The sequence below is a fragment of the Flavobacterium hydrocarbonoxydans genome (genome assembly GCF_009789235.1).
GTDB lineage: Bacteria > Bacteroidota > Bacteroidia > Flavobacteriales > Flavobacteriaceae > Flavobacterium > Flavobacterium hydrocarbonoxydans.
The window spans coordinates 576,715-770,061 of the sequence record NZ_WSTB01000001.1 but is presented as its reverse complement, the minus strand read 5'-3'; the positions used below and the strand labels follow the sequence as shown (position 1 = coordinate 770,061).

The 193,347-nt window shown below is 35.1% G+C and carries 145 protein-coding genes, 3 tRNA genes and 1 other RNA gene (1 of these 149 only partly in view); 92 read left to right on the top strand and 57 right to left on the bottom strand.

Annotated elements, in window-relative coordinates; genetic code table 11:
- Window positions 1-574: 574 nt before the first annotated feature.
- The 9 genes from GON26_RS03195 to moaA all read left to right on the top strand — a co-directional run bounded on the left by GON26_RS03195 (window position 575) and on the right by moaA (window position 7,929).
- Window positions 575-1,747, top strand: a complete 1,173-nt coding sequence (locus GON26_RS03195; protein ID WP_160373261.1) for a molybdopterin molybdotransferase MoeA — start codon at window positions 575-577, stop codon at window positions 1,745-1,747.
- Window positions 1,748-1,801: 54 nt separating this feature from the next.
- Window positions 1,802-2,548 carry a sulfite exporter TauE/SafE family protein gene (locus tag GON26_RS03190; protein ID WP_160373260.1) on the top strand — a complete coding sequence of 249 codons (747 nt, stop codon included), beginning with the start codon at window positions 1,802-1,804 and terminating at the stop codon, window positions 2,546-2,548.
- Window positions 2,549-2,775: 227 nt separating this feature from the next.
- Window positions 2,776-3,348, top strand: a complete 573-nt coding sequence (locus tag GON26_RS03185) for a molybdenum cofactor guanylyltransferase (RefSeq protein WP_160373259.1) — start codon at window positions 2,776-2,778, stop codon at window positions 3,346-3,348.
- Window positions 3,349-3,353: 5 nt separating this feature from the next.
- Window positions 3,354-4,145 (top strand): uroporphyrinogen-III C-methyltransferase, encoded by a 792-nt coding sequence (gene cobA, locus GON26_RS03180; protein ID WP_160373258.1) that lies wholly within the window; start codon window positions 3,354-3,356, stop codon window positions 4,143-4,145.
- On the top strand, window positions 4,145-4,381 hold the full coding sequence (locus GON26_RS03175) for a MoaD/ThiS family protein (RefSeq protein WP_160373257.1): 237 nt from the start codon (window positions 4,145-4,147) through the stop codon (window positions 4,379-4,381). Before cobA ends, GON26_RS03175 begins: the two co-directional genes overlap by 1 nt.
- A 9-nt stretch (window positions 4,382-4,390) precedes the next feature.
- Entirely contained in the window at window positions 4,391-5,467 is a 1,077-nt protein-coding gene (moeB, locus tag GON26_RS03170) for a HesA/MoeB/ThiF family protein (protein ID WP_160373256.1), read from the top strand.
- A 121-nt stretch (window positions 5,468-5,588) separates the two neighbouring features.
- Window positions 5,589-6,020: a molybdenum cofactor biosynthesis protein MoaE gene (locus GON26_RS03165; protein ID WP_160373255.1), complete on the top strand. Its 432-nt coding sequence runs from the start codon at window positions 5,589-5,591 to the stop codon at window positions 6,018-6,020.
- Complete coding sequence (moaCB, locus tag GON26_RS03160; RefSeq protein WP_160373254.1) at window positions 6,021-6,935, top strand: bifunctional molybdenum cofactor biosynthesis protein MoaC/MoaB; 915 nt, start codon at window positions 6,021-6,023, stop codon at window positions 6,933-6,935.
- A complete protein-coding gene (gene moaA, locus GON26_RS03155) occupies window positions 6,922-7,929 on the top strand; it encodes a GTP 3',8-cyclase MoaA (RefSeq protein WP_160373253.1) in 1,008 nt (335 codons plus the stop codon). Before moaCB ends, moaA begins: the two co-directional genes overlap by 14 nt.
- A 92-nt stretch (window positions 7,930-8,021) precedes the next feature.
- Here moaA and GON26_RS03150 read toward each other — a convergent pair whose 3' ends face one another.
- The 3 genes from GON26_RS03150 to GON26_RS03140 all read right to left on the bottom strand — a co-directional run bounded on the left by GON26_RS03150 (window position 8,022) and on the right by GON26_RS03140 (window position 13,890).
- The gene (locus GON26_RS03150; RefSeq protein WP_202110825.1) at window positions 8,022-8,630 is read right to left on the bottom strand and encodes a hypothetical protein; all 609 of its coding nucleotides are present in this window, start codon (window positions 8,628-8,630) and stop codon (window positions 8,022-8,024) included.
- A gap of 163 nt (window positions 8,631-8,793) precedes the next feature.
- Window positions 8,794-10,224 carry a rubredoxin gene (locus GON26_RS03145; protein WP_160373252.1) on the bottom strand — a complete coding sequence of 477 codons (1,431 nt, stop codon included), beginning with the start codon at window positions 10,222-10,224 and terminating at the stop codon, window positions 8,794-8,796.
- Window positions 10,225-10,374: 150 nt separating this feature from the next.
- Complete coding sequence (locus tag GON26_RS03140) at window positions 10,375-13,890, bottom strand: nitrate reductase (protein WP_160373251.1); 3,516 nt, start codon at window positions 13,888-13,890, stop codon at window positions 10,375-10,377.
- A 186-nt stretch (window positions 13,891-14,076) separates the two neighbouring features.
- On the opposite strand from GON26_RS03140, the gene GON26_RS03135 reads away from it, so the two are divergent.
- The 5 genes from GON26_RS03135 (at window position 14,077) to GON26_RS03115 (ending at window position 19,905) form a co-directional block, all read left to right on the top strand.
- Window positions 14,077-14,781: a Crp/Fnr family transcriptional regulator gene (locus GON26_RS03135; protein WP_160373250.1), complete on the top strand. Its 705-nt coding sequence runs from the start codon at window positions 14,077-14,079 to the stop codon at window positions 14,779-14,781.
- 384 nt (window positions 14,782-15,165) lie between these two features.
- Window positions 15,166-16,614 carry an alginate export family protein gene (locus GON26_RS03130; RefSeq protein ID WP_160373249.1) on the top strand — a complete coding sequence of 483 codons (1,449 nt, stop codon included), beginning with the start codon at window positions 15,166-15,168 and terminating at the stop codon, window positions 16,612-16,614.
- Between the two features lie 32 nt (window positions 16,615-16,646).
- On the top strand, window positions 16,647-17,870 hold the full coding sequence (locus GON26_RS03125) for a CmpA/NrtA family ABC transporter substrate-binding protein (protein ID WP_160373248.1): 1,224 nt from the start codon (window positions 16,647-16,649) through the stop codon (window positions 17,868-17,870).
- Between the two features lie 199 nt (window positions 17,871-18,069).
- Window positions 18,070-18,954: a nitrate ABC transporter permease gene (gene ntrB / locus GON26_RS03120; RefSeq protein ID WP_160373247.1), complete on the top strand. Its 885-nt coding sequence runs from the start codon at window positions 18,070-18,072 to the stop codon at window positions 18,952-18,954.
- A 144-nt stretch (window positions 18,955-19,098) separates the two neighbouring features.
- A complete protein-coding gene (locus GON26_RS03115) occupies window positions 19,099-19,905 on the top strand; it encodes an ABC transporter ATP-binding protein (RefSeq protein WP_160373246.1) in 807 nt (268 codons plus the stop codon).
- Between the two features lie 48 nt (window positions 19,906-19,953).
- On the opposite strand, the gene GON26_RS03110 is transcribed toward GON26_RS03115, so the two are convergent.
- From GON26_RS03110 to GON26_RS03060, 11 genes are all read right to left on the bottom strand, one after another.
- Window positions 19,954-20,667 (bottom strand): exonuclease/endonuclease/phosphatase family protein, encoded by a 714-nt coding sequence (locus GON26_RS03110; protein ID WP_160373245.1) that lies wholly within the window; start codon window positions 20,665-20,667, stop codon window positions 19,954-19,956.
- Window positions 20,668-20,697: 30 nt separating this feature from the next.
- Window positions 20,698-21,111, bottom strand: coding sequence for a hypothetical protein (locus GON26_RS03105; RefSeq protein ID WP_160373244.1), 414 nt, complete (start codon window positions 21,109-21,111; stop codon window positions 20,698-20,700).
- A 122-nt stretch (window positions 21,112-21,233) separates the two neighbouring features.
- On the bottom strand, window positions 21,234-21,479 hold the full coding sequence (locus GON26_RS21850) for a hypothetical protein (protein WP_394350391.1): 246 nt from the start codon (window positions 21,477-21,479) through the stop codon (window positions 21,234-21,236).
- Between the two features lie 66 nt (window positions 21,480-21,545).
- Window positions 21,546-23,024, bottom strand: a complete 1,479-nt coding sequence (locus GON26_RS03095) for an MFS transporter (protein WP_160373242.1) — start codon at window positions 23,022-23,024, stop codon at window positions 21,546-21,548.
- A 96-nt stretch (window positions 23,025-23,120) separates the two neighbouring features.
- Complete coding sequence (locus tag GON26_RS03090) at window positions 23,121-23,780, bottom strand: response regulator transcription factor (RefSeq protein WP_160373241.1); 660 nt, start codon at window positions 23,778-23,780, stop codon at window positions 23,121-23,123.
- A 181-nt stretch (window positions 23,781-23,961) separates the two neighbouring features.
- Entirely contained in the window at window positions 23,962-25,767 is a 1,806-nt protein-coding gene (locus GON26_RS03085) for a sensor histidine kinase (protein WP_160373240.1), read from the bottom strand.
- Window positions 25,768-25,975: 208 nt separating this feature from the next.
- Entirely contained in the window at window positions 25,976-26,560 is a 585-nt protein-coding gene (locus tag GON26_RS03080; protein WP_160373239.1) for a DUF4202 domain-containing protein, read from the bottom strand.
- A 154-nt stretch (window positions 26,561-26,714) separates the two neighbouring features.
- The gene (gene nirD / locus GON26_RS03075; RefSeq protein WP_160373238.1) at window positions 26,715-27,092 is read right to left on the bottom strand and encodes a nitrite reductase small subunit NirD; all 378 of its coding nucleotides are present in this window, start codon (window positions 27,090-27,092) and stop codon (window positions 26,715-26,717) included.
- Between the two features lie 282 nt (window positions 27,093-27,374).
- Window positions 27,375-29,888 (bottom strand): nitrite reductase large subunit NirB, encoded by a 2,514-nt coding sequence (nirB, locus tag GON26_RS03070; RefSeq protein WP_160373237.1) that lies wholly within the window; start codon window positions 29,886-29,888, stop codon window positions 27,375-27,377.
- A gap of 296 nt (window positions 29,889-30,184) precedes the next feature.
- Window positions 30,185-30,967, bottom strand: coding sequence for a GLPGLI family protein (locus GON26_RS03065; protein WP_160373236.1), 783 nt, complete (start codon window positions 30,965-30,967; stop codon window positions 30,185-30,187).
- 4 nt (window positions 30,968-30,971) lie between these two features.
- Window positions 30,972-33,770, bottom strand: a complete 2,799-nt coding sequence (locus GON26_RS03060; protein WP_160373235.1) for an outer membrane beta-barrel family protein — start codon at window positions 33,768-33,770, stop codon at window positions 30,972-30,974.
- Between the two features lie 414 nt (window positions 33,771-34,184).
- Here GON26_RS03060 and GON26_RS03055 point away from each other — a divergent pair, with 414 nt between their 5' ends.
- Together GON26_RS03055 and GON26_RS03050 are read left to right on the top strand one after the other, a co-directional pair.
- Window positions 34,185-34,946: an META domain-containing protein gene (locus tag GON26_RS03055; protein WP_160373234.1), complete on the top strand. Its 762-nt coding sequence runs from the start codon at window positions 34,185-34,187 to the stop codon at window positions 34,944-34,946.
- 87 nt (window positions 34,947-35,033) lie between these two features.
- Window positions 35,034-35,471 (top strand): META domain-containing protein, encoded by a 438-nt coding sequence (locus GON26_RS03050; protein ID WP_160373233.1) that lies wholly within the window; start codon window positions 35,034-35,036, stop codon window positions 35,469-35,471.
- Window positions 35,472-35,538: 67 nt separating this feature from the next.
- On the opposite strand, the gene GON26_RS03045 is transcribed toward GON26_RS03050, so the two are convergent.
- The 3 genes from GON26_RS03045 to GON26_RS03035 all read right to left on the bottom strand — a co-directional run bounded on the left by GON26_RS03045 (window position 35,539) and on the right by GON26_RS03035 (window position 39,824).
- Complete coding sequence (locus tag GON26_RS03045) at window positions 35,539-37,452, bottom strand: beta-N-acetylhexosaminidase (RefSeq protein WP_160373232.1); 1,914 nt, start codon at window positions 37,450-37,452, stop codon at window positions 35,539-35,541.
- A gap of 55 nt (window positions 37,453-37,507) precedes the next feature.
- Window positions 37,508-38,779 carry a DUF2130 domain-containing protein gene (locus GON26_RS03040; protein WP_160373231.1) on the bottom strand — a complete coding sequence of 424 codons (1,272 nt, stop codon included), beginning with the start codon at window positions 38,777-38,779 and terminating at the stop codon, window positions 37,508-37,510.
- Window positions 38,780-38,945: 166 nt separating this feature from the next.
- Window positions 38,946-39,824, bottom strand: a complete 879-nt coding sequence (locus GON26_RS03035) for a LysR family transcriptional regulator (RefSeq protein ID WP_160373230.1) — start codon at window positions 39,822-39,824, stop codon at window positions 38,946-38,948.
- Between the two features lie 218 nt (window positions 39,825-40,042).
- On the opposite strand from GON26_RS03035, the gene GON26_RS03030 reads away from it, so the two are divergent.
- Window positions 40,043-40,750 carry a class I SAM-dependent methyltransferase gene (locus GON26_RS03030; RefSeq protein ID WP_160373229.1) on the top strand — a complete coding sequence of 236 codons (708 nt, stop codon included), beginning with the start codon at window positions 40,043-40,045 and terminating at the stop codon, window positions 40,748-40,750.
- Window positions 40,751-41,020: 270 nt separating this feature from the next.
- Here the strand turns inward: GON26_RS03030 and GON26_RS03025 are convergent, their stop codons facing one another.
- From GON26_RS03025 to GON26_RS03015, 3 genes are all read right to left on the bottom strand, one after another.
- Window positions 41,021-41,488 (bottom strand): DUF3291 domain-containing protein, encoded by a 468-nt coding sequence (locus tag GON26_RS03025; RefSeq protein ID WP_160373228.1) that lies wholly within the window; start codon window positions 41,486-41,488, stop codon window positions 41,021-41,023.
- 64 nt (window positions 41,489-41,552) lie between these two features.
- The gene (locus GON26_RS03020) at window positions 41,553-41,831 is read right to left on the bottom strand and encodes a putative quinol monooxygenase (protein ID WP_160373227.1); all 279 of its coding nucleotides are present in this window, start codon (window positions 41,829-41,831) and stop codon (window positions 41,553-41,555) included.
- Between the two features lie 2 nt (window positions 41,832-41,833).
- A complete protein-coding gene (locus GON26_RS03015; RefSeq protein ID WP_160373226.1) occupies window positions 41,834-42,439 on the bottom strand; it encodes an NAD(P)H-dependent oxidoreductase in 606 nt (201 codons plus the stop codon).
- 242 nt (window positions 42,440-42,681) lie between these two features.
- Here GON26_RS03015 and GON26_RS03010 point away from each other — a divergent pair, with 242 nt between their 5' ends.
- Window positions 42,682-43,527 (top strand): AraC family transcriptional regulator, encoded by an 846-nt coding sequence (locus GON26_RS03010; protein WP_160373225.1) that lies wholly within the window; start codon window positions 42,682-42,684, stop codon window positions 43,525-43,527.
- Window positions 43,528-43,666: 139 nt separating this feature from the next.
- On the opposite strand, the gene GON26_RS03005 is transcribed toward GON26_RS03010, so the two are convergent.
- Both GON26_RS03005 and GON26_RS03000 read right to left on the bottom strand, forming a co-directional pair.
- Complete coding sequence (locus GON26_RS03005; RefSeq protein WP_160373224.1) at window positions 43,667-44,428, bottom strand: C40 family peptidase; 762 nt, start codon at window positions 44,426-44,428, stop codon at window positions 43,667-43,669.
- 71 nt (window positions 44,429-44,499) lie between these two features.
- Entirely contained in the window at window positions 44,500-45,678 is a 1,179-nt protein-coding gene (locus tag GON26_RS03000; RefSeq protein WP_160373223.1) for an acetyl-CoA C-acyltransferase, read from the bottom strand.
- 240 nt (window positions 45,679-45,918) lie between these two features.
- Between GON26_RS03000 and GON26_RS02995 the strand changes: the two genes are divergently transcribed.
- The 4 genes from GON26_RS02995 (at window position 45,919) to GON26_RS21540 (ending at window position 47,245) form a co-directional block, all read left to right on the top strand.
- Window positions 45,919-46,005, top strand: a tRNA-Ser gene (locus GON26_RS02995).
- A gap of 18 nt (window positions 46,006-46,023) precedes the next feature.
- Window positions 46,024-46,098, top strand: a tRNA-Pro gene (locus tag GON26_RS02990).
- Between the two features lie 33 nt (window positions 46,099-46,131).
- Window positions 46,132-46,205, top strand: a tRNA-Arg gene (locus GON26_RS02985).
- Window positions 46,206-46,696: 491 nt separating this feature from the next.
- Entirely contained in the window at window positions 46,697-47,245 is a 549-nt protein-coding gene (locus tag GON26_RS21540; RefSeq protein ID WP_202110824.1) for a hypothetical protein, read from the top strand.
- A 160-nt stretch (window positions 47,246-47,405) separates the two neighbouring features.
- Here GON26_RS21540 and GON26_RS02975 read toward each other — a convergent pair whose 3' ends face one another.
- Both GON26_RS02975 and GON26_RS02970 read right to left on the bottom strand, forming a co-directional pair.
- Window positions 47,406-48,515, bottom strand: a complete 1,110-nt coding sequence (locus tag GON26_RS02975) for a PepSY-associated TM helix domain-containing protein (protein ID WP_160373222.1) — start codon at window positions 48,513-48,515, stop codon at window positions 47,406-47,408.
- Window positions 48,516-48,553: 38 nt separating this feature from the next.
- Entirely contained in the window at window positions 48,554-50,998 is a 2,445-nt protein-coding gene (locus GON26_RS02970; protein ID WP_160373221.1) for a TonB-dependent receptor, read from the bottom strand.
- 275 nt (window positions 50,999-51,273) lie between these two features.
- On the opposite strand from GON26_RS02970, the gene GON26_RS02965 reads away from it, so the two are divergent.
- Together GON26_RS02965 and nagB (GON26_RS02960) are read left to right on the top strand one after the other, a co-directional pair.
- Window positions 51,274-53,367, top strand: a complete 2,094-nt coding sequence (locus GON26_RS02965; protein WP_160373220.1) for an alpha-L-fucosidase — start codon at window positions 51,274-51,276, stop codon at window positions 53,365-53,367.
- 145 nt (window positions 53,368-53,512) lie between these two features.
- Window positions 53,513-55,426, top strand: coding sequence for a glucosamine-6-phosphate deaminase (gene nagB / locus GON26_RS02960; RefSeq protein ID WP_160373219.1), 1,914 nt, complete (start codon window positions 53,513-53,515; stop codon window positions 55,424-55,426).
- A gap of 237 nt (window positions 55,427-55,663) precedes the next feature.
- Here the strand turns inward: nagB (GON26_RS02960) and GON26_RS02955 are convergent, their stop codons facing one another.
- Window positions 55,664-56,377, bottom strand: a complete 714-nt coding sequence (locus tag GON26_RS02955) for a LytR/AlgR family response regulator transcription factor (protein ID WP_160373218.1) — start codon at window positions 56,375-56,377, stop codon at window positions 55,664-55,666.
- 60 nt (window positions 56,378-56,437) lie between these two features.
- Complete coding sequence (locus GON26_RS02950) at window positions 56,438-57,496, bottom strand: sensor histidine kinase (protein WP_160373217.1); 1,059 nt, start codon at window positions 57,494-57,496, stop codon at window positions 56,438-56,440.
- 127 nt (window positions 57,497-57,623) lie between these two features.
- On the opposite strand from GON26_RS02950, the gene GON26_RS02945 reads away from it, so the two are divergent.
- The 15 genes from GON26_RS02945 to GON26_RS02875 all read left to right on the top strand — a co-directional run bounded on the left by GON26_RS02945 (window position 57,624) and on the right by GON26_RS02875 (window position 86,780).
- Window positions 57,624-59,867 (top strand): GH92 family glycosyl hydrolase, encoded by a 2,244-nt coding sequence (locus GON26_RS02945; RefSeq protein ID WP_160373216.1) that lies wholly within the window; start codon window positions 57,624-57,626, stop codon window positions 59,865-59,867.
- 32 nt (window positions 59,868-59,899) lie between these two features.
- A complete protein-coding gene (locus tag GON26_RS02940) occupies window positions 59,900-61,777 on the top strand; it encodes a sodium:solute symporter family protein (RefSeq protein WP_160373215.1) in 1,878 nt (625 codons plus the stop codon).
- Window positions 61,778-62,008: 231 nt separating this feature from the next.
- Window positions 62,009-62,974 (top strand): glycoside hydrolase family 130 protein, encoded by a 966-nt coding sequence (locus tag GON26_RS02935; RefSeq protein WP_160373214.1) that lies wholly within the window; start codon window positions 62,009-62,011, stop codon window positions 62,972-62,974.
- Window positions 62,975-62,980: 6 nt separating this feature from the next.
- The gene (locus GON26_RS02930; RefSeq protein ID WP_160373213.1) at window positions 62,981-64,048 is read left to right on the top strand and encodes a carbohydrate-binding family 9-like protein; all 1,068 of its coding nucleotides are present in this window, start codon (window positions 62,981-62,983) and stop codon (window positions 64,046-64,048) included.
- Between the two features lie 9 nt (window positions 64,049-64,057).
- Complete coding sequence (locus GON26_RS02925; RefSeq protein WP_160373212.1) at window positions 64,058-65,137, top strand: putative glycoside hydrolase; 1,080 nt, start codon at window positions 64,058-64,060, stop codon at window positions 65,135-65,137.
- 21 nt (window positions 65,138-65,158) lie between these two features.
- Window positions 65,159-66,184 carry an isoaspartyl peptidase/L-asparaginase family protein gene (locus GON26_RS02920; protein WP_160373211.1) on the top strand — a complete coding sequence of 342 codons (1,026 nt, stop codon included), beginning with the start codon at window positions 65,159-65,161 and terminating at the stop codon, window positions 66,182-66,184.
- Between the two features lie 243 nt (window positions 66,185-66,427).
- A complete protein-coding gene (locus tag GON26_RS02915) occupies window positions 66,428-69,565 on the top strand; it encodes a glycoside hydrolase family 2 TIM barrel-domain containing protein (RefSeq protein WP_160373210.1) in 3,138 nt (1,045 codons plus the stop codon).
- A gap of 5 nt (window positions 69,566-69,570) precedes the next feature.
- Window positions 69,571-71,889 (top strand): glycoside hydrolase family 20 protein, encoded by a 2,319-nt coding sequence (locus GON26_RS02910; protein ID WP_160373209.1) that lies wholly within the window; start codon window positions 69,571-69,573, stop codon window positions 71,887-71,889.
- Window positions 71,890-72,041: 152 nt separating this feature from the next.
- Window positions 72,042-73,526: an alpha-L-fucosidase gene (locus GON26_RS02905; protein WP_160373208.1), complete on the top strand. Its 1,485-nt coding sequence runs from the start codon at window positions 72,042-72,044 to the stop codon at window positions 73,524-73,526.
- 10 nt (window positions 73,527-73,536) lie between these two features.
- Complete coding sequence (locus GON26_RS02900) at window positions 73,537-75,777, top strand: GH92 family glycosyl hydrolase (protein WP_160373207.1); 2,241 nt, start codon at window positions 73,537-73,539, stop codon at window positions 75,775-75,777.
- Window positions 75,778-75,790: 13 nt separating this feature from the next.
- Window positions 75,791-78,451, top strand: coding sequence for a glycoside hydrolase family 3 N-terminal domain-containing protein (locus GON26_RS02895; protein ID WP_160373206.1), 2,661 nt, complete (start codon window positions 75,791-75,793; stop codon window positions 78,449-78,451).
- Between the two features lie 344 nt (window positions 78,452-78,795).
- A complete protein-coding gene (locus GON26_RS02890; RefSeq protein WP_160373205.1) occupies window positions 78,796-82,122 on the top strand; it encodes a SusC/RagA family TonB-linked outer membrane protein in 3,327 nt (1,108 codons plus the stop codon).
- A gap of 31 nt (window positions 82,123-82,153) precedes the next feature.
- Window positions 82,154-83,740, top strand: coding sequence for a SusD/RagB family nutrient-binding outer membrane lipoprotein (locus GON26_RS02885; RefSeq protein ID WP_160373204.1), 1,587 nt, complete (start codon window positions 82,154-82,156; stop codon window positions 83,738-83,740).
- 150 nt (window positions 83,741-83,890) lie between these two features.
- Window positions 83,891-85,582: a PNGase F N-terminal domain-containing protein gene (locus GON26_RS02880; protein WP_160373203.1), complete on the top strand. Its 1,692-nt coding sequence runs from the start codon at window positions 83,891-83,893 to the stop codon at window positions 85,580-85,582.
- A 145-nt stretch (window positions 85,583-85,727) separates the two neighbouring features.
- On the top strand, window positions 85,728-86,780 hold the full coding sequence (locus GON26_RS02875) for a sialidase family protein (RefSeq protein ID WP_160373202.1): 1,053 nt from the start codon (window positions 85,728-85,730) through the stop codon (window positions 86,778-86,780).
- 100 nt (window positions 86,781-86,880) lie between these two features.
- On the opposite strand, the gene GON26_RS02870 is transcribed toward GON26_RS02875, so the two are convergent.
- Complete coding sequence (locus GON26_RS02870; protein ID WP_160373201.1) at window positions 86,881-87,900, bottom strand: hypothetical protein; 1,020 nt, start codon at window positions 87,898-87,900, stop codon at window positions 86,881-86,883.
- 230 nt (window positions 87,901-88,130) lie between these two features.
- On the opposite strand from GON26_RS02870, the gene GON26_RS02865 reads away from it, so the two are divergent.
- From GON26_RS02865 to GON26_RS02790, 16 genes are all read left to right on the top strand, one after another.
- On the top strand, window positions 88,131-88,646 hold the full coding sequence (locus tag GON26_RS02865; protein WP_160373200.1) for an RNA polymerase sigma factor: 516 nt from the start codon (window positions 88,131-88,133) through the stop codon (window positions 88,644-88,646).
- Window positions 88,647-88,695: 49 nt separating this feature from the next.
- Window positions 88,696-89,595, top strand: coding sequence for a FecR family protein (locus tag GON26_RS02860; RefSeq protein ID WP_160373199.1), 900 nt, complete (start codon window positions 88,696-88,698; stop codon window positions 89,593-89,595).
- An 84-nt stretch (window positions 89,596-89,679) separates the two neighbouring features.
- On the top strand, window positions 89,680-92,130 hold the full coding sequence (locus GON26_RS02855) for a carboxypeptidase-like regulatory domain-containing protein (RefSeq protein WP_230407889.1): 2,451 nt from the start codon (window positions 89,680-89,682) through the stop codon (window positions 92,128-92,130).
- 154 nt (window positions 92,131-92,284) lie between these two features.
- On the top strand, window positions 92,285-93,163 hold the full coding sequence (locus GON26_RS02850; protein WP_230407888.1) for a COG4315 family predicted lipoprotein: 879 nt from the start codon (window positions 92,285-92,287) through the stop codon (window positions 93,161-93,163).
- Between the two features lie 126 nt (window positions 93,164-93,289).
- Complete coding sequence (locus GON26_RS02845) at window positions 93,290-93,694, top strand: OB-fold protein (protein WP_160373197.1); 405 nt, start codon at window positions 93,290-93,292, stop codon at window positions 93,692-93,694.
- 7 nt (window positions 93,695-93,701) lie between these two features.
- Window positions 93,702-94,544: a DUF5777 family beta-barrel protein gene (locus GON26_RS02840; RefSeq protein WP_160373196.1), complete on the top strand. Its 843-nt coding sequence runs from the start codon at window positions 93,702-93,704 to the stop codon at window positions 94,542-94,544.
- Between the two features lie 30 nt (window positions 94,545-94,574).
- Window positions 94,575-94,955 (top strand): c-type cytochrome, encoded by a 381-nt coding sequence (locus tag GON26_RS02835; RefSeq protein ID WP_160373195.1) that lies wholly within the window; start codon window positions 94,575-94,577, stop codon window positions 94,953-94,955.
- A gap of 5 nt (window positions 94,956-94,960) precedes the next feature.
- Window positions 94,961-95,515, top strand: coding sequence for a YceI family protein (locus GON26_RS02830; protein WP_230407887.1), 555 nt, complete (start codon window positions 94,961-94,963; stop codon window positions 95,513-95,515).
- 153 nt (window positions 95,516-95,668) lie between these two features.
- Window positions 95,669-96,076: a thioesterase family protein gene (locus GON26_RS02825; RefSeq protein ID WP_160373193.1), complete on the top strand. Its 408-nt coding sequence runs from the start codon at window positions 95,669-95,671 to the stop codon at window positions 96,074-96,076.
- A 529-nt stretch (window positions 96,077-96,605) separates the two neighbouring features.
- On the top strand, window positions 96,606-97,961 hold the full coding sequence (locus GON26_RS02820; protein WP_160373192.1) for a heme-binding protein: 1,356 nt from the start codon (window positions 96,606-96,608) through the stop codon (window positions 97,959-97,961).
- An 81-nt stretch (window positions 97,962-98,042) separates the two neighbouring features.
- On the top strand, window positions 98,043-99,761 hold the full coding sequence (locus GON26_RS02815) for an alpha-keto acid decarboxylase family protein (RefSeq protein ID WP_160373191.1): 1,719 nt from the start codon (window positions 98,043-98,045) through the stop codon (window positions 99,759-99,761).
- Window positions 99,762-99,806: 45 nt separating this feature from the next.
- Entirely contained in the window at window positions 99,807-101,801 is a 1,995-nt protein-coding gene (locus GON26_RS02810; protein ID WP_160373190.1) for a flavin monoamine oxidase family protein, read from the top strand.
- A gap of 24 nt (window positions 101,802-101,825) precedes the next feature.
- A complete protein-coding gene (locus GON26_RS02805) occupies window positions 101,826-103,340 on the top strand; it encodes a ferritin-like domain-containing protein (RefSeq protein WP_160373189.1) in 1,515 nt (504 codons plus the stop codon).
- A gap of 17 nt (window positions 103,341-103,357) precedes the next feature.
- Window positions 103,358-103,945: a hypothetical protein gene (locus tag GON26_RS02800; RefSeq protein ID WP_160373188.1), complete on the top strand. Its 588-nt coding sequence runs from the start codon at window positions 103,358-103,360 to the stop codon at window positions 103,943-103,945.
- Entirely contained in the window at window positions 103,935-104,849 is a 915-nt protein-coding gene (gene bufB, locus GON26_RS02795) for an MNIO family bufferin maturase (protein ID WP_160373187.1), read from the top strand. Before GON26_RS02800 ends, bufB begins: the two co-directional genes overlap by 11 nt.
- Before the next feature lie 8 nt (window positions 104,850-104,857).
- Window positions 104,858-105,697, top strand: coding sequence for an HvfC/BufC N-terminal domain-containing protein (locus GON26_RS02790; protein ID WP_160373186.1), 840 nt, complete (start codon window positions 104,858-104,860; stop codon window positions 105,695-105,697).
- Between the two features lie 222 nt (window positions 105,698-105,919).
- Here the strand turns inward: GON26_RS02790 and GON26_RS02785 are convergent, their stop codons facing one another.
- From GON26_RS02785 to GON26_RS02775, 3 genes are all read right to left on the bottom strand, one after another.
- Complete coding sequence (locus GON26_RS02785) at window positions 105,920-108,157, bottom strand: multicopper oxidase family protein (RefSeq protein WP_230407886.1); 2,238 nt, start codon at window positions 108,155-108,157, stop codon at window positions 105,920-105,922.
- 78 nt (window positions 108,158-108,235) lie between these two features.
- Window positions 108,236-109,093: a DUF3347 domain-containing protein gene (locus GON26_RS02780; protein ID WP_160373184.1), complete on the bottom strand. Its 858-nt coding sequence runs from the start codon at window positions 109,091-109,093 to the stop codon at window positions 108,236-108,238.
- Between the two features lie 92 nt (window positions 109,094-109,185).
- Complete coding sequence (locus tag GON26_RS02775; RefSeq protein WP_160373183.1) at window positions 109,186-109,569, bottom strand: hypothetical protein; 384 nt, start codon at window positions 109,567-109,569, stop codon at window positions 109,186-109,188.
- Between the two features lie 347 nt (window positions 109,570-109,916).
- Between GON26_RS02775 and GON26_RS02770 the strand changes: the two genes are divergently transcribed.
- The 7 genes from GON26_RS02770 to GON26_RS02740 all read left to right on the top strand — a co-directional run bounded on the left by GON26_RS02770 (window position 109,917) and on the right by GON26_RS02740 (window position 123,439).
- The gene (locus GON26_RS02770; RefSeq protein ID WP_160373182.1) at window positions 109,917-113,609 is read left to right on the top strand and encodes a two-component regulator propeller domain-containing protein; all 3,693 of its coding nucleotides are present in this window, start codon (window positions 109,917-109,919) and stop codon (window positions 113,607-113,609) included.
- A 176-nt stretch (window positions 113,610-113,785) separates the two neighbouring features.
- Window positions 113,786-116,755 carry a SusC/RagA family TonB-linked outer membrane protein gene (locus tag GON26_RS02765; protein WP_160373181.1) on the top strand — a complete coding sequence of 990 codons (2,970 nt, stop codon included), beginning with the start codon at window positions 113,786-113,788 and terminating at the stop codon, window positions 116,753-116,755.
- 16 nt (window positions 116,756-116,771) lie between these two features.
- Entirely contained in the window at window positions 116,772-118,514 is a 1,743-nt protein-coding gene (locus GON26_RS02760; RefSeq protein ID WP_160373180.1) for a RagB/SusD family nutrient uptake outer membrane protein, read from the top strand.
- 88 nt (window positions 118,515-118,602) lie between these two features.
- Window positions 118,603-119,574, top strand: coding sequence for a purple acid phosphatase family protein (locus GON26_RS02755; protein ID WP_160373179.1), 972 nt, complete (start codon window positions 118,603-118,605; stop codon window positions 119,572-119,574).
- 247 nt (window positions 119,575-119,821) lie between these two features.
- Window positions 119,822-121,639 carry an alkaline phosphatase gene (locus GON26_RS02750; protein WP_160373178.1) on the top strand — a complete coding sequence of 606 codons (1,818 nt, stop codon included), beginning with the start codon at window positions 119,822-119,824 and terminating at the stop codon, window positions 121,637-121,639.
- A gap of 121 nt (window positions 121,640-121,760) precedes the next feature.
- Window positions 121,761-122,411 (top strand): NAD(P)H-binding protein, encoded by a 651-nt coding sequence (locus GON26_RS02745; RefSeq protein ID WP_160373177.1) that lies wholly within the window; start codon window positions 121,761-121,763, stop codon window positions 122,409-122,411.
- 206 nt (window positions 122,412-122,617) lie between these two features.
- Window positions 122,618-123,439 carry a phospholipase A gene (locus tag GON26_RS02740; protein WP_160373176.1) on the top strand — a complete coding sequence of 274 codons (822 nt, stop codon included), beginning with the start codon at window positions 122,618-122,620 and terminating at the stop codon, window positions 123,437-123,439.
- 52 nt (window positions 123,440-123,491) lie between these two features.
- Here GON26_RS02740 and GON26_RS02735 read toward each other — a convergent pair whose 3' ends face one another.
- The 7 genes from GON26_RS02735 to GON26_RS02705 all read right to left on the bottom strand — a co-directional run bounded on the left by GON26_RS02735 (window position 123,492) and on the right by GON26_RS02705 (window position 130,851).
- Window positions 123,492-124,952, bottom strand: a complete 1,461-nt coding sequence (locus tag GON26_RS02735) for an FAD-binding oxidoreductase (protein ID WP_160373175.1) — start codon at window positions 124,950-124,952, stop codon at window positions 123,492-123,494.
- A 46-nt stretch (window positions 124,953-124,998) separates the two neighbouring features.
- Entirely contained in the window at window positions 124,999-125,736 is a 738-nt protein-coding gene (locus GON26_RS02730) for an antibiotic biosynthesis monooxygenase family protein (RefSeq protein WP_160373174.1), read from the bottom strand.
- Window positions 125,737-125,767: 31 nt separating this feature from the next.
- Window positions 125,768-126,793: a heme-binding protein gene (locus tag GON26_RS02725; protein ID WP_160373173.1), complete on the bottom strand. Its 1,026-nt coding sequence runs from the start codon at window positions 126,791-126,793 to the stop codon at window positions 125,768-125,770.
- Between the two features lie 62 nt (window positions 126,794-126,855).
- Window positions 126,856-127,218 carry a putative quinol monooxygenase gene (locus GON26_RS02720; protein ID WP_160373172.1) on the bottom strand — a complete coding sequence of 121 codons (363 nt, stop codon included), beginning with the start codon at window positions 127,216-127,218 and terminating at the stop codon, window positions 126,856-126,858.
- Window positions 127,219-127,256: 38 nt separating this feature from the next.
- Entirely contained in the window at window positions 127,257-128,522 is a 1,266-nt protein-coding gene (locus GON26_RS02715) for a ferritin-like domain-containing protein (RefSeq protein ID WP_160373171.1), read from the bottom strand.
- Between the two features lie 5 nt (window positions 128,523-128,527).
- A complete protein-coding gene (locus GON26_RS02710) occupies window positions 128,528-130,408 on the bottom strand; it encodes a GMC family oxidoreductase (RefSeq protein ID WP_202110823.1) in 1,881 nt (626 codons plus the stop codon).
- Window positions 130,409-130,419: 11 nt separating this feature from the next.
- Window positions 130,420-130,851, bottom strand: a complete 432-nt coding sequence (locus tag GON26_RS02705; RefSeq protein WP_160373170.1) for a sugar dehydrogenase complex small subunit — start codon at window positions 130,849-130,851, stop codon at window positions 130,420-130,422.
- A gap of 932 nt (window positions 130,852-131,783) precedes the next feature.
- Here GON26_RS02705 and GON26_RS02700 point away from each other — a divergent pair.
- The 3 genes from GON26_RS02700 to GON26_RS02690 all read left to right on the top strand — a co-directional run bounded on the left by GON26_RS02700 (window position 131,784) and on the right by GON26_RS02690 (window position 133,736).
- Entirely contained in the window at window positions 131,784-132,188 is a 405-nt protein-coding gene (locus GON26_RS02700; RefSeq protein WP_160373169.1) for a hypothetical protein, read from the top strand.
- Window positions 132,189-132,417: 229 nt separating this feature from the next.
- Window positions 132,418-132,804, top strand: a complete 387-nt coding sequence (locus GON26_RS02695; protein WP_160373168.1) for a helix-turn-helix transcriptional regulator — start codon at window positions 132,418-132,420, stop codon at window positions 132,802-132,804.
- A 278-nt stretch (window positions 132,805-133,082) separates the two neighbouring features.
- Window positions 133,083-133,736 carry a M15 family metallopeptidase gene (locus tag GON26_RS02690; protein WP_160373167.1) on the top strand — a complete coding sequence of 218 codons (654 nt, stop codon included), beginning with the start codon at window positions 133,083-133,085 and terminating at the stop codon, window positions 133,734-133,736.
- A 76-nt stretch (window positions 133,737-133,812) separates the two neighbouring features.
- On the opposite strand, the gene GON26_RS02685 is transcribed toward GON26_RS02690, so the two are convergent.
- From GON26_RS02685 to tsaD, 8 genes are all read right to left on the bottom strand, one after another.
- Window positions 133,813-134,373, bottom strand: coding sequence for a hypothetical protein (locus GON26_RS02685; protein ID WP_160373166.1), 561 nt, complete (start codon window positions 134,371-134,373; stop codon window positions 133,813-133,815).
- A 2-nt stretch (window positions 134,374-134,375) separates the two neighbouring features.
- Window positions 134,376-135,557: a THUMP-like domain-containing protein gene (locus tag GON26_RS02680; protein WP_160373165.1), complete on the bottom strand. Its 1,182-nt coding sequence runs from the start codon at window positions 135,555-135,557 to the stop codon at window positions 134,376-134,378.
- 2 nt (window positions 135,558-135,559) lie between these two features.
- The gene (locus tag GON26_RS02675; protein ID WP_160373164.1) at window positions 135,560-136,651 is read right to left on the bottom strand and encodes an AI-2E family transporter; all 1,092 of its coding nucleotides are present in this window, start codon (window positions 136,649-136,651) and stop codon (window positions 135,560-135,562) included.
- Window positions 136,652-136,757: 106 nt separating this feature from the next.
- On the bottom strand, window positions 136,758-137,711 hold the full coding sequence (locus GON26_RS02670; protein WP_160373163.1) for a zinc metalloprotease: 954 nt from the start codon (window positions 137,709-137,711) through the stop codon (window positions 136,758-136,760).
- 160 nt (window positions 137,712-137,871) lie between these two features.
- On the bottom strand, window positions 137,872-138,366 hold the full coding sequence (locus GON26_RS02665) for a TrmH family RNA methyltransferase (protein WP_160373162.1): 495 nt from the start codon (window positions 138,364-138,366) through the stop codon (window positions 137,872-137,874).
- A 10-nt stretch (window positions 138,367-138,376) separates the two neighbouring features.
- Entirely contained in the window at window positions 138,377-139,015 is a 639-nt protein-coding gene (locus GON26_RS02660; RefSeq protein ID WP_160373161.1) for a DUF4159 domain-containing protein, read from the bottom strand.
- A 76-nt stretch (window positions 139,016-139,091) separates the two neighbouring features.
- The gene (locus GON26_RS02655) at window positions 139,092-139,805 is read right to left on the bottom strand and encodes a 16S rRNA (uracil(1498)-N(3))-methyltransferase (protein ID WP_160373160.1); all 714 of its coding nucleotides are present in this window, start codon (window positions 139,803-139,805) and stop codon (window positions 139,092-139,094) included.
- Between the two features lie 3 nt (window positions 139,806-139,808).
- Window positions 139,809-140,825: a tRNA (adenosine(37)-N6)-threonylcarbamoyltransferase complex transferase subunit TsaD gene (gene tsaD / locus GON26_RS02650; RefSeq protein ID WP_160373159.1), complete on the bottom strand. Its 1,017-nt coding sequence runs from the start codon at window positions 140,823-140,825 to the stop codon at window positions 139,809-139,811.
- 205 nt (window positions 140,826-141,030) lie between these two features.
- Between tsaD and GON26_RS02645 the strand changes: the two genes are divergently transcribed.
- The 5 genes from GON26_RS02645 to GON26_RS02625 all read left to right on the top strand — a co-directional run bounded on the left by GON26_RS02645 (window position 141,031) and on the right by GON26_RS02625 (window position 149,221).
- Window positions 141,031-145,518 carry a translocation/assembly module TamB domain-containing protein gene (locus GON26_RS02645; RefSeq protein WP_317164673.1) on the top strand — a complete coding sequence of 1,496 codons (4,488 nt, stop codon included), beginning with the start codon at window positions 141,031-141,033 and terminating at the stop codon, window positions 145,516-145,518.
- Between the two features lie 265 nt (window positions 145,519-145,783).
- On the top strand, window positions 145,784-146,770 hold the full coding sequence (pfkA, locus tag GON26_RS02640) for a 6-phosphofructokinase (protein WP_160373158.1): 987 nt from the start codon (window positions 145,784-145,786) through the stop codon (window positions 146,768-146,770).
- Window positions 146,771-146,846: 76 nt separating this feature from the next.
- Entirely contained in the window at window positions 146,847-147,851 is a 1,005-nt protein-coding gene (gap, locus tag GON26_RS02635) for a type I glyceraldehyde-3-phosphate dehydrogenase (protein WP_160373157.1), read from the top strand.
- Window positions 147,852-147,984: 133 nt separating this feature from the next.
- Window positions 147,985-148,836: an N-acetylglucosamine kinase gene (locus GON26_RS02630; RefSeq protein ID WP_160373156.1), complete on the top strand. Its 852-nt coding sequence runs from the start codon at window positions 147,985-147,987 to the stop codon at window positions 148,834-148,836.
- Between the two features lie 10 nt (window positions 148,837-148,846).
- A complete protein-coding gene (locus tag GON26_RS02625; protein ID WP_160373283.1) occupies window positions 148,847-149,221 on the top strand; it encodes a methylglyoxal synthase in 375 nt (124 codons plus the stop codon).
- Here the strand turns inward: GON26_RS02625 and GON26_RS02620 are convergent.
- Together GON26_RS02620 and GON26_RS02615 are read right to left on the bottom strand one after the other, a co-directional pair.
- Window positions 149,202-149,582, bottom strand: a complete 381-nt coding sequence (locus GON26_RS02620) for a RidA family protein (protein WP_160373155.1) — start codon at window positions 149,580-149,582, stop codon at window positions 149,202-149,204. The two genes, GON26_RS02625 and GON26_RS02620, sit on opposite strands and share 20 nt — an antisense overlap.
- Before the next feature lie 132 nt (window positions 149,583-149,714).
- A complete protein-coding gene (locus GON26_RS02615) occupies window positions 149,715-152,456 on the bottom strand; it encodes a putative LPS assembly protein LptD (protein WP_202110822.1) in 2,742 nt (913 codons plus the stop codon).
- A gap of 82 nt (window positions 152,457-152,538) precedes the next feature.
- Here GON26_RS02615 and GON26_RS02610 point away from each other — a divergent pair, with 82 nt between their 5' ends.
- The 8 genes from GON26_RS02610 (at window position 152,539) to GON26_RS02575 (ending at window position 160,260) form a co-directional block, all read left to right on the top strand.
- A complete protein-coding gene (locus GON26_RS02610; protein WP_160373153.1) occupies window positions 152,539-153,648 on the top strand; it encodes an N-acetylmuramoyl-L-alanine amidase family protein in 1,110 nt (369 codons plus the stop codon).
- Between the two features lie 50 nt (window positions 153,649-153,698).
- Window positions 153,699-154,661: an MlaD family protein gene (locus tag GON26_RS02605; protein WP_160373152.1), complete on the top strand. Its 963-nt coding sequence runs from the start codon at window positions 153,699-153,701 to the stop codon at window positions 154,659-154,661.
- Window positions 154,662-154,666: 5 nt separating this feature from the next.
- Window positions 154,667-156,004 carry a (Fe-S)-binding protein gene (locus GON26_RS02600; RefSeq protein WP_160373151.1) on the top strand — a complete coding sequence of 446 codons (1,338 nt, stop codon included), beginning with the start codon at window positions 154,667-154,669 and terminating at the stop codon, window positions 156,002-156,004.
- Window positions 156,005-156,097: 93 nt separating this feature from the next.
- Entirely contained in the window at window positions 156,098-156,889 is a 792-nt protein-coding gene (locus tag GON26_RS02595; RefSeq protein ID WP_160373150.1) for a (Fe-S)-binding protein, read from the top strand.
- A 1-nt stretch (window position 156,890) separates the two neighbouring features.
- Window positions 156,891-157,496 carry a hypothetical protein gene (locus GON26_RS02590; protein ID WP_160373149.1) on the top strand — a complete coding sequence of 202 codons (606 nt, stop codon included), beginning with the start codon at window positions 156,891-156,893 and terminating at the stop codon, window positions 157,494-157,496.
- 60 nt (window positions 157,497-157,556) lie between these two features.
- A complete protein-coding gene (locus tag GON26_RS02585; RefSeq protein WP_160373148.1) occupies window positions 157,557-158,039 on the top strand; it encodes an ABC transporter ATPase in 483 nt (160 codons plus the stop codon).
- A 630-nt stretch (window positions 158,040-158,669) separates the two neighbouring features.
- A complete protein-coding gene (gene bshA / locus GON26_RS02580) occupies window positions 158,670-159,815 on the top strand; it encodes an N-acetyl-alpha-D-glucosaminyl L-malate synthase BshA (protein ID WP_160373147.1) in 1,146 nt (381 codons plus the stop codon).
- A 16-nt stretch (window positions 159,816-159,831) separates the two neighbouring features.
- Window positions 159,832-160,260 (top strand): protease complex subunit PrcB family protein, encoded by a 429-nt coding sequence (locus GON26_RS02575; RefSeq protein ID WP_160373146.1) that lies wholly within the window; start codon window positions 159,832-159,834, stop codon window positions 160,258-160,260.
- Window positions 160,261-160,615: 355 nt separating this feature from the next.
- Here the strand turns inward: GON26_RS02575 and GON26_RS02570 are convergent, their stop codons facing one another.
- Window positions 160,616-161,113 (bottom strand): hypothetical protein, encoded by a 498-nt coding sequence (locus GON26_RS02570; protein ID WP_160373145.1) that lies wholly within the window; start codon window positions 161,111-161,113, stop codon window positions 160,616-160,618.
- A gap of 157 nt (window positions 161,114-161,270) precedes the next feature.
- Window positions 161,271-162,095: a UDP-2,3-diacylglucosamine diphosphatase gene (locus tag GON26_RS02565; RefSeq protein ID WP_160373144.1), complete on the bottom strand. Its 825-nt coding sequence runs from the start codon at window positions 162,093-162,095 to the stop codon at window positions 161,271-161,273.
- 186 nt (window positions 162,096-162,281) lie between these two features.
- Between GON26_RS02565 and aroC the strand changes: the two genes are divergently transcribed.
- Window positions 162,282-163,340, top strand: coding sequence for a chorismate synthase (aroC, locus tag GON26_RS02560; RefSeq protein WP_160373143.1), 1,059 nt, complete (start codon window positions 162,282-162,284; stop codon window positions 163,338-163,340).
- Window positions 163,341-163,394: 54 nt separating this feature from the next.
- Entirely contained in the window at window positions 163,395-164,675 is a 1,281-nt protein-coding gene (locus tag GON26_RS02555; protein ID WP_160373142.1) for a dicarboxylate/amino acid:cation symporter, read from the top strand.
- Between the two features lie 107 nt (window positions 164,676-164,782).
- On the opposite strand, the gene GON26_RS02550 is transcribed toward GON26_RS02555, so the two are convergent.
- The gene (locus tag GON26_RS02550; RefSeq protein ID WP_160373141.1) at window positions 164,783-164,920 is read right to left on the bottom strand and encodes a hypothetical protein; all 138 of its coding nucleotides are present in this window, start codon (window positions 164,918-164,920) and stop codon (window positions 164,783-164,785) included.
- Window positions 164,921-165,294: 374 nt separating this feature from the next.
- Between GON26_RS02550 and GON26_RS02545 the strand changes: the two genes are divergently transcribed.
- A complete protein-coding gene (locus GON26_RS02545) occupies window positions 165,295-167,481 on the top strand; it encodes a response regulator (RefSeq protein ID WP_160373140.1) in 2,187 nt (728 codons plus the stop codon).
- Here the strand turns inward: GON26_RS02545 and GON26_RS02540 are convergent.
- Both GON26_RS02540 and GON26_RS02535 read right to left on the bottom strand, forming a co-directional pair.
- Complete coding sequence (locus GON26_RS02540; protein ID WP_160373139.1) at window positions 167,478-168,731, bottom strand: DEAD/DEAH box helicase; 1,254 nt, start codon at window positions 168,729-168,731, stop codon at window positions 167,478-167,480. The genes GON26_RS02545 and GON26_RS02540 overlap by 4 nt on opposite strands.
- 133 nt (window positions 168,732-168,864) lie before the next feature.
- Window positions 168,865-169,902, bottom strand: a complete 1,038-nt coding sequence (locus GON26_RS02535; protein WP_160373138.1) for a formimidoylglutamase — start codon at window positions 169,900-169,902, stop codon at window positions 168,865-168,867.
- Between the two features lie 97 nt (window positions 169,903-169,999).
- Here GON26_RS02535 and GON26_RS02530 point away from each other — a divergent pair, with 97 nt between their 5' ends.
- Window positions 170,000-170,887, top strand: coding sequence for a hypothetical protein (locus tag GON26_RS02530; protein WP_160373137.1), 888 nt, complete (start codon window positions 170,000-170,002; stop codon window positions 170,885-170,887).
- A 52-nt stretch (window positions 170,888-170,939) separates the two neighbouring features.
- Here the strand turns inward: GON26_RS02530 and hutI are convergent, their stop codons facing one another.
- Complete coding sequence (hutI, locus tag GON26_RS02525; RefSeq protein WP_160373136.1) at window positions 170,940-172,178, bottom strand: imidazolonepropionase; 1,239 nt, start codon at window positions 172,176-172,178, stop codon at window positions 170,940-170,942.
- Window positions 172,179-172,274: 96 nt separating this feature from the next.
- Window positions 172,275-173,324, bottom strand: coding sequence for a glutaminyl-peptide cyclotransferase (locus GON26_RS02520; protein ID WP_160373135.1), 1,050 nt, complete (start codon window positions 173,322-173,324; stop codon window positions 172,275-172,277).
- An 88-nt stretch (window positions 173,325-173,412) separates the two neighbouring features.
- Here GON26_RS02520 and ffs point away from each other — a divergent pair.
- From ffs to GON26_RS02500, 4 genes are all read left to right on the top strand, one after another.
- Window positions 173,413-173,510, top strand: an RNA gene (gene ffs / locus GON26_RS02515) — signal recognition particle sRNA small type.
- A 184-nt stretch (window positions 173,511-173,694) separates the two neighbouring features.
- Window positions 173,695-174,498, top strand: a complete 804-nt coding sequence (locus GON26_RS02510; protein ID WP_160373134.1) for an SDR family oxidoreductase — start codon at window positions 173,695-173,697, stop codon at window positions 174,496-174,498.
- Between the two features lie 424 nt (window positions 174,499-174,922).
- Complete coding sequence (fsa, locus tag GON26_RS02505) at window positions 174,923-175,579, top strand: fructose-6-phosphate aldolase (RefSeq protein WP_160373133.1); 657 nt, start codon at window positions 174,923-174,925, stop codon at window positions 175,577-175,579.
- Between the two features lie 91 nt (window positions 175,580-175,670).
- Window positions 175,671-176,165, top strand: coding sequence for a hypothetical protein (locus tag GON26_RS02500; RefSeq protein ID WP_160373132.1), 495 nt, complete (start codon window positions 175,671-175,673; stop codon window positions 176,163-176,165).
- Window positions 176,166-176,258: 93 nt separating this feature from the next.
- Here GON26_RS02500 and GON26_RS02495 read toward each other — a convergent pair whose 3' ends face one another.
- From GON26_RS02495 to GON26_RS02485, 3 genes are all read right to left on the bottom strand, one after another.
- The gene (locus GON26_RS02495; RefSeq protein ID WP_160373131.1) at window positions 176,259-177,725 is read right to left on the bottom strand and encodes an MFS transporter; all 1,467 of its coding nucleotides are present in this window, start codon (window positions 177,723-177,725) and stop codon (window positions 176,259-176,261) included.
- Window positions 177,726-177,889: 164 nt separating this feature from the next.
- Window positions 177,890-178,591 (bottom strand): LytR/AlgR family response regulator transcription factor, encoded by a 702-nt coding sequence (locus GON26_RS02490; RefSeq protein ID WP_160373130.1) that lies wholly within the window; start codon window positions 178,589-178,591, stop codon window positions 177,890-177,892.
- A complete protein-coding gene (locus tag GON26_RS02485) occupies window positions 178,581-179,633 on the bottom strand; it encodes a sensor histidine kinase (RefSeq protein WP_160373129.1) in 1,053 nt (350 codons plus the stop codon). Before GON26_RS02485 ends, GON26_RS02490 begins: the two co-directional genes overlap by 11 nt.
- A 271-nt stretch (window positions 179,634-179,904) precedes the next feature.
- On the opposite strand from GON26_RS02485, the gene GON26_RS02480 reads away from it, so the two are divergent.
- The 6 genes from GON26_RS02480 to nagB (GON26_RS02455) form a co-directional block, all read left to right on the top strand.
- A complete protein-coding gene (locus GON26_RS02480; protein ID WP_160373128.1) occupies window positions 179,905-183,102 on the top strand; it encodes a SusC/RagA family TonB-linked outer membrane protein in 3,198 nt (1,065 codons plus the stop codon).
- Window positions 183,103-183,113: 11 nt separating this feature from the next.
- Window positions 183,114-184,631, top strand: coding sequence for a SusD/RagB family nutrient-binding outer membrane lipoprotein (locus GON26_RS02475; RefSeq protein WP_160373127.1), 1,518 nt, complete (start codon window positions 183,114-183,116; stop codon window positions 184,629-184,631).
- A gap of 84 nt (window positions 184,632-184,715) precedes the next feature.
- Entirely contained in the window at window positions 184,716-185,735 is a 1,020-nt protein-coding gene (locus tag GON26_RS02470; protein ID WP_160373126.1) for a glycosyl hydrolase family 18 protein, read from the top strand.
- 962 nt (window positions 185,736-186,697) lie between these two features.
- Window positions 186,698-189,736 carry a SusC/RagA family TonB-linked outer membrane protein gene (locus GON26_RS02465; RefSeq protein WP_160373125.1) on the top strand — a complete coding sequence of 1,013 codons (3,039 nt, stop codon included), beginning with the start codon at window positions 186,698-186,700 and terminating at the stop codon, window positions 189,734-189,736.
- A 10-nt stretch (window positions 189,737-189,746) separates the two neighbouring features.
- Window positions 189,747-191,315 carry a RagB/SusD family nutrient uptake outer membrane protein gene (locus GON26_RS02460; RefSeq protein ID WP_160373124.1) on the top strand — a complete coding sequence of 523 codons (1,569 nt, stop codon included), beginning with the start codon at window positions 189,747-189,749 and terminating at the stop codon, window positions 191,313-191,315.
- Between the two features lie 113 nt (window positions 191,316-191,428).
- Window positions 191,429-193,347, top strand: partial view of a glucosamine-6-phosphate deaminase gene (nagB, locus tag GON26_RS02455; protein ID WP_160373123.1) — the 5' portion only. It continues 19 nt past the right edge of the window; 1,919 of the gene's 1,938 nt are visible here — the first part of the coding sequence; it begins with the start codon at window positions 191,429-191,431; its stop codon lies off the right edge, out of view.

Below are 193,347 nucleotides of genomic sequence, written 5' to 3'. Positions count from 1 at the left end.
GAGCAACAGAAACACATATAACAATAAGTGTTATAGTTATATTTTTTAAGAAGAAAATAAAAAATTGTGTTTTCGGTTGTTTTCAAAATCTAGTTTGTTTGGTTTTAAATATGATTTTAAACTCTATTAATTCTATAGACAAAGTTAATTTTAATTCAATAAAAACCAAAAGTTTGCTTAATTATTTTTTGAAATTAATCTTTAAAAAAAGCTTTTTTTGCTAGTTGATAAGATGTTAATATGTTGATTTATAGTATTTTGAAATTAATATTAAAATTCAGATAAATGTTAAAATATTATTTTCTGAAGATTAAAAATGTAGTATTTTGTACTTAATTTTTTAATTTTTAAAGGTTTATAAAATTTATAAAAAAGTAAAAAAACGTCTGAGGAACTCTTTTTTCACCTTATAAATATCATTTTTTAGTTAAAACAAGCTCTTAATTAAACACTTAGATTAAAGAATTTAGACTAATTTTATAAACATTAAAATAAATTCAAATTTTTCATCCATACTAATGATAAATACTTATATTTGTAGTAAGTATTTATACTTAGTTTTATATTTTCAAAAATGATACAAGTAAGTGAAGCTTTAGCAGTAGTGGCAGAAAACAGTTCGAAAATGCCAGCGCAAAAAATACCTGTTGGTAAAGCCCTCGGCTATGTTTTGGCCGAAACATTGTATTCGCCCATTTCGATGCCGCCTTTTCGTCAGTCAGCTATGGATGGTTATGCTTTTATTCGTAGCGAAAAACACCAATACGATGTCGTAAGCAGTTCACAAGCGGGAGATCATTCGAATATAAAACTCAAAGAAAATGAAGCGGTTCGCATTTTTACCGGAGCTTTTGTCCCTGATAATGCTGATACTGTTGTGATGCAGGAACATGTGATGGCTAATGAAAAATCGATTTTGATTACCAATATGCCTACGCAGTTTGCGAATGTGCGTGCAAAAGGAGAACAAATTAAGAAAGATGAGGTTGTTTTTGAAGCCAATACTTTGATTACACCAGCTGCAATTGGGTTTCTAGCCTGTTTGGGAATTACTGAAATTACAGTGTACAAAAAGCCAAAAGTCGCTATTTTGGTGACTGGAAACGAATTGGTAAAACCGGGAAAGAAATTGCCAAAAGGTAAAATTTACGAGAGCAATTCGGTGATGCTAAAAGCCGCGCTTCAAACTATCGGAATCAAGAAAACAAAAGTTTTTAAAGTAAAAGACAATCTGAAAGCGACCAAAAAAGCACTGAAAGAGATTCTTCCAAAATATGATATTGTGTTGATTTCTGGTGGAATTTCGGTGGGAGATTATGATTTTGTACAAGAAGCATTAATAGAAAATGGAGTGGAAGAGCTTTTTTATAAGATCAATCAAAAGCCCGGAAAACCAATTTTTTTTGGACGTAAAAGCGAAACGTTAGTTTTTGCTTTACCCGGAAATCCTGCTTCATCACTGACTAATTTTTATGTATATGTGTATCCGGCAATCAAAAACAGAATGGGTTTTGCCGAAATTCATTTGCCAAAAATGATTCGGAAACTAAATGCAGAAATTGCAAATACATCAGGAAAAACATTGTTTTTAAAAGCATTATACGACGAAACACACGTTACTGTTTTAGACGGACAAAGCTCTGCAATGCTCAACACATTTGCAACAGCCAACAGTTTATTGATTGTTCCAGACGATGTTGAAAAACTTAAAAAAGGAGAATTTGTAACGCTATTGCCAATCAATTAAGAGCATTTAGCTAAAACTAGAAACTAGAAACCTGAAACTTGAAACAAAAATAAAATGAACCTACTTAGTTCCGAAAATATCATCTTATTCAGCTTCGCATTAATCGTGATTGCTTTTTTATATTCAAGTGTTGGACACGGTGGTGCATCAGGATATTTGGCTTTGATGACGTTTTTTGCGTTTCCAGTGGCGATCATGAAACCATCGGCGTTGTTGCTGAATTTATTTGTTTCGAGTATTTCGTTTTTCTTTTATTATAAAATGAATTATTTTAAACCGAAACTGTTTTATCCTTTTGCGATTGGCTCAATTCCAGCCGCATTTATTGGCGGATTTATCACGTTGGACAGTACGATTTATAAAATTATTTTAGGAATCGTACTGGTTTTTGCCGCTTTTAGATTGTTCGGAATTTTTAGTTTTAAAGAAAAAGAAGCAGTTGCTATAAAATTACCTTTTGCTTTAGCAATAGGATTTGCAATAGGTTTATTATCAGGAATGTTAGGTATTGGCGGCGGAATAATTCTAAGTCCAATATTATTGTTTTTGGGATGGGCATCCATCAAAGAATCAGCAGCGATTTCGAGTTTATTCATATTTGTGAATTCGTTTGCAGGATTGTTAGGATTCTTTTTAGGAGGAAAAACAATCCCAACAGAAAGTTTTTATTTGGTTCCGATTGCGGTTGTAGGCGGTGTTCTGGGAGGTTTCTACGGAAGTGGCTATTTTTCAAACAAAACCTTAAAAATAGTTTTAGGAACTGTGATTTTGATGGCAAGTATAAAATTGATTTTTCCTTGAATGTGAGATGTTAAATGTGAGGTGTAAAATCTGAATTGTAAATAAAAAATTAACCGCAAAGAACGCAGTGTTTATTTGTCTAAATAATTTTATTGAAAACAACAAAGTTCGCAAAGCTTTGTATTGATTCAGCTTTGCGAACTTAATTTTTAAGCTATTAATGAATAAAATCTTAGCGTACTTTGCGTTAAACTTTTCCACATTTCAACCTGAAACAAAAAATAATCATGGAAGCACTAACAGTATTTATTCTTTGTGGAGGAAAAAGCTCCCGAATGCAGTCAGAGAAAGGATTGGTTTTGTTCCGGAAAAAACCTTTTATAGAGCATATTATTCAGGCTATTTTGCCTCTGACAGATAAAATTAAGCTGATCACAGGAACCAAAGAATACGACTATTTACCGTATTCGAAAATTCCGGATATTGTTGAAGATAAAGGACCTTTAGGTGGAATTTATACGGCTTTGTCCAGTTCTGAAACCGAATTTAATTTAATACTGAGTTGTGATATTCCGTTGATTTCGACAGAATTATTATCAGAGTTAATTTCGAAACATAATGAAGAGGCAGGAATTACCGTTTTTGCAACCGAAAGCAGATTGCATCCGTTAATCGGAATTTATTCTAAAAAAATGGTTCCAGTTATTAAAGAAACCATTGTCGCAGAAGAACTCAAAATGATGGATTTTCTAGAGAAAGTGCCTCATCAGATTATAAAAATAGACGAAAGTGAAAACTTTCATTTGACGAATATCAATTCGGTTGACGAATTAAACGACCTGAATATCAATTTAAGTTAAAGAGTATGAAAAACTTAAAAACACCAAAATTAACCGTAGTAGGCGCAGGTCCTGGCGATGTTGATTTGATTACTTTGAAAGCGATTAAGGCTTTAGAAAATGCCGATGTGGTTTTGTACGATGCTTTGGTTAACGAAGAATTATTGCAATATGCTACAAAAGCTGAAATTGTTTTTGTAGGCAAACGCTTGGGCTGCCATGCTTACACGCAAGATCAAATCAACGAATTGATTGTTTCGATGGCCAATCGTTTTGGTCATGTGGTAAGATTAAAAGGTGGTGATCCTTTTATATTTGGCAGAGGAAGTGAAGAAATTGAATATGTAGAAAAATTTGGTTTGGAAACTGCCGTTGTTCCTGGGATTTCATCAGCATTAGGTGTTCCGGCTTCGGTAGGCATCAGTTTGACGCAGCGTCAGGTTGCTGAAAGTTTTTGGGTAATTACAGGTACAACATCCAATCATAAATTGTCTAAAGACGTAGATTTGGCTTCAAAATCGAATGCGACGGTGGTGATTCTGATGGGAATGCACAAGCTCAACGAAATTGTTGCAATTTATCAGGAAAACCGTAACGATGATTTACCAATTGCGATTATTCAGAACGGAACTAAAAATTCGGAACAAAAAGTAGTAGGAAACATAAGTTCAATTACTAAATTAGTAGCAGATAAAAATATTTCATCACCGGCTATTATTGTTATTGGAGAAGTGGTGAAAAACACGTCTAAATTAACGTCTTATTTTCAGGAACATGCTGAGGATGAGTTTATTTTTCAGAATCTAAATTTAGAATAATGATCGAAATCAAATATTTTGGAGCTGTAGCCGAAAAGACAAAATGTGCTTTCGAAAAAGTGGCCTCTTCTGAAGTTTCGTTGCAGGAATTATTGCAGAATCTGGAAGAGAAGTACCAATTCGAATCGCTTAGTTTTAGTGTGGCAGTCAACCAAAAAATAGTTTCAAAAACGGGCAATTATACTTTGCAAACAAGCGATGTTGTGGCTTTATTACCACCATTTGCCGGAGGATAAATGATATTTATGAATGCAGCTTCACGTTATAACCGACAAATAATTCTCCCTGAAATTGGAGATGCAGGGCAGTACAAATTAGTAAAAGCAAAAGTTTTAATAATTGGTGCAGGCGGTTTGGGCGTAGCCATTTTGCCTTATTTGGCTGCAGCTGGAATTGGCCAAATCGGAATTATCGATGATGATGTAATCGAAGTTTCTAATCTGCAGCGTCAGGTGATTTATAAAACTTCGGCTGTTGGAAAGTACAAAGTTGACGAAGCAAAAGCGATGATTGCAGAACTGAATCCGTTGGTGAAAGTAAATGCAATTGCTGAAAAATTATCTGGAAATAATGCCATTTCGCTATTCGAAAAATATGATATTATCGTAGATGCAACAGATAATCTGCAGATAAAATATTTGATAAACGACGCTTGCCAGGTGACCAATAAGCCGATGGTTTACGGTTCCATTTTTAGATTTCAGGGACAGGTTTCGGTTTTTAATTATCAAAACGGACCTACATATCGATGTTTGTATCCGGATGAAAATAGTTCATCAGCCAATTGTACGGATGCTGGAGTAATCGGAATTTCGGTTGGAATTATCGGAATGCTACAAGCCAATGAAGTCATAAAAATGATTCTAGGAATTGGAGAAGTGTTGAGTGGTAAAATACTGGTTTATAATGGTTTAAATAACGAGCAGCAAAAGTATGACTTTGAGAAGAACACTACTTTTTTATTAGATAAAAAAGCTTTTGAAGAAAAATATTCTATCATTGAAAATACTATCGAAGAAATTTCTATTGGAGCAATTTTAAACGAAATTGACAATCAAGAAACTTTATTTTTAGATGTTCGCAATGAAGAGGAGCTTCCAAAAATAAATCTTAAAAACAGCATTCAAATTCCATTAATGAATTTAGAAAACGAAATTGAAAGACTGAATCCAAACCAAACCATTTATATTTTCTGCCAATCCGGAATTAGAAGTAAAATGGCTGGAGAATTACTTCAGAAAAAGAATTTCAAAAATGTAAAAAGTATTTCCGGAGGCGCTTTGGCTTTAAGCCAAATATTAAAAAATAAAGTTGCAGATTAGAGAAATTTTTCGCCACGAATTCACGAATTAAAAAACTGTAATTCGTGAATTCGTGGCTAATAAGAGCAAAGGGAAAAAATCATTTTAATCCTTTTAATCTGTGGCAAAAAATAAAAAAATAATGAGTAAAAATGTATTTGTAGAAGGGCCAATTGCTCCTGAATTTATTGCCGAGTCAATCGCCAAACACCAATCCAAACATACGATTGGTGCGCATAATATTTTTTTGGGTCAGGTTCGTGCCGATGTTATTCATGACAATACGGTTGTAGCAATCGATTATTCGGCTTACACGGATATGGCAAATGAAGCTTTGCACACGATTCGCGAGAAAGCTTTTGCTAAGTTTGATTTGACTTGTATGCACATTTATCACAGTTTAGGAGTCGTTAAAGCAGGTGAAATTTGTTTGTTCGTTTTTGTTTCAGCAACACGAAGAAAACAAGTTTATGAAGCCACAGAAGCCATCGTAAACTGGATCAAAACCGATGTGCCGATTTTTGGCAAAGAAATGTTTGAAAATGATACGTTCACCTGGAAACAAAATACTTAAATGGTAGATATTACGCATAAAATAAGCACATTAAGAGCGGCAACCGCCACGGCAATTGTCAAAGTTAGCAAACAGGAAACGATTGATGCTGTGGTGAATAATCTGGTTCCGAAAGGAAATGTGCTCGAAATGGCAAAAACGGCTGGTTTATTTGCGGTAAAAAATACCCATTTATCGATTCCGGATTGTCACCCGATTCCAATTGAATTTACTTCTGTTGACTATAAAATTGAAGGTTTAACGATTCAGATTATCTTCAATGTAAAAACAGTTTACAAAACAGGAGTAGAGGTTGAGGCCATGCACGGCGCTTCGATTGTGGCACTTACGATGTACGACATGCTGAAACCAATCGATAAGGAAATTGAGATTTCTACCATTAAATTAATAAACAAAGAAGGCGGAAAATCGTCTTTCAAAAATAAATTTGCAAATACCATAAAAGCAGCGGTTTTTGTTTGTTCCGATTCTATTTTTGCAGGTGATAAAGAAGATCGCTCGGGGAAAATCATCGTCGAAAAACTAGATTCTTGTGGCGTTGAAACTTCGCATTACGAAATCATTCCAGACGAAGTGGCTATCATTCAGGAAAAAACTAAAGCTTTCGCAAAAGAAAATCAACTGGTGATTTTTACTGGCGGAACAGGATTATCACCACGTGATGTAACACCGGAAGCTTTGTCGCCATTACTGGAAAGCAGAATTCCGGGTATCGAGGAAGCCATTCGTAATTACGGGCAGCAACGCATGCCGTACGCGATGTTATCCCGAACAGTGGCCGGAACTTTAGGAAAAAGTATTGTTTTGGCTTTGCCAGGTTCAACCAATGGTGCGCGAGAATCTATGGACGCTGTTTTTCCGCATTTACTGCATGTTTTTCATATTCTAAAAGGAAAAAATCATGACAACGGCTAACACAATTTTGACGGATGATTTTGGGCGAAAACACAATTATTTGCGTATTTCGTTGTTAGAAAAATGCAATTTGCGTTGTACATATTGCATGCCTGCTGATGGAATTGCATTGTCTCCAAAAGCCAGTTTAATGACGGCTGATGAGATTTTTGCCATTGCCCAGACTTTCGTGAAAAATGGTGTTGACAAAATAAGACTAACTGGCGGAGAGCCGCTTTTGCGAAAAGATTTCCCAGAGATAATTGCGAAATTAGCAACCTTAGAAACGTCCCTTTCCATTACTACAAACGGTATTTTGATTGATCGTCATATGGAGGTTTTAAAGCAATATAACGTCAAAAAAATCAATTTGAGTCTGGATACTTTGGTTTCGGATAAATTTCATTCGATAACACTCAGAAATCAGTTTCAGAAGGTGATTGATAATTTGCATTTGCTCTTAAATAATGATTTTCAGGTAAAAGTAAATGTGGTTTTGATCAAAGATTTTAATGAAAACGAAATTGTAGATTTTATCAAATTAACGGAATTTTTACCACTTTCGATTCGATTTATAGAGTTTATGCCTTTTGCCGGAAACGAGTGGGACAGAAGCAAAATGGTTTCTCAGAACGAAATTTTATCACAAGTTGAGAATCATTTTTTAACACAAAACCTTCAAAAACTGGAAGATGAAAAAAATTTCACGGCCAGAACTTATAAAATAAAAGGTTTTCAGGGCGATTTCGGAATCATCAGTTCGATTACCAATCCGTTTTGTGACGGTTGCAACAGAATCCGCCTTACGGCAAACGGAAAGATTAAAAATTGTCTTTTTTCGAACGCAGAATCCGATTTGCTGACTCCTTTCAGAAACGGAGAATCAATTGAAAATCTGATTTCGACTTCAATCAAAAATAAAAAGAAAGTACGGGCTGGAATGACTACAGTTTCTGAAATAAATGATCCAGGTCTGCATTTTGATAATCGCAGTATGATTGCGATTGGGGGATAATTTACATTGTTTTTGTCATTCCGCAGGAATCTCAAGATTTCGTAACCAGCAGTCGAAAAGATTGCTACGGAATGGCAAATAGTTTGTGTGACTTATTTTTTCTTCTTTTTAGATTTTGCCTTTTTAGATTTCTTCTTTTCAGCCTTTTTAGCTTTGGCTTTTTCTTTTTCCTTTTTTGCTTTTTTCTTCTTTTTTTCCTCGGCTTTTAATCTGTCTTTTTTGGCTTTTTCCAGTTTTTTCAGAACCGCTTTAATGGCTTTCTCTTTTTTCTTGTCCTTTTCTTTTTTGGCTTTGATCTTTTCTTTCTTTTTATCTTTTAATTTATTGTCTTTCAGTTTGTTGTCTTTCGATTTGTCTTTTACTATCTCTAAGACAGTTTCTTCAATGTTTAGAAGAACTTTTTTGTCGCTAGTGTCGTCGTTTGGTGTTGCTGCAGGCTCTGTTTTTTCTACTGGTGTAATTACTTTTTTAGTTGCAACGCGTGGAGCAGGTTTTACAGCGGTTTTTATGGGTGTTTTTGCTGGCGTTTTTACAGTAGCTGCGGGTGCTTTTGCAGTAGTTCTGGGTGCTCTTTTAGCGGGTGTTTTTGCAACTGGCTGTTCCGTTTCAGGTTTGATTTCCGTTGTAGGGTCAACGGTTGTTTTTATTGGTTCTTCGGTTGGGGTATCGGTGTTTTTTGTGGGAGTTGTTCTTTTTATCATAACGTATGTTTTATGGATTAAAATTGACTTAAAAAAAAATAAAATACCAGAACGAAACAGTTGTTTCGTTTCCAATATTAAATTTTATTGTAAGCTAAATTTAAGCAATATTTGAATACCTCAATGTTAAGGTTTTCTTTAAGATTTTTTAACATACGTAGATTTAATGCTCCACAGCTTCTAAAATTTTAAAGTTACTTTTAGGACTTTCGCACAAAGAACAGCAATAGGTTTCCGGTAAATTGGCAAACAATACGCCTTTTGCGATGCCCTGATCAACATCTCCGTATTCTGAATTATAAGTCGTTAAACATTCCTGACATTGGTAAATATCCAATTGTGGTTTTTCTTTTTTCTGAGTAGTTTCTGTAGTTTCAGCAATCGAATTTCCGAGTTCATCAAAGTATTTTTTACTCAATTCAATCAGAATATTTGGCAATTCAAGCTTGTCAATATCCTGCGAATGCACAATATATTCCCTTGTGTTGGGATCAAAATTTTTAGCAAACAAAACATTATACGTATCTCTCAATTTGATAGATTCTAAATCCTTTGGTAACTCATTTTTTTCGACCACAATCGAAGTAAAATAATGACCATCACGATTGTATTCGGATAAACCAAAAGTCAATCCGTAAGTACTAATGTCAAATTGATCGAGGGTTCTCACCAAAAAGGTTTTCAGGTTCAAAGCCCATTCCATCGCTACCGGCAAATGCCAATTCAACTCTAAAAGCGAATGACGGACATTGATACCTTTTTTGCCCAAAAATTTCTCCCATTCCAGTTTTCTTTCTTTCGGAATTCCTTTTACAATAAAGGATTTCCAGGGTGTAATCGATATTTTTCCAATTTTGCAGTCGAAACACAAATCACACATTTCCTTTAGAAAATCCAAATCATACAAATTATTTCTCCAATACAATCCCAGCCAGTATTGGTCAATTCCCATGCGGTTCATGCCTTCATAATACGGAAATGGATAAAACGGAACATTCAGCGGCTTGTCGATGGTTCTGTTATTGGTATCCAAAACTTCGCTCACCAAGCTAAAAATCATATCAATTCCGATAGATTCTTCGGCGACAATTCTTTCGATTTCATAATAAAAAGTAGCAATATCCCAGCTGTAAATCAATACAGGATAGACTTCCATGCGTTGCCATTTGGGTAAACGAATGTACAAATACCAATAATCTTCATGTTCTGAAGCGATAAAATTCAAGTGACCGGTAAACAACGGAACCAATTGTTGTTTGGGATCTGTAATATTTACTTTTAATGTGGGCTGCTCCTTAAATTGCTCCAAAATATATAAAAACCGGTTTCCGGTAAGCCAGTTTGTATTTCTAAAAATATCGGTCGAAACATACGATGAAACAATGTTATTACCGCTTTTTTCGTCAGGGAAAACAAAATGATGCTTGCCCATTTTTTCTTTATCTAAAGTCTTAAAACCTTTCGGGAAAATAATGTCCTGTCTGGATCCAAACGAAATCGAATCCAGCCCTAGGTCTGCTGCCATAGTAACAACTTCTCGCAATTCTCCTGGCGAAATAACGCCTCCTTTTACTATTAATCGTGTCAATTCCATTCTTGTTAGTTTTTTAGTCCTTAGTCCTTAGTTTTTAGTCCTTAGTTCTTAGTCCTTAGTCCTTAGTTTTTAATTTTTAGTCCTTGTTGTTTGTAAGACCAGAGGCTAAAAGACTAGGTACTAAAAAACTAAGAACTAAGAACTAATTACTCATTTACACTTCGATAATATCTCTTTCACTTCTGTTTTACAGCTTCCGCAGCCTAAACCAGCGCCAGTATTTTTGCATAAATCGGTAAAATTGGTCACACCGCTTTTGATGGTTTCTTCTATGTTTCCGGCTCCAACCTGACTGCACGAACAAACTAATTTCCCCAGAACAGGTTTGGCATTCGAGCTTCCGCGAAGTAGTGAATTTCGTTTGTCTGATAATTCGATTTTGCTTTCGATCATCGTTTTAAATTCGGCAAACTCATTTTTATCACCCATCAAAATGGCACCCACTAATAGGTCATTTTTAACAATACATTTTTTGTAGTAGCGTTGTTTCAAATCGGCAAAAATAATTTCTTCGTAAGAATCATCATTTTCGGGAATTTCGATATCACCAATACTACACAGATTTATATCTTCTAATTTTAAAATATTCATTAAAACCGAACCTTTGTAATAACTGCTGATGTCGCCAGCCAAAAAGTTAGCCAGAACATCCGCTTGTTCCTCAGCAGCAGACGTGATTCCGAACAATTGGTTGTTGAATTCCGCAATTTCGCCAATGGCATAAATATCTGGATTCGAGGATTGTAGATACTGATTCACTTTTACGCCACGGCCACAAGAAAGTCCTGTTTCTCGGGCAATTTCGATATTCGGAATCGTTCCGATGGTATAAACAATGGCATTGGCAGTAATGATTTTGCCGCTTTTGAGGGCAATTTCTAACTCATTTGCATTGTCGGTTTCAAAAACTGTACTGACTTCATTATCAAAATAAATCTGAATATCACGCAGCTGAACTTCTTCGGCCAATAATTTACTTGAAATTCTGTCTAATTGTCGCTCCATCAAACGAGAAGCTCTTTGTACAATCGTAATTTTTACTTTTTTATGTTTTAAAGCAGCCGCTAATTCTAATCCTAATAAACCACCTCCAATTATCACTACGTGTTGTTCTTCGGTTGGTAAATTGGTATTGTCTAAATAGGCTTTTAAGCGGTCAGCATCTTCTTTTCTCCTTACGGTAAAACGACCCGGAAGATGCAATTGCGCATTTTCTGGCACAAAAGGACGGCTTCCGGTAGCCAAAATAAGCGAATCGAAAGTGTGTGAAGCACCGTTACTATCCAGAATTGTTTTTTGACTTGAATTGATATTTTCAATCGCAACACCAGAATTCATCGTGATGTTCAGTTTGCTTAAAGCCTCACCATCTTTTACTTTTAATAATTGCTCCCAGCTAAATTCACCGGTCATGTATTCTGGTAATAAAACACGATTGTAAAACGGATTTTGTTCATTCGAAAAAACAATAATTTCATCGGTCGAATTGAATTCACGGTAATTTTGAATGAATCTGAATGCAGCAGCTCCGGCACCCACAATCGCAATTTTCTGGAAAGGTTTTACATATTTAGCAATAGAAACCGTAGTGTATTTGAAATCTGGTTCTTTCGAAATAGGGTCAACAACTGTATTGGTTAAATTATTGGTTCTATTCAAATCGTTTTCAAGCTGTTTTCCCCAGTGCATCGGCAGGAAAAGCACTTTTTCTTTGATAGAATCGGTAACTTTTGCTTTTACGCGAACTTCTCCGTTTTTACTGCTAACGACTACAATATCACCATTTTTTATATTGTTTTTGAAAGCATCAATCGGATTAATTTCGAGAACAGGACTTGGCGTATGTGTCATCAATCGGGAAACTTTTCCAGTCTTGGTCATCGTGTGCCATTGGTCGCGAACACGGCCCGTAGTTAAGATAAACGGAAACTGCGGACTCGGCTGTTCAGATGTGTTTTCGATATGAGTTGGCAAATTGAAAATTGCTTTTTGCGAAGGCGTATAGAATTTTTTATCTGTAAAAAGGCGAGGCGTTCCAGGGTGTCCGTAATCTGGCACTGGCCACTGAAAAGTGCCTTCGGTTTTTAATCGATGATAATTTAAAAATGAAATATCAATATTGGTATTTTTAGTCAGCGCGCAATGTTCTTTGTAAATATCTTCGGCATTATTAAAATTGAAACCGTTGAAATTCATTTTTTTGGCAAAGCGAATTAAAATCTCAATGTCCGGAAGCGCTTCTCCCGGTGCGTTGATTCCTTTTGGCAAATACGCAATACGACGCTCTGAGTTGGTCATCGTGCCTTCTTTTTCTAACCAGCCGGCAGCTGGCAAGAGCAAATCGGCATATTTTGAAGTATCCGCATTATGCGAAATGTCCTGAACGACCACAAATTTGGCTTTTTGCAATGCTTTCTCAATGCGACGCGAATCTGGTAAACTCACTAACGGATTGGTACAAATAATCCAAACGGCTTTCATTTTGCCTGATTCCAGTGCTTCAAACATTTCGGTAGCAGTCAATCCGGGTTTTTCGGATATTTCGTCAACACCCCAAAAATCAGCTACTTCTTTTCGGTGCTCCGGATTCGATAATTCTTTATGTGCGGCTAATAAACTCGCCATTCCGCCCACTTCTCGTCCGCCCATTGCGTTGGGCTGACCTGTTAGCGAAAATGGCCCGGAACCTGGTTTACCAATTTGTCCGGTTAGTAAAGACAAATTCAATAAAGCAGTATTTTTATCAACGCCCACGGCACTTTGGTTGAGTCCCATTGCCCAAAGCGAAATAAATCCTTTGGCTTTTCCGATGATATCTGCAGCAAGTTTGATGTCGTTTACGGGAATACCGCATAGTTTTGAAGCTTTTTCAAGCGAAGTTCCTAAAACTAAGTCTTTGTATTGTTTGAAATTTTCGGCATTATTTTTTACAAAATCATGATCTACGTAGCCTTTTTCGATGATTCTTTTCGCAATAGCGTGATACAAAATAATATCTGAACCGGGAATAATTTGCAAATGCAGGTCAGCAAAAGCAGCGGTATCAGTACGTCTTGGATCAATTACAATAATTTTTACTTTAGGATTGTTCTCTTTGTGTTTTTCGATTCTTCGAAACAAAATCGGATGACACCAGGCAGGATTTGCGCCAGTAATCAAAAAAGTATCCGCCAGTTCGATATCGTCATACGCAATGGGCACTGAATCTTCTCCAAATGTTTTTTTATACCCAACAACTGCTGAGCTCATGCAAAGTCTGGAATTCGTGTCTATATTATTGGTTTTCAAAAAACCTTTCACAAGTTTATTTACCAAATAATATTCCTCGGTTAAACATTGTCCTGAAATATAAAAACCAACGCTGTCTGGCCCATGTTTTTTAATAATCGAAGTAAAAACAGCCGCAGCACGATCAAGTGCGGTATCCCAGCTTACACGTTCCAGCGGATAGGATTTGCTGCCACGCATTTCGGGATATAAAATCCTGTCGGAAGTATCGTTGACTACGTAATGCAAATTCATTCCTTTAGAACACAACATTCCTTTGTTTACAGGATGGTCTTTGTCGCCCGTTACCATTACACCGTTTTTAGGATCGTTGGTAACGATTATCCCGCAGCCAACGCCGCAGTACGAACAGGTAGTTTTGATTTTGGTGTTTTGCATTACAGTCTTTTTTAAATACTAGAAGATTAAATATACGTGCCTCCAAATAGCTCACTTATTTAATGACTATACAAAAATAAGTATTTTTACGTATAAATACTTATTTTTTGAATTTATTTTTATATTTTTGGATAAAATAAATGAGGAACAACAAATTAGGTTTTAAATCATATAAAATTTTGTCCCATGAAAGAAGAGCAAGCCATTTGTTATACCTGTGCAAACGAAAATTGTTTCATTAAAAAACATTTACATTTAGAACAAATGAAACAATATGTGGAGAAAAAACACAGTTTCGTTTGCAAAAAATCGCAGCAGTTTATTATTGAAGGCGCGCCTTTGCAGGGACTTTATTTTATCTGTAAAGGAAAAGTAAAAACAGTCAAAACGGGTATCAACGGTCGCGAACAAATTGTTCGGCTGACCAAAAATGGAGATACGATTGGTTTTCGTGGTTTTGGGACCAGTAAACGTTATCTGATTGGAGCTTATGCGTTGGAAGATACGATTTTATGTAATTTTAGTAATGAAACCATGATGGAAATTCTTCAGAATGTTCCTGAATTTACGTATGCCCTGATGTTGTTTTATGCTGATGAACTGAACAAAAGCGAAAACAATATTCGTAAAATTGCGCACATGAATGTTCGCGAACGTGTAGTCGATTTGTTATTGTATATTCATCGTAAATTTGGTCAGGTTAATGGTTTGATCGAAATTGACTTGTCACGAAAAGAAATAGCCGATTTTGCCGGAACTACCGAGGAACAGGTAATCCGTGTGCTTTCCAGTCTTAAAAAAGAAGCACTCATAAAAACGGTTGGTAAAAGAATCGGTTTACTGACTGTTCCTAAATTACAATCTGAAATTATGGAACATAAGTATTTCTAAAATACGTATTTTTTTCTAGTTTCATAAATACTCTTGCTGCTTCTGTGGCATTTTTTATGCTTTTTTAGCGAATCAAATCGATTTCTTCTACGTATATTTTATTGTTTAGAATCCTTTTTCAAAAAAAAACAATAAAATTATGTTATTTCTTCTTTCAAAATGAATCTTTAGCTATTTTATTTCTTTAAAATTAAACAATAAAGACTTTTCATAAACCCCTTGTTTTATTCTGTTTTTTTCTGATTTTCTGCGATTACACAGGTTTTATATTGATTTTCAAACGCTTTTTTAAGTGATAAAAAAATGTTTTGTTATGATAAAAACAATGTACTTACGTATTAATACGTATTTATATTTGCTTCATACTAATCAAAACAATTAACCATGCAAAATGTAACCAACCTACCAAAGCATACTCCATTAAAGAAGCATACTATTTTTAAAAACAATATTTCAAAATCTATCGTATTAGGATTTGCCTTAACATTTTTTAGTCAATACGATGCCAAAGCACAATTTACAGCTTCAGCTCAGTTAAGAAACCGTGTTGAAATGCGCGACGGACAAGGAACATTACAACAAAAAGGAGAAGAGGCAGCACTGTTTTCTACGCAAAGAACAAGACTAAATGTGGGCTATTCCGGGTATCGTTTTAAAATTTTTACGGCTTTGCAGGATGTCCGCGTTTGGGGACAAGATGCTTCGACAATCAATAAAACAACGACCGAGGTCAATAACGGAATTTTATTTCACGAAGCCTGGGCCGAAATTTCATTGGTAGATTCGCTTAGCAGTATTCAGAATTTATCTATAAAAGCGGGTCGTCAGGAAATTAGCTATGACGATCAGAAAGTCTTAGGAGCTTTAGACTGGCTGCAACAGGGTCGTCGTCATGACGCGATTGTTTTTAAATACGCCAATAAAGGCTGGATCGCAGATGTTGGAGCGGCATTCAATCAAAATAAAGAAAATAACGCTGGAACAATCTACAACGGAAGTAATCCTGCTTATGGTGCCGGTACTAATGGAATCGGCACGTTGTACAAGTCTTTTCAATATGCGTATTTAGGTAAAAAGTTTTCTTTTGGAGATCTTTCTTTTTTATTCTTCAAAGATGATTTTAACAAATATACAATGGTTACTGCCGGTACGCCTGCTGTAACAACTAAGGTAAACGGTGAGGGCGTTTGGAGCAGAAATACCACCGGATTTTATTTTAATACGAATGTGACAAAAACAATCAATTTTACAGGAAGCCTTTATCATCAGGGTGGCCGCGATAAAGACGGAAGATCGCTGGATGCTAATCTTGCCTCTATTACTTCGACTGTACAAATTGGTAAAAAGTTGTTTGTTGGCCCTGGAATCGATTATCTATCTGGTGATGACGGAACCAAAACGGTTACAGCAACTTCAAAAAACAATCGTTTTGATCCTTTGTACGGAACGCCTCATAAATTCTGGGGAGGCATGGATTATTTTTATGCTGCCAATGGTTTTGGAAAACAGGGTTTGCTGAATTATTTCTTTAAAATGAAATACAATGCCAAAGAAAATCTGACCCTTCTTTTGGATGTTCATAGCTTCGAATCGGCTAATACTTTGTCTAACGGGGCTGGCGGAACATTAAACTCGTATTTAGGTACCGAAATCGATTTGGTAGTAAAATACAATCTAACGAAAATCATCAATCTTGAAGCGGGTTATTCATTCATGAAAGCGACCAATTCTATGGCTTCTGCGGCTGTAAAAAATGTAACAAATGCGAACCTAAGTCCACAATTTGCTTATGTAATGCTCAATATCAAACCTAACTTTTTAGCTAAAAAATAATTCAAAAAAAATAACTTTTAAATCTATTTAAAATGAAAAAAATATTCTCAAATACCACTCAGATTTTAAAAAGAACGCTATTGATAGTATTATTTACGGTTTCTGTTGGAACAATATCTGCTCAGAATGATCCTGTAAAACTTGGTTTTATTCCCTTAACGGATTGTTCTCCCATCGTAATGGCTAAAGAATTAGGATTGTTTAAAAAATACGGCGTTGAAGTCGTAGTGACCAAAGAAGCTTCCTGGGCCAATGTCCGTGATAAGATTTTAACCGGAGAATTAGACGGAGCGCACTGTCTGTATTCGATGCCGTTTTCGGTTTATACAGGAGTAGGAGGGAAAGCAGGTTCTGAAATGAAAATCGCCATGATGCTCAATGTAAACGGTCAGGCGATTACCCTTTCGAATGATTTTTGCGGCAAAGTTGGTTTCAAACAAATGAATAAAGTAGCTCCGGTTGTGGCTGCAAAACTGAAAGCCGAAAAAGAAGTGACTTTTGCCATGACTTTCCCTGGAGGAACACACGATTTATGGTTGCGTAACTGGATGGCAATTGCGGGAGTAAACCAAAAAACATCTAAAATTATTACGATTCCGCCTCCGCAAATGGTGGCCAATATGAAAGTTGGAAATATGGACGGATACTGTGTTGGCGAGCCTTGGGGCGGTGTTGCGGTAAAACAGAGAATTGGATTTACGCAAGTGGCATCGCAGGATATTTGGAAAGATCATCCGGAAAAAGCGTTGGTAGTGAATAAGACTTTTAGCGAAAAACGCAGAAAAGATCTTGTAAAAGTCATGAAAGCCGTTATGGAAGCGTGCATTTGGCTTGATAATCCGGTAAATCGTAAAAAAGCGGCAGCTATCATTGGGAAAATACCTTATGTAAACGCTCCTGCTGATGTAATCGAGAACAGACTGATGGGAAAATACGATCTGGGATGTAAATTAGGAACTCAGGTTTATGCTAAAGATTATATGCTTTTTCACAAAGGCGGAATGGTAAATTATCCTCGTAAATCGCACGCTATCTGGGCAATGGCACAGTTTGTACGTTTTGGATACCTAAAAGCAGCACCTAATTATAAAGCGATTGCGGATAAATTAATCCTGCAGGATTTATACGAAGAAGTTGCCAAAAGCATGAAAATAAAAGTGCCAAACGACGATATGAAACCCTTCTCGTTAACGATGGATAAAACCGTTTTTGACCCTGCTAACCCTGCAGCTTATTTAAAAGTGGTTAAAAAATAATACTTTTTTTCGCCACGAATTCACGAATTATTTATTGCAATACGAAATAGAAAAACTAATTCGTGAATTCGTGGCGGAAAAACGGACCACAGGTAACACAGATAAAACGGATTTACGCTGGTTATTAAATAAAAATTCTTTTGAATCTTTTTAATCTGTGGCAAAAAAACTTTTTTCTAATAATTTAAATTACAAAATCATGTCAGATAAAGATACCTTAACGCTAAGTGCAATTTCCGGTCAGGCCGAAGTTTTGACCGCAAGCACCACTATTGATACTGCAAAAAGTGATAAGTTGAAATTCCTCATCAATCAAATTGTTGGGAGACTACAATCAACTTTTTTTGCCGGAATTGGAATCCTGATTTTTATAGGCTTCTGGAGTTTATTGCGTTTTTATACGAAAGATGCGCTTCCGGGGCCATTAGCGACTTTCACCGTTCTGAAAGAAATGCTGAGCGATCCCTTTTATGATTACGGACCCAACGACAAAGGAATCGGATTGCAATTATTCAATTCGATAAAAACTGTTTTATTAGGCTTTTTACTGGGTTCATTAGTAGCGATTCCGATTGGGATTTTAATGGGAGCAAGTACCATTTGCAAACAAATTTTCTATCCCATCGTACAATTGTTAAAACCGGTTTCACCTTTGGCTTGGTTTCCCATTGGGTTGGTGGTTTTTAAAGACACAGGTATGGCTACTATTTTTATCGTTTTTATTACCTCTTTGTGGTCCACTTTGATCAATACTTCTTTTGGAATTGCTTCGATTCCGCAGGATCATAAAAACGTAGCAAAGGCATTTGGTTTTTCAAAAATGCGTTACCTCACCAAAATATTAATTCCCTTTAGTTTACCCCATATTATCACAGGTTTGCGTTTGAGTATCAGTGTAGCCTGGCTGGTTATTGTTGCAGGCGAAATGCTGTCAGGTGGTGCCGGAATTGGCTTTTTTGTATGGGACAGCTGGAACGCCCTGAGTTTAGAAAAAGTAATCTCCGCCATCATCATCATCGGAATTGTGGGTTTATTATTTGATAAATTTTTTACTTACATAGAAAATAAAGTAGCTTATAGATAAAGGTGCTAAGGTGCTGAGTTGCTAAGATTATAAGCGGCAAAGGAACAAAGGAACAAAGGAACAAAGGGACAAAGGGACAAAGGGACAGAGGTTCAGAGGAACAAAGTAGCAAAGGTTCTAAGTAAAAATCTAAAATCAAACATCATGAGTTATTTAGAAATAAAAAATCTGGAAATAGCATTCCCAACTCCAAAAGGGAAATACATCGCTGTTCGTGATATTAATTTATCAATAAAAAAAGGAGAAATCATTTCGATTATCGGGCATTCAGGCTGCGGAAAATCGACTATTATGAATGCTATTGGCGGTATGCTGACCCCAACGGGAGGTTCAGTTGAACTGGCGAATCAGAAAATAAAAGGACCGGGTCCGGATCGTGGCATCGTGTTTCAGAATTATTCGCTTTTGCCCTGGCTTACTGTCGAAGAAAATATTTTTCAGGCTGTTGATTCGGTGATGAAATGTTCTAAAAAAGAAAAACACGAAATCGTGATACAGAACCTTAAAATGGTTAATCTTTTCGAGCATAAAGACAAATTACCGGGTCAACTTTCAGGCGGAATGAAACAGCGTGTTGCCATTGCGAGAGCTTTTGCCATCAATCCTGGGGTATTGCTTCTGGATGAGCCTTTTGGCGCTTTGGATGCGCTTACAAAAGGTTCAATGCAACTCGAAGTTTTAAAATTATGGAATTTAGACAACCGCGAAAAAACCATCATCATGATTACACACGACATCGAAGAAGCCTTGTTTTTATCGGATAGAATTGTGGTTCTTAACAACGGTCCTGCGTCAACCATCAGAGAAATCGTAGAAGTAAATTTACCAAGACCCAGAAACAAAATCGAAATCGTAAAAATGCCGGAATACATTGCCCTAAGAGACCGATTACTGCATTTATTAACTGATAAATTTTCTATCGAAGATATGGGAATGGTGTATAAGAGTTAGAATCTTCTTATGGAGATATTGTAGAGACGCACCGCAGTGCGTCTTTTTTTATAAATTAAATTTGACTATCAAAGGTTTATGGTCGCTGTATTTTGTCCAGTCCTGATAGGTTCCTATTTCGACACTTTCTAAAATTTCGATAAAATCATTCGATGCAAAACAATAATCAATATGATACGGTTTATTTTCGTGACGATACATATACAAAGTTGGGTGCTTTTCTTCACCTTGATTTTGATTGTAGTATTTATGATAAGTACTAAAAATATTTTTTGCCGCTAAATTATTTACTACAGTCGTATGATTTCCTTCTCTTCGGGGTTTGTCCCAAATGGTATTGCTGTTAAAATCGCCTATCAAAATTGTTTTGTTTTCGGATAGTAGAGATTCATAATAATTAATAGCTTTCCAAACCTGCGTTACATAAGCTCCCTCTTTATCCTGCGGGTTATTGGCCCAAATGGCAAATAATATAAAATCAATTTTTCCGCCTGTTACCGCTATTGGTAAGATGTTTTTGAAATTTGGATTATGACAGTCAAGTAACTGAAACTTATAATCACTATATGAAAAAATACCAAGACCTTTGTTCGGATTTGCACCATACCAAAGAATGTCGGTTGGGAGTTTTGTTCCGGTTGGAAATTGGAGTTTTTCAGGATTTTCACATTCTGAAATTACGGCAATATCAGGATCATAGGCTAAAATAAATGCAGCCTTTTTTCTGAATGCCATATTACAATTCCAGGTTATGATTTTCATCGGATAAAATTATGGAATAAAATAATAGTTTTAATCTGAACCTTTACAGGTTGTTTTACCATTTATTATGTCAATTTCGGCATAACTATGTTTACCAGAAACGATTAGTAATGTAGTTTTTTCATATTTTATATATCTTATTTCAGGCTTTCCAACAGTTGGTTTTCCGCAAACTAAAATAACATTTGTTTGCCACTGCAATATGTTGTTTTGGTAAGCAGAGACAGTCTGTAAATCATTTTCTACGTAGTAAATTGTTTCTATGTTTTCAATACCTCGCAATGGTGTATCTGCAAAATTTAATTCAACATCCTTTGCAACTAACTTTGGATTGTACTTTTGGGCGAAGTGTGATTGAGTGGAAACTAACATTATAATGAAAGATTTTGCAAACGGATTCAGCATTGTATATCTAATTAAAATCTGGTTGAATAGTATTCTCAAATATAACCATTTTAAAACACAAAAAGAGCCCCTGAAATCAATCAGAAGCTCTTCTTTAAGTACAGAGAATTAGAATAGTTTTTTGGCTTTCGCCGAAATTAAATTAACTAGAAAATTAAAAATTATAGGTTAATGAAATAAATGATTGTATTAAGTAGCCAGAACGTCAAATTTGACGTCTCTGACGTCAAATTTGGCATCTCTGACGTCAAATTTGGCATCTCTGACGTCAAATTTGGCATCTCTGACGTCAAATTTGGCATCTCTGACGTCAAATTTGGCATCGTTGACGTCAAATTTGACATCCCTGACGTCAAATTTGGCATCGTTGACGTCAAGTTTGACGTCGCTGACGTCAAATTTGGCATCGCTGACGTCAAATTTGGCATCGCTGACGTCAAATTTGGCATCGCTGACGTCAAATTTGACGTTTTCTAATGTCTGTCAATAACGCGCGCCAAAACAGGTTGTTTTTCGTTCATGATTCTGGTAATCGTATAATGCATCCAGATCAGGCAAACCGCGGAGAATATCAAAATAAAAATCCAGGAACTTGACCAGATTCCGGTGGCAGTTAGCAAATAACCGAAGATAATAGGGCCGAAGAAACCGCCCAAACCGCCTATCATTCCTACCATTCCGCCTACAACACCTACTTCGGTCGGGAAATATTCCGGAATGTGTTTGTAAACCGCCGCTTTGCCAATTCCCCATGAAATTCCGATCAAAATAACCAATACCAGAAAAACCCACATATTGGCATCAAACTTTATGACGGTGATTCCCTTGGCAAGTAATTCTTTTTTCTTTACGGGCTGATTTTGTTCGACAACCACTTGTTGCCAGGAGGTTTTAGTTGGAAAAATATTGTTTTCAGAAATGTGCTCTTCTTTTTGAGCAACCGCAAAATCCGTCTCTCCAATTGTAATATTTTGATTCGAAACCGAAGTTATCGTACCTTTTTTGGTAGCTAAAACGCCAGGTCCTGTGGTAGTGATTTCCATTTTCGGAATCATCAACAAAGCGCTCAGCACTACAGATGAACTCAATACCCAGTACATTACTTTTCGGGCTCCAAATTTGTCTGATAAATAACCGCCAAACGCTCTGATAACGCCTGATGGCAAACTAAACATGGTCGCAAACAATCCGCCCATGACCAGACTTGTTTGATATACGTTCATAAAGTTGGGTAGTAACCATTGAGAGTAAGCCACAAAACAGCCAAAAACTAAGAAATAATAAGCTCCAAAACGCCATACACGAGCCGATTTTAGTGAGCCCAGCATTTGAGAAACGGTTTTGGTATTGTTCTCTATCTTTTTGTTTTTAGCGAAAATTAAAAAAGCAATTCCAATAATCACTAAGGCAATTCCGTAAATAACAGGAAGAATTTTCCAGCCGTTTTGAGGATCTTCAACAGCAAAATGATTTAATAAGGAAGGAGCTAAAAACGTGGTGATGGCGGCTCCGGCATTCCCCATTCCGAAGATTCCCAAAGCACGGCCCTGCCATTCTTTAGGGTACCAGATAGACGTATATCCTATCCCGACAGCAAAACTCGTTCCGACCATTCCAAATAAAAAGCTTAATACAGCAAACGTAAAAAAACTATCGGCAAACGGTAATAAAAACAGCGGAATCGAACAGAGCAGGAGCAAAAGCGAAAACACATATTTCCCGCCAAATTTATCGGTTAGGATTCCAATAGGCAAACGCATAATCGAACCTGTCAAAATCGGAATTCCGAGCAGCCATCCTACTTGTACGACACTCCAGTGAAAAATTCCGTTATCTACTAAAAAGGTAACCAAAACTCCGTTTAAGGTCCAGCAGGCAAAACAAACTGTAAAGGCCAGTGTGTTAAGAACTAAAATTTTGTGTGATTGCGATAGTGGGTTTGTCGTTTTCATAATACTTATATTTTTAAACAAAAATAAGTACTATAGCGTAGTTAAAAACTGCGTTTTCGCAGTTTTTAGAAAATAATTACGTAAATATACGTAGTTTTATAATAAAGAATACTCAGTAGCTTTGTTCGAAAGTTCCATGAGGTTCTTTACTTTTAATTTTTTCATCAGATTAAAACGATGCACTTCAGCGGTACGCTTACTGATTTCAAGGGCTTCAGCGATTTCTTTGTTTCCTTTACCGGATAATAAAAGGGTCAGGATTTCTTTTTCACGTTTGGTAATCATCATTTCTTCACCTAAATTTTGCTTAGGCTCTAATGACACCGATGTGCTGGTTAATTGTCCAATCAGGATTGAAGAAATGTCTCCGCTAAAATATTTTCCGCCTGCAGCAACGGTGTGCAGGGCTTTCAAGAATTCTTCTTTGCTGGAACCTTTCAGTAAATAACCGTCGGCTCCGGCTTTTATAGACTTTAATACGTATTCTTCAGATTCGTGCATCGAAAGCATGATGATTTTTACCGTATTATTATCGCTTCTAAGTTTTTCTACTACTTCGATACCGGTAAGGTTCGGCATACGAATATCTACTATAAGTAAATCCGGTTGGTAAGTATTCACGACCTCAAGTGCATCGGCACCATCAATAGCTTCGCCTACAACCTCTATGTTTGCTTCGTTTTCTAATAAAGATTTGATTCCGTCTCTTACAAATACATGGTCATCTGCCAGAACCACACGAATAATAGTACTCATATTTTTACTTAATTTAAATGCTGGGTTTTTACGTATATTCATCTATAACGATGTGGCTAAGATACGTAATTTTTAAAAAATGTAAGATGTAAAATGTAAAAAGTGTGAAATGCCAAAACGGAGTAGTTTATTTATTAAATAAGAGTTACAACATTTCACATTTTACTAAAAACATTTTACTTTATAGGGGAATGTTAAAAGTAATTCTCGTGCCTTCACCAGGAATCGAGTTGATAAAAACGCGGCCGTTGATGTACTGAATTCTTTCTTTCATAAACAACAAACCCATTCCGGATTCGCTGTTGCGTTTTTTATCGACTGCGTGTTTATCAAAACCTTTTCCGTTGTCGTCAATGATGATGCTTAGCAAGGTTTCGCTATGCGAAAGCTGTACAATAATATGCGAAGATTCGGCGTATTTTATGGCGTTGTTAATGGCTTCCTGCGTTAGTCGGTAAATATTGATTTCGATAAGAGAATCCAGGCGCTGATCAAAATCGGTTTTATTGTAAAACAGAATCTCTTTTCCGGTCAGTTTCGAGAGTTCCTGAGTTAGTTTAGTAATCGAGGAAACAATGCCATGATCGCTCAATTCCGGTGGCATCAGGTTGAAAGTTGCCGTACGGACCCCTTTGATAATATCGAGTGAAAGTTTCTTTAAATATTCGATTTTTACGGCAGCTTTTTCCTTGTCATCCAGATTGATGCTTTCCAGACTAAACTTAAGGCCGGTGAGCATTTGCCCAATTCCGTCGTGAATTTCTTTGGCAATTCTGTTTTGTTCGTTCTCCTGATTCTCGACAATTTTACTCGAAATAATCTTCTGCTGATTGATTTTTTCGGTACTGTTCTCGATGTTCAGGCGTTCGACTTCGCGTTGTGCTTTTTTGCGTTCGGTAATGTTAAAGCAAACAATTAAAAGCTCTAATTCACCTTTTTTTATCATAACCGGAACCATCGATAAATCAAGCCAAATCGTCTGATCTTCTTTGTTGATGATTTTAATTTCGCCCTGCCAGCCACTTCTTTGTTTTTCAAAAAGAATTCTATCGATATTAATTTGCTCTTTCTCATCGGTAGTCAAAACTTCTGAGAATTTTTTATTAGATGAAAACTTAGTATAGTTCAGGAGTTTTGCAAATTTTTCTCCTATATGAATGATCGAGCCATCGGGCGCAATACGGCTATAAAGCAGCGTATTTTCCATGGCGTAATTCAGAGATTTTAATTCTTTTACCGAGTTTTCTTTGATTTCACTAATGATTTCAGTGTCATAAGCGAGTTTTAAAGCTTTCTTTTCTGATGATAAAAGTTTCGAAATAAGCTTTTCGACTTTTTTGTTGGTAGGTTTAAAAATGAATAAGAATTCCAGCAATAAAACGAGTAGGGTAAAGGCGAAAATCCAGTATTCTATTTGGCGTTGTTCGGTAACTTTTTCATGTGCTTCTTTGTCGTACTGACTCACAATCTGATTCATTTTCGACAGAAAGACACCTTCGTTTTGGAGAATGATTTTGACTAACTCAGAATTGTCAGCGAGATTCTTTTTTTGTTCTAAATTCAGTAAAAACAAATCGGTTGTAGTGACGATTTTAGAAAAAACCGGATTGATCTCAAGATATAATTTCGAAAGTTCAGGACTTTTTTCTTTCGGAAAACCCAAAACAGCACTGCCATTTTCCAGAGCATTCTGATTGGTTTTCCAAAGAGAGACAATATTTTTCAGATGCAAAATCTGTTTGGATTCGGCTTTGTCAGCAACAAAATTCAGAATCAGCACTTCCTTGGCAATTCGCTGGCTCAGCATTCTTTGTTTTCCGGAAATATTGATAATTTTCGAATCGCTAAGCTGCTGATTTAAGTTGTACTGAATTAAAATCTGACTTAAAATGACCGTAATAGCAATAGTCCAGAGTGCAAAAAAATACAAGCGGCGTAAATTTTTGAAAGTAATTTTGTCTGCAACTTCCTGATTGCTTTTTTTCATTTAAGTAATTTATTAATAACCATTGGGTGTAATAAATAAAAATGTAATTAAACACATAGAAAACATAGTTTTTTTTATCTAAAAAAGGTTGTAAAAAGAAACTAGTTTCTCACACATAGCTATGTGTTTTGATGTAAGTGAAACGCCTTTTTTTGAGTTCAATAAGCTATGTTTTCTATGTGTTAAAACAATTACGCAATGGGTTTATTTATAATCCTAAAGATGCTTTTATTAAGTTAAGATTTTCTTCTGAATACTTGATTTTCAAAGCTTCCTGATGCCCATTGTCAGACATTTTATCCCAGGTTTTTTTGATGATGTTTTTTAATTTTTCCTCGTCGTGTTTTTGTACAAATGGCTCTAAGTAATAATCCAAAAATACCAGACAAATAACATCTTCTAAGAGTTGGGTTTCGGCATCTTTTTTAAGTAATTTCTTTTCGATTAAAAAAGAAACACGATCAATAAAAGTTTGATCATAGCCTGCTTTTTCCAGAATTTCAGCTGTAGTTCTAGCATGAAATTTTTTAAGTTCTTCTCTCCATTTCAAATACCCCACACGATCCATTGGATACGATTCGCGTGCTACTTTCCAACGACAGATATGTTGTGCTTTTGCTGCAATCTTCACTTCTTCCGAAGCTTCCGGAGCAAATTGCATCAGCTTTTCGTACATTCTGTTCGAGTACAATAGCTCTTTTGGATACTCAGTGTTTTGGTCTATTTCGATGTTGGGATCTTGTGCATTTTCGGCATCAATCCACTCGCTGGCTTTTTGAAAAGGTGTGTTCATTTTTATGGAAATATAGATTTCAAAGATACGGAAATTAGAAGAAAGCTAATAGTGAAATGTGAATTGTAAAAAGTAAAAAGTAACTGATCTTTCACAATTCACATCTTACATCTCACATTTTACATCACACATTTTACATTTTACATTTTTTTTTCTAATCCAGAAACCCAACAAAAACTTCGTCTTCAACCACTTTTATAGGATAGGTTGCAATTTTATAATCCTCTCCGTTAAGGTTAGAACCATCTACTAATGAGAAGGTTTTTTTGTGCATTGGGCAGGCAATTTTAGGAATATCATCCGCAGAACCCGTCATTCCTCTTGCCAGAACCATTTCCATTTTATGCGGACAGGCATTTTGACAAGCGTACCATTCGTTACGGCGCGTAAAATTAAAAATGGCAATTTGTTTGTTTTTGTATTTAATGCAGCCACCACGGTTGGTTGGAAAATCACTTATTTTTCCAGCTTTGAACCATATTTTGGCATCGTTCGGATGTACCGTTTCGTATTGATTTAAGATTTCTTCCATGGTATGATACTTTTGTGTTTCTGTTTCTTATCCCTCTTTTTACAATCAAGAGAGTTTGATGGCGCAGTAAAAAAGAGGGTAAGAAGGACAGCAAACGTTTTGATTTTTTTCTTTTTTTGGAGCTGAATTTAAACACATAGAAATCATAGTTTTTTGACTTTGAAAAAGGTTGTAAAAAGAAACATGTTTCTCACACATAGCTATGTGTTTTTATGCAAGTGAAACGTCTTTATCCAATCTTAGGAGCTATGTTTCTATGTGTTTAAAAAATTATGTATAAAGTTAAGTCCAGGCTTTTGGCATTTTTTGATCTCTTAACGGAACAAAAACGACATTGTCATCTTTTTCATCCGAGTTAACAAAGTGATTGAAACGTTTCAATAATCTTGGTTTTTCAAGTACCTGTTTCCATTCGCATTCAAAAGTATTTACCAGTGTCTGCATTTCAGCTTCTAATGTATCGCAAATTCCTAAACTATCTTCGATGATTACTTCTTTCAGATAATCCAAGCCACCGTCCAGTTTTTCTAACCAGGTTGATGTTCTGATTAGCGGTCCCGCAGTACGAATGTAGTACATCAGGAAGCGATCCATGTATTTGATAACCGTTTCTTTATCGATTTGTTCCGCCAATAAAACAGCGTGTTTTGGGTTGGCACCGCCATTTCCTGCGATGTATAAATTCCATCCACCTTCTACGGCAATCAGTCCAAAATCTTTTCCGCGGGCTTCGGCACATTCACGAATGCAGGCAGAAACACCACCTTTTAGTTTATGCGGAGAACGGATTCCTTTGTATCTGTTTTCTAGTTCGATGGCAAAACCAGCACTATCGTCCATTCCGTAGCGACACCAGGCGTTTCCTACGCAGCTTTTTACAGCTCTTAATGATTTTCCGTAAGCGTGACCACTTTCGAAACCATTATCAATTAATATTTTCCAGATTTTTGGTAAATCATTCAAATGTGCACCAAATAAATCGACACGCTGAGCTCCGGTAATTTTAGTGTATAAATCAAATTGTTTGGCCACTTCACCAATGACAATTAGTTTTTCAGCTGTGATTTCTCCACCGGCAACTCTTGGTACTACAGAATAGGTTCCGTTACGTTGAATATTAGCTAAAAATCGGTCGTTGGTATCTTGTGTCGTAACGTGTTTGTTGGCTGTATCGTTGTAAATACTTGAGAAGATAGAAGCTACAACTGGCTTACAAACCTCACAGCCATCGCCTGTACCATGATGATCTAAAACATCATAATAATTCTCGTATTTATTGATTTTTACCAAATCGAACAATTCCTGACGATTGTAGTTAAAGTGTTCGCAAATAACATCTTTTACTTCTTTTCCTAATGATTTTTGAGTCGCTTTTACCAAGTCAGAAACCATTGGTTTGCAGCCACCACAACCTGAAGTCGCTTTGGTAAGTTTGACAACATCTGATAAAGTCGAGCAGCTTTCGTCTAATATAGAACAGCAAATTGCTCCTTTGGTTACATTTTCGCAAGAACAAATAACAGCAGTATCAGGCAAATCCATGGCGCTTCCTAAAGTAGAACCACCAGAACCGTCTCTGGAACCGAGAATTAAATCTTCTGGATTTTTAGGCAAGGCCATCGCATTGCTATAAATCTGAAAAAGAGAGTTGTAGTCGCTCGAATCTCCTACCAAAATTCCGCCTAATAAGGTTTTAGAATCTTTGGTAACGTTGATTCTTTTGTAAATTCCGGATAATTTATTTTCGTAAACAATAGCGGTTACATCATTGTTTTCGATAAAAGGATCACCAAAACTCGCAACTTCAACACCAATTAACTTCAATTGTGTTGACATATCGATGGTTTCTCTCATGGTTTTGGTACCATTCAGGATTTGCTCGGCAGCAACATCTGCCATTTCGTATCCCGGAGCGACCAATCCGTAAATATTTTGGTTGTAAAGCGCCACTTCGCCAATCGCGAAGATAGAAGGATCCGATGTTTGCATCTGATTGTTTACCACAACTCCGCCTCGTAAACCTACTTCAAGTCCTGAAACTCTAGCCAATTCGTCACGAGGTTTGATTCCGGCAGATATAACCAACATATCAACTTTTAACAATTCATCATTGGCAAACATCATTCCTGTTATGGACTCTTTTCCGTCTATATATTGTGTCGCTTTATTAAGGTGTATTCCGATATTTAATTCTTCAATTTTAGACTGCAGCATATCGCTCGCGCCTTTGTCCAGCTGTCTTGGCATCAGTCTTGGTGCAAATTCAACCACATGCGGATTCAAACCTAAATCGCGAACCGCTTTTGCCGCTTCAAGGCCTAATAATCCTCCACCTAAAACAGCAGCTTCGGTAGCTCCTTTTTGTTTTATTTTTTTGGCGTAGGCCATAATAGCATCCAGATCTTCTATGGTTCTGTAAACAAAAACACCTTCTTTCTCAACCCCATCAATTGGTGGAACAAATGCCGAAGAACCTGTTGCCAGAACTAAGTAATCGTACGTATGTGTTTTTTCTAAATGTGTGCGTATCGTTTTGTCTTCTCTGTTAATATCAATAATTAACTCAGAAGTATTTAGAGTAATATTGTTTTCTGCATACCATTCGCTAGTGGATAAAGATAGGTCATCCGCGGTTTTTCCTCCAAAGTATTCACTCAGGTGAACACGGTCGTAAGCACGTCTGGGTTCTTCTCCAAATACGGTAATCTGATACTTTTCCTGTCCTGATTTTGCAATGAATTTTTCGCAAAATTTATAACCAACCATGCCGTTTCCAACTACTATTACTCTAATCATGATTTCTTTAATTAAGTATTACTACGCAAATATAAGTATTTATACTTAATAAGGTACTTATTTTTTATATTTTTTTAATGAAATTTTTCTAAGTACTGTAACTATTGGGATTTTTAGGTATTATTCTGAAGTTTTAAGAAGACAATTTTGCTTGCGGCAGAGATTAAAACCTTTTGTGATAAGAAGAAGCAAAAGATATTTTAAGTTTAGATACTATTGGTTATGGGTAGGATTAAAAAAAAGGCCCAGAAAAACTTCTGAGCCATTTTTTTTTAATAAAAAGTTTTAATAGTTCCTTATAAGGAGTAGGCTTGCAGCGTTTTTCTCGCCCATTTTCCCCAATCTTTCAAAGCTTCCAAAAGTGTTTTGTTTAGTTCTTTATTGTCAGTAGGTTTTCCTTTTGTTGGCGGAGCTAAATCTTTTTCCGGTACGGTAATTTCAGTAACTTTTGTAGCAAACCACGTCATGTTTTCGTGAGGCATAGCCAATCCTAAAATGGTACCGGGTAAGCCTGTAAATGATTCTGGACCTCCTGAAAATGGAATTTGAATGGTATAATAGGCCACCACATAAACAGAATCAAGAATTATGGCATTTGCTCTGCGACATTCATAACCCGCAATTTCTCTTGTTTCATCAGTAATTTTCCAGTTAATTTTACGTAAACTGTCTTTTACTAAATATAAATCATCGTAAATGTTTTTTTGAGTAATGCTGGTTTGGGTATCAAGATCTGTGGCAATAATATTTTTTAAATTTGCCATAGCATCATCAGCAATCCAGTTGTTGGTTGTTGATTGATTGGTTTCATCCCATTTGTATAAACTTTTATTTTTTGAAAAACTAAGTGTACTTTTTACCGTTTTAAATTGCGGATTGGTTTTTTTATAACCTTCAAAAGCGGCCTGGTAGTAACTATCTGTTTCTCCCTTTATTTTTTTTGTAATCAAAGCGTACATGTTCGATTTTTTTTCAAATTCGATTACGCCATTTTGAATAAAGTGATTGTTTTGAGCAAAAGTATTAATGCCAGTTAATGCAATCATTAACAGTAAGATGCGATATAATATTGTTTTCATAGTTTTAGTTTGGTTTAATTTCTCCTCCACCCATTTTGCTGAAATCCCAGCTTACCGAGAACATAAAATATCTTTGGATAGTGGTATAAGTACTTTGGTTGATATTTCCATTGTTTGCCGAACGATTAAATCCTACATTCTGGTTCAAAAGGTCTCTTCCAGTAATAGAAACTCTTAAATTATCGGTTTTTAAGAATTTTTTGGTGATAGTGGCATTCCAGATAAAACGTTCAAAAGTTTCGGGAATCACGTCAGTTTTTCCGTTATATTGATAGTTACCATCGCTGCTAATTTCAAACTTACCGGGTAATTCCACACTTGTCCAGAAATTACCATTAAAACCCCAGCCATTACTATTACTATTTTCGTTGATACTCGCATTTGCCACATTGTAAGTAGGCCCAAAACTGGTGTTGAAATTGTATTTTTTATCTTTATATTTCGATAAGTTTGCATTTAGGGAGTAACTCGAATTTTTAGTTTGATTGAGTTTGGTATTGATGTAATTGTAGTTTACATTTTTATTGGTGCTTAAACCAATTCCTGCCGTCATGTCTATTGCTTTTATCGTGCGGCCAAAATTACTGTTCAAATAAAAACTTGTTGCGGCTTTGTCATTTAGGTTGACAAACTGAGAAACACTTTGTCCTCTATCATTCGTAACCACATTACTTATTATTGGATTTAGGGTAAAATTATACGATCCATTAATCGAAAAATATTGATTGGTTAACACTTTGTAGGAATAATAACTACCTCTAAAATTATTTCTAAAAGAAGGATCTAAATTAGGATTACCCAAAATCGTATTCAATTGATTTTGATTGTTTCTAATAGGCTGTATTTGCTCTAATGTAGGCTGATCAGTGTTTCCGTTATACGAAAAACGCAATGATTCTCTTTGTTTAAAATTATACTGATAGTTTAGCTGAGGCATGTAGTTCACAAATTTTTGCTTGAAATAAGTGTCTGTATAAACATCGTACTGTTTGAAGTTTACACCACTAAACCTGGAACCAAAAGAAAGAACTGTTTTATTCTTTTTATAATTGAAAATCGCCCCAACCTGGTTGATGGTCTGATCTAATTCATAATTATTACTAAAGATAGGATCTAGAATGTCATAATTACCATTTGCAGATTGATTAAAAGACCTGCGATCTGCTTTTCCGTTACTTATATTGAAACCGTAGTTTAATAGTAAAGACAGGCTTTTGGTTAAGGGTTCGGTATAGGTTAAATTTGATTTAAAAGCAGTATTGCTAATAGTATTGACTTTATTTTGATCGACGACCTTGGTGCTGTCGGGCGTGATTACGGATACTGAAAAAAATTCAGCTTTCGAATTTAGGTAACCATTACTTTTACTATTTGTATTGGACTGATTTAAATTTAAGGATACTGTACGACCTGTTTTTTTAAGTTTTTTGGTTAATAAAGTATTTATATTTAATGTTTTATCATCGACTTCGTTGGTAGAGGTCTGTTGCAGATTATTCAATTGATTGCCATTTTCATCCGTACCTTTTTGCATTTCTCCTTCATTGGTATTGCTGTTTTTAATTAAGCCATCTACATTTAATTTTAAGGTGAGAGTGGTGTCAATTTTAATTTCATAGGCTACATCGAGTTTGTTTTTAAACATGTTTTTTTCAAAACTCTTGTCCGAAGTATTGTAAATGCTACTGGAGCTTAAATTTTGCTGATTAAGATCATTACGGGTTCCAGAAAGTTTGATGTCACCAATTTTATAATTTACATTAATGGATTCCTTGTCATTATTCCATTTATTATCAAAATGTACACCACCGGTTTGAGCAACAGGAATTCCTTCACCATTAAACTGACCATCCCAACTTTCTAATTCGTCATTTGCACCACCAGTAAAATTAATTCCACCATCATCAGTTACCTGAAAATTGCTTGCTCCATATTTATCTTTATCGCCCCATCCTAATCCTACTTGTCCGGTATTGCCTAAAATACCATAAGCAGCTAATTTTTTCTTCCCCCAAAATTTATTAAACATGGCTTGGCCTTTGTAAAAGCCATCCGTTCCAACTCCGAGTTCTGCTTTTCCAAAATAGCCATTTTTTTTATCTTCTTTAAGCTTAACGTTTAGCGTTTTGGTTTTCTGACCGTCATCTATTCCGGTAAAAGCAGCCTGATCACTTTTTTTGTCATACAATTGTACTTTATCAACCATATCGGCACGTAGATTTTTTGTAACCAAAGTAGGGTCATCTCCAAAAAATTCTTCTCCATCAACCAAAACTTTGGTTACGGTTTCGCCCTGAGCGGTAATTTTACCGTCCTTATCAATTTGTATTCCAGGGAATTGTTTTATCAGATCTTCTACTTTTGCATTAGGAGCTATTTTAAAAGCTTTTGGATCAAATTCGAGCGTATCTCCTTTGATTTTCATAGCAGCTCTATTGCCTTTTATGATTACTTCAGATAATAATCGGCCTTTATCCTCCAAATTAATTTTGCCATAATCGATCATTAATTGTGTAGAATCAACAGCAAACAGATCTACAAAATCAGCATACTTGGGATACGAAACCAGTAAAATAAATTTTCCTGATTTAATGTTATTCAACTCAAATGCCCCATTTTCTTTGGCCCGGGTAAATTGTACTAAAATAGAATCTTGTGCTCTTAACACAGAAATCGATGCTCCGGCTAAGGAAGAATTGTTTATAGTATCTCCTACGAATCCTTTGACAGTGCCTTTTTTTTGGGCCTGTAAAACATTAGATAAAAAAAGAAAGCAACATAGTAATAGAACGGATTGTCTCATTAATTGGTTTTGGTTTTTTGGTAAAAAGGCATAATAATGCTATCCTATTTTTTTAGAAATAGAAATAAAACACACTTTGTCTGATTTGTTTTTGAGTAAATGGGATAGTGGGTGCTAAAAAAGAAATTGAAATACTATCTTTTGATGAAGGTTTGCTGAAGTACAATAATTTGGTTTTGTGAAATTCATAATGATTTTATGAGGTTTTGGTGGTTAGTGTGTTACTTTTAACGTTTATGGATGTTAGCCGTGATTGTAATAGTTAAATTTAGATAAAATTCAAAAATAGCTAAAAATACTACAATATTAAAAAAAGGTTTATAATTTAAATTTTTCTTAACAATTATAAATACTGCAATTCAGTATTTCGATTAGCTGGATTAAATCATTAAATTTGATGTAAACAAATTTCCTATGAAAAATATTTTTTTCCTTTTTAGCGCTTTAGTTTTGATGACCAATTGTAAAACTGCTGTTCCTGCTGCATTAGAAACGCCAAAAACTGAAGCAGATTTCCCGTATTATTTTAAAGCAACAGGAAATGAGCCTTTCTGGTCTTTGCGTATTGGTGCAGATAAAACCGTATTTACATCGATGATAGAAAATAAGGAATTGTTGGAGTTTAAAACTACGGATCCTGAAAAAGCAATGGATGCTAATGTAAAAACATATCACTTAAGTAATGCTGCAAATAAAGTTTCTGTTACGATTATGCAAAATGATTGTCAGGATTCTATGTCAGGAGTTGTGGCTCCTTATACCGTAAAGATGGAAATTAAAAACAGCTCCGATTTAGAGACTAAAATCATTCAGGGCTGCGGAAGTTATATTACCGATTACCGTTTGCATGATATTTGGGTTTTGGAAGAATTAAAAGGAAAAAAAGTCAGTATTTCTGATTTTCAGAATGAATTGCCAAGAATAGAAATTAATGCTTCGGAGAACACATTTATGGGATTTGGAGGCTGTAATTCCGTTAGCGGAAGCATTTTTAGTGAAAAAGAGCTGCTTCGATTTACGAATGTAATTTCAACTTTAATGGCTTGTGCTCCCGGAAATAAAGAAGATGAATATCTTAAAGCACTTCAAAGCAGTACTTCTTATGAAATTGGAAATAACAGATTGACACTTTCAAATCCTTCTGGCGTACTTTTGATTTTTAGAAAAGTGGACTGAGTTTAAAAATAAATGTATTTTTCTTATGTTTTTATTTTTAAAATATTATTTTTGCAGCATAATACTTATAAATAAAGAATATTTTAAATGAAAAAGATTTTAATGCTAGTTGTGACAATATCTTTATTGTACAGTTGTAAGGCAACAAATGAAACAAATTCGGTTACTGGGAAAACTGAAAAATCAAGTACAGAATTAAGCAGAGTTTGGGTTTTGGAAGAATTAAATGGTAAAAAAGTAATGCTTTCTGATTTTCAAAAAGAATTACCCCGAATTGAATTCAACGTGACTTCTAAAACATTCAAAGGCTACGGGGGATGTAATATTGTTGAAGGTAATTTTATTTCGGAAAAAAACCAACTTCATTTTCCGATGGTTATTCCAATGACAAAGTACTGTTCACAAACCAACAAAGAAAGTGAATTTTTAGCGGCACTTAAAAATGTAACCCAATATACAATTGTTGATAATAAATTGATGCTTTCGGGCAATTCAGGGCATACATTAAGTTTTAATGGTTTATAAAACAAACAACAATTGTATAAAAAAGCCTCTCGTTTTTTAATGAGAGGCTTTTGTATTTATTGAAGCTTTATTTTACTCGTTTAGCAAGATCTATAACCGGAATACTGATCATTCGGCCCATTACTTTTTTGCCTTTATAGGTAATCACGCGCAGCATATTCGCATCTTTCGGAACAGTTAGCTCAGCAGTATATTTAGGATAAAAGTTATCCGGACCAGAATTGTCAAAACTATAATATAGGTCCAATCCTTCAATTTCAGGTGTAAGAGTTACGATTAATTCTTTATTTGCATTTGATTTTACGGTAATAATAGGGTCGTACATTGCTGGTGAATATTTGATTTCAGCCAGTTCAAGACGTTTGAAGTGATCTTCGGTACGACTGATAAAATTATTCCAGTTTTTCTTTGCCGAAGGGCTCCAAAGCGATTCAGACATAGCAAAACCTCTTGGCCAGGTCATATATTCTACCTGACGGAAATTATAGACCTGTTCTGTCCATAAATTGGCCTGTCCGCCTAAAATATAATTTGCATTAGCTTCGGCTGGAACGGGTTCAAATTGATATACTTTATTCAATCGTAACGAAGCATAAATTTTAGGCTCTGTAGCTTCATCTCCCTGCATATAATCAAAATAGGCAAAATCTGTTGGTGACATAACCACATTGTGCTTTTCGTTAGAAGCTTTGATGCCGTGTTTCATGCCTCTCCAGCTCATAACAGAAGCTGATGGAGTAACACCGCCTTCTAAAATTTCGTCCCAACCCATGAATTTTTTGCCTTTTGAAACTACGATTTGCTCCACACGCTTTTCAAAATAAGCTTGCACCTGCGGAATGGTTTTTAAACCTTCCTGTTTCATTAACTGTTTAATTTTTTCGTCTTTTTCCCAAAAATTATGTGCCGCTTCATCACCACCCATGTGGATGTATTCAAAAGGGAAAAGAGCGGCAACTTGTGTGATGACAGTATCCAGAAAAGCATATACTTTTTCGCTAGCCGGACAAAGGCTGTTATCGACTAAGGCAAGTGGCGGAGCTCCGTGACTCCAGTCCATTATTTGTTCGCCGGAACGAACTTTATAATTTACGGCATCAGCAGTGCACGAAAGTTCAGGATACGATGCAATTGCCGCTAAACTATGGCCTGGAACATCAATTTCGGGCATAATATTTACGAAACGCTCTTTGGCATATTGTACAATTTCTTTAATGTCTTCCTGAGTATAATATCCTCCGTAATTACGTGGTTCGTCTGGTGTTGTCGGAATAAAATTTCCGAAATTCCCGGTTCTTTTTACGTTCCAGGCACCAATTTCTGTCAGTTTTGGTAAACCTTTAATTTCGATTCGCCAACCTTCATCATCGGTTAAGTGCCAATGCAGAATATTGTATTTGTAGCGTACCATATTGTCAATGTATTTCTTGACTTCATCTTTAGTAAAAAAATGACGGGAAACATCGAACATCAAACCTCTCCATGCTAATTTTGGGTAATCGGTAATTTCTATATTTGGAATTTCCCAAGTTATATTTTTAGCAATTTCTTTGCCTTCGATTTCGGCTGGAAATAACTGAAATAAAGTTTGGACACCATAAAAAACACCTTGTGGTGTATTGGCAGAAACAGTTATTTGATTGTTATTTACTGAAATTTTATAGCCTTCATTACCTAATTGGGCTTCATTCGAACTGTTTAAAACAAATTTTACAGTCGATTTGCCATCGCTTTTAGAAAGTGTTATTTTTTTTCCGGTTGCGGTTGTAATTTTTTCCGAAAAAACATCCACAGACTGCTTTAAGGCATTTGCATCATTTGCATAAACTGAAATGTTTTCTGGTAATTTAAAACTTCCTGCCTTCTCTGTAACCGATACAGGTTGAGGAATAATAGAAATACTTGTTTTATTAATGTCGGATTGAGCAAAAGCTCCAGCCGAAAATAAAAAACAAAGGAAAAATTGATTTATTTTTTTCATGGTTAGTGAATTGGTGGTTAGGGAATAGTAATTGTAAAGTTTTTTAAATATCGTATTATTCCAGTTCTTCAGTAGTGTCTTCGGGAACAAAATCAAGTTCTAAAGCTCTAACCGTCTGAACGGCATTTCCAGCAATGCCACGAATAGAACCGTACATTCCGAGCGTGTTATTGACTACTTTTTCGATTTGTTTTTCACGTTGTTTCCAGATACGCTGCATCGCTCTTTTCTCTGAATCCAAATCATTTTGCATTTGTGTAAAACCTTCTACAATGCCTTCAATCTGCAAACGGAATTCATTGCTGGTCAGGAAATCATATAGCATCGCCATTTTATCGCCTTTGTTTTCCTGTGCCTGAACAGCCTGACTTACCTGAATTAGCGATTGGCGCAATACAGCACTTAAACCTTTAAACTCTTCATAGGTACAAATCCAGATGCCGTCTCGCATGCCTAAACGTTCCATTCCGGCAGGCATCACTTCGGTAACTAAAACACCAATATTGGCTTTTTTGGTTCGGATATCATTTTTGAATTTCTCAATCCAGGCGGGCTGAAACGCTTTGGTACGTTTGCTTTCGTAATAAATAGAACCGCAATTTTGCAATTCGCGGGTGTTTACTATTTGAAGACAATCGGCTCCATTGGCTCCTTTTTTTACTTCATCGATACTGTCAAGCGGAAAATTATTGGCTAGCCATTCTTCGATTGCCAATTCCATTACTTCACCCTGCAATTGCATAGAACCCTGTTCTTGCTTGCGTTTCATCTCTTCGGTTAGCTTTTTTTGTTCTTCGAGTTGTTTTTGCAATTCCTTAAATTTCAACTCATTTTTATCGTCTTCCTGTTTTCTGATTTTGTCACGTTCGAGAATCAATGTAGCGTTAAGCTGCTTTTCGGCTTCAGCCTGAATCGCATCTTTCATCTCCAGTTTTTCACGCTGAAGTTTGGCAATTTCGCCTTCCATTTTATTTAATTCACGGATTTTCTCAGATTTCTCGGTTAGTTCTTTTTCCATCGAAGTCAAACGGTCTTTGTTTTCTTCTTCGAGTTTATTTTTAAGTTTTTCGGTAATTTCTTTTTCAGCTGCTTTTTTCTCACGCTCCAAACGTTCTGCAAAAAGTTCGTTTTCCTGCTTTTTTTTGGCTTCAAATTCGGCTTTTGCCTTCTCCAATTGTTCGTTCTTAAGCTCTAATTCTCTGGATTGAATAGTAGCTTTTTGTTGAAATTCTTTACGGATACTATCTTCTAACTGGTGTTTTAAGACATCATTTACATCGATTGGTGTTCCGCAACTTGGGCATTGAATAGAAGATTGCTCAGACATTTTCTTGATTTTTTTAACGGGAATTATAATTTGCTAAGATATTTAAAAGTTCGCTTTTAAGTATAAAATAAGTTGTGATAAATTGTAAGGTTTTTTAGCCACGAATTCACGAATTTTTATTTTTAAATCTATACGCAAACTAAAAAATAAATTCGTGAATTCGTGGCTATTCTTTTTTCAATAAAAAATCAATTGCAGTTTTTGTGATTTCCGAATGGTCTTCTTTTAAGCTGATTAGAGAAACATCGGTTAAGAGATTGACTTCTTTTAACTCGATAAATCCTAGTGCTGAGTCCTGGTTGTTTTTGGAAATAGTAGAAGGAACAATTGAAATCCCTAAGCCATTTTTGACTAATTGCACAATCGAATTGATATTATTGGATTCGTGAACGACTTTTGGCGTAAAGCCATAAAAAGCACAAAGTTCCAGTAAAACTTCATGATAATGCGGCGCATAATCTTTATTGAAAAATACAAAAGTTTCGTCTTTTAATTTTAAAATATCTTTTTCTGAATTTATGCTTATCTGGTGTTTGTTGAAAACCACCGAAAATCCGTCCTGAAACCACAATTGCGATTTAATTTTAGGCGATTTTATGGGTGAACGGACTATTCCTAAATCTATTTTTCCTTGTTCTAAAGCCGAAATTTGTTTGGATGTCGATATTTCAAAAAGTTTGAAATTGACATAAGGAAATTGCGCTTTCAAAAACTGTATCAATTCTGAAATGGCTGCCGAATATATCGAACTGATATAGGCGATTCTAAATTCGCCCGAAACATTCTCTGCAATTTTTTTTGTTTTTAAAGTAACGCTTTCTAGGTTCAGAAATAGCTCTTTAACTTCTTTTTTGAAATATTTTCCGGCTTCTGTCAGTTCGACTTTTTTATTATTTCTAATGAATAAGCGAGCCTGAATTTCTTCTTCGAGTTCAATGATTTGGCGGCTTAAAGGTGGTTGCGAAATAAATAGTTTCTCCGCCGCTTTTGTAAAATTTAATTCTTCGGCTACAGCCAAAAAATATTTCAGATGACGCAATTCCATAAATACCTATTAAGTATTAATAATTGACAAAATAAGTCTTTTTGAAGTATATATCAAAATGCTAGTTTTGATAAAAAATAATTTCACGCAGATTTAAAATGGATTTAAGCAGATTAGCGCAGATTTTTTATTTTAGAATACTCCTAATGAAAAGTGAAATCATTTCTGACCTGCTTAAATCTGCCAAATCTGCGTGAAAAATTAAAATAACAGAAACTATGAAAAAATCAACTATTGAAGAAATCAGAGAACGTTTTGACCATGATGTCGAAAGATTCTCGAATTTAGAAACGGGACAGGTCGCTACCATTGATGCTACCATTTCGTTAGAATTAATTACAGAATCATGTAAACGAATTGTTCCAAATGCCCAAAATGTTTTGGATATTGGTTGTGGAGCAGGAAATTATACGTTGAAAATGCTTTCGAAAGTACCGAATTTGAATTGCACTTTGGTCGATTTGAGTTTGCCAATGTTGGACAGAGCTTTAGAAAGAGTTTCGGCAGAAACAAACGGAAGGGTAGAGGTGAAGCAAGGTGATATCCGGGAAGTTGAATTGCCAGAAAATCATTTTGATATTATTTTGGCTGGAGCAGTTTTGCATCATTTGCGTGATGATCAGGATTGGGAAACGACTTTTGCTAAAATATTTAAGTTGTTAAAACCAGGAGGATGTTTTATGATTTCTGACTTGATTACGCAGGATTCGGAGTTATTAAACGAGTACACCTGGCAGCGTTATGGAGATTATTTAGAGGGAATTGGAGGGGCAGAGTACCGCCAAAAAGTATTGGATTATGTTGAAAAAGAAGATACGCCAAGGTCTATAAACTACCAATTGGGTTTAATGAAAAAAGTAGGTTTTACTAGTGTTGAAATTTTGCATAAAAACATGTGTTTTGGTGCTTTTGGAGGGATTAAGTAGGTTATGAAATTAGCCACGAATTCACGAATTAAGGTTAACCAGTTGGGTGAAATTATTTTTAACACATAGAAACATAGCTTATTGAACTCAAAAAAGGCGTTTCACTTGCATTAAAACACATAGCTATGTGTGAAGAAACGAGTTTCTTTTTTAATTTCCTTTTTTTTAAATCATAAAATCTATGTGTTCTATGTGTTAATTAAATTTTTATTAATTACACCCAACGGGTTAAGGTTAATGTAATAATTCGTGAATTCGTGGCAAAAAGAATCATAATTTATTTTCTAATTCTGGTTCAGAAAATTTATTTCTCAAATCAAAAACAAGTTGTGATGGGCCATTTTGCTGTAAGTAATCCAGTTTTTCGACCGCTTCATCCAGTGTCGGGATATGTCCTTCAGGAACCCACCACATGGCAGTACTGGCTTTTCCGAATTTAAGAAACCATTCTTTACGGCGTCTTAAAAATTCGCTGTGAAAAGTTTTGTACATATAGTTTTCCAGCGATTCAATGCTTTTCCAAACTGACACATTGATAATAATCTGTTCGTCATTGTATGGGTTTAGGCTTGTGGCATTATAACTGTCATCTTTTAAGCGCCACACAAAACCGTCGCTTTGCTCGGCTAGAGTATTTACAGTGTCTAAATTATCAACAAATTCTTTCATGATCGGGTCGTTGATATCAACCCCTTTCATTTTGGCAATATTTATTTCAGCAATTTGATATTTACTCATAATTTAGATGAAATTAAAAAACGAGCAAGTTAGTTTTTTACTAAATAAAATTATGTTAGATTTTTTATAAAATTTGAGCCGTTTTATAAACCAAAATGGGTGAAGCTACTAAAGCCTCGCTTTGTTTAATAAAGTCCTGTAAATATGATTGATTGTTATGGATGTCAAGTCCTGCCTGATCTTTCCATTCTTCCCAAAGGATGAAAACATTTTCTGTGGTGTGTAAATCATAACGCACACAGGCCGCTTCTTTTCGGGTTTCTGAAACCAGATGCTGTAGTAAAATCTGAACTTCCTGAATATTTTCTAGTTTGCTCTTTATAATGGCTGTAATCGAAATCATGATTATAGGTTTTTTAAAGTTTGTTCTAAATGCGAAGTGTAATCTTCTTTAAAGATACTAATATTTTCAGAAGTAGCGCCTTTTTCGACATCGTGAAAGTGGAAACTATCTAAGGGATTCATGCCTACAAATTTATTCATTTTATGAAAACCAAACATTACACCATCGTCAACAGAGGTTTCTTCGAAGAATTCTCCGGGTAAAGTAAAAGCCGTTGCAGGTGCATTCCAACTTGTGGTTAACAGGTATTTACGACCGTGTAACAGTCCGCCCGTTCCGTAATTGATATCAGGATTGGTGCGGGTTCTTCCGTCATTTTTATAAATTCCGTTTTGATGTCCTTGTGTAAAAACGTCGTCGATGTATTTTTTGAAACCATTCGGAATCTGGAACCACCAAACTGGCGTGTGGTAAATAATTAAATCGGCCCAAACGAATTTTTCTACTTCGGTCTGAAGGTCGATTTGGTCGTTGATATTCGTTGTTTTTACTTCGTAATTAGTGTTTTTTGAAAGATATTCTTCGGTCCAGCTTTGTACCGTCTGATTGAATTTTCCGCCTGAATGAGCAAACGTTTGTCCGCCGTTGATAATAAATACTTTTTTCATGTTTTAAAATATTCTAATGAATTACTGATTTTGTGTGAGGGATAGGAGCAAATATCCTTTTGTTTTTTTCTTTAAAAAACAAAAGATATTGTGGATAGCCCGACCCGCTTTTTCTGCGGGGCACACCCAAATGATTCTTAATTGTTATTTGGTTTAGCAAAATTATACTGTTTTTATGGTTGTTAATTGGTATATATTTGTGTTTTTTATGTAATTTTGCAACTTCAATTTAATTTTTAGTTATGAAAAAAGAAAATTTATACGAACCTTTTACGGTTTCCTTTGAAACTTTGGATGAATATCCGGATGTTGGAGATCGCCATAATTTCTTTGAATTGGTGTATGTTTTGGGAGGAACTGGCTCGCAATGTATCAACAAAAATATTTTTGAATATGATGCGGGACATTTGTTTTTACTGACGCCAGAGGATTGTCATAACTTTACAATTGAGACCAAAACGAGCTTTTTCTTTTTGAGATTTAATGATATTTATTTGAAGAATTCGAGTTTGCAGAACGAAAATATTCAGCGATTAGAATATATTTTGCAAAATGCGAATCATCAGCCGGGCTGTATTTTGAAAAATGATGCCGATAAATGTTTGGTAAAAGTGATGGTTGAAGCGATTATTCGCGAGCATCAGGACAAGGATGTTTACAATCAGGAACTGATTCAGCAATTGGTGAATACGCTGATTATTGTGGTAGCGAGAAATATTGCGAAATATTTGCCAGAGCAGGTAAATATTGGGTGTGAGGCAAGAGCCATAGATATTCTGCAATATATTCAGACGAATATTTATTATCCTGAAAAGATAAAAGCTGAATCGATTAGTGCGTATTTTGGCATTTCGAATACGTATTTAGGGCGTTATTTTAAGAAACATGCCAATGAAACGATGCAGCAATATATTAGTAATTACAAAACGAAACTCATCGAGCATCGTTTGCAGTTTAGTGATAAACGAATTAATGAAATTGCTTATGAATTTGGTTTTACAGATGAAAGCCACTTTAATAAATTCTTCAAAAAGCAAAATGCAATTAGCCCTTCTGAATTTAGAAAAACAATTCGTTTGAGTGCGTAGTTTTTTGGCCACAGATTAAAAGAATTAGCACAGATTTTTTTTGATCTTCTAAATTGTTTAATCTTTAGTGTTTTTTATTTTTTGCCTTCTTTTCCCAAGATTAAAATCATTAAAATCATTTTAATCTGTGGCAAAAAAATTAAATCATTTTCTTAATTACACGCAATTTATGAGTGTGTTTGTTGATTTCGGGATTGTAAATTCCTAAGTGATCGAGTCGATCGATACGTATTTTTCCGCAGGCGTGAATGATGTAATTGTTCTCCATAATGATGCCTACGTGTGTGATCCTTCCTTCTTCATTATCAAAAAAGGCCAAATCTCCAGCTTCACTTTCTTCGATAAAACTCAAAGGTTCGCCTTCGAGGGCTTGTGTAGAAGCGTCACGGGTAAGTTTGTAGCCATTAAGTTTGTAAACCATTTGTGTGAATCCGGAACAATCGATACCGAAAGGTGTTTTTCCGCCCCAAAGATAGGGCGCATGCAAGTACATATAGGCAGTAGTGATTAAAGCACTTTTGGGTTTGATACCGCTGGTTCTGGTCCCTTCGAATTCGAAGTTTTTAGTATTGATTTCGCTATTATTCAAAAAGGATAATGAGGCTCCAAGCGGAATGGGTAATAATAAATTATCTGGCGAAGTAATGTAATCAATCAAATCAGCATTTAAAATAATGGCTTCATTGCTCAATTGATTGTAGTTTGCTTCCGAAATCAGTTGGTATTGTTTAGAATCCATCCATCCTTCGTAACCGTCGAATTGAATTTTAATTCTGGCCCATTGATTTTGCCTTTCTAAAATTTCGATATGTTCGCCAAACAAAAGTTGTGTGACAATTTCACTTCTGTCACTTGGTTCAAACCGAATGGGTGCTATGGCTAGATTGCAAATTCCGAACATTTAGGATAATTTATGTATTTAAAATCAGGAGTTATCAACGAATTAATAACTCCTGATGTACTGTATTTATTTTAAGCTCTTTCGATAACAATCGCCGAAGCTCCACCGCCACCATTACAAATAGCTGCAGCACCAGTTTTGGCATTGTTTTGTTCTAAGACATTTAGCAAAGTTACAATGATTCTAACACCTGAGCAACCTAGCGGATGTCCTAATGATACTGCTCCACCATTTACGTTTACTTTATCGTTATCCAATCCAAGAATTTTAGCATTGGCTAAACCAACTACGGAGAATGCTTCGTTGAATTCGAAATAATCAACATCGGTTATTGCAATTCCTGCTTTGTCTAATGCTTTTGGTAATGCTTTTGCAGGACTTGTGGTAAACCATTTTGGTTCCTGAGCAGCATCTGCATAGCCTTTGATGTAGGCAAGCGGTTTTAATCCTAATGCAATAGCTTTTTCTTCAGACATTAAGATTACGGCAGCCGCTCCATCGTTGATGGTAGAAGCATTGGCAGCAGTCACAGTTCCGTCTTTGGTAAAAACGGCACTTAATGAAGGAATTTTATCCAATTTTACATTGGTGTATTCTTCATCTTTAGAAAAAATAACAGGCTCACCACGTCTTTGTGGAACTTCTACAGGAACAATTTCATTATCGAATTTTCCGGCATCCCAGCCTTTAGCACTTCTTTCATACGATTGAATAGCATAATTATCCTGCTCCTCACGGCTGATGTTGTATTCAGACGCACATAAATCGGCGCAAACTCCCATTGCGCTATTATCGTAAGCATCTGTCAAACCATCTTTCTGCATGCCATCAAGCATGGTTGCAGGGCCAAATTTGTTTCCGTTACGCATTTGTACATAATGCGGAATCAAACTCATGTTTTCCATTCCTCCGGCTACTACAATTTCGGCATCACCACAAGCAATGGCTTGTGCGCCAAACATAACGGCTTTCATTCCGGAAGCACATACTTTGTTTACAGTTGTACAGGCAACTTCTTCTGATAAACCTGCAAATAATGCAGCCTGGCGTGCCGGAGCCTGACCAACTCCTGCCTGAACCACATTGCCCATAAAAACTTCATCAACTAATTTTGGGTCAAGGTTAATTTTTTGTAGTGCGCCTTTTATTGCGGCAGCACCTAATTTTGGTGCGGGTACGGTAGATAACCCTCCCATGAAACTTCCGATAGGTGTTCTAACGGCAGAAACGATAACAACTCTTTTGTTCATTTTCTGTGTATTATTAGTTAATGAAAGCAAATTTAATCTTTATTTGTACATATTCAAATTTTGAACGAATTCGATTGAAATTTAAATTGAGGTTGTTCTTTTGTTAATTCTATTCGTTTGATTGTGAAGAGGTTTAAAAAAAAGTTTTAAAAAACTTAAAAAAAAGCATCAAAATAGTTGCGAGAAACGTAATGTTGTCATACCTTTGCCACCGCAAAACAGGACACGTTCCTTGAGCTTGGAGAGTTGCCTGAGTGGCCGAAAGGACTTGTTTGCTAAACAAGCGTATGGGGAACTGTACCAAGGGTTCGAATCCCTTACTCTCCGCTTCAATCTTTTGCAATTCGGGGTGTAGCGTAGCCCGGTTATCGCGCCTGCTTTGGGAGCAGGAGGCCGCAGGTTCGAATCCTGCCACCCCGACTTTTTTTGAGTTTTTAATAAAAAACTTATTTTGGTTCCATAGCTCAGCTGGATAGAGCAACGCACTTCTAATGCGTAGGTCGAAGGTTCGAATCCTTCTGGGATCACAACAAGCCACTCAATCGAGTGGCTTTTTTGTTTTTTGGGATTAATACGAAAAATGGGATCAGGCGCAAAGGTTTTAATTGAAGTGACTTTAGGGTTTGTCTGATTTAGATTATGGGCGCAAAGTCAGAGACGTTTGCGCAGCATTTCATAAGGAAGACTTCGGGGAACGGTCAAATAATTCTTCTAGCATTTTCAATTCTCAAAATCAAACCTTTACTTATTCAGACTTTATTAGAGATTTTATTTATTGTTAGTGCAATTTTTTCTAAATTTTCCATAACAATTAAAAATTCTTCGATAAAAAATCTTCCAGTTTAAATTTTAAATATAAGGACAAATTCTCCAATGTTAAGTTTTTCATCTGAAGCAAAACTTAACATTGGACGATTGTTTTTAACGGTATATTTGTTAATAATTAATTAACATTAAATTAAAGCGGAGATAATATTGAAAATTATTCAAAATGGCACTCTGATAAATACAGTTGAATATGAAAGAAAACGAAAACGAATTAAATCTGAATTCTGAGATTGATAGTTTAAATCCCGGAGAGCAAACTCTTAAAAATGAAATTACTGCTGATAATGAAACAAAAACAGAAGATTCTAAACCAAAAGAACCATCTAAGTCAAAGACTACTGTTGCAGCTAAAAAACCAGTAAAAAAGGCAACAGTTTCAACGCCAAAAACAACAGAGCAAAAAGAAGAAGTTGTCTCAGCTGAGGTTTCACAAGAAATTCAAGAAGTTGATTCAGAAGAAGAAAATAATAATAGTAAAACTAAAAAGAAGACGAAAAAGATGAAAGAAAAAGAAGGAAAAGACAAGGACAAAGAAAAAGCAAAAAAGAAAAAACAATTAGCTAAGAAAAAGGAAAAAGCGAAAGAGGATAAAAAGAAAGAAAAAGCTAAAAAAGCAAAACAAAAAGCAAAAGCCAAAAAGAAGGCAAAAGCTAAAAAAGCAAAAGATAAAGCGAAGGCAAAAAAAATAGCCAAAAAGAAGGCTAAAAAATCGAAATCAAAATCGAAAAAGAAAAAATAAACAAAAAGTCCTGAATTTCAGGACTTTTTGTTTTGAATAATCTGGTAAAATATGAGGCATGACAAAATAGTTCCCGGTTCAAAAACTAAGGATTAGATAAACAGATTGGTTAATCTAAGTGATAAGCAATCAAAAGTAGGTATCAATCCTCAAAATTTTACTACTTAGTTTTTTTCTTGCGACCTAGCCAAATCAATAATCCCGTTATAGGCAATGTAATGGCAAAAAGACAAACCAAAAAGGCCAGGATTTTTGTTGGATAACCATAGATACTACCTGTATGAATGGGGTAAATAAGACGTCGTATTTTATCACCATTGCTAAAAGATTCGTAGGGTTTTGTTTTTAAAAACCCTCCTGTATATTTATCAAAATAGGCCAAGCTTGAAATATTGGGAATCGATTTTTCAAGATTGAGTTTAATTACCATGATACTGCTTATGGTGTCCGATGGGATTCTGATTTGAGTATCTCCTTTATATTTATAAATGCTGTCTGTTTTTGAAAATATATTTTGATAAAAAAATGTTTTGTCCTGCTTAGAATCGACTTTTGTTGGGTTTTCAACTTTAGCCGAAGGTTTTTTTGATGTTCCGTCTGCCAATAAATAGATACCGCTTTCAAACCATTTAAATGACCAGGTTAATCCGGTTAGTGATATAATCAAAAGTAATAAAAAGCTATAGAAACCAAAGGTCGAATGAAAATCCCAATTGACTCTTTTAAAAGAGGCATTCCATTTTACGGTTAATCTTTGTCTAAGGTTTTTCCTTTTTTTTGGCCACCATAAAATAAGGCCAGAAATCAGCATAAAAGCAAAAATAAGACAGCTGCAACCGGTAATAAATTTTCCGGTTTCTCCTAAAATCAAATGGCGATGCAAATCTAAAACCACAGAAAAAAATCTGTTTTTTTTAGAAACTGTACCCAAAACTTTTCCGGTGTAGGGATCTACAGAAAAAATCTGATTTTCTTTACCGGCATCGGTTCCAGAAATAATTACGGTTCTCTCCGGGTCATTGTAAGTCTGAATACGATCTAATTTGGTGATTTGATATTTTTTCTGAATGGCATTAACATAAAGATCAACAGGAATTTTTTTGGTTCCGATGGTCGAAACTTTATAGAATTCAGGATTAATACAAGCATCAATTTCATCTTCAAAAACTAATAGGCTTCCTGTAAGTGCGACAATAAATACAATAAGCCCGGACGCAAGTCCGAGCCATAAATGTAAAAGGCCAATACTTTTTTTAAATGTTTTAGTCATGCAAAAAAGTGGTGTTTTTTTTTAATATAAATAAATTTTTAAAACGAATATCCTAGTGTTAGCAGCCAATTTGAGGGTGCTCCTGGAAACAAACGAATATAATCGTAACCACCAACCCAATAGGTTTTGTTTAAAATATTATTCGCATTGACCTGAATTTTAAATTTATTAATGCTGTAATACAAAGCCCCATTAAATAATGTATAGCCAGGAAGAGTCTGTGTATCGGTTTGGCTTAGTGTACGAGTTGTCGCAAAATTACTTCCTAAGGCAAGTCCAAAATCTTTCAAGGCTCCGTTTGTAAAATTATAACGGGTCCATAGATTTCCCTGTTGGCGTGGGGTATTTGGTTTTTGTCTTCCAATTTCAGATGCAATCGGGCTTTCGGAAATTGCGGCTTCATTATAAGAATAAGCGGCAGAGATACTCCAGTTTCTGGTGATATTTCCATTTATATCAAATTCAATACCTTTAGATTCTTCTTCACCTATAGCGCGCATTAAATCTGGATTTGCAGTATCGTTTGCCGGATATAATGTGTTTTTTTGCTGAATTTTGAAAAGGGCAACCGTTACAAAAAGCTTTTCTTTAAACCAGGAAGATTTTCCTCCAAACTCGATCATATTACTTTCTAACGGATCAAATGGCCCTCCAGCATTTGGGTTGGATAGAGAAGAAGCCGTTTGCGGATTGTATCCTTTTACGTAAGTTCCGTATAAATTAATATTCGGATTAACAGTATAAGTAAGTCCAAAACGCGGTAAAAACGAATGCTGTTTTACTTTGTTTTCAGCAGCTTTTTTATAGTTTTCCTTATCAGTGTATTCGTCGTAACGCACTCCAATTAAAGCCTGAAAAGCACCAAACTTAATGTGATCCTGAAGATATATTCCGTATAAAGAATAAAAAGTAGGATCAAACGGGCGTGCTGCATAAAAATATTTGCTCATATCTTTTAATTGCTGTGATCCGGATGGATTGGTCAAATCAAAATGCGCTACGTTCGGTACTGGATTGCCTTTTGAATCCAGTAAATAATTTGCGCTGTTAGCCGGATTATAGGTAGCAATTGATCCTGTATTGGCAGCATTTCTATATCCGGTAGCCTGTAACTGAGAACCTCCAGCCGGGACTTCCTCCTGCGCATAATCGTACCCCAAAATTAGGTTGTGGTCTAACGCTCCGGTTTTGGCCTGGTATTTAAAAAAGGTCGAAAGATTATCTATGTAGCGCTTACGCTTGCGCATAAAAACCTGCATTTCGATAGAAGTCGAAATGGTGGTTCCATCACCGGCAGAAGCGTATTTATTGGCACCTCGATGTTCTAAAAGATCTTCTGTATAACCTGTTCGTATGTATGATCCGGAAAACGAGAAACGATCTGAGAATTGATGATTTAAGGAAGTCGTTACAATGTAAGTTTCTTCATTTAAATAATCGTTGGTAGAGTTTAACGAATTAGAAGTTTTGGTGGAATATAAACTGTTTTCATAAGTTGATTGTCCACGGTCTAGTATGCTTTTTGAACTCGTATAAATCAGGTCAAAATTGACACTGGTTTTATCATTTGGAAGGAAAGACAGGGAAGGAGCAAGTACAATATTTTTATCAAATTGTAAATCTCTGAAAGAATTCGCATTTTCATAACCTAAATTCAATCGGTACAAAAGCGATTTATCTTCTGTTAATGGCCCTGTAAAATCGGCTAAAGCTCTTAAAGTATTAAAACTTCCGGTAGAAAAACTCACACTATTTGCGGCCTGATCCAAGGGTTTTTTCGTTACTCTGTTGATGACTCCTCCAGGAGAAGCATTTCCAAACAAAGCCGATGAAGGTCCTTTTAAAACCTCGACACGTTCCAGATAATTAGCAAGCGGCTGTTTCCAGAATCCTGTTGAGGTTCGCATACCGTTAAGTAATTGTGTGTTGCTTCCTCCGTTTATTCTAAAACCTCTAATCGAAATATCATCATAAAAAGTAAACTGACTCACTCCGCTGAAATTTTTTACCACTTCGCCTACGCGGATAGCACCCTGATCGGCTATCAACTCTTTAGTTGCATACGACACTGCCTGTGGCAGATCTTTAAGAGCAATTTCTGTCTTGGCTCCAATAAACGATTTTGTATTTCGATAGGATTTCTCTTTACGGCCTGTAATTTCAACAGTCTGCAAAGTGTTGATGTTTTCTTTTAAAACAACTGTGATTTCAAGATTTTCATTATCATGCAGTTCGATATTTTTTTCCTCAACATTAAATCCCATTGCCGAGAAGGAAACGGTATAATTTCCAGGAGTAAGATTTGTAATTTCAAAATTTCCTTTATCATCAGAAACGGTATTCTTTTTAAGACTTTTTATGGAGATAGAAGCGTAAGATATCACTTCGTTATTTTCCGAAAGTATTTTTCCGGTAATTTTGGCGTTTTGTGCCAGGCCAATATTTAAAAAGGCAAGCAGCAACAATGAGAAAGGTAACTTCATGGTGGTTATTTATTTTTTAGACCGCAAATTTATACTTATTTAGATTAAATACAAATAATAGTTTAAAAGAATAATTTTCTATGAAAGGATAGATTTAGAGTTAATTAGCTGTTTTTTTTCATTAGCAGGAAATCGAAGAGATGAAATGGTTGTAATTTTTAGGATACGAAAACTCTTTTAAAATGGTCGTTGGTCGAAATTATATAAGTTTCGATGGTAATTTAGATTAATATTGTGATGTTACTATTTTACTAACAGTTATTAATCATATCGCAATGAAAAATCTTTTTTTATTAGTATGCTTTTTATATATGACTGCTCCGGTTATGGGGCAAAAAAAAGTAAAATCTCCTGAACCATTTGGTCCTTTGCCAACCCAAAAGCAAATCGATTGGCAGGAAATGGAATTCTATGCTTTTGTACATTTCTCTCTTAATACATTTACAAATAAAGAATGGGGATACGGAGATGAATCTCCTGCACTTTTTAATCCCACAGCATTAGATGTTCGCCAATGGGCACGAGTTGCTAAAGAGGCCGGTATGAAAGGAATCATATTGGTTGCCAAACATCATGATGGTTTTTGTTTATGGCCTTCCGCTTATACGGAGCGCTCTGTAAAAAATTCTCCTTGGGAAAATGGCAAAGGCGATTTGGTAAAAGAATTGGCTGCTGCCTGCAAAGAATACGATCTTAAATTAGGACTTTACCTTTCGCCTTGGGATAGAAATCACGCTGAATATGGTAAAGAAGGGTATATCACCTATTTTAGAAATCAGTTAAAAGAACTGTTAACCAATTATGGTGATGTTTTTGAGATGTGGTTTGATGGGGCAAATGGTGGTGACGGATATTATGGAGGTGCCAATGAAACCAGAAAAATCAATTCACTTGAATATTATAATTGGGATGAAACGTACAAACTCATTTATAAGATTGCTCCCAAAACACTGGTTTGGGGAATAGGCCCCTCAGAAGCCAGATGGATTGGAAATGAAGAAGGTCGTGCGGGTAAAACCAATTGGTCACTTTTACGCCAAAAAGATGAACTGGCAGGAAAAGTACATTATACAGAGTTTGTATCGGGTCATGAAGATGGCGAAAAATGGGTGCCAGGCGAGGCTGATGTTTCCATTAGGCCCGGCTGGTTTTATCATGCTGTCGAAGATGATAAAGTACGTTCATTAGATGAAATGGTAGATATTTACTATGAATCGATAGGACGAAATGCCAATTTATTACTTAATCTTCCGGTTGACAGGAGAGGATTGGTACATGAAAATGACGTTGCAAGACTGAATGAACTCGTGGCAACTATCAAAGCCGATTTTAAAACAGAATTATTAGCGAATACGAAAGTAACAGGCACCAATACAAGAGGAAAAAGCAATCAATTTGCAGCCAAAAATGTAATTGACGGAGACAAAAACACCTATTGGGCAACGGATAATAATATAAAAACAGCTTCAATTGAATTTGATTTTGAAAAGCCTATTGCGATTAACCGAATTCTCCTTCAGGAAGATATAAAATTAGGACAGCGTGTAAAAGCTTTTACCGTTGAAGCCAAAATTATGGGGCAATGGAAAACTATTGCTGCTGAAACAACTATTGGTTACAAAAGAATTTTAAGAATTGACAGAGTAAAAGCATCGGCACTAAAAATAAACATTACCGATTCGAAAGCCAGTATCGTTATCTCGAATATTGAAGCCTATAATGCACCAACTTTTGTTCGTCTTCCGGAGGTTCATCGGGATAAAAACGGTTTGGTAACGATCAAAGCCGAAGAAGGTAATCCGATTTTTTATACTACAGATGGCACTAATCCAACTATAAAAAGTAATTTATACAATGAACCATTTCAATACAATAAAGCGGTAACATTAAAAACAATTGCTTATAACACAACTGAAAATAGAAGCAGTGCCGTAAGAACCGTAAAGTATGGAATGTCTAAAGAAAAATGGAAGGTAATTGAAATTTCTAGTGGCGATTTAAAATCGGCAAAAAGAATGATAGACGGCGATCCCAATACAGATTGGAGTTTTGGCGGAGAAACAAATTTGCTTCCTCAACACGTTACGATAGACATGGGTGATGTACTGAAAATAAAAGGATTTACGTATATGCCGCAGCAAATAGGCAATAATCTTAATTTAATAGCGAACTACGATTTTTTTACGAGTACTGATAACATCAAATGGATTAAGCAATCTGAAGGAGAATTTTCGAATATTAAAAACAATCCAATCGAACAAATAAAGCTTTTTGAAACGGTACAGGCCAGATTCCTGCGTTTTGTTGCCAAAGAAGCGGTAGGAAATGGAAAGACAGTTTCGATAGCAGAAGTAAACATTATCGAATGATATTCTAAAAATGATAAACTGAAAAGTGATTTAAGTTTATAATTATGTCTTTTGCCGAAGACTACTTGTTATTAGTCGAATTTTTAATAGCAGCTAGTTATAAAGCTTTAATTTTATCTTACATTAATTAAATGAAAACAGGCAAATGATTAAAGAAGATATAGGTTTTAAAGAAGCAGGAAAATTTGAAGAAACACGTTTTGAGAAAATACATAATGTTATTTTTGATTCTTCTCAGGAGGCTTCATTATTGATTGCACAGGAAATTGCAAACTTAATACAACGAAAAGAAGAATTAAATGAACCTTGTGTTTTAGGATTAGCAACAGGTTCTTCGCCTATAAAAGTTTATGAAGAACTTGTAAGAAAACATAAAGAGGAAGGTTTAAGTTTTCAGAATGTGATAACATTCAATTTAGATGAATATTATCCGATGGATAAAGACAATATTCAGAGTTATTATCATTTTATGCACGAACATCTTTTTAATCATGTGGATATTCCTGCAGAAAATATTAATATTCCCGACGGAAAAATAAGCAGCGAAGAATTACAACAATATTGTATAGATTATGAGATGAAAATTAAATCCTACGGAGGTTTGGATTTTCAGCTTTTAGGAATTGGAAGAACCGGACATATCGGTTTTAATGAACCTGGTTCACACGTTAATTCTGGCACAAGAAGCATTACTTTAGATCATTTAACCCGTACCGATGCAGCATCTTCTTTTTTAGGAATTGATAATGTACCCAGAAAAGCGATTACAATGGGAATTGGAACGGTGAAAAATGCTAAAAGAATCGTGCTTTTGGGATGGGGAATAAGTAAAGCAGATATTATCAAAAAAACTATTGAAGGTTCTGTTTCTTCTCAGGTTCCGGCGACTTATTTGCAACAGCATAACAATACCACTTTTGTGCTGGACACCGAGGCTTCATCAGAATTGACAAGAGTAAAAACTCCCTGGCTGGTAAAATCGGTAGTATGGACAGAAGAGTTGAAATTGAAAGCCGTAGCATGGTTAAGTGAATTGACTCAAAAACCATTTTTGAAATTAACAGACAAAGATTATAATGATAATGGAATGTCTGGTCTTTTGACAGAAGAAGGAACGGCATACGATTTAAACATCAAAATGTTCAACAAAATGCAGCAGACCATTACAGGATGGCCTGGTGGAAAACCAAATGCAGACGATACTTACAGACCAGAACGCGCCATGCCGGCTAAGAAAAGAGTTATTATTTTTAGTCCGCATCCTGATGATGACGTGATATCGATGGGAGGTACTTTTGACCGGCTTGTAGAACAGGGACATGATGTGCATATTGCCTATCAAACCTCAGGAAATATTGCTGTTTCTAATGAAGAAGCGTTGAAATTTGCTGAAATAGCCAAGTCGTTGAATGTTCATTCTGAAGAATCAGAAAACATTATTCAATTCTTAAAAAACAGATCGGCAAATGAAATTGATTCCTTAGAAGTTAGAAAATTAAAAGGAATGATCAGAAGAAGCGAATCTCTGGCAGCGACACGTTATTTAGGTGTGCCCGATTCGAATGTACACTTTCTGGATTTGCCTTTTTATGAAACAGGTACTGTTAAGAAAAACAATCTTTCAGGAGCTGATATCGATATTATGTGCAATTTGATTGATTTTATAAAACCACATCAAATATATGCTGCAGGAGATTTAGCAGATCCGCACGGAACGCATAAAGTATGTCTGGACAGTTTGTTTGAAGCCTTAAAAATTGTAAAAAAGAATAAATATATGGATGATTGCTGGGTATGGCTGTATCGCGGAGCCTGGCATGAATGGGAATCGTATCAGATAGAAATGGCTGTACCAATGAGTCCGGATCAGGTGCTTAAAAAACGACATGCTATTTTTTATCATCAGACCCAAAAAGATGGTGTTATGTTTCAGGGTGATGACAGTAGAGAATTTTGGGTTCGTGTCGAAGACAGGAACAGATTGACTGCAAAAAAGTATCATGATTTAGGCTTAGCAGATTATTCGGCTATAGAAGCTTTTAAGCGCTATCATTTTTAATACGTTTTTTAAAATATAATAAACTGTTTCATGGTTTATTTTGGTTGGTTACCAGTAAAAATGCAATCGTAATGGTTGCATTTTTTTTGTAAAAAAAATAATAGACCAAGTAGGATACAGATATTACGGATCAGCACTGATTTTCTTATTTATTTAAAAAAAAAAATCTGTGGCAATCTGTTAAAATCAGTTGGATTTGTGGGCTATTTTATAACGATTAGTAATCGTTTTTATGCTTTAAATAGAAGAATTCAGAATTTTTTGTTTGACTTCATCAATATAAGATCGGCCTATTACATATCGAAGTCCTTCGATTTCGATACTATTTCCTTCAACAGCATCAATTTTATCAATAGCAATTGTATAGGAACGGTGAATTCGTATAAAATCTTTTTCGGGTAATAAGTTTGTAAAATCAGACAGTGTACTGTGAATAATAAATTTTCCGGAGGTAGTACTTATTTTTAAATAATCTTTTAAACTTTCGATGACTAAGATTTCATTCAGAATAATCTTTTTCATCTTTTTTTTATCAATTTTGACAAATATAAAAGGATTTTCTTTGCTGTTGTCCTGCGGAAGTTTGCTGCTGTTATTCAGTCTTTTATTGATCTTGTTGACCGCTTTCATGAGTCTCGGGAACTCAATTGGTTTTACTAAATAATCCAGTACATCCAGCTCGTAAGTTTCTATTGCAAACTGATCGTAAGCACTGGTAATAATTAATAATGGTGGATTTTCTAAGCTTTTTATAAAATTAATACCATCTAAAACAGGCATATTAATATCCAGAAAAATAACATCAATAGGATTGTTTTTTAGAAAATTTAAACCCTCAATCGAATTGCTAAAGGTGTTTATTAGTTCTAAACCTTCAATTTGCTCTATATAGCCTTTAATGACGTTTATAGCCAATGGCTCATCATCGATAATCAAACATTTTATTTTCATTTCTATTTATTGTTTTTTGGTGGTAAAAATTTGTAGATATGACTAAAAAAAGAAAAAAGCCTAAGAAACTTTAATGGTTAGCTTGACGACAAAAATATTCTTTTTATTTTTAAATGAAAGCTTATAGTCATTTTTATTATATCCTAGTTCCAGTCTTTTTTTGGCGTTTTCAATCCCGATACCGCTCGAAGTATTAAAGTTGTCTTTATGCTTTGTAATAGTAGGCATAGGATTCGAAATTCTAAAATGCAGAAAGTCCTCTTTTACATCAAAACTGATATTGATAGTCACGTCGCCAGCGTTTTTGTTTACGCCATGTTTAAAAGCGTTTTCAACAAATGTCAGCAATAAAACAGGAGAAATTTCTTTATGATGTATATCGCCGGAAATAGACATATTGACGACCAGTCGTTCGCCATTTCTTATTCGCTCTAAATCAAGATAATTTTGAATACAAAGAATCTCATTCTCTAATGTTTGTCTCTTACCTTTAGTTTCATAAAGCATATAGCGCATTAATTCTGAAAGTTTAAGGACAATTTTTGGGGTTTTATTCGATTTTTCTACAGATAAAGCATAAATATTATTTAGTGTATTGAAGAAAAAGTGAGGAGAAATTTGAGATTTTAAAAAAAGAAGTTCGGTTTCTAATTGCGATTTTTCGAGATCGGTTACTCTTCTTTGTTCTTTTAAAAAGTCTAAAGTAATTTTAATTGCCGTAACAAATGTCATCACATAAAGCTCTCCCATCATCATGTCAATGGTATAATTTAGGGATAATGTATTGATAACCTGAGGACCTTCCGGCCATACATCATGTGTAATTAACATGTAGGTAAGGTTAAATTTTACAACGACCATAATAAATATGGCACTCAGCACAGAGATGATGTAAAGAATGTATTTTTTTTGGTAAACTAAATACGGCATCAAAACCAGAATATTAAGATAACATAACGCCATGTGGATAGGAAAACCTAATAAATTGGTCTTGATAGAATAAATATAATCGTTAAAATAGCTTCCCCATCTGAAGGTGTTGAACAAAAAATAAGTTAACCAAAAGTAAATATGATAGTGCAATGGGATTCTGTAAAGCTTGTTTGAATTGAAAATCATAATCGGGAAAAATAGGATTTATTATTGTTTTTTTGATGTTTAACTCCGTTTATACGTCGTCCGTCTAAATTCCTTTTTGTAAATATTAAATTTGTATAAATTTAATTTTAAATTAAGAATGATTCTGATGAAGAAAATTACCTTGCTTTTTTTGATTGTAATTCTGGGTGCAAGTTGCAAAATAAAAACAAACAAAAACAACACCCACAAAGAATTTTTTGTAAACCATGTAAATCCATTTATTGGTACAGGCGGTCACGGACACACCTATCCGGGTGCTACGGTGCCTTTTGGAATGCTGCAGGTAAGTCCTGATAATGGTGTTTCTGGCTGGGACTGGTGTTCGGGTTATCATTATTCAGACACTATTGTATCGGGTTTTAGCCATTTGCATTTAAGCGGAACCGGAATTGGAGATTTGGCAGATATCTTATTTATGCCAACCAATAAAAAACTTGATTTAACTATTCAAACAACGTCACGAGATCAATTACCTTATAAATCAAAATACAATCATGTTAACGAAAAAGCAACACCAGGCTCTTACCAGGTTTTTCTTGAAGATCCTAAAATCAATGTAGAATTAACGTCGTCACAACGCACAGCTTTCCATAAATATACCTTTTCCAAAAATGATACACAATCCGTAATTATCGATCTTGGTTTTGCTATTAATTGGGATAAAACCTTAAAAACAGGCATTACAATTGAAGATAATCATACTATTAGCGGGTATCGTTATAGTTCGGGCTGGGCAAAAAATCAGAAAGTATTTTTTGTGGCAAAATTTTCAAAATCCATTTCTGAGTCGGTTTTGTTGGCCAACAAACAAATCGTTACAGGAAATAAAACAGAAGGAGAAAATACGGCTGCACAATTATTTTTTGAGCCGAATAATACAGACGAATTATTTGTAAAGGTTGCCTTGTCCTCTGTAAGTGTGGCCAATGCCAAAGATAATTTAGATGCAGAAAGTGCTACTTACGAAAAAACAAAACAAGAAGCGGCTGCAATCTGGAATACAGCTTTAAGTAAAATTGAAATAGAGACCCCAATAGATTCATTAAAAACAATTTTTTATACTGCATTATTTCACACCCAAGTTGCCCCAGTAACCTATAGTGATAAAAACGGTCAGTTTAGAAAAGAGGATGATCAAATTGTTACAGCAAAAGATTATACCGCCTATTCTACCTTATCACTATGGGATACTTTTAGAGCCGAAAACCCCTTACTGACTTTATTGGCACCAGACCAAACTTCAGACATTGTAAACTCAATGTTGGCCTATTATGATACCAAAAAAATATTACCAGTCTGGACATTATACGCGAATGAAACCAATACTATGACAGGATACCATTCGATTCCGGTAATAGTTGACGCCTATTTAAAAGGAATAAAAGGTTTTGATGCTGAAAAAGCATACGAAGCCATGAAAAACACCATGATGCAGGACGAACGCGGTTTAAATTTCTACAAAAAATACTGGTATATACCGTATAATTTATTAGATGAATCGGTTACCATTACTTTAGAATATGCTTACGATGACTGGTGTGTGGCGCAAATGGCAAAAGCTTTAGGGAAAAAGGATGATTATGAATTTTTCTTTAAACGTTCTCAGGCCTACCACTATTTATTTGATACGAAAACAGGATTCATGAGAGGAAAATCAGAAGATGGAAAATCCTGGAACGAACCCTTCGATCCAAAGCATTCCAACCACAGAGAACATACCGATTATACCGAAGGAAATGCCTGGCAGCACAGCTGGTTTGTACCACAAAATGTTGATGATTTTATTTCGCTGCACGGAAGCAATGAAATATTCGTAAAACGTTTAGAACAGTTGTTTACCGAAAGTTCAGAGATTACAGGAGAAAATGTTTCGGCAGATATTTCAGGATTAATTGGGCAGTACGCACACGGAAATGAGCCAAGTCATCACATTGCTTATATGTTTAATCACGCTGGTCAGCCCTGGCGAACACAATATTGGGTACGACATATTTTAGACACACAATACAATACAACACCAAACGGATTAAGCGGCAATGAAGATTGCGGACAAATGTCGGCCTGGTACGTATTCAGCTCCATGGGATTGTATCCTATGAATCCTGCTTCAGGCCAGTACGAAATTGGAAGCCCACTTTTCGAAAAAGCAAAAATCAATCTTGAAGGAGGTAAATCCTTTGTAATCGAAGCAGAAAATGTATCAGACAAAAATTTCTATATCCAATCCGCAACCTTAAACGGTCAGGCATTTGACAAAACATACATTACACACCAACAAATTTTGCAGGGCGGAATTTTACATTTTGTAATGGGGGCTGAGCCTAATAAAAATTGGGGAATAAAAAAATAACTAACCAGTAACTAATTAATACCAAAAAATTAATGGATATCATTGACGTATCAATCATCGTAGCCTATATTCTGCTCTCAGTAGGAATAGGAATTTGGATTTCAAGAAAAGCATCAAAAGGATTAGATGATTATTTCCTTGGCGGAAAAACAATCAAATGGTATTTCTTAGGTCTAAGCAACGGTTCCGGAATGTTTGATGTTTCGGGAACTTCATGGATGATTGGTATTCTGTTTTTATATGGAGTAAAAAGTTTTATGTTTATGTGGCTCTGGCCCATTTGGAATCAGATTTTTGTCATGATGTTCCTGGCCGTCTGGATACGAAGATCAAAAGTAATGACCGGTTCTGAATGGATTTTAACCCGTTTTGGAAGTGACAGAGCCGGAAAAGCATCGCACATTATTGTGGCTATTTTTGCCATTATTTCGACCATTGGTTTTATTGCTTACTTTTTTGAAGGAATCGGAAAATTTGTAACTATTATTCTTCCCTGGGATTTAACGCTTCACTACGGCGACTTAATTTTACTAACTTCAGAGCGCTCTTATGCGTTGTTAATCATATTTCTAACAACGATTTATACCGTAAAGGGCGGAATGTTTTCGGTAGTAGCAACAGAGGTGGTGCAATATTTAATCATGATTATTGCCGGAGTTCTAATTGCGGGTTATGCTTTTATTAATTATACCGATATTCAGATAAATTCGGTAATTACAGAGGAATGGAAAAATGTTTTATTTGGCTGGCAATTTGAAACTCAATGGAGTGATAAATTTCAGACTTTCAATAATTTGATAGATTCTGAAGGTTACAAAATGTTTGGGGCTTTTATAGGAATGACATTGTTCAAAGGTTTTTTTGCCAGTATTGCAGGTCCAACACCAAGTTACGATTTACAAAGAATTCTTTCGACTAAATCTGTAAAAGAAGCGGCCTATATGAGTGGTTTTACCAACTTGATTTTATTCATACCAAGGTATTTATTAATCACCGGAATTGTCGTAATTGCTTTGGTAAACTTAGCACCGGAACTAAATGCAAATACAGGATTAACCGGAGCCGATTTAGAATTATTAATGCCAAAAGTCGTTAATCTATACATTCCGGTTGGAATAAAAGGAATTCTTTTAGCGGGTTTATTAGCAGCTTTTATGTCTGGATTTTCTGCTTTTGTAAATGCCGGACCAGCTTATATTGTAAATGATATTTATAAAAAATATTTCAAACCAGTTGCAACCAATAAACATTATATAAAAGTAAGCCAGATTTCATCTTTTCTAGTGGTTGGTTTAGGAGTTTTTATGGGATTCTTTGCAGACTCAATAAATTCGCTGACGCTATGGATTACCAGCGCATTGTACGGAGGTTATGTAGCGGCCAATTTCTTAAAATGGATTTGGTGGAGATTTAACGGTTGGGGGTATTTCTGGGGAATGTTCGCAGGATTGATTGTAGCTTCTTTGCAATTTGCTTTAGGTCAGGCAAAAGGAAGTTTAGCTGAAGGAACATTTTTATATGATTTAGCTCATGCCCAGGCGATTTATTTATTTCCAATAATTTTTGGTTTCTCTATTTTGGGTTGTCTTTTAGGAACTTTTTTAAGTAAACCAACAGACATCGAAGTTCTAAAATCTTTTTATACCAATGTAAGGCCCTGGGGCTGGTGGAAACCAGTTTATAAATTATTAAAAGCTGAGGATCATACTTTCGAAAAAAACAATGATTTTTATAAAGATATGCTGAATTGTGCTATCGGAATTGTATGGCAGTCCAGTATGATTTTATTGCCAATATATTTTATCATCAGAGATTATCCAAAAGCCATTACAGCATTGGCCGTATTTTTATTAACAACCACCATATTGAAATTTACCTGGTTAGATAAAGTTCGACAAATAGAGGATTAGTCTGATTAGATAATTAGTCATTTAGATAATTATACATAAAAAATCGTCAAAGTTCACCAACAGTTTATCATCCTGACGAAGGAAGGATCTCCGCAAGAAGCTCCTCAAAGGAATTCTCCAATCTTGGTAGTGTTTATCATGGAGTTCCTTCCTTCGTCGAAATTGACAAGATAGTGTGTTGTGAGTCTCAGAACAAAAAACAGAAAAACAAAAACAACAAAACATACAATAATGAGTACAATTCCTTGGCAAGACAGACCCGAAAACAGTAACGACGTAATGTGGAGATATTCTGAAAATCCTATTATAGACAGATATGCAATCCCATCATCAAATAGTATTTTTAACAGCGCAGTGGTTCCTTTTGGAGACGGATTTGCAGGTGTTTTCAGATGCGACAACAAAGCAGTTCAAATGAATATTTTTGCCGGATTTAGTAAAAACGGAATCGATTGGGACATTAATCATGAACCCATTGTAATGCAGGCTGGCAATACAGAAATGATAGAATCGGCTTATAAATATGACCCTCGTGTGGTTTGGATCGAAGATCGTTACTGGATTACCTGGTGTAATGGATACAACGGACCAACTATTGGTATTGGATATACTTTCGACTTCAAAGAATTTTTTCAGTGCGAAAATGCCTTTTTACCATTCAACAGAAATGGTGTTTTGTTTCCACAAAAAATAAACGGAAAATACGCCATGTTAAGCCGTCCAAGTGATAACGGACATACGCCTTTTGGAGATATCTGGATCAGTTATAGCCCGGATATGAAATATTGGGGAGAACACAGATTAGTAATGAAACCATCAGCTTTTGAACTAAGTGCATGGCAATGTACAAAGGTTGGTGCAGGACCAATCCCTATTCTTACAGCTGAAGGCTGGTTGATGTTATATCACGGAGTTATAAATACCTGCAACGGTTTCCGTTATGCAATGGGAGCGGCACTTTTAGAAAAAAACGCACCGGATCAGGTAAAATACAGAACACAGCCTTATTTATTAGGGCCTGCAGAAATTTATGAGCAGGTAGGAGACGTTGCAAATGTAGTTTTTCCATGTGCTGCCTTACACGATATTGCAGAGGATAAACTGGCTGTATATTATGGCGCTGCAGATACTGTTGTGGCAATGGCATTTGGAAAATTAAGTGAAGTAATTCAGTTTACAAAAGATAATAGTTTATAGAAAAGCATGTATTTAAAATTTAAAGGATTAACAGTTGCCCTGGTTTTTTTTTCGATTGCGGGTTTTTCGCAATCGAAAAAAAAGACCATCGTACCTAAAACGTATGTGGCAGCAAAAACAGCAGAACCCATTGTAATTGATGGTGAAGATGCAGATGCCGCATGGAACAAAGTACAGTGGACAGCTCTTTTTGAAGATATAGAAAATAACATAAAACCAAAATATGCAACAAAAGTTAAAATGCTCTGGGATGAAACCAATTTTTATATATTAGCAAAGATTGATGAACCACATGTTTGGGCCAATTTAAAACAACGCGACACCATTATTTTTTACAACAACGATTTTGAAGTTTTTATAGATCCTGATAGCGATACTTTTAACTATTATGAATTAGAAATTAATGCCTTAAATACAGCCTGGGATCTGTTTTTGTCAAAACCATATAGAGAAAATGATAACGTAGTATTAAATGACTGGAATATTCCGGGTCTGAAATCAGCAGTAAAAATCAACGGAACGTTAAATAATCCAAACGACACTGATGAGGGCTGGATATTAGAAATGGCTATTCCCTGGGCATCTTATAGAAAATCGTATAATGAAAAAAATGTACCGGAAGATCAATTTTGGAGAGTCAATTTCTCAAGAGTCAATTGGCAGCATAGCATAACAAATGGCAGTTACGAACGTAAAAAAGATGCTGAAGGAAAATTTCTGCCAGAATACAACTGGGTTTGGTCGCCAATGGGTGTGATCGATATGCACGAACCTGAAAAATGGGGTTATGTTTACTTTTCTTCTAAAGAAAAAGAAAGTTTTGAAATCCCTCAGGATGAAAAGATAAAATGGGAACTCTACAATTTGTACAGAGCGCAAAAAAAGTATTTTCAAACTCATAAATCGTGGGCAAAATCTTTGTCTGATCTTACTAAAGAAACGATTAGTGTTGACAATAAGATTTTAAAACCCATTCTGGAAACCAATATCTCAGGATATACTATTTTTGTAATAAGTCCTTTTTCAAATTCAACCTTTATTATAAGGCAGGACGGCAAAATAATAACAAAATAAACCACTACTATGAAACTACCAAAATTATTATTTTTTTTACTAGCAATTTGTCTTTTTTCATGTGCTAAAAAAGAAGAATCAACCAGTTTTAAATTTGGTGTCTGGACAACCGCAGATGCTAAGAAATCAGATGCTGATTACGCTAAAGAATTTAAAAAATACAAAGAAGGCGGAATCGACGAAGTACTAATAAATACAGCGACAGATCCAAAACTCTTAAAAAGAATAGTGCCTCTTGCTACTAAAGAAGGTCTAAAAGTTCACGCCTGGATTATGGCGATGAACAGACCTGGAGATTCGGTTGCTTTACAGCACCCAGAATGGTATCAGGTGAGTAAAGAAGGAAAATCATGTTTCGATAATCGCCCTTATGTCGATTATTACCAATGGTTGTGTCCTACCAGAAAAGAATCACGCGAACACGTATTACATTTAGTCGAAGAATTAGCAAAAGTAGAAGGAATCGAAAGCGTTCACTTAGATTATATTCGTTTTCCGGACATTTTTTTACCCATCAGTTTATTGCCAAAATACAATTTGGTTCAGGATGTAGAATTACCTCAATTTGATTTTTGTTATTGTGATGAATGTATAAAAGCATTCGAAAAAATCCATCATAAAAACCCAAAAGACAGCCACAACACTTCTATAGATATGGAATGGAAAAACTTTAGACTGAATGCCGTAAAAGCCGTTGTTGATGATGCGTATAAAATTGCTCACAAACACAACAAACAATTGACAGCAGCCGTTTTTCCTTATCCTGAAATGGCCGATCACATGGTACGCCAGCGTTGGGACAAATGGAATATTGACGAAGTGTATCCCATGATTTACCACAGTTTTTATGATGAAGAAATTGACTGGGTGGGTTACGCTACCAAGCAAGGAGTTACTGATTTAGAAGATAAAAAAACGAAAATCAATACCGGGATTTATATTCCGGGAATCAAAAACGATGCAGAACTCAAAGAAGCTATTTTAATGGCGAAAGAAAATGGAGCTGTTGGTGTTACCTTCTTTGACGGAAACGCATTGTCTGAAAGTAATTTGAAGACCATCAAAGCAACAAAAGCAAGTTTAAAATAATATTTTCTAAAAATAAGCAGCATGTCAAATAGAAGAGATTTTATCAAAAAAGCAGCTTTAGGTGCAGCAGCAGTAACTTCGGTTGTAGGACTTAGTGGATTTGCGGAAAAAGAAGATGTAAAAGAGGATTTATTAGAATTTCCTTCAAAAAAAGTAAAAAAACCAGTAATTATATCGACCTGGAATCATGGTCTTCCTGCCAATCAGGAAACCTGGAAAGAATTAAAAGCCGGTAAACCAGCCTTAGATGCCATTGAAGCCGGAATGAAAATTCCTGAAGCCGATCCTAATGTCCGCAGTGTGGGTTACGGAGGTTATCCGGACAGAGAAGGAAAGGTAACTTTAGACGCCTGCATCATGGATCATAATAGCAACTGCGGATCTGTTTCTTTTTTGCAAGGAATTATGCACCCTATTTCTGTGGCTAAAAAAGTTTTACAGAATACGCCACACGTTATGTTATCTGGACAAGGTGCATTACAATTTGCTTTGTCAGAAGGATTTAAAGAAGAAAATTTATTGACTCCAGAATCTGAGAAAGACTGGAAAAAATGGCTTGAAGAGTCAAAATACAAACCTGTTATCAATATCGAAAATCACGATACCATAAGCATGCTCATGTTAGATCAAGACGGAAATCTTGCTGGAGGCTGTACCACCAGTGGTGCTGCCTGGAAAATGCACGGTCGCGTCGGTGACTCCCCAATCATCGGCGCGGGTCTTTTTCTGGATAACGAAGTAGGTGCTGCTGCGGCAACCGGTTTGGGCGAAGCCGTAATTAGAACTGCAGGAAGTGCAATGGTGGTCGAATTGATGCGCCAGGGAAAATCACCATTCGAAGCGTGCAAAGAAATCACCGAACGTATTTACAACAAACATAAAAACCACAAAGACATGGAATATTTGCAAGTGGGATTTATTGCGCTGAATAAAAACGGAGAGCACGCTGGTTACAGTTTAAGATCAGGATTTAATTACGCTGTTTCTGATGACGAAAAAGGACATAGGATGGAAGATGCAAAATTTAAAATGTCGTGGGATAAGTAATATTATTAGTTTTTTTATGTCAGAAATGACAAAGAAGATGATAAATGTTCTTATGAAAATGATTGCCCTAGCCCCGTCCCGATAGCTATCGGGAGAAGTGGAAATCCTTTTGTGTCCGCCGCGGCGGACACAAAAGATTGAAACGAATAGTGGGATTAGCTCCTGAAAAAGAATTTCGTTTTATAATAGAACTTGGTATGACAAAAGACTTGTAGTAGTTTTGTAGATAATAAAAAACAAATTATGAAAAAAAACCTATTCATAGTACTCCTAATTGCTTCAATGTTATCTGTACAGGCTCAGGAGAAAACTCCTTTTTGGCAGAATGAAAAAATAAACGAAGAGAATAGAGAGCCCATGCACGCGGCTTATTATGTTTTTGAAAATGAAGCATTAGCTGCGAAAAACAATTGGAGAGAATCTAAAAATTATCTGGATATCAACGGAGCCTGGAAATTCATTTATGTGAATAAACCCGATGATCTTCCAAAGGATTTTGAAAAAACTACTTTCGACGATAAAGCCTGGGATAATTTTAAAATTCCGGCAACCTGGGACGTAAATGGTTATGGGTATCCTATTTATACCAATACAACTTACGATTTTGCAAAATATATCAAAATAAATCCGCCTTTTGTTCCAACAGATTATAATCCGACAGGAGTTTATAGACGTGACATTACAATCGATAAATCCTGGGAGGGAAAAGATATTTTTCTTCATATCGGAACAGCTAAATCAAATTTAACGGTTTGGGTAAATGGTGTTTATGTGGGTTATGGCGAAGATGGAAAATTGCCTTCTGAATTCAACTTGAATAAATATGTAAAAACTGGTAAAAACAGTATTGTTTTAAGAGTAATGAAATGGAATGACGGTTCGTATTTAGAATGTCAGGATTTTTGGAGAATGAGTGGTATTACACGTGATTCTTATTTAGTTGCCAGAAATAAAACGTATTTGAAAGATTTCGAAATTACTCCAGATTTAGATGCTAAATATGTAAACGGAACTTTAAAAATTACTACTGAATTTTCGAATGTTGATAAAAAAGGAGGCTACACTTTAGACGTTCAGTTAAAAGATGGAAATAAAATGATAACCTCTAAAGTTATTTCTGCTTTAAGCGAAAAACAAACTTTTGATTTTGCAGTCGAAAATCCAAAGAAATGGAGTGCCGAGATTCCGAATCTATATCAGATAAGCTTTATTTTGAAAGATAAAAAAGGAAATGTTGTCGAAGTAATTCATCATAATGTTGGTTTTAGAAAAGTAGAAATTACAGGCGGTCAGCTTTTGGTAAACGGAAAAGCAATTTATATAAAAGGTGTAAACCGTCATGAAACGGATCCGGTTACGGGACAGACTGTTTCGAGAGAAAGAATGGAAGAAGATATTAAACTGATGAAAGAATTTAATATCAATGCCGTGAGAATGTCCCATTATCCAAACGATGAATATTTTTACGAATTATGCGATAAATACGGAATTTATGTGGTGGATGAAGCCAATATAGAATCGCACGGAATGGGGTATGATATTACCAAAACGCTGGGAAACAAGCCAGACTGGGAGTTAGCGCATGTCCAGCGTATGCAGCGTATGGTCGAAAGAGATAAGAATTATACTTCGGTAATTATCTGGAGTATGGGGAACGAAGCCGGAAACGGTTACAATTTTTACAGAGGTTATTTGTGGATAAAAAACCGAGATAAATCAAGGCCAATTCAGTACGAAAGAGCTACTGCGGGTTCATGGGATGGAAAAGATTTGAAATACGAATGGAATTCGGATATTATTGACCCCATGTACAGTTCTCCCAATAAAATGGAAGAATACATTCTGGCAAACCCAAATCCTGAAAGACCTTACATTCAATGTGAGTATGCGCACGCGATGGGAAATTCGATGGGAAATTTTAAAGATTATTGGGATGTTATTCGAAAATATCCAAACTTTCAGGGAGGTTTTATTTGGGATATGATCGATCAGTCCGTTTATAAAACGCAGCCTGATGGAACAGTGGTTTTTGCTTATGGAGGCGATTTTGGTCCTAAAGATGTACCAAGTGATAATAATTTCCTTAACAATGGTGTTTTTAGCCCGGATAGAAAACCGAATCCGCATGCTTTTGAAATGCGAAATGTTTATCAAAACATTCTGACTTCATGGCAAGATAAAGCTAGTGCAACGATTAAAGTTTATAATGAATTTTCGTTTAAAGATTTAAGTAATGTGACTTTAAACTGGAAGTTAGTTTTAGACGGAGTGGTTCAGGATTCTGGTTCTATCGATGATTTAGCAATCGATCCAACACAATCTAAAACGTATCAGCTGCCAGTTTCATTAGAAAATAAAGCGTTTAGAGAAGCTTTTGTCAATATTTCTTATACTTTAAAAGAAGAAGAACCATTCCTGCCAAAAGGTTTTGAGATTGCAAAAGAACAATTGGCTTTGCAAGGCGAATGGAAAAATGATACTAAAATTGAAGGCGTTTCTAAAATTACGGTGGAGAAAAAAATAGAGGCTACTGTTTTTAAAAGTGATAAAGCTGAGATTACTTTCGATAAAAAGACTGGATTTATAAGTGGTTATTCCTTCAATAATCTTCCCATTATAAAAGAAGGTTATCAATTGCGACCTAATTTTTGGAGAGCACCAAACGATAATGATTATGGAGCAAACTTGCAAAAAAACCTGATTGCCTGGAAAGAAGCAACAGAAAACCCAACATTGGTCAACTGGACTTACAGCGTTTCAAAAGATAATAAAGTTTTGGTACAGGCAACGTACCAATTGGCTTCCGTTTCTGGAACATTAGATTTGAATTATGAATGGAACAGCAACGGAGAAATCGTAGTAAAAGAAGTTCTAAATCTGGATAAAACCAAAGTACAGCCCATGCTGCCAAGATTTGGTATGGAAATGATTGTTCCGAAAGATTTCAACGCAATACAGTATTACGGAAGAGGCCCGCACGAAAATTATATTGACAGAAATTACAGTTCCGAAGTGGGACTTTACAATCAAACGGTTTCAGAACAATATTATCCGTACATCCGTCCGCAGGAAACGGGTAATAAAACAGATGTGCGTTTCTTAGAATTGTCAGGAAATAAATTGAAGTTGACCGTAATCTCAAATGATTTATTGTCTATTACGGCTTTACATTATTTAAATGAAGATTTAGATGATGGTTTACAAAAAGACCAAAGACACGCTGCTGAACTGAAAGAAAGAGATTTAACAAGTTTAAAAATCGATTACAAACAAATGGGAGTGGGCGGTATTGACAGCTGGCAGGCTTGGCCAATGGAAAAATACCTTTTGAGAGACAAAAAGTATCAATATCAATTTAAAATTACACCTTCTTTAAAATAATAAATATGAGAATTATAAAGTCTTTTTTACTAATTGGTTTTTTTACTCTTGCAACTTCTTCTAAAGCGCAAAAAGTTTACACAGAGAATGATATTCGTATTATTCCAAAACCAACTCAGACTTTAATAAAAACGGGTGTTTTTGAATTTACAAAAGACACAAAGTTTGTTGTTAATGACGATTTTCAGAAAGACGCAGTAAATGCCCTGGCAACTCAATTTGAAGTTGCAGCAGGATGGAAGCCAGTGATGGTGACAAAAGTTCCAATGCGGAATTTCGTTCAGTTTATGACGGATCCTAACTTAAAAAACGAAGGGTATATTTTGGATGTAAATCCGAATAGTATAATTATTTCTGCCAAAGAAAAGGCTGGTTTTTTATATGGTTTAGAAAGTGTTAGACAATTACTTCCTGAGGCTATTGAAAGTAAATTTGCCATTACGACTGCAAAATGGCAAATTCCAAGTGTTACCATTACTGATGAGCCACGTTTTAAATGGAGAGGTTTAATGCTGGATGTATCACGTCATTTCTTTGATAAAAACTATATTCTGGCTACAATCGATCGTTTGGCAATGCACAAAATGAATGTTTTGCATTTGCATTTAGTAGATGATCAGGGCTGGAGAATCGAAATTAAAAAATATCCAAAACTAACCGAAATCGGAGCCTGGAGAGTAGATCAGGAAAACACCAGCTGGAACGCAAGATTGACCACAAATCCGGATGAAAAAGGAACTTATGGTGGATTTTTTACGCAGAATGAATTAAGAGAAATTGTAAAATATGCTGCAACGAAAGGGGTTGAGATCATTCCAGAAATCGAAATGCCGGCACACGTGAGTTCAGCCATTGCATCTTATCCTGAATTGGCTTGTTTTAATCAAAGAATTGGAGTTCCTTCAGGCGGAGTCTGGCCTTTGACTGATATTTATTGTGCAGGGAAAGAAACTACATTTGAGTTTTTGCAGGATGTTATAGATGAGGTCATTACTGTTTTTTCTTCAAAATATATTCATATAGGAGGAGACGAAGCCACAAAAACGAATTGGGAAAAATGTCCTCATTGTCAAAAAAGAATGAAAGACAACGGATTAAAAGATACTCATGAATTGCAGAGTTATTTTGTAAAACGTATGGAAAAATACATCAATTCTAAAGGGAAAAAAGTAATTGGATGGGATGAGATTTTAGAAGGCGGTTTGGCTCCAGATGCAACGGTAATGAGCTGGAGAGGAACTAAAGGAGGAACTGAAGCGGCACATCAGGGTCACGATGTTATTATGACACCAGAAACGCCTTGTTATTTTAACTTTTATCAAGGTCCGCAAAACGAAGAACCTTTGGCTTTTGATGCTTATAATCCGTTAAACGAAGTTTATAAATTTGATCCAGTTGTTTCGACTATGACACCTCAGGAAGCGGCGCATGTATTGGGCGGACAGGCTAATTTATGGGCAGAACATTTGTCATTGCCAAAAGATTCTGAGTATATGATTTTTCCAAGATTAGCCGCTTTGTCAGAAACTTTATGGAGTCCGAAAGAAAAACGCGACTGGAATGATTTTACTGCCAGATTGTTCCCGATGTTAAAACGTTACGATTATTTAGGAATCAATTATGCAAAAAGTGCTTATTTGGTAACGGCTTCTTCAACAGCAGATTTGGCTAATAAACAAATTAAAGTCGAACTGAAAAATGAGTTTCCAAACCCCGATATTCGTTACGTTTTAGGAAATCAAAGCATCAATCATCATGCGGTAAAATATACAAGTCCAATTGAATTTAAGGAAACAACCATTATAAAAGCTTCTTTATTTCAGGACGAAAAACCTGTTGGAAAAACATTTACCGATACTATTATTTTTCATAAAGCGGTAGCACATAAAGTAAAATATTTGACACCTTTTAATCAGAATTATAAAGGAGATGCCAATACGATGGTAAACACGATTAGAGGGAGCAAGAATTTTCATGACGGACAATGGCAGGCCTGGCTGGTAAACGATATGGAATTGGTAATCGACCTTGAAAAACAAGAAAGTATCGAACAGGTAATGGTAGGAGCTTTAGAAAGTCAGGGAGCAGGCGTTAATTTTCCGACAGAAGTTAAAGTGTTGATTTCTAATGATGGAATATATTACAAACAAGTTGGAAAAGCAGTACGTTCGTATGCTGTAAATCCAGTTCCGGAATTGAAAGATTTTAAAATTAATTTTCAGAAACAGCATGTTCGTTATGTAAAAGTAGTGGCAGTCAATTTAAAGAAAAGTCCAAAAGGAGAGAGTTCCTGGTTGTTTGTAGATGAAATTGTAGTGAATTAAAAACCAATTGGGAGTAATTACTTAACGACAAAGCAACCCCAATTTTATCAGAAATTACAAACGAAACGAAAAATACACAGAAGCTTTGACAAAGCTTGATACCAATAATAAAAACTAAAAACTAAAAACTAAAAACAATAAATAGATTAAAGATGAAAAGAGGAATATTCATAATCACCCTTTTATTTTCAGCTCAAATTTTCGCGCAGGCGATTTATGAAGATGAAAGATATGTGCCAGAAACAGATCCATTAGTTTTGAAAAACTTAGAAGAATGGCAAGGCAAAAAATTTGGCTTGCTAATGCACTGGGGAACTTACAGCCAATGGGGAATTGTAGAATCCTGGTCAATATGCCCGGAAGATTATGGATGGTGCGAACGTAAAAAAGGAAGTAATCCAGCAAATTACAATCAATACATTGCAGATTATGAAGGATTGAGAAAAACATTCAACCCAACAAAATTTGACCCTGCAAAATGGGCAAAAGCGGCTAAAAATGCAGGAATGAAATACATGGTTTTTACCACGAAACACCATGACGGATTTAATATGTATGACACTAAATATTCTGATTATAAGATAACGAGTAAAGATGTTCCTTTTCATACCAACCCAAAAGCAGATGTTTTAAAAGAGATCTTCAACGCTTTTAGAGGTGAAAATATCTCAACTGGAGCCTATTTCTCTAAACCAGACTGGCACAACGAAAACTACTGGGATCCTTATTTTCCTCCATTCGACAGAAACGTAAACTACGATCCGTCTTTGTATCCGGAAAAATGGCAGAAATATGTTGATTTTACCCACAACCAAATCTTAGAAATCCTTACTAATTACGGCAAAGTTGATATTTTATGGTTAGATGGAGGTTGGGTTAAAAAAAGAGATCAGCAAAATTTAAAAGAAAACTATGATGAAAAGTTTGCAGAAAACGAATCTAAAAACGGTTTCATCAAACACAGAGTCGTAGATCAGGATCCTAAAATGGATGAATTGGTTGTAAAAGCACGTCAGAAACAACCAGGTTTAATTGTGGTTGACAGAGCTGTTCACGGTAAAAACCAAAATTATTTAACACCAGAAGGACGTGTTCCAGCTAAAACGCTGCCTTATCCTTGGGAATCTTGTATTCCTGCTGGCGGTGGTTGGTCTTATACTCCGGATGCTACATACATGACTGGAAGACAAGGTATTCACATGCTGGTTGATATTGTAGCAAAAGGCGGAAATTTATTATTGAATGTTGCGCCAAGTCCAGAAGGTGAATGGCAGCAAGGCGCTTACGATTTATTGGCGGCTTACGGAGACTGGATGAAAGTAAACAGCACAGCGATTTATAATACAAAACCAATTGAACCTTTTAAAGAAGAAAATATTTGTATGACGCAAAACAAAACAGGAAATGTTTTCTTGTTTTATTTGGCAAAAGAAGGAGAAGACAAAATTCCGGCAACCCTTACAGTGAAAGCAATTAATCCTAAAAAAGGAACAAAAATCACGATGTTAGGTTCCAAAACTTCCCTGAAATGGACAAAAGAAGCTGAAGGATTTAAAGTTATAATTCCGGAGAGTCTGAGAAATAATTTGCCTTGTAAAGAGGCATGGACTTTAAAAATAGAAGCGATAAACAGATAGAAAAAAGAATATGTTTTTAAACCAAAGAATAACCATAAAAACAGCATGTATTTTTTGCATGCTGTTTTTTAGCATCAGCAATTTTGCACAGCAGCCAGCGGATTTTGTAAATCCGTTTATTGGAACTTCAAATTACGGAGCCACTTTTCCAGGACCAATTGCCCCAAGAGGAATGGCTAGTATTAGTCCGTTTAATGTTGCCGGAAAACAAAATAAATTAGAAAAAGACAGTCAATGGCTTTCGAATCCGTATGTAAATGAAAATACTTTCTTAACGGGATTTAGTCAGGTAAATTTAAGCGGAGTAGGTTGCCCGGAATTGGGCGTTATTTTGTTAATGCCCACAACTGGTGATGTAGAAATCAATCATTTAAAATACGGATCAACATATTCTAACGAAATAGCAAAAGCGGCGTATTATAGTGTTGATCTGGATAAATATAAAGTTAAAGGCGAATTTACAGCATCAAAAAGAGTAGGCGTAAGCAAATTTACTTTTCCTAAAGGGAAATCAAATATATTATTGAATCTGGGTTTAGGTTTAACCAATGAAGAAGGTGCGATGGTAAAAGTCGTTTCGTCAACAGAAATTGAAGGAATGCGTACGGTAGGTTCTTTTTGTTATAATAGTCCCGAAGATGCTTATCCGGTATATTTTGTAGCGAAATTTTCGAAACCAGCAGATAAGTTTGGTATTTGGAAAAAAACACCAAAATACGAAGGTATAGAAGCACAATGGATGACCTACAACGGCAAAACCAGAATGATGGAAAACTCCATCAAAACGGTTGTTGGCGATAGTATCGGAACCTATTTTACCTATGAGTTTGATAAAAAGGAAACCGTTGAGGTAAAAATTGGAATTTCGTACGTAAGTATTGCAAACGCACGTGAAAACTTAGAAAAAGAAACCGGAAATAAATCCTTTGAAGCTGTTTATAAAGAGACTTATGACGAATGGAACAAAGAACTTTCGAAGATTTTAGTCGAAGGTGGTTCTAGTGACGATAACACGATTTTTTATACGGCATTATACCACACTTTGATTCATCCCAATACTCTGAATGATTGGAACGGAGAATATCCCGTAATAAAAAGAAACAAAATCGCTAAAACAACAGGCACCCGTTATACGACTTTTTCTTTGTGGGATACGTATCGAAACATGCACCAGTTAACCTCTTTAGTTTATCCTAAGCAACAATCGGATATGATAAAAAGTATGTTGGATATGTATGATGAAAACGGCTGGTTGCCAAAATGGGAATTAAATTCAACAGAAACATTTACCATGGTAGGAGATCCGGCGAGCATCGTTATAGTTGATGCCTGCTTAAAGGGAATTCAGGATTTTGATTTTTACAAAGCCTACTATGCCATGCTGAAAGGCTCAAATCAAACCGATGATAATCCGTTGCGACCAGGGCTTAAAGAGTATATCGATAAAGGATATTTATCTACTAATTATCCTGGCCCCGTTTCTACAACCCTTGAATATAATACATCTGATTATGCAATTTCACTTTTAGCGAAAGCTTTAGGTGAAAAAGATGATTATAAGCGTTTTTCTAAACGATCACTTTCCTACCGAAAATTATTCGACAAAGATTTAAAACTACTTCGCCCAAGAACCCCTAACGGAAAATGGTACGAACCTTTTGATCCGGAATCTGGAGCAAATTTTGAAGAAAATGTTGGTTTTATCGAAGGTAATGCGTGGCAGTATGCTTTTATGGTATCACATGATATCAAAGGATTAATTAAATTAATGGGCGGAGAAAAACCGTTCTCGGATCAATTGCAAAAAGTATTCGACAGCAAGCAATTTGATATGGCAAACGAGCCGGATATCGCGAATCCTTTTTTGTTTAATTATGTAAAAGGGGATGAATGGAAAGCACAGGAATTGGTAAAAAAATTAGTTAAAGAATATTTTCTGAACAAACCTAATGGATTACCAGGAAATGATGATACCGGAACAATGTCGGCCTGGGTGGTTTATGCCATGATGGGAATTTATCCTATTTCTCCAGGAGATCCCATTTATACTATTACTGCACCAATGTTTCATAGAGTGAAAATCAAATTAGATCCGGCATATTATAAAAATGAAAGTATTGTAATCGAAAGACAAATTAATAATGACGGTAAAATCAATTCGATTGAAATAAACGGAAAACCACTTAATAGCTTTTTTATTTCGCACGAAGATTTCGTGAATGGAAACACGCTAAAAGTGATTCAAAATTAAAAACAACACCACTATGTTACAATTAAAAATCAAAAAAGCAGCCATTGTTTTTGTGATGGCTGTAGGTTTTTTGAACCAGAGTCATGCGCAGAAAAAATATCCTTATCAGGACGCTAGATTACCTGTTGAAGACAGAGTAAAAGACTTACTAAACAGAATGACTCTGGAGGAGAAAGCCCGCCAAATGGATATGTACAAAGGGGAACTTTTTAAAGAAAAAGAAGATTTTTCTAAATCAAAATCGGCTGCAAAAATTGGAAATTTAGGAATTGGAGCGATTCATGATCTTTATCCGCGTTCGGCAAAAATGATTAACGATCTTCAAAGTGAAGTAATCAAAAATAATAAATGGGGTATTCCGGCTCTTATCATGTGTGAAATGTTACACGGATATCTGGATGACGGAAGCACAGCGTTTCCAATGAACATAGGCTTAGGCGCAACCTGGGATACGAACGTAATGGACAAAGTAGGTAAAGTAATTGCTATGGAAGCCAGGGCTCACGGAGTTCATTTTGGTTTAGGACCCAATTTAGATTTGGGACGCGAACCACGTTGGGGAAGGGTTGCGGAGACTTTTGGAGAGGATGCTTATTTAAACAGCGAGATTGGTTTGGCCATGATCAAAGGAATGCAGGGCGATGACTTAAAATCGGATCGCACAATAATTTCAGAACCAAAACATTTTGCTGTTCACGGTATTCCGCAGGCTGGAGGAAATTCTTCTCCAATTTTAGTGGGAGAACGTTCGGCCCGAGAAGATCATCTTCCTTCATTTGAAAAAGCATTCAGAAAAGGCGGAGCTTTAGGAACGATGTGTGCGTATTCTGAATTAGATGGTATTCCTTGTGCAGCTAATCATTGGTTATTAACAGATGTTTTGAGAAAAGAATGGGGTTTTAAAGGAATTGTAGTTTCAGATTTAGGTGCGATCAAATACCTGCAAACCACGCATTATGTAACGAATTCTCCAAAAGAAAGTATCAGAGAAGCCATCGCGGCGGGAGTTGATATGCAGTTTTATGATTTTACAAATGAATTTTGGCAACAAAGTATCATCGAATTGGTCAATGAAAAAAAACTGACAATGGAGCAAATTGACCGTGCTGCAGGAGGTGTTTTGAGACTTAAATTTTTATTGGGATTATTCGAAAATCCATATACAGATAAAAACCTGATAAAAGAACGTTTTCATACCAAAGAAAATCAGGATATCGCTCTTGAAGCCGCTCATAAATCGATGATTTTATTGAAAAATGACAAGAATATCCTGCCCTTAAGTAAAGATATTAAGACAATTGCCGTTATCGGACCCAATGCGGATGCCTCAAGATTAGGCGGATATGCTGTAAAAAATAAAGTAGGAACTACAGTTCTGGAAGGGATTAAACAAGTTGCGGGTGCTACAACAAATGTACTTTATGAAGAGGGTGTTTCCTTAATTGTAAAAGGACAAATTATTCCATCGAAATATTTGTTTACCCCAGACGGATCTCAAAACGGATTAAAAGGAGAATATTTCAACAACCGAAATGTAGCAGGAAATCCGGTATTAACGCGTATCGACAATCAATTAGAGTTTGACTGGCCCTGGTCTCCCGGAGACGGCGTTACTGATGATGATTTCTCTATTCGCTGGACAGGTTATATTCAGTCAGATAAAGCATTTGATGGCTGGTTAGGATTAAGTTCTGATGACGGAATAAGAATGTGGGTTGACGATCAGCTTGTTATTGACAATTGGTCAAAAGGAGCTACGAGTATGGTGACGACTCCAAAAAACATCGAAGCCGGTAAAAAATACAAAGTCCGCATCGAAATGTGGGAAGGTGGCTGGGGAGCCAGAGCACACCTGCGTTGGAATTTAGAAAAAGTAAACTTTCAGCCAGCGATTGACATTGCTAAAAAAGCAGATGTTGCGATTGTGGTTTTGGGAGAATCAAATGAATTGGTAGAAGAAAACCGGGACGTGGCGAGTTTAGATTTACACGGAATGCAGCAGGAATTGATCGAAGCGATTCAAAAAACCGGAACTCCTGTGGTTTGTGTATTGCTAAACGGTCGTCCGCTTTCTACCAACTGGATTAGCGAAAATATTCCGGCTCTTATCGAAGGTTGGTTTCCTGGTGAAGCAGGAGGAAGGGCTGTAGCCGATGTTTTATTTGGAGATTATAATCCTGGTGGAAGATTGCCTATTACAGTTCCAAAATCTGTGGGACAGTTACCTATATATTATAACCAAAAACCATCTGCGATTCACCGCTATGTTTCTGAAAGTGAAAATCCGCTTTACAACTTTGGTTACGGTTTAAGTTATACCCAGTTCGAATATTCAAATTTCGCCATTAGTACCGAAGCAATTAAAGCTGGTGGAGAATTAAAAGTAAGCGTTGACGTTAAGAACGTTGGGAACTATGACGGAGATGAGGTTGTGCAATTGTATATTAAGGATGTGTATAGCAGTGTAACAACTCCGAGAAAAACATTAAAAGGTTTTAATAGGGTGTTTATTGAAAAAGGAGAAACTAAAAAAGTAGCGTTTATACTAACGGCTGACGAATTATCAATCTGGAACAAAGAAATGAAGCGTGTAGTAGAGCCCGGAGACTTTGAAGTTATGGTAGGCGGAAATGCTACAGATTTGCAGAAGTTGAGTTTTAAAGTTATTAATTAACTAAAAAAGAATTCAAGGAAAACAGCTGTTTTGTTTTCAATACATTTTTACAACAAGAAATTAACATTAATCTTAAAATTGAGATTAATGTTTTTTTTTATAATATATCGAACCGTTGGTGATTATTTGGTATCCTTTATAAATTGCTAATAATAATGCACTAAATAGAGTTGAAGTGCTTAAAAAACATAAAAAATTGACAAACACCTTTTCAAACTAGTCATTGGTCGAAATAATATTCTGTTGACGAAATATAGTTATAGATTTAACAAAGAATTAACCTTTAGTTGGTTCAAAAAGATAACTCAAAAAATAACCAAAATTATTAACACAAAAACCAAATTATGATTCAAAAAGTATTTAAATTACTGTTTGTGTTTTGCTTGTTTGCATTCCAAAGCTTACAAGCACAAAATACAGTAAAAGGCACAGTAACAGATGCTTCAAGCGGAATACCGATTCCAGGAGCAAATGTTATGGTAAAAGGAACAAAAACGAGTACATCAACAGATTTTGATGGTAAGTACAGTATTAATGTTCCAAATCTATCAGGAATTTTGATAGTTTCTTATGTAGGTTCTGGTACAATAGAAGTTCCTGTTTCAGGACAGACGACTATCAATGTAGGTTTAGTTGAAAACAATCAACAATTAGGAGAAGTTGTTGTAACTGCACTTGGTCAATCCAAGGAGAAAAAAGCTTTAGGTTATGCTACCAGTATGATTAAGGCTGATGCAATCGTTAAGACTGGTTCACCTACCGTTGCTAATGCTTTGTATGGTAAGGCACCAGGTGTTCGTATTACTTCAACTCCGGGAGGAGCTGGAAATATTAACATCCAGATTCGTGGGATTAACTCTATTACAGGTAAAAACCAACCGCTTATTATTATGGATGGTGTGCCAATTCGCGATGGGGCAGCTACAAATAATGATTATTGGAGTGATCAGCGTATTAGAAGTAACGGTTTGGCAGACATTAATCCAGAAGATATTGAGAATATTTCTATTCTTAAAGGAGCTTCGGCTGCTGCATTATATGGTTCTGAGGCCGTAAATGGGGTTGTATTGATTACATCTAAATCTGGTAAAGGAAAAAAAGGTTTTGGTGTAGATTTTAGTACCAGTTATTCCAATAACGAAATTGCATACTTGCCAAGATTTCAATATGAAAGAGGTCCAGGTTGGACAAATGCAAATTATACTTCAGGATACTTACCACCCGATGGTTTTGCTTATTATGATACAAATGGTGATGGTGTTAATGATACCAGAGGTGTTTCAAGTAGTAGTAATAACTTTGGACCTTGGTTCGATGGTCAGCCAGTTATGTCTTGGGATGGTGTTGTTCGCCCTTATTCGGCTCAAAGAGACGGATACAAAAATATGTTTCAGGATTCATGGGATGGAGTAACAAACATTGCACTTTCTAACAATACAGAGAATAGCAGCATTCGTTTTTCTTATACACATAATGAATCACAAGGTCTTAGTATGGGTAACATGAACAAAAAAAACACACTTAACTTAAATACATCATTCAAAACAGGCCCAAACCTGAAAACAGATGTGATTGTGAGTTATATGAATCAAGATGTTCATAACCGTGCTATTGGTATGGATCGATTGATAAATAACTTTACTGGTATGATAAGTCCGTTTGATAATGGAGATTGGTACAAAGACAAATACATGACCAGTTTAGGATACAAATATGTTACTGGTACAAATCAAAGTTTGACTCCAGGTGAAAATATCATACGTAATGGATTCAAGGCAGATGTTGGTGATTATTTTTGGAATACTAGTGCAAATCAACAAGACGAAATTACAAACCGATTGATTGCCAGTGTTACTGAAACCTATACTATTTATGAAGATTTGAAATTACGTGGTCGTGTTTCTACTGATTTAACTTCAGTAAATGTAGAAACTAAAAACCCAGTTGAAAGACCTTTGGTATATGGATTTGGTACTGGTTCTTATCAAATGGATTCTAAAGACTATAATATTCTTTATGGAGATGTGATGTTGACTTACAACAAAAAAATTAATGAAGCTTTCGAAATTGGTGCTACAGCTGGTTATACCGCAACAAAAGAAACTGGATCTACTTTATCAAGATTTACAGATGGTGGTTTGAGCGTTGAAGGCTGGTATGACATGAATTCTTCAGTAAACACTCCAAAAAGTCTTGATACAAAATATGAAGTTGTAAAAGATGCAGTATTTGGAACTGTCAACGGTAACTACAAAAACTACTTGTTTCTTGAAGGTACAATAAGAAGGGATCGTACTTCTACTATGAATCCTAATAATAATGCCTTTACATATCCTTCTGTAAATTCATCTTTCGTATTGTCTGATGCTGTCAAATTACCAGAAGTAATCAGTTATGCTAAACTACGAGCTTCCTGGGGTATTGTGGGTAATTATCCGGAGATTTATAAGGCAAACGTAGCTTTCAATCAAACTACATTGGGTAATCAGGGGACGACTACTCCGGTGTTGATTACAAATTCTATGGATAAATATGGTAATGAAATAATAAAACCGGAGATGAAAAACGAATACGAGCTTGGTTTTGAAATTAAATTCTTTAATAGAAGGCTAGGATTGGATTTTTCATACTATAATGCACGCGTTTATGATCAAATTTTAGATTTGACATTGGCACCTACAACTGGAGCGTCGTCAATCTTGGCTAATGTTGGAGAATTGAGTAACCAAGGTGTTGAAATTGCTTTGACTGCTACTCCGATAAAAACAGCATCTTTTTCCTGGGATCTTACTTTGAACTGGGCAAAAAATGTTAATAAAGTTGTGAAATTGGCTAACGGGGCATCAGAATTATTGCATGCTGACTATGATGGATCTGCTGCTCAATTAAAATCAGTAGTAGGTGATCCAATGGGAGGTATTTATGCACACCCTGTTAAGACAGATGCCAGTGGTAATAAAATGGTTGACTCTGATGGGTTTTATATGATTGATGGAGATAAATGGGAAAAATATGGTAATGCTATGCCGAAAGGAGTTGGAGGTTTATTGAACACATTTGCTTATAAAAATTTCACTTTAGATGTTAATATCGACTATTCTTATGGAGGTTATTTGATGCCAACAGGGGTTAACTGGATGACTTCACGAGGATTGACAGAAGAAAGTTTGAACTATAGTACTAATGAGCGTGGTGGTCTGACTTATTATATGGATAATGGTAAGGGAGTTCAGGTTCCTAATAGCGCTACCAGTGGACCAGGAGGTCAAACATTATATCGTGATGGTATGTTGATGAATGGTGTTACAGCAGATGGTTCAACTAATACTAATGTAATCTCTCAGGCAGGTTATTACAACATGACTTATAACTGGGGAGGTCCTCAATACAGTAGCTCACGTTATGAATTGTATATTCAGGAAAACAATTATATAAAGATGAGGGAAATATCTTTATCCTATAATTTGCCAACTGCCTGGGCTAATAAATTAGGTGCCACTAAATTTAATTTTTCTCTTTATGGCCGTAATTTGTTCTTTATCTATAGATCAATTAAGGATATGGATCCTGAGGCTACTACAGCAGGCTCTAAATGGTCTCAAAACATAAATAATGCGGGAACAAACCCAGCTACCAGAAGTGTCGGATGTATGTTAAGAGCATCTTTTTAATTTGATATTTCATAATTTTAAAAAATATAACATGAGAAAATTATTATATATATCGCTAACAACGGCAGTTGTTTTTTTAAGTTCTTGTTCTAAGGACGATTTTGAAGATGCGTATGGAAATCCATCTACGGTTGAAACAACTACTGTACCTAAACAGTTTGCCGGATTCATGAAAATTAATTTTGAGGATGTAATTCCTTCTTACTGGAATTACTTTACAGTGCTAAGATCTACTTCTCTTACTTATACTCAGGGGCATGGATTTACAAACTTATCCGGTCGCTATGTTTCGGGAGCTGCAACAGTTTACAGATGGGATCGTTTTTATAAATTTATTACCCAATACAGAGAGTTAGAAAAAGTGATGGCTTCTTTGCCTGTTGCAAAGCAGACTGAAAATAGAATCTATACCATTACTTCAACTATTTATTTATACGATCATACTTCAAAAATGATTGATAACTTTGGAGATATTCCTTTCTCTCAAGCAGGTAAAATTAGTTCAACTGGTGGTAATTATGCTGCTGCATTAGCTAAGTATGATAATCAAACGGAACTATATACCATGATGTTAGATCAGTTAAAAGCATTTTCTGCTGAACTGAATTCGATTACTTTATCTGCTAATGTAACATTAGAATTTAAAAATCAGGATTTAATCAATAAAGGAAATTTGGTAAGCTGGAAAAACTATTGCAATTCTTTGCGTTTAAAATTATTAAACAGAGTATCAGCGGTTCCTGCTTTTGCGGCAAGAGCCAATACTGAAATAGCTGCAATTATTGCTAGTGGCGAAATTGTAGATGAAAATTCGGAAAACATTGCTTTCAGAGTTTATACTCAAGACACTGATTTAGATACTTCGGGATTTTTTGATGCTATGGAGGGAGGAAACAACATTGCTCCAAAACCAATGATTGATCACATGAATGCGAATAATGATCCTCGTCAACCCTGGTTGTTTGAAAAAGGATCACGTATCGTAAGCAACGTAGTCATAGTAGCTCCTACTTATGAAGGACTTGATCCAATGTTGGCATCAGGAGATCAGGAGCAGTTAATAACGGATGGTAAGATTGCAATCTACAACCGTTCTGTAATTAGTAGAAATGATTGGTTGCCTGGAACATTGATCAATGCGGCTGAAGTAAACCTGATTCTTGCGGAATACTATTCAAGAACAGGAAATGCTAGTTCGGCTAAAACTTATTTTGAGAAAGCAATAAGACAATCTGTTGAATATTATGTAAGATTAGGTGATAGAGCAGATGACACTACTTGGAAACCTACTACAGAACCAACAACTGCTGAAATTGATGCTTACATAGCTACTATAAACTTTGCCGGAGCTACAACACCAGCAGCTCAATTGGAATTAATTGCTTTTCAAAAGTATATTCACTACAATATGATGCAGGTTGATGAATCCTGGGCAGAACAAAGAAGATTAAAACTTCCCGCTTTACCATTTCGTGAGGATGAAACAAGCAGTGTGAGAAAAACACCACCAACACGCTGGACATATCCAACTTCTGAGAGTGTTTATAATGGGGATAATTATAATGCTGTTAAAGCAAATGATAATTTAAGCACCAAAATATTCTGGGACATAAAATGATAATGGAATACTACGAAATTCCAATAAGTAACAAGTGCGATTAAAGCACCTGTGACTATTCATTTAAACAGAGGTAAGATGTAATTCTTACCTCTGTTTTTTAAAGGTTTTTCAAGTTTAATTTTTGTCAAAAAAATAATTTGTAACTACATGATAAAATTTTTTAATGCCATATTGTTATTTTTTTCCTTAACACTTGTTGCTCAAAAAAAATCTGAGGTGTATAAAATAAAGTATGATAAATTTCAAAACGGAAAAAAAACAGGCGAGAATACCACAATCTATGTATATAATGAAATGGTTTTTTTATCAAAACCAACTGACAAAATACAACAATTCATAGATTTAAAAAACAATTACAACGTAAGTACTATTAAAGATGGAAATACGGTTTTCAAAAAAATAATTCCATTTGATAGTTTGCCTCAGCCTAAATTTGATAATGATACACGAATACTGCTGGGTTATAAGTGTCAGCATGCTAGATTTTCGTATTTTTCCAATACTATAGATGTTTGGTTTACAGAGCAAACAATTGTAAAAGGAACTCCAAATAATAGTTATTTACCAAGTAAAAACGCTCTAGTTTTACAACTGGTTGTTAATGGAAATTTTACACTTACCGCTAGTGCTATCGATAAAGAAAAAAAATATATCCCGATACTTAATTATGATGATAAAACCCAGGTTGTTAATACATCAGAATTCGAAGAAATTGCAATAAATTCAAGGTATAAAATCTTAAAAATTTTCGATAACGAAATTTTAAATTTTGATCCCAATCTTGTTATTCCTAAAGAAGCGGAGCTTGAAACAGATAAAGTGTATCATTTTTCAAAAGGAAGTGTTGTATTAAAAAAAATAAAAATTACTCCGGAGTTAAAAAACAGTAGTGCCATTTTTGCAAAACTAACCAGTAAATCTAATGGGGATGCTTACGACAGGACTGGATCAGTATTTATTATTCCAGTAAAAAAAGATGCAGCTATAGTTACATTATTAGATGGTTATTTACACGGATTGGATAAATTGCCAATTTATACAGATAATAAAAAAAATAAATATCAAGGAATTATTAAAGAAAAAGATTATTTGCCAGCAATCGAAATACTTAGATTTTTTACACCATTTGGAGTTAATTATTTTAATGATAAACGAAAAATAAATAATTATAACTGGGCAAAAGAAGTTGTTTATAAAGAAGACGTGAGTTCTCTTATTCCTACTGACGGAGATGAAATTTGGATCGGCGTTTTTATTGGTAATTATGATGCTGGCGGCCATAAAATAAACCTTGAACTGGATGTTTATCCATTAATGAACAATAACGATGACAAACCAAATAAGAAAAAGTATATAGCACCTTTATTTTCAACAGTTAATACTATGGAGATGTCAGGCCAAAATTATGGAGGCCTTTTTGCAAATGATACTCTGAAAGTGAATTTTGAAATTAAGGAAGAGCTACAAAACTTACAACTTTTATATACTACCACAGGTCATGGTGGTTGGGAAAAAGGAGATGAATTTACTCCCAAAATGAACAAAGTATTTATTGATGGCGAAGAAGTATTTAAAATTATTCCTTGGCGAACGGATTGTGCAACGTATCGATTATCTAATCCAGCTTCAGGTAATTTTCAAGATGGATTATCTTCCAGTGATTTAAGTAGGTCAAATTGGTGTCCGGGAACATTAACTTCTCCCTATATAATTCCGTTGAGTAAGTTACTAAAAGGAAATCATGTAATAGAGATAGTTATAGAACAGGGACCAAATGAAGGACCTAGTACAAACCATTGGAACGTTTCAGGAGTTCTGGTTGGTGAATCAAAGAATTAATTGATTGAATCAAATAATTGCCTTTGTAAATGAATTATAAAAATTGTATTGAGTAATCAATTTAATTTCTCAAAGCAGTCGTTTAATCATCAGATAGTACTGTTGAATTAGTATAAAATAAAAAGCTTTAAATTTACAATACATAATGGTTTCAAAATTAGACTCTTCGATAATAGTATTGTTTTTAGTTTGTATTTCATGTACTTCTGTAAAGCAAAAAAATCAGGCTTACAATATTACGAGTACTTTTATAACCGAAAAACCTGTTACAGCTAACAGCCATGCAGCGACTTTAGTAGAATATAAACCCAATCAAATCATGGCGGCATGGTTTGGAGGAAAATATGAAGGGGCTAAAGATGTTGGAATCTATAGTTCTGTTTATAAAGAAAAAGTATGGTCTTCGCCTCAATGCCTAATAACTCCCGCAGTAATCAAAGGAGATACTTTACCGTGTTGGAATCCGGTTTTATTTAAAGCCAAAAGTAAAATACTCTATTTGTTTTATAAAGTAGGGAAAAATCCCAGAGAGTGGTTTGGAGCTATGATTTCTTCTAAGGATGATGGCATGACCTGGAGTAAACCTGAATATCTGCCTGAAGGCATTTTAGGTCCCATAAAAAACAAACCGATAGAGGTAACTCAGGGAGTTATTTTATGTGGTAGCAGTACAGAAAGTGTCGAAAAAAACCAATGGAGAAGTCATGTAGAAACCTATACCGAATCAACCGGTACATGGAAAAAAATAAGCATCGAAAACAAACAAAATTTTGAGATCATTCAGCCTGCTTTTTTGGTGCATTCAGATTCAGAAATTCAGCTGTTATTTCGAAGTAAACATAATAAACTTATTACGAGCTGGTCTCATGATAATGGGCAAAATTGGCATCAGACCGATAGCCTGAATGTAAAAAACTCAAATTCAGGAATTGATGCTTTAACGGTAAATAAAAACTTTTTTTTATTGGTTAATAATCCGCTAGAGCAAGGTAAAGACTGGTTTAACGGGCGCAATATATTAGATGTAGAACATTCGAAAGACGGAATTCATTGGGAAAAACTTTTTGATCTCGAAAATCAGCCCGAAGGCGAATTTAGCTATCCGGCAATTATTCAGACTTCAGACAAAATGATTCATGTGCTTTATACTTACAATCGTAAATATATTAAACATGTCGCTTTTAATCTGGAAGCATAGAGGTGTTTTGGTATATTTTTTTTTTAAATAAAAATAAATGAGTAACTCAAAAAAATAATTACACTCAAAGGGTTAAATAAAAATAGCTTTATCTCTATCATCAATTTTTTTCAAAATAAAGATAGCGATTACTATTACTTACATCACGGACTCTTATTTGCGAATTATTAAATTCAAAAAGTTTCCAATCCTGATTTAATTTGCTCAGTAATGATGAACTGAAATTGAGCTGAAATTCTCTCACACCATATAGCACTCTGCTATCCCATTGGCCTGTTTCTGAAACAGCTCCTTTGGTAGCGACTACAGTTTTATCATTTTTAAAAACAAAGGAATAGCCGCTGTAGTTAGAAGTCTTTAGAGATTCATCAAAAAAATAAGGAATTTCCCAGGAACCATTTGTTATCGTTGCAGTAAAATCGAGTGTAATAATGTTATTCTCCGGGCAGTTATCTATAGCATATTTGATGGCGTTTTCGAATTCTAAATTATTGGTAATTAAGCGATTCTGATCATTATAATCGGCTATCGAAATCGGGTAGTTCAAGGATATATACTGGCTTTCGTTTAAATTTTTAATAAAATTAAAAAATGCCTGATCGCTTATAATTGACTGGGAACCTGCTATCTGATTGGCACTGTTATACGTATTAATGGTAATAGGATAATCGATATTCAATCCGTTAATCTTGGCTAAAAGATCAGGATAGAGATTCCAATAATCTATTAAGTCATTAAAATCAGTTTCATTCGGAATCAATTTTTCGATGTAATTATAGTACACCATCGTTACAGGAAAATCTATTTTTACAAGATCATCATCATAAGGATCTGCATTCATATTATCCAGTACTTTTTGATAATCTGTAGCGGTATTTACGGCAATTTGTTCGTCATTAACCGTTACCGTATAAGGTAGTTTTATAGTACAATAACTCGATCCGTCGATTACATTATCCTGAACGGTGGGAACCATTGCAACCCTTTGCAGATAAGTAGTAAGAGGAGAAATATTGGTAATTGTTCCCTGCGCATTAGTATCCTGCTCGTCTATCTCACTTTGACAGGAGAATAAGAACAAGAAAATGGCTAGTGTTAAATATTTTTTGAATTGGAACATATTAATATTTTTACAAAGATAATGAAATTAAGAAAACGTTTTTAACAAATTCAACAACAGCTAATAGACTGTTTACATTTCTTTTAATTCTTTATTTTACTTAAAATAAAACCAGATTTTAGAATAACAGCTAATCTAAACTGTCTATAGCTGAATAAAAACAATTTACTTTGCTTTTACCCTACTTGAATTAAAAACAAATACTTTTGCACATTACAACCGAAAAATAAATGGCAAATAAAAACCAATCAGATACTTGTGATGAAATGATTTTTTCTACTTTTTTTAAAAGTCAGATAAAGGCACTTCGAAACTTTCTTTTTTACAAATTTGGTAATATCGACCAGGCAGAAGATGTGGCACAGGAAGCTTTTGTGAAACTTTGGCAAAATTGCGCTTCGGTACCGCTCGAAAAAGCAAAATCGTATGTTTACACGATTGCAAATAATAGCAGCCTCAACGAAATTGCACATCAGAAAGTGGTTTTGAGATATGAAAAAAACTTCACAGGTCTTGATAAAACAAATGAAAATCCTGAATTTCTTTTGGAGGAAAAACAATTTCAGGTGAAGCTTTTGAAAGCTATTGAAAACTTAAACGAAAAACAGCGCATTGCCTTTTTGATGCACCGAATTGATGGAAAAAAATATAGCGAAATTGCTACGGATTTAAACATCAGTGTAAAGGCGGTTGAAAAACGCATTCATTTGGCTTTAGTAAGCTTGCGTAAAGAAATTGATTTATAAAAGTAGGGTAAATTTAGATCCAATTGTTTTATTATATAACACCAGTACAATGAAAAAAAATCGCTTATTAGCAAAATGGCTCAACAATGATTTGTCTGCTGATGAATTAGCTGAATTTAAAGCAAGTCCTGATTTCGAAAAATATCAAAAAATAAAAAATTATACAGAACATTTAGAGGTAGGTGATTTCAATGAAAACGCCATGTTAGCCAATATTCTTAATCAGAAAAAAGAAACGCCAAAAGTGATTCCAATGTATAAAAAATGGATGTTCCGTGCAGCGGCAATATTGGTGCTGGCTTTGGGAATAACCTTTGCAATGAAAGTTTTTGTACCGGAAACGCAGACAGCAGATTTTGGAAAAAAAACAACTTTTTTGTTACCCGATAATTCAGAAGTAGTGCTGAATTCTGGTTCTGAACTAAATTATAGAAGATGGAACTGGGACAACAACAGGAATCTGGAGCTAAACGGAGAAGCGTATTTTAGGGTAGCCAAAGGGCGAAAATTTGAAGTGCATACTAATCTGGGAAAAGTAACGGTTTTAGGAACTCAGTTTAATGTAAAAGCCCGAAAAAACAGGTTTGATATAGTGTGTTATGAAGGACGTGTAAAAGTAAATTATGCTGATTCTCAGATTTTATTAACCCACGGACAAGGCGTTAGTTTTGAAAACGGAAAACAAATTAAAATGGAAATTACGTCTTTGAAACCGGAATGGACGGACAACCAAATAGCTTTTTATAAAGAAAATATCAGAACGCTATTAGACGAAGTGGAAAGGCAATATAACATTACAATCGAATTGAATAGCAAAGATACTATCTCTTTATTTACGGGTAAATTGCCTGCGAACAATCTGGATGTCGCTTTACAGATTATCAGTACAACGTATCATTTAGAGGCTAAAAAAGTCTCAAAAAATAAAATAATTTTGGACGAAAAATAAATGTTGCTCCCCAAACAATTTCATTTTTTGTTTTTTACATTTTTCCTTGTCCTGAACCTTTTTTCGCAGGATAAAGGGAAACTTATGCCTTTTAAAAAAATAATACACGACATAGAACAACAGCATCAGGTCACTTTTAATTACACAGAAGATTTAATTACAGAATTACAATTATATCCTCCTAAAAAAGAACTTTCTTTAGACCATAAGCTGCAGTACCTGGCTAATAAAACCAATTTGTCTTTTGAAAATATAGGAAACCAATTCATTAATATCTATAAGAAAGATACTGATGCCCAAACAATCTGTGGATATGTTTTTTCTGGTATTGATAAAAAACCTATTGAAAATGCCAATATTTTTTTAAACAATAAAACACAATTTACAACTGATTCAAACGGCTTTTTTAAGTTTGAAAAAGAGGATAAAAATATATTGTTAATTAGTCACGTAGGATTTATAACCAAAAGAATCACAGTGGGTAAGTCCGATTCTAAAAATTGTCTGCAGGTATTTTTAGATCCGGAAATCACAGAGCTTCAAGAGGTTAAAGCTAATGCGATTCTGGCTTCGGGAATTTCTAAAAGTGCCGACGGATCCTTTGAGATTAAACCTAAGAAATTTGGTATTCTTCCCGGACTTATCGAACCCGATGCCCTACAGACCATGCAGCAAATTCCCGGTGTGAACAGTCTTGACGAAAGTGTATCGAGTATCAACGTACGCGGTGGTACACACGATCAGAATTTGTTTTTATGGAACGGAATACGAATGTTTCAAACAGGTCATTTTTTTGGGTTAATATCGGTATTCAATCCTAATCTGGCACATACGATTTCTATTTACAAAAACGGAAGTCCTGCCTTTTTTGGCGAAAGTGTATCGAGTGTCGTTGCTATTTCTTCGACTCCGGAAACAGCTGAAAAGAACGCTCTTAGTGCCGGAATCAATATGATTAATGCGGATATTTATGCCAAGTACAATGTTTCGAAAAAGAGTTATATCGAAATTTCAGCACGCAAATCGATTACAGATTATGTAGAAACACCTACTTACAAGGAATATTTCGATAAAATATTTCAAAACACTACGATTACGGATTTTGCTAAAAATCAAAATATTGATTATCAAAGTGATAGGAAGTTTAGTTTTTATGATGCTACTTTAAAATATGCTCAACAGATAGGACTCAAAGATCAGTTAGTTTTAGATTTGATAACCATCAAAGACAATCTGGAGGTTTTTCAAAGTGCGACCATATATGGTATGAATAAATCCGAAAACAATGTTTTACGTCAGCAAAATTATGGCGGAAATTTGTTATGGAAAAGAAATTGGAACCGCTTCAATACCACTAAAATTAATGTTTACAATTCTTCTTATGAACTTTTGGCCAATCAAATAACGACCAATGCCAATCAAATTGTAATTCAGGAAAATACGGTTAACAATAACGGAATAAATTTAGAAAATAATCATAGTATTACCGATAAATTAAGCTTTAATAATGGCTATCAATTTAACGAAATTGGTATTACGAATTTGGAACAGGTAAGTAATCCTGATTTCTATCGCAAAATAAAAGATGTATTAAGAACACATGCTTTTATTGTAGAAGGAAAATACAATGACACACTTTCCCGAATATACTTCAGGACTGGAGCCCGAATAAATTATATTGAAAAATTTAAAAAATATATTCTGGAACCCCGCATTCAATTTAGTTATGGGATAAATAAAAGTCTAAATTTAGAAGTACTCGGCGAGCTGAAAAGTCAAAACTCACAGCAAATAATTGATTTGCAAAAAGATTATTTTGGCATCGAAAAAAGACGCTGGATTATTTCAAACAATAGCACAATTCCTATTCAGAGAAGCAAACAAATCTCTTTAAATTTATTCTATAAAAAGAATGACTGGCTGTTGGACATTGAAAATTTTTATAAAAAAGTAAACGGAATTACCACTTCCAGTCAGGGATTTCAGAACCAGTTAGAGTTTGTCCGAACAACCGGAAATTATGAAGTTTGGGGAACAGAAATGCTGATTCAGAAAAAAATGAATCAATTTCTGACCTGGTTAAGTTATACGTATAATCATAATAGTTATCATTTTTCGGATTATGAATACCCGCGTTTTCCTAACAATTTTCAGTTGATGCACACGGTTTCCTGGGCTGGGATTTACGAAAAAAATAATTTTAAAATAGCTTTAGGAACAAAATGGTCTTCCGGCAGGCCTAAAACATCTCCGGATCTTTCTCAAATAGATCTTTCGGATCCTGTATTGGTTTACAACAAACCGAACAATACCAATCTGCATATTTTTTCGCAGGTTAATATTTCCTCTACTTATAAGTGGGAAACAGCAAATGGAATTCAATACAAATTAGGAATTTCTATCCTGAATATTTTAAACAGGAAAAATGAAATTGGCGAATATTACAGAGTAAGTACGCTCTCCAATTCTATAGAGGAAGTCGAAACATTCTCGCTGCAACGAACTCCAAATGTGAGTTTTAGGGTTTCTTTATAACTCAAATTATCCTGGATTAGTAAAATCCTGTACTTCTTTTTTTACTTTTTTAAAAAAAATAACAATTCTTTGGTAGGGTAATCTACATCAAGGCTGTTTTACTATTGAATCTTATCAAAATAGAAAAACAACTCCCTTTAACTAATCAAAAAAAATGATGAAATCAAAACAAATCAAATTCGCTCTGGTTGCTGTTGCAGCAACATTTTTTGTAAGCTGTAGTAGTGACAGCGACAATGATACGACTCCCGCTCCTGAAGTAAAAAAAGAAATCAGCCTTTCTACTAGCGCAACATTAGGCTCTTATCTTTCTGATAAAGACGGAAGATCGTTATACTTTTTTGCAGCAGATGCAAATGGTCAGGCTTCTTGTACTGGAGGATGCGAAGCGTTATGGCCAGCTTTTGTTGCCGATAATTTAACGGCAGATAAAGTAGGTACAGGCTTAACATTTACAGATTTCGCGACTATAACTACAGCATCGGGTAAAAAACAAGTAACCTATAAAGGGTGGCCTTTATACTATTATGCACCAAGTGTAAGTGGAACCAATACTGCAGAAGCAGCCGGTAAAACTACAGGAGATGGCGTTGGTGGTGTTTGGTTTATTGCCAAACCAGATTATTCGATTATGCTGGTAAGAAGCCAGCTTGTAGGTCATGATGGTAAAAACTACAAATCGGATTACACGGTAGGAGAGGGTTCGACTACGTATTTTACCGATGCTAAAGGATTGACTTTGTATGCTTTTAAGAATGATAATTTTAAGAAAAACAATTTTACAAATGCAGATTTTTCAAACAATGCTATCTGGCCTATCTATGAAACAGATAAAATCGTAGTTCCTTCCGTTCTGGACAAATCTAAATTTAGCGTTATTACGGTATTTGGAAAATCGCAATTGGTTTACAATGGCTGGCCTTTGTATTATTTTGGACAAGATGCCAGTGTTAGAGGTGCTAATAAAGGGGTTAGTTATCCTGCTCCTGGAGTTTGGCCGGTAGTAGAAAAAGATACTCCGTTAGCGATATAAAAATTAGATTTTCTAAAAATTTCAAATTAGTCCAAATTTTATTGGGCTAATTTGAAATAATTGAAAAATAAAATTCGGGTAAACTACTTCAAAAATAGCTGAATAAACAGCATTTAAACTCTATTTATGAAAAGAAAAAGAATAACATTAATAATTGTGGTCGTGCTATTGCTGGTTACTGCGGGGCTTTATTTTTATTACGGATTTCTTTTTAAAGAAGCCCGTAATATAGCATGGGAAGTGCCAGATTTTAGTATCACAGCTACAAAATTAAGCAGTGACTATAACTCAAATCCACAAAAAGCAGATTCATTGTATCTCAATAAAACTATTGAAATAACGGGTGAAATAACCAGACAAACAGATTCTGTACTGATACTCGAAAATACTGTTTTTTGTCTGTTTACTCAAAAAACTAATGAGAAACTGATAAATAAGAGCGTAACGGTCAAAGGTAAATGTATTGGTTATGATGAACTTTTTCAGGAGATTAAATTAGACCAATGCACCATTAATAAACAAAATAATTAATCGATTTATGAAGAAATTTTTAGTCACAATCTGCCTTTTTTGGGCTACGATGACATATTCGCAAGACGATCTGCTTAAGGATCTGGATTCGACTCAGGTAGAAGAAAGTTATGCAGGCGCTACTTTCAAAGCTTTACAGCTGGTGACTTTGCAAACCACAAAAATGGCTGCCAAAAACGAGTTCTATTTTGTAGTCTCGCATCGTTTTGGTACTGTAAAAGACGGTTTTGACAGTTTTTTTGGACTTGATAATGCAACTACAAAATTGGGCGGTATTTATGGCGTTACAGATTGGTTATCCGTAAGTCTTTCCAGACATACCTTAAACAAAATGTACGAGACCGGATTAAAATACAGACTGGCGAGACAGAATGCTAATTTTCCGGTTGACATTGTGGGATACAGCGTTGCCGATATTAATACTTTTTTAGAAAAAGAGCAATATCCGAGCTTAGAATTTAAACACCGCATGACGTATGTGCAGCAAGTATTGGTATCCAGAAAAATCAGCGAAAAGCTTTCTCTGGAGCTTGTTCCTTCTTATCTGCATAAAAACCTTTATAATCCGGCAATCGAAAATGATAATCAATTTTCTTTTGGAGGTGGCGGTCGCTACAAAATCACCAAAAGATTATCGGTTAATTTAGAGTACATGCACAATTTTGATACGCCTGATTTTTATGAAAACCCTCTATCGGTAGGTCTTGATATAGAGACGGGAGGACACGTTTTTCAGCTGATATTTACCAATTCACAATCCATGAGTGAGAGCGGATATCTTACCAATGCTACAGGTGAATGGGGAAAAGGAGACTTCTTTTTCGGATTTAATTTATACAGAGTATTTTAAAAAAAACTAATAAAACTAAAAAAACAAAGGATGAAAAAATTAATAGCACTTGCCATTTTATTGGCTGCATTTACAAGCTGTAGTGATTCTGATACCTATGAAGATGTCGAAACACCACCCGGTACAGGAACACCAGGTCCAGACCCAGTAGCGACCATTAGCTATGCTAAAAATGTAAAATCGATTATTGATGGTAATTGTATTGGCTGCCATCAGGCCGGAAGATCTGCCAGTTTCAGACCTTTAACGACTTATGCTGAGGTTAAAGCAGCTGTTGAAAATGCTGGATTACTTGGCCGTATTCAATTACAAAACGGAGAACAGGGGATTATGCCACAAGGGGGAAGAATGTCTCAGGCAAATATTGATCTAATTGTAAAATGGAATACAGACGGACTAAAAGAAAATTAATTTTTATGAAAAAAACTGTCCTTAATTTCGTTGCTTTTCTGCTGATCATTACTGCCGGTACAACTGGTTTTTCGCAAAAGCTGATTACCAAAACAGGAAGTATAAAATTCCAGGCATCCATTCCTTCTTATGAAGAAGTGGCAGCCGAAAACAAAAGTGTGTCTGCTGTCTTAGAACAATCAACTGGAGATTTTGCGGCTTTGGTTCTTATAAAAGGGTTTCGGTTTAAAGTGGCCTTAATGGAGGAGCATTTTAATGAAAATTATATGGAATCTGAAAAGTTTTCAAAAGCGACTTTCAAAGGTAAAATAGAAGATTTTGATAGTGCTAAAATTACCAATACGCCTAAAAATTTTACTTTAAAAGGGGATCTTACCATTCACGGAAAAACGAAAGCGGTAAGTGTAATTATAAAAATTTCGAAGGCTGCTAATGGAGTTACTACTATTGGCTCTTTTGAAGTAAAACCAGAAGATTTTGATATTGAAATACCAAATTTGGTCCGAAAGAAAATTGCGGACAAAATAAAGATTAATTACAATTTTTTGTTGGTCAAATAATTGCTTTCAGAACATTAAATATTTATGGAATAGATAGTACCCACCACTATTAAATAAATTTCTTTTTGGATTTGGTGATTATTAAACATGACTATTGTTAGGAGGTCAGTTTCGTTACTGGCCTCTTTTTTATTAACCCTAACTAAATTTAGTATGATCTGCAAAAATTATGTTGTTGCCGGAGAAGATGTAAATGATTTTATGGTAATGGAAAACGCTGCTTACCTTTCTTATACAAAAAGATTACTGTATCATTTTTTGTTTGAAAACGGATTTTCAAGAGAGAAACTCAATACGTTTAACTTAGGTTTACAAGAAAGGAATCACGTATTGGTTTGTTATCAAAACCTGATGTTTACCGAACCTTTTTTTGTTGAGATGAAGCATTTTTCGGTAGATGACAAAATCAGTTTTAAGAGTTTATTTTTCAATTCTAAAAAAGAATGTTGTGCCGAAGTTACCAAAGAGGTGGAATGGTTTGATAATATCAAAAAGGAAGCGATAGCAGTTCCTAAGCAAATTTTGCTGCACTTTACCGAGCATCAGAATAGGAGAAAATAATACAGCTAAATAATAGGAAAGAGCCTGTGGAATAATTATTCTGCAGGCTCTTTTTTTTTTGATAAAACACAAGTTAAAGTTGGTTTTGAATTGTATCAACTTGTATTTCTTATTTTATTAAAAACCGATTTCCAATCCCGGCATATAAAGGTAACCGCTCAATAAATACACTTTTGCTTTGCCATAATGTGTGATAGCTGCCAGAGGTTATAATTGTATATTTTATTTAAAAAAAAGAATAGGATTTTGCTTTCTTTTTTAGATGTAAATACTTGTATTTCATTGTTTTGTTTAAAAGAAGTGTATTGTTAAAAACAACAGATACTCCAGGTGTTGTAAAATGATCTTATGCTTTTATTTCGACCTCTCATGGATAAAAATTCCGCATTCATACCTTTTTTTTAATCTGAACTATGATGTCAATGTAATTTTATAAAGAAAAAATAAGAAACATAAGTAAAGTGTGTCTCAGAAATCACTTTAATAAACGATACCAACCAACCTGAAAAGGACCAAAAACAGAACAAAAATGGAAAATTCAACCGATTTACAACAGCAAAAATGCCCTTATCTGGCTAAACAAGCAGCTACAGTAGCTGTAATTCCAGACATATCAACACCACTTGTAGCCACCACTAATCAGCCACCAGTTATTGGAAATGCTAACCTCGGGCTTTTAAATAATTTTATTGGTACCTGGAACAGTCCCACGGGAGCTGATGCTACAGGTTATAACGTTATGCCTTTGCCTCAGGCAGATACTCCAAACGGTTACATCACTAAAAATTTTCCTTATTTTGAAGAAATTTCATTTGCAGCCATAGCGGGCGGTGCACCCAATCGTGAAGGGCAATATACACAGGCAAGCTCGGTTTTATTTTACGAACAAAGAGTGTATATAGCTGATAACGCCGATCCAAACGGAGCACAGCCTATTCAAAACACCCTGATTCATGCCGAAAATGGTACCTGGCTCTATCATGTTATTCAAAATCAGGTTGAAGGACCTTACGGACCGGGTACTGTACCCGTTACCAATCCGATTCCTGTGCAAAATGCTGCAACACAATATAACAAACAAATTTCGGTGCCACATGGTGTTTCCGTTTTGATGACGGGAGGACCGGTTGTTACGGGTACAGGAAATCCGGTTTTTCCAACAGCGGACAGAACTAAATTACCTTTTACGGATCCTACAATTATTGATCCATCCACCTATTTGACGCAACAATTGGATACATTGAAAGCCAATGGTGTAACAGTTACCAGTTATTCAAGTATTACGGTTAGTACTACAAATGAAGGTGGTGCAGTAAGCAATATTAATTTTGAAAATTCTTTTGGGAAAGTACTTTCAATGAACACTACCTGGTATGTTGAAACGCTGAGTAATGGAAAAGTTCAGTTGCAATACATTCAAAATATTGTTTTGCAGTTCCTCATCAATGGTTTACCAACTCAGTTTTCGCATATCGATGCCAATACACTGCAACTAGTAGAAACGTTTGTTCCGGTCAATGCAACTCAGCCATGGCAGGACACAGGAGTTACGGTACAACCCGGAAATTCGAGTATTATAAGTTACGAATCAGGTCTATGGACAGCAGATCCGCAAACTAATAATGGTAATCTGTATGATGCAAATGGATGTCCCGGTATTATCGTAACACAATCAGGCTATCCTGTTCAAAATGTAAATATGGGTGCGCTTATCGGGCAAGTGGGGACGAATCCTCCATTTTTTATTGGAAATGGACCAGTGGTAACTCCTGCAGGTCAGAGTGGTGCCTTACAATTATGTATCAATGATGATCTAAATGCGCAGTACGGAGCTGGATTAGCGGATAATATTGGTAGTCTGCAGGTGCGTATAAGAGTTGCTTAACAGAAATAGCTTCAAAAAAAAATAATTGAAGGTATTTATAGCCGAAAATAAATACGGCTCCTAATTTAGAATTTCAAAAAAATGAAAGCTACAAAACAATTTACAGTGGCAGATTATCTGCTTACCCGGCTGAAACAATTAAATGTTACCGAGGTTTTTCAAATTCCGGGCGACTATGTAAAACATTTTACACAAGCTTTGGAAGACTTTGATGGAATAGAAACCATTGGAACTTCAAACGAACTGGACGCTTCTTATGCTGCAGATGCTTATGCCCGAACACGAGGTTTGGCGGCGGTGTCTTTGCAGTATGGCGTGAGTACTTTTAGCGCATTAAATGCTATTGCAGGAGCGTATGTAGAACGCAGTCCTGTTGTGGTCATTAGTGCTACTCCCGGTGCCGATGCACGACAAATTGGGAGTATGTATAATGTACTTTACCATCACTCAACAGGTAATCTCAACGCAGATCAGGAAGTTTACGAAAGAGTAACTGTTGCTGCGGAGACCCTGAGCACTTCAGCGGGAGCTCCGGAAAAAATAGATAACTTAATTATAGCTGCGCTTACACATCAACGACCGGTGTATATAGCGTGTTATAAAGAGGTTTGGGGTGAACCTTGTCCGAAACCTTCGAATAAAAAACTGGAACCTGAAATACTAAAAAGTGAAACAGCGGCACTCGAAAATGCAGTTTCTCAGGCCTGGAGTCAGATTAGTCAGGCAAAATCGCCTTTGATTTTGGCAGGAGTAGAACTTTTGCGACATAACTTAACCAAACAATTAGAAGAGCTTATTAAAGCAAGCGGGATGTTGTACACCACAACTTCACTGGGAAAAACGGTTCTGGACGAGAAAGGCGATAAATTTATAGGAACCTATTCTGATCAGGCTTCTATACCAGAAGTGATCAGCGTGGTTGAGGATTCTGATTGTATTTTATCTTTAGGAACGATCATTACCGATGATTATTTATGGCTGGTAGAAAATAAATTTCAGGATATGATTCAGGCGACTACGCAGGAAATGCGGGTGGGTTATTTTACCTACAATAAGGTAACTTTAAGAGACTTTATTGAAGCCTTAACAGAACGTTTTAAAAAAGCAGATGGATATCCTTTAAAAACCATCGCGCCGGCTCAACCGAAATTTCCGGAACCCTGGAGATCCAACTCCGATCCTAAATATGATTTAACTCCCGAAGTAATAACATTTAACCGTTTTTTTGAACATACCATGTTTTTTCTGAAAAAGCAGAAAATGCTGGATGATATTGTGATGACTTTTGGTGTAAGTTCGTCTATGTACGTGGCTACCAATATGTACGGATTATCGAAGAACGCCTATATTTCTTCGGCTGCCTGGCAGTGTATCGGTTTTGAAACCGGTGCGGCATCAGGTGCTCAGTTAGGGAGTGGCAAACAAGCCTGGACCGTAGCCGGAGATGGTGGGTTTATGATGATAGCGCAGTCACTCTCAACTCTTGTAAAATACAACATCAACTCTGTAATTTTTGTGATGAGTAACGGAGTATATGCCATAGAACAGGTGTATGTCGATATAGACTCATTTAAGGCTGGACCTTCACATAAATTCGATGCTTTTGATATTCTTCCAAAATGGGATTATCAGGCATTGGCCAAAGCATTTGGAGCAAACAGCTATCGTGCTGAAACTGTTACAGAGTTAAACGAAGTGCTTCTTAAACTTAAGAAAAAAACAAATCTTCCGACTCTGGTAGAAATTGTAATTCCACAAAAAGATCTGGCACAGCAAATGTCTAGGTTAGGTAATGAATAAAAAGGCTACGAAAAAACCGAATGAAAATTTTAAAAACATACGATCATGACTAAAAAAACATATTCCATTTTTGGAGCAGGAGCAGCGGGACTTTATACAGCCTGGAGATTGCTTGAAGGAAAATCCAAACTGGAAAAAAACGAAAAAATGCTCGTTAAAGGCGATGTATTAGAGCTTTATGACTGGGGAAAATATGATTTTTCCAAAAAAAAATCAGGTACCAGAGAGCCAGGCGCGCGCGTTTGTACCTGGCATTATAAGGATGACAAAGACAATTCGTATCTGGAATTGGGTGGTATGCGCTATTTGTATTGGGATGGCACTCCTAAAGGACCAGGACATCGTTTAGTGACAAAAGCTATAGAAAAACTGGATTTAAAGAAAGATTCAGTTCCGTTTAATGAATCGGCAGATCCTTTAATGTCTTTGCGTTCTAAAAACATGTATATCTCTGATGTTACATCTAACCAGCCAGCACCTTATTTTGCAAACAATTACGCTCAGGATGCTCCGCCAGACGATGGATTTACAACAATACAATCGGTAGCGATTACAGATAATTCAAAACCATTTACAAGAAGAGAATGGTGTAAATTTTATGAAGAAGGCAAAATCAAAATAGACATGCCGGATAGTTCAGTTTATAAAAAAGGAGACTTATTAAAAGAGATTGGCTACTGGAATCTGGGTTTTGATGTGCTTGGACAAGAGGGGTTTAGTTATTTAGCAGATGGAAATGGCTACAGTTCAAATGTAGTAAACAGCAATAGTGCCCAGTCGTTTAATGTTAATGATGAATTTACTCCCGGTACCGAATACAAAACTTTGATAAAAGGCTATTCCAGCTTATTTGACAGCTTATTTGAAGAAGTAGAAAAATTAGCCAAACAAAAAGGAATCACGCTGAATTATTTTCCAAATACTAGATTGCGTTCTATTTTGCATACCAAGCAAGGCGTTTATTTTACCACCGCAACGCGTCAGGATCCGGATAAACTGGCAGAAAATAAAATATGCGATGCTGCATTTCTTGCCATGCCCAGAGCAGCCATAGAATTAGTCGCTCAGGCATCCAGATACAGCGACAAGGAAGGCGTAGATGTATTAAATCATGAAAAAGTACAGCTTTATTTAGAGTCAGTACTGATGGAACCTTCTTATAAAGTGGGTATGTTTTTCACCACTCCCTGGTGGAGAGAAACTTTAGATGGAAGCCCTACGTATCCTGCCAAACTAACAAGTTACTTTTTAACATTGGAAGGTATAGCAAAACTGAAAAAAGAAGGTTTCCCTTCTGATTATCTTAAAAAAATAGAATCGGCTAAAAGTCCCGTTATTATAGGCAATCCGTTTAATGACAAAGCAAGTTTTATAGCTGCTGTAGAAAATGCCATTCAGGAGCGTCTGACTTTTAAAGAGGAAAAACAAATCTCAACTGTTGCGGAATTGGATACCATTGGCCCAAGTATTACAGACATGCCTATCCGTCAGGTAGTCTATTTTGGCGATAATGCCAGAGATGGAAAAGGGAAAAAAGTCTATGGTATTCTAGCCAGTTATGATGATATTCAGTATGCAACCTTCTGGAAAGCTTTAGAACTTGGTCCAAATGCAACACGTGAAATTCCGGAATCCAGAGATTGCCAGCCACTCGAAGGGCCAAGAGAAGCTACACCTGTTATGGTAAAAATGCTTCGTTCGCAATTGGCAGCCTTACATTTTGGTCCGCAGGCTGATTATTCTTATGTACCGGAACCTCTTGAAACAAAATATATGGACTGGTCACTGCCTCCTTTTAATGCAGGCTATCATGCCTATAAATCACACTATAATCTGGGCGATGTACAAAGAAAAATCAGAAAACCATCACAGCTCGTTCCGAAAACAGATTGCGAGATTTTTATTGTTGGAGAAACCTATTCTAATGATCAGGCCTGGGTAGAAGGTGCTTTTTGTACTGCCGAATCTGTTCTGAATGATTTTTTTGGAATCGAACCTATCATAGATGAAAAATATTATCCATTTATCAGTCCGGAATAATAGTCTAAAAACAAACTTAACCATATGAAAACCAAAAAACTTTTTACGCTTTCGAACGCGGTAACAAAAGAGAATATCAAAGAAGTAATGCAGCAGGCAATTGCGCTGGAGCTTGCAACAATTCCAACGTATTTATCTACCTATTATTCGATAAACAGAGCTCAGGATCAGGATAAATTGTATGCCAAAATTCATGCGCAGCTTTCACAATCCGGCGAACGAACTGCAACTGAAATTGATGAATTAACGCAGGAACTCAAACTGGATGTGCTGGTTTATTCGAATAAATCAGCGGCATTAATTATGAGTGTTGTGATTGAAGAAATGCTGCATCTGGCACTCGCATGCAATGTAAAACAAGCTGTTTGTCAAACTGCACCAGATCTGATGGGGATTGGAAAAGGACTTTCATTTCCAACACAATTAGACGGTCATATTCCTGAATTTCAAATTAATGCAGCAAAATTGTCACTCAAACAGCTGACTACTTTTCTGCAAATAGAAAGTCCTGAACCTTTTGTAGATCCTTATGCAGATAAACTATTACAGGACACCATCGATTACCAAACCATTGGGCGTTTGTATGAAATGATTATTAAGTGTGTAGCCGAGGATTTCCCAGGGCCTTATGACTATAGACCACAATTGCTTCCACCGGATAGTCCGGAACGTCCAAGACCGTATTATTCTCAAAATTCGATGAATACCGTGCATTATGACAGGGAGCACAATCCTCAGTTTGCTAACGGAGAGGATAGCGGCGGACTTGTTGGAGTATATGATGCCCACTCAGCGATTGATGCTCTGGAACGTATTATCGATCAGGGAGAGGGAAGAAGCAAATTCAAACAACACACTTTAATCTGGGGTGAAGATAAAATGCCAGTACCCATGGAAGTTGTGGATGGCAAAGTAACGTTTTGGGAAGGTGATTATGATGATGCAGGAAAAGAAATCGCCCATTTTGCCAAATTTTTGGAAGCTTATAGTCTTGGTGGTTACTATCAGGAAAAGTTTCGTAATATTCAGGGCTTAGACGATTTTTTCAGCTATTTTGTGTATGATACAGATGCTAATCCAAGAACTGCAGATTACGTAGCATCGGGGAATCAGGCACTGGCACTTGCTTCAGAATTGGGGAATGCGGTTTTTGCTTATATTCTTTTAATGATAGAAGCCTGTTACTATAAAGACGAAAGTACCCAATACGATTTATTCATTTTTGGAATTCATAAATCGATGATCTGGCTTTTGAGCGGAGTAGGAAATCAAATTAATCAATATACGTATTCCAAAGATAATAAGGCTTATAAAGGGGCTTTGACATTTGAACCTTTTTCATTTGAAAAAAGTTTCCTAAGACCTAAAGCACAAATTATGAACCTTGTTGATCAATTGGCTAAAGCCGATCCGACAAATTGGGGATGGGCCATTAAAAGCGAAAATTATTTCCCGTCTTTACCTGACGTAGGATTGGATTATACTATTGAAGCCGATATGCCAAAAGTACCAGGAACTCCTTATACACACCATCATTAATTTAAAAAACACATAACATGTCAGAATTAACAACCAAAGAGCTTCATGTATGTATGGGGCTTAATTCATGTAAAAATGCGGGATACTCAGGAAATAATGATTGTGCAGGCAAAGGCGATTGCTCAACGGCTGTTGGTCATCCCTGTCACACTTTAAATGCCTGTAAAGGACAAGGAGGCTGTGGAATTTTTGGAACTACCGAAGAACTTTGCCATCCAGGCGAAAATGAATGCCGTTATCAGGGAAGTTGCGGTGTGCCTATACTGTCTTCGCGTTTTATGGCGCAAGGACCTAATAAAGGATTGAGCGTTTGGCAATTGGCAAGAATACGTTTTGAAGAAAAAAGAAATCAAAATGGAGAACCTTTTGGCGAGGCTCCGCAACAATACGGACCAAGCGAGGATTACGTAAATACTGTTCGCGGCACTACAGGTGTAGATTATTCTTCTTGCGGACAAAGCGGTTCAAGATCGTGTTCGTACATAAACAATCCGACTGATAGAAAGGCAGCTGCCAATCAGAGAGTTTTGAAAATGGAGCAGGAAAGTGCCCAAAAATTGCCTGAAACGCTTTCGAATTGTGATTGCAAAAATGATGGAAACTAGATTGGGTTTGCCCAATTTAGGATTGGGTTTAGGACTTAGAAGTCAGCATTTTGAACACATTCTTCAAAATAAACCAGCCGTAGATTGGTTTGAGGTGATTTCTGAGAATTTTATGGATTCGCATGGAAGACCCAGATATATTTTACAGCAAATAGCAGAGCAATATCCCGTGGTCATGCACGGGGTATCGCTTTCTATAGGAAGCACTGATCCCTTAAATTTTGATTACCTCAAAAGTTTAAAACAGCTGGCAGGCGAAGTAAAACCAGCCTGGATTAGCGATCATTTGTGCTGGACGGGCGTTTTGACAACCAATTCGCACGATTTGCTTCCGCTTCCGCTAAATGATGAGTCTTTAAAACATGTTTGCAACCGAATCCGACAGGTTCAGGACTATTTAGAACGACCGCTGATTGTAGAAAATCCAAGTACATACGCAGCGTTTAATAATTCAACTCTTCCGGAATGGGACTTTTTACGAATCATGACCGAAGAAACCGGTTGTGGATTGTTGCTTGATGTAAACAATGTGTACGTTTCTTCTTTTAATAATGATTTTGATCCTGTAACCTACATCAATGGAATTCCACATGATAGAGTGGTACAAATGCACTTGGCCGGCCATCAGAATTGTGGCAATTACATTATCGATACACACGATAGGGAAGTGAATAATCAGGTTTGGAAATTGTTTCAAATGGCGTATCAACTGGCAAATGAAGCTTCTGTTTTATTAGAATGGGATGGTAATATTCCAGCCTTTGATGTGTATCATTCGGAATTACTTAAATCAAAAAAATATATGGATGCTACCTTTACTGGGGCTGAAAAAGAAGTTCACTCTATGGATAAAGAACAGGTTTCAAACCCATTAAATCTGTTTGCTGTCAATCAATTTTTATAAAGCTAAAGATGCACAAAACGGTCAAAATACCATTGAAAGATTTTCAGCAATGGATGCAGCAGCTTTTGCTCGATCCTTACCAGCAAACGGGTGTGAATCCTAATGATTTGCTTTCGAATGCAACCAATGCGGCTTCTATTGAAGACGTCATTTGCCATTCGGAAAAACTTAGCGCTCAGGAACATTTGGGAATTTACCAACGGAGTTATATTGCACGATTGCGAAATTGCATGTCGCAGCAATTTAGTGCTTTAGAATATGCTTTAGGCGAAGCTATTTTTTGTGCTTTCGCCGATGATTATCTCGCTTCAAGACCATCGCATCATTATAATTTGTCTTTTTTAGGAGCTCATTTTGCTGACTATCTCGAAAACAACAGACCCGATGCAGAAGAAACAGTAAAAGAAGACTGGATTGATTTTATCATTGAGCTGGCCCGATTTGAATATGCCATTGGAGTCCTTTTTGATACCAAAGCAGAAGAGGATTACCAATTAGCGACCTTTGAGACTCCTGAGGAGCAATTAAAAATAGTTCCAATATTTTCTTTATTTACATTTAAATTTCCGGTCCGGAAGTACTATTCCGAATTTAAAAATGGAAAAAATCCCGCTTTGCCTCTTGAAAAAGAAAGTTATAGTGTGGTCTTGAGACACCAGTTCAAATTGTCAATTTATGATCTTCACAAAGAGCAATATGATTTTTTATCTTTATTGAAAGAACATAACGACATTGCTACTGCAAAAGATTTATTTCAAACCCATTACACAAAAAATGATATGCAGTTTGAACCAATTTGGAGCAATTGGAAAGAACGCTGGATAGCGGCTAATTTTTTTAGGGTTTAATTCGTTGGATGAATTTTTTAACAAATAGAAAAATAGCTTATTAAACTTAAAAAAGGCCTTTAAATTCCATTAAAACGTCTTGGCATTACAGCGGGTTTGGGAATAAATTAAGCTCTATTTCAGGATTTGCCAAATCATTCCAAATGCAAAACTATCTTTCCATTAAGTCAAATGCCCAAATCCGTTGTAGTGGCTATTATATGATGCCCTTTTTATTTATATTTAATAATTCAAACTTACTCCAAAACCTATTCCCATATCACTGTCATAATGTGTGGTTATTCCAAAGTTTCTTTTGACAATATATCGCAATCCTGCCATATATTCTTTGTCGGTATTCCACATTAAGTTCATTCGAAGACGTTTTGAAACTGGAATGTCCATTCGTTCAAATTGTAAACGCACATTTCCATCAGTAAACACTTCGGCTTGTGCCTTTATGAGCATTGGGAAGGTGTATTCTAATCCAAGACTAAAAACAGAGCGTTTGTCTTTGGTATTTGTTTGGTTAAAAAGGTTCTTTTCCATTTCGTTATCTTCCATTTTTCTGTATCTCCAATCAAATCCAATAAAAGGCATTAGCCATTGCATCTTACCAATATATCTACCAATGTGTGTTTCGATTTCATAACCGTGCATATCATTGTATCCTAATCTCCATTCAGTACCAATACTCCAACGTGTATTTTGATACATTGCGCTACCATCATTACCATTAGTAGCAAAATCATTTTCTGCCATTAAATGAAATTTTCTATCATCGGCAAACAATTTGCGTTGTGCTAATTTGGGGTTTGGTATCAATGGATTAGGTGCTTGGTTTTCATAGGTAAAAACTCTGCCCATTCCTGCCATCATGTGGTACAAAATATGACAATGAAAAAACCAATCGCCTTCAACATTCGCGTTGAATTCTAAAACATCGGTTTCCATTGGCATAATGTCAATGATATTTTTAAGTGGTGCGTAGTCGCCTTGTCCATTAATTATTCTAAAATCGTGTCCATGTAAGTGCATTGGGTGGCGCATCATAGAACCATTGTAGATTGTGATGCGTACATTTTCGCCTTTTTTGATTAGGATTTTATCAGTTTCTGAAACTACTTTATTGTCTAAACTCCAAACATAGCGGTTCATATTTCCTGTAAGTTCAAATTTTAATTCTCTGATTGGTGCATCTTTTGGAAGATTTGTTTTGAAAGGTGATTTTAGCATTGCGTAATTTAGGGTTACAATGTCTGAAAGTTTATTGCTGTTGTAATCGTTTTCCGTCATTTTTATAACGCCCATTTTGTCGCTTTTGGGTTTTGCTTCGCCTGTAATTTCTGGATACATTACTACATTCATATCCATTTGATTGTAGGACATACTCATTCCCATATCGTCAAGGTCTCCGTTCATCTTCATCATATCGTTCATCATTTTCATACCTTCAAAATATTTTAATTTTGGTAGGGTAGAATTAAGCTGTTTGATGCCATCGCCCAAATATAATGATGCAGATTTTGTGCGGTCTTCGGAAGTTACTAAAAATTCGTAAGCGGTTTTATCGGCTGGAATGGTTACAACAATATCGTAGGTTTCGGAAACGGCTACAATTAATCTATCAACTTCGACAGGTTCTACATCGTTACCATCGTTGGCAACGACAGTAATTTTTCCGGCTGCATAATTAAGCCAAAAATAAGTTGATGCACCACCGTTTGAAATTCGTAAACGCACTTTGTCACCACCTTTGAACTGCGAAAGCTGACTTTCATTTTTGCCATTAATTAAAAATTTATTGTAATATACATCGCTTACATCCATTGCGTTCATTCGTTTCCATTCGTTGTTAACTTTAGTTTTGAAATGACCTTGCTGAATTGCTTCGGAATAACTTTGTGTTGTACCTTTTTGAATTGCAAACCAATCTGTTGCGTTGTGTAGCATTCGGTGTACATTATCAGGGTTTGCATCTGTCCATTCGCTCAAAACTATTGGAACGCTCGGCAAATCGTCAATTCCTTTTCTAAAGGTTGGATCAGTTGGTTTTTTGAGCATTATAAAATTCCCATACATACCTATTTGTTCTTGCATTCCTGAATGGCTGTGATACCAATGTGTTCCGTGTTGAATAATAGGAAATGTATATTTGTGAGTAGTGTTGGGTTCAATTGGCATTTGTGTCAAATTAGGCACGCCATCTTCTTTATTTGGCAAAAATAAACCGTGCCAATGCAAAGAGGTACTTTCTTTTAACTCATTATGTACATAAATTTCGGCAATATCGCCTTCGGTAAATGTTAGTGTTGGCATTGGGATTTGTCCATTTACTGCTATGGCGTGTTTAGGTTTATCTCCAAAAGTTACGATTGTATCTCGCACATATAAATCGTAACGAACAATTTTTTGTGCGAAAATGGATTGAGAAATAAACAATATCAATATTGCAGCAGGCAAAATTGATATGTTTTTCATTTTTTTATTTTTCATATTGATAGTTTCAATTAATTGGATTAAAAAGGCGAAGCCTTTTTGGACTTCGCCAAATTAAATTTATTTGATTGTTTCTGTTACTTTACCGCAACTTAACATCATAGAACCATAGTATGGATTTTTAACCACATCCTCTTTACTTAACCAATTTGCACCTTTTCCGTTGTTTGCCATTGGGCAAAATTGATAATACGTTGGCGTTTCTTGTTTAGAAACCTTGATTAATTCATAGATGTTTTTTGAAAGTGTATCAAAATGATCTCTTTGGTGTTTTGCATCTTTGGTGCCTGAAATATGTTCAGCATCTTCTTTTGTGTCTTTTAAAACTTTCATCCAAACATTGTGTTCTTCTGTTTTTAAAGTTTCCATTTTGACAGCGTTGATTGCCGAAAGTAATGCTGTAGCTTTTGCAGATGCTGTGTTTCCGTCTGTTTTTACTAACGCATCTTTTACAGCAAAATAATTATCAAAAACTGCTTTTAGTTGGTTTTCGGCAGTAGTATGATTGGTCATATCCACTTTAGAATTTGCTGATATAGTATCGCTAGCAACTGTATTTACTTTCACAGGAACTTTTGCAATTCTGTTGTATTGGCAACAACTCGGTAGTTTAGAATAAGCTTCGTTTGGAGCAAGAAATGTATCGCTATCGTGCCCTGATAAAGCAATGCTTTTTAAAATTGCATCTTGATTGGTTTTTTTACTATCATAAGTTATAGTCGCCATTTTTGTATCTACATCCCAATCTACTTTGGCTATGTTATTTATATTTCCTGCTTTTTCAATTCTTTTTTCACACATCCCACAGTTTCCATAAATTTTTACTGTTTCAGTTTTTTCATTTTTAATTTGTGCCTCGCAAGATGTGAATGATAACAATACCGTGATTGCTACCCATATTTTTGATATTAGTTTCATTGTAATAAAATTTTAATTTTTGCTAAATAATAATTTTGTGAGCAAAGAATTTGCTTTCGAGAAGACAGACTTATGGCTGTCAAAAAAAATGTTTAGGCTATTTTAGGAATGAGCCAAATGGAATGAAAACCCGAAGAAATAAAGGTTTTTGAATGATAAAATTTTGATTTTTCTTCTGAAAAATCAAAAGAATTATTTTTAAAATTAATTTCGTAAAATGAAATTATGCTGAAATTTACAGATGTTGAAGGTGTGCAATTTGAGTGTCCGCATTTTCCGCCGCAACTATTGTGTTTGTCTTTTGAGTCTTTATTTTTACAACAGTCTTTCTTTTCAGATTTCTTTTCAGATTTCTTTGTTGTTTCTTTTTTGCAACAAGATTTTTCGGTTTTAGTCCCACACGCATAACTCGAAGTTGGCAACATAAAGAAGCCAAGCGTTAGAATTATGATAATTATGTGTAAACGTATTTTCATTTAGCAAATATAAGACGTAATTCTGAAAATTTATGTTAATTTTTAGCAGGTTTTTTCAGCGGTTCGTGTGGCTGAAAGGTATCATATAACACATAGCTATGTGTGAAGAAACGAGTTTCTTTTGAATTTACTTTTTTTCAGAATCATAAAATCTATGTTCTCTATGTGTTTAATTAATTTGTTTATTCTTTACACCCAAAACGTAGTTGAATAAAATGCTAAAGATCTAGTTTATTAATTTTTTTTCAGAATATAAAATAGATATTCAGCGCCTACTTTAAAACTTAACACACAATTTATGTTCAGGTAAACTTGTGATTGTATCCTTGTTGGTTAAAAGCAAACAAATGGTTACAAGGTTATTGATAGTATGGTTTATTACACTACAGTCGTTTGGACAACAAATAAAATTTGAGAATTTTACCACGAATCAGGGATTGTCGAATAATTCGGTTATTGATATTGAAAACGATAAAGATGGAGGGCTCTGGATTGCCACCTGGGATGGATTGAATTATTATGACGGCTATAAATTTAAAATTTTCAAACATAATTTTAATAATCCTAAAGCGATTTCCAGTAATGATATCACCAAATTAGCCAGGGATAAAGAAGGCTTTATCTGGCTGATTACGAAAGAAGGCGATGTAAATAAATATATTGGAAATGGTACGTTTACAAAATTCCCTTTCAAGGATATTCCAAAAAACTTCCAACGCTCTCAGAAAGGAAATATAGTAGTAGAAACCCATAACGCCTACTATGAATTTAAAGAAGGAACTTTTGCTGCCATCCCACAAAATTCCTTAAAAAAAACAGACACTAACACTTTAAAAAGTATCTTATTAAAAAAATATCCTGAACTTATTATCAATGATGTTTTAAAGGATAAAGCAGGAAACATTTGGTTTGCTACAAGAAAAAACGGACTTTATATCATGGCGAATGATGGCAGCAAAAGCATTCAGCATTTTACTGCCGATTTGTATTTGCCGTATTCTTTTAAGAGTGATGAAATAGAGACGCTCCATGAAGATGCTTTTGGGAACATTTGGCTAGGCCTAAAAGATGGCGGTTTGAGTATGGCTTTTCCGGGCTCAGAAAAAATCAACTCAATAGTACCGCATCCTGTAAAACAGCCTAATTTACCAACAGAAACCATCAGAGCCATTACTAAAGATGCAAACGGAAAAACCTGGCTGGGTTATTATACAAACGGACTATATTTTTACAATGAAAAAAGTAATTCCTATCAAAAATATAAAATAAAAGAAGCAGCTTCCAACTCGGATTGGGAGCGTGTAAGGAGTTTGTTTACTGCCAGTGACGGAACCATCTGGGTAGGAACCTATAAAGGAATCATTCGTATTTCAGGTGCTAAATATACCTTTTATGAGGCTGGTAAGATTAAAGAGCTACCTAATAACAGATCATATTCTATTGATGAAGATGAAAGTAAAAACCTCTGGATTGGCTGTTGGGGAGGTGTGGCCAAATTTAATTTGGCAACTCAAAAATTTGAATCTTTTAAAGGGCAAAATAAACTGAACCAATACCATATCAGATGTGTTAAGAAAAACAAGCAGGAGTTAATTTTAGCTACTGAAAATGATGGGGTTATTGTCTTTAATTTAGAAACCAACCGCATAGACCCAATTTCCAGACAGCAGGGCATTTTAGGTAATAGCGTTTATTCTGTCCTAATTGATAAAACTACAACCAATTATTGGATTGCTTCCTTAGGCGGTGTCAGTATTTATAATAAAAAAAAGGGTTTGGTTAAAAATTTTTCAGAAGCAGATGGTCTTCCGAGTCACATGGTTTATGGACTTATGGATAGCGGAGATAAAGTCTGGATCAGTACTACTAAAGGAATTGCCTCAATTGCTAAAGATAATTTTAAAATAACTTCTTATAATCCCAATCACGGTTGGCAGGCAACGGAATTTTCAGAAGGAGCTTATTATCAGGATAACAGAGGTTTATTGTTTTTTGGAGGGGTAAACGGACTTAATTATTTTAATCCGAAGAGTATTCGTTCCTCGACTTCCCATCCAAAAATAAAATTGAGGGTTGATGGTGCCGAAAATTATTTGGCTACAATAGAAAAGAGTTTTAGCCAAAATGAATTGGAAATCGAAATAATTCCGATTGTTTTTCCTAAAAATGACAAAGCTAAAATTTATTATAAATTAGAAGGAAGAGATAAAAACTGGATTTTATTGCAGGACAACCGAAAGATAGAATATGCCAATTTATCCTCAGGAAATTACGAATTTTTGATTAAAGAAGGTGAAAACGGAATTGCCAAACCGGCATTTTTCACCCTCAATATCAGTAAAGCATTTTATGAGACTATTTTGTTTTATATTTTACTGTCAGGTCTTATATTAATTGGCTGTATGCTGTTGATTTATTTTAAAAATAAAACCAATCTGGCACAACAAAAGTATCTCGTAGCAAAAATTCAGGCCCGTACGGCCATTATCGAAAATCAGAAAAAAGATTTACAGGCTATTAATGAAAAACTGGACGAAAAGAACAAAAAAATATCAGAGCAGAAAGAAAAACTTTTAAAACTGCACGGCAATCTTAAAAACGAAAATTTTGAAATCGAAAAATTTAAAAGTTTTATGCTGGCAGAATTTCAGGATCCGATAGCCAGGATAATCAAAATTTCGGGTACATCCAAAAAAGACAGCGATGCGCAACGGGATTTACTTTTGCAATCAGGTAAACTGGCCAATCTTATTTCGGGTTGGAATTATTTGAGTTATGTAAAAGATATTGGCCCCATAAAAAAATCAGCAGTTAATTTGTTTCCCATTTTAAAGAATAGTATCGAAAAACTAAAAAAAGAACTGCAGCATAATCAGGTAAATTTGAATTGCGAAATAGACAATTCGCCTATTTTCGTTGCCGTAGATGTCTTACGGATAAAATTAGTACTGCAATATTTTTTTAATGATATCAGTAAATATTCTGAAACTGAAAGCGCTTTGAATATTGAAATTGGATATGAAAATAACTTTTTAAAAGTCAGAGTAGTTTCAGATAGTATCATCTTAAAAAACAACTGGTACAATATTTTGCATTACAGTCCTTACTTTAAAGCTTTTCAGGTGTTACTGGAAGATTTAAAAGGCGAATTTTTTGATTATTCTGAAGAAAATTTTTCAAGTACATTACAAATTCCATTAGAATTAGCGGCTGAAAATTTAAATACCAAAGAAACAATTTCATGGAAGCATTTCAACGAACAGGAACAGCTTTCTTTGGATAAAGAATTGTTTTTGGTTTTTAGCGACCAGTCTGATTATACCGCAGCAAATCAGGTTTTAGAAAACAGTAAGTATCATTTGCTTTTTGAAAATTCGGTAGAACACCTAAATTCCGCCACCAAACAGCTCCACTTTTCTGCTTTGGTATTTTATCAGGCAACCTTCACTAAAGAACTGGTTCATTTTTTAGAGGCCAATAAAAAGGCTGCAACTCTAAAAATGCCGATGATTTATATTTCTGAAGATATTAATTACGAATTGCACGAACAATTATTAGAGCTTGGTATTGATACTTTGATTCAGTTACCAGCCAGTGGCTCTTTTATTATAAAAAAGATAACTTCTCTGATTGATAAAAACAAAGAGGTACTGCAGGAAAATAAAATACAGCAAAAAATATTTGAAATCTTAACCGAAGATGACCCGGTAGTAACCAATAATGATAAATTGGTTAAACAGGCTTTAGAAATGATAAAAAGAGAATTACAGGATCCGTCATTTAACGTAGAAACGCTGGTGGAGAATCTGGGAATTTCGAGAGTAAAATGCTACCGGATTTTCAAGGAAACTTTAAACCAGTCTCCATCTGATGTGATCACTTCTTTTAGGCTGCAAAAAGCAGAAATATTATTAAAGACCAAAAAATTAAACATTTCGGAGATTAGTTTTGAGTGTGGGTATAATGATCCGAAGTATTTTGGGCGTTCTTTCAAAAAATATTTTGGAAAAAGTCCTAAAGAATACAAAGCATCGGCTTAAAAGTTCTGTTAGCTCTGTGTTTACACAAAGTTAGTTGAATGTTAGTGAACAAAACACCCCTTTTTTGTCGTTAATTTTATCCTAATTTGAATCTAAAATCCTCTTTTCTGAAGCAAAATTACCCCATTTGGCAACATTCATAAAATACTTTTGGCAAAACAAAAAACAGTATTTAAATGAAAAAATTTTATGCATTATTAATTCTTGCCCTGGGATGTATGTCATATTCTTATGCGCAGGTAACCGTATCAGGAGCTGTGCTTTCTGATCTTGAAAAAATACCCGTACCGGGAGTCTCTGTTTATATTAAGGGAGAACCAAAAGGAGCCGTTACAACCGATTTTGACGGAAATTTTAAAATTAAAGCCAACCAAAACGAAGGGGTTTTAGTTTTCTCTTATGTAGGATTTAAAACAAAAGAAGTTTCTTTCTCAGGCAATCAAAAATTAGATGTTTTGCTAACCGAAGAAGTAAGTACTTTAAATGAAGTAGTTGTGGTAGGTTATGGTATTCAAAAACGTTCTGATGTAACCGGAGCCATTGCTTCCGTAAAAAGCGAAAACTTCAACAAAGGGGTTGTTGCCAATGCAGGACAGCTGATTCAGGGTAAAGTTGCCGGGGTCAATGTAACCGCTGCAAGTGGAGAGCCTGGTGCTTCGCAAGACATCATTATTCGTGGTGTGGGAAGTTTACGTTCCGGAACAACACCGCTTTATGTAGTTGATGGATTTGCTTTGGATAATAGTAATAATGGTGTTGCTTCTAATCCTTTAAACTTTATCAATCCACAGGATATCGAAAGTATTGAGGTGCTTAAAGACGCTTCTGCTTCTGCTATTTACGGATCTAGAGCTGCCAATGGTGTAATTGTAATCACCACTAAAAAAGGATCAAAAGGAAGAACACAAATCAATCTTTCTATGACTAGCGGATTTTCAACATTAGCTAATAAAGTAGATGTTTTTAGTGCGGATGAATTTAGAAAACAAGTGGCAGCCGTAAACGGAACCTTACTTGATGGCGGAGCCAATACGGACTGGCAGGATGAATTAACCAGAACCGGCGTTTCTCAGAATGTTAATTTCTCTATGAGCGGAGGAACAGAAAAATCAACTTATGCAGCTTCTTTAGGTGTAGATAATCAGGAAGGTGTTTTACGTAATAGTGATTTAAAACGCTATTCTGGACGTTTAAACTTAAACCAAAAAGCACTTAACGATAAGTTTAATGTGGCTTTTAATTTGACCGCTACCAAACTTGATAATTCAAGACCAGACGCCAGAGGTATCGTTGGTAATATGCTTACCATGAATCCTACTGATGCGGTTTATGTAAATGGAGAACCAAATGTGAATTTAAGTAATGATATTCTGAACCCTTTAATCAGCGAAAGAATTTATTCTGATGAAACAAACAACAATCGTATTTTAGCGAATATTGCACCATCATACGAATTTATAAAAGGATTAACGTATAAATTTAATCTTGGAGTGGATTACTCTATGTCCGAAAGAGATATTCAGGTTTTGCCATACACTTCGGCAACGAATACGACTTTAGGTTCTTTGAATAATATTGTGACGAACAATAATAATATTTTATACGAAAACACTTTAACGTATAATTTTAGTACACAGGTTCATAATTTTACGGTTTTGGCAGGACAGTCTTACCAAAAAATACAAGTAAGTCAAAAGGGTTACAATTTATCTGGATTTCCTGATAATGGTGTAGAACCAAAAAACCAAATCGAAACCGCAAGTGAGCGTACAACTCAGGCTTCGTATGCTGTAGAAAACGAACTTCAGTCATTCTTCGGAAGATTAAATTACGGGTATGATAATAAATACTTACTTACTGCTACTATGCGTGCCGATGGATCTTCAAAATTTGGTAAAAATAACAAATATGGTTACTTCCCATCTGTTGCCTTAGGATGGAACATTACAAAAGAAGATTTTTTAAATGATTCTGAAACGGTTAACAATCTGAAACTAAGAGCAAGTTGGGGACAGACTGGTTCTCAGGAGATTCCTTCTAAAATAACCAAAGCAAGTTATACAGAAAGTAATACAGGAAACGATACCTATCCGTTAGACCCTTCTGCTATCGATTTAGGAGGATATCCTTATGGTTCTATTTACACACGTTTAGCGAACCCAAATATTCAATGGGAGGTTTCAACACAAACGAATATCGGTTTAGATTTTAGTTTATTTAATAACAGATTATCAGGAACAGTTGATTATTTCAATAAAGTTTCGGAAAATATTTTATTGGAAGTTGCGCCTGTAGATCCTATTCAGCCTACATCAAAATACTGGACAAACATTCCAAATATGGAAATCCAGAACAACGGTATCGAAATCGCATTGGATTACAGCAGTGATAAAACCAAAGACTTCTCTTATAGTATTGGCGGAAACATCTCTTTTACAGATAATAAAGTAGAAAATTCTCCTTATAAAATATTAACTACTGGAGGAGCACAGGGAGGCGGACAATCCGGAGCAACCATAAACGGAGTTTTGAACGGACAGCCTATAGGTTCTTTTTATATGCTTGACTTTACAGGAATTGGCCCTGATGGTCTGAACCAATTTGCAGATACCAATAACGATGGTGTGATTCAGGACAATGACCGTATTGTAGCCGGAAGTGCATTACCGGATTATATTTATGCTTTTTATCTGAATTTTAAATACAAGAATTTTGACTTAGGCGTTAATTTTAACGGTGCCGGAGGAAATAAAATTTACAACCACGTTGCGATGACTTCATTCAACAGAGGTCAGCTTGCCAACTCTTTCAATACGACTGACAGAGCTTCAGAATTTTTAAACGAAGCCTCAACTAATTCGAATACCGTTTCAACACGTTATCTGGAAGACGGCAGTTTCTTAAGATTAAATAATGCAACATTAGGTTACAATATAAGCCCAAAAACAATTGGACTTGATAATGTAATGGATAATTTACGTCTTACGTTGACTGCACAAAATTTATTTGTAATCACAAAGTACAGCGGTTATGATCCTGAAATTAACACCGGAACATCCGTTGGGGACATTCAGTCTTTCGGAATTGACTACTTCAGTTATCCAAGAAGCAGAACGGTTTTACTTGGCTTAAACGTGGCATTTTAATCAAAAATAACATAACATGAAAAATAAAATAATAGTAGCAGCTCTTGCATTCAGTTTATTATTTACTTGGAGCTGTACCAACTTAGAAGAAAATGTACTGGACGAATCCTTAGACGGAAGCGGACAAGGAGAAGCAATTAGCGGTGCAATTGCTCCGGCTTACGGTCAGTTGAAAGCGACCTGGATACACACCAACAATTTTGGTTTGCAGTTAATTGCCAGCGACGAAGGAATTTTACCTTACAGAGGTGGAACAGACTGGTATGATGGAGGTAAATATTTAGCAGTACACGCTCATACTACAACCCCTACTAATGACTTGGTTACCAGTACCTGGAATGAGCTTACAAAAAATATTTCGAGAACATTATCTGCTATTGAAGTATTGACTCCTCTTGCAGAAGTTGGAAATACAGAAGCGCAGGGAGCACTTTACGAAATGAAAGCGCTTAGAGCTTACTTGAATATGATGACGTTAGACAGCTGGGGAATTGTGTTTAAAAAAGAATCATCAGCAAGTACCTCAGAAATACTTCGTGGACAGGATGCTGTTTCTTATATCGAAAGCGAATTATTGTCTGTTGCCGATGTTATCAATACTACAAAAGGTCCAGGAAGAATGACACAGGCTGCAGTTTGGGGACTTCTATCCAGATTGTATCTTAATGCTGCTGTTTATCGTGATCCTTATGGTACACCTCAATTTGCTGCTGCAGATATGGATAAGGTTATTAAATATGCTGATAACATTATAAACTCAGGTAAATTTACTTTATCTCCTGAATATTTTGATTTATTTGATGATGCTAATAATTCAAACAAAGAATTAATTTTTGCATTGGATCAGCGTGGTGTTTTAAAAGATGAAAACAACCGTTGGGCGTATTGGTCTATTCCGGGATCCATGTTTCCAAGACCGGAATCTATCAATGCTGATGGTACAGATGGTCCGGCTATTACATCAGATTTTTACCAGACATGGGTTGATGCTTATGGAGCTGTAGATCCTGCAGATGCTGATTCGAGATTTTATAAAAATAATGCAAAAGTACCAGCGCATTTAAAAGACCTTACCGGATTTACGCCACTAAACGATCAGGATCATTATTATTGTGTAAAAGCGGAGACATTTGAAATAGACAGAGGAATCATGAGAGGCATTCCATGGGCTGCCAGAAAAGATGCTAACGGAGCTTTCTTTAAATGTGATGAAGGTTACAGAATTTATCCTGTAAAACAGATCAAAGGAAATGGACCTGATAAAAACGTAGGTTATGTAAATCTTACAGAAAAAGTTGATTTTACTAAAGATGGAAGCATGCACTATTCTGGATACAGAGTTTCTAAATACCAATTTAGTCATACTTCACCTGATGGAAATAATTTTAGTAGTGTAGATATGGTATTACTGAGATATGCTGAAATTTTTATGATGCGTGCTGAAGCTAAATTAAGAAAAGGAGATAATGCAGGAGCATTGGCTGATATGAACAAAGTAAGAACATCAAGAACTGCACGTGCTCCAATTCCTGCAGCACTTCCTACTATCAATTTAGATATTTTGTACAGAGAATATGGTTTCGAATTTTACTGGGAAGGTTTAAGAAGAACAAACCAAATTCGTTTTGGACATTTTGAAGATAAATGGACCGAAAAAACAGATACGGATGTAAACCACAGATTGTTCCCAATTCCGCAAGTTGCGATTGATGGTGCATCGAATACTCCGGGTTATTTAGAACAAAATAAAGGATATTAATTCCGTTAGAATATAGATTTTTTTGAAGGCTACTGGTTTTCTTTCAATGAGATTGCCATAGCCTTCAAATTTTTAATTAGAAAAAAAAATGAAAATAGCACTGTTTCAAAAAAGCATCGTTAAAGTATTTATTCTTACACTCACTACACATTTTGCTTTTGCTCAGACTACAGATACTGCGGTCAAAAAACATCCAAATGCTCTTAATTTTATTGTAATGGGAGATTGGGGCAGATTTGGCGAAGACCATCAAATTCCTGTTGCCAAACAAATGGGGATTACAGCTACAGCCATTAATCGCGATTTTATCATTTCGACCGGTGATAATTTTTATCCGGTAGGGGTTGCAAGCGAATATGACCCACAATGGAAATCTTCTTATGAAGATATTTATACTGATTTTTCTCTGCACTGGAACTGGTATTCGGTATTAGGAAACCATGATTATGCCGGTAATCCTGATGCGCAGGTTGCTTATTCAAAAATAAGCCGCCGCTGGAATATGCCCGCCCGTTATTACAGTAAAACTTTTGCCATAAACGGAAATCCAAACGAGCAGGTATTGATTGCTTTTATAGATACCAATCCTTTAATTCCGGCATTTTATAAAAGTGAACAGTATGGTAAAAATGTAATTTCACAAGATTCCACAGCTCAAAAAAAATGGCTTATCAAAACCCTGAATGATGCGCCTAAAACGGTGAAGTGGAAATTGGTAGTGGGGCATCATCCTCTGTTTACGGCAACCCTAAAAAGAAGAGAAAGTTATGATACACAGGCTGTCCGAAAATCATTAAAATCACTTTTGGATAAATGCGAAGTAGATGCTTATATTGCCGGTCACGATCATGATTTGCAACACTTACTTCCAGAAGGCAAAACACATTATTTCGTTTCAGGATCAGCTTCAGAAGCTACTCCAATCGATAAATTGCCTTTTAGTAAACTGGCAGCTTCTGAATATGGTTTTATGGTGTTTTCTGTCCTTGCCGACACTTTGTATGTTCAGGCAGTCAACGAAAAAGGCGAAGTCATTTATAGTACCGAAATAAAAAAATAAATAACATCCAGTCAAAATCTGTTTCATTTTTAGGCTTAAACTCTTTTATGTTTAGTTTTAAAAAAAAATCGAATTCAGATGAAGTAAAAGTTAGTTTCATGTGTTTGTTAGATTTTTACGCTGCAGGCCTTCAATAAGTTTGCAGTTGTAAAAATTGCATTGCCAAATCATCCCCTATAAAAGTGATAAATAAAATTCCTTGTAAAGTTACCTACGGCTTTGCAACCGAATCAATTTCTATTTTTCAATGAAAAAAATAATAACCCTTTTTTGCCTCCAGTTTTTCCTGTTCGTACAAGCACAGGAATACAGTTCATCAAACATCCATTCGCATAACGATTATGCGGGTTCGCTTCCTTTTTATGGCGCTTATTCTAATCAGACAGGTGTTATCGAAGCGGATGTTTTTTTAGTAAATAATGAATTATTTGTAGCGCATACTGCAACAGAAATGGCGCAGCATAATACCCTTAAAAGTTTGTATTTAGAGCCGCTTTCTTCAAAATTAAAAAATTTGAATGGCAAAGCGTATCCAGATAATAAACCCTTGATTTTAATGATCGATGTTAAGTCGGATGCGGAATCAACTTTAAAAATAATCATTCAGCAGTTGCAGGCATTTCCGGAAATCAGCGCTAATAAAAACATTAAAGTAGTTATTTCAGGTAACAGACCTGTGCCTTCAAAGTGGTTATCCTATCCTGAATTTATTTATTTTGATGGAAGGCTTAATGAAAATTATTCGCCAGAAGAATTGTCACGCGTCGAAATGATCAGCGAGGATTTAAAAAAAATAACCATTTGGAATGGCAAAGGTGTTTTGACACAGGCAGATTTACAAAAGATGCTGGCCGCGATTAAAAAAGTTCACGATCAGCATAAAAAAATCAGATTCTGGGCTACGCCAGACAATGTGAATACCTGGATGACGCTGATGAATCTAAAAGTGGATTTTATTGGTACCGATAATGTAGCAGGATTGACACAATTTATCCGTACGATCAAAACTACCTTTTATCAAAATACGGATTTTCACACTGCCTATGTTCCTAAAAATACGGCTGCTTTTACTAAGAAGAAACCCAAAAATGTGATTCTTCTTATTGGTGACGGAATGGGATTGGCTCAGATTTATGCGGGCTATACAGCCAACAAAGGACAGTTGAGTCTTTTTAATATTCCAACCCAGGGATTTTCTATTACCAAAGCATCAGACAGTTATATTACCGATTCTGCTGCTGGTGCAACCGCAATGGCAACGGGAAATAAAACCAATAACCGCTTTATCAGCGTTGATGCAAACGGAAAATCATTAGCATTAATTACGCAGCAGTTAGCAAAGAAAAATTTTAAAACAGCGATTATTTCTGCAGGAAATATTACCGATGCTACGCCTGCGGCTTTTTATGCGCATCAGCCTGAAAGAAGTTATAGTGAGCCAATTGCGTATGACTTTTTAAGCAATCCGTCTGATATCCTGATTGGTGGCGGATTAAAAGAATTTAAAGCCAGAAAAGACCGAAAAGATTTGTCTAAAATACTGATTGAAAAAGGCTATTCTTTTTCAGAAAAATTCAGTAGTCTGGATACCATCAAAAATAATAAAATTGTTCTTTTAGATGATGCAGCAGTAGTTTCGATGAAAGCCGGAAGAGGTGATTTTTTATCTAAATCTTTTTCTAAAGCTGTCAATACTTTTTCTAAAACCAAAAATCCATTTTTTATCATGGCCGAAGGTGCACAGATCGATTATGGAGGACATTCTAATAATGTAGAATATGTGGTTCGCGAAATGCTGGATTTTGATCAATTGATAGGACAAGCCATGGAATTTATAGACCAAAATCAGGAAACATTGCTAATTGTTACCGCAGATCACGAAACAGGCGGATTATCCTTAATCGATGGCAGTATAGAAAAGGGCTATGTACACGGAAGTTTCAGTACCAATGACCACACAGCCATTCCGGTTCCTGTTTTTGCGTACGGACCCGGAGCTCAAAATTTTTCGGGTGTGTATCAGAATACTGAAATTTATAAGAAAATTATTGAGGCTCTTTTTTAAAATTGTCCAGATGAACAAACAATTCTCATAATAGCCTAATTACATTCAAAATTTAATTAATTTTATAAGCACAACCAGAGAATTATATGTGAAATTTTCAATACTGGTTCTATTATATAGTATGAAAGCAATAATTATTGGCGCAACAGGTGCAACGGGAGAATTGTTGGTTGACGAGCTTTTGAGAGATACAGCTTATACAAAGGTTACGATTTTTGTGAGAAGACCAACTGGAAAACAGAATCCTAAACTTGTAGAGCATGTTGTTGACTTTTCCAAAATCGATAGTTATAAGGACTTGATTGTTGGCGATGTACTCTTTTCTTGTTTAGGAATAACGCTAAAGGCAGCAGGTTCAAAGGAAAACCAAATCAAAATAGACTTTGATATTCCGGTGAAATTTGCCCAATTAGGTAAAGAAAACGGAATAACTGCTTTTGTATTATTATCTGCTTACGGAGCTTCTTCAAAGAGCAGTGTTTTTTATTCTCAATTAAAAGGAAAACTTGAAGATAAAATTTCAGAATTTAATTTTGAACAGTATATTATTTTTAAACCCGGACTTCTTTTACGTGAGGGATCAGATCGTTTGGGCGAAAAGGTATCAGCGGGTGTATTAAATTTTGTCAATGCAATAGGTTTGTTCCGTAAATTCAAACCAATGCCAACAGCTGTACTGGCTCAGAAATTAGCTCAGGCACCCAAAATATCGCCCAAAGGAACTTCTGTTATTGAACTTGAAAAAATATTCAGCTTTGCTCAATCAGTCTGATTAAAATAGATTTAGCAATTAAATTATAAGCCTTCAAATGTTGATTTTGAAGGCTTTATTATTTGTAATTTTTCTATTCTTACTGATTGATCAAAAACACTTGAATTTATTGGGTTAACTCTTGTTTTTATTGAGTTAAAAGGATTCGTTGTGATGCTTACTTTTGCATAAAAGCTTAAAAGATATCCTAATTTATACCCGTAAGAATGCACTTTAAACACCTATTCATTTGTCTTATTTTATTCTCAATCACAGCAAATTCTCAAATTGTAGAAGAAAAGAAAAATTTCCGAGCGGCCGATTCGCTGCTTAAAGAACCTAGTTTTTCTGTTCACAAAGACAATTATTTTTTAACAGGTGTGCCCATCAATACCGATATCACACGAGATAATTCAGATGTAAAATATCAGGTAAGTTTTAAACTCCGATTAAAATCAAAACCTTTGTGGGGTGGGTTTTATCCTTATTTAATGTACACTCAAAAAGCCTTTTGGGATATTTATGCAAGTTCAAAACCCTTTTCAGAAATTAATTTTAACCCAGGCGTAGCGATTGTTCGTCCGTTTTACTTAAAAGGAAACAGGCTGACTTACGGTACAATTTCATTAGAACACGAATCAAACGGAAGGGATTCTATTTATTCAAGAACCTGGAATATGCTTGCTTTTTCATTAAAATCACAAATTTCGCCACGCTGGGTTGTGGGACTGAGAGGATGGTTTCCGTTAGTGGATAAAGATGATAATCCGGAACTTACCAAATATGTTGGTTATGGCGAAGCCAGTGCAAGCTATCAGATACAGCCGGGACGATGGAGTGCTGATATTCTTTTCAGGAAAGGAAGCGGTTTGATCAATTATGGATCTTTACAGACACAAGTTAACTGGAGACCGTACAAAAATGAGAATTATTATCTCACGCTCCAATGGTTTGTGGGCTACACCGAAAGTTTGATTGATTATCAGGAACATAAAAGTATGGTGCGTTTAGGATTTACCATAAAACCTGAAAATATGGGTATTTTTTAAGTCCCTGACAAACTGCAGAACGCAGTGTCAGGGAGATAAAATACGGTAAAAATTATACTCGGGTGCGGTTTATAGGACTGATATCTGTCAGCTCTTTTGTAGGATTGAAAGTAGAACCTACACTTTGCTGAAAGTTAAAAAAGTTATTAGGATCGACTCTTTTTTTGATTTCCAAAAGACGTTTGTAATTACTTCCGTAATACTGTTCCGTCCAGTTATGCTGTAAGGGATCTATGTAGTTAACGTAAGCTCCGGTAGCATTTCCTGCATTTGATAATCTTTCGAAAAATTCATAGGCCCATTCTACATTTTTAAGAGTGTCTCCAGGTTTGTCTAAATCCCAGATTGCCTTTATTTCCGGAACAAAACGACTGTTTCTATGTACATAAGCAGTAGCGTCTGCAGCAACATTTTCGATAGCACCACCGGCATGTGTCCAAACGGCAAAACTTTCAGCCGAAGGAGCTTTGCTCATAGACTCGATAATAACCTTAGCAACGTCATTATTCATTCCGTTTTTCGGAAGAACCGTTGAGCGTATGTACGAACTTCTACCGGCGACTCTTGTGGTGTAACCGTTATAAAATTCCCAGTCTGGAAGCGTCATATTAAACAAATCGGCATTGATAGGTTTTAGCTTTAGAAGTCCCTGAAGCAAATCGATACCTTCTGCACCATCGCCATTAAAAACGGGAGTTAAACCTAACACTTTTACATTAGTGGTTTTATCGATAAGGTCTTTTTGATTGCCCATAAAACCATAAACAGCCATGGCGTCCGGTACCGTTTCTACCCAGTCATTATAATAGCCCAGGACATCTTCTGCCATTTCTAATGGATAGCGAATTTGCCCCACCAGCATTTTTTTACTTAATGGCGTACGAACTCTCATTTCCATTTCGACTACAATACCAAAGTTTCCGCCACCGCCACCGCAGCAAGCCCAGAAAAGATCTATATCTTCTGCAGCTGTACTGTTTACACCAATATGTCGTAGTTCTCCATCCGGAGTTACGATTTTTAGACTTTCCAGATTATCGATGCTCATTCCGTACGAACGCGAAACAAAACTGTATCCGCCACCCAGCATAAAACCTGGAGGCGCAACAGTAGGGCAGCCACCGCCAACAGGAATAAGACCGGTATTCGTAGCCTGCATAAATTTATATACATCATACCAGATTACACCCATTTCTGCGGTAACGGTTTCTTTTTTTTGATCGAAAGTAATTCGGTTTAAATTTTTCATGGCGATTACCACGCCTCCTTCATTAAGACAATAACCTGCAGCGCTATGGCCACCGCCTTTTATCGAAAAAGGAAGATTAGTGGTGATGGCAAATTTTAATCCCAGTTTTACATCGTCGATTACTGCCGGGAAAATAATTAAGCGGGGCCTGAACTGAATTCGTCCGTTATCAATTCGTATTACTTCTTCATAGTCTGAATCTCCAGGCTGCAGCACATAGCCGCTTAGTTCACGAACTAATTCCTGTATAGCTGTTTCTATCATGATCTTTGGTTTTTTTGGATTATTTTTTTGTTTTAAAAAGGAATAACTATCTCGTAAGAGAATATACTTTTGACTGATATTTTAAATACGAATCAAAAATGTAAGTGTTGGCAATCATCCCTTTAGTGGCAGGAAAAAAATCCTCGTGTTTTTTACTTGTCAGATAATCATCATACGCTTTTTTACTTTCGTAGATGATGGAAACGACAACTTCAAAATTGCGTACCGAAACATCTCTTTTGATATCGGTTAATCCTCCAGTTGTAAATTCCTGAATTCCAGAATGTCCTGATAGATATTCTACGCAGATGTCTGTGAATTTTTTAATGTTTTCTGGTGATTTATCCGTAAGGGAGAAATATAAATTATGAATCACACTTTGCGGAAAGTTTCCGTCAGCGCCAATAGTTTGTGCTTCTGAAGAGTTTCCTCCAAAAATAAGATTCGTAACATACGCATCTAAAACACGTCTTGTAGTGCCCGGAACCCATCTGTTTACATCAATTACAAATTGATTGTGTGCAGAATCATTTGCATTGTATAAATTAAAAGAAGCTTCATCTTTAAAAAGCTGATGCATGGCAATATCATATTGAAGATCATTCTCTGGTCTGACCATATCCTCATCTCTTGTACCGATCCAGAACGAAATCATTCCTATTGATTCGGAAAGATATTGTCTGGCCTCAGCCATGTAGGCTTCTACAATGCCGGAAGTGTTGCTTGTCCCCAGATTAAAATACGTACTGTGAAGCAACATGGGTGGGGTGTTATTATTTTCCATTTGAAATTTTTTAATTGTTTTTTAATGATTTTTATTCCTGAAGACGAAGTGTGGCAACAGAAATATGCGGCCATTTAATTTCGACTACACTTCCGTCAGGTGCAAAAACGGGGAAGTCAAGAATTACAGTTTGGGTATATTGTAATTGAAGAAAAGTAGTTCCGTCAGGATTTTGTACCGTTTCGATCCAAAAAATAGCAGAAAGACTATTTGCATTGGCATTCACATTCACAAAAGGAATATTGGTAATCCCGCCAACAGGAGCTGTAACTCCGGCATTCGCCACTCCATCTATCGGGTTGGCGTCTAAAAGAATTACGATGGTTTGCGTAATATTTTGCCCTGCAATAGCATTTTCAAGCAAAATATTCGGATTCATGATTACTTCCTGAGGAATTCCGGGAGGAGCAACGGCATTTTTTAATTGCGAGAGATAGGTTTCGCTTGTATCATTTACTCTTACACCATTTTGAATAAAAAAAGGAGTAGGGTCAGCGACTTCGAATTTTGGTCCTCCATTTACGGTAAAAAATGTTCCCTGTGCCAAAAGGGAATCCCCATGCGGAATCGAACCTAATCTGGCAATACTGGGTTGTACCAAAGGATCAGTACCACTCGGAAGATTAAGAAACAAACCGGTTTCGAGGTGAATACCGTTTTGTCCGCTTGGGAGATTAACATCGTCAACTTGCTGCAGATAATGCAAACCCATAAAGGCAATATCAGTCTGTGCATTTCCGCGGTTGATGATATCACCTCCAATAGAGGAAAAAGTGAAGGTTTCAGCCGTAGAATTTAATATAATTTTGAATTTATCAGCAGGTGGCGGACCTGGTTTTGCCTGATTCATGTTAGGAACTTCGATCAGGTTAAATCCCGGACCAACCCACGTACCAATTAATGTTTCTAATACTCCTAAATTGACAGGTGCTGGAGTTTCTGCTGAAGCAGCAGCTTTAAATTTTGATTTCAGTGTTTTATTGTCTGCTTTTGCTTCGAGCTTGTTTAAACCGGAGAGGTTTAGATTTGCTAACGGATTGTTTTGTTCTGTTGCCATTTTATTTTTTTTGGATTGATTTTGTTTTGTTTTTGGAAGGGATTTTTTTTTATTTGAAGGCTCTACAACACTTTTCGGCTGAATCCTTCAATCAGAGTTAAGACCTCTGTGGTCATGAAAACTTGTGGCGGCGTACTAAAATCACTTAAAAATAGCTCACCATAGGTTTTTACAAAGTTTTGAAATATGGGACCATTTACATGTTTTAAAAAACCTTCCTGATCTTCATAAACTTCCCAGAAAATCACTTCGCCCTGAGCAGGCGTAGGCAGACTTTTTTCTTTAAAGTTGGGTACATGTACCATATACATGATGGTTTCTGGCTCATTTTCCTGCACATCCAGTGCAAGTTGTTTTAAAGCTTCTGTAGCTTTTGCCTCATTTCCGGGCAGGATAGTCCATTTTGCTTCTAGTGGATAATACATAATTTGTTTTTTTAGTTGATGAATAGCGTGGTTTTACATTATAAGGCTACATATTCGAAGGTGGGACCGGCACATTCGCCATTTTCCAACGGAATATTTAATAATTCTAAAGCCTTGTATTTCAGGTCGTACATAACGGTAATTCCTTTTATTAGAAGTTCTGGATTTCCGCTTACGGCATCATTTATTCCGTTTAAAAGCTGTACATAAACTTTATTGAATTCGATCGCTTTTTCCAGCAATTCGGGATTGTGTTCGTAATCTTTCATTTTAGGATTGGCTTTCATATTGTAAACAGAAGACCAGCTCACGGTAAAAGGCTTACCCGTTGGAATACTTTTTACCGGCATTTGAAAATTGGTATCATTGGCGCTGTACATACGTCCGAAACAGATTTCCTGGAATTTAAAATAATGTGCATATTCAATGTCTTCTCCAAATAAAACCTGCTCCGTTGCAATAGTTCCGTCAATACCTTCACCTTGTCCAACAATCTCGCCAATAGCCTCTTCAGCATCTTCGTAGGTGACTACTTTTGTAATTTTACCACCACTTCCATAATAATGTTCAGCAGTAATCTGACGTTTTGGATCACCAATAAAAATACCACCCGGAGTGGTCTCATTCAGGCGAAGTAATCCATATCTAATGGCTTCATAAAACTGTCCAATACTATCAAAATGACCGGTAATTGGAGCCTGAGGATTAGAAGGTCTTTCGATAGTCGAAAATTCATCCAGTGCTTCTCTTGAAAATTTAAGCAAATGAACTTTAAAAGGAGGCATTCCTTTAGGAACTTCCGGAACAATACCGCCGGGAAGTGGAGTAGGGTAGTTTGGAATAATTTCTTTAACATTAAAAAGTTTATCCCCTTTTTTGATTGTTTTAGGATCTGTGATAGCGTTAAGAATGTTCGAAACTAAAACCATGTGCAGCATTTCTTCAACCACAACGCTTCGGATGAGCGCGGCTGCTTCTACATTACTGCCTTCTTTAATCGTGTAAAGCCCACATAAATAAGGAGGTATTGTTGAAAGTTCTAATTGTAAGGCAGTTCTAAGGCAATCCTGAAGATGTTTTAGATCTTTAATGTAATTTTTTACATCTTTTTTAGACATTTTCAGCGTCATGCCTTTGGCACTTTTATTAGATACTGCTGCTGTTTTTAAATTCAGTTCATTATCAGTGAAAGAAGCGGTATCGGTTGCAATGGATACGACTTCTTCATTTATATCCAAATCAGAAATGGGTTTAATTAACTTTTGACGGTTTGGATTGCTCTTTTGAAATAATTTATTTTCCATAATAGTTATTGTTCAAGTTGTTTTAAAATAGCTTCGGCAGCTTTAAAAGTCAGTGCCGACATCGTTAGTGTTGGGTTTGAAGTTCCTAGTGTTGGCATGTTGCCGCAACCTACTAAGTATAGGTTATCATGGTCCCAGGTACGCATATCAGCATTTACAACAGAATCTTCTTTGGTAAATCCCATACGGTGTGTTCCTACAATGTGACCTGCGCCCGCAAAAGTGTAACCCTTGCCTTTGTAAGTAACATAGTCAGCGTCACTGCCGGGATTGTAGGATGTAAAATCTTCGATATCACACTGGCTGAACATTTGTTCCGAAACTATTCCGGTGGCTTCAAAAGCTTTCAGCATATACTCTGTAGCCTGATAATGAATGACGGGTCTGTAATTACCAATGTTATCTTTATAAGCAGGATCAATCGTTACCCTGTTATTCGGATCAGGAGCCTGCTCACATTCAAAATGTGTGAAGAATTGTCGGGTTACCAGATTTTCAATTTTAGAGCGGAGTTTTGTGCCAATTATACCTTCGTTAACGGCATTAATTACATCGGTAGCAGGTGATCCAGTTGGCCATGCCCAGCCCCAGTTGTCTAACGGAAGTATCCATGCGGCATGATTTTTACGAAATTCGCCATCTCTAAATGTTGGGATATTAGAAGTAGATCCTGGCCCTCTGTAAGGATAAATAGGTTCTTTGGATAAACCCCATCGTAAAACGGTCATATGATCCATTAAATTACGTCCTACCTGATCGCTGCTGTTTGCTGCTCCCGAGGCAAGTAATAATTTAGCATTTTCTATGGCACTGGCAGCCATTACATATAAAGTTCCTTTGGCTGTATGTGTTTCATACTCAGAAGAACTTCCATTGATGTACGTCTTATATTCAACACCATTTATCCAGTTAGACGTTTCATTAATCAATAATTTTGATGCTACTGCCTGTGTTTTTACAACCAGATTGGCCATATCGCATTTTCGGAAAGTTTTTAGTGCGTTGTATTTTGCCTGTACAGGACAAATAGGCACACAACTGGCATTTCCTTCGCAACGCTGTCCCGTATAAGGATCCCAATTAGAGCCAACGGGATTATAGTCTTCAGCATCATTTTTTATGAGATCCAGTGTTTTCGTTGCAGGATTCCATTGTACTCCGCTGATATTGTAATTAAGATTTGGAATTGAATTTCGTCCTTGTGGTGTACTGATGCAATACAATTTGTAGGTTTCATCGTTGAGTACAATTTTACTGTTCTTATCAATTACTTTCGACATTACCTTATCAAGATAACTCGTAGGTATGGCTTTCATTGGATACACATAATCTTTACCAAAAATGCTTTTTTGCTCAATAGGATAATTTTGGTCCTGAACATCTCCGGAAACGCCTATTTCGTTTTCAGCCATTTGATAATAACGCGACATATCTTCATATTTGATGGGCCAGTCAACGCCAACACCGTATTTCGATTTCATTTTAAAATCATTAGGCAGCATTCTGAGTGTTGTTCCAAGCCAGTGCAAAGTAGTACCGCCAGGCGCTCTTGTGTTGTCGCTTGCAAAAGGTATCGGTCCCATTTGTACTAAATAACCTTTAGTCGAAGGTGTATTTTTTTTGATTACCTCAATATCAAGAACATCAATCGAGGGAGCATCTTTAATATTAGGATAGGGCGAGTTCGGAACTTTTGCAGGAGCATTATAAAACGTATTCAGGTAGTCCTGATAGTTTTTATAATTGGCATCCTGATCCATTGCTATACCGGCTGAAAGACCAGCTTCGAGCATTAAAACTTTTTTACCGGCATTGGTAAGAACCTTAGCTATTATGGATCCTGCAATACCAGAACCTACAATGACTACATCATAATTATTTTCCATCTGAATAATTTTTAAATGTTAGTTTTAACTGAAAGAGGGCGCTCAGCCCATGAGCCATAACCAGGTTGTTTTGCTCCTGGCGGATGTGTATGTCCGGCGTTCCACATAAGCCCCTGAATGTATGATGCTGAAGAGATGACTTCGCTTCCCCAGTTTCCGGTGTACCAAAGGATAATGATGTTTTTTGCCAGTCCGTTATAAGCGGAATCAGCCATAAATTTTGAAGCTAAAATATCTTCAATGACTTTTTCATTGTGCGTTTTGTCATGGAGCAGTACGTGTACATCCAGAAAGAAATAATCGACATCTTCTTTGTCCACATTTTTAAGGATGGTGTTGTAGTAGCTCTCCTGCATTCCGGTAGCTTTGAGTTCGGTTTTGCTAAAACCGGTAAGAAGTGCGGAGACTTCTAAAAAAAGTTTTGAATGGGTGTTAGGTTCCATGGTTTTTGTTTTTTTGGTTAAGAAGTATGATCTTTTAGAGATCTTTTTTTGAGATAATTGTTTTTGGGATGATGCTCTTTTTCATAAATAAATCGTTTTTAGTTTAGCCTACTCTTTGATTCCGTTTTCGGCAATTCGGTTTTTTGATTTAGAGGGTAGTAACGTTTTTATCGGTTTTTAATGCCATTTTAATTTTAATACAGCTAGTCTAAAATCCTGCATAAGCTGTGTCTTGTATTTTTTTTTATCAGAAGAATAATCTGTATCTGAATACTACTTTTTCAGTTTCAAAAAAATGTAAACTCCCGAAGTATTCCGGATGATGGCGGTTTTGGGGTGCGTAAATTTGGTATATAAGTATCTGTTATATAGTGGATTACTTCAGTATGTCAGTATTTGCTTTTATATCGAATTTAGTTTTATGTCTAAATTACCAGAGTTAAATAATCAATTATAAAAAATTGACATAAGGTGGCTATTATTAGCTATAAGAGAGATAATTTGTTGTACAAGTTTTTTTTATAACTGGAAGAAATAGTCTTTCAGCTATATTAATGTTCCTCTATAAAAGAAAGATATAAGGAAATGATCATCAAATATTTCTGTATTTGTTAAATAAAAAATCTGAGAATTATCATATAAAAAACACCTAAAAACTAAAAGTTTTTTTTCTTAGAGTTATATTGACCAAAAGTGCTTATCTGTAAGGATTTGCAAGCAAAAAAAGAGATTTTAGATTTAATTATAACATTTAGTTATATTCTATAATTTTTGTTGTAAGAAAAAAAAGAAGATTATGCGTAATATTGCGAACCGTAGTTTTAGTTTTAAGAATTCGCAATTAAATGGCGTATTTTGACTTTTTAAATACTCATTTATTTAAAAATATTGGTAAAATTAATTCATCCTTTTTCTAAATAAATTATATCATTATGTTTATTACCCTTACCCCGGATCAAGTCCAGTTTAATTATGGAACCAAAAGATGGCAATATCCATTTGGAGATATACTAGAATTGGCAATATTAAAAAAAAAGAAAACCTACTTTTTTGAAAATGCTGCTTTTATTGCTGTTACCGCTTTAGGATATTATGCAATGCTTTTTTCTGACCTAACAGAAATGTATTACATCGTTCCAACTCTTTTAGGCTATAGTATCATTACCATCTTACGGTTTCATGATACTTCAGAATCTGTATATTTTGTAATAGTCCGGGACAGATGTCAAAAAGAGATCAAAGTAAAAATTAAAACAGAGGATAAAAATCTGATAGAGAAACAAATTAATGACTATCTGGATTTAGAATACCATCGAATTTTAAAGAAAAACGCTTAGACTCTTCCATCAATGTTATTATCTACAATATCCCAATACGATCTGGCTATTATAGCTGTAGCTGTCGTATATGGTTTTATCATTACTACCAGAAAAAAATAACGACAAATTACTTCCTTCACCTACCATTGAAGTAGTTTGAGAGTATATGCAAATAAACAAGGGTTACACTGCTAATGTTTTAGTGGTGTGACAGTTTTAGCCGTACTACATCCCCAAATAAAAAATTATGCCTACCTCAATAAAAAATAAAATAAAAAGCATTAGAGAACTGAAAAATTATACGCAGGAATATATGGCAAAACAATTAGGCGTTACGCAGGCAGGATATAGTAAAATTGAAAAAGGAATTACCATTTTATCTTATGAAAAATTAACCGCAATTGCAGAAATTTTAGAAGTGAGTGTCGAAGATATTATTAGTTTTGACAGACAACGTTATTTTAACAGTTTTAATAATGTAAAAGGAAACAATAACGGGAGTGTTTTAATTAATTCTGATAACACAGCAACTCTCAAAAAACTGTATGAAGATAAAATAAAACTGCTTGAAAAATTATTAGAGAGAACCGAGAGAGAACTGGAACGATATAAAGAAAAATTTGGTGAGATTTAATTCAGTAAAATATAAAATAGTCAACCAAAAGATTCAGTTATTATTTTTTCATTTTATTGCAAATACTATAGTTTTAAAAAGAAATAGTTCTTGGCGATAGTAATCGGGACTATATGTGAAGAAACGAGTTTCTTCTTAATTTCCTTTTTTCCAAAATCCTAAAATCTATGTTTTCTCTTATGTGTTTAATTAAATTTTTATTAATTACTCCCAACGGGTTTATTTATGTCTATATTTACTTTTGAGAAAAGCGTTACAATTTTTAAACATCCATTTTCATGTCAAAATTTACCAAATCTTTAGTTGCGGTTCTTCCTTTTTTTTGGATTGCCTCCCTAAATGCCCAAAATGAAGTTTACACAGAATCTAAAACCGAAATCATTGCAGATACTACTTTTGTTAATTTAAAAAATTACAGTCAGGATTTTATTTATGATATGAAATATGCGACTGATGGTAATTTTTTGAAAGCCAAAGTATATGATTGTGCCGAATGTTTTTTACGTTTAAAAACTGTTGAGGCACTTGTAGCGGCAAATAAAGAGTTTATGAAAAAAGGCTTCAGAATAAAACTATACGATTGTTACAGGCCTTTAGATATTCAGAAAAAAATGTGGGAGATTGTTTCGAATCCGCAGTATGTAGCCGATCCTAAAAAAGGTTCTATTCACAATAGAGGAGGAGCAGTTGATATTTCATTAGTAGATGCTAATGGTAAAGAACTGGATATGGGAACTTCTTTTGATTTTTTTGGTATCGAAGCAGGTCATAATTATACCAAATTGTCTAAGGAAATAAAATCTAACCGTAAGTTCCTGAAAAAAATAATGATTAAAAACGGCTTCAATTCATTTGATTCGGAGTGGTGGCATTATAATTTAAAATCGGGATTAAAGGATAAGGTTTCCAATCAAAAATGGGACTGTAATTAATTAAACAAACCCGACTGGTTTCAAAAACTTGTCGGGTTGAATTATAAAGAAAAGGAAATTTAAGGGTAAGTCTAAATTACTCGATGCATCTTAAATTTTCGATAAAATAGGTATCCGGATGAAATACTTTGCCATCAAGTTCTGATGTAAGTTCGCTTTTTACTACATAATCTTCAATATCAGTTAGATACTTAATACGCATTAGGCTTATAGGCGATTTTTTTAGTTCTTCAAAAGTATCTTTCATAAACATAAAAATACCGGTATTGATACGGTTGTCAACACCATTATCACGAATAAGTGTGCCACAGCTTTCCTGATTAATGTGCAGTAAGGTTACTATTTTTCCGTTTTGTAACTGCAAAAATATTTTCGAATTTTTATCAAAACATTGTGCTTTTATAAAATCTTTACTTTTTTGAATAAGCTGTACGTTCAAAGTAGGTAAACCATCAGTTTGTGCTAACGAAAAGAATATATAACTGGAGCCGGCAAAGTTTTTTTCGCTCATTAAATATTCATTAGTAACTTTATAGGATCCTATAGAGTCATTTACGTTTGCACTGTATTCGCATGGCTTTTGTGCAAATGCAGTAAGGGTTAACAGAAAAAAAGTTAGTGTAATTAGTGGTTTCATTTTTAAATTATTTTTGTGCAAATTAAAACTATTTTGTTATCATTTTTATCTGTTGTAAAAAAACAATACATATTTCCTCCGCTTTTTATTTTCCATTTTTTCCGAATGGCTTCTACCGTATCAGGAAAGTTACGGGTAGTAATGTTTGCCTGTTGGTTTTGCAGCTCATTTTTCATGTCATTTTTATTGTATGAAATGACTTTTTTAATCTCAAAAGTTCTTCCCGGAAATGCAATTAATTCTTCTGAAGTGTATAAATGAGAGTGTTTGTGCAATTTATCTATTTTGAAAAGAGCACTTACTTCATCAAAACCTCCGGATTTCATAATTGCCGAATTCGGTTCATACAAATATTTCAGGGGCAGATGATAAGAGGCATAGCTATTTTCGTTATCTAAGACAAATTCAAATGTTTCTGTTTTGTCTTTTGTAATATTCGCCGTTTTGATGGTTATATCGCCTGAATAGTGATGATGAATTTCAAAAAGCAATTCTTTTACTTCATTTTCAAGAGCAATTATGTGAATGTTTTTTACAAATTTCAATTCGGCTAAACCTGCAGAAAGATCGAGTAAAGGAGCTGTTTTTATCAGAATTGAATGGGAGTTTTCAAAATAAAAGTCCAATAAATCAGGTACGTTTGGCAAGCAATCCTTCAGCATAAAAACTTTACCTTTAGCATCATTTCGTCTTGATGGATCAATATAAATCCAATCCCATTTTTGGTTTGAATCGCTTAATACATTTGTACTGTCATCTGCATAAAAAGCGCAATTGGTAATTTGTAATTGCTCAAAATTATGTTTTACAATAGCCGATAATTCCGCATTGATTTCGCAATGCGCAATGTTTTGAAATTGTTTTGAAAAGTAATAATCATCAACACCAAAACCGCCTGTCAGGTCAATTATACTTTCACCTGAAATAAGGGATGCTTTATACTGAGCCGTTTTTTCAGAAGAAGTTTGTTCTACCGAAATTTTAGATGGATATACAATTTTTTCTGTTGAAAACCAGGTAGGTAATTTGTCTTTTGCTTTTGTTTTGGCTTCAATTTGATTTAAAATCATAATCCAGTCAACAGCTGGAAAAGGATTTTTCTGAAGCGCTAATCTGGTCATCGAAGCGCCAATATTTTTAGTGATAAATTCCTGAATATCGTTGCTTAAAATAGGAGTGTTCAAGGTTAAATTCTTTCGGTTAGTACGGATACAATTTTATTATTTGGAAAAAATTCTTTTAAAATTACCTTTACCATCGTAAAAACGGGAATAGCAATGATCATCCCAACAATTCCAAAGGTGATACCGCTTATCAAAGTAATCAAAAATATTTCCAGCGGGTGCGAATTTACACTTTTTGATGAAATTATAGGCTGACTGATATTGTTATCAATGGCCTGTACAAGCATAAATCCGATTACGACATAGATGGTAGTGGGCAAAATTTCGGATCTAAAATCACTTCCTATTAGGCTAATCATCGTTAAAATACCGGCTAGGATCGTTCCAATAATCGGTCCGATATAAGGAATGATATTTAAAATGGCACACAAAAAAGCAATTACAAATGCGTTTTGGTTTCCAAAAATCATCAGAACAATTAAATATAAAATAAAGACTACCGTAAGTTGTAATAAGAGCCCAACGAAGTAACGGGTCAGTAAATGGTTGATTTTAGTAATAGAATTTAAAATTTTGTCTTCGTTGTTGTCAGGTAAAATTCTTCTTGCAGTTGCTTTAAAAGATTCCTGATCTTTTATAAAAAAGAACGTGATAAAAAAAACAGAGACCAATCCCATTCCCATATCAGCCATAAAACCCATAATCGAGTTGATAAAGCCTGTAAAGTAACTGAAATCCAAGGTTGAGGTTATTTTAGATTTTTTTAGCATATCATTTAAATCCACATGCTGAATATTAAAATAGGTTTCTATCGAACGCTCTGTTTCTATAAACTGCTTTTGCAGATTATCTGTATCAAGCAAAGACAAGTTGTTAGCCTGCGAAATAATTAGGGGTACAAACAATAAGATAAAACCAATTAATAATAATATAAATAAGAAGAGCGTGGTGGTTGCAGCCATGGAGTTGCTGAACTTTAATTTGGTTTTCAAAAACTGTACTAAAGGGTTTGCTATCAGGCATAAAATAAGGGAAACACATAAATAAACAATTACGGTTTGTATTTCATATAAAAAATATAAAATGGCACAAACAACTAAAATAGTGGTCAGCGCTCTTAAAATCCCGTTCGAAATAATTTTAGATGTTATCATGTTTCTTTTTTAGATTATAAATATAAGAAAAGTGTTTAAAATTAAACACATAAAAAAAGCGAGACTTTTATATCTCGCTTTTAATAAATTTAGGATTTATGTTTTCTTAGATGCCAAATGCTGCTCTAGGTCCTCCTGAAGCAAAAATAGCTGCCATTCTATTTTTTTGACCAGTTGAGAACATGTACATTCCGTTGTCGTCTGTGTAATCCATGTAATTCATTGTCATTTCTACAGGTGTTCCTGAACAAGTGCTGTAATGAGGATACGCTGGTACACCATAATTTGCTGTGTTATGTGTTGGTGTATCAGATACTAAATCGCTACCGCAATTTGCGTCTCCCCAGATATGACGCAGGTTCATCCAGTGTCCTACTTCGTGTGTTCCTGTTCTTCCTAAGTTAAATGGTGCATTGGCGCTGCCTGATAATCCAAAGTATCTAGAATCAATAACAACTCCGTCTGTAGAAGATGATCCTCCTGGAAATTGCGCATATCCTAAAATTCCTCCTCCAATAGCACAAGACCACATGTTTAATTTTGTAGTTGGCGATGTTGGAGCAATTCCGCCTTGCGCGGTTTTTTTCATGGCATTATTTGTTCCCCAGGAAGTTTTTGTTGTCGATTTCCGGTTGATTTTTTCTAATACAAAAGTGATTCCAACATTTGCTTTTACTCCTGAGAATAGTGCTGGTACACTATTGTAATCAGAATTCTGAGCATTAAAATCTTTGTTCAGAACATCGATTTGAGATTGAATTTGGGCATCAGAAATGTTTTGTGCTGCTGTACGGTACAATACATTCACGATTACCGGAATTTCAATTTTTCCGTTTACTAAACGATTCGTTAAAATACGATTTTGAGTAAAGGCCTCAATTTGATTCATTTTAAGGGCTAAAGCAGGATCTGCTTTCAATTGTGCTTCAAAAACCTCCTGTGTTGCACAACCACGGTGTGTGATTGCAGAAGCATCTAAATTTGTTGATTCTTCATTTTGTTCGTTTTGACATGAAAAGAACATAACGGCTGCAATTGCAGATAATAAAACTTTCTTCATAATAAATTTGTTTTTTTTGTTATAAAAATACTGGCTGGTTATTTAATATCGCAATTTTATAACAAAACTACAAAGTCACCAAATTTTTACAAAGAATATTTTGTGAGAATTTTACAAAACCCCGAATAATCTAGTTCTTACAAAAAAATAAATAATTTTTTTAAGAAGTTATTTCGTACAATGCGATACTGGTCGCTTGCACAACATTCATACTGCTGTTTTTTCCAAACATATTAATATGAACTATTTGAGTCGAAATTTTTAAGATTTCTTCTGAAATTCCATCAATTTCACTACCTACAATTAAGGCTATTTTTTTGTCAGCAGGAATATGGATTTCTTTAAGGGGTTTGCTGTTGCTTGCAATTTCTAAAGCAATAATTTCAAATTTATTTTCGAGTAAATACGAAGTTAATTCAGTAGTTTCTTCCATAACAGAATAGGGTACATACAAGTGTGTACTTCTGGAAGTTTTATTGATTTTGCGGGGAGTAAGCGGAATATCTTTTCCTAAAAAGATGATATTTTCGACGCCAAAAGCTTCACTGATTCTAAACAAAGAACCAATGTTTTGCTGAAAATAGATATGGTCACAAACCAGCGTTATCGGAAACGTTTTTCTTTTAAATTGATTTTCTCCGTGAGTCAGTTGCACTTTTCAGGTTTTAATTCGTAAAAATATAATTGATTATGTTAGCTCCCATTTTTAGTGCCCTTTGGCGTACTTCAATAGGGTCATTATTAACTTCAGGATCTTCCCAGCCATCGCCAAGATCACATTCGTACGTATAAAGTAAAACCAGTTTGTTTTCTACAAATACACCAAAAGCCTGAGGTCTTTTGGCATCGTGTTCATGAATTTTGGGTAATCCGTTCGGAAAAGGAAATGGTTTTTGAAAAATAGGATGATTGGCCGGAATCTCAACCAAATCATTATTAGGAAATATTTTTTTGATTTCTTTTCGGATGTATTGATCCATTCCGTAATTATCATCGATATGAAGAAATCCTCCTGCTGTGAGGTAATTTCTAAGATTACTCACATCAGCATCATTAAAAACCACATTTCCGTGCCCTGTCATGTGCACAAAAGGGTACGAAAGCAAATCCGGATTACTGGGCTCGACCGTGGATGGTTTTGCCTTTATTCGGGTATTGATGTTTGAATTGCAAAAATTAATCAGGTTAGGCAAAGATGTTGGATTAGCATACCAGTCACCGCCACCGCTATATTTTAATAGAGCAATTTCTTGAGAAAATGAAGAAACTGAAATCAATAAAAATAAATAAAATATTTTTTTCATAATAATTTCTATTGTAGAGACGCAATTTGTAGAGACGCACTGCAGTGCGTCTCTACTACGCATATTCGTTATAGGATTAATTCGAATTTTCATTAAAAAAAACTATACTATGGCAAGCCACAATTGCTGCAGTTTCGGTTCTTAAGCGCGTGTTTCCTAACATTACTGGCTGATAGTTGTTTTCTATTGCCAATGCGATTTCTTTTTCCGAAAAATCACCTTCGGGACCAATCAGGATGGTTACATCTTCGTTGATTTTCAAAACTTCTTTAAGCGATTTTTTATCGGTTTCTTCGCAATGCGCAATCAATTGCAAACCTTTGTTTTTTTGTTTAATGAATTCCTTAAACGAAATCGCATCATTTAGTTTTGGCAAAAAAGTTTCGTTTGATTGTTTCATCGCTGAGAGGATAATTTTCTCGAAACGCTCTTTATTGATTACTTTTCTTTCTGATCGGTCGCAAATGATGGGTGTGATTTCCTGAATTCCAATTTCAGTTGCTTTTTCCAGAAACCATTCAAAACGATCATTCATTTTGGTAGGAGCAACAGCCAAATGCAAACTAAATTTGGGTTTGTCAGCGTGTGTAATTTTATTGACCTGAACCATACATTTGTTATCAGAAGCCAAAGTAATTTCAGTTTCAAATAATAGACCTAAGCCATTGGTTACATGTAGGATATCCGAGTCTTTTTTTCGTAAAACCTTAATAATGTGGCGGCTTTCTTCTTTATCAAAAGAAAAAGTTTCAGTCGTTTCGTCTATATCCGGATTGTAAAATAATTGCATAATTTAAAATTGTATTCTCGCTTTTGATACGACTGCCGAAGTTTCAAAATGATTAGATAAATATTTTTGATAGCCTACAATGCCTATCATAGCAGCATTATCAGTAGTATATTCGAATTTTGGAATAAAGGTTTTCCAGCCGTGTTTGTTTTCTTTTAAGCGAGCTCTAATTCCTGAATTGGCAGAAACGCCTCCGCCAATGGCAATTTGGGTAATTCCGGTTTCTTTTACCGCCAGTTTTAATTTGTCCATCAAAATTTCGATAATTGTGTATTGAATAGAAGCACAAATATCATTCAGATTTTCTTCGATAAAATTGGGGTTTTTCTGTTTTTCTTTTTGAATAAAATATAAAATAGCTGTTTTTAATCCGGAGAAACTAAAATCTAATCCGGGAACTTTTGGTTTGGTAAATGCAAATGCTTTCGGGTTTCCTAACTGAGCATATTTATCGATCAAAGGTCCACCTGGATAAGGAAGTCCGAGGATTTTTGCACTTTTATCAAAAGCTTCTCCAACTGCATCATCAGTGGTTTCACCAATGATTTCCATATCAAAAAAACTATTCACTTTTACAATTTGAGTATGACCTCCACTGATAGTTAAAGCTAAAAAAGGAAATTCAGGTTTATCATATCCCTCTTCATCAATAAAATGGGCTAGAATATGGGCATGCATGTGATTTACAGCAATCAACGGAATATCGAGCGCCAGTGATAATGATTTGCTAAAAGAACCTCCGACTAATAATGATCCCATTAATCCGGGACCTTGTGTAAAAGCAATGGCTGATAGTTGTTCTTTTTGTACATTTGCCTTGCGAAGAGCAGCATCAATCACTGGAACAATATTTTGCTGATGCGCTCTTGAAGCTAATTCAGGAACTACGCCCCCATATTGATTATGAATTAGCTGATTGGCCACAACATTTGAAAGGACTTTGTCGTTATGTAAAACCGCGGCGGCAGTGTCGTCGCACGAACTTTCGATGGCAAGAATAAAAACCTCTGAATTTTGCATATAAAGGCACGAATTTTGAATTATATTTGACAAATCAAATATTTAGATTTTCTTTAGTTAAAAGCAGAAGCCAAAATTAAAGAATTTTTATCAAAACAGTCGTTCTTTGTCTGTTCAAAATAGATTTTAAATTAAACTAAATAAAATAAGTATCAAAAAAGTCAAAAAAATAGTATCTAGGACCCTAATTGGGCTAATTTTACTTGTGTTAGCGCTAGCTATCATTTTGTCTTTGCCGGTGGTTCAAACTTATATAGCGCATTATGCGACCAGAACATTAAACACCGATTTTAAAACCGATATTACAGTTGATAAAGTTGCCATTAATATTTTTGGTGGTGTAAAACTTAAAAATGTAATGATCAAAGATCATCACAAAAACACTTTAATTTACTCCGATATTATCAGTACCGATATTTTAAGTTTTACGAGACTGAGCGATGGAGATTTGATTTTTGGCGACATTAGATTAACGGGTTTGGTTTTTAATTTAAAAACCTATAAAGGAGAAAACGAGAACAATATCAATAAGTTTGTGCGTTTGTTCGAGACCGGAAAAGCTGCAAAAAAGACCGACAAACATTTTTTGATGACGGCTAAAAATGCCTATATTACCAGAGGAATTTTTACTGTTGTAGATGAAAATAAAGTCAATAAATATCTGATTGGTTTCGAAAATCTAAATGCTTATATAAGCGATTTTAGAATTTACGGACCAGATGTAACGACCAATATTCATAGATTTTCGTTTAAGGATAGCAGAGGATTGTATGTTTCTAATTTAAAATCAAAATTCAGTTATAGTAAGAAACAAATAAAACTGGAGGAACTTGCCATAACAACCAAAAGATCTTCTATTTACGGAAGAGTTGAAATGAATTATAAAGTAGAAGATTTCCTGAATTTTACTGATAAAGTAAAGTTTAAGGCGGTTTTCGATTCGGCTTCTGTCGCTACTAATGATATTCGTTATTTTTATAAAGGATTAGGAAAAAACCAGCATTTTAAAATTAGAACCAAAATCGACGGAACCTTAAATAATCTAACTTTAAACCGATTAAGATTAAGCGATACGAACGGTTCGAAAATCAACGGAAATATCAATTTTAGAAATCTTTTAGGAAATAAAGACCAAAAGTTTTCGATGGACGGAAAGTTTGAGAAACTGATTTCGAGTTATAATAACCTGGTGCTGTTATTGCCTGATGTTCTGGGCAAAAAACTTCCTAAGGAGCTGCAAAGAATAGGTAAATTTAATATCGTCGGAAAAGCAAAAGTTTCGACTACAGCACTTGAGTCAAATTTTACCATGATTACCGATTTAGGCAACGGAAAGGCTGATCTGCACATGAATAATATCGATTTTATAGATAAAGCTTCGTATTCTGGTAATATTGTTCTTGAAAATTTTGATGTGGGAAAACTGTTAAATCGAAAAGATATTGGCAGAACAACATTGAATTTAGATGTGGACGGAGTTGGTTTTACAGAAAAATATCTGAATACTGTTATTAAAGGAGATATAGAAAAATTAGATTATAATACCTACACTTATAACAATATTGTAGTAAATGGTAATTTTAAATTACCGTATTACAAAGGACAAATATCTGTAAATGACCCTAATTTAAGCTTAACTTTCGACGGATTGGTTGATTTGAGTAAACGGGAAAGCAAGTATGATTTTCATCTGAATGTTGAAAATGCAGATTTGCGAAAATTAAAATTTGTTAAAGATTCTATTTCTTATTTCAGAGGTGATGTTGTAGTTGCCGTAACAGGAAATTCTATCGAAAATCTTCAGGGAAATGTTACTCTTAAAGATGCTGTTTATCAAAATCCCCAGGCGATTTACGAGTTTGATGAACTAAATATTCAGTCTAGTTTTGATGCCGATAAATTGCGTACGATTACCATTAATTCTAATGATATTGTTGACGGTAAAATTGTAGGTAAATTCAAATTTAACCAGTTAGATAAATTGGTTATGAATTCCGTAGGTAGTCTTTATACAAACTATAAGCCTCATAAAGTAAATAAAGGACAGTTTTTACGCTTTAATTTTCATGTTTATAATAAGGTAGTGGAGATGTTGTATCCGGAAATTAAAATTGATTCCAGTACTGCTTTTCGCGGACGTATTGATTCGGATAAAAAAGAGTTTAAATTCAGATTTAATTCTCAAAAAGTCACAGCTTCTAAAAACGAGTTTGATAATATCCGAATTTCAATTGATAACAAAAACCCGCTTTACAATGCTTTTATCGAATTAGACAGTATTAAAACCAAATATTATAAGATTAGAGATTTTAGTTTGATTAATGTAACCTCAAAAGACACCTTATTTGTTCGTTCAGAGTTTAAAGGAGGAGATAAAGGAGAGGATTATTTTAATATGAACTTGTATCATACCATTGATAAAAACAAAAACAATATCGTAGGGATTCATAAATCTGAGATGAAGTTTAAAGAATACTTATGGTTTCTAAATGAAGATTCAGAAAAAGACAATCAGGTAGTTTTTGATAAAGACTTTAAGAATTTTACTATAGACAATATTGTTTTGTCTCATGAAAATCAGCAAATTGATTTGAATGGTGTTATTAAAGGAAATGATTATAAAGATCTCGTTCTGAATTTTGAGGATGTAGATATTTATAAGATTACACCACTTAATAAGAAATTTGTGGTCAAAGGAAATTTAAACGGTAATGTAAATTTCAAGCAAAATAAAGATGTTTTTCAGCCCACAGCTTCTGTTGTCATAGATCATCTGAATTTGAATGACATTGAATTAGGAACATTAGATTTTGATATTTCCGGCGACGAAAGCTTTAAAAAATTCACCATTTATTCTACTATAGAAAACGGCTTTACGCAGTCGTTTAAAGCGGATGGTAGTTTTGCGATAGAAAATAAAGAAACTATTTTAGACTTAAAACTAAAACTGGAAGGATTCAATCTGGCCACTTTAGGTAAAGTTGGAGGAGATGTTTTATCAAATGTGCGAGGCAGCGTTTCCGGGAATGCTTCAATTGTAGGTAATGTTAATAAACCGGATATCAACGGAAGGTTATATGTAGAAAAGGCGGGAATGACTATTCCATATCTTAATACGGATTATGAATTGAGTGATCGCACCGTAATTGATTTAACCGATGAAAAATTTCTGTTTAGGAATAATCAAATCACAGATACAAAATTTGATACAAAAGGATTGCTGAACGGAAGTATCGAGCACAAGAATTTTGGTGACTGGAAACTTAATCTGAATATTTCTTCGAAACGATTATTAGCCTTAGATACAAAGGATAGCGAAGATGCAGCTTATTTTGGTACTGCTTTTATTAATGGTACAGCAAGTATTACAGGTCCAACGGATGGTTTATTTATAAAAGTTGCTGCAAAATCTGAAAAAGGAACCGAAGTAAAAATCCCGATTAATAATGCCGAAAGTGTTGGCGAAAGTAGTTTTATTCATTTTGTTACACCAAAAGAAAAATACAATTTATCCAAAGGAATAGTTGAAAATACTAAAAATTATAACGGACTCGAACTAGAATTTGATTTTGATATTACACCAGATGCCGAGGTAGAAGTAATTCTGGACCGAAATTCAGGTCATGGTATGAAAGGTAAAGGATACGGATCTTTATTGTTTAAAATCAATACATTAGGAAGGTTTAATATGTGGGGAGATTTCCAGGCATACGAAGGGACCTATAATTTTAAATATGGAGGTTTAATAGATAAGAAGTTCTCTGTAAAAAAAGGAGGATCTATCACTTGGGAAGGAAACCCGATGCGTGCGCAATTAAACCTGGAAGCGGTTTATAAAACGTTGGCGAATCCTGCCGTTTTACTGGAGAATTCATCTTTTAATAAAAAAGTACCGGTAAATGTTGTAATTGGTCTTAAAGGAGACTTAGCTAGTCCGGAACCTAATTTTGATATTGAATTTCCATCGGTGAGTAGTGTTTTAAAATCGGAAATACAATATAAATTAGATGATAAAGATGTAAGGCAAACACAGGCATTGTATTTATTATCCACAGGTTCTTTTATGAGTACAGACGGATTTAGTCAGAATGATTTATCCGGAACTTTTGCAGAAACAGCCGCTAGTTTGTTAGGTGATATCATCAAATCGAACAATGATAAATTTAATGTAGATTTAAATTTTATTTCAGCTGACAGACGTATCGGGCAGGAAGCAGATGGTCAGTTCGTGGCCAATATAACGTCGCAGGTCAACGAAAGAATTACTATCAACGGAAAAGTAGGTGTGCCGGTTGGTGGAATAAATGAGTCAGCAATTGTTGGGGATATTGAAGTGCAATATCGTATTAACGAAGACGGAACGGCTAATTTGCGATTGTTTAATAAAGAAAACGATATTAGCTATATTGGACAGGGAATTGGTTATACGCAGGGAGTCGGTATAACGTATGAAGTAGATTTTGATACTTTTAGCGAATTGGTAAATAAGATTTTTAAGAAACATAAACTAGAACGCGCCATAAAAAACTCTGACGATTTTCAGGATTCACTTTTGAATCCGGATTATATTAATTTTTCAAATTCAAAGAAAGAAAAAGAAGAATCAGAAAAAGAACAGGAAAAAAGAGAAAATCAACAGGATCAAAGTACCAATAATCAGGGGGTAATTCCTGATGATAACGAGTTTCCATAATTACTTTATATCTTCTCAAATTTGTTGTTAAGTCCAGGGAATACTAAATTGCAAAAATCTTAAATTTTTGTAACACTTCATTTATATATTGTTAATTTTAAGGATTTAATTAAAATAAATACCTTTTTTTATTTTTAATGAATTTTTTTAGAAATAAAAACTTATTAACGAAAACGTTTGAATTTAACATATTTTATTAATTTATTACAAGCTTAACCTGAAAAGTGGTGAATGTTTGCTAATTTTACACTTTAATACTTAAATAATGCCAAAAACAATAAAAAAAGTTGGTGTTCTTACCTCCGGAGGAGACTCACCAGGAATGAATGCCGCCATACGATCAGTTGTTCGAACATGCGCTTATCATAATATAGAATGCATAGGAATTTATAGAGGGTATCAAGGAATGATCGAAGGAGATTTCAAAGAAATGGGTCCTCGTAGTGTAAATAATATAGTAAACAAAGGAGGGACGATTTTAAAATCAGCCCGCTCCACTGAGTTTAGAACCCCGGAAGGTAGAAAAAAGGCTCACGAGAATCTTTTGAAAGCAGGAGTGGATGCTCTTGTTGTCATTGGAGGGGACGGAAGTTTTACCGGAGGTTTAATTTTTAATACAGAATACGGATTTCCAGTAATGGGTATTCCGGGTACAATTGATAATGATATTTTTGGAACTAGTTTTACACTAGGATATGACACAGCCTTAAATACTGTTGTAGATTGTATTGATAAAATCAGAGACACTGCAAGTTCACATAACCGTTTGTTTTTTGTTGAAGTAATGGGGCGTGATGCAGGTCATATTGCTCTAAATGCAGGTATTGGTGCAGGTGCCGAAGAAATCCTTATTCCTGAAGAAGATTTAGGTTTAGACAGACTTTTGGAATCTCTTCAAAAAAGTAAAGCTTCAGGGAAATCATCAAGTATAGTAGTTATTGCCGAAGGGGATAGAATTGGAAAAAATGTTTTCGAATTAAAAGATTATGTTGAAACCAATTTGCCTGAATACGATGTGCGTGTTTCTGTTTTAGGACACATGCAGCGTGGTGGCTCTCCGTCTTGTTTTGACCGTGTTTTAGCAAGTCGTTTGGGAGTAAAAGCAGTAGAATCTTTAATCGAAGGAAAATCAAATTATATGGTTGGTTTACAACAGGATAAAGTAACGCTTACGCCTCTTGAACAAGCAATTAAGGGTAAGTCTGAGATTGATAGAGAATTATTGAGAGTATCTGATATAATGTCAACATAAAAAAGAAACGAAGTTTATTGTGAGGAAATTAGACTTTAAATTAGCGAAATAAAAACAAAAGCAAAAATTAAGTAAAATGTCAAAAGTAAAATTAGGAATAAACGGATTTGGACGTATTGGAAGAATCGTTTTTAGAGAGTCTTTCAACAGAGATAATGTAGAGGTAGTTGCCATCAACGATTTATTAGATGTAGATCACTTAGCTTATTTATTGAAATATGATTCAGTTCACGGTCGTTTCGACGGAGACGTAGAAGTAAAAGAAGGAAAATTATATGTAAACGGAAGAAATATCCGTATTACTGCTGAAAGAAATCCAGTAGACTTAAAATGGAACGAAGTTGATGTAGATGTAGTAGCGGAATGTACTGGTATCTTCACTACTATCGAAACTGCAAATGAGCACATTAAAGGTGGTGCTAAAAAAGTAATTATTTCTGCTCCATCTGCAGATGCTCCAATGTTTGTAATGGGAGTAAACCATGAAACAGCAAAAGCTTCAGATTTAGTAGTTTCTAATGCTTCATGTACTACAAACTGTTTAGCGCCATTAGCTAAAGTTATTCACGATAATTTCGGAATCGTTGAGGCTTTAATGACAACTGTTCACGCTACAACTTCAACTCAAATGACAGCTGACGGACCTTCTAGAAAAGACTGGAGAGGTGGACGTGCAGCTTCAATAAACATCATTCCTTCTTCTACAGGTGCTGCAAAAGCAGTTGGAAAAGTTATCCCGGAATTGAACGGAAAATTAACAGGTATGGCTTTCCGTGTACCTACAGCAGACGTTTCTACAGTAGATTTAACAGTAAAAGTAGCTAAAGAAACTTCTTACGAAGAAATTATGGCTGTTTTGAAAAATGCTTCTGAAACTAACTTAAAAGGTATCTTAGGATATACTGAAGATGCTGTTGTATCTCAGGATTTTATCTCAGATAAAAGAACTTCTATCATTGATGCTACTGCAGGAATTGGTTTGAATTCTACTTTCTTCAAAATTGTATCTTGGTACGATAATGAGTACGGATACTCAAGTAAATTAATTGATTTATCTGTGCATATTGCAGGTTTGAAATAATATTTAATATATTTACAAAATCCCGTTATGTCAAAGTAACGGGATTTTCTTATTTTGTTTCGACTTTAATTAATGTAAAAAATACACTTTTTTTAAGTAATTAAAGTAAAACTAATCCAAAAACTAAAATAAAATGAAATTAATAGTTGATAGTGGATCTACTAAAGCCGATTGGATTGCAATTGATGATAATGGAAAAGTATTATTCACAACACAAACCTTAGGGTTGAATCCTGAAATTTTGGAAGGTCCTGAAATAATCGAAAGATTGAATGATCGTTTTGATATTTTGCAAAATAAAAAAGAAGCAACACACTTGTTTTTTTATGGAGCAGGTTGCGGAACTGACAGAATGAAAATAGCTTTGACGCAAATTTTTCAGGAGTATTTTACCAATGCAATCGTAGAAGTACAGGAAGATACGTATGCAGCAGTTTATGCGACAACTCCAAAAGGAGAAGAAGCTATTGTAAGTATTTTAGGAACTGGTTCTAATTGCAGCTATTTTGATGGAAAAGTATTGCATCAAAAAGTACAATCTTTAGGGTACATTGCTATGGATGATTGTAGCGGCAATGTATTTGGAAAAGAATTAATCAGAAAGTATTATTTTAATAAAATGCCGAAAGATTTGGCTGCTGATTTTGAAAAGCAATACAATCTGGATGCGGATTTTATTAAAAATAAATTATACAAAGAACCAAATCCTAATGCGTATTTGGCCACTTTTGCTAAGTTTTTAATTCAGCATAAAGATTCAGATTTTTGTAGAAAAATCATCTTTAAAGGAATGAAATCTTTCGTAAAAAATTACATCAAGCAATTTGATAATTGTAAAGAAGTGCCTGTGCATTTTGTAGGTTCTATTGCTTTTTATTTAAAAGATGAATTGCAGGAAACATTTGATAAATACGAGCTTCAGTTAGGGAATGTTTTAAGACGCCCAATTGATGGATTGATTGCATATCATGTCGCTAACCAATAGTTCAGGTTTTATGGAAATTGCCATTATTGCACATGATGGAAAAAAAGCAGATTTAATTGATTTTTTACTTAAAAATGAAGCTATTTTACATCATGAAAAAATAAAACTTATTGGTACCGGTACAACCGGAGGAAAAGCTGAAGCTGCGGGTTTTAAAACACAAAGAATGCTTTCTGGACCTTTAGGTGGTGATGCGCAAATTGCAGGAAGAGTAGCGGAAGGGATTACAAAAATGGTATTCTTTTTTAAAGATCCATTATCAAGTCATCCTCATGAAGCTGATATTAATATGTTAATTCGTGTTTGCGACGTACATAATGTGCCGCTGGCAACCAATGAAGCAACGGCACAATTATTATTAGAAGCTATTGCACTGCAATTATAGAAATCTCAACATTTACATTTTTTGGCAAACAAGCCACTTGAACCGTTTCACGAGCTGGAGCGGTTTTTTCGTTAAAAAAAGATCCGTAAACCGTATTGATAGCACCAAAATTATTCATATCCATAATGAATATCGTTGCTTTTACCACGTTTTCAAAAGTCATATCAGCAGCCTCTAAAATAGCTGCTATATTTTGCATGACTTGTTGTGTTTCGTCGTTGATATTGTCTGTTACCAATTCGCCTGTTGCAGGATTAATAGCAATTTGTCCTGAGGCATAAAGTGTGTTTCCTGATAATACAGCCTGGTTATAAGGGCCTATAGGAGCGGGAGCTTTCTCGGTAAAAATGATTTTTTTCATGTTTGAAATATTTAAATTTGATACTAAAATTAACCATTAAGAAAGTAAGTTTGATAAAAATTGGAACCTTTATTTGCTTACTTTCTTAATGGTTAATTTTTGTTATGTTTTCTGATTTAAAGAAGAACCTTCTTATCTATTAGTAGCGCTTCGTTTGTTCCACTTGATGTCGCTAAGAATTCCGGATTTGATTCCGATAAAGAAATTCCAGTTGGAGTATTCACCTAGCGGTGTCCAGTTAAAAGCCATTCTCCAGCTTAATAAATCTCTTTCAAAACGCAGTTGAGTAAAAGTAACTCCTTTTTGAACAAAGTCATAACCTGTTGAAACTCCACCTTTCCATTTTGGGGTGATATCCATATTAGCAGATATCATCAATGAGTTTCCGGATATTTTTCTTTCGCGATTGGCATTAGTATAAGTTAGGGAATACGCCATTGTCATATCCCATGGTAATTTAGCTTTAAAAAACTCTGATATTACATTTTCGCCGTCATCTTCGTCAAACTGACTGTTTCGGGTATCGTTTAAGTCGGTATTGGTTCCGAATAAATCATCACTACGCCCACCGTTTCGTTCGCTTTGAGTATTCTCTTTTTCTTTATCGTCACCTTTGCTTGAAAACGAGTAGTTTAAAGTCATATTAGCACTTGTCATTCTAAAAAGACTTCCTCCATTATCAATATTAAAAACATTTATTTGCTGACCCGAATTGTCTATAGCATAAGGATTTAGAGTAGCGGCAAAGTTTACATTCATTTTGTTGTCAAACAATTGTGTTCCACCACTTACACGAACAGGTTCCCATGCGAAAGTTGTTTCCCCATCAGCATCAAAATTATAACTGGTACTAAAGTTTAAATTGTTTAGTAACATCATCTTTTTAGGCTCTGTTTTAGTACTGTCACTGTCTCTTACTTTAGCTTCGAAAGTGTTGCTTAAATCAAATCCTACAATGTTAGAATTGCTTTTTCCAGGTGCGCCATATATACCGTTTTCAAATCGGGTATAATCTTTCATGGTGGTACCGGAAGCGTCTATGGCATAAGTGTCGTAGTATTTTTCGAAACTTGGTGTGTAAGAGTAAGAAACCGAAGGACGCATGACGTGTCTGATGGCTTGAATTTTTTTGTCCTCACCAAATTTAAAAGTACCATATATAGTAGTTCCCAAACTAGAGCTGAAATTATAAGTTCTAAAAGCATCAAAACCATTTACGGTATTATCGATTACTTTATTTTGATCTATATTGTAACTCTTTTCGATGGTTTTAGTAACCCAGGTTTCCTGATAGTTTGTAGAAGCACTGGCACTAAAATATTTGAATAATTTGAAGTTGGTACTAATTGGGATACTGTGTTGCATACCAATTTTTGCATCATCAAACATTTGAGGTTTAAAAAACAAGGAGTCATTGGTTACAAAACTATTTTTACCACTTAAATTATATTGTAAATTGATGTTTTTAATTAATCCTTTCTTTACGCCATCTTTACCAACAAAAGGATACACACGATCAATACTAGCCTGTAAGGATGGTAAGGTCATATTGATTTCCTCCGTTTGTGTGTTTTGAGAATGTGTTGCTGTTAAGGCGATTCTCGCTTGTGGAATAGTATTAAAAGTTTTACTGTATGAAATAGAGGAACTTAATGTGTTGTTTAAGTTTGAACCAATATTGGCCTGATTAATAGATTGCTTAAAATATTTACTGCTACCCATATTTACAGAAGCAGAAAAATTAGAGTTGGGATTCGATTTAGTATCTCTCGAATGTGACCATTGGATATTGTAGATGTTTTGCTTCGAATAATCAGGGTAACCGCGTTCACTATTGATCAAATTTTCAAAACGAAAATTCACATTTCCCCGATATTTGTATCTTTTAGCATAAGAAGACTCAAAACGCATGGCATAACTACCATTCGTATAATAATCCCCGAGGACAGTAAGATCGTAATTTTCGCTTAAAGCAAAATAATACCCCATATTTTGTAATGAAAATCCACGGGTATTCGAATCGTTGTAACTAGGTATGATAATTCCTGAAACGCTTTCTTCTTTACTCATCGGAAAAAAAGCAAAAGGCAAAGCCAGTGGAGTAGGAACATCTGCAATAACCATATTGGTTACTCCTGTTACTACTTTTTTTCCAGGTACAAATTTTACTTTATTTGTCTGGAAATAATATTCCGGATCATCAATATCTTTAGCTGTGGTAAAACGGGCTCCTTTTAAAAAGTAAACGGAGTCATTCTCTTTTTTGGTTATGGCAGCCTTGATTTTAAATTCGCCCTGTTCTGTTCTTGAATTAAAGATTAAAGCTTTTTTTGTTTTAAAATTAAATCGAATCGAATCCGGCTGAACCTCGCTTGAACCTTGTTTGAAGTTTGGATATTGCGTCAAAACTCCTGCCGAATCTTTTATTCTACCAGCGTAAACTTCATCATTTTCGTAATTGAGTACAATGATTCCGGATTTTAATTCTACATCTTTATAGTATAACTCGGCTTCATTATATAAAGTAATCAGTTTTTTTTTCTGATCAATTTTAGCATAATCTTTAGCGCGATACTTTACTTTTCCGTCTAAAAATGTTTTTTTAGGCTTAATACTGTCAACTTTTACAGAATCTATTACCGCTTTTACAGTTTTAACACTATCCGTTTTTGTAGTGTCAATTGGAATAATTTCGGGTTTATCTGTTTGTTTTACAGTTTGTATGGAAGATTTTTTAGTTGTTATATCTTGAGAATATAATTTACCACATCCTAAAGTTAGGAAAAATGATATTAAAACGATATTAAATAAGTTTGTATGCAAAGGTTTAAATGCTATTTTTGTAAAATTATGGCTTGTTTTTTGACATGTCAAACTTACATATAATTTTTTGTCAAAAATAATCAATTATAAAAATTATAGCTGTTGCATTTTATTAAAATTAACTTTTAGATTTATGAACATATTTAACAAAACTAGACTACTATTTAGTTTTTTTCTAACGATAACTTCATTTTGTGCATTTAGTCAGGCCAATGTTTTTAAAGTAACTTTAGATGCAGGACATGGTGATCACGATTTTGGTGCTGTTTACAGCGGAAGAATTGAAAAAAATATTGCTTTGGCGATAGTATTGAAAGTTGGAAAAATATTAGAGTTAAATCCTAATGTTAATGTTATTTATACCAGAAAAACAGATGTCTTTGTCGATTTGGTCGAAAGAGCCAATATTGCTAACAGAGCCAATTCTAATATTTTTGTTTCTATACATTGTAATGCAAACAAAAAAACAGCCGCTTACGGAACGGAAACGTATGTAATGGGTTTAAGTAAAACGGCATCGAATCTTGAGGTGGCGAAAAATGAGAACTCGGTAATTACCTTAGAAAAAGATTATAAACAGAAATACGATGGTTTTGATCCAAATTCTCCGGAATCTCAAATTAGTATGAATTTGATGCAGGAGGAATACTTGGATAATAGTATTTCTTTAGCAAGTAAAATTGAAGAAAATTTTGGAAAACTAGGAAAAACACTTCGTCAGGGCGGTGTCAAACAAGCTGGTTTTATGGTTTTGCATAAAGCGTATATGCCCAGAGTTTTGGTTGAGACCGGTTTTATATCTAATCCAACAGAAGGGGAATATCTAAATTCTGAAGAAGGTCAGGAAGAAATTGCCAGAGCCATTGCTCAGGCTATTTTAAGTTATAAAAGAGAGTATTTTGGCTCAGGTACTCCGGAAGTAGCAGAAGTAAAACCTGCAAAAGATACTTCGACACCTGCAAAACCAAAGGCTGCACCAGCAGTAAAAAAAGGAACTTTTTTTAAAGTACAACTTATAGCAAGTATTAAAAACACTCCGTTAGAGGCAAAAAATTTTAAAGGTTTAAATAATGTGACAATGTTGTATGAAAATAACATTTATAAATATTTTTATCAGGAAACTTCAGACTACCAAACCGCTCAAAAATATCTACAAGAGGCTAAAAGTAAAGGGTATGGAGCCTCATTTTTAGTTGCGACCAAAGATGGTGAGAAAATCAACATTCAAGACGCTATCAAATAAAACATATAAGTTCGGATATTTATATTATTTTTGTACAAACACTTAGAATTTTGAAACTAACAAGAGAAATTAAAACGGCTATTTTAGTCATCGCTTCAATTTTATTATTCATTTGGGGCTATGGTTTTTTAAAAGGCAAAGACCTTTTTACAAATTATAAAATATTGTATGTTGAGTACGATAATGTTCAGGACTTAGCCTCATCGGCTCCAGTTACTTTAAACGGACTTGTAATTGGTAAAGTAAGTAAAATTACTATCAATGAAAAAACAGGTAAGTTGTTAGTCGAACTTCAGTTAAAAACAGATTTTCCAATTTCTAAAACCAGCCAGGCATCCCTTTATTCGCCGGGTTTAATAGGAGGTAAGCAAATTGCAATCATACCTAATATGGCTGATGAAGATTTGGCTGTAGAAGGACAGATGTTAGCTGCTGATGTAAAATTAGGATTAACAGAATCTTTAGGAGGCAAATTAGAACCTATTCAGGCTAAATTAGAAAAAATGCTCGTTAATATTGATAATCTGGTAACAGGATTAAACAATGTTTTAGATAAAAAAGCACAGGCTGATATCAAAAAATCTTTGGCCGAATTGAGCCAGACAATGGAGCAATTCCATAAAGCTTCAGGAAGTATAAATACTATTTTGGATACTAATAAGTCACAAATCAACGGAGTTGTTACTAATTTAAATAAAATGTCAGGTAACTTTTCTAAAATTTCAGACTCTTTAAACAAAGCTGATTTAGGAAAAACAGTTAAAAATCTGAATCAGACTTTAGCAAAAGTTGATGTATTGATGACTAATCTGAATTCAGGAAAAGGAACAGCCGGAAAACTATTGAATGATGAGGCTTTGTATAACAACCTGGCTAAAACATCTAAAGAGTTAGAATTGTTGTTGCAGGATGTTCGCCTTCATCCAACTCGTTATGTAAATGTTTCAGTTTTTGGAAAAAAGGAAAAGCCTTATATTGCTCCAGAAAATGCTAATACAACAGATAAAAAATAAGAAGAATGAGTTATTTAGATAATATTTTATTTGCTATACTTCTTATAGTAGGATTTGGTTTTTTTGCTTCAAACGTAAAAAAAATCATCAGAAACATCAATCTTGGTGTTGATGTAGATAGAAAAGATAATCCAAAAGAACGCTGGAAAAACATGGCAATGATTGCTCTTGGGCAGTCAAAAATGGTAAAACGTCCCGTGGCGGGTATTCTTCATATCGTAGTATATGTTGGTTTTATTATTATAAATATTGAATTACTAGAAATCATCATCGATGGTTTGTTCGGAACACATAGAGTTTTTGCGCCTTATTTAGGAGTGGTTTATGATGTTCTTATTGCATCTTTTGAAATATTAGCAATATTGGTTTTAGTGGCTGTTATTGCTTTCTGGATTAGAAGAAATGTTATAAGACTGAAACGTTTTATAAACTCTGATTTGAATGGTTTTCCTAAAAGTGACGGGAATTACATCTTGTATTTTGAGATGGTATTAATGACTTTATTTTTGTTGATGAATGCTTCTGATTTGCATTTGCAGAATGTTCCTGGAGGATTCTCACATTTTCATAAAGCAGGAAGTTTCCCGATAAGCCAGTTTATTGCGCCAGTTTTCAACGGAATGTCAAACGAATTGGTAATGTTGCTTTCTGAAGCTTTTTGGTGGCTGCATATTGTGGGTATTTTGATTTTTATGAACTACTTATATTTCTCAAAACACTTACATATTTTATTAGCTTTTCCTAATACCTATTTTGCCAATTTGAAACCTCAGGGTCAATTTGATAATTTAGAGTCGGTTACCAAAGAAGTAAAATTGATGATGGATCCAAATGCTGATCCCTTTGCGGCAGCACCTGTTGACGAAAACGCTGCTCCTGCTAAATTTGGTGCAAGCGATGTTCAGGATCTTAATTGGGTGCAGTTATTAAATGCTTATACCTGTACAGAATGCGGACGTTGTACTTCTTCTTGTCCGGCCAATCAAACAGGTAAAAAATTGTCTCCCCGTAAAATTATGATGGATACAAGAGACCGTTTGCAGGAAGTAGGTAAAAATATTGATGCCAATAAAGGTGTTTTTGTGCCTGATAACAAAACACTATTAAACGATTATATTACGCCAGAAGAATTGTGGGCCTGTACATCATGTAATGCTTGTGTTGAGGAATGTCCTGTAAATATCAGTCCGTTATCTATTATTATGGATATGCGTCGTTATTTGGTTATGGAACAAAGTGCTGCGCCAATGTCATTGAATGCTATGATGACGAATATCGAAAACAATGCAGCGCCTTGGCAATACAGCCAACAAGACAGATTGAACTGGAAAAACGAGAACTAAAATGGTTTAATTGATTTAATCGATTAAATAGTTAAAACACATAATTAAAGTTTCAGGTTATACATGAAACTTTAAACTTTAAACAAAAATACAATGTCAGAAAGTTTAGTAGTGCCAACAATGGCTGAAATGCTAGCTCAGGGTAAACAACCAGAAGTGTTATTTTGGGTAGGTTGCGCTGGAAGTTTTGATGATAGAGCAAAGAAAATTACAAAAGCCTTTGTACGAATATTAAATCGTACAGATGTTTCTTTTGCGGTTTTAGGTACTGAGGAAAGCTGTACTGGAGATCCGGCAAAACGAGCTGGAAACGAATTTTTGTTTCAGATGCAGGCCATGATGAATATCGAGGTTTTGAATGCGTATGAAGCTAAAAAAATTGTGACGGCTTGTCCGCATTGTTTTAATACTTTAAAAAATGAATATCCTGAGTTAGGAGGTCAATACGAAGTTATTCACCATACCGAATTCTTAAAATCATTGCTTGATGATGGAAGATTAAGTATTGAAGGAGGTCAGTTTAAAGGAAAGAAAATTACTTTTCACGATCCTTGTTATTTAGGAAGAGCAAATAAAATTTACGAAGCACCAAGAGATTTGATTCAGAAATTGGATGTTGAATTGGTCGAAATGAAACGTTCTAAAGCCAATGGTTTATGCTGTGGAGCCGGTGGAGCACAAATGTTTAAAGATGCTGAGCCAGGAAATAAAGAGGTAAACGTATTGCGTACCGAAGATGCTTTGGAAGTTCAGCCTGATATTATTGCAGCTGGTTGCCCGTTTTGCAATACGATGCTAACAGATGGAATCAAACACCAAGAGAAAGAAGGACAGGTAAAAGTAATGGATATTGCGGAGCTTATCGCTAATGCACAGGATTTGTAATATGAGAAAAATATTTTTTGCCTTAATTTTATTATTTAATGCACCTGTGTTTTCTCAGGATATACTGGATACTTTAGCTAAAGAGACGTGTACTTGTTTAGAAACTAAAAAAAGTGATTTCTCTAATCTGTCTGATCAGGATTTAAAAACTGAGATTGGATTATGTATGATTCAAAGTTATACAACCCATAGTGCAGAGTTTAAGGAAAATGAAAAAATAAACTTTTCAGATAAAGAAGGAATGACAAAACTTGGCGAAAATGTAGCCATGAAAATGATGTCTTTTTGTCCCTCAATGATTTTGGAAATTGGAAAAAGTTCGCAAAGTCAAAGTAATGAAGAAGAAGTAGAAGAAGATATTTTTGTTTCTGGCGAAGTGACCGATATTAAAGTTGATCAATTTATATCATTACAGTTGAAGGATAAAAATGGTAGAAATTATACACTTTTTTTATTAGATTATTTTGACACGGCCTCTTTGATAACTAATGATGAATTGAAGAAAAAGGATAAGTTAAAAGCAAGTTACACTGAAATTGAGTTATTTGATTCTAAAGCAAAAGAATTTAGAAATTTCAAAGTATTGAGAAGTTTAGAAAAAGAATAATTTTGAAACTTGAAACTTTTCAGAAATCTAAAATCAACAATCTAAAATCTAAAATTAAAAATGTACGTACCTTTTGAAAATTTACCTGGTGAGTCCAGAATTTGGATTTATCAATCGAACAGAAAATTTTCTGAGGAAGAATTTTCTGAAATAGAAGCCGACCTAAAAACATTTATTGAGGGTTGGGCTGCGCACGGAACAAGTCTTGAAGCTTCATACGAGTTGAAATACAACCGTTTTATTATTCTGGCTGTAAATCAGGATGTGCAAGCGGCTACTGGTTGTTCAATCGATAGTTCTGTTGAATTTATCCAGAGTTTAGAGAAAAAATATAACGTTGATTTACTAGACAAAATGAACGTCACTTTTAAACTCGGAGAACATATTGCGCACAAACCATTAATTGATTTCAAGAAAATGGTAAAAGACAAATCGGTTTCTGAGAATACGATTGTTTTTAATAATCTGGTAAACAATATAGAAGAATACAACGAATCCTGGGAAGTTCCTGCTGCGGATAGCTGGCATAGCAGGTTTTTCTAAGGTAAAAATCAATATATTTGAAAGGCATGAAATTTAGGTTTTATGCCTTTTTTTGTGGAATGAGTTGTTTGATTTTGTTTCAGGTTTCAGGTTTGAAGTTTCCGGTTTGTTTTGTTATTCCGATTTCTATGATAAAATCAAATCTTTTTTTCAGGAGCTAATCCCGCTATCCGTTGCAATCTTTTGTTTTTTAAAGAAAAAAACAAAAGGATTTCCACTTCTATCGGGGCTAGGGCATCCGTTTTCATAAGAAAGTTATCGGCTAGTTTGTCATTCCGGAGGAATCTCCGCAAGGGTAAATCATTGCATTTAGGGACTCCTACGGAATGACAAACGCTGTGGATTTGTTTCGGGCAATAGTTTCTTATGAAAACAAAAAACCTCTAATTTAGCCCTGATAGAAGTGAAAATCCTTTTGTGCCGGGGTTCGGCACAAAAGATTGTAACGGATAGCAGGACCAGACGTTCTTTTGGAAATAAATGGTTTCTGCTTCTAAAATTAAAAAATGAAAAAGTTGTAGGCTTTGCATTTGGCAGCAAATTAAAACTGTAATTTTCTGAAAATTCTAACATTTCAAAACTCCAATCAAACGCTATTTTTGAGTACTTTCGTAGTACTAAATTTTTTACATGAAAATAGCAATAGTTTGTTATCCTACTTTTGGAGGTAGTGGAGTTGTGGCTACAGAATTAGGCCTTGAATTAGCCAGACGCGGACACGAAATACACTTTATCACCTATAGTCAGCCGGTGAGGCTGGCACTTTTGAACCCTAATGTACATTATCACGAAGTAAACGTTCCGGAATATCCGTTGTTTCATTATCAGCCGTATGAGTTGGCTTTGTCCAGCAAACTGGTTGATATGGTGAAGCTTTATAAAATTGAAGTTTTGCACGTGCATTACGCGATTCCGCATGCTTACGCGGGGTATATGGCGAAGCAAATGCTGAAGAACGAAGGAATTAATCTTCCGATGATTACGACTTTGCACGGGACTGATATTACGCTGGTGGGGAATCATCCGTTTTATAAGCCGGCGGTGACTTTTAGCATTAATAAATCGGATTATGTGACTTCGGTTTCGCAGAGTCTGAAAGAGGATACGCTGAAATTATTCAAAATCAAGAATAAAATTAAGGTGATTCCGAATTTTATCGAATTGGATAAGGTGAAAAAAGATCCGCTGGCACCTTGTCATCGTAATGTGATGGCGAAGGAAAATGAGCGTATTATTACACACATCAGTAACTTTAGAAAGGTAAAACGTATTCCGGATATTATTAAGATTTTCTATAATGTGCAGAAAGTAATTCCATCGAAATTGATGATGGTGGGTGATGGCCCTGAAAAAGAAAAAGCCGAGATTTTATGTCAGGAATTGGGGATTTATGATAAAGTAATTTTCTTTGGAAACAGCCATGAAATTGATAAGATTTTGCTTTTGACCGATTTGTTTTTGCTACCGTCAGAGACTGAAAGTTTTGGATTGGCGGCTTTAGAGGCAATGGCTTGTGGTGTTCCGGTGATTTCGAGTAACTCAGGAGGTTTGCCAGAAGTGAATTTTGATGGTTTCTCCGGTTATTTGAGTAATGTAGGGAATGTGGAAGAAATGGCTGAAAATGCGATTAAAATTCTGAAAGATGATACTGTCCTAAATCAGTTTAAGGCAAATGCGCTGGAAGTGGCCAGTAAGTTTGATATTAAAAATATCCTGCCTAAATATGAAGCGTTGTACGAAAGAGCTATTGACGATTATAAACATGAGAAACATTAATTTATAAAAAGTAGAGATGAAAAAAGTAATTTCGGTTGTAGCAATTTTTGTTTTGATGTCCTGCGGGGCTGGTAAATCTGCAGATGCGGGTTCTGATAAGTTGTATGAAATTTTAACTACCCAGACTGATGGCGGTGGAAATATTCGTTTTTTCGAAATTTTGAGTGAGCCAAATGAAATTGTGATGCTTCAGAACGATCCGTTGTTAAAGGATAAAATGAAGCAGGATGATATTAAAAAATCCAATTATGTAATTTTGAATATGGGCGAAAAAAGCACCGGTGGCTATTCGATAGGAGTTGAAAAAGTAGAAGAAACCGATAAGAATATCATTATTACGGTAAAAGAATTCAGTCCGGCTCAGGATGCTATGACTATGCAGGTGATTACGTATCCTTATACGGTTGTAAAAGTAAATTCGAAGAAAGAGATTATTGTTAAGTAATCGTTTTATTTGACCGCAAAAGACGCAATGATTAAAGAAAAGTAAATTAGTTTCACGCAGATTCAGCAGATTTTAGATTGATCATAAAAAGGGCAAATTTTCTTTGTAAGGGTCATTAATTTATGTTTTATAATCCTTCGAATCCTATAAATCTGTGGCTAAAATAAATTAAAGTTGGGTTCGCAAAGTTTTTCTTGAAAAAGACAAAGCTTTGCGAACTTTGCGTTTTGTAGAAAGCAAAAAGAAAAAACCTTGCGCCCTTTGCGGTTAAAAAAATAACAAAAAGTTTGAAGCAAAAAAAATCCCGTCGTTCAAAACGACGGGAATTTCTCTACAATTATTTTTTACTTTATTTTTAGAATTTGAATTTTACTCCAAATCCTACGTCGAAACCAAAGTTGTCATCGTCATAATAGCCTGAACCAATTTCAGGTCTAGCATCTAATGACAGTAAAATTGGCACATTTTTGAAACCATATTCTATACCAATATCACCTGCTGCAAAAACGTATGTTCCGCTATGATCATCATGATAACCAGGACCATCATAGTCATAATCCCATGCAGCTAAACCAGCTCCAACACCCGCATACCAGTTGAATCCTTCGTCAATGTTCCAAACCCATTGATAAAGACCTACTGCTTTTATTGCATCTACATGATTACTGTCTCTCCAACCTAAGTCAAACTCTAAACGGTTGTTTTTTGACAGTCCTCTTTGGTATGAAACTTCGGCACCAAAACCGTCGTTACTACCTAAACGTAAACCTAAGGCATTTTTAGCTATTTCCTGAGATTGTGCCGTAAATGCTAATCCTAATAGCATAAGGGCAGATAAAATAATTTTTTTCATAAGTTGATTAAATTTTAATTCAAATTTACAATTAGTGTTAAAATCAAACGTATAAAATTGCGGAAAATTGTTATATAATTCACACTTATTGTTAATAGAATCCCAAATTCCGGTGATTATGAGATAATAAACAAGTAAGTGGTTCAGTATTAAAAGATTACTTTTCCTTTAGAATTGAGGTGATTAATTGCGAAGTTAAAATATCTTCCATTTCAAAAAGATTTTCTTCTTCAGTGAAGTTCATATCCGAGTAGGATGCGAGTTTCCAACGCTTTTTATGGTATTCTAAAGCCGTCAGGTTTTCGATCCAGTCTCCGGAATTTAGATATAAAGTAGAGCCGTGTTTGTTTTCTTTTTGAATGATTTTTGGTTCGTGAATATGCCCACAAATAACATAATCATAATTTTTCTCGATTGCCAAATCGGTAGCAGTAGTTTCAAAATCCGAAATAAATTTAACCGCTTTTTTTACGCTGGCTTTTATTTTTTTAGAAAAAGAGTAAGGTTCTCTCCCTAATTTTGATAAACACCAATTTGCGAAACGGTTTGTCAAAATTAAATAATCGTATCCTAAGCCGCCCAGTTTTGCAATCCATTTGGAGTGTTGTACGGAAGCATCAAAAACATCTCCGTGAAAAATCCAGGCTTTTTTATCGTCTAATTCTAAAACTAATTTATCAACCAAAGCAAAATTTCCCATATTCATATCGCTGAATTTTCGAAGAATTTCGTCGTGATTTCCGGTAATATAATAGACTTTTGTTCCTTTAGAAGCCATTCCGATAATGCGCTGAATAACTTTTAAATGCGATTTTGGAAAGTATGATTTTCTAAATTGCCAGGCATCGATAATGTCTCCGTTTAAAACTAAAGTTTTTGCTTTAATGCTTGAAAGATAGTTGTTTAGTTCTTTGGCGTGACTGCCGTATGTTCCTAAATGGACATCCGAAATAATGACCAGTTCGACATTTCTTTTTTTCAATTTTTCGTAATTTGAAGTTTACCAAATTAACGATAATCAATTGATTCCGGTTTTACCAAATAGTTATGAAATGTGTTTCTGTTTTAATAAAATGTAACGGAATTCAAATTGAGGTTTAAGTCATTATCACAACTTTTAATTTTTTAGTTTAAGTCATAAAACATATATTTGTTCAAAACTATTAAAATGGCAGGAAATAGCTACGGAACACTATATAAAATAACCACATTTGGAGAGTCTCACGGTGAAGCTTTAGGCGGAATTATAGATGGCTGTCCATCAGGAATACAACTTGATTTGGAAGCAATTGAGTTTGAAATGTCACGCAGAAAACCAGGACAATCTGCAATTGTTACCCAACGAAAAGAACCGGACGCAGTTCAGTTTTTATCAGGAATTTTTGAAGGAAAAACTACTGGAACACCAATTGGGTTTATTATTCCGAATACCAACCAAAAATCGGATGATTACTCGCATATAAAAGACAATTACAGACCAAGTCATGCGGATTATGTGTATGATCAAAAATATGGTTTTAGAGATTATCGCGGTGGCGGAAGAAGTTCTGCGCGCGAAACAGCAAGCAGAGTAGTGGCAGGAGCTATTGCAAAGCAAATGTTGCCCGAAATAAAAATTAATGCTTACGTTTCTTCTGTAGGACCAATTCATTTGGATACACCTTATCAGGAATTGGATTTTTCTAAAATAGAAAGTAATCCTGTTCGTTGTCCGGATGAAAAATCGGCAGCGGTTATGGAAGAATATATTCGTGATATCCGCAAACAGGGCGATACTGTTGGAGGTGTGGTTTCATGCGTAATTCAGAATGTTCCTGTAGGTTTAGGAGAACCTGTTTTTGATAAATTACACGCCGAATTAGGAAAAGCAATGCTTTCTATAAATGCCGTAAAAGGTTTTGAATACGGAAGCGGATTTTCAGGTTCTGAAATGAAAGGTAGCCAGCACAACGATTTGTACAATCCGGATGGAACTACAAAAACCAATCTTTCCGGAGGAATTCAGGGAGGAATCAGCAACGGAATGGATATTTATTTTAGAGTAGCCTTCAAGCCAGTTGCAACTATTATGCAAACGCAGGATTCATTAGATAATAAAGGAAACATTACGCCAATGACAGGAAAAGGGCGTCATGATCCATGTGTTGTTCCTCGCGCTGTACCCATTGTAGAAGCAATGGCAGCGATAGTTTTGGCTGATTTTTATTTAATCAACAAAACCTACTAAACGAGGTTAAGGCAGTGAGGGTCTTAATTTTAATACTAAACAAAAACTAAGTTAATGCAAGTTACAGAAACCAAAAAAAAATCATTTTTTTCAGGATTAACAGGGCAGATTTTAATTGCCATGATTCTGGGTGCTATTTTAGGCATCATTTTACACAACTCGATTTCGCCTGAGGCAGCGCAATCTTTTAGTGCCAAAATCAAAATGCTGGCCACCATCTTTATCAGATTGGTACAAATGATTATTTCGCCTTTAGTTTTTACAACTCTGGTAGTTGGAATTGCAAAACTGGGCGATATAAAAGCAGTAGGAAGAATTGGTGGTAAAGCGCTGGGATGGTTTTTTACAGCTTCTTTTATTTCATTATTAATTGGTTTATTTTATGTAAATATTTTAGAGCCGGGAGTGGGTTTAAAATTAGGTCATGTCGATTTGGCTACGGCTTCAGAAGTAACGGCTAAAACACAATCTATTTCATTCGAAAACTTTGTAGAACATATTGTTCCTAAAAGTTTATTCGAAGCAATGGCAACCAATGAAATTTTACAAATTGTTATTTTCTCCATCTTTTTTGGGTTAGCAGCGGCTTCTTTAGGAGATACGGTAAAACCCGTTATCAATGCACTTGATAAATCGTCTCATATTGTTCTTAAAATGGTAAATTATGTGATGAACTTTGCTCCAATCGGGGTATTTGGAGCTATTGCTGGCGTTTTTGCCGTGAGAGATTTTCAGGAATTAGCGATTACCTATTTCAAGTTTTTTGGTTCTTTCCTTATCGGAATTAGCTCTTTATGGGTTATTTTGGTAGTGGTTGGATATATTTTCCTTAAAGGAAGAATGAACGAATTGCTGAAACGTATTGTTGGGCCATTAGTAATTGCTTTTGGAACCACAAGCAGCGAGGCGGTTTTTCCTAAGCTTACAGAGCAATTAGAAGAGTTTGGTGTAAAAGACAGAATCGTTTCGTTTATGTTGCCGCTTGGTTATTCTTTTAACCTTGACGGAAGTATGATGTACATGACTTTTGCGAGTATTTTTATCGCACAGGCGTATGGAGTTCATCTTGATTTAGGAACGCAAATGGTCATGCTTTTGGTTTTGATGTTAACCAGTAAAGGTATTGCGGGTGTACCCAGAGCAAGTTTGGTAGTAGTTGCTGCTACTTGTGGTATGTTTGATATTCCGGTTGAAGGAATTGCTTTAATCTTGCCAATAGACCATTTTTGCGATATGTTCCGTAGTGCGACCAATGTTTTAGGGAATGCTTTAGCTACCTCAGTGGTGGGGCAATGGGAAGATAATAATGAACTTCAGACTATGGAGGAATCTTAAAAACGATTAATATTTATCAATAAAAAAACCGTAATGAGTTGAACTTATTACGGTTTTGTTATTTTTTAAAGAAAGCTTTATGTTGTAGAAATTACAACATAGTAACTTTAATTATCTGTAGCTTTAGCAGCTACTTTTCCTTTTCTTCCTTCTTCTTCCTCTGGAGAATCACCACCTTTGATTGTTTTTTGTTGTGCTTTTGTCAATTTTTCTGTTGCTGCGAATTTTAAAAAGTTGTCTAACATAATAATTTAGGTTTAATGCTCCAATCTAAATAAAACACTTGGGGCTTGTGTCTGTAAATCTTTGTTAAAGTTAAATTTAATTTTCAGTTATTCTCATAAAAAAGTAATTATTTTATCAGAAAAAACAATTTTTTAATATTTATGCTGAATCCTGTCTGAATGATTTTTTTTTATATTTATTTTAGACAAAATTTATTTTTTTGATTCTGTTTCTAAATAACTTGTCTAAATTGGGTTTTCAATTAGAGTGAATATTCTTTTTTATATTTTAAATAATTTCTACCCCGTAAACTGATTGTGTCAAAATGGTATTATTAAAATCAAGTTATTATTTTGCTACATAATAATGTATATTTGAATAAAGAACCCCAATTATGCCTCAATTTCGAATAATTATTTGCTTTTTGATTGTACTGAATGTTTTTTGTTTTGATTCTATTGCTCAGGAAGATACAATCAGCGCAGCAAAAATTGACAAATTAACACGCGAAGCTTGTCAGTATCTTTATGAATATAATTACGAGAAATCATTAGAAAAATCAAGACTTGCTTTGCGTTATGCCTTCGATATCAAAAACGATACTTTAATCTCCAGAAATTATAATGTTATCGGTATTAATTATAATGATTTAGGTGAGTTTGATAAAGCTATTTTCTTTTACAATAAAGCATTATTTTATGGCGAAAAATCGAATAATATAGGTTTGAAAATAATGGTTGCGAATAATTTAGGCAACCTGTATTTTTTCGAAAAAAAACTGTACCAAAAAGGAATTAGCTATTACAAAGAGTCTCTTAAATATAGTAGTAATTTACCCTTTACTGAGGAAGCTTTAATTACAAACCTTAATATTACCTGGTCTTATTTTGAAATTGGAAATTTTGAAGAAGGACTTCCTTATTTGCGTTACATAAATAAACATCAAAACGGATTTAAAGACAAGTCAACGGATGTTGCTTTGAATTTTTTGAATGGAATGTACTATGGATACAAAGGCAATAATGAGAAAGCAAATGATTATTTTTTAAAAGCAATTAAATATGCCAATGATGAAAATGAAAAATCAGATTTGTCGTATGCGCATATAGAATATTCAAAGTTTCTGAATAAAATAGGAAAGCACAAAGAAGCCTATGAAAATTTATCTTCCTACAATAAAATTATGGAAGAATTGTATAATGAAGATAAAATTAAGAAGGCTTCAATTGTAGGTTTCAATCTGGAGCTTGAGGATTATAAAAGGCAAATTGATAAAATTGAAAATGAAAAAAATTCGCAATATCAAATTCTGAAAAAATCAAGAATAATCGTTTTATTGTTTATTGTTATTTCATTTATTTTATTGTTGCTCATCATTACTTTGATTAAAAATATTGGCTTCAAGAAAAAAAACAATATAGAGCTTTTAAAGGCAAAAGAACTCGCAGAACAAGCCTCTGTGCTTAAAACACAATTTATTTCTACCATTAGCCACGAATTACGCACACCGCTGTATGGTGTTGTAGGTATTACGAATATGTTATTAGAAGAACATAAAGAGTTGGCGCAAAGTCAGCATTTGAGTTCTTTAAAATTTTCTGCCCGTTATTTATTATCTTTAGTAAATGATATTTTGCAAATTAATAAAATTGAAGAAAATAAGGTGGTACTAGAAAGCTTGACATTTAATATTTCTGATGAGATTAATATGATAAAAAATTCACTTTCGTTTTTATCTCAGAAAAATAACAACAGAATTTCCGTCAATATCGACTCAGATATTCCGGAATATCTGATTGGAGATAAATTGCGTCTGGCTCAAATTTTAATGAATCTGATTAGCAATGCATTAAAATTTACTAAAAACGGAGAAGTATTAGTAGTTGCTAATTTAATGAAAGTCGAAGGGAAAAATCACTTCATTGAATTTAATATTAAAGATAACGGAGTTGGAATTGCAATTGATGATCAGAATAAAATTTTTGAAAAATTTGTTCAGGTTGGACGCAAAGAAGAGGATTATCAGGGTACTGGATTGGGTTTGACTATTGTAAAAAGATTATTAGGACTCTTTGGCAGTTCTATAACCTTGAAAAGTAATCTAGGCGAAGGAACTTCTTTTACATTTACAATCGCTTTTGAATATGATCCTGAAAAAACAAAAAGTCTTATCAATGAAATTCAGGTTGATTTGACTTCCAATCAGATTTTTAAAATTTTGGTCGTTGAGGATAACAGAATCAATCAGATTGTAACTAAAAAGATTATAGAAAAAAATAATTATATCTGTGAAGTCGTTGATGATGGTTATGCTGCCCTGGAGATTTTAGACAACGAAAGTTTTGATATTATTTTAATGGATATCAACATGCCTTTACTTAACGGATTTGAAACCACAAAAAAAATTCGTTCAAAAGGAATTACAACGCCTATTGTTGCACTTACTGCTTTTGATAAAGATGAGATTACAGATGAGGCTATTTCTTCAGGAATAAATGATATTATTATTAAGCCATTTGAGCCTGTAAAATTATTTAAAATTATTAATTGCTTAATAGTAGAATCGAAAAACGCTGGTTAGTACCAGCGTTTTTTATTTTGTTTAGAAGCATTAGATTTTCTCGATTTGTGAGCACCACCGCTTCGGTTTGAATTTTTAGGTTTTTCAGCCGTTGTTGCTTCCGGGCTTCCGGCATGCCATTGATACGGATGATCCGTGATGGTTTTAACATCAACTTTTATCAATTTCTGAATATCTTTCCAGTACCCATGTTCATCTTTACTGCAAAAAGAAATTGCAATTCCGCCATTTCCTGCACGTCCCGTTCTACCAATTCGGTGCACGTAGGTTTCTGGAATATTTGGTAAATCAAAATTGATTACAAAAGGCAATTGGTCAATGTCAATTCCTCTGGCTGCAATATCGGTTGCAACCAAAACGCCCACTTCTTTATTCTTGAAAGCATCCAGAACACGCTGTCTTGCATTTTGCGATTTATCTCCATGAATGGCTTCGGCCGGAATATCTTTTTTACGAAGTGCTTTTACGACATTATCTGCGCCATGTTTGGTTCTGGAGAAAACCAATACATTCGATAAATCTTCATTTTTTATTAAATGATAAAGTAAATTGCGTTTTTCAGTTTTTTCAACAAAATAAACACGTTGTTCCACATTTTCGGCTGTAGAAGAAACGGGTGAAACGGTTACTGTTTCAGGATCTGTCAAAAACATTTCGGCTAATTCGCGAATTGCAATTGGCATCGTTGCCGAGAAAAACAAAGTTTGTCTGTTTTTAGGCGTCAGTTTTACTATTTTTTTTACATCATTTACAAATCCCATGTCCAGCATTTGATCCGCTTCATCTAAAACCAAAGTATGCAGATGATCCAGATCTAAAAAACCTTGTTTGTGTAAATCTAATAAACGACCAGGAGTCGCTACCAGGATGTCAACGCCGTTTTTTAAGGTATCTACTTGCGGATTTTGAGATACACCACCAAAAATAGTTAATTGGGTAAGGTTGGTATATTTAGCATAAGTCTCGAAACTTTGGCCAATTTGAACCGCTAATTCTCTTGTAGGCGTAACGACCAAAGCTCTAATGACTTTTGCTTTTTTTGATGAGCCTACAATGCGGTGTAACTGATGTATGATTGGGATGGCAAAAGCAGCAGTTTTTCCGGTACCTGTTTGCGCACAACCAATTAAGTCTCTTCCTGCCAAAACGATAGGAATAGATTGTTCCTGAATAGGAGTGGGATTTAGGTAGCCTTCTTCAAATACGGCTTTTTGTATACTTTTTGAAAGTGATAAATCTTCGAATAACATATCTTAGGTATTAATATTTTAGTTTTAAGTACTAAAATGCTGTGCAAAGATAGGTTTATTCGGGTAATCGGTTAGGTGAATATTATTTTATTTAGCAAAAGAGCTAATTTACAGGATATAATCCATCGGGAAATTACTCTTTTTCGAAATTGGCTTTGATGAAATCGGTTACCAAATAGCCAATTAATTTACCAATTAAGTGATTGTTTGGAGAATCGTCTAAATCTGGAGCTCCTTCGCAAATGTGCAGATACGTGGCGTTCCTGTTTTGGCCAAAAAACGAAACAAACTGACGTAATTGCTCAACCGAAAAGCCACTGATAGTCATGGCACTACTGGCAATATTAGGAATGGCATCCAGATCAATTTCGATACCAAAAGAATCAGATTTGATAAATTCTAAGGCCGAAACCATTTCTTTGTTAAAATCCTTTTCCTTGCGGATATTGACACTGTCATACGTATTATAGCGTACGCGGTCTTCTATTTTTTTGATGATATCCAGTACACTTTTAGACGTATAGTTTTCATGTAATCCAAAAATGAAGTATTTCTTTAAAAAACCTTCTTCATAAGCATAGGAAAAACCGTTTCCGCTATGACGGCCTTCCAGGATTCTGAAATCTGAATGGGCATCAAAATTAATAGCGTTTATAGGTTTTCCTTTGGCAAGAGCCGAACCTTTTATATTTCCGTATGCGTTATTATGGCCTCCGCCAATGATAATAGGCGTTTTTCCGGCTTTTATAATATTGAAAAGGATGTGCGAAACTTCTTTGTCGATTTTTTCAACCAGCTGACTTAATTTCGAACGGTCATCAATGTCATTAAAATCTAGGTTTTCAACATCGCGCATTTCGTCTTTTACATTAATCTGTCCTAAAACAATAATCTGGCTGCCTTTGCAAAAACGATTGTGCTGAATGTTTGCAATACTTTTAATGGCACTTTCCCAAGCCGAAGCTGCACCAGGTCTTCCGTAATTGGCCCGAATACCAATATCCTCAGGAATTCCCAGAAGAACATATTTAGCTTCTGAATTTTTCAGGAATTGAATGAGATCTGCTCCCTTGGGAACAGTAATCATTTTTTCTCCAAATTTAAGTTCACCACTTCTATGATTGGTAACCTTGGCCAAATCATTTACGGTAAAAGGAATTAATTTTTCCATTAAAAAAATTTATTTTCCAAAAATAATATAATTGTGGTAACTTACGTTATAAGCTTATATTAATTCTTAAATTTGTTTTAAAGAAAATTATTTAAATATGGAAAACCAAACAAACAACAGTTCAAACAATTCAAGTCTAAAGGCGATTATTGCCGTTTTAGCAGTCCTACTTATTGGTAGTTTAGTGTATATTTTTAAACTTTCGTCTGATACAGATGTAGTTAAAACTGAGCTTACCACAACTTTAACAGAGAAAGAATCTGTTATGAAAGATTTACAGGAATTAAAGTCAACTTATGATGCAGCGATTGCAGAAAATACTTCAATGTCTGATGAATTAATTCAGGAAAGAGACAGAGTTGTAAAATTGATGGATGATTTGAATAAGTCTAAAGGAGATGTTTCGAAATATAGATCTCAGGTTCAGGGAATGCAGGCTAAAATGAAAACTTTAGTTGCTGAAAATGACGAATTGAAAAAACAAAATGGTGTTTTAACAGTTCAGAGAGACAGTACTATTGTAGTTTTAGGAGAATCTAAAAAATACAATGAAGTATTAGTAGGTCAAAACGAAGAGTTGGCTAAAACAGTTGAAAAAGGTGCTAAATTATCTGTTTTAAACACAAAAACTATTGCTTACAAAGTAAAAGGTTCAGGAAAACAAGTAGAAACAGACAAAGCAAGCCGTGCTGATGTTTTGAAAGTAAGTTTTACAATTGCTGAAAACCAAATTGCTAAGTCTGGAGACAAAACCTATTATGTACAGGTTATCGACAGTAAAAACAACGTATTAGGCGACAAAAAAACAGAGACTTTTGGAGATAACACGTTGACTTATAGTTTTAAAACTACAGTACAATACGAAAACAAAACTGTAAATGTTTCTGAAGATTTAATTGGAAAAGATTTTGCTAAAGGAACTTATTTTATCAATGTTTTTGATAATGAAGAATTGGTTTCTAAAACAAGTTTTTCTTTAAGATAAGACTTTTAGAAAGTAGCATAAAAAAAGAGGAACTTAAAAATTCCTCTTTTTTTTATATTAAAATTTTACCTTCTATAAAAACACTTTCAATCAGATTACTGCCAAAAGCATAAGGAATCTGATAGTAGGATGAAATAGGTTTTGTAATTATAAAATTGGCTTTTTTACCTTTAGTAATGCTTCCGTGGGTTTCAGAAAGTCCCATAGCATAAGCACCGTTTATGGTGGCGGCATTGATGGCTTCTTCGGGAGTCATTTTCATTTTGATACAGGCTGTAGCTACTACAAAATTCATATTTCCTGATGGAGTAGAGCCAGGGTTAAAATCAGTGGCTAATGCTAATGGTAATCCTGCTTTTATCATGTCGCGCGCTGGCGTGTAGGGAATGCTTAAAAAATACGAACAGGAAGGTAAAGCTACCGGCATCGTTTCAGAGCCTTTTAAAGCTTCGATGTCTTCTGGGTTCATAATTTCGAGATGATCGACAGAAAGCGCTTTAAATGTAACGCCAGACTGAATTCCGCCAATAGAATTGAATTGATTCACGTGAATTTTTGGCTTTAAGCCGAAATCAATTCCAGCCTGCATAATTTGCTCTGTTTCTTCGACAGAAAAATAACCAGTTTCACAAAAAACATCTATATAATCCGCTAGTTTGTTTTGAACGATTTCTGGCAGCATTTTAGTGATAATTTCTTCAATATAACCAGCTTTGTTTTCCTTGTAATGCAGCGGGAAAGCATGAGCCCCTAAAAAAGTAGCTTTTATAGCAATCGGATAGTTTTCTGCTAGTTTTTTTATAACGCGAAGCATTTTCAATTCGCCTTCGATGGTTAATCCGTAACCTGATTTTATTTCGACAGCTCCAGTTCCTAAACGCATTACTTCTTCTAAGCGAACTTTAGATTGCTCGTAAATTTCTTCTTCCGAAGTTTCGTTCAGTTTTTTAGCCGAATTTAAGATGCCGCCACCGCGATTGGCGATTTCTTCATACGTAAATCCGTTGATTCTATCTACAAATTCCTGCTCGCGATTGCCTGCATACACAATATGCGTGTGGCTGTCGCACCAGGATGGCAAAATGATTTTTCCTGTCGCATCAATTACTTTATCGGCCTTTATTTCATGGAGATTTTCCATCGAACCAAAATCTTCGATAAGATTGTCTTTTATTAGTAAAAAAGCATTTTTTATGGTTGGAAGAATAGCCATTTCGGCTCCGGAAACCTTAGCAATAGAAGTTTCCCGAACCTGTAGCAATTCTTTTATGTTTGTAATTAATGTAGTCATGATTTGATATTTATATAAAACACAAATTGCACAAATTAACACTAGTGAATTCGTGAAAATCTGTGCAATTTGTGTTTGAGATTGGAATTTAATGTTTTATTCCGAAACTGTGATTTCAAACATTTTATTCCAGTTTTTACCTGTTACAAAAATTGTTTTTGTTTTAGGGTTGTACGCGATTCCGTTTAGAACATCTTCTGGTTTTACATTCAGAAATTTACGTAAACCGGACATGTCCAGAATTCCTTCAACAGCTCCTGAGAATGGATTTACCACTGCAATTGCGTCCTTTTGCCAAACGTTTACATAGAATTTTCCGTTGATTAATTCCAGCTCGTTAATCGCTTTAATTTTTGAAGTTCCGGAATACACATTGATGTAGTCAACCAATTTTTGAGTTGTAGGATCCATTTTCCAGATTTTCTCTGTTCCGTCAGAGCGGTAAATAAATTTTCCGTCATTTGTCATTCCCCAACCCTCGATATCTTTATCGTATTTAAAGGTTTTTTTAAGTTTTAAAGTTTTAGCATCATAAATAAAACCTTTTTTTTCCTGCCAGGTCAGTTGGTACAGTTTTCCATCAACAATAGTAATTCCTTCTCCAAAATATTGTTTGTCTAAGTCAACTTGTTTGAAAATTTTACCCGTTTTGTAATCGTATTTTCTAATGTAAGAAGTGCCGTTTTGTCCGGTACTTTCGTATAAAGTATCTTTATAAAACTCCAAACCTTCGTTAAAAGAATTTGTGTCGTGTGGAAAGGTATTTATAATTTTATACTTTAATAATTTAGGTTCAACGTTTGAAACCAATTCGATTCTTTTAGTTGCGTCTGATGAATCTGAACCAAAATAAGCGGTCGCTTTTAAGTATTGGTATCCTAATTTTTGATCTTTTAATTCGAATTTAATTGGAGCGATTCCATTTACAGCACCTACTCTTTTATCATTTACAAAGTAGGCGATGCTATCAATTTCTTTCGATTTTGGGTTCAAAATTCCGATTGAAACGGCTTGATTTGGCAAAAAATGAGCCGGAAAAGCCGAATCATTGATAGTAAATATAGAATTTTCAGCTTTATTTTTATCTCCACAGCTCGCTATTGTTATTCCTAATAAAATGACAGCTAGAAAGTTATAATTTTTCATAGTTTAAAATTTTAATGTTCGAATATACGGAGATATTTTTATAGCAACAAAGCACTTGCACAAATATAAAAAGATTGTATATTTGCACCGGCAAGTCCTACACGACCAGCTCCTGCAGACTCCCCCAGGATGGGAACATAGCAAGGGTACGTGGTTGAGCGGTGCGATGTAGGTCGCTTGCCATTTTTTATTTTATCGAAATTCTTTTCAGAATTAATACAAAAGTAGTCTTCCTTCGGGAGGATTTTTTTATTTTTACCCTTTTGGGAGTTAAATGTTTTTAGTTAGATGTAAAAGGCAAAACTTGATAAACATCTCTCATAAAAATTCAAATGACATCTCACATTTAACTTATAACATCTAACCTAAAATGAATAAAGTCGTTTTAATTACCGGAGGATCTTCAGGGATCGGAAAATCTATTGGAGAATTTTTGCATAAAAAAGGTTTCGTGGTTTACGGAACAAGCAGAAATCCTGAAAAAGTACTAAATTCTATTTTTCCGTTGATTGCTCTGGATGTTCGAAATGCAGAATCGATTCGGTTGGCGGTAGCTAAAATTATTGAAATTTCTGGACGATTAGATGTCGTTATTAATAATGCAGGTGTTGGAATTACAGGACCTTTGGAGGAAATTCCGATGGTTGAAATCAAAAATAATTTTGAAACCAATTTCTTTGGACCGATTGAGGTGATGAAAGCCGTTTTGCCACAAATGCGTGAGCAAAAATCAGGTTTGATTATCAATATTACTTCGATTGCAGGTTATATGGGATTGCCTTACAGAAGTGTTTATTCGGCATCAAAAGGAGCCTTGGAATTGATTACTGAGGCTTTGCGAATGGAAGTAAAACAATTTGGTGTTGAAATTACCAATGTAGCACCAGGCGATTTTGCTACCAATATTGCTTCGGGACGTTTTCATGCGCCTGTTATTCAGGGTTCGGCTTACGAAAAAGTGTATGGAGAAACTTTAGCAACGATGAACGACCATGTTGATGCAGGAAGTAATCCTAATGAAATGGCGGAAGCAGTGTATAAAATCATGCAGCAAAAGAAACCAAATGTTCATTATAAAGTTGGGGCTTTTATGCAGAAGTTTTCGATTGTTTTAAAACGTGCGCTTCCGGATAAAGTGTATGAAAAGATGTTAATGAATCATTATAAAATTTAGATTCCAATTTGTTATTCCGAAGAAATCTTAGCAAGCGTAAATCACTGCGCGTAGAGATTCCTGCTGAATGACAAGATTGCGTTTTTATTGCGTATTTTTTTTCGACATAGTTTGTCATTCTGTAAGAATCTCAGCAAATGCAAATCACTGCGAGTAGAGATTCCTGCTGAATGACAAGTTTGCGTTTGAGTTTTGATTGATTATTTTTTATAAATCTCAATTTTAAACATAATTTATGAATTGAGTTTTGAAATTATAATTGATATTAGCATTCATTTCGTAATTTTACACGGAGTTTGCGTGAGGGGGTGAAGCGGCATCCTTTTATTTTTTTTCTTTAAAAAAATAAAAGATACAGCGGAAGACCCGACCCTTGGGGCACGCTCAAAACAAGATTATAGAACACAATTAAATAAATATAATTATGAAATTTTTTATTGACACAGCAAATTTAGCTCAGATTAAAGAAGCACAAGCTTTAGGTGTTTTGGATGGTGTAACTACAAATCCGTCATTGATGGCGAAAGAAGGAATCACTGGAAAAAACAATATCCTGAAGCATTATGTGGACATTTGCAATCTTGTTGAAGGGGATGTAAGTGCTGAGGTGAATGCGCTGGATTATGATGGAATGATCAAAGAAGGAGAGGAATTGGCTGAATTGCACGATCAAATCGTGGTAAAATTGCCGATGACTAAAGAAGGTGTAATGGCTGCAAAATATTTTTCGGATAAAGGAATTAAAACTAACGTAACTTTGGTTTTCTCTGCAGGTCAGGCTTTATTAGCGGCTAAGGCTGGAGCTACTTATGTTTCGCCATTTATTGGTCGTTTAGACGATGTTTCGACTGATGGATTAGCATTAATCGAGGAAATTAGACTAATTTATGATAACTACGGTTATGAAACTCAAATTTTGGCAGCTTCTGTACGTCACACTATGCACATTGTAAACTGTGCTAAAATTGGTGCAGATGTTATGACAGGACCACTTTCTGCAATTGCAGGATTGTTGAAACACCCGTTAACAGACATTGGATTGGCGCAGTTTGTGGCTGATTTCGAGAAGGGTAATAAATAATAGAGTCCTTAAATAATATTTAAATCGTCATGTTTCTTGGTAAACATGGCGATTTTTTTTATATTTTTAGGTACTAAATAATACCTAACTTATGAAAAAAATACTTGTAATGTTGACGTTTTTGGTGGCTGGTTTAACTGCAAATGCGCAAGCCAAAATTCTAAAAGAAGTTAACGAAGCTGGTGATGTAGCTAGTTTTGAATTGGATTGTACGGTTAAATTTCAAACTCTGGCCAAAGGTTTGCGATATAATATCACGCGCCATGAGTTTAAAGGTCCTGAGCTGAAAAATAGTTATCGACTGATGCTGGTTATGGATGGATTTTATTCGAAAACATTAAATAATACCATGACTATTTCTGCAGTTTTAAGCGACGGAACAGTGTTAGAAGCTAAAAAGATAATTGAAGAAGACGGCTATTTTGATGGAGCCTGCACGATAAAAATTAAAGATCCAAAAGCACTCTTAGAATTGCATATTGTAAAAGTAATTGTGCATGCTGATAAAGATGTCGTATATCCTTTGACCGCAAAAAGCCAGGAAATTTTCAAGAAGAATTTGAATAATATTTATACTGCGAAGTAAAATTTAAAAAAAATCCAATAAAAAAATTCCAAATTCCAATTTTATTAATTATTGGAATTTGGAATTTAAAAGTTGGATTTTTTTTACAAAGATTTAGTGACCTCCGCCTTCGCTTGTGATATGCGTGATGCCTTGTCTTTTTAATATTTTTGGACAGTAGTAACCATAGAATCCTAAATAAGCAAAACCTAAAAGTGGAACAATGTATGAGAAGTGTGTCCAGGTGATACCGAAAATTCCTTCTGGGCTAGTGATATCAAAATCACAAATACTTCCCTGAACCAAAGGAATAACTCCTCCTCCAAGAATCATCATAATTAAGAAAGATGACGCTTTTCCAGTGTTTTTTCCTAATCCTGCGATAGCCAAATCAAAGATAGATGGCCACATGATCGATAAGAATAAACCTCCAGAGATAAAGAAGAATTTAGCAATTTCAGTATCAGGGCAAACCAATCCGGCCAACATCATAAGTAAACCTGAAATTCCGAAAAGCATTAATGTTTTTCCAGCATCTTTTCCGCCAATAAAACTTACTGCAATAAAGATTAAAATCCAGATAGGGTAGATGTAAAATCCAGAAACATCATGTGCAGCAAAGATGTTAGCTCCAATGATTACTCCAAAAGCTAATGCAGGAACGATGAATTTTAATGCTGTGTTTACTAAAGTTGAAGTGTTGAAAACGTTTACTCCACCATTCCAACGACCAATCATTAAACTTCCCCAGTATAATGCGATAAAAGGAGCGATAGCGTCTTCTAGTACATTTCCAAATTCAGCTGTATGCAATAGTGCCGGTAAATTACTGATGATGGTAACCTCTGTTCCAACATAGATAAAGATACCTAACATTCCCAAGTATAATTGAGGATAATCGAAGATATTGAATTTTTCGTGTGCTACTTTTACAACAACTTCCTCTTTTTCAGGATCTTCAATTTTAGAAAAATTCATGAAGACTGCCACAATAATAAAGGCAAGACCTAGAATAATAAATGGTAATTTGATGTCTTCTAATGAAAGGGATGTTTTTTTATCGTCTCCCATTCCGAAAAGAGCAATTCCAAGCAAGATCGCTCCAATTGTAGTTCCGAAAGAGTTTATTCCACCAGCTAGTGTCAAACGGTGTGCTCCTGTTACAGGGCTTCCCATTTTAATAGCTAAGGGATTTGCTACGATTTGCTGAATTGAGAATCCTAATCCTACCGTAAATAAAGCGGTTAGGAAGAATGGGAAACTTTCCATTGTTGCGGCAGGAACGAATAAAAATGAACCAACTGCTGAAAGGACTAATCCTGCTGAAAGTGTTTTTTTGTATCCGAATTTTTGTAAAACATCTACTTTTAATGATACTATAAAGAAAATTATTGACCCTACAAAGTAAGCAGCGTAAAACGCCCAGGCTACTAATTGTGATTGTACTTGCGATAAAGTAAATACTTTTTTGAATACTGGAATCAGGATGTCATTGGCTGAACCAACAAAACCCCAAAAGAAGAAGACTATTATCAATGAGATAAATTGTCCCCATTTGGTTTGTACATTTTCTGAACTCATAATTGTGATTAGGTTAATTTTTTAATTTTATTGTTTTTTGAAGACCGTAAATATATTTGTTACAATTATCAAAAAAAAATAAAAAGCCACAAATAATGTTAAATTTAAACCAACAACACAATTTATTCAACAAAGTGTTAATTTTAAGGGTATTAAAATGTAAACTATTCTAAAATTTTATTTTTTACTTCTTTGCTGTAATTTCGACCAATTGGAATTGTATAAGAAGAAATCTGAATACGATTTCCTTCGATAGATTTTACTTTATCCAGAGCGATTACATACGATTTATGAATTCGGATGAAGCGCTCCGTAGGTAATTCTTCTGATAATGAGGTTAATGATTTGTGCGTGATATAGGTTTTATCGGGAGTTACAACTTTTATGTATTCTTTCATGCCTTCGACAAACAGGATTTCTTCCATGTTTATTTTCATCATTTTTTTATCAACCTTAATGAAGATATGTGAGTCTCCTTTAGCGTTTTCAACCTTGATGTTGTTCTTTAAATTGAATTCGGTAGTAATTTTATTGATACATTTTATGAACCTCGGAAGCGGAATTGGTTTAACCAGATAATCCAAAACATCTAAATCATAACTTTCGGCAGCAAATTCTCTAAAGGCGGTTGTGATAACTACTTTGGTTTTGTTTTCGATTAAACTTATTAATTCAAAACCGGTCATCATGGGCATGTTGATATCCAGAAAGACTACATCTACCGGAGTTGAATTTATGAAATCTAAGGCTTCTAACGGATTGTAAAAAGTTCCAATAACTTCAAAGTCTCCAAAATTTGTCAAATAATTTTGTAGAACTTTGATAGCTAAAGGTTCATCATCGACCAAAAGGCATTTAATCTTCATTATAAAGTGGTATTTGCAAACGAATTATATAGTAATTGAACTTAGTTTTATACTTTAAATCGAAATTGTTTTTATAGATCAATTTTAATCTTTTCTTGGTATTGATTAGTCCAATACCGCCCTTATTCTTTACATTTTGCGAAATTACAAAGTTATTGATGATTTCAAAGTCCAGCGTCTGGTTGTTGATAACTTTGCAATTGATTTTGATTTTCAGGTTCTGATTGTTCAGACCGCCGTGCTTAAAGGCATTTTCGACTAATGAAATAAATATGAGTGGCGGAACCTTTACTTCTTCAATATTCGATTCGAGATTTACAGCAACTTCAACATTTTCAAAACGAAGCTTTTCTATCTCGATATAATTCTGAATGTATTCAATCTCTTTTATTAAAGGAACAAATTTTGTCGATTTTACATCATACAATACATACTCCATCAATCGTGATAATTTTATGATTACATCCGGAACCTTGTTTGAAGATTCTAATGACAACGCATATAAGTTGTTTAAAGTATTAAAGAAAAAATGCGGCTGTATCTGATTCTCCAGATATTTTAATTTGATTTTAAACTGATTTTCGCGCAACGATCGGTTTCTTTCGCGTTCCCGTAACCAGGTCAATGTCAGATAAACTGAGGATGCCATCGCCAAAACATACAATTCACCTATACAAACCGCTAAAATATGATTGATATCAAATGGATGGTATTCTCTATTGGCTTCAGGCCAGATATTTTCGGAAATGATTACATAGGTGAGTGCCGTTTTTAATAAATAAACTCCAAACAAGCTTACTAATAAGGAAAAGGTATAGGTAATGTATTTCTGTTTTAAGACATAACGTGGAACTAAAACAAATAGATTGAAATAGACTAAAGGAATGTGTAATGAAAACTCAATTAAGTTCGATTTGAAAGAATAAGGGTAATCATTAAAGTAAGCGCCCCATCTTAAAAAATTGAGAGTGAAATAGCTTCCCCAAAACCAAATGTGGTTTTGAAGCTTGATATCAAATTTTAATTTTTGGATTTCGCTCAACTTAATTGTTGTGATTTATGGTATTGTAACTCAATTGGTGATTTATTATGCAACTTTAAACATTTTACCACTAAAAACACAATTTTTTTGAATAAAATTTTAAGAAATCTGCTAAACTTATTATTATTCTTGTTAGAGAACGTTTTCGTGTAACGCTTTATTGAATGTTTCGTGTCGTTTGTTTAAGGTTTTAAGTTGTTTGTATAATTAGTTTTATTTATGTTAAAATTAACAATAATTTTATCGCTTAACCAACAAAACCATGAAAAAAATGAAAAATTTTATGTTAATCTTTGTTGTTTTTCTAGTAGCGACTACCACCTTCGCGCAAACGAAAACAATTAAAGGTCTGGTAACGGATGAAAAAGGATTTCCGCTACCAGGAGTAAGTATTCTCGTTCAGGGAACGAACAAGGCAAGTCAGAGTGATTATGACGGGAAGTATTCCATTGAAGCTTCAAAAGGAGAAGTAGTTGTGTTTTCGTATATCGGAACGCAAACAAAAATGGTACCTGTTTCAGATTCACCTTTAATAAATGTTGTGCTTTTAGCCGATGCACAAAATTTAGATGAAGTTGTTGTTACCGCATTGGGTATCAAAAGACAAAAGAAAGAACTGGGATACGCAGTTCAGGATATCAAAGGAGATCAATTAAATAAAGTCATTACAACGAATGTTGCTACTGCGCTTTCCGGAAAAATTGCCGGTGTTGATGTTTCGATTCCTGCCACGGGTGTCGGTGGAAGTGCAAGGGTTATTATTAGAGGTATTTCAAGTATAGGCGAGAATAATCAGCCGCTATATATTGTAGATGGTGTTCCTATTGATAATACAGGTTTGTCTAATGATAGTGCTGCAGCAAGTAAATGGTTTGACGGAAGAGATAGTGGAGATGGTATTTCCAGTATTAACCCCAACAATATCGAAAGCTTGTCTGTATTAAAAGGTGCTGCAGCATCCGCTTTATACGGTTCACGAGCCTTAAATGGTGTAATCTTGATTACTACCAAAAAAGGGAGTAAAGGAAAATTGCAAGTTGAGCTTACCAGTGGTGTGAGCTTTGACAGAGTAAATGCAAAATACGATGATTTTCAATCGGAATATGGTTCAGGATCGCATGGTCTTTTGCCGGATCCTTTAAAAGCACCTAGCGAAATATATGGCTATACGACTAGTGCCTGGGGACCTAAATTTTCAGAATCAGTAGGGCAGGAGGTTATAATATTTGACGGCTCAATGAAACCTTATGCTAAAGTGGATAATAATATTCAGGATTTCTTCAAAACAGGAACGACACTAACTAACGGAATTTCGCTTTCAGGAGGTAGTGAGAATGTTTATGTACGTTTTGGTTTTAACAATATGAAGAATGAGGATGTTATTCCTAATTCAGGTTTAGAAAGAAACGATGCCAGTTTAAGTGCCACTTTAAAATCAGAGAAATTTACTTTAGATGCTAACATCAATTACATGGTCGAAAATACGCAAAACAGACCAGGTTTAGGAGATTCGCCAAATAACGTAGGCTATTCGTTAACGGGTCTGGCTCCTAACATCGATCAGGCGTGGCTGCAGCATTATCAAAATGAAGATACAGGAGAAATTTATAAATGGAACAATAATATTTATCAGTTAAATCCTTATTTAACGGTAAATGCAAACCATAACTCTTCTAAGAAAAATCGTTTTATGGGTAATGTTGCCGGAACCTATCAGCTTAAAAGATGGCTGGGAGTAACTTTTAGAACGGGTCTTGATACTTATACTTTTGGTTCTAAAGATTTTATGGTAGCCGGAAGTACATGGCCAGGAAGAGATAACGGATACCTTGGATTGGATGATATTACGGTTTCTGAAATGAATACAGATATCATTGCTACTATTAGTGATATTAAACTGGCTACAGATTTTAGTTTCTCCGGAATTTTAGGAACTGGCCGAAGAGATTTTAGAAGATCACAAAATTCTAGTTTTGGAACCAATATTATTGAGCCAGGGACAGAATATATTAGTAATTTCTCGACTCAGACCATAAACCCGCCATCTGAAACAAAAACACGAACAAATTCTATTTACGGTTCTGCTAAGTTTGATTATAAAGGATATTTATATGCTGAGTTTACAGGTAGAAATGACTGGTTTAGTGTGATATACGGTGCTGATGAATCGGCCTTTTATCCTGCTGCATCAACAGGTTTTATATTCTCTGATGCTTTAGAAATTAAAAGTGATGTCTTTACTTATGGTAAGTTAAGAGCTTCCTGGGCACAGGTTTCGAACTCTCCGGGAGCGTATAAAAATGCGCTAAACTATACGACTTATTCAGCTTACGACGGTCAGAGTGTTGTGAATATCAAAAATTCAGCAGCGCCAAATCCTAACCTTACATATCAATCGAAAACGGGAGTGGAGTTTGGTCTGGAAACAGCTTTCTTCAATAACAGATTAAAAGCAGATATTACTGTGTATCGTGAAGATACGGCTGATCAGACGCTTGATTTAGCTTCTTCGGCAACATCAGGATATGAGTTTCTTTCTGTAAATGCTGGTAAATTGCGTAACGAAGGTATTGAGGTATTTTTATCTGGTACGCCAATTAAAACGAAGGATTTTGAATGGGGAGTTGACTTGAACTTTTCTAAAAACAAAAACACAATTGTTTCATTACATCCAAATATTAATACCTATAATATTTCTGAGGCTCGTTGGGCTGGTGCCGCAATTGTGGCTCAGGTAGGCGGACAATACGGAACTATTATTGGTAAAGATTTTCTAAAAACGCCTTCTGGAGAAGTGATTATCGGAGCCAATGGTCTTCCAACTTATACAGAAAACAAAGTAGAATTAGGAAAAGGCGTACCGGATTGGGCAGCAGGTCTAACCAACAGATTTTCGTATAAAGGCATCACACTTCAGTTCTTATTGGATATGAAGTTTGGTATGGATGTATATTCGATGACCAACTCGGTTGCAGCAGGAAAAGGACTTCTTGATGTTACTACAGAAGGAAGAGATGAATATAATGCAGCAAGAGCAGCGGCGGCAGCAGCTGATCCTGATTTTAATCCGGGAACATGGGTACCAACTGCGGGTTATATTGCAAATGGTGTTGTAAATACTGGTACTGCTGATAGTCCTGTTTACGAAAAAAATACCACTCCTGTAGATCCTCAAACGTATTGGGATGATGTATCTCGTAATACACCGGCTCCTTTTATTTATGATGCTTCTTATGTAAAACTAAGAGAAGTAAGTTTAGGATATACCTTGCCTAAGAGTGTTTTTGCAGGTTCAAAAGTAAATTCGATCTACTTATCTGCATTTGCCAGAAATTTATTGACATTCAATAAGGATTTACCAAACATTGATCCGGAATCGATGTACACATCAGGAAACGGACAAGGTTTTGAGTATGGCTCTTTACCATTCAGACAGTCGTATGGTTTTAATATTAAAGTTACATTCTAAAAAAGTAAATCATGAAAATTAAAAATATAATAATAGCCACACTTGCTGTATTTACAGTAGTAGGCTGTACAGAAAACTTTGACGAACTGGTAAAAGATCCGGTAGCGTTATCTCCTAACCCAGCGGGTCAGCTTACCTTTACACAATTGTGTTTGTCTGGTGACGGATATTATCAGCATAGAACAAACCTGATATATGCAGGTGGTTTTGTGCAGCATTATTCCGGATCATGGGCTGTAACAGAATATGGCAGCAAGTTTAAGAGAGTAGATGAATATGCAACAGCTTTATGGCGTAACGCGTATGCTAACGAAATAAAAAGTGTTGTCGATATTATTGATAAAACAAGCGGTGATGAGACAGCTGTAAATATGAATGCAGTGGCTAAAATTATGCGCGTAATGATCGCACATCGTTTAACAGATATTTATGGTGATGTTCCGTATTCTGAAGCTGGTATGGCTTTTTCTAAAGGAATTATAACGCCTAAGTATGATAAACAACAAGATATTTACGCTGCCTTTTTTAGCGAATTGCAGGAAGCTTATGCGCAGTTAAATGCTAATGGTGGAGCAATAAAAGGAGATTTGTTTTATAATGGAGATGTATCTAAATGGAAAAAATTAGCCAATACCCTGCGCTTGCGTCTGGCAATGAGAATATCTGAGGTAACTCCTGCTGAAGCTGAAAAACAAGCAAAAGCAGCTTTACAAAATGGTGTTTTCGAAAGCAATGCAGACAACTGTATTATGCGTCATTTGGATTTTCCTTTTAATGATAATCCGGCTACCCTTGATTTTAGAGGAAATGGATTGTCTTATGGTTATATATCTGATGAGCATGGAGATCATTTTAGTTCATTACTGATTGACTATTTAAGAGATAATGGCGACCCTAGACTAACCATGATTGCTACGCCAAAAATGGGAAGTGTAAATTGGGGGCCTGTAGCGCCTGGCGAAAAATTATACGAAGGAATTCGTCCGGGAACTTTTAGATGGGATATTCCGGGAGGCTCTAATGCTGCTTCAGGTATTCAGCCTTATTTAAAACTAAGAACAACTCCATTTTTGCACGTGAGTTATTCAGAAACACAATTGTTATTGGCAGAAGCAGCTTTCAGAGGCTGGGTTTCAGGATCAGCAGCTGACTATTATAAAAAAGGAGTAGAAGCTGGTGTCAAACAATTAGAAATTTATGGTGCAGCTCCGGCAAGTCAGGCAAGTATTGATACTTACGTAAATGCTAACCCCTTAGTAGCTGGAACCGAAATGGAACAAATAGGAACTCAAATCTGGGTTACTTATTTATTCAATAGTATCGAAGCGTATTCTAACTGGAGAAGAACAGGATACCCTCATTTATTACCTATAACCAATCCTGATAATGGAAATGGAGGCAAAACACCTACCCGTTTGTATTACCCTAATGATGAGATGCAGAAAAATGAAGCCAATTATTTAGATGCTGTAGCGAGACTAGGCGGAACAAATGACTGGAATGGAAAAGTTTGGTGGGATGTAAACTAATATAATCTTAAAAAGAAAGTTATGTCTAATAGGGTATTGTTTTAACCTTAATTAAAATGAAAACAACCGTTTAAATTCGCAATTATGATTAAAAATAAAGCCTTATTAGGCATCCTTTTTTTGGTAAGTTCTTTTTTTACAAGCTGTTCAGGACAAAAGGATTTAGATCCTGAAAAACCTATTACCAAAACAGCGAGAGTGGTAGGCTATTTAGCGACACACAATTTTGATAAAATGCAGTCGCTGCAGTTTTGCAAACTCACGCATCTTAATCTGGCATTTGCCAATCCGGATGCACAGGGAAATTTAGTAATAGACAAAAATATTGATCCCCTGATTAAATATGTCCGAACTGTAAATCCTAGTATCAAAATTTGTATTTCGGTTGCTGGTGGAGTAATTTCATCAGAAGTAGCGGCCAATTGGTCCAACCTTATTGATACGCCTGAAAACCGCCCTGAATTTATTAAGAAGATTGTACAATTTGTAGAACTTCATCAATTAGATGGTGTAGATGTCGATCTGGAATGGGATGCCGTAACAAGTGGTTACAGCGGATTTGTTTTGGAACTAAAAGAAAGTTTAAAAAGCAAAAACTTGCTCATTACATCGGCTCTGCCTAATAATACCCGATTTGTAAACATATCCACGGCAGCTTTAAATGCTTTCGATTTTATAAACATTATGGCCTATGATAGTACAGGACCATGGTCGCCAGATAAACCGGGTCAGCACAGTTCGTTTGAGTTTGCCAAAGAAGGTATCGATTTTTGGGGAAAACTACAAGGTGTTGCCAAGGACAAACTCACTCTGGGGGTACCTTTTTACGGATATAATTTTACCAATGCCGAGGTAACCAGTGCAACCTATGCTCAAATGGTAGCAGCAGGTACGCAGTTTGCAGACAAAGATGAGTTAGGCAAAATTTATTATAACGGAAGACCGACTATCGAACAGAAAGTTATTTTAGCATCTGAGACTAGTGGAGGCATCATGATTTGGGAAATTGCACAAGACACCTTTGATCAATATTCGTTATTAGATGTTATTCATAAAAAATACAATGCATTAGGATATAAAACTTCGGGGATGTGTGGAAATTAAGATGAATTAAAGCACAGCACCGGGTAAGAATAAGTATTTATTTGTTGTTGTTATATTCTAGAAGCCTTTTGAGATTTATTCTCAAAAGGTTTTTTTTATTTTTTCAAATCTAATACATCAATCAATCCCCATCATTATTGTGGAGATAGGCCTTGCGCCTATCCTATACCGGTTTCAGATTAAGTTGGATAGGCGAAAGGCCTATCCCGACAGGTTCCAAACTCCGTCCGATAGGTTCGTAACCCCTCCAGATAGGTTCCAAACTCCGTCAGACAGGTTCCGAACCCCGCTAGACAGGTTCCAAACCCCGCTGGATAGGTTCCAGACCGGGTTGGGATAGGTTCGGAACCCCGCTAGATAGGTTCGGAACCTATCCAGATAGGTTCCAGACCAGGTCCGGATAGGTTCGGAACCTATCGAACGGACCTTAGAACCTATCCAGACAGGTTCGGGACCGGGTCAGATAGGTTCAGAACCGGGTTAGACCTGGTAGATAACCTGTCTAACGGGGTTCGGAACCTGTCTGACGGAGTTTGGAACCTATCTAACGGGGTTTAGAACCTCATAAATGAAGTTTCAAATAGGTATGGATAATGTTATAGTACTAATTGAAGCCCAAAAACCTTTTTGAATAGTTTGTTTTTTTTAAAAGAAGAAAATTTTTAACGGAATATAGAAGTCTTGAAACCCTTAAAAGAATCTTAATTTTTAACTAAAGGCTTCATTATATAAAGGATAAGCTAGTGGTAACAGTATTTACAATGAAACTACTGATTTCTTAAATAAAATTCTAGTAAAACCTCAGTAATGTTATAATACATTAAAGTGAAAACGTTTTCGCAAAACGTATTATTGAAAGTTTTATGTCGTTTGTTTAAAGTTTATGACAGTTTGTATAATTTATTTTTTTTAACAATACGTTAAGAATAAATTTACATCATAACTAACAAAAATAAATAAACATGAAAAAAATTTTCTTAATCTTTATGATTGTTTTTACAGCGCAAGTTTCGCTTGCTCAGGTAAAAAGTATCAAAGGTGTGATTACAGATTCTGATGGGATGCCGTTACCAGGGGCATCTGTTGCTGTACAGGGAGGTCAGAAAGGTACAGTTACCGATTTTGATGGTGTATTTGCTGTAGATGCACAAAAAGGACAAACCTTAGTTTTTACGTATGTAGGTTTGGAAACACAAAACATCGTTGTAGGAGATGCTACTACAATAAATGTTAAAATGGTTCAGGCATCTTCAAATTCATTAAATGAAGTTGTAGTAACTTCATTAGGTATCAAGAAAACAAGAAAATCTTTGACTTATGCTGCACAAGAGCTTAAAGGAGAAGAGTTAACTCGTGTAAAAGATGCCAACCTTGTGAACACAGTTGCAGGTAAAATTGCGGGTGTTGCCGTTACTAAGAGTTCATCAGGTGCTGGTGGATCTACAAAAGTAGTGATTCGTGGTAATTCATCATTTACTAATAACCAGCCTTTGTATGTTATCGATGGTATTCCGTTGTATAATGCAGGTTCAGGTCAGCCAAACGGAACATTTGGAGATCTTGCCGGAGGTAACAAAGACGGTGGAGATGTAGTATCGTTGATTAACCCGGATGATTACGAAGGAATGACAGTTCTTAAAGGTGCTGCTGCTTCTGTATTATATGGTAGCCAGGGAGCTAATGGTGTAATTTTACTTTCTTCTAAAAAAGGAAAAGTAGGTGTTGAATCATTTAATGTAAACTCTGTTACTACTTTTGATTCTGCTGCTTATTTACCAGAATTCCAATCTGATTATGCTTCTAATGTGGGTGATCCAAGATCTTGGGGAGCAAAACAAAAAGTAGATGGAGATGATGAAATTAAAGATTTCTTTAATACAGGAACTACTCAAATTACCTCTATGTCTTTCTCTAAATCTACAGATGGTGCTAGTACAAGTTTAACGTATGCTAATACTAACGGTACGGGTATCATGCCAGGAAATGAAATTATGAAGCATAACTTTGGTGTTCGTCAGACAAGTAAATTCTTTGATGATAAATTAAGTGTAGCTGTTACAGGAAATTATGTAACTCAAAAAATCAATAACAGACCAGTAAATGGTTTGTATTTTAACCCAATAAGCGGTGTTTTCTCTCATCCAAGATCTTTTAGTTTAAATGATTTAAAAACGTATGAAGTTTTTGATCCTGTAACAAACATGATGACACAAAACTACCCTGGATTTGCTGCTGTAAACGAAAGTAATGAAAATCCATACTGGCAAATCAACAAGCAAAAATCTCTTGATACAAATACTTTTTTCAATGGAGCAATTGCTTTAGATTATAAAATTGCTGAGTGGTTTCATTTAACTTCAAGATATAGTTATAATAGAACTGAAAGTACTTTTGAGAAAGAAATGTATGCTGGTTCTGCTACTTCTTTAGTGCATCCAACAGGTAGATATATTAACTCAAACATAGTTGGAACTCAAAACTATGCAGATTTAATTGCTTTGTTTAATACAGATATTAATGAAGATTTTTCATTTAATGGAACACTTGGAACAAGTATCAACAGTTCTAGAGCTACTGGTCTAACATTAGACTCAGGAATTGGTGGAGGTCTTGTTTATGATAACATTTTTACATTAGGTAACTTCGTAAACAATAACGGAAACGTTCAGACTGGTGCTGCCAGAGAAGTACAATCTGTATTTGCTGCTACAACATTTGGTTATAAAAATTATTTATTCTTAGATCTTGCTGCAAGAAATGACTGGTCTTCTACTTTAGTAAATACGGATAGCCCAAGTTTCTTTTATCCTTCTGTAGGTGCAACAGCAATTCTTAGTGATATGACTACAATGCCAGACTTTATTAGCTTTGGTAAAGTTCGTGCTACTTATGCACAGGTTGGTAATGATATTTCTGCTTTTATTACAAGCCCAACTGCAAGTATTGTTGCAGGAAACATTGTTAATCCTACAGTTGGTCCAAAACCAGGTACCGATTTAAAACCGGAATTAAAATCTGAATTTGAATTAGGTACTGAATGGAGAATGTTTAATAACAGATTAGGTTTTGAGGTTTCCTATTATAACTCAGAAACTAAAAACCAATTTATTCAAATTCCTGCTGAATCTACAAATGCTAATGGATATACTTTTTATGGTATCAATGCAGGAAGTATTTCAAACAATGGTTTTGAGGTTGTTTTATTTGCTGATATAGTTAAAACTGATAAATTCAAATGGGAATCAAGAATTAACTATTCTCAAAATAAGAGTAAAGTAAATGATATTCCAGCTGAAAGTGCAAACGGAAGAATTGTTTTGACTGATCCAGGATCAAACAACTATAGATTTTCATTAGTTGAAGGAAGACCTTTTGGAGTAATTGAAGGTATTAACTTTAAAAAAGATGCTCAGGGAAGAGTATTAGTTAATGATGATGGAACAATTCAAAGAACAGATTGGGAAGAAGTAGGTAACGCAAATCCTGATTTTATGTTAGGTTGGTCAAATACGTTCAAATTTGGAGCCTTTACTGCTAATATCTTAATTGATGGCCGTTTTGGAGGTGAAGTTTTAAGCTTAACTCAGGCAATCAATGACTTTAATGGAGTTTCTAAAGCTACTGGTGATGCCAGAAATGCTGGAAGTGTTCAGCTTAATGGTGTAAAGGCTAGTGATGGTACTGCGGTAACTTCGCAAGATCCATTTACTTACTACAGCAATAACTCTGGTAGAAATGGAGTAACAGGAGAATATGTATATGATGCAACTAATGTAAATGTTAGAGAGATTTCGATAGGTTATACTTTTAATAAAAAAACATTACCATTCGTACAATCAGCTAGTCTTTCGTTAATAGCAAGAAACTTATTCTTTATTTATAAAGATGCGCCATTCGATCCAAACGTAGCTTTAAGTACTGGTGAAGGTTTACAAGGTGTTGATGTGTTCGGAATGCCATCAACAAGAAGTATTGGTCTTAATTTAAACTTAACATTCTAAACTTACAATCATGACACTAAATAAAATAAAAAGAACAGCAATTTGCTTCTCTTTACTTGCAGCTGTAAGTTGTACAGATAATTTCGAGGAGTTAAATCAAAATCAGGTTGGGGCAACTACAGCTGATTTAGAACAAAATTTTAATAACATTAAAAGTTTAATTAAGCCTGCATTTACAAGATTGTATATTTCTGATGTTACCTGGCAATATCAATTGCAACAAAGTTTGCAGGCAGATGGCTGGTCAGGATATATGACGACTCCAAATGAATTTGGAGGGGTAAACAATCATAACTACGCATTAAATGCGGGTTGGAATGGATATGCCTGGGATGATGCTTATGTAAATATTATTGCAAATCTTCATAAAGTTAAGCAAAGAGCTGAGGGTAAATACGATCAGTTTTATGCCTGGTCTTTGATTATCAAAGTTGCTACCATGCAAAGAATTACAGATATGTACGGACCAGCTGTATATTCTAAATTTGGAGCTGAAGGTTTAGCTACTTATGATTCTCAGGAAGAAATCTACACACAAATGTTTAAAGATCTAGACTTTGCTGTTACAGATTTGAGTGCGAGAATTGCTGCAAAAGAGGAGTCTAAATTTACTCAAACAGATCAGTCTTCTTGTGCTGGTAGTTATTCTCAATGGGTTAAATATGCAAACTCTTTACGTTTAAGACTGGCAATGCGTGTTTCTAAAGTTAATCCTTCTTTAGCTAAAACAGAAGCTGAAAAAGCAGTTAACCAGACTTATGGTGTGCTTAGTACAAATGCAGATGTTATGAAAATCAAATCTCCATTAGATTTGAATGTAATTGATGTAATGAGCCATGCTTGGGGAGGATTGTTCATGGGAGCTGATATGGAATCTATCTTAGGAGGTTATGGCGACCCGCGTTTAGCTAAATACTGGAATCCTTCTACAATTGTTCCAGGTGAAATAAAAGGAGTTAGAACAGGTATTGTATATCCAACACCATCTACTTATGCTGCATTTTCGCAAACAGGTGACAGAACAAAAACTGGAGAAGTTACCTGGATGTCAACAGCTGAGGTTTATTTCTTAAGAGCTGAAGGAGCATTAAGAGGATGGAACATGGGCGGAACTGCACAAAGTTTATATGAGTCTGGTATTAAAGCTTCATTTGAACAAAATGGTGTAGCAGGTGCTGATGCTTATTTAGCTGATAACACTAAAATGCCTAAAAACTATGTTGATCCTATAAACGCTGCTAACAATGCTGCTGCTGTAAGTAAAGTTACGGTTGCTTGGGGAACTGACAAAGAGGTTAACCTTGAAAAAATTATTACTCAAAAATGGATTGCTACTTATCCTGATGGACAGGAAGCATGGTCTGAGTTCAGAAGAACCGGATATCCAAAATTATTCAGAATCACAAACAACAAAAGTGGTGGTGTAATCAGCACTGAATTAGGAGTTAGAAGATTGCCTTTCTCTGCTAATGAAGTAGCAAACAACCCTAAAGGAGTTGAGTCTGGTGTTGCAGTATTAGGAGGACCAGATAACGGAGCTACCAGACTTTGGTGGGATGTTAACAAAGCAAACTTCTAAGAAAAAGTAAAAAAAAAAAGAGAATATAAGTTTGGTTAGTAAATGGTATAAGTAATGCAAATTACTTATGCCATTTCTAAAACCAATGTGGTAATTACTATAAAAAGAAACAAATGAAAAGTGCTTTAGAAATAAAACCTGATATTAGCTATAAAAGTGCAGGAAAATTTGAAGAAACAAGATTCGAAAAAATACACAACGAAATCTTCAAAAATTCGGCAGAGGCTTCAGTAATTGTGGCGCAGGAAATCGCTCAGTTAATTAGATCTAAACAAGAAAAAGGAAAATCTTGTGTACTAGGTTTAGCAACAGGTTCTTCTCCTATTAAAGTATATGAGGAATTGGTTAGAATGCACAGAGAAGAGGGTTTAAGTTTTAGCAACGTTATCACTTTTAATCTGGATGAATATTATCCGATGAATAAAGAGAATAACCAGAGTTATCACTATTTCATGCACCAGCATCTTTTTAATCATATTGATATTAATCCTGATAATGTTAATATTCCGGATGGTACAATCGCTATTGATGAACTAAATCAGTATTGCATTGACTACGAAATGAATATTAAAAACGCAGGAGGTCTTGATTTTCAATTATTAGGAATTGGTCGTACAGGTCACGTAGGTTTCAACGAACCGGGATCACACATCAATTCAGGTACCCGTATTATTACACTGGATCACATAACAAGAGTAGATGCCTCATCTGATTTTAATGGTATTGATAATGTTCCTAAAAGAGCCATTACCATGGGAGTTTCTACCATCATGCGATCAAAAAGAATTGTATTAATGGCTTGGGGACAAAACAAAGCCGATATCATCAAAAGAACGATTCAGGGTGATATTAGTTCTGAAGTTCCGGCTACATTTTTACAAAATCATTCAAATGCCACTTTCGTTTTAGATCAGTCTGCTGCTTCTGAATTAACGCGTTTCAAAACGCCTTGGTTGGTAGGAGAGTGTATCTGGAATCATGAATTAAAAAGCAAAGCGATTGTTTGGTTATGCCAAAAAACAAAACAGTCTATATTAAAACTAACAGACCGTGATTATAACAATAACGGGATGTCGGATCTATTGGCACAGGAAGGTTCTGCTTATGATTTGAATATTAATATGTTCAACGTATTGCAGCATACTATTACAGGATGGCCTGGTGGAAAACCAAATACTGATGATTCTCATCGTCCGGAAAGAGCCAATCCGTCTCAAAAAAGAGTCATTCTTTTTAGTCCGCACCCAGATGATGACGTAATATCAATGGGAGGTACTTTTTCAAAATTGATAAAACAAGGACATGATGTACACGTAGTATATCAAACCTCTGGAAATATTGCAGTTACTGATGATGAAGCTTTAAAATTTGCTGAAGTTGGTAAAGATTTTATTGGCGATGCTGCTGCACAAATAAACTTTAAATCGGTTATAGAGTTTCTGAACAACAAATCTGAAAACCAGATAGATTCTTTAGAAGTTCGAAAATTAAAAGGACTGATCAGACGAAGAGAGTCTTACGCAGCCACAAGATACATTGGTTTAAAAGATGAAAACACACATTTCTTAGATCTTCCGTTTTACGAAACAGGACAGGTGAAGAAAAACCCGCTAGGTCCGGACGATATTGCTATCGTTAAGGATATCATTGCCAAAATAAAACCGCATCAGGTATTTGCGGCAGGTGATCTTGCTGATCCGCACGGTACACATGAGGTATGTCTGAATGCTATTTTTGCTGCCATGAAGGAATTGAAGCCGCAAAAATACATGGACGATTGCTGGTTATGGCTGTACAGAGGTGCCTGGCACGAATGGGATATTCACGAAATTGATATGGCGGTACCCCTTAGTCCGTCTGAAGTATTATTAAAACGTCATGCCATTTTATACCACCAGTCTCAAAAAGACAGGGTGATGTTTCAGGGTAACGATTCGAGAGAGTTTTGGGTTAGGGCTGAAGATCGTAATAAAAACACTGCCATTTTATATGATGAATTAGGGTTGGCAGAATACGAAGCAATCGAAGCCTT

Bases quoted from the DNA above. Each gene is read 5' to 3' on its own strand.
- GON26_RS03195 (WP_160373261.1), top strand. From the start codon at position 575: ATGATACAAGTAAGTGAAGCTTTAGCAGTAGTGGCAGAAAACAGTTCG.
- GON26_RS03190 (WP_160373260.1), top strand. From the start codon at position 1,802: ATGAACCTACTTAGTTCCGAAAATATCATCTTATTCAGCTTCGCATTA.
- GON26_RS03185 (WP_160373259.1), top strand. From the start codon at position 2,776: ATGGAAGCACTAACAGTATTTATTCTTTGTGGAGGAAAAAGCTCCCGA.
- cobA (WP_160373258.1), top strand. From the start codon at position 3,354: ATGAAAAACTTAAAAACACCAAAATTAACCGTAGTAGGCGCAGGTCCT.
- GON26_RS03175 (WP_160373257.1), top strand. From the start codon at position 4,145: ATGATCGAAATCAAATATTTTGGAGCTGTAGCCGAAAAGACAAAATGT.
- moeB (WP_160373256.1), top strand. From the start codon at position 4,391: ATGAATGCAGCTTCACGTTATAACCGACAAATAATTCTCCCTGAAATT.
- GON26_RS03165 (WP_160373255.1), top strand. From the start codon at position 5,589: ATGAGTAAAAATGTATTTGTAGAAGGGCCAATTGCTCCTGAATTTATT.
- moaCB (WP_160373254.1), top strand. From the start codon at position 6,021: ATGGTAGATATTACGCATAAAATAAGCACATTAAGAGCGGCAACCGCC.
- moaA (WP_160373253.1), top strand. From the start codon at position 6,922: ATGACAACGGCTAACACAATTTTGACGGATGATTTTGGGCGAAAACAC.
- GON26_RS03150 (WP_202110825.1), bottom strand. From the start codon at position 8,630: ATGATAAAAAGAACAACTCCCACAAAAAACACCGATACCCCAACCGAA.
- GON26_RS03145 (WP_160373252.1), bottom strand. From the start codon at position 10,224: ATGGAATTGACACGATTAATAGTAAAAGGAGGCGTTATTTCGCCAGGA.
- GON26_RS03140 (WP_160373251.1), bottom strand. From the start codon at position 13,890: ATGCAAAACACCAAAATCAAAACTACCTGTTCGTACTGCGGCGTTGGC.
- GON26_RS03135 (WP_160373250.1), top strand. From the start codon at position 14,077: ATGAAAGAAGAGCAAGCCATTTGTTATACCTGTGCAAACGAAAATTGT.
- GON26_RS03130 (WP_160373249.1), top strand. From the start codon at position 15,166: ATGCAAAATGTAACCAACCTACCAAAGCATACTCCATTAAAGAAGCAT.
- GON26_RS03125 (WP_160373248.1), top strand. From the start codon at position 16,647: ATGAAAAAAATATTCTCAAATACCACTCAGATTTTAAAAAGAACGCTA.
- ntrB (WP_160373247.1), top strand. From the start codon at position 18,070: ATGTCAGATAAAGATACCTTAACGCTAAGTGCAATTTCCGGTCAGGCC.
- GON26_RS03115 (WP_160373246.1), top strand. From the start codon at position 19,099: ATGAGTTATTTAGAAATAAAAAATCTGGAAATAGCATTCCCAACTCCA.
- GON26_RS03110 (WP_160373245.1), bottom strand. From the start codon at position 20,667: ATGAAAATCATAACCTGGAATTGTAATATGGCATTCAGAAAAAAGGCT.
- GON26_RS21850 (WP_394350391.1), bottom strand. From the start codon at position 21,479: ATGCCAAATTTGACGTCAGCGACGTCAAACTTGACGTCAACGATGCCA.
- GON26_RS03095 (WP_160373242.1), bottom strand. From the start codon at position 23,024: ATGAAAACGACAAACCCACTATCGCAATCACACAAAATTTTAGTTCTT.
- GON26_RS03090 (WP_160373241.1), bottom strand. From the start codon at position 23,780: ATGAGTACTATTATTCGTGTGGTTCTGGCAGATGACCATGTATTTGTA.
- GON26_RS03085 (WP_160373240.1), bottom strand. From the start codon at position 25,767: ATGAAAAAAAGCAATCAGGAAGTTGCAGACAAAATTACTTTCAAAAAT.
- GON26_RS03080 (WP_160373239.1), bottom strand. From the start codon at position 26,560: ATGAACACACCTTTTCAAAAAGCCAGCGAGTGGATTGATGCCGAAAAT.
- nirD (WP_160373238.1), bottom strand. From the start codon at position 27,092: ATGGAAGAAATCTTAAATCAATACGAAACGGTACATCCGAACGATGCC.
- nirB (WP_160373237.1), bottom strand. From the start codon at position 29,888: ATGATTAGAGTAATAGTAGTTGGAAACGGCATGGTTGGTTATAAATTT.
- GON26_RS03065 (WP_160373236.1), bottom strand. From the start codon at position 30,967: ATGAAAACAATATTATATCGCATCTTACTGTTAATGATTGCATTAACT.
- GON26_RS03060 (WP_160373235.1), bottom strand. From the start codon at position 33,770: ATGAGACAATCCGTTCTATTACTATGTTGCTTTCTTTTTTTATCTAAT.
- GON26_RS03055 (WP_160373234.1), top strand. From the start codon at position 34,185: ATGAAAAATATTTTTTTCCTTTTTAGCGCTTTAGTTTTGATGACCAAT.
- GON26_RS03050 (WP_160373233.1), top strand. From the start codon at position 35,034: ATGAAAAAGATTTTAATGCTAGTTGTGACAATATCTTTATTGTACAGT.
- GON26_RS03045 (WP_160373232.1), bottom strand. From the start codon at position 37,452: ATGAAAAAAATAAATCAATTTTTCCTTTGTTTTTTATTTTCGGCTGGA.
- GON26_RS03040 (WP_160373231.1), bottom strand. From the start codon at position 38,779: ATGTCTGAGCAATCTTCTATTCAATGCCCAAGTTGCGGAACACCAATC.
- GON26_RS03035 (WP_160373230.1), bottom strand. From the start codon at position 39,824: ATGGAATTGCGTCATCTGAAATATTTTTTGGCTGTAGCCGAAGAATTA.
- GON26_RS03030 (WP_160373229.1), top strand. From the start codon at position 40,043: ATGAAAAAATCAACTATTGAAGAAATCAGAGAACGTTTTGACCATGAT.
- GON26_RS03025 (WP_160373228.1), bottom strand. From the start codon at position 41,488: ATGAGTAAATATCAAATTGCTGAAATAAATATTGCCAAAATGAAAGGG.
- GON26_RS03020 (WP_160373227.1), bottom strand. From the start codon at position 41,831: ATGATTTCGATTACAGCCATTATAAAGAGCAAACTAGAAAATATTCAG.
- GON26_RS03015 (WP_160373226.1), bottom strand. From the start codon at position 42,439: ATGAAAAAAGTATTTATTATCAACGGCGGACAAACGTTTGCTCATTCA.
- GON26_RS03010 (WP_160373225.1), top strand. From the start codon at position 42,682: ATGAAAAAAGAAAATTTATACGAACCTTTTACGGTTTCCTTTGAAACT.
- GON26_RS03005 (WP_160373224.1), bottom strand. From the start codon at position 44,428: ATGTTCGGAATTTGCAATCTAGCCATAGCACCCATTCGGTTTGAACCA.
- GON26_RS03000 (WP_160373223.1), bottom strand. From the start codon at position 45,678: ATGAACAAAAGAGTTGTTATCGTTTCTGCCGTTAGAACACCTATCGGA.
- GON26_RS21540 (WP_202110824.1), top strand. From the start codon at position 46,697: ATGAAAGAAAACGAAAACGAATTAAATCTGAATTCTGAGATTGATAGT.
- GON26_RS02975 (WP_160373222.1), bottom strand. From the start codon at position 48,515: ATGACTAAAACATTTAAAAAAAGTATTGGCCTTTTACATTTATGGCTC.
- GON26_RS02970 (WP_160373221.1), bottom strand. From the start codon at position 50,998: ATGAAGTTACCTTTCTCATTGTTGCTGCTTGCCTTTTTAAATATTGGC.
- GON26_RS02965 (WP_160373220.1), top strand. From the start codon at position 51,274: ATGAAAAATCTTTTTTTATTAGTATGCTTTTTATATATGACTGCTCCG.
- nagB (WP_160373219.1), top strand. From the start codon at position 53,513: ATGATTAAAGAAGATATAGGTTTTAAAGAAGCAGGAAAATTTGAAGAA.
- GON26_RS02955 (WP_160373218.1), bottom strand. From the start codon at position 56,377: ATGAAAATAAAATGTTTGATTATCGATGATGAGCCATTGGCTATAAAC.
- GON26_RS02950 (WP_160373217.1), bottom strand. From the start codon at position 57,496: ATGATTTTCAATTCAAACAAGCTTTACAGAATCCCATTGCACTATCAT.
- GON26_RS02945 (WP_160373216.1), top strand. From the start codon at position 57,624: ATGAAGAAAATTACCTTGCTTTTTTTGATTGTAATTCTGGGTGCAAGT.
- GON26_RS02940 (WP_160373215.1), top strand. From the start codon at position 59,900: ATGGATATCATTGACGTATCAATCATCGTAGCCTATATTCTGCTCTCA.
- GON26_RS02935 (WP_160373214.1), top strand. From the start codon at position 62,009: ATGAGTACAATTCCTTGGCAAGACAGACCCGAAAACAGTAACGACGTA.
- GON26_RS02930 (WP_160373213.1), top strand. From the start codon at position 62,981: ATGTATTTAAAATTTAAAGGATTAACAGTTGCCCTGGTTTTTTTTTCG.
- GON26_RS02925 (WP_160373212.1), top strand. From the start codon at position 64,058: ATGAAACTACCAAAATTATTATTTTTTTTACTAGCAATTTGTCTTTTT.
- GON26_RS02920 (WP_160373211.1), top strand. From the start codon at position 65,159: ATGTCAAATAGAAGAGATTTTATCAAAAAAGCAGCTTTAGGTGCAGCA.
- GON26_RS02915 (WP_160373210.1), top strand. From the start codon at position 66,428: ATGAAAAAAAACCTATTCATAGTACTCCTAATTGCTTCAATGTTATCT.
- GON26_RS02910 (WP_160373209.1), top strand. From the start codon at position 69,571: ATGAGAATTATAAAGTCTTTTTTACTAATTGGTTTTTTTACTCTTGCA.
- GON26_RS02905 (WP_160373208.1), top strand. From the start codon at position 72,042: ATGAAAAGAGGAATATTCATAATCACCCTTTTATTTTCAGCTCAAATT.
- GON26_RS02900 (WP_160373207.1), top strand. From the start codon at position 73,537: ATGTTTTTAAACCAAAGAATAACCATAAAAACAGCATGTATTTTTTGC.
- GON26_RS02895 (WP_160373206.1), top strand. From the start codon at position 75,791: ATGTTACAATTAAAAATCAAAAAAGCAGCCATTGTTTTTGTGATGGCT.
- GON26_RS02890 (WP_160373205.1), top strand. From the start codon at position 78,796: ATGATTCAAAAAGTATTTAAATTACTGTTTGTGTTTTGCTTGTTTGCA.
- GON26_RS02885 (WP_160373204.1), top strand. From the start codon at position 82,154: ATGAGAAAATTATTATATATATCGCTAACAACGGCAGTTGTTTTTTTA.
- GON26_RS02880 (WP_160373203.1), top strand. From the start codon at position 83,891: ATGATAAAATTTTTTAATGCCATATTGTTATTTTTTTCCTTAACACTT.
- GON26_RS02875 (WP_160373202.1), top strand. From the start codon at position 85,728: ATGGTTTCAAAATTAGACTCTTCGATAATAGTATTGTTTTTAGTTTGT.
- GON26_RS02870 (WP_160373201.1), bottom strand. From the start codon at position 87,900: ATGTTCCAATTCAAAAAATATTTAACACTAGCCATTTTCTTGTTCTTA.
- GON26_RS02865 (WP_160373200.1), top strand. From the start codon at position 88,131: ATGGCAAATAAAAACCAATCAGATACTTGTGATGAAATGATTTTTTCT.
- GON26_RS02860 (WP_160373199.1), top strand. From the start codon at position 88,696: ATGAAAAAAAATCGCTTATTAGCAAAATGGCTCAACAATGATTTGTCT.
- GON26_RS02855 (WP_230407889.1), top strand. From the start codon at position 89,680: ATGCCTTTTAAAAAAATAATACACGACATAGAACAACAGCATCAGGTC.
- GON26_RS02850 (WP_230407888.1), top strand. From the start codon at position 92,285: ATGATGAAATCAAAACAAATCAAATTCGCTCTGGTTGCTGTTGCAGCA.
- GON26_RS02845 (WP_160373197.1), top strand. From the start codon at position 93,290: ATGAAAAGAAAAAGAATAACATTAATAATTGTGGTCGTGCTATTGCTG.
- GON26_RS02840 (WP_160373196.1), top strand. From the start codon at position 93,702: ATGAAGAAATTTTTAGTCACAATCTGCCTTTTTTGGGCTACGATGACA.
- GON26_RS02835 (WP_160373195.1), top strand. From the start codon at position 94,575: ATGAAAAAATTAATAGCACTTGCCATTTTATTGGCTGCATTTACAAGC.
- GON26_RS02830 (WP_230407887.1), top strand. From the start codon at position 94,961: ATGAAAAAAACTGTCCTTAATTTCGTTGCTTTTCTGCTGATCATTACT.
- GON26_RS02825 (WP_160373193.1), top strand. From the start codon at position 95,669: ATGATCTGCAAAAATTATGTTGTTGCCGGAGAAGATGTAAATGATTTT.
- GON26_RS02820 (WP_160373192.1), top strand. From the start codon at position 96,606: ATGGAAAATTCAACCGATTTACAACAGCAAAAATGCCCTTATCTGGCT.
- GON26_RS02815 (WP_160373191.1), top strand. From the start codon at position 98,043: ATGAAAGCTACAAAACAATTTACAGTGGCAGATTATCTGCTTACCCGG.
- GON26_RS02810 (WP_160373190.1), top strand. From the start codon at position 99,807: ATGACTAAAAAAACATATTCCATTTTTGGAGCAGGAGCAGCGGGACTT.
- GON26_RS02805 (WP_160373189.1), top strand. From the start codon at position 101,826: ATGAAAACCAAAAAACTTTTTACGCTTTCGAACGCGGTAACAAAAGAG.
- GON26_RS02800 (WP_160373188.1), top strand. From the start codon at position 103,358: ATGTCAGAATTAACAACCAAAGAGCTTCATGTATGTATGGGGCTTAAT.
- bufB (WP_160373187.1), top strand. From the start codon at position 103,935: ATGGAAACTAGATTGGGTTTGCCCAATTTAGGATTGGGTTTAGGACTT.
- GON26_RS02790 (WP_160373186.1), top strand. From the start codon at position 104,858: ATGCACAAAACGGTCAAAATACCATTGAAAGATTTTCAGCAATGGATG.
- GON26_RS02785 (WP_230407886.1), bottom strand. From the start codon at position 108,157: ATGAAAAACATATCAATTTTGCCTGCTGCAATATTGATATTGTTTATT.
- GON26_RS02780 (WP_160373184.1), bottom strand. From the start codon at position 109,093: ATGAAACTAATATCAAAAATATGGGTAGCAATCACGGTATTGTTATCA.
- GON26_RS02775 (WP_160373183.1), bottom strand. From the start codon at position 109,569: ATGAAAATACGTTTACACATAATTATCATAATTCTAACGCTTGGCTTC.
- GON26_RS02770 (WP_160373182.1), top strand. From the start codon at position 109,917: ATGGTTACAAGGTTATTGATAGTATGGTTTATTACACTACAGTCGTTT.
- GON26_RS02765 (WP_160373181.1), top strand. From the start codon at position 113,786: ATGAAAAAATTTTATGCATTATTAATTCTTGCCCTGGGATGTATGTCA.
- GON26_RS02760 (WP_160373180.1), top strand. From the start codon at position 116,772: ATGAAAAATAAAATAATAGTAGCAGCTCTTGCATTCAGTTTATTATTT.
- GON26_RS02755 (WP_160373179.1), top strand. From the start codon at position 118,603: ATGAAAATAGCACTGTTTCAAAAAAGCATCGTTAAAGTATTTATTCTT.
- GON26_RS02750 (WP_160373178.1), top strand. From the start codon at position 119,822: ATGAAAAAAATAATAACCCTTTTTTGCCTCCAGTTTTTCCTGTTCGTA.
- GON26_RS02745 (WP_160373177.1), top strand. From the start codon at position 121,761: ATGAAAGCAATAATTATTGGCGCAACAGGTGCAACGGGAGAATTGTTG.
- GON26_RS02740 (WP_160373176.1), top strand. From the start codon at position 122,618: ATGCACTTTAAACACCTATTCATTTGTCTTATTTTATTCTCAATCACA.
- GON26_RS02735 (WP_160373175.1), bottom strand. From the start codon at position 124,952: ATGATAGAAACAGCTATACAGGAATTAGTTCGTGAACTAAGCGGCTAT.
- GON26_RS02730 (WP_160373174.1), bottom strand. From the start codon at position 125,736: ATGGAAAATAATAACACCCCACCCATGTTGCTTCACAGTACGTATTTT.
- GON26_RS02725 (WP_160373173.1), bottom strand. From the start codon at position 126,793: ATGGCAACAGAACAAAACAATCCGTTAGCAAATCTAAACCTCTCCGGT.
- GON26_RS02720 (WP_160373172.1), bottom strand. From the start codon at position 127,218: ATGTATTATCCACTAGAAGCAAAATGGACTATCCTGCCCGGAAATGAG.
- GON26_RS02715 (WP_160373171.1), bottom strand. From the start codon at position 128,522: ATGGAAAATAAATTATTTCAAAAGAGCAATCCAAACCGTCAAAAGTTA.
- GON26_RS02710 (WP_202110823.1), bottom strand. From the start codon at position 130,408: ATGGAAAATAATTATGATGTAGTCATTGTAGGTTCTGGTATTGCAGGA.
- GON26_RS02705 (WP_160373170.1), bottom strand. From the start codon at position 130,851: ATGGAACCTAACACCCATTCAAAACTTTTTTTAGAAGTCTCCGCACTT.
- GON26_RS02700 (WP_160373169.1), top strand. From the start codon at position 131,784: ATGTTTATTACCCTTACCCCGGATCAAGTCCAGTTTAATTATGGAACC.
- GON26_RS02695 (WP_160373168.1), top strand. From the start codon at position 132,418: ATGCCTACCTCAATAAAAAATAAAATAAAAAGCATTAGAGAACTGAAA.
- GON26_RS02690 (WP_160373167.1), top strand. From the start codon at position 133,083: ATGTCAAAATTTACCAAATCTTTAGTTGCGGTTCTTCCTTTTTTTTGG.
- GON26_RS02685 (WP_160373166.1), bottom strand. From the start codon at position 134,373: ATGAAACCACTAATTACACTAACTTTTTTTCTGTTAACCCTTACTGCA.
- GON26_RS02675 (WP_160373164.1), bottom strand. From the start codon at position 136,651: ATGATAACATCTAAAATTATTTCGAACGGGATTTTAAGAGCGCTGACC.
- GON26_RS02670 (WP_160373163.1), bottom strand. From the start codon at position 137,711: ATGAAGAAAGTTTTATTATCTGCAATTGCAGCCGTTATGTTCTTTTCA.
- GON26_RS02660 (WP_160373161.1), bottom strand. From the start codon at position 139,015: ATGAAAAAAATATTTTATTTATTTTTATTGATTTCAGTTTCTTCATTT.
- GON26_RS02655 (WP_160373160.1), bottom strand. From the start codon at position 139,805: ATGCAATTATTTTACAATCCGGATATAGACGAAACGACTGAAACTTTT.
- tsaD (WP_160373159.1), bottom strand. From the start codon at position 140,825: ATGCAAAATTCAGAGGTTTTTATTCTTGCCATCGAAAGTTCGTGCGAC.
- pfkA (WP_160373158.1), top strand. From the start codon at position 145,784: ATGCCAAAAACAATAAAAAAAGTTGGTGTTCTTACCTCCGGAGGAGAC.
- gap (WP_160373157.1), top strand. From the start codon at position 146,847: ATGTCAAAAGTAAAATTAGGAATAAACGGATTTGGACGTATTGGAAGA.
- GON26_RS02630 (WP_160373156.1), top strand. From the start codon at position 147,985: ATGAAATTAATAGTTGATAGTGGATCTACTAAAGCCGATTGGATTGCA.
- GON26_RS02625 (WP_160373283.1), top strand. From the start codon at position 148,847: ATGGAAATTGCCATTATTGCACATGATGGAAAAAAAGCAGATTTAATT.
- GON26_RS02620 (WP_160373155.1), bottom strand. From the start codon at position 149,582: ATGAAAAAAATCATTTTTACCGAGAAAGCTCCCGCTCCTATAGGCCCT.
- GON26_RS02610 (WP_160373153.1), top strand. From the start codon at position 152,539: ATGAACATATTTAACAAAACTAGACTACTATTTAGTTTTTTTCTAACG.
- GON26_RS02600 (WP_160373151.1), top strand. From the start codon at position 154,667: ATGAGTTATTTAGATAATATTTTATTTGCTATACTTCTTATAGTAGGA.
- GON26_RS02595 (WP_160373150.1), top strand. From the start codon at position 156,098: ATGTCAGAAAGTTTAGTAGTGCCAACAATGGCTGAAATGCTAGCTCAG.
- GON26_RS02590 (WP_160373149.1), top strand. From the start codon at position 156,891: ATGAGAAAAATATTTTTTGCCTTAATTTTATTATTTAATGCACCTGTG.
- GON26_RS02585 (WP_160373148.1), top strand. From the start codon at position 157,557: ATGTACGTACCTTTTGAAAATTTACCTGGTGAGTCCAGAATTTGGATT.
- bshA (WP_160373147.1), top strand. From the start codon at position 158,670: ATGAAAATAGCAATAGTTTGTTATCCTACTTTTGGAGGTAGTGGAGTT.
- GON26_RS02575 (WP_160373146.1), top strand. From the start codon at position 159,832: ATGAAAAAAGTAATTTCGGTTGTAGCAATTTTTGTTTTGATGTCCTGC.
- GON26_RS02570 (WP_160373145.1), bottom strand. From the start codon at position 161,113: ATGAAAAAAATTATTTTATCTGCCCTTATGCTATTAGGATTAGCATTT.
- aroC (WP_160373143.1), top strand. From the start codon at position 162,282: ATGGCAGGAAATAGCTACGGAACACTATATAAAATAACCACATTTGGA.
- GON26_RS02555 (WP_160373142.1), top strand. From the start codon at position 163,395: ATGCAAGTTACAGAAACCAAAAAAAAATCATTTTTTTCAGGATTAACA.
- GON26_RS02550 (WP_160373141.1), bottom strand. From the start codon at position 164,920: ATGTTAGACAACTTTTTAAAATTCGCAGCAACAGAAAAATTGACAAAA.
- GON26_RS02545 (WP_160373140.1), top strand. From the start codon at position 165,295: ATGCCTCAATTTCGAATAATTATTTGCTTTTTGATTGTACTGAATGTT.
- GON26_RS02540 (WP_160373139.1), bottom strand. From the start codon at position 168,731: ATGTTATTCGAAGATTTATCACTTTCAAAAAGTATACAAAAAGCCGTA.
- GON26_RS02535 (WP_160373138.1), bottom strand. From the start codon at position 169,902: ATGGAAAAATTAATTCCTTTTACCGTAAATGATTTGGCCAAGGTTACC.
- GON26_RS02530 (WP_160373137.1), top strand. From the start codon at position 170,000: ATGGAAAACCAAACAAACAACAGTTCAAACAATTCAAGTCTAAAGGCG.
- hutI (WP_160373136.1), bottom strand. From the start codon at position 172,178: ATGACTACATTAATTACAAACATAAAAGAATTGCTACAGGTTCGGGAA.
- GON26_RS02520 (WP_160373135.1), bottom strand. From the start codon at position 173,324: ATGAAAAATTATAACTTTCTAGCTGTCATTTTATTAGGAATAACAATA.
- GON26_RS02510 (WP_160373134.1), top strand. From the start codon at position 173,695: ATGAATAAAGTCGTTTTAATTACCGGAGGATCTTCAGGGATCGGAAAA.
- fsa (WP_160373133.1), top strand. From the start codon at position 174,923: ATGAAATTTTTTATTGACACAGCAAATTTAGCTCAGATTAAAGAAGCA.
- GON26_RS02500 (WP_160373132.1), top strand. From the start codon at position 175,671: ATGAAAAAAATACTTGTAATGTTGACGTTTTTGGTGGCTGGTTTAACT.
- GON26_RS02495 (WP_160373131.1), bottom strand. From the start codon at position 177,725: ATGAGTTCAGAAAATGTACAAACCAAATGGGGACAATTTATCTCATTG.
- GON26_RS02490 (WP_160373130.1), bottom strand. From the start codon at position 178,591: ATGAAGATTAAATGCCTTTTGGTCGATGATGAACCTTTAGCTATCAAA.
- GON26_RS02480 (WP_160373128.1), top strand. From the start codon at position 179,905: ATGAAAAATTTTATGTTAATCTTTGTTGTTTTTCTAGTAGCGACTACC.
- GON26_RS02475 (WP_160373127.1), top strand. From the start codon at position 183,114: ATGAAAATTAAAAATATAATAATAGCCACACTTGCTGTATTTACAGTA.
- GON26_RS02470 (WP_160373126.1), top strand. From the start codon at position 184,716: ATGATTAAAAATAAAGCCTTATTAGGCATCCTTTTTTTGGTAAGTTCT.
- GON26_RS02465 (WP_160373125.1), top strand. From the start codon at position 186,698: ATGAAAAAAATTTTCTTAATCTTTATGATTGTTTTTACAGCGCAAGTT.
- GON26_RS02460 (WP_160373124.1), top strand. From the start codon at position 189,747: ATGACACTAAATAAAATAAAAAGAACAGCAATTTGCTTCTCTTTACTT.